The following is a 228,321-nucleotide window of genomic DNA, read 5'->3' as shown; positions in this document are numbered from 1 at the left end:
CATGCGAGATACCTTCCATCAGGTCGCCGTCGCCGCAGATCGCGTACGTATAGTGGTCAACCACTTTGTAGTTGTCTTTGTTGTAAGTTGCAGCCAGCTGTGCTTCAGCCATTGCCATACCAACGGCCATAGCCACGCCTTGTCCAAGAGGACCTGTCGTTGCGTCAACGCCAGCGGTGTGACCGAACTCTGGGTGACCTGGAGTCAGGCTTCCCCATTGACGGAATTGTTTCAGCTCTTCCATTGGAAGATCGTATCCGCTCAGGTGAAGCAGGCTGTACAGCAGCATAGAGCCGTGCCCAGCGGAGAGAACAAAACGGTCGCGGTTAATCCAAGTCGGATTCTCCGGATTGTGGTTCATCGTCTTTGCGAACAGCTGGTATCCCATTGGTGCAGAGCCCATCGGCATACCCGGATGTCCGGAGTTGGCTTTCTCGATCGCATCGATCGCGAGGGTACGGATCGTCGTAATCGACAGATTATCGATGGTCGCGTTCTCGGCCTTGTCAATCGCTTGATTCTTGTCAGTCATGGTTATCCTCCTCAGTATTTCTGGGAAATTAACATGAAGCGGGCACACTTGAAAGCACGGAAAAACCCGGCGGCTTAGAAGAACATCCGCTTGAATGTTTCATTTTGACTTATTATAACACTTGCCTTTCTTCTTTTCCATAACCTTTATCACCATTCCCCATGAAGAAGGTCATTATGCGGAGCAAATCAGATCGGATAAAGGGGCAGCGGATCCCGCCCGAAGCCAAGAGCCGGGCGGAATTGAGCGAAGTCTCGCCCTCCCTCCGTCTGGCAATAGTTTCAAACTTTTTTCATGTACCCCTGGGGGTTGACGCGCCCTTCCATCTATGACCCGCACGGTCCGGTCCTGAAACAGCAAAAACCATTGGAAACAGCCGTTTCTTCGAGTATGATAGTTCGTAACTCAACTGCATGTAACCGAGGTGAAAACGTCAAATGAACGGAAATACGCACATTCTGGTCGTGGAAGACGACAACGATATCAGCCGCCTGCTTTGCAGCATCGTCCGCCGCAGCGGATATACCGCACAGCCCGCTTTTTCCGGAACCGAGGCCCTCATTTATTTGAAACAGCAGCCCTGGGACATGGTCCTTCTGGATTTGATGCTTCCCGGCTTATCCGGCGAGGAAGTTCTGAACGAAGTTCGGGAACACGGCGCTCCGCCGGTGATGATCATTTCCGCCAAGGGCGACCAGTCCGGAAAGATCGCCGCCCTCCGCGGCGGTGCCGACGACTATATCACGAAGCCGTTCGACATCGAGGAAGTATCTGCACGCATCGACTCGCATCTTAGACGGGTCCATCGTGCCGCGAACTCCGCCAAGCCGGTCATCTATTCGCATAAAAATTTGCTGCTCGACCCGGAAGCCAAAACCGTACACGCCGACGGCGAGCCGATTTCCCTGACCGCCCGCGAATTCGATATCCTTCATCTGCTCATGGCATCGCCCAAAAAGGTATTTTCCAAATCCAATCTGTATGAAAGCATCTGGGGCGAGGAGTTTCTCGGGGATGACAATACCGTCAACGTACATATGAGCAATCTGCGCAGCAAACTGGCCAAGGCTTGCCCCGGCGAGGAATGGATCGAAACCGTCTGGGGCATCGGCTACCGGCTGAAGCCGTGAGAAGCTGGTGGAGCTTAGGTCCGCTGCCTTTTAGGGCTGTACAGCCGAATCCTTCAACAGCATAGCGTTATCCGCTGCAGTCTTGTACCGGCCGCAGTCGGCTCTTCAGACTTAAGCCTTTCTTAAGAATTGCCTTAAACTTCTCTTACGCTTTCCGGAATACACTGAGCCTATCACTGGAGGGAGGCTGATGAGAAAACCATGAGCGAATATGTTCTTCGCACCACCAATCTCACCAAAACGTTCAAAAACGGCATCGCTTTGGATAAGGTGAATCTCTCGATCAAACGTGGGTCCATTTACGGATTCATCGGGCAAAACGGAGCCGGCAAATCCACGCTCATCCGCATCGCCGCGGGGCTGGCCTTTCCGACGGAAGGCTCAGTGGAGCTGTTCGGATACAGCGGTCCTTCGGAAACAAACGAGGCGCGCAAACGCATCGGGTCCATCATTGAAAGTCCGGCGCTGTTCCCGCAAATGACGGCGGAGGAGAACGTCGAAGCCAACCGGCTTCTGCGGGGCATTCCCGGAAAAGATATCGTCAAGCGATCGCTCGAACTGGTGGGCCTGGAAGGAACCGGTCGGAAAAAGGCGAAAAACTTCTCGCTGGGCATGAAGCAGCGTCTGGGCCTGGCGATCGCCCTGCTGGGTGATCCGGAGTTTCTCATTCTGGACGAGCCTACCAATGGGCTTGACCCTATGGGCGTCGTCGAAATGCGCGAACTGCTCAAGCGGCTGAACCAGGAACGACGGATCACCATCCTGATTTCCAGCCATATTTTAAGCGAGCTGCATCTGCTGGCCACCCATTACGGCATCATTCACCGCGGCGTCCTGCTTGAGGAGCTGACGGCCAAGGAACTGCAGGAGAAATGCCGGCAGTTCATTCATATCAAAGTCAACGACCCCGCCGCGGCGGCATCGGTCCTGCAGAACCGTCTGGACACCACGGAATTCGAGGTCATGCCGGACGGGTCCATCCAGCTCTACGATCATTTGGAGCATCCCGGGCGCGTATCGACCGCATTAGCCGCATCCGGCCTGGAGATCGAGCAGTTTATGCCGAAAGGCGAAGACCTGGAGACGTTTTTCACGAAGCGGATCGGAGGTGTGCAGCCATGAGCAACGTCATCAAAGCGGAATGGTTCAAGCTGCGCAAGGACCTCTCGTTCCGGACCCTGCTCCTGTGCATTGCGGCGGCCGCCATCGTGTATCCCCTGCTCGTCATCATGGACCATACCGCCGGCGAGCCGGAAGTCACCAGCCTGGAGTTTATGCAAAATGTGCTGGCCGGCAACGCCTATGTGCTGAAGTTTTCTGCCGCCCTGCTGGCCGGTTTCTTTATTTCCAGCGAATATTCGACCGGCGTCATGAAATGCATCGCCTCTTCCGGCAACAGCCGGATCCGGCTGTTCACCGCAAAGCTGCTGGTCTTCACCGTTGGTACGGCCTTGCTTGCGCTCACCCTGCCTGTGGTAGCGACAGCCGTGATGGTGATCGCAAATGGGGATGCGGGATCGTTACCGCTGCCTTTTGTACTGCGAGCCCTGGGATTTACCGTACTCTATGCGGCCGGATTCGCCGGCATTGCCGCCTTGTTTTCAACCTTGCTGACCGACAGCGGCAAATCGATCGGCTTCCTGTTTATCCTGTTCCTGCTGGCTGATTCCCTGCTCGCCGGAGCCGGAGGATTCATTCCCTTCATCGGCACGCTGTACGACTACTCCATCTTCAAACTGGTCAACAACGTGCCGATCATGGAACGAAGCGGTGGACAGCTCAGCGCCATGGTCGTGGTTCCGGTCGTTTGGTTCCTGATGTTTGGAGCTTTGGGCATTCTGGCCTTCCGGAAGAAGGAGATTAAGTAAGAAGCAGCCCCATACCAACAATGAGCTGCAAGGTAGTGAATCTATTTTCGCGGGAAACCATCTAACCAAAGGAGGCGGACAAACGATGCTCTACATCACCATTGTCGCTGTCGCCGTAATTGCTCTGCTCGTCGCCCGCCTCCTGCGGATGCGCAGGGAACTTCGGCGGATAACCGCCCAGCTGAAGAGCTACAACGAAGGCAGATCGGGCAAAAAAACCGATTTGTCTTATTACGAAAAAGATCTTGAATCGCTTGCGGCTGAAATCAACCGTCTGATCGACCGGGTGACCGAGAGCGGCGCCCTACAGCGCCGAACGGAAAACGAGCTGAAGCAGGCGATCGCCAACATGTCCCACGATATCCGCACGCCGCTGACGTCGATCTTCGGCTATATTCAGCTGCTTGAGGCCGAGGACCTCAGTCCCGAAGAAAAGCATGCCTACTTAAGTGTGATCAAACACCGTTCGCAGCGTCTGCAGGCGCTGCTGAACGATTTTTTCGAGCTGTCCGTGATCGAGTCCACCGATTACGAGCTGAAGCCGGCGCGCATCCGTTTCGTCCCGGTGCTGCAGGACGTCATCATGAGCCTGTACGACCAGTTCACCGACTGCAGTATCACCCCATTACTGGAGTTTCCTGAAGAGGAGATCATCGGGTTCGCGGATGAGTCGGCCGTCAAACGGGTCATCGAAAACCTGCTGCTCAATACGATCAAGCACACGCGCGGCGAAGTCGGCATCGGGCTGAAGCGGCAAAATAACGAGGCGGTATTGGTCATCCGCAATGATGCCCCGCATCTCGCCGGCACCGATCCCTCCCTGCTGTTTGACCGGTTCTATACAGCCGACCAAACGCGCTCCGGTAAAGGGACCGGACTCGGCCTGTCCATCGCCCGCAGCCTGATGGAGAAGATGGGCGGCCGGCTGTCCGCCGAGCTAAGCGGGGACGTGCTGACGATGACGTGCCGCTGGGAGCTTACCACCGGCGGGATTTCGCAGGGAACGTCGGTTACCTGAGAGAAGATGTTGCCCGGTTGACGTTTAGACAAAAAAAGAACCCTTTGGAATGGCTCTGGCGGGCTTCAGCCCTCCTGCCTCCAAGGGGTTCTTTGGTTTGAGTGATTTGGCGCGGGTCCGCGCTCTAGCGCGAGTTCCGCTTACGGGCGGCCAGCAGGCGGTCCATCGCTGCGGACCGCTCTTCCTCCAGCTGCGGCGGGCTTTGCGCCGCAGCCTCCTTGCCCGGCCCGGCCTCCGGCTGCCGGGCTGTTGGCGCCCCGCGCGGCGGCGAAGGTGAAGCCGCCGGGCGGGACGCCCCCGAAGCCGGACGCTCCGCCCCGGCTTCCTGCGGGCTGCGCCCGCTGGCGTCGGCCGCGCCGCGCTCCGCGCGCGCCTGCGGCGCCGGTGCCGGCGGCCCGGCAGTGCGGCCGCCGTAGAAGGCGGCGGTGCGCTGCTTGCGCGCCGCCAGCCGGCCCAGGCCGGCGTCCGGGGCCTCCGCCCCGCCGGCCGGTGCTTGCCGCCGCCGCAGGATGGCGGCGGCCCGCGCAGCGATGGCGCCCCATGGGAGAGCCAGGCGGCGGACGGCAATGTCCGCCACCCACAGCACCAGGGCGGCCGCCAGCAGCGCATAGCTCCAATCATGGAGCTGGCGGCTCGGCTTGGCTTTGGCGGCAAATACCTGCTCCGGATGGTCCATCGACAGCATCCGGCCGCCGGTCAGCTCAGCCAATCGCTGAAGCCCCTGATCCGCATTCCCGTCCGCAATCCGGTATTCCGGGGAGTAAGGGACGACCAGCCCGGTGCCGGGCGCAGCCGGCTTGCCGCTGCCATCGAGCAGCGTCATCAGATACGAACCGGACTGGTCCACCGGCAGCTCTCCGGTATAGCTTCCCGGCGCCTCCTGAACGAGATCCACCTTATGCTCCTGCAGATCATCCCCGGTAATGACCGCCTGCAGTTGATCCGTGCCCGCCGTATCCGCTTTGACTTCAAAACGGACCCGGTTCCCCTCGATCTGCGTGCTTACCTCATACGGGGAAGCCGTAAACTGAGGGAAGGTCCACTTCACCATCTGGGTCACGACATTGGAGAAGGCGGGCCAAGCTACCCAGTCCTTCGACCATTTGCCCATCAGGTCGCTTGTCCAGGCGACGGTTCGGCCGGATCCGTACTGCCACCTCGCCAGCAGCGGGTCGGGCTCCGGACTGGTCAGCACCGTCTGCGCCCCCTGCTTCGGCGTCGTGGCGACATAGCCGTAAACTTGCGGCACGCCATTTTCGAACAAAGACGTCCAGTCCCCGCCGTTTTGCAGTGCCGGCACAAACGGCTTGTCCACGATGTAGGACTTGGACATCATCGCGGCTTCGCGGCTGAAAATCGACGGTATCGACGAAGCGTCATCCACAAAGTAGTATCGGCCCTTGGCCTCATCCGCCAGCGACTGCAGCAGATTGACGTCCGCGTCCATTCCGACCGCAACCGTGGACATCGTGATTTTGCCGCCCTTCATTTGCTCGATCAAATCGCTGTATCCGCCGTTTCCGGCCGACTGTCCGTCGGTCATCAGAATGATATGCTTCCGCTGGGCCTTGACCTTCAGCATTTCCTCCACGGCGGACGCCGCGGCCGGGTAAATATCGGTCCCTCCATCGCTTTGGATGGACTGAATCTGCGAAATAACGTCTTCCTTGCCGTTCGCCAGGGACTGAGGCGTCACGACCCACCACGGCTGGGAATCAAAAGCGAGCACCCCGACCGTATCCTTGGATCGCAGCATTTCCACCGTACGGATCGCCGCTTCCTTGGCGAGCTCCATTTTGTCCCCGCTCATGCTGCCCGAACGGTCAATGACCAGGATCAGACCGAGGGACGGGATCTCCCGCTTGCCCTCCAGCTCCATGGAGACGGGGAGCAGCTTTTCGATCGGTGTCTTGAAATAACCGCCCATGCCGTAACTGTCCTCGCCACCGGCCATCATAAAGCCGACCCCGTAGGTGCGGACCGCCTGTTCGATCATGGCCATCCGCCGCTCGCCCACCTGGTCGCCGGAAACGTTGTTAAAAATGATGGAGTCATACGCTGCATATTTCGCCGGCTCCAGCGGCAGAACACTCGGATCGATCCGCTCATACTGAACCAGGCCCGATGAGAGGGCCGACGCAAGATTGGCTGCGTTTCCCTTCTCGCCTTCCACGATCAGCACCTTGGGCGGACCTTCCACCCGGGTAAAGGCATATCCCGCATTGTTGGCCGACTGGCGGTCGCCGTCCATGAAAATTTCGGCACGGTAGCGGTGAAGCCCCGTTTTTTTCGCCAGCCCCTTCACGGCGTACCGGTTGTCTCCCGGGGTCACGTCCACCGACTCGCGGCCGATCTCGGCGTTGTCTTCATACAGCCGGAGCTCACCCTTGCCTTTATAGGTGCTCCGCACCAGCACTTCAATATAATAGGACTCTGCTTGGTAGAGCTTCTCCGGGACTTTGACTTCCTCCACGGAGACGTCCTGCTGTTCGGACGAAGGCATGTCCAGCACGTCAACCGGGATGCCCTGGTCCTTCAACAGCCGTCCGGCCGACAGCATGCTGCCGACATTCTCCTCCCCGTCGGTGATCAGGACGATCCGGGAATCCGAGCGGCTGTCCAGCATGCTCCCGGAGAGCATCATGCCGGCTTCCAGATTCGTGTATTCCCGCTTCAGGTCCGCATTCAGCCGAAGGGAGCCCGGGAGCTCACGGGTCTCTTTTTGCTCAACAGCAGCGTCCAGACCTGTGGATACCACCGCGATGGTGTCCTTCGCTTCCTTGCCTTTGACCGATTGTCCAATAAACGCTTCGGCGCTTTCCGTGTCCGTCATGCTCATCGAGCGGTCAACGACATATACGACCTTCTTTTGGTGCAATACAGTATAAGACTGCAATCCGGACAGCATCAGCACGAGCAGCAGCAGGATCACGGAACGGATGGCGATCGCCCAGGTCTTGCGGCGGCCGGCCAGGCGAAAGTCCGATTTGTACGCATACACCATCAGAAGCGCCAGCGGAAGGAGCAAGAGCAGCAGCCAAGGGTGATTAAATTGAACGCCCACGCTGGTACACCCCCCATTCGGTCACGATCATCAGCAGTACGACGGCGGCGGCCAGCCACATGAGCGAGTAGCGGCTTTGACCGATTTTCCCATCCGTTCCCGGATTCCCTGCCTGTTCTCCGGCACCTGACTCAGCCCTGCCTGTATCGTCTTGCCCCGATTTCAAAACAACCGGCTTAGAGGAGACAAAGGTCCCCTCAAAAGGATCGGCAGCCGTCTCCACCAGATAGCTGGTGGTGTCCCCCTGACTGTTTCGCTCTTCAAAAGCATACAATCCGGGTACTAGCGGCGCCGTCTGCAGGGAGGATATCGCCCGCTCCCGTTTTTGCACCTCCGGAACCGGCGCTCCCGCACCAGGCACCCCGGTATGCTGCACCTTCCATTCCGCTTGCTCCGCATCCGCTGCGATCGGCACCTCCATTCCCGATCCGGCTGTTACCCTGCCGAGACCCGTACCTTCGCCTTCGTTCAGCCAAGAAACCGCGTTATGGACGAGGATCGGAAATTCCGCCGACAGCGGCAGATCCGTGTCCTGCAGCCGGAACAGAAACGACAGCCGCGGATGTCCCGCTTCCTTGCCTGCATATATTGCCGGCGTACCGCCGATCGTCACCAGCGGCTCGGCCCAGGCCGGCAGCGGTTCCTTGTGCAGCTCGCCCACGTAGAGGCCTTTCAGCGTGATGTACCGGTTCACCGGATAATCGGATACTTTAGGCTCCTGACCGTTCACCTTGACTTCCGGACCGCTGCCGCCGATCGACCACAGCGGGGTCTCTTCAAGCAGCTGCTTCCAGGAACCTTCCTTCGTAAATGCAGGCGCCTGCCCGTCCACAACGATCAAATCCGGCGGATCCTTGGGAACCTGTGGAACAGACGCAGCGTTCCCTGAATCCGCCGTTTTCGCGGAATTGCTGGGCTCTTCCGTTGTCATCCGGGTCACCTGCGCTCCGGTCAGCTGCAGCGCCTTTTCCAGAAACAGATTGCCCGGCGTCAGCAGCAGAATGCTCGGCTCCCGGCTGCTTTTCCCAAAAGCGTAAGCTGCGTTGTCCGCGGGATATCCGTCATCGCCATCCAACTCAATCCGGTACACGTCAGCCGGCGGCAGAGACTGCAGAACCAGCGTGGCGCTGTGCCGGGTAAGATCGGCCGATTCGGTACGAAGCAGCTTGTTGTCCCCATAAATGCGTACATCGACCGGCGCATCCCATGTCCCGCTCGAGCCGAGCACAGCCACCGCATCATTACCTTCCTTGCCCTGCTGAATGCCAAACTGCTGGATGGCGGCATTTTTCACCGGACCGTTTCCAACCAGGACTGTATGTGCAGGAACTTCAAACGTCACCTGGTCGCTGGCGCCCTTCCATTCGCCGTCCGTAAAAAGAACAACCTCCGCGTTCTGCTCCTCCCGCGTAAGCGCAGAGGCCAGCGACAGCGTCTCATTATACGCCGCCTGACCATAGTAAGGCGTGAGACCGTCGATCGCATCCTGAACGCGCTTCGCATCCTTTTCCCGGGAAATGATCACGTCGGGCTCGGATTTCATGCTGAGCAGGGTGACCTCGCTGCCGCGGGCATGCTTCTTCACGTACTGCTTCATCTCGGATTTCATTCGTTCGATCCGCGTCTCCTGCGGCTCCTGGGAAGACTGTTCTGCATTGCCGGCTGGCGGCGGCGCTATTGCACCCATGCTCCCGGATGTATCAGCAACGAAGACGATGTGCCCCCCGCTATTTCCGGATACCCACAGATAAGGCTGCAGCAGGGCAAAAACGAGCAGCGCGGCGGCAAGCAGCTGCAGCCACAGCAGCAGACGGTTTTGCAGCTTCTGCCACGGGCGGTTGGCTTCGATATTTTTCAGCACCCGGTCCCACAGCAGGTGGCTGGGCACGGTGGTGTCTATAAACTTGCGTTTGAGCAAATACATCAGCAGAATCGCCGGTATGCTGAGCGCAAACCACAGCCCTGCCCATGAACCGATTCCCACAATGCTTCCCCCTTTCTCTGTAAGCCAAGCTCGTCAAGCGATGACGAGACCTGCTTCCGCCATTACGCCAAACACCGCCTTTTGCAGGCTCATATCTGTCGAAACCCGGATGAAGGTCATGCCGCGATCTGCAGCCAGCTTCATCAGGTATTCCTGATACCGTTCAAGCTCGTCCTGGTAGGCCCGTAACACTTTGCCGGTGAAGGCGATATCCTTCCCGGTGCCCAGCTCGCTGTCGATCAGTCTTAGGTCGCCGCTGTAGGCCGGGTCGATTTCCTCCGGGGCCAGCACCTGAACGAGTACGACCTCCTGCCCCGCCCCTCTTAGCCGGCTCAGCATCAGCCCGAGATCCTCCTCCCGTTCATCCAGCCAAAAGTCCGAGAAGATCCAGGTCATCCCCGGCAGTCTGGGCATCGCTCCCGGTGCGCCGAAGGCGGCCGCGAGGCTTCCTTCTTCTCCGGGGGCCGCGTCCTGAAAAAACCGAAACAGCCGGTGGGCCGCCCCGCGCCCGCGGAGCACGGGCAGGCGGGCGTCGATCTGGCTGCTGAAGCAGCAGGCCTGCAGCCGTTCGTAAGAGCACAGCGCAACATATCCGATGCTGGCGGCCAGCTGCTTCGCATACCGCAGCTTGGAGGGAATCGCTTCATTCCCATCCCCTTCCCGTCCCCGGGTTCCGCCTGCAAAATCCATCGATGCCGAACAGTCCACGTACAGGCTGACTATTAGCTCCTGCTCGTCCATAAACTGCCGGACGAACGGCTTGCCTGTCCGCGCATACACGCCCCAGTCGAACCGGCGGATGTCATCCCCGGGAGCGTAAGGCCGGTAATCGGCGAATTCGAGCGAAGAGCCGAGCCGGCTGGAGCGCCGCTTGCCCTGCAAGGTACCGGCCACACGCTTCGCAGAGCCAAGGCTCATCCGCTCCAGCCGGACCATCCAGTCCGGGGGCAGCAGGTATTCCGCGCTCATCCCTGCGCCTCCGCCCGCTCGAGCATTTCGCGGATCACCTGGTCCGTCGTAATGCCCATGGCCTGGCCTTCAAAGTTCAAAAATATCCGGTGCCGCAGTGCCGGCACCGCGACGGCATGGATATCGCCGGTGGACAGGTGCATCCTGCCTTGGCAGACCGCCCGGACCTTCCCCGCCGAAATGATCGACTGGATGCCGCGCGGCCCCGAACCGAAGCGCACGTACTTCTTGATGCCCTCCGGCGCCGACGCCTCTTCCGGATGGGTCATCATCAGCAGCCTGGCCGCATAATCCAGCACTTCATCGGAGACCAGCACTTCTCTTGCTCCCTGCTGGATTTCCAGCAGCTCAGCGGCACCGGCCTGCTTCCGCACCTCTGGCTGGCGGTTCGTCGTTGTCCGCCGGACGATTTCCTTCAACTCCTCGCTTCCCGGATACGGCACGAGAATTTTGAGCAGGAACCGGTCCAGCTGGGCTTCCGGCAGCGGATAGGTTCCTTCGTTTTCAAGCGGGTTTTGCGTCGCCAGGACGAAGAACGGTTTCGGCAGAACGTGCGTCTCGCTGCCAACCGTCACCGTTTTCTCCTGCATCGCCTCGAGCAAAGCGCTCTGCGTTTTCGGGGTCGCCCGGTTGATCTCGTCCGCCAGCACGATGCTGCTGAAGAGCGGCCCGCGCTGAAAAGACATCGAGGTTTCCCCCTGACGGCCGAAAGAAATGACCTGCGTCCCCGTAATGTCGCTTGGCATTAAATCCGGCGTAAACTGGATGCGCGAGAACGACAGGTCGAGCGTGTCGGCAATCGTACGGACCAGCATCGTCTTGCCTAGGCCGGGAATGCCTTCCAGAAGGGCGTGGCCTCCTGCGAAGATGCACCACAGCATCTGCTCGACGACCTCCTGCTGGCCAACGATCACCTCGGCGATCTGCTCCCGTACCCGGGATATCGTCTCTTTCCAAGCTTCCGGTTGAATTTGCGTATCCAGCATTAGCCTTCCTCCTCAATTGTAGATCAGGGATTCGGATTGATTCCCGTAAAATATTCCTCGACCAGGCCCTGCATCTGCTGCGGCAGGTCGCTGCGCCCCAGCGACTTTTTAGCCTCGGCCTCATATTCTTTGTATACTTCCTCGTAAGGACGGCTCGCTCCCTCGACTCCCGGAGCGACGCCGCCTTTCTGGACCGTTCCGCCGCCGCCTTGAATCGGACCTTTGTCCGCCTGCACATTCCCTTTGCCCGCAAACTCGCGCGGCGTCGTGACGAGCTCGCGTCCGCCTTGGCCGAGGCCTGCGCCGGAACCTCCCGGCCCCTGGCCCGAGCCGCCGCGTCCGGATCCGCCTTGACCTGCGCCGGAACCGGATCCGCTTCCGGATCCATTGCCGGATCCCTGGCCGGGACTATTACCTTGGCCCGCCCCGTCAATCGGCTCCGATGGATCGCCTCCGCCGCTGTCCGAAGGTTCGCCCATCCCGGCCGAATCCGCCAGGGCCAGCTGTTCCGCCGCACCGCCGGTGGCCCAGGCATCCGATACGGGCATGCCGGCCGCCGTCATTTGCGAAGCCAGGCCGAGCCCCTGAGATGCCAGGCTTGCGGCCAATGCCGAAGCGGCGTCGGATTGGCTGGAAGACGCCTGGCTCGCGGCAATCGCTTTGGCCAGCTCTTCCTCCAGCCCTTTCAGGGCTTCGTCCAGCTTGGAAGGATCCGTGCCGGCCAGTGCCTGCTCCGCTTTGTTGAGCGCTTCTTGAAGGGCCTTGGTGTCCTGTTTCTTCCCGGCCTCTTCGGCCATCTTCTTCAGAGCCTCCCGCAGCTGCTCCTTCTCTTCCGGCGACAGCTTCCGGATCTGCTGCTTCAGCTGGTCCAGCGCTTTTTTCATCGCAGCCTGATCCTTCTGCTCCAGGCTCTTCCCGATGGAAGACAGCTGGGGCGTCTGCTGCATCTTCCGGCCCAGCTCCGACAGATTCTGCGCCTTCTCTTCCTGCTGTTTGGCCGTCTGCTCCATCGCCTTCATCGTTTTCTCCAGCTGCTCCAAGGCCCGGTCCGGATCCTTGGTCCCGTCCAGTTCCTTTTGCAGCGTCTTGAGGTGGCCGTCCAGCGGTTTTTTCGCCGTCAGATCCAGCTTCTTCGTTTCGAGCTCTTTCACCAGATCTTCCGTTTTCTTCTGCTGCTCCTGAACCCACTGCTTCTGCTCCGCCGCCTGGGCAAGCTTGTCATCCATCGGGCTCGGCAGCAGCACCAGAGCAAGGCATACGGCAAGCCCCCCGCCGCAGCCAGCCCACCATTTCGTCAGCTTCGGCCTTCTCAGCCTTGTCTTCATCTGTGCCGCAAACAGGCGTCCGTATTCGGCCGCCTGGGTCCGCTGCCATCGGGCCGCCGCCGAATCGTTCCCGGCAAAAGACAATGCGGTCACCATCATGTCGCTTCGCTCCGCGCTGCCGCTGGCGAGATCCATCGCTTCAGCCGCTTCCTTCACACGGATGCGGTGCAGCAGCCCGGTGGCCAGACCGGCGGCCGCTCCTGCTACCGCAAGCCCGGCAGCCGCCAGCTGGTAGAAAGGAATCGGCCACAGCCTGGCGGCGAGCAGGAGAAGCAGCGCTGCGATCAGTCCGCAGGACAACCCATATGCCAAATACCTCAGCATTCTGAAGACCTGCAGACGGGCGCGGGCCCGGTGAATCGCCTGCATGATCGGGTCCATGGTTTCCACCTCCTTTTTAATGGATAAAATACTCGGCCAGTGTCCTTATCATCCCGTCCTGCTTTCTTTAAGTCCCGTCCAGTACTTACTTCACGGGCTCCATCGTTGCTCCGCCACCCGTGCCGTCTGTCTCTGCCTGCTTCCTCCTCCGGCGAACCGGGCGAATCCGGCGGATGCTGATCCAGAGCGACACGATGATGACCACGCTGTACACCACCACAAATTCCTGCCACAGCTGAATCGGCGCATCCGCGTTGAGCGTCGTTCCCCGGACGAGGAAAGCCTGTTTGGAAAAGCTCGGTTCGAATAAGCTGATCAGCGCCGCCGCCGGATTCAGGCCAAGGATATAACCAACCCAGGAGTAATCCGGCTGCAGCACTGATTGTGCATTTTGTCTCTGAACCAAGCTCAGGGCGAACAGATACAGCAGTCCCGTCAGCAAAAAGATGCACAATCCAACGCCATAAGTCACGATCACGGAGATCATCGTCCGCTTCAGCAGCGTGGAGAAAAGAACCCCCAGCGATCCCAGCATCAGCATAATGAACAGATAGAACAGGAATAGTGAGACCAGCTGATTCAGGGAGATGCCGCCATACATAAATACGATGCTGTATACCGGCAGCGTCGCTACCACGATCAAGGCCATAAAGCTGAGCGAGGATACCAGCTTGCTCAAAATGATCGTCGACGAGCTCTGTTGGGTGGTTAGCAGCATGCTGAGCGTCTGCTTTTCCCGTTCGCTGCTGATGACGCCAGCCGTCAGCGCCGGTGCCATGAATGCGATCAGCACCAGCTGGGCAAAGCTCAGCACATAGAACATGATCTGGCCCATGCCCGAGTTGAATCGGGTCTGCCCGCCGCCGTTCCCGAGGTACATGCTGACATAAATAAAACCCAGGGCGATCAGCCCGAGAACCAAAATATACACCATCAGGGAAATCGCCGACCGGGGGGTCCGCATCCGCAGCCGGAATTCCTTATCCAGCACGGGATTGATCCATTTTCGCGTCCAATTCATGTCGCGGGCCCTCCTTTCGTAATTTCGAGGAATACGTCTTCCAGATTGGTCTGCGCCTCGTGAAACGACAGTACGGGGTAACCCCAAGAGACGATTCTTTGAAGCAGGGCTCTTTGATCCTCATCCCCACCGCCGAAATGAACATGGATGCCGGTGTTGTCGGCAAGCACGCCGCTGACGAAAGGTTCGTCCCGCAGCCTCGCCGCAAGCTCCTCTTCCTTATCCAGCGAACGGATGTGCAGCACTTTTTTGACACGAAGACGATTCTGGATATCGGCCACCCGGCCTTGGGCGACCATTTGCCCGTGCTCAATGACGCCGATTTCATCGACCATTTCCGCCAGCTCGGGCAGGATGTGCGAGGAGATGATGATCGTTTTGCCCATCAGCTTCAGTTCCTTCAAAATTTCGCGCATTTCGATTCGCGCCCGCGGGTCAAGCCCGGATGCCGGTTCGTCGAGAATGAGCACCTTAGGGTCATGCACCAGGCATCTGGCCAGGCACAGCCGCTGCTTCATCCCCCGGGACAGGCTGTCGACGTAGGTGTCCGCTTTGTCGCTCAGGTTGACGAGCTCCAGCAGCTGGGGAATTAATTTGTCCCGCTCCCCGCGCGGGATGTTGTAGCTGGCCCCGTAAAAATGCAGGTACTCCGTCGTTTTCAGCTGGTCATAGACCCCGAAGAAATCCGGCATGTAGCCGATTCTTTTTCGGACCTCCTTGGGGTTTTCGGTCACTTCAAAACCGTCTACCCGCGCGGTGCCCGAAGTGGGCAGCATAAGCGTGGCCAGGATCGACATCGTCGTCGATTTTCCGGCCCCGTTCGGACCAACGAATCCAAAAACCGTTCCCTGCGGAATGTACATATTAATATCTTTTAACGCTTGAAAGCTCCCATAAGTTTTCGTTAAATGTTCGATTTCGATCATGGCTTCTCCGCCCCCTTCAGACTGATCTCCGGAAGTTTCAACTGGACATGCTCCTGGGCTGTCAGCATCAGGCGAATCCGGCCGCCCGCCAAGTATTGTTGGACGTTCTTCTCAGCCTTCCACTGCTTGGTGGCATCCCAGGTTACCGGGTCCCACGTCTGTTTGTCATTGTTGAAAATCCGGTATTCCGTTTTCTTCCCGGGGTTGTTCGCACGGAGAGTCAGCACGGCAGAGGCACCCTGCTTCAGCGCAGGCACCGTGTACTCGAAGGTGATGCTGCCTTGGTCCATTTCGGTGGTCCCGCTTGGATCTTCATACCATCCCGGTGACGATATCTGCGTAACCTTCGGCTGAATAAACCCGAAAGGAATGTTGAGCTTTCCGTTCTGCGCCCAGTCGATGGAAACGGGCTGTGCCCACAGGTTCAGCTGATTGCCTTCCAGCTTCTTGCCCTCCATGGTGTAGCTGACCAGCGGATCTTTGCTCCAGGCCATCACGTAGGAGCCTGACTGATACCATGCCGTGTTCGGAACCGTGGTCATCAGAATTTCGCGTTCCCGCGTAAACTCGTCCGCCTGGCCTCCGGTAAGGTTGCCAAAGATTTGGTTGGCCATATTGTACGGATTAACGGCGGTCGGTTTACTGGCACCCGACAGCGGCTTGGTTTCCCCTTTGCCGAAGTCGCCGAGCTCAAACAGGCTTCCGCCTAGCGCCAGCACCGCATGATTCAGATTATAGGAAGTGTTGTTCGTCACCTGCCCTCCGATGTTCCCCTTGGCATCCAGCTGGATCTTCACATCGAACTGGCCGACCTTCCGGTTCTCCCGGCGATTGGACCATACCTTCGCGAGGGACCACTGCGGCATATCACTCAAGGTTAATCGGGTCGACTGATCACCGACCTCCACAAAGCTGTTCGAACGGTTCGAGCTGCTGAAAGCCCCGTTGGTCCGATCAACCGTCAGATAGGTATGTGCCGGAAAATCAATCGTGAACTCCCCACTCCGGGGCGTAAAGAACGCCGAAGCGCTGACCTCCGAGGCATTGCCCTTGCCGTCCAGCTCCAGCATGTTGATGGTATGGGCGAGCTGTTTGGTTTTATCAGCCGCTCCGATCATGTAGACGGTGCCGCTGGCGATAACCGCGATGAGCGGAATGATCCACCAGGCCCATTCGCGCTTGTCGGCCTTTTTCAGAATCCAGTACAGCACCGGCGCCACAATCACGGCATAAACGATGAGCAGCCAGGCCATGACTGGAAAAGACGGCATTTTCAGCGAAGGAAAATAATCCAGTACGTTGATGAGATTGTACATCTGGTTCTGCATCATGTTGAATTTGTTGTTCGGCTGATTGGACAGCGCCAGGTGATCGCGCAGCAGATACGACCACACCGACGGATGACCGCTCCAGGAAGCCAGCGGTTCCATCGACAAATCGTAGGCTGCATACAGCACGGTGCCCTGCTCGACTTGGCGGGAGGCGATGAGCGGCTTGCCGCCGGCCTGATACATGACCTCTCCTCCTTCCACCGGGGAAGCGTCGGAGAGCGTGAGCTCACCGCCCAGCTCCAGCGGCTTGCCGCCCAGCTTGGCGAGCTCCGGAAGGGATGATGCCGTGTAAGTGCCCGTATACTGAACCGGGGCAATCTGCTCGAAAGCGGCCGCCGACTTCGGATATGCCGCACCGCCGGCAAGGACCAGCTCGCCGCCGGAACGCACCCACTGCTCTACGGCTGCGGCCTGCCCTTTGGACAAGGTGTCCGAGGCAAAACGGTTCAGCACGATGACGTCAAGGCTGTCCAGCAGCATCGGATCCTCAGGCAAATCCGTGCCTTTCAGCGGCAGAACGTTCAGGTCATACCCGCTGCTCCGCAGCACGTTTAAAAAATTCATCGTGTCGGGGTCCTCCGACAGAACAGCCACATTGGAGGCCGTCACAGGCATGCCTTTCAAATAAGGCGTACCGGAGCTGAAGCTGACCCGCTTGCCCTTTTGGAAAGAATTTTTATAAAAGCGGATTTCATTCGTATCCTTGGTGAAGTTGTCCCCCGGAACGCCCATGATGACGACCTTGGCCGTACCCTTCGGCAGTTCGACGTGCTGGACGTAAGTGGCGGGAGCCAGTCCGGTGTCGATCTGGATAACCAGATCTCCGGAAATATCCTGGCTGCTGGTGAGGGTGAATTTGACGGGATTCCAGCTGCCCATTTTCATTTTGCCGTTGTAGCCGATTTCGGTTTTCAGCGAAATGGAAGGGTCATCCTCCGCATGCGCGGTGGCGCCCCATCCAGGCAGGAGCAGCAGCACCCATATGGTAAGCAGCACTGGAAGTACGATCCGCCTTATGTAACGTCGAAATGATTGCATGATTGTCTCCTCTCTTCTCTCAGGCTTCTTTGGTCATTCTACTATAGGGATGCGGCGAAATTGGTAAAATATTTTCATAATTTTGGATAAATTGTCCGAACTGGGCTAAATCGACAAAAAAATCCCGCTCCATGAAGAGCGGGACGGACATACCTACAGCTTGATGCGCACGGTGATCCCCATAGCTCTATGTCATTCATCCTATTGACGAACGCGATGGGGTCAAACCCTGCATCCTCGTCACATCTCCTGAAAACTAGCGAGCCGCTTCTCGTACGCAAAAAGCCTTTATTCATTTTTTCAATGATTCATAGATACTGGCTGCCTGCGCTATAGTTCGCGCCAAGGGTGCCTGTCTATTGCGGGTTACCCGTTAAAAACGACCGTCTTGTTCTCGTGCACCAGAATGCGGTCCTCGATATGCCATTTCACCGCACGCGCCAGCACGACACGCTCGATCGTCCGGCCGATCCGCTTCAGCTCGCTGACATCATCACGGTGGCTGACCCGCTGAACGTCCTGCTCGATGATCGGTCCCCCATCCAGTTCCTCCGTCACGTAGTGCGCGGTCGCCCCGATGATCTTCACCCCGCGCTGATAGGCTTGGGCATACGGTTTACCGCCGACGAAGGCCGGCAGGAACGAATGGTGGATGTTGATGATCCGGTTGCGGTAATGCTCGATAAAGAACGGTGAAACGATCTGCATATACCGGGCGAGGATGATCACGTCGATGTCACCGCCCACGACTTCAAGCTGGCGCTGCTCCGCTTCCTTCTTCGTATCCGCCGTCACCGGAATGTGATGGTACGGAATGCCAAACGATTCCACATATTCCTTCATATCCGGATGGTTGCTGACCACCATGGCGATTTCGGCATCCAGGTCGCCGGCCTGCCACTGCCACAGCAGCTCGACCAGACAATGGTCTTCCTTGGATACGAAAATGGCCAGCTTCTTCTTACGGCTGACGTTCTGCATTTTCCAATCCATCCGGAAGGTCGATGCCACTTCGCTGAATTGGCTTTCCAGCTCCGGCAGCCTCTTCTCCAGCTCCGGCAGGTCGAATTCAACGCGCATAAAGAACATGCCGCCTTCAGGATCCATCGTATATTGGTCCGATTGGACGATATTCGCGCCATGTTGATGCAGAAAATGCGATACCGCCGCCACGATCCCCGGTCCATCCGGACATGAAATCAGCATTCTTGCGCGGTTGGCGTGCGCACTTCCCGTGTTGTTTTCTTTTTTGACGTGCAATTCCATGTGTAAATCCATTCCTCTCTCTCGTGTTCTCTCTCTTGAACCGTATGGCCCCTCTGTGATTCCATTCGGCTTACGCCAAAATCCCTTTACCCGCAAACCAGGCGGTCAGGCGCAGATTGATCTGCTCCTCGCTGAGCTCAGGGAACAGTCCCGCTTCGATAATCATGTCGTACAGGCGCTCCATCGGCTCGCGCGGATCGGCCTTCTTCGCCTTGGCGTCGGTTTTCAGCACATTCCACACGTCCAGCACATATTGGCGTGGATCGACTTCCTGTTTGCCAAAGAAAGAATGCAGCTGTTCAACCTGGCCAAGGAACTCAGAGCCGAAGCGTTCGCCGACATTGCCGCGAAGCAGCGCAATCTCCACCTCGTACATCGGCCGCTGCGTCTTCGCATCCTTGCCGATCCACGGCGTTTCCAGAATGAACGGGAGCCCTTGCAGCTTCTCGTGGTGGACAACGCGGTTGATGGCGTCAAAGCCGATCCAGCCGGATCCGATGGGCGTATGACGGTCTTTGGCGGCGCCGCGCGGATTTTTGCTGTCATTGATATGAACAACGCCGATCCGGTTCAGACCGATGATCCGGTCGAACTCTTCCAGCACGCCATCAAGGTCGTCCACGATATCATAACCGGCGTCATGAATGTGGCAGGTGTCCATGCAGATCGTCAGGCGTTCGTTGTGCTTCACCTTGTCGATCATGCGGGCGATTTCGTCGAACGTGCGTCCCATCTCCGTGCCTTTGCCGGCCATCGTCTCCAGCGCGATATGAACCTCCGTCTCGTTGGTTCCGTCGAGCACTTCATTCAAGCCGTCGGCGATGCGCTGAATGCCGTATTCGGCATCCATGTCGGTGTAGGCGCCGGGATGCAGCACGATGTTTTTGACCCCGATAGCATGGGTCCGGCGGATTTCCTCCTGCAAAAAGTTTACGGCGAGCTCAAACGTATTCGACTTATAAGAGCCGAGGTTAATAATGTAGGGCGCGTGAACGACGATTTCGTCGATGCCGCTCTCCTTCATTTGGGCTTTGCCTTCTTCGATGTACATCGATTCAATGGGCTTACGCCGCGTATTCTGCGGTGCGCCCGTATATATCATAAACGAACTCGATCCATAGGTGTCCGCTTCTTTGGTTGCAGTTAACAGGCCCTTGTCCGAAAAGGACACGTGAGAACCAATTTTGAGCATGGTTTATCCCCCTTAAACGAATTATCCCTTATTTTATCGTGGATAATGAAATAAATCTATAAATGCGTTATAATTCTAAAGAATGGAATATAACTGCGATAAACGATTTATAGAGGTGAAAATATGCATAGTTCACTGGGCACAAAGTTGCTGACTGCAACGGCGCCGTCCAACACGTTTATGAATTCCATATTTGTGTGGGCCATCATTTTGCTTGTGTGCATGGTGATCGGCGGATATTTTATGATCCGCAAATTTCTGAAGGTGCTGCCGAAGAATGACGGCAAGTCCAAGCTGGACTGGCAGAATTACTGGGTCGAAACCAGCCGGCATCTGTGGACGGACGAATCCAAGGCGTTTTTGGACAAACTGGTGAAGCCGGTACCGGGTCCCTTCCGGGATATCGCCAAGCATTCGATTGCAGCCGAAATCGGAAAAATTGCGGTGGAGAGCGGAGCCAAGGAAGTGACGCAGGATCACTGCATCCAAGGATATATCAAAGCAACGCCAAAACGGGATAATAAATTCCTGGTGGCCTTTTTGAACAAGAACCAAATTGACTATACGCCTTACAAGCATCTGATGGACAAATAATCCGCAGCTGGGACCGGGTTTTCAGGACCTTTTCCGAAGACCCGGGAACGGGAAATAGAATAGCGCTTTATAGAAGGAACACCCCCGTGCAGGAGTGCTCACATTGAAGAAATGGGTTCATTTCGACAGTCTGATCTCTGCCGGGGGTTATTTATATACATATCATAAAATGAAATCAACTTCGGAGGAGAGGATCGGATGAGAGTCGCCATTTGCGGAGGTACCGGCTTTATCGGCAGCGCGCTATCAGAGCATTTGCTCAAGAACGGACACGAGGTGACTGTGGTCACCCGCAAGCTTCTGCCCGATCATAAACGCGACCCTAGGCTGGTGTTGTATACGTGGGATGAGATTGCGAGCCATCCCGAATTGATGGAGGGCATCGATGCGCTGGTCAACTTGGCCGGTTCTTCATTAAGCCAGCGGTGGACCGCCAAGGCAAAGGAAAGCATCATCCGCTCCCGCCTCACTACCGTGGCTGCCGTCACCAAGCTCGTGGAGGAGCTGCACAGCAAGCCCGGGGTCGTCATTCAGGCCTCAGCTATTGCCGTCTACGGCACCTCATGGACCGACACCTTTGACGAGAACAGTCCGAAACGGGTCATGGATTTTCCTTCGGATGTCGTCAGCCGGTGGGAAGACGCTGCCGACAGCATCCGGGGCGTACGGCTCGTCAAGCTGCGCATCGGTGTCGTGCTTGGAAATCAGGGCGGAGCCTTCCCGATCATGCGCCTCCCCTACAGGCTGGCGGTCGGCGGCAAAATCGGCAGCGGCCGGCAGTGGCTGTCCTGGATTCATCTGGAAGACATCGTCCGGCTGATCGAGTTTTGCATGACGCATCCGGAGGCCGAGGGTCCGGTAAACGCCACGGCACCTGAGCCGGTTACTAATGATCAATTCGGGCAAGCCGTTGGCCGTGCGTATCATCGGCCTCATTGGTTTCCGGTACCCGCCGTGATGATGAAGGCCGTTCTTGGCGAACAATCCTTAATCATCTTGGAAGGCCAGCGCATTCTTCCGGCCAAGGCGCTCGAGCTGGGCTTTAAATTCCGGTATCCCCGCCTTCAGGAGGCTCTGAACGACCTTGCCAACGAGCAGGGATAAACGTTCTACGAGGGATCTCAGGATACCTTGAACGTATAGACTCCACTGATGATGGTGAAGGTGTCCCCATCTTTCAGCGGATACTCCTTGTAGGGCACCATAGGCTCTCCATGCAGCTTGGTTCCGTTGCGGGAGCCCAGATCCTTGATCAGGTATCCGCCGTCCTTGCCTCTGGCCAGCTCGACATGCGCACGTGAGGTGCCTGTTGAGACTTCTACATACTGGGCAACCTCTTCCGACCTTCCGATCACGAAGTGCGGCAGCGTCAGCTCGATCCGTTCGGAGGGGCGCCCCTCCCCTTCGCGAATCAAATAATAGCCGGGACTGCCGGAGCGTCGGCTTTTCCCTCCAGCAGCACCATCCACAGGCGCAGATAGAAGTACAGTCGCATTACTTCGTCCGGTACCGGACATAGCCTGTCCTTCCTTCAAACGGAAATCGTGTCCGGCGCTTCCATCCGATCCAGCATGCTCGTTGGCCGCACATTCAACCCCGGGTGCATGGATAGCCTCAGCCTCAAGGTGGCTCCACAGACGCTGCCGGATGTCCGAATAATGTTCCCGGTCGGCCGAAGTTTCCCGACCTCCCCGACCTTCCCGATTTTCCCGATTTTCCCGACCAACCCGACCTTCCTGTCCGATCCCAACCCCGCTCCCCAGCCCGAGCCCCTTTTTGTTAGAGCCCACCGCCGAGTAGCTGGGTCCGCTTGTCTCGCTCGTCCTCTGCCCTCCTCCCCTCAGCTCAATACCTGTTGATGCTGCAAGTAAATCCTGCGAAAACTTCCACTTCCAATCCGGTTCCGCATCCTCTGTTCCGTGATCGTCATCATCGCGATCCTTTCGTCTGCTGCCTTTGCCGAACCAGCCGGTCAGCTGCTCCACCTGAAAACGTGGGATTCTCTTCCGTGAAGCCGCACGGCGATCATCGTCGATTTCACCCGATCCGAAATCCGGGATTTCTCCCTCCATCGTTTGCTGCGCAGAACGGCCCAGTTTTAGCTTTCCAGACCAGCTAAGCCAAGCCGCCACACCAAGCAGAATCGTCAATAAGATACTGATCAGCAGCGAGCTTGTCGTGGGTTTCGGCATATAAATCATCCGCCAGATGACGGCGGCACATAATAGACAGCCCAAAGCAATATAGATCTTTCCACCAGACTTTCCGTTTGCTTCCCTCTCATCGTTTGAGTCTAAGACATCGTCACGGTCCGGATTCCGGTTCCAATGGTCAAACGCTTCCTGAAGCCCGCCCACTCCCGGAAAGGAGTCCCTTTCGGGACTCTGTCGGTCTGCCTGCCGCATCGGCATGGACCGCAGCCGATCCCCTTCGGCTGCCCGTGCATTTGTTCTTGCCGCCTGAAAAGGAACCCCGCTGCCCGCTGCAGAATCTTCTGCTTCTCTTATTCCTTTTCCCGAAACACGACTGCCACCTGGCAACCCTTGTCTGTCAGCCTGCTGAATATGATCCTGATACCCTTCTAACGGCTGGCCGCCTCCCGGATGGTCAGCATATCCATGTCCATCATCCTCCTCGGCGGTTAACAGTTCGAGCAGGAGCTTTTTAAAGCCGGAGACCGAAAAGTCCTCGCCTCCGGTGAATTGAAGCAGTCTTTGAACACCGTTTCCCTTTAGCTCCTGGACCGTGGCCATCAGCCGCGTGACTAATTCCTTCAATCGGATTCGCAGCGGCTTATCCTGAAACGGCTCCTCTAGTGGAACATATGTAAAATAAAGCGTTCCCGAGTGCAGGGATCCGTCAACGAAGATGTAATCCTCATCCAGCACATACTTATCCGGCTGCAGCATGTAAGACTTGCTCTCTTCCAGCGTCCCGGCCACCTGGCACAAAAGCCCGTAATAATCCGGCATGCTGAGCCTCTCTCCCCTCAGCACATGGGACAGCATCTTCTTGCCTGTAATGTCATACTGGAGTGTTACCCGGAGATCCATCTCCTTCAGGCGCAGCGGAAGAAATCTGGCAATCCGGGAGGCCGAAATCATAGATAACTCTATATTGTTTAATTCATCGGGACGGTACCCTTCAGCAGGGCCAATGACCATAAAGGTTCCGTCATGTTGAATAAAGTCACGCATCAGCGACTCCAAACCGGTGTTCACCTCCAAAAACCATCTCTAGAAACTTATCACTTCGTAAACTCGAGAATCACAAATACATGCACACGCATACAAAGCCAGGCAGCACGGCAAGCATAAACGGAAAATGAAGCTGCTCTTTCCGATTTCCCCTCAAGCTGGTCAGACTCCTTAATACAATAAATCCGGACAGGCTTCCGGCGGCTTGGCGCAGTCGCTTCATTGCGTCCCTCCTCCACAAGGAGATCAACAGCCCGATAATTCCCGCAAAGATGACCGAATAAACCACGCACTGAACCGCAAACAGAGCGCCCATCCAGGCACCGATCCCGGCAAACAGCTTCACATCTCCGGCTCCGACCGCGCCCATCCAGTACATGACGAGCAGCACCAGGAATCCGGCAGCCATCCCTTTCCCTGCAAACGCGAGCCCGGACCAGCCGGCCCAAATTCCGTGGAAGGTTATCCCCGCGATAATTGCGCTGAAATTTAGCTTATTCGGGATCTTCATCGTCCGGATATCGGTCACAAAAGCAGCGGCAATCAGCACTGCACATCCATATATGGCTGGATTCACGGTACAACCGCCTCCTTTCCCCTTCTTTATGTAGTTGAACTAAACGAACTGTTACCGTAATTACGGTAAGGTATCGGACACATGAGGTTAAGCAGGCCAAAAAGAGGTTTTTCACGACCCAAACGAGGCAAGTACAACAATTGAGGTAAAACCACACCATTTGAGGTATGAGCTATCCCTTTACGACGGTAAACATAACCTCCAGCCGCTGGCCGTCCGAAGTCGTAATGACGAAGGGCCAGGTTCCGGGTGTCGTGTTAGGTCCGACCCACCATTCCCACTCGATGGTTCCATCCGCGTCCGCCTGCTTTTCCCCCAAGTATTTGGCGGTGCTTTGACCGCTTTTATAAAACACGGATAAATTTGCCGATCCGTTTGGAGCGATCTTGGCGCGCACCTTGGCTTTTTTGCCGACATACGCAGGATCGGGTTTGGATAAAATGCTGATGGATGTGCGTCCATCAACATCCCCTTCACCCTCTCCTGAGCCTTCTTCATCGGTGGCGCCGATCCACAGGCGTTCCTGTGCTTTAGCCTGAATCACGACTTTTCTATTGATAAAAGGGACCTTTATCGGCAGCTCGTAGCTCACTTCAATCCCAAAATACGGATCCGTCCTGTTCTTGAGGTCAGGGATTTGAATATTGGAAACATGAATTCGCTCGTAACTTAGAAAATGGCTTTGCATTTGTGGCTTCAATATCGGTTTGACCACCGGATCGAGCACCGCCTCTGCCGTCTGATTTTTTAAATCCTGGAGCGGGGCTTCGGCACGCCCCACTGCCTCATTCGTCCATTCCTTCAGGGGAGACGGAAGAGCCCCCGTATATTGGGAAGCCCAATCGCTTAGCGACAGCTCGGGAACCGACCAGCTCCCGGAGTCACGCTCCTTGGATTCGTCTCCCGTCCCTGCGGATGCTTCCGGCTGGATGGCCAAAGCCACCGGATATATGTGGGAAGATACCAGCTTGACGGTATCCGAAACGGTGCTCTGCAGCGCCGTAGAAATGAGTGTCATCTGAACGATATAAATCAGAAAAATGACGAAGAACAAAAAGACGGGCAGCACCAATGAGGCTTCCAGGACGATGCTGCCCAGCTCCCGCTTCTCCCGCTTCGGAAACGCCTTGGCAAAAGCAGAAGCTCTCCCCCAATTCATGCGGTGAAGCCGATCAATAAGCAAAATCCGCTTTTTTCGTAACATAGTAACGGTTTCCTTCCACGTTATCCGGACTGCCTCCGGCATAACCCGCCATTTGGATCACGCCGGGCAGAAACCACAGCCTCATTCCGATCCGGACTTCTCCTGACGCATACGTGGCGCGTTCTGCGGGATTAATTCCCGTATTCAGACGAATCAGCGCCAGCATTCTGGACATTTTCTTCTCATTGTCGCTGTGGATCAGCAGGAACAATCTCAAGTAGTCGCGGTATGTCATTTGAATCTTGACGTAACTGGACAGCTCTACGGATCCTTCCCTGCAGAGCTTCACCATGTCGGCCATGGCCATCTCTACTCCGTACAGCAGCGCTGCAGCTAGAACGAGCAGCGGGTTTCCCAGTTTGCTGTTCTTCACGAGCCCCTCCATGGTCCGAACCGCCAGCCGTGCCGCAAAAATTTCGGCATAGGCCGCTGACACATTACCCACCGGGTTATGGAAGCCGTACACGATATACTCCAGCTCTTGATGGCTTACGCTCATCTCATCGGCAACCGCATCCCCAAGCCGGCTTCCCGGGCTTGCCGCCGCATCTTTCAGCAGTCCAAGATCAAAATGGGTAAAATACAGCGCTGCATATTCGTTCTGGAACAGTTCATCCTTGATGCCCGACATCATCCCCGCCATGGATCCATACACCGAATCCGTCTGCTTCATGGCCGATTTGCCCGCATCATAGGGGTCATGGTCAAGATCGGTCCCCTTGTACTCGCTGCCTGCGTCTTCCTTATTAAAGGTCAAGCTATCGTCGTAATACTGCTGAAGCTCCTGGTATTCCTCATTGTGCTGCTTCACTTTCTGGTCCAGCTTATTAATGCTTTCCAAAATGCCCGCCGCTTCGGACAGCTTGGCCTTGCTCTGCTTTTCTTTTTCTTTCCTTTCCTTATCGGATCCCCGATGCTCCTGCAGCTGACCCGCCACCCGGTCGAGCTTATTCCCGCTGCCTGACACGGCGTAATCATGGACATAACGGTCAGCGGCGCTTACTCCCCGGATCACCTCATTTTTCATGCGCCCACTGCTTCCCTGAACTCCGGAAGACTCGGCAAGGGAAGATAAAAGGGTGGATAACTGGTTGTTAAAGGCACTATAATCCTGTTTTTGGGTCTGAATTACATCATTCAGTTCCTGAAGCAGACTATCGGACAGCAGCAGTTGGTCTATGCCGTCCCGGATGCCATGAATCGCCGCTGGATCGCTTCCGGATGCTTCCGGTGCCGCCCCCGGGATTATGGCGCTCCCGACCTGATCGTAGCCTTCGGTCCCGCCGCGGTTTCCGGCTTCTGCAATCACTTCCTTCATCTTATCGTTGCTGCTCCGGGCCTCCTCCCAGTACTCCAGGGCATTCTGGAGTTCCTTCGCATGACTCTTGGCCGCCGAGGACTGGATGCCCTGCAGGCGGGAAATGACCTTTCCTGAGCTGCGGTTATACTCACGTATTTCCGAGCTGTACTGTTCCTTTTCGTCTTCGCCACGGTTTGCATCCTGATTGACCTTGTCTACGTAGTCCTCATATTGTGCGGCGATGTCGGCCGCGGTGACCACTTCCGAAGAACCGAGCGATTGGTCCGGAATCGCCCCTCCGGCAGGCTTCATGATCAAATCCGGTGCCTCCTTCAGGCTTTGACCGGCCTTTCTCTGGGCCGCCAGCATCTGATCTAGGGCCTCCTCGCGCTTGTCATACAGCTTCTGCAGCTTGCCCAGGACATCCACCGTATCCGAGGCTTCCTTCATGGATTCGGACAGCGGCTTGAACCTGCTGACGAGTTCCAGGGAAAAGTCGATGGGCGCTTTATACTTCATCTCCTCGCTGACTTCCCTATTAAAAATGTCATACTCCCCCAGCATCCGTTCCATCTTGAGCGACGAGGTGTCCAGCTGAAGCGGAAGCAGATCAAACCGATCGCTGCGGTCTCCCTTATCCATCGTGCTGTTAAGCACGCCTGCCATAATCTGATCGCCGCTCGTGCTGCCGTGTGCAAAAAGTCCATACCTTTCCTGCAGTTCAGGGTCGTACGACGACATGACCGACCGGACCGCCGCACGGACCAACCGCTCGCTCTGCGCCTTCATCGCCGCAATCCGGGCGTAGTCGATAAATAATGCGACAAACGCAAAAATCATGGCCAAAACCCCAATAAGAAAGATGGATACCGATCCACTTTCCGAGCGTCTCTTACCGAACAACCGCCAATCCTCCTCTCCGGGTCCTAAGGCTGGCTTCCGGAAGTTTGAAGCTGCTGCAGCACCCCAGCCGCGCTGCCTCGATCCATCCCTTCACCAGCATCATTCTTCTTGAACTTCGAGCCGTAGTATCTCATCAGATGGATGCTGCGGATGAATTCGACCGGATCCACGACCAATGAACTCCCGGAGGTTCGAAGCTCGCTCCCTCCGTCCAGCATGGCATCGAGCGGCCGAAGGGAGATCATTTGGTTCAAGCTGGAAGTTACTTTCCGCTGCAGCAGAGCATTTTTATAGGTCATATCCCCCTGCATGCCCGCCGGAATCGCCGAGCCGGTTTTGCTCAGCTTGATCGCCGTCAGCGCCCCTTGCGTGGAAGAGGTACTTGGAACAGGTACCGTCTGTGAGTTTTCGGCTCCTGCCCAGCCAAACAACGCACCAAGCCATTGATCGTCTGTCATTCGCCAATACAGCGAATCATACTGGTTGACCGGCACTGAGCCGTCAAGCGCTTCTTTATGGCTGTTATCCCAGCTGTAGGCCGTGCGCTCCGCGGCTGCGGACGCCGCTTGATGCAGCATGCTCTGCTGATACATATACAGGGACAGAAACAGCAGAATCATCGTCGTGAACAGAACGACCGGCATGACGAGGGAGGCTTCCAGCGTAAAGCTTCCCTCGCATTCTTTTAACCTAGCTCGTAAATTCTTCACTTTTTTTGTTGACGTTAGCCAGCAGTTTGTTGATAAGCTCCATAATTTGCTTCTTAAACAGAAGCGCGATAATGAGGATCACGACGATAATCAGCAGCATTTCGAGCGTTCCGATTCCCTCCTCGTCCTTCCATAATTTCTTGCCGCTTCGTCTTATCATTGTCAGCATTTATACCCCTCCTACATGTTCATCATCATAAAAGCCGGTGTGCCCACCAGCACAATCACGATCATAAAAATGACCATCATTGGAAAAACGAGCTTTGACGATGCTTGCTCTCCTCGTGTCCGGGTAATGGCCTTGCGCTTCTCCCATAATCCCCGGGACAAGTCGTTCAGCGCCATGGCAAAGTCGCTGCCCCCTCGCCGCAAATTGAGCAGCACGGCTGTCGTAAACGCGGATACCTCCTGCACGGCACAGCGTTTGCTAAAATTTTCAAACGACTGCTGAAAGGAATATCCGCCTTCCAGATCATCGATCATCCGGATTAGTTCCTTATAAAGCGGATGATCCCTTTGGGCTTCCTTCTGACGTGCGCATCGCGTGATGGCCTTCTGCACCGTCTCGCCGGCTCCGACAAGCAGTACGATCTTGTTCAGCAGCTCAGCCAGCTCGATCGTAATATCCTGGTCCCGCTTATCGACCTTCGTGTGCAGGTCCTTAATGATCGCGGCCGGCAGAAGGATGGCCAGCAGCCCTCCAATAATAAGCCCCGTATTCCCCCCGGCGGCAAGCGTCAGCAGGCAGCCCAGCATCAGCATCAGCCAGCTGTAACACAGCATCTCTCCGGCATACAGGAGCGTCATCTCCACGCTGTGCCGCTGCCCGTAAATCTTCTGGATCGAGCGCTGAAGCCTGAAGAAGAAGAGCGGAAAACGAGCAGTCAGCTTGTACCGATCGATGATGTACAGCATGGGCCGCATCACCGCTCTCAGCCGAATCCCTTCCATCGCCAATGTCATCAACCGCTTATATTTGTCGCCGCAGCGCTGGTTCTGCACCACCCAACCCCCCGCCAGCAGAGCCAGCATCACGGCAGCCAATAATTTCATGACTTCACCCCGTTCACACCTTGATATTCATCATTTTCATAATCCATAGCAGGCAGCCGCCCAGCCCCGCCAATGCACCTGTCGAAATCACGATGCCCATCCCGCTGTACAGCGGCTGCATATAGTCTCCGGCCGTAAAATTCATAAACATCAGCATCAGGATAGGCGCAGCCAACAAGGCTCTGGATTCAAACTTTTTCTGGGCGATCATGACCGAGATCTCCTGTTTGATATCCAGCTTCTCGCCGATCACCGTTGAGGTGTGCCGCACAACCTCGACAAGGTCTCCGCCCGTGCGCTTACACGTCGTGAACACATCCGCAAAATTCGTAATATCCTCCATTGCGGCACGGCGGCTGAAGTCATTCAGCGCATCCTCGACCGGTTCGCCGTATTCCATTCTTGCGCAGATAATGCCCAGCTCGGTAATCAGGTCATTCTCCGCATCGGGGTCGAGCATCCGAAGGTCCTGAATAGCCTCCCTAAATCCGTTCTCCACCGATTTGCCCGCAGACAGGGAGGAAGACAGCGAATACAGCGCCTGCTTAAAGTGAAGATTCATCGCGGTCCTCCGGCGCTCCAGAAGATGAGCCCTCCAAAACCGCGGAACGATCCATCCGCCGGATGCCATGATCATAGCTATGAGCCATTGGTGATAGAACAAATACCCGATTCCGAAGCATAACAAGCCCCCAATAGCAATGCATGCCGTACGCTGGAGCCCGTTCAGCTCATAAGTCTGGTAATCCGGAAGCTTCTTCCCTATACCCTCTGGAGGCCGAGATCCGTCCATGCCTTGCCTCCTGAGCGCCCTGCCTGGCTTCTTAGGAGGAGCGTCCTCCCGCCGGTTACCGTTGCTCCCTGTTCCCTGCTGTTCGTGTAACATCGCTTCACCTCCTTGGTGACAGTACCCAACTGATTTATTAAGGCCTTTTCATTTGATGCTGAATCAAGCAGCCCACGATTCCAATCTCTTCATATTTGGATTAAAAATGTCCGCTTCACTTCTTAGCGGCGACGATTCCCGCAGCCTGAAGCTTTGCGACATGAATCAATCCGTTTCCCGTCGGCTCCAGCTCCCCTTCAACCTTTCCATCCTTCTCCCCCGTCTCCCGAAAACGGAACAGCGGATTAAGGACCACCTCGCCGTTCTCCAGCCCGGCCACCTCGCTGATTTCAGTGACCTTCCGCGTGCGGTTGCGCATCCTGGACAGATGGACAAAAATATCGATCGCCGAGCTGATCTGCTGGCGGACGACAGGCACAGGCAGATCCGCTCCGCTCAGCACCATCGTCTCCAGCCGGCTGATCATATCGCGCGTGTTGTTCGCATGGCCGGTCGATAAGCTTCCATCATGGCCGGTGTTCATCGCCTGCAGCATATCGAGCGCCTCGCTCCCCCGGACCTCGCCGACCACGATCCGATTGGGACGCATCCGAAGGGAGGAGCGGATCAGATCCCGGATGGCGATTTCCCCTCTCCCCTCCGTGTTGGCGTTACGGGTCTCCAGAGCGACCAGATTGGGGACCGTGACAATCTGAAGCTCAGCCGAATCTTCAATCGTGATCACCCGTTCGTCCGGCGGGATGAATTGTGACAGTGCATTGAGGAACGTCGTTTTGCCTGAGCCCGTCCCGCCGCTGATAAAGATGTTGTATTTCCCCACCACCAGCTGCTGCAGAAACTCAGCCGCCTCCGGACTCAGCGCTCTCCGGACGATCAAGTCCTGCATCGTCATCGGCGATTCGGGGAACTTCCGGATCGTCATCGTCGGCCCCTTCAGCGCAACCGGCGGCAGGACGATGTTGACCCGCGAGCCGTCCTTCAGCCTGGCGTCCACGATCGGCGAAGACTCGTTGACGACGCGGTTCACGCCGGCAACGATCGACTGGATAATGTCTTCAAGCCTCGACCTCGATTCGAACTTCAGCGGCAGCCGGGATACCACGCCGTCCTGCTCGATAAAAATATCCTCGTGGCTGTTGATCATAATTTCGGTAATCGCAGGATTGTCCACTAAAGGCTGCAAAATGTCGAGCCCGCGGAACGAATCGAAGATCCGCCGGATCAGGCTGCGCTTCTCCTGCGCGGTCAGCTCGCGAAGCTCAGGTCTCCTGAACACCGTCCGCTCGATATACTGCATCAGCTCCCGGTTGCCAAGCGCAGAAGTCACGTCCAGTCCGGACCGGATTTCTTGACGAAGCTCGCGGAACAACTCTTCATCCATATCCCCTCACCCCTGAACCACTGACGAATGAGTCCCCCAAGAGGGACTTGCACAGCTTGAGGATATCCCGCTGGTAGATCGGCGAGCTGAGCAGCAGCTCTTCGTTGCTGTTCTGCTTCCAGGAAGGGATATACGGCAGAACGCCGTCCACCTCCGGAATGCACGCGGGCAGCGGATTGGCCAGCTGCCCGGTGAACCGGTTGACCACGTACCGACTCTTTCCCGCAAGCTCGGCGAACAGCTCCGGCTGGCTCCGCTCCATAAACGCAAACCACTGGCCGTTTTTGTACAGATTGGTGATATCGTCCAGCATCAGCCAGACCAGGTGGCGGCATCCTTCCAGGACGGCGGCCAGGCGTTCGTTCGTCCCGGAATCTGTGTCGGCGATCACCACGTCGTACCGGCCGCTTGCCGCGATGCTCTGCAGCAGCTTCCGTGTATCGGCTTTCCCCAATTGAACCAGCTCTTTCAAATTGGTGACGGGTTTGAACCAATCCGCACGAATTCCCGGATGATGGACGGTGTACGGCTCCGGAGATACCATCGTCTGCACACGCTTCTCCTCCTGGGCCGCTTTCAACTCGTACAGCATCCCGGGCAGCCCCTCGGCACTCTCCGCACCGCCCCCCTGTCTGGGAAAAATTCCGCTGCTGTTCACGGTTTCAAGGTTCAAATAAAATACCGACAGGCCGGCCGCCCCCAGCTGTTTGGCCATATTAACGGCGGCGGTCGTCTTCCCACTCCCGCCTACAATGGAGACGAAGCCGATCGTCACGGCCTCTCCGTCCGCCACCGGCAGCGTACGCCGCTGACCTTCCCTCCGGCATAAGCCGAGGATAGAAGCCATCAACTCTGGAAGGGGCTGATATTTGGGGAGCACCGGTCCTTGTATAGAGGCTGCCTCCCCATGTCCGAGCAAAACCCAGTTCGGTATATCGCCGTTCTTCCCGGCAAGCCAGGGGTCCAGGAAAGCGGCCTCCCCAACGACGGCGTCGGGCAGCTCCTCGCCGTCCATATACTTCATAAAAGCGTCCAATTTAGTGAATCCGGATATGTGCAGCTTGTCCCCAAACTCGCTGCTGTGAACATAGTGCAGGATACCCTCCAGATACTGCGCCTCCTTGACCGCAAGCGTAATTCGGTATGGTACCATCACGAATGATCCCTCCTCGTTTCAGACAGCAAAAAAGCACCGTCCAACAACCCGCCTGGCGGGTGTTAAACGGTGCTTCCGTTATTGGTAAGTATTTACTTAATTTAGAATTTATCACATCCGGACCGGAAACACAATACACTTTGACATGAAAAAATCGATCCGGTAACGGTTCATTTTTCACAGAAAACGGTTCCTAATCTCTGGCGTGGGCAGCAGGCAGGCTTCCTCCTTGCCAAACCAGCGGTACCGGTTGCGCGCGACCCAGCGATAGATCACGTTCCGGAGCGGCGCAGGCACAGCGATGAAAGCATACAGAAGCGGCCAAGGCTGCTTTAAACGCCGCACAATCCGCAAAGCCGCAGCAGATTCCGTATAATAGCGTCCGTTATCAATCAGAACGACGGTATTTAGGGTTCCGACTGGCAAGCCGCCCTCCCGGAGCAGCTTCTCTCCGATCTCGGACTGGAGAGAGGCAAAATGGAATATTCCTGCCGGATCCCGTTGGAGAATGAACTTGGTCACCCCCTGGCATAAATGACAGACGCCGTCAATCAGAACAATGGCATTTGGCTTACCTGCGCTTCCTTGCTGCATGGTCATCGGCGAGCCCTCCCTTACCTCCAGTATCTTCCTTATTGCCTCGTAAATCAAGCCACCTCATAACTCCCCGAAAATAGAAAAAAGCACGGGATTCATAATCCCGCACCTGTATCTCCTGGATGATATTAATGGGCAAGCGCCTTATCAATCCATTGGTTCTCAACGATTTGCTGTTCCAGCTCGCCTGTAAAGCTCTCCATGCACTTGCAAATAAAGTCTTTGCGGCATACAGGACAAGGAGTTTTCTGCAATCGGCTGATGTTAGTCATTTTCCATTCCGGAAAACGGTTATAGAACGCACGGCACTCTGTTCCGTCAGCCAGGTTGATAATGAATTCGTACAATCCGCTTTTTTCATTGCTGCTGGCTTCTCTGACGTTCGTAATGATCGGTCTGTAAGACATATGCATCACCCGTTTATTTAGTTTTCTTGCCTCGGACAAATAGTACGTAACAAGTACTTAGACATATTAAATGAATTTTATATATCATGTCAACAAAGAAGGGTATGTAATTCATGTATTTGGCCCCAATATGTCTCTACAGTACCGATCTCTTTTGCTTCCCTTCAATATAAAGGATGCCTAACTCCCAAAGAAAATATCCAGAATCGTGCCAAGCTGATCTTTCTTTTTCCCTTCCAAAATATCGGGATTAAGCACCTCGACATTCCCGCAATGCTTGCAAGAAGCAAATAAATAATGGATATGCTGGATATCAAACATCTTGCTGAGGCCGGCTCCCGTCATGGAAACCTCACGGATGTCGCAGATCCGCCCCTTGCACTTAACGCATACAAAACGATCCTCAATGATGTCCTTAATGCTCAAGCTGATCTCCCCTTTCCTTTGGTGCCTAACTATTTTACGCCAGGGCGGTGGAAATCGTTCCAGGGATATAGTTATGCCGTAAAAGGATACGACAAAAAGCCGGAAGCAGCCGCCACCGCGTGGTGAGCCCCCGGCTTTTGTTACGATGATAAAGTTCAGTGGAACTGAATCATTCCATCATCGCACGGAAAACCTCCGCGAAACGCGGCCAGTTTTCTATGAAGGTACGTCGATAGACGTTCGGATACATCCTGGCGTAATTTAAATAACGTTCAGCTCGACATCGATATTCCCCCGCGTGGCTTTGGAATACGGGCAGAATTCATGCGCCTTTTTCGCAAGCTCTTCCGCTTGTTCGCGTTCGATTCCGGGCAGCTTGATATCGAGACGGGCCGCAAGGCGGAAACCGCCGTCGCTCTCGTCTTTGCCGATCATGACGTTGGAAGTGACTTCCACATCATTCAGCTTCACGCCGGCCTGGCGGGCCACATTGGCCAGTGCGCTTTCGTAGCAGGCACCGTACCCGGCTGCAAACAGCTGCTCGGGGTTGGTTCCATTGCCGCCGGCTCCGCCTAATTCTTTGGGCATACTGAGTTCATGCTTCAGGACACCATCGGAGGATGCGACCGAACCCTCCCGGCCGCCATGGACCGTTGCCGTTGCCGTATATAGAGCTTTCATCTTCATCGACTCCTTTTCCTGAAATTTGACCCTACCCTCATTAATTAAAGCGATCCTTCCAAATTGAAACGGGATCCTTCGGGTAATGGCTATTCAGAAGAGGTGTGCATTCCATTCTTGTGTGTCCCAAAAATAATTGTACAACCACACAAAAGTTTCCCTAGACAAACAAATTTGTATGAGTACAATGAATAGTAGAACATTTATTACATTACAATAATTTTAATAAGGTGTGATGCATATGAAAGACACCGAAATTATACATCCTTCCAAGTCCAATACGTGGGAGAAACCGAAGGAACGAACTTCGCTGTCTGACGTAAACCAATCTATGAAGGTCCCGGTGAACGCCTCGACTTTTCGCAAATTTCTGGCCTTTGTCGGCCCCGGATATCTGGTTGCTGTAGGCTATATGGACCCCGGAAACTGGGCGACGGACATCGCCGGGGGATCCCGGTTCGGGTATTCCCTGCTGGCCGTGATCCTGCTGTCGAACCTGATGGCCGTCCTGCTCCAGTCGCTGTGCAGCAAGCTCGGCATCGTTACAGGCCACGACCTGGCGCAGGCGTGCCGCAGCCATTACAGCAAGCCGGTCAGCATCGGTCTGTGGGTGCTGTGTGAACTGGCCATCGCAGCCTGCGATCTGGCCGAGGTCATCGGTTCGGCGATCGCCCTGAAGCTGCTGTTCGGGATCCCGATCCTGTACGGCGTGCTGATCACCGCCCTCGACGTCCTGCTTGTGCTGCTGCTGCAGCACAAGGGCTTTCGGGCGATCGAGACGCTCGTCATCGTGCTGATCGTGACGATCGGACTGTGCTTCGGGATCGATCTGTGGCTCTCCAAACCGGATGCCGCCAGCATCTTCACCGGATTCATCCCGACAGCCGATCTGGTGACCGATCATCAGAAGCTCTATATCGCCATCGGCATCCTTGGCGCGACCGTTATGCCGCATAACCTGTACCTTCACTCATCGATCGTGCAGACCCGGCAGTACGAAAACACCGACAAGGGCAAACGGGAAGCCATCAAATTTTCCGTGTGGGATTCGACGATCGCGCTGACGCTTGCCCTGTTCATCAACGCGGCGATCCTGATCGTCTCGGCGGCGACATTCCACAAGGCGGGGATGACTACCGTCGCCGACATCAGCGATGCGTACCATCTGCTGACGCCGCTGCTCGGAACGACGCTCGGAAGCATTTTGTTCGCCGTCGCCCTGCTGGCATCGGGCCAGAACTCGACGCTGACCGGCACGCTCGCCGGACAGATCGTCATGGAGGGCTTCCTGAACCTGCGGCTGCCGTCCTGGCTGCGCCGGCTGATCACCCGGATGATCGCCATCATCCCGGCGGTCATCGTAACGGCCATCTACGGCGAGAGCGGCACCGAGGATCTGCTCATTCTGAGCCAGGTCATCCTGTCCCTCCAGCTGCCGTTTGCGGTGGTTCCGCTGGTCAAGTTTACTAGCGACAAGAAACTTATGGGCAAATTCGTCAATCCGGTTTGGGTCAAAATATTGGCCTGGGTCGTGGCGGCATTTATCATTGTCCTGAACGTGTACCTTCTGGTTCAGACCATTTTCGGTTAATAGCACCGGACACAAAATAAAAGCCCCGTATCTCATGGATTCCATGGATACGGGGCTTTTTAAAATATCAGGACTTGCCAAGCTCGCTCAGGGCCAGGTTCAGCTTCAGCACATTGACCCGCTTCTCGCCGAATACGCCGAGGTCCCGGCCCTCTGTGTTCCGCTCAACGAGACGGTCCAGCTCATCGGCCGAAACGCCGCGCAGTTTGCTGATCCGCGGTACCTGAGCTTTCGCTGATTCGGGTGTAATATGGGGATCCAGCCCGGAGCCCGAGTTGGTGATCAGGTCCACCGGAAGCTCGCTGACCGGCACATCAGGGTTGTTCTTTTGCCAATCCGCGATCGAGGCTTGAACCCGCTTCAGCAGCTCGGGATTGGACGGGGCATAGTTGTTCGATCCCGAACCCTCTGCCTTGTAATCAATGCTGGAAACCCGCCCCTGGAAGAAGGAAGGGTCCGTAAAGGATTGGCCAATCAGCTCGGAACCCACGACCTTTCCCGTGCTGTCCTTTAGCATGCTGCCGCTCGCCTGGCTTGGGAAAATCAGCTGGGCCAGTCCGGTGCTCACCAGCGGATACGCAATCCCGCATAGGACGATCAGCACCAGACTCGTGCGCAGTGCGACACCCCACAAGGAACCGTTCCACTTTTCTTCGCCGACCGCCGTCGTCACCGTCGTTTTCATATCGTATCATCCCTTTTTCATAATCTATCGCTTATCCATTTCTTTAGTTCGTTCTATTTAAATCCACAAATGAACCACCAGATCAATCAGCTTGATGCCGATAAAAGGCGCAATCACGCCGCCAAGACCAAAGATCAGCAGGTTGCGGCTGAGCAGGCGCGACGAGCTTATCGGCTTGTAGGCCACCCCTTTCATCGCCAGCGGGATGAGCAGCGGGATAATGACCGCATTGAAAATCAGGGCGCTTAAGATCGCCGAAAGCGGCGAGCCGAGCTTCATGACGTTCAGCACGTTCATTTCCGGGATGGCGGCCATGAACATGGCGGGAATGATGGCAAAATATTTGGCCACGTCATTCGCGATGCTGAACGTGGTAAGCGCGCCGCGGGTCATCAGCAGCTGCTTGCCGATGGCCACGACCTCGATGATTTTCGTCGGATCGGAATCGAGGTCGACCATGTTGGCCGCTTCCTTCGCGGCCGCCGTGCCGCTGTTCATCGCGAGCCCGACGTCGGCCTGGGCCAGCGCCGGCGCGTCGTTCGTACCGTCGCCGGTCATGGCGACCAGCTTCCCTTCGGCCTGCTCGCGGCGGATGACCGCGATTTTGTCCTCCGGCTTGCTCTCGGCGATAAAGTCATCGACGCCCGCCTCCCGGGCGATCGTAGCCGCGGTCAGCGGGTTGTCGCCGGTACACATGATCGTCTTGATCCCCATCTGCCGGAGCTGGTCAAAGCGTTCCTTCATGCCGGGTTTGACCGTATCCTTCAGGTGAATCAACCCGTAAATACGGCTGTCCACAGCGACAGCCAGCGGCGTACCGCCTTCCGACGCGATTTTATCGGATTCCATATCCAGATCCGCCGGAATACTTCCGCCTTGGGCCTGCACCCAGCGCTTCACCGCGTCCACCGCTCCTTTCCGGACATGCCGCCCATCCGTGAGGTCGATGCCGCTCATCCGCGTCTCCGCCTTGAACTCGATAAACTCTCCGGCAGCCGCCTCCGGATGAACCTCCATCGACTGCTTCTTCACCAGTTCCAGCACGGAGCGGCCTTCCGGCGTCTCGTCTTTAACCGAGCTGACGGCCGCCCAATAGGCGGTTTCTTCGTAATCCGCGTCCCCCACCGGAATGAACTGGCTCGCCATCCGGTTACCGAAGGTAATCGTACCCGTTTTATCCAAAATGATCGTGTTGATGTCGCCGGATGCCTCGACGGCTTTCCCCGACATGGCCAGCACGTTGAACTGCGTAACCCGGTCCATGCCCGCGATGCCGATGGCGGACAGCAGCCCGCCGATCGTCGTCGGAATGAGGCATACGAGCAGGGAGATCAGCACCGGGATATCCAGCGAAATGCCGAAATACTTGGCAATTGGCGCCAACGTGACGACCACAATCAGAAATATCAAAGTCAGTGTTGTAAGCAGCGTGTTAAGCGCAATTTCATTAGGTGTTTTCTGGCGCGCCGCCCCTTCGACCAGGGATATCATCCGGTCCAGGAACGATTCGCCCGGATCGCTTTTGATCATCACCTTGATCTCGTCGCTGACGACGCGGGTTCCCCCGGTGACCGAGCTGAAATCGCCGCCGGCTTCTTTGATCACCGGTGCCGATTCGCCGGTAATCGCCGATTCGTCCACCGATGCAAGGCCTTCGATGACTTCCCCGTCACCCGGGATCATCTCTCCCTGGGAGACGATGACGACATCGCCTTTGCGCAGCTCGGCCGAACTGACGACCTTGATCTCGCCGCCCACCATTTTGTTCGCCGTCGTGTCTTTTTTGCTCTTCTTGAGCGTATCGGCCTGGGCCTTGCCCCGGCCTTCCGCCAGCGCCTCCGCGAAATTCGCGAACAGGACGGTGAAGAGCAATATCAGAAACACGGTCAGATTAAACCCTATCCGTCCCTCGGTATGAAAATAAGAGGGAAAAAGAACCATCAGCAGCACCACGAAGGTGCCGACCTCCACAACGAACATGACCGGATTTTTCATCATTACGGCCGGGTTCAGTTTCATAAAGCTGTCTTTCAGCGCCTGTTTGGCAATGCCGCCAGACAGCATGCTTTTGCGTTGTCCGCTCATGACTTGCTCCACCTCTTTAGTTAAGTGTTAAAAATTCGGCGACCGGCCCCAAAACGAGGACCGGAAGGAACGTCAGCGCTCCGATCAGCAGCACGGTTCCAGTCAAAATGCCGGCGAACAGCTTGTTGTCCGTCCGGAAGGTGCCCTGGGTCTCGGCAACCTTCTGCTTCACCGCCAGCGAACCTGCAACGGCGAGCAGCGCGATAATCGAAATATATCGGCCGAGGAGCATCACCAGACCGGTGCTGACGTTCCAGAATACGGTATTGTCTGCCAATCCCTCGAACCCGGAGCCGTTATTCGCCGCCGAGGAGGTGAACTCATAGAGCGACTGGCTCAAGCTGTGATACGAAGGGTTGGAGAAGGCGTCGGTACCCAGGTGCGTCATAAACGAAATCGCCGTCGGCGCAAGAATAATGAAGGGATGCATCAGAATCGCCACCGCGATCAGCTTCATCTCCCGGGCTTCGATCTTCCGGCCCAGAAATTCCGGCGTCCGGCCAACCATCAGGCCGCAGATAAATACGCCGAGGATTGCATACATGATCATATTGACGAAACCGACCCCCTTGCCGCCGAACACGACGTTCAGCATCATTTCGGCCAAGGGCGCAAGTCCTCCCAGCGGCGTCAGCGTATCATGCATGTTGTTGACCGACCCCGTCGTTGCGGCGGTGGTGACGGTTGTGAACAACGCGGACTGCGCGATGCCAAAGCGCACCTCCTTGCCTTCCATGCTGCCGGCCGAGCTGTTGATTCCCAATTGGTTGATCAGCGGGTTGCCGGCTTTTTCCGAGAAATACGTCAGGCACAGGAACGCTACGAACAGCGTCATCATGACGCTGAAAATCATCCAGCCCTGCTTCTTGTTCCGGGCGAACCGTCCGAACGTGTAAGGCAGTGACGCCGAAATCGTCCACATGCTGAGAATTTCGATTACGTTGGTCAGCGGGCTTGGGTTCTCGAACGGATGGGCCGAGTTGACACCGAAGAAGCCTCCCCCGTTCGTTCCGAGGTGCTTGATCGATTCCAGCGAGGCTACAGGACCCAGCGGAATCTGCTGCACGCCGCCTCCCAGCGTTTGCACGGCCCGCATCGGCTCCAGCGTCTGCGGCACTTTGAGCCCGACCAGCACCAGGGTTACGATGAGGGCAAGCGGCACGAACAGGCGGACATGCGCCTTGATAAAATCCTCGAAGAAGTTCCCGAGTCCTTCACCCCTGCGGGTGATGCCGCGCATAAAAGCAATCGCGATAGCCAGGCCCGAGGCTGCCGAGGTAAACATCATCATCGTGATGACGATCATTTGGCCAAAATAAGACATGCCGCTCTCTCCGCTGTAATGCTGGAGGTTCGTGTTCGTCATAAAGCTGATGACCGTGTTGAAGGACAGGCTCGCCTCCATATTGCCGATGCCGTTCGGGTTGCCCGGAAGGGCGCCCATCGTTCGCAGCAATATATAGCTGATCGCTACCAGAAAGATATTGGTTGCGATCATGCTGAGCGCGTACTTTTTCCAATTCATGCTGCCCCGCTGCTTCAGCCCGATGATCCGGTATAAAACTCTTTCCACGCCGCCGAAAATCCGGTCCGTCCGGTTCGGTTCATTGGAGAATATATGATATACGTAAGTGCCTACCGGCTTCACGAGCAGCAGGAGCACGAAAATGACGATACAAATTTGCAAAATATCCAAGGCTGGCTTCCCCCTCTTACGAGCATGTTCTGCTTTGGCCCCTTGAGGCTTACAGATTTAAAATACCGGTCAAAATTTTTCCGGATGGATCAAGGCGTAAACCAAATAGATAAAGACAAGCACGGCGAATGCCCCAACGACAATCATTGGTCTTTGCCCCCTTCTTCCACCACTCGGCCGCACCAATGAAGAAATAACAAGAACACGCCAAAGGTGGCAGCGAGCGCAAGTATCATATATACATCCATCATCGTTTCCGGTCTCTCCTTTGCATGGTTAGAATCATCTTTATTTCAGTAAAAATCCGACTTCGCCGTTTAAGGTATAAATGATGTGATCTGCACCAAGCCCCCGGTAAATGCCGGGTGAGCTGCCCTTCTGCGTAATGACATATACCGGTTCCGACGTCCAGGGACGGCAGATTTGCAAATAGCGGCAGGTCAGGTTGAGGCTGCTTTCAAACAGGAAGATTTTGCCAACCTCTATTTCGGGCACCACCCAATCCTCCGCGTGATTCGTATTCAGCCGGATGATCTGCTGCACCCCCATTTTTCTCAAGAGGCGTTCCTCCCGGGCACTGTTGGTCAGAACGGCAAAGGGCCTCTTCCAATACATCAGCAGCTTGATAAAATTGCGTCCCGCCTCGTTCGGCGCGGTCACGATGACGACGTTGTCCATTTCAAAGGCTCCTCCTGTGCGGCAGCCGCGAATACGCAAAAGAAGCCGCAGGGAAAGAAGGACCTTTCCCGCGGCTTCTTGAATGTGGACGAATATGAAGGATCGTCCTATATTCAAAATGCGCACGACAAGTGCTGCCTCTCCCGTTACGCTGACGAGGTTAGCTGTCGGATTCGGGCGTGAGAGTCGCCCTACCTTCCGATACTTACCGTACCGGAAAGATTCACCCCGGCGGCTTCCATTCCAGGCGGCCGCTGTGGTTCCCCCGCTCCCGGCCGTTTCCGGCCGAAATTAAGCGTTATTGATAAGTGTATGTGATTGTGATGAATGCTCTCTTTTGTTCCAGTAAGCTAAAAAAGGGTAAAAAAAACACAGAGGCCAGCTGATCCCCCTGTGATCCGAAAGTTTATTCGGGTCGCAAGTTTCATCATTCCTCTCTCAAACGACGCTTACGAGGTTAGCTGACGGATTCGAGCGGTGAGAGTCGCTCTACCCGGCCGGATCCATGGCATCCGTAGCCGGGATTCACCCCTGCGGCTGGCAGCAGACCCCCGACTCTCACACCGGTTCGCTGCTCCATGGCACGCGTTTGGTTCCCCCGATTTCCGCGCTTTTTTTGCGGAAACTCAGCGATTAGTAATGGAAACTGTATTGAATACGCTCTGAATCATACACCCGCTCCTTCCAAGCTGTAAAGGCAGTCTAAAAATCATGAACCGCGAATTTTGGAACATTCAGGACCTTATTAGCGCTTACATTTTGGCTTTTTGACTTCTACCTCTTCCATGCTCCCGATTTGGCGCATTTATGGAATCCAGGTCATTCGGGGACACTGGCTCGCAGGAATATCCGCATTGACATTACAGTTCAATCGTTTAAAATTAAATTGTGTGCTTGGTAAATGCTTCGGCTGGATGATGATTCATAGCAGCACAAAAGGAGGAGGATGGCAGTGAGCGTCTATGATTTTCAAGTGAACACGCTGCACGGCAAAGAGGTATCGTTAAAGGAATATGAAGGTGACGTGCTGCTGATCGTGAACACGGCCAGCAAATGCGGATTTACGCCGCAGTTTCGCGGGCTGCAGGAGCTGTACGACGAGTTCCGCGACCATCATTTTCAAATTCTCGGTTTTCCGAGCAACCAGTTTGCCAATCAGGAGCCCGGTACCAGCGAGGAGATCGGCGAATTCTGCCAGATGAATTACGGGGTCACGTTCCCGATGTTTGAGAAGATCGACGTCAAGGGCAGCAACGCCCACCCACTGTTTCAATACCTTACCCGGGAAGCGCCGGGCGTGCTCGGATCGAAAGCGGTCAAGTGGAACTTTACCAAGTTCCTGGTCGATTCCAAGGGCAGGGTCATCAAGCGTTACGCGCCCAAAACGACACCGGACAAAATCGAAAACGACATCCGCAAGCTGCTTGCATCCGGAAAAAGCGAATAGGCAAATCAGCCCCACAAAATTACGCTGCTTGCTGCGATCCAAATTCACTTGCTTTGCGGGACCCCAAAATATACGAAAATGCAATAAGCAAAAAAAAGCTTCCCTGGATTTCTCCAAGGAAGCTTCTTTCTGTGTGCATAGATGCGGTAGAGAGGACTCGAACCTCCACGGGCGTACGCCCACTACCCCCTCAAGATAGCGTGTCTGCCATTCCACCACTACCGCATAACCAAAGTTCATTTAGCGAACTTTTTTATTGTACACAAAATCATCCGAATTGTAAAGGGAAATGCATCAGAACACTAATCATGTAATATTATATAACACATCAAACAACAAAAATAGTGATTAAGTCGCCCCAACATTGACAAACCACAATATTTATGTAATATTAACTTACAAATAATAGTGATCGATGATTTCACTTCGCAATTCATGTAATATTTATTACCACAACAAAATGGAGGTGACCGCGTTGAACGACAAAAGCACCAAACTGCTCGATTACGTGCAAACGCTGGATAATGACTTGTCGGTCGGAGGCTTCAGCCATGTGTTCGACCTCCAAACCCGAATTGCAGAAGGGCGCATCCAGAGCCAGGAAGAGCTGGAAGGGTTCATCCTTCATCCGATGATGAATCGTTTGGTCCGCCAAGACGGCGCGGCCATTCTGGCGATTTACGCAGCTGCCGACCAACGGGATATCCGTCAGATCGCCCGGATTGACCGGTACATCCTCGGAAGAATCGCTGCACATGAAAATGATGAAGGGGTGCGCCAACGTGGCAGAAGACTTTTGAAACTGGCCCAGGCCCTGTACCCCTGGCTCAATCTGAAGGCTCTTGACGAACTCGCGCAGAAAGAACTGTCTCCCGTCTGCCTGGCCACGGCGCATGCCTATGTCAACTATCAGCTCGGGTCCAGCCGCGACCACACCGTTTATGGCTATATGCAATCTGCGGTCTGCACATGCATCCAGCTCGCTGCCCGCTCGCTAAGCATTCCGCCTCACGACGCCAAAGCGTTGGCCGGCAAATGGACGGCTGAAATGGAGCACGCATGGACAGCGGAGAAAGACTCCCTGCCCACAGACCTTTTCAATATCCAGGAGAACGACTCCCATATCGCCTCGTGATCTCTTTAACAACACCACAAAGGCACTCCGCTCTGCCCTGCCGCAGCGAAGTGCCTTTTCTGTTCCCATGTATGTACTTGACCTTCATCTTACTGATCGCGGGACTGGTTCTTCCGGTATTCCACAAACTTGATGTACTCCTTGATAAACTCCTTCTCGTGATCGGAGAGCGGCATTTCGTTTAACTGCCTTCCGTTTTCCCACAAATAAGGATCCTGTTGCTCTTTCACCATATACGGCCCCGGTTCCTTGCCCAGAATCAGCCAATCAAGGCTGACGCCGAAAAAGCTCGAAATTTCGATCAATTTATTGGTGCTCGGGGTGGACTTCCCCCTTTTCCAATCTCCGAAATTCCCCGTGCTGATATTAAGCTGCTCGCAAAACGACTTTTTGGTCATCCCCTTCTGCTTAATCAATGCCTCAATACGTCCGTAAATGGATTGCATAAAAAACCGCCTTCCAGTCATGTCGCAAAAAACGACGCATTTAAGTAATTTTATGCTTGCAATATGACGCAAAAACGTGTATAGTATTCTTTATATTAGGAATTTCCATACCTATGGCTCTTATTGTATCATTAGTCCCTTTTCTAATCCAACCGCCCTGCAATCATTCACTTCATATCTGACATTACCTTTCCAACGCGATTCGGGCCCGCTTATGACCAATACCAAGACAGGGAGCGACCGCTTTTGCACACACTCGACATTTCTTATCATGAATTGATCCATGCCATGAGGCAATGTATTGCCGTCGTGGATGCCGGAGGAGTTATCATTTCAGTGAACCACGCCTGGATTCAAAGCGCATATGACGAAGGCGTCCCCCAATCCTTTAACTGGGTTGGTATTAATTTTATGCAAATCGCCGACGCCCTTTCGGGAGAAGACGAACAAGACCTGGACAGACTCCAGGCGGTTTTGCAGGGTATTTCTACATACTACAGGAACGAATTCCGGTCGAGCTGCATCCAGCCCTCCCGCTGGTTTCAAATCGAGGCTTTCCCGCTCCGGAACGGCGCCAGGGAGGAACCCCGGGGAATGATCGTCTGCCTGTCGGATATCAGCCGAAGCAAGCAGCTCGAGAACGACTTGATGACCGCCTTATCCCAGATCCGCACCCTACGCGGATTGCTGCCCATCTGCGCTGTCTGCAAACGAATTCGCGATGACGATGACTTGTGGAATTCCATCGAGAGTTTTTTGCAAAAGCATGCCCACACCGAATTCACGCACGATATTTGCCCGGACTGCATACGGCGGCTGTATCCCAAGTACTCGTCCATATTGGACACGCCTACTCACCAGTAGCTGCACCACCTCCATTCTCTTCCCCAATCAAACACTTCTTCAAAATCATCGTCAACGCGCCGCATTTTTTTTCGTTGACGTTCTTTGTTCATATCCATATAATTGTTATGACAATTATATTTTGAAGGAGTGTTTTCCCTGACCCGCTTCTCATCTTCGTCCCAAACGATCGGTTTCCGATACGGAAATATGTCCCGCAGAATGTCTTCTATTTTTGCAGGCCTGCTTAAACCTTACGGCATCACACCCGAGCAATGGTCCGTACTGTACCAGGTTCACCTCCAGGAAGGGATTAACCAGAAGGAACTCGCGCTTCGTTCCGGCAAAGACCAGCCCTCCATCACCCGCATTCTCGATGTGCTGGACAAGAAAGAACTGATTCAGCGCAAGCCGGATCCGGCCGACCGCCGGGCTTATTTAATCTACGCCACGCCAGCCGTGCAGGAGCTGATGAAAGAAACGATCCCGATGGAGCTGAAGCTTAATGACGAGCTGATCGCCGGCATTACGGACGAGCAATTGGAGTCACTGAACCGCATCATGGATCAAATCAATAAAAATATAGACCGAATTTTAATGGAGTAGGAGTCACCTATGAACGACACCCGAGAGAAACTGTGGACACGTGAGTTTATTATGCTTACGTTGTGCAACCTGCTGTTATTTTTAAATTTGCAAATGATCGTATCCCCTCTGTCCGGCTATGTAAAAGAACATTTTCACGCCAGCGCCTTCATGGTCAGCATGTTTACGACCCTGTTCTCGTTGGCTGCGATCGCGGCGCGCCTGTATTCCGCCAAGGCTTTGGAGAGAGGCATCCGTAATCAAATCTTATATATCGGCCTTGCCTTAGCGCTGCTCGCCACCTTCGGTTACCTGTGGAGCGGCACGATGGCGCTGCTGCTGCTGATGCGGATCGTGTTCGGGGTGGGCTTCGGCATGGGCAGCACGACGCTGCCTACGATGGCATCCGGTATCATACCGGTCCGCAGACTGGGCGAGGGAATGGGCTATTTCGGACTATCGACAAGCATCGCCCTTTCGCTTGGACCTGTCATCGGGACGGCGCTTCTGGAGAACAAAGGGTTCGATACGCTGGTATATGCTACACTAATCGTTATTGCCCTGATCTTCCCGCTGGTCATTCCGCTGACCAAAAAGGTAAAGCCGGCCGCCCCGGCCATTCCGAAAGAATTTACGGCGGTTCCCCAGAAGCAGGGCTTTCCAAAAGCGCTCCTTCTGCCCAGCCTGATGAACCTGCTGATGTCCATTACCTATGGCGGACTGCTCAGTTTTATTAATTTGTTCGGAAAAGAGGCCAGCCTCGCGAACGCATCGCTGTTCTTTCTGTTCAATGCGGTCGCCGTCGTGCTGATTCGGCCCATCTCGGGCAAAATCTACGACCGCAAGGGACATATCGCCCTGCTCATTCCGTCGGCGGTGCTGCTCATTGGAGGGCTATGGCTGCTGTCTTATGCCCATACCACCGGATTTTTAGCCCTGGCCGCCTTGTGCTACGGCCTCGGATTCGGCACGGTTCAGCCGACCCTTCAATCCTGGATGCTGCAGCAGGTTCCTCCGCAAAAGCAGGGACTCGCCAACAGTATGTATTTCAACTCGCTGGACCTTGGCATCGCCGTTGGAGCCATGATTTTGGGCCAGATCGCCCAATACTCGACTTACGGGGCAATGTACCGTTACGCATCCTTATTCCTTGTCCTGTTCATCATGGTATACGCGTTCTATCTTGCCAAACGGGCCAAGAACAACAACATGCCAAACCGCGATACCGAAACGTCCACAACCGTATAAAGCCCCTTGGGCTTGATCGATTCAGCACCTTTCTGCACCTGGCAGAAGGGTGCTTTTTATTTCTTTTACAATCACAGCCATATGCCCCCGGCCCCACACATCACCTACTCCCTGTAGTTGCCCTGGGTTCCTCTAGAGCCTCCCCCAATGCATCATTGAACATTACTACATAATTAAATGTCATATTTTATAACTTAAAGTGTTAAATATACTTTCAAATCTATCAATCAAGGAGTAAAATAGTCATATTATCTACCATAAGCCATAGTTCTATTCCAATTCCGGGGGAGAGATTACGATGAACATGCCGGCCGCATCCACTGCCTTCGAGACGTTTATGCCCGTTCAGCCGGGCTTTGCCAAGCATTTTACCGATTACACAGAGCATTGCGACTTATTACCAGACACTCCGCTGCCTGTTCTGTTCTACCAATTCTCGGTCCCATATGGCCACTCTGGACGCTGCCCCGTGCTGCCCGGGGGACATGTCGATATGTTGTTCCCGGTCGGAGGCTCCCCTGCCGATCCCTTGCTTCTCGGCAGCGTTCTTTGCCGCCGGGAGGTGCCGTTTCGTCCAGGCACGTTATACTTCGGTGTCCGGCTGCTTCCCGTCCCCCTCGCTCCTGCTTTTAAAATTCCGCTAAAAGAATTGGCGGACCGATCCACGCCGCTGGATCGCGCCTTATTCATTCCAGCCGCCGCCATACAGCAAATCCAGCAGGAAGACGCCTCTTTCCATCGCAGAATATCCAGCTTCCACAGCGGCTTCCGTAAGCCGCTTCATTCCGGGTCATGCACTGCCGCTTCTGTACCATCGCACTTTTATCAGGCCATCCGGCTTATTTTTCAGTCCTGCGGCAATATCAGCATAACCGAGCTCTCTACAGCTATGAACTGTTCAACACGGAGTTTTCGCTCCCTGTTCGAGGCGTATATAGGCCTCTCTCCCAAGCTGTTCTGCCAAATCATCCGGTATCAATCGGCCGTGGGCAGACTGCTGCATCCGTCGCGGGCGGCTTTTAACGACATTATTTCAGAGTACGGCTATTACGACCAGGCCCACTTTATTCACGAGTTCAAAAAATTCAGCAGCGAATGCCCAACCCGCTGGATGGTGCAGCTCCTGCGGAAATCATAATCTAGTTATTATTGCGTAAACTTTCCTGACACGACTTCCGTTTTATACAATTCATGTCAACTCTTCTTCAATATAATAGACTTCAATGACGGAGTGAAGGCATTCGTTTATCCCCAGTTTCTGCGGGTTCGTCCTCCATCCTGCGAAGTTTCTCCCGCGGAAATTTCAAACGATGCCTTCCTTCCGCCACAAAGTCAGAATACATAACGCTGTATTGGAGGAGAACGACTTGAAGAGTTTTAAGAGCAATCTATTCACGGTTTTAATCGTTTCAGCTTTATCACTGACCCCGACGCTGGCCTTTGCCTCACCAGCCGCTTCCACAGCAGCTCTAAACGGTGAGACGGCCGATGCAATGTCCCAGAGCTGGATGCCCAAATCTCTGACCTCCCTTACCGCCAGCAGCAAACCGATTACCGCCGCAGAGTTTGCCGAAGCAATGAAGCTCGCTGCCGAAGAAGCCGGGACGACGGTAAGCCCATCCGGTTCCAATATTAGCGGTGCATTGACACGCGAAAAGGCCGCCGCACTGCTGGATTCCGTCATCCATGTCCCTTACGCCGCTTTCGCAGGCTACCAAGACATTGCCGGAGGCAGCCCTTACAGCAAAGCCATCGCCAATGTCTATACCGCCGGCCTCATGCAGGGCAGCTCCTCCCAAACTTTCGGATACGGCAAGCCGCTGACGCACCGGGAAGCCGCCACGATCATCTACCGCCTGTATCAATATTTGCAGCCATTCAAGCTGACGGAAGCGACCATTGCAGAGATGCAAAAGGCGATGGAAACCGGCCGCCTGACCTCAGAGGAACTTGTCCAGCAGTATTTGGACCGGATCGCAAAGTACGATGACCAGGGCCCGAAGCTGAACAGCATCATTACCTTGAACGATAAGGCGCTGGAAACGGCGAAGCAGCTGGACGCCGAGCGCGCAGCCAAAGGGGAACGCAGCCCGCTGCACGGGATTCCGGTGATCGTCAAAGACAACTACAACACGTCCGACATGCCGACCTCTTCTGGGAATATCGGACTAAAGGATGTCATCCCTCCGGAGGATGCCACACAAGTCAAGGAGCTGCGCGATGCCGGGGCAATCATTATCGGCAAAGCTAACCTGCATGAGTTCGCTTTTGGCTATACAACCGTCAGCTCATTGGGCGGGCAGACGCTGAACCCTTATGACCCGACCCGCGTGCCCGGCGGATCCAGCGGCGGAACCGCAGCCGCGGTAGCCGCGAATCTGGCCGCCGTAGGCATGGGTACCGACACCGGCGGATCGATCCGGATTCCTTCCTCGTTCAACAGCCTGGTCGGCATTCGTCCGACGGTCGGCTTGTCGAGCCGCTACGGCATCGCTCCGCTTGCCCTGACGCAGGATACCGGCGGCCCGATCGCCCGTACCGTGGAAGACGCCGCATTCATATTGAACGCGACGACTGGCTATGACCCGAAGGACATCGTCACCGCGAAGAGCGTCGGCTTCGTGCCGAAGGATTATACGGATTATCTCGATAAGGACGGCCTCAAAGGAGCACGGATCGGCATCGTCCGCGAAGTATTCGGAGACGACGCCCAGGTCAACGCAGTCGTGTCCCAGGCTATCGAAGAGATGAAAGCGGCCGGGGCGACGTTGGTGGACAACGTCAAAATTCCGAACTTCGATCTTATCAACAAATATGGAAGCCTAAGCGCCTGGGAGTTCAAGTTCCAATTCAACGACTACTTGAAGTCCCTCGGCGACGCTACACCTTACAAGTCTTTGGACGAGCTGATCGCTTCAGGCAAATACGACCCGTCAATTGAAAAGGCCCTGATCGACCGCAACAACCGTGAATCGCTGGATGCCCAGGAGTACAAGGACATCGTCCTGTTCCGCACCAAATACGTACAGGAAGCGGTCCTCAAAATGATGGCGGACAACCATCTGGATGCCCTTATCTTCCCGACCTCCTCCAAAACAGCCGTGAAAATCGGCCAGGAGCAGGTGGCGGGCGACGCCTTCAAACTAAGCTCCTTCACCGGCTGGCCGACGGTCACCGTACCGGCTGGCTTCACCAGCGACCATCTGCCGGTCGGCATCGATTTCTTCGGCAGAGCCTTCAGCGAGCCGGAGCTGATCAAGCTGGCGTACAGCTTTGAGCAGCACACTCACCACCGCGTGGCACCGCAGACGACGCCTTAAGGACACCCAAGAAAATCATCTATCCGGCGTACCTTCTAAAAATCACTTTCAAAAAAGCGCACCCCCGGCTGCCTGTCCGGGCGGACACCCCAATCAGGTCCGACCCTTTCAGCGTGCCGCAAGGTGCGCTTTTTCCTTTTTCCATATCAGCTTCCTACCACGGCCACTCCCGGCCCAGCCAGTCCCTCATGACCAGCCGGTCCTCCTCCTGAATCCCTGGTCCTTCATAGCGGTCCCGCAGAAAATAGGCCACCGCCATGCGCGCCGCATCATCGGCATCCAGGTCACCTTCGGTATTCAGCTCACCCGACATATAGGATCTGACCCAGCCCGGATGGTACAAGCGAAAAGTAAAGCCTTCGGGACGGAGTTCGTCAAACAGGCATTGAACACCCCGGTTCAGCGCAGTTTTGGACATACAGTACCCGTACCAGTTATCGCGAAAGCTGCGGTTGATACTCCCCGCTTCCGAGGACACGAAGCACATGCGCTTTCCGGACCCCGCTCTCAGCAGCGGCACAAACGCCTGCGCCATCCGCATGGGTCCAACCGCGTTAACATTGTAAATTCGCAGCAGTTCCTCCTCGACCTGCTCTTCATGAATCGTTCTGGGGTAACACGTGGCGATCCCCGCATTATTGATCAGCACATCCACCCGATCAGTCTTGCTCCCAACCGCCCGGCTGGCCGCCTGAACGCTCTCATCGCTGGCTACGTCCAGCGGAATGACATACAGCCGCTCCGGCTCTTTCTGTCTAAGCTCCGTCAGTTCCGGCCAATCCGCCAGGTAACTCCCGGCAAAAACGTCCCAGCCCAGCTCCAGCAGCCTTTTTGTTATGCCAAGTCCCAACCCCCGGTCCGCGCCTGTAACAACGGCAACTCTGCTCCTGCTCATCCGTAAGCACCTCCTTTTTTAAAGCCCGTTATAAAGGAATCTCCTGTCCCCGCCAATCCAGCATAACGACCCGCTCTTCATCTTCCCTGGCCCCGGTAAAATAAGCAGCCGCCGCTTCAGCCGGAGCCCCCGTTTCAAGCTCAGATCCAGGCTCAAATAGCCGGAACGTGAAGCCCTTGCCGCTCAGATCCCCATGCAGCATGGTGTACGCCATATGCAGCGCAGCTTTGGACATCGCATATCCTGTCCCTGCCCCCGAAAGGCCAAGCCCCAAACTGCCCTGGACATCGGACAGCAGCGCGATTCTTCGCAGCCCGTTATCCATAAGAGGCAGGCACGCCTCGATGACACGAATCGGACCTAGCGTATTCGCCTGGTAATCTTCCAATACGAGATCCGCCGACATATTGGCAATTCCGGCCGCCTCCCTCCCCTGGCTGGATGCCGTTCCGCAAATGAGCAGATCCACCCGGCTGGTATGCTCCTGAATCCGCCGGACTGCCCGCCGCACCGATTCTCTGGACCTTGTATCCATCGTGAAGATATGTATTTTATCCGTATCCAAGGCGTCATGAAATTCCTCTTTGGGAACGGGACTGCACCCCATGACGCGCCATCCCTTTTTGGCAAATTCCTGAACTAGTGCGCATTCCCACGGACGGTGAACTTCCGTAATCAAAACAACCTGGTCCATGATTCATTCTCCTTTCGGTGCTGATGCGGTCCACGTCAATGCTTGCCGCAGCAGCTGCTGGTAGCCCGGATGCAGCCAAACCGCCAAATTGTGGCCGGGTGTCAGCACGCAAACCCTTCCCTCGCCTTCCGTTCGGGTCCATCCGCCCGTCTGCTCCCCATATTCCGACCGGGTCACCATAAATATAATCACGTCACTCTGGTCAGTCATATCCATGAAATAGTGCTCGTCTTGCATCGTGAAGGCTTGGACTCCCCGGGTAATCTCCGTTTCTTGTACAGGCTCGACCGTGACCGGACACTGCTCCGGATGGTGATGAAAGACTCCTCCGACCAGCCCGCGCACGTCCTGTATGTCCCGGTAACCTACCGTACCGGAGTGCAGAACGAGCAGACCGCCACCCCCGCTGACGTAACGCTGCAGCAGACCACCGGTTTGGGCTGTGAGCCACGGTTGCTCTTTTACCGCGGAGACCCGATTGGATTTCGCCAAGATCAGCAAGTCATATTCCGTAAGCAACCTTTCCAGCGAGTCCTGCCATTCGGCATCGGTTTCCAAAATGTAGTGAAAATTGAACCCGCCTGACCGAAGCGGCTCCAAGCCACCCTTCACTACATCGGCCGGATGCCATTGATCGTCGCATAATACGAGTATGTTCACGATGCTCCCCTCCCTTGACAGCGTTTGCAAAGTATATTAATCCTAGTATTCCAGAAACCCGTTTGCCACGCAACCCGGTTCCAGGTCCGATCATGCAAAATGCGGATATAACAAAAAAATCCTTGCTCATTCGCAAGGATTGTCATTAGTCAAATTATGGTGCGGTAGAGAGGACTCGAACCTCCACGGGCGTACGCCCACTACCCCCTCAAGATAGCGTGTCTGCCATTCCACCACTACCGCACGTTTAAAGGGAACTGCTATTTAAAAAAACTGGTGAGCCATGAAGGACTCGAACCTTCGACACCCTGATTAAAAGTCAGGTGCTCTACCAACTGAGCTAATGGCTCTCGATGATCCACAACCTGTGCGCCCATAAGCATAGATGGTACAGATATCGGAATTCTTATTAACCTGCAAGCAATGAAAGTGGTGACCCGTATGGGATACTCTCACTTCGTTCGAGACTGCGAAGCTGATCCTAACGATGCAGCGCTTCGACGAACCCGCCTTGGGTTCTCATCCCCTGTTGCAAGCAATGAAAGTGGTGACCCGTATGGGATTCGAACCCATGTTACCTCCGTGAAAGGGAGGTGTCTTAACCCCTTGACCAACGGGCCATATCGTAACATCACTTTCTTGACGACAAGAATGAGTATAGCATAGAACAAAAAAGGTTGGCAAGCCCTTTTTGTAATATTTTTAAAAAAAGTGTCGCTGCCACTTCTCTCCTATTCTTGGGCATAAAATCATCCCTTATTTGGCATCCTATACACGTCAATGACATCAACACACGACAAGGAGACAAAATCAATGGCTAAACCAGACGACCGTTCTGATAACGCGGAAAAGATCAAAACCGCCATTATCAACACGCAGGACAACATTAACGAAACCAACGATTATTTGGCCGAACACGCCGAGGAAATTTCCGGTCAGGAAGTACACAACCTTCAGCACAAAAACGCCAAGCGCGAAAGAGCGATTGAAGGCATGCGGGAAGAGTACGAAGACGAAAAATAAAGCTTTGAGGATTCGCCCAAACAGCCCCCTGTCCAATGATGGATGGGGGTTGTTTTGTTGCTCCGACGAACCCTCCCCTGAGGGTCCTCATCCCTTTAAACCAAAAAGCCCCCAGCCGCAAAGGCGGTGGGAGCTTTCTTACGATGTATTACAAAACGGAGAGAGAGGGATACTCTCACTTCGTTCGAGACTGCGATGCCGATCCTCCCGAAGCTTATGCTCCGACGAACCCTCCCCCGAGGGTCCTCATCCCTTTTACACCAAAAAGCCCCCAGCCGCAAAGGCGGTGGGAGCTTTCTTACGAAGTATTCCAAAACGGAGAGAGAGGGATTCGAACCCTCGCACCGCTTACGCAGTCTAACCCCTTAGCAGAGGGTCCCCTTATAGCCACTTGGGTATCTCTCCAAGAAACTGGCTCCCCGAACAGGACTCGAACCTGTGACAACTCGATTAACAGTCGAGTGCTCTACCAACTGAGCTATCAGGGAACGTTGTTATATGGTAACACCAAATAATTTATCATGATTTTGTAGCGGAGTCAAGCTTGTTCAAACGAAGATTTCCAGCGCATTTCCCGCACCGGTAACGGCGGGGATCGACCTTGCGTTTGCGCAGGTACACCATCCCGCACTGGCGGCACACCAGCTGGTACCGGTAAGGCTGAACCTTACGCTCGCGCGCCGAAGGCAGCGACTGGCAGTATCGGCTTCCCCCGACCTGCTGCAGCAGCATTTTAAAATCCGGATCCCGGTGTTTGTAGCCCCTTCCCGTCAGGTGCAAATGGTAATGGCACAGCTCATGCTTGATGATCTTTTCTACTTCCTCCCGCCCGTTCGCTTCGAGCTGATGGGGATTGATTTCGATATGATGGCTTTTCATAAAATAGCGCCCGCCCGTTGTGGATAATCTCCGGTTGAACGTGGCCCGGTGCCTGAAAGGCAGGCCGAAGCTTTCCTCCGAAATCCGCTCCACCCAAGCTTGCAGCTCTTCATTGCTCATGACGTCCATGAGGTCCTCCTCTGACTGAATTTGACGGTCTTCGGGGCGGTTGTCCCGAAAGAAACATTCTCTTGAATTATAACTTCCCCATACGCTACACTGACAAGTAGAATGTTATGGAGGGAGATTTTTGCGCCTTATGCCGAAGATGAGATATGTAATTTTACAGAAAAATGCCGACCTCTTTTTTGTGGAAATGCCCGCCGATTACGCTTACCAGCTCAGCGCGCTGAACCTGCGCCTCAATAAGGAAATAGACAAATTGACGGCCTCCGTCGTCCCGGAGCTGCCGCTCGCCGTGGCGGAATGCGATCAGTTGGATCTGCTGCAGGAACATCTGCAAATTCAGGACGGGCTTGCGTACATCAACGAACTGGAGCAGTCCTTTGCTTCGATTGATGAACAGAGCTATCCCCTCATCGCCCTGCTGACCGAAATCCGTGCCCTTCAAGCCCAACTGGAACAGTGGTATGAGGAGGAAGCGGAGGGCTAGACGGCCGCAGCGTTATTACGGAAATAGCCATAAACTGAACCGGGATCACAGCGAGGAGAAACGTGAAGGAATGCTTAATGGGATGCGTTTATAAAAATACAATCCCGTCCCCTTACAGAACCCGGGAAATTCAGATGAGACCTGCACGCTTTGGGCGTTCTCCCCATATGCTGACCGTAGAGACGGAATGCAAGAGGAGGAGATCACCCTTGCCGCAATGGCTCTGTAATCAGCTGAGGAAGGCGTTTCACAAAAAAGACAGACGCCAGATCAAACTGCTCAACGAATGCTGGTTCTTCTACCGAAACGCCCCGGAAGAAAACTCGGACGCCCGATAAATATTTAGAAATGAAGCCCGCTCCATGCAAACAGGCCGGTACCGTGTACCCGCCTGTTTTTTGCGTTTGGTTTAGACGATTTCAATAGTCAGTGTGCTCCTTGTTACCTACTCAAAGCTTCTCGAAGCCGGCCAGCTCCCTTTCAGCTTGCGAAGCAAAATGATCTGACCCGTATGATAGGCGTCATGCATCATCAGGCTGTGAATCAAGCCGGAAAGCGGCCTGTCCCGAAACGGCGCGTTCAGCTCGCTGTCACTCAAACCGGACAGGAAGCTACGGATCTCGAGATGGATCCTTTTGAGCCGATCAACCGTCTTCTGCCAGGCCTCATCTCCATCTTCGACGTTCCTGAACGTCTCATCGTTGCTGGACGCCTTGCCGTCCGGTTCCTCGCCGCGCATCCGCTGCAGGTAATATTCCTTGTAATAAAGCAGGTGGTTTACGTTCTCCCAGATCGTGTTGACGGCTTCCCCTTCCGGCTTCCATACCGCTTCCTCAGCGGTTACACCGTCCAATGCAGGTACAAGCGGCGGATACCAGCCTTCATGATCAAAACATTCATCCCATCTTAGCAGCTGCTCTTGAGTTTGGCCCATCTACAAATCCTCCCTGTCCGGTTTTTTGTAACGAACTAAAATCAATTTATTAGTTACATCCATAAATTAACACAGTCCATTTCTGCCGGTCAAGTAACTAGCAAAATAATTATTTAGTTGTTACAATGGACCTGAAAGGAAGGATAACGTATGCTTTGGGATGATTTTTTGAACAGCGACTGGCATGATTGGCGGGGAAGCGGCAAGTCCGAGGACCGGTTGGACCGGCCCGGATGGCTGCGGGCATGGCTGCAGGAGCAGCAGCTGCCGTTACTCGATGAACCGAACCCCCACGAGCTGCAGCAGCTTAAAGAGCTCCGCTCCTTGATTCATGGCATGGTCACCTCCATCGTCCAGGGTGTTTCCCTTGAAGCCGAGGCGATCGGCAGGCTAAATGCGGTCATGTCCGCCGGCCCCGTCATTCGGGAGCTGCGCTACCGCGAAGACAGCTTGTCTACTGGGAACAAACCGGTCCGCTGGGACTGGCAGCAGGTCATGTCGGAGATCGCCGCTTCTTTTGCCGAGATGATCGCCAATGGCGAACCGGCAAGAATCCGGATCTGTGACAATCCGGACTGCCTCTGGGTCTATTATGACGATACCCGTAACCGCTCCAAACGCTACTGCGATGACAAAATGTGCGGGAATTTGATGAAGGTTCGACGATTCCGGGCACGTAAGAAAGCGACCCAGCACGACCACGGCCACGACCATAACCAAACCTAAACCCGAACACGCCAAAATCCCGAAGACTGGAAACATTTTTTTCCATTCTTCGGGTGGGCTATGGGAAGGAGTCCGGCAGCGATCATGAACCAGCTAAAGAACGCCATGTTGGCCGGAACTCCATATATACCAATCTTATAAAATCCTTTAAATCCTGATCTGGTTATAATCCGATCTTGTTTACTTACAGTCTTGGGATAAGGTTATTCTCCCTGATGCGGGTTGCGCATCGTCAGGCCGACACGGCCTTTTTTCAAATCGACGTTGAGCACCCACACCGTGACGTTATCGCCGACGGACACCACATCCATCGGATGCTTGACATAGCCGCTGCTGAGCTGCGAAATGTGGACGAGACCGTCGCTTTTGATCCCGATGTCCACGAAAGCCCCGAAGTCGATGACGTTGCGTACGGTGCCCTGCAGCTCCATGCCTGGGGTCAAATCCTCGATCTTCAGCACGTCCGTCCGGAAAATAGGCAGCGGCAGCTCCTCCCGCGGGTCGCGCCCCGGGCGCTGAAGGCTCTCCAGAATGTCGCGCAGCGTAGGCAAGCCAACTTCCAGCACCTCCGCCAGCTTCTCCACGTCCTGACGCCCCAGCAGCTCGGACAGCTCAGGCGTTCCCAGCTTCTCCATGCCGACACCAAGCTCGCGGAACAGACGGTCCACCACTTTGTACGATTCCGGGTGGATCGGCGTGCGGTCGAGGGGGTTATCGCCCTCGGAAATGCGCATAAATCCGATGCACTGCTCGTAGGTTTTGGCTCCCAGCCGCGGCACGTTCTGCAGTTCTTTACGGCTCAAAAACTTACCGTTGGAATCGCGGTATTTCACGATGTTTTTGGCGGTCGTTGCGTTTACTCCGGACACATAGGACAGCAGCGACGGCGAAGCGGTATTCACGTCGACACCGACATGGTTGACGGCCGATTCGACGACGGTCTTCAGACTCTCGTCCAAATGCTTCTGGGAGACGTCATGCTGGTATTGGCCGACACCGATCGCCTTCGGCTCGATCTTTACGAGCTCAGCCAGCGGGTCCTGCACGCGGCGGGCGATGGACACGGCGCTGCGCTCCGCAACGTCAAGATCCGGGAATTCTTCCTGGGCCAGCTTGGACGCCGAATACACGCTTGCTCCAGCCTCGTTGACGATCAGGTAAGCCAGGTCCGGCACGCCGATGTCGCTGATCACTTCTGCCACAAACTGTTCCGTCTCGCGCGAAGCCGTACCGTTGCCGATCACGATCAGCTGGATGCTGTATTTCTTAATCAGCTCGTTGAACTTCGCGGCGGCTTCTTTCTTTTTGTTGTTCGGCGGCGTTGGGTACGTCACTGCCACCTCCAGCAGCTTGCCGGTATCATCCACGACGGCTAGCTTGCAGCCTGTCCGGTAGGCCGGATCCACCCCGAGAACACAGCGGCCCTTGACCGGCGGCTGCAGCAGCAGGCTGCGCAGGTTGCCGGAGAAGATCGAAATCGCCTGATTCTCCCCCTTCTCGGTCAGCTCAGCGCGGATTTCGCGTTCGATGGAAGGGGCGATCAGCCGTTTGTAAGCATCTTCAATAACGGCCGTGAGGATCGGCTGCACCGTCGAGCTGCCCTTGATGACCTGACGCGCCATAAAATTGTGGATCGACTCAGGCTGTACGTCGAGGCCGACTTTAAGAATATTTTCGCGTTCTCCGCGGTTAATGGCCAAAATGCGGTGAGGCGGCATCTTTTTCGCCAGCTCCCGGTAGTTGTAATAGTTCTCGTACACGGACTCCTGCTCGGGATCCTTCGCTTCCGAGGTCAGCATCCCATGGTCCATCGTATAACGCCGCACCCAGGCCCGGATGGTCGCATCGTCGGCCAGATTCTCCGCCAAAATGTCCATCGCGCCGGAAATCGCATCGTCCGCCGTTTCCACGCCCTTTTCCGCATCGACGTATTTGGCGGCTTCCTTGTGCACATCCCCCTGCTTCGGCTGAGCCATGATCCACTCGGAGAGCGGCTCAAGTCCCTTCTCTTTGGCGACGCTGGCACGGGTTTTGCGCTTCTGTCGGTACGGACGGTACAAATCTTCCACTTCCTGGAGCTTGGCCGCCTTCTCGATTGCCGTCTTGAGCTCCCCGGTCAATTTCCCCTGCTCGTCGATAATCCGGATGACCTCGCGCTTGCGCTCTTCCAGATTCCGCAGATAAGTCACGCGCTCTTCGATTCCGCGCAGCTGGTTCTCATCCAATTCCCCGGTCATTTCCTTACGGTAACGGGCGATAAACGGAATCGTGTTGCCCTCATCCAGCAGTCCCACCGTCGTCCGAATCTGCTTCAGGGACAGCTGCAGCTCCTTGGCAATCTGCTGCACGATCCGCTCCTTTTCCTGTGCCTTCAGTACTTCACCATTCTGTTCGATAACCATTTCCTTTTCCGTCAAAAGAAATCCCTCTTTCCCATTCGTACTTGCGTTTCCATGTATTCAAACGTTCTCTCATCATCGTCGTCATTAAAACATTCATTCGTCATCATGTGATTGGTCACAGACTTGTCCGAGTCGAAAAATCGGGTTGGTCTGGTTTATAAACGCCTGCTGCCGCAAACCGTCGTACCGAAAATTTTATATCAGCAGGGCGGCTTCCTGCGGCGTTATAGGTATCAGTGTCAGCTTGCTTGGCGGCCAGTCCGATTAACGGGCGGACAGCCTCTATGGAAAACTGTGAGATCAAACCAAAACTTTAGGCAAATCTACAAAGTTTTCATATCTTATTATCACAAACTTTTAACCATTTTTCCAGCGGTCATGTTTGGCAGGAGAAAGCTTCCATACCACGGTAGATTTCCCCTGAAAAAGCAAAAAGAACCTTACCCCATAAACAGGGCAAGGTTCATCATACTGCTGCGGCTTCCATCTGTATAGACCTTTACGCAGGCCGGAGGCCGGTTAATTCTGGAAGGGGCCGGGGCTTATACGCGCCGGAAGCGGAAAAACTCGCTGTGGTAATCCCCGCGCTCAGCGCCTACCGCGATGCCCGCATACATCAGGGCGTCGCCAGTGTACACCTCGCTTGTGCCCACCAGCGCATAATCTGCGGCCGGATCGAGCCCCTTCAGCTTGAGGCGGTTCAGCGGCGCGTTGGATTCGGCCAGCACCCGGAAATAGAAGACCGCGGCCTCGCTGCCGTCTTCCGCCACGAACATCCAGGCGGTCTCATTGCCTTCAAACGGGCTGAGGAGCCGGTACATCTCGCCGGTCTGGACGAGCCCGCGGATTTCCTTATACAGCGCCACCTGCCGCTTGACGACTTCCTTCTCTTCTTCGGTGAACTTCGTCAAGTCGAGCTCGTAGCCAAAGTTGCCTGACATGGCGACGTAGCCGCGCATGTCGAGCGGCGTAGACCGTCCCACCTGGTGGTTCGGAACGGCGGAAATATGCGAGCCCATGGCGCTTACCGGGTAAACGATGCTCGTGCCGTACTGGATGCGCAGGCGGGACACCGCATCGGTGTTATCGCTCGTCCACGTCTGCGGCATGTAATAGAGCAGGCCGGGATCGAAGCGACCGCCTCCGCCGGAGCAGCTCTCGAACAGGATGTGCGGGAACGCCGATGTGATCCGTTCCATCACTTCGTAGAGGCCGAGCATGTAGCGGTGGGCCGTCTCCCGCTGACGCTCCGGCGGCAGCAGCGCCGAACCGATTTCCGTCATGTTGCGGTTCATGTCCCACTTTACGTACGTAATCGGCGCGCTGCTCAGCACCTCCGTCAGCATCCGTACAATCTCCTCGCGCACATCCTGCCGCGAGAAGTCGAGGATCAGCTGCTGGCGGCCTTCCGTACGGCGCCGGTCCGGTACATGCAGGCACCAGTCCGGGTGCTTGCGGTACAGGTCGCTGTCCGGAGAAACCATCTCCGGCTCGAACCACAGGCCAAACTGCATTCCCATGCCCGTCACGCGGTTCACCAGGTCTTCCAGTCCTCCCGGCAGCTTGTTCTTATCTACCACCCAGTCGCCAAGCGAGGAATTGTCGCTGTCGCGATGGCCGAACCAGCCGTCGTCCAGGACGAACAGCTCGATCCCGAGCTCTTTGCCGGCCTTGGCGATGTCGACGATTTTATCCGCATTGAACTGGAAGTATGTCGCCTCCCAGTTGTTGACGAGGATCGGGCGCTCCTTGTCCCGGAACTGGCCGCGGGCCAGGCGTTCGCGGTACAGCCGGTGATAGGTCCGCGACATGCCTCCCAGACCTTCAGAGGAATAGACCATGACAGCCTCCGGCGTCTGGAACGCGGCTCCCGGCTCCAGCAGCCAGGTGAAATCGAACGGATTGATCCCGATCGACAGACGGGTCGTCCGGAACTGGTCCACCTCGGCTTGGGCGATAAAGCTTCCGCTGTATACCAAGCTGAAGCCGTAGACCTCGCCGTGGTCTTCATCCGCCCCCGGAGACAGCAGCGCCGCAAACGGGTTCTGCTGGTGGCTGCTGGCCCCGCGGCGGCTCTCCACTGCCTGCATGCCATAGGCGACCGGACGGCGAACAACGTCGCGTTCCCGGGTCCAGGCGCCGGACAGCTGCAGCCACTCGTAGTCGGCGCGCGGGAAGTCCACGCTTGCGCTGAGGGCTCTCAGCAGTTCCACCGGCTCGGTGCTGTCGTTCACGATTTTTAACGAGCGGGTCAGCGCATCATAAGCTTCCATCACCGTGTACTGCAGCTCCACATGCAGCCCCGACACGGGATCCTGCATATTCACAAACAACGTTTCGGCTTCGGACTCGCTCTCCACATATGTCGAAGGAAGTCCCTCCATCCGCGGCTTACCCTGCTCTACCCGATGCGACACGTACTTGAATTCGGTGACAGTTGAGCCGTCAGGCAGCCGGAACTGTACCAGCGGGTGACGGAAATCGCTCGTTCCGTACACCGGAAGCTCCTGCGGCAGCGTGTCCAGGGAGATCGTACGATCCTCCGGCACCGGATTCGGGCTGAAGGAAGCCCGCTCGGTCGTCACGAGCAGCCAGCTCAGGTCAGCGTCGCGCAGCCTTTTCCCGTAATAGAGATGGGCGGCATAGCCGGACGGAAGAATCTGAAATACGTAGCTTGAACTGCGGGTCTGAAGATGAAATAATTGCTGCTTAGTATCGATATGAATCGCCATAATTCCCTCCCTGATATCACAAGCGGATAGACGCAGATGCAGTACTCACCTGCCCGCTCATACGTTGGATACAATTCATTATAGCGGATGCGTAACCCCTTACAATGGACTTATGTGACTTAAAAACAAGTTCAAAAACAAGAAAAAGGCGCCCCTTTCGGGTACGCCTTAACCTTCACAACCATATCATCAACCTTATGGTTCAACGCTTAAAAATCGATCAGGCTGAGACTGATTTGCAGCGAATCATCCACCTTTTTCATCGTTTCTTCATCCAGGTGGGTAATTTTGTCCGTCAGTCTCTGCTTATCAATGGTCCGGATTTGCTCCAGCAAAATGACCGAATCCCTGTCAAAACCATGCGAAACCGCATCAATCTCCACATGGGTCGGCAGCTTTGCCTTTTGAATCTGGGCGGTAATGGCCGCCACGATGACCGTAGGACTAAAACGGTTGCCGATATCGTTCTGAATAATCAGAACGGGCCTGACTCCACCTTGCTCAGAACCGACTACGGGTGAAAGATCCGCAAAAAAAACGTCGCCGCGTTTTACGATCAATGTCTACACCCCGCTCACTAAGCGGCCTAGAGTGCTGTCTGCATCTTCTTCCGCATGAAAGGCCTCCGATGCCATCGTCAAATTGATCTTGGCCATTTCCATATAGCCGCGCTGCATTGACTCCCGTATATAACGTTTCTTCCGCTCCGTTAAATACAGTTTCATGGCTTGCCTGATGAGTTCACTGCGGTTCGAATTCTCCATCGCAACGATGCCATCCACTTCCTGCAAAAGATGATCCGGCAAGCTGATCATAATTCGTTTGGTATTCTGCATATTAGCCACCTTCTGTTCCACCCCCACAATACCTTCTCACCCTTGTGCCCAGTATAACTTGAATCAAGGAAATTTATACAAAGGAATATATATGCCGAAGATATACCAGGTATGCTGCATACATTATAAACTAGACTCGGCATTTACGTACAGTCATTCCGTCATTACCTTTATTCGGGATGCTTGTGCCGTATTCCTTCATTTCCAGCAAAAAGGCTGAAATTCCGCCTTTCTTCGCATTAGGTGAGCAGTGGGTTGACCCGGTTGTACAGCGCCCCGTGCTTCGTGTAAACACGAGGTACCCGGTGGGAAATCATACAGATGACCTCATAGTGGATGGTACCCAGCTGAGAAGCCAGCTCATCTGCCGTAATACACTGGCCAGACTGCTGACCGATGAGCACAACCTCCTCGCCCGCATGAATTTCTTCTGCCTCTTCGGCAAAAGATTGAAGTGTTACCATACACTGGTCCATACAGATCGTTCCGACAACGGGAACGCGGCGGCCGCGGATCAGGACTTCCGCTTTACCGCTCAGCATCCGCGAGTACCCGTCGGCATAGCCGATCGGCAGCGTTCCAATGACTTCATCTTGATCCGTCACATATTTGGCGCCGTAGCTGACGCCCCAATGCGGCGGAAGGGTTTTGACATATACAAGCTCTGTCTTCAGCGTCAATACCGGGGAAAGTGCGACAGTCTGATGATTCACCTCATCCGATGGATACAATCCGTACAGGCTGATGCCGACGCGGACCATATTGTAGGACAGCTGAGGGGTATCAATCGCTGTGGCGCTGTTGCCCGTATGTATAAGAGGAGGGCTGAATCCTTTCTCCCCGAGCGAGGCCACCACGCTCTCGAAACGCCGATACTGCTCCAGTGTATAGCTTTTATCTTCTTCGTCCGCTTTGGAAAAATGGGTAAACAAGCCTTCAACCTCAGCCTGCGAAAGGGCATAGAGCGACTCGATAAACGAAATGGCGTCCGGGCCGGGAAGAAGTCCCAGTCTGCCCATTCCGCTGTCGATCTTAATGTGCACCTTCAGCGGTCTGGACTCGGCGTCCGCCGGGAGCTGCCGGATCGCTTCCCGTACCTCCGGGCTGAACACCGTCACTGTTATGTTATTCTCCCACGCCGTTCTTATGCCTTCCGGAGGCGTGTAGCCAAGCACCAGGATGGGCAGCGTCAATCCGGCATGCCGCAGTTCGATCGCTTCATCCAGGAAAGCGACGCTTAAATAGTCCACCCCGATGCTCGCAAGCTCCCGCGCCACCTGTACGGCACCATGACCGTACGCATCCGCCTTGACGCAGGCCAGAAATTTCATGCCTTCGGGCAAAGCCCGGCGAAATGCCGTAACGTTCGCTTGAAGATGGTCCAGATTGATTTCCGCTCTAGTTGCTCTATATTGTTGCTGCATTCATTCGTCACCTTCTCTAAGAATTAACACACTCATTACATAAAGTCATTGAAAGGAGAGTTGTCATTTTCGTTAGATCATTCTATGGACATAGATAGATCGGATCGAAAATCAGTTGTTATTTACCTTTCGTTTATCCTATGTAATCGTAATGTTCAGGAAGGTGACTGTCAATGAACCACGCCCCGGCTGAATCCGGCTGGTTTACCGTACCACAGCGGTTTTCGAAGATGGATAGGCGAAAGCCCCTTCGTTGCGCCGGTGGAATCATGCCCCGCCGGCCCGAAGGGTCCGCCTGTCTGCGTATTATTTACCCGATTGTTCCTGTAAAGACGCTGCGATCTGTATCATTTCGTCCACCGGCAGGTTTGCGCTTGTAATCCGGAATTCCACGCCGTCCCCATTCATCCAGGTCAGCGTCTGCTGCTCATCGCCAGCCAGGAGGCCCGCCGTAAATCCAAGGTCCACCACTTCACCCGACATCAGGGACACGGCACGGTCCTGCGGACGGGATTCCATGATCGTGAACTGGTATGTACCGTCATACCGAAGCAGCAGCGCATGGTTGTCACTGTTGTCCAACTTGTTGCTGTCCTTGAGCGTAACGCCTTCAGGCAGGTAATCCGGGATAATCATGCCAAAGTCGCCCAGTTCCTTGGTGACTTCCTGCGCCGCTTCCCCGTTATCACCCTGCGGCTGGTCCTGGGATGCGACCGGATTGCCGTTCTCGTCGACTTCGGCCACCGTGCCGACCGACGGATCGCTTTGCACGGTCATGTTGCGCTTCATGTCAAAAGAGTCCTTGTCGAATTTCGCATCGAACTGGAACTGGTCGAACTTGACCTCAACGACGACATGGGCGTCAGAGTCGGAGACTTGTACTTGTTTTGGCGCGTAATTGTCCTTGCTGAGCCAAATTTTCTGGCGGACGAGAGACTGGCTGTGATAGTTGGCCGCAACATCGAACACGTAGCTGTCCTTGTCTGCGGCAAACTGCCGGGTGTTATCGCTTAAGATGCCCCGGACGAGCGTTTGGTATAAATAGACTTGCCCCTGGTTGTCCGGCCAGTCGCTTTTAAACCGGAAACTTTTGTTCAGGCTTGGTGTCAGCACGAATACCCCGTCGTCGTTGCGGAGAACGATTTGCGTGACGTCCTTCTGGGCGTTCGTCAGGCTGATGCGGTAGTAGTTTGGATTCTGGTACCATACCTCCACCTGGTATTCCTGCGGCTTTTCCCCGGTATACAGCGTCATTTTTCCCGTTCCTTTGTAAGAGCCATCCTTGCTTTGCAGTGTATCGACCACGTTGTTCAAGTCTTTGACAACGGAAGCGGCATCCTTTTTGCCACCACAGCCTGCCAACACAACCGTAACGCACAAGATCATGGCGAGCATCCATGAAATCCGGCGCATGACATCATCCCCCTTAGCACTTGGTTTGAACTGATTGATACATGTCTATGAGGGACTTGGTCACATTATGCAGACTAGCATGACAAGCCTGATACCGAATCCGTGTTGCTGAAATTAATGTTATTAGTTCGCTGTTATACGACGTTATATAAAGGTGACTCGCGGCGGTACCGCTCCATGAACGCTTGCCTTGTCATAAGCAGCATCTGCGGAACCAGCTTGGGAGCGCTGTGCTTCACGCGTTTTTGCCCGGCGGGATGAAGCATTCGCAGCAGAAACCTTAAATAGATCGTCGTCAGCAGCCGGAACCACCCGGCCTTCAGCTGGTGCTGCTCGAAGCCCAGCCCGTGGGTCAGCCCCCGGTGAAGCAGCGTAATTCCGGTCAGCGCTTTGACCTCGGCCAGTTCGGGAACCTGATCCATCGCTTCACGGATCTGTCTGAGCGATTGCTTCAGGAGCCTGGCGGTTTTCAGCGCCGCCCTGTCCGGCCCAAGGCTCCGCGACAGCTCCAGCACCTGCCCGTTATCCAAATGAAGCTCCCCGATCCAGTCGCCGGCATGAAGCCACTGCCCGCTGTCACTGCGGATGCTTTGCCCGTGAAAAGGCCGAACCACCAGCTTGCAAATTCCGTAACTCAGCACCCGCTTGCTCCGCAGCCGCGTGATCCGGTCGAACAAGCCCTCCCATTTCATCCATGCCGTCTGGACTCCCGTCTTCAAAGCCGTCGTTTTGATCAATATCATCACATCTCTTCTCTATTAAGTTCGTTCTATTCAGTTTGACGGTTCAAATGAAGGAATCCATGCAAATCATCCAAAAAAAGATATTTGCCTGATTGGCACTGACCACGAAACGTTCCTCGTGGAACAAGACGTGTCCGCGGTGCCGCCTGGCAACATGCCCGGATTCCGTTATCGGGGGAAGGCCGCTTATGTTCCAGTCATTCGGCAAAAAGAAACGGCAGGCCGGAGGCTGGGCCGGGATACCGCCCCTGCGGTACCATTTCCGACCCATCCCTCCTGACCTGCCTGTCTTAAAAAATGCTGCTGCTCTATTGATCCGCCAAAATACGGTCGATCGATACCAATTGCACGCATACGCACAAAATATCGATGGCCTGCGCAAGCTCTTCGAGCGATGGATAGGTTGGCGCAATACGGATATTGCGGTCCCGCGGATCGCGACCGTACGGATAAGTGGCCCCGGCAGGCGTTAGTGTCACCCCGGCCTCCGCTGCACGCCGCACGATTTCCTGTGCGCAGCCGTCCATCGTATCCAGGCTGATAAAATAACCGCCGCTGGGCTTACTCCATGAAGCGATATCTTTAGAGCCGAGCCCGGATTCCAGCTTGCTCAGTACCAAGTCGAATTTCGGCTTGATGATCGCGGCATGCTTTTCCATGTGGCGGCCCAGGTGCTCCATATCCTTCAGAAAGCGGATGTGCCGCAGCTGGTTCACTTTATCCGGGCCGATCGTCTGCACGGACAGCTGTTTTCTCAAATGGCTGAGGTTGTCCCTGCTCGCCGCCAAGGCCGCTACGCCGGAACCCGGAAATGTCACCTTGGAAGTGGATGCAAAGATGAATACACGGTCAGGATGGCCGGCGTTCGAGCAGGCTTCCAGCATATTTTTCAGCTCGTCATGCCTTGAAGTCAGATGATGAACCGTATAAGCGTCATCCCAGAAAATGCGGAAATCGCCCGCCTTCGTCTTCATCCGGGCCAGCCGTTCCACCGTTTCGTCGGAATAGGTGATACCGCCGGGGTTGCTGTACTTCGGCACACACCAAATCCCCTTGATGGAGTCATCTTCGGCGACAAGCCTCTCTACTGCGTCCATATCCGGCCCTTCCGGCGTCATATCTACGGTGATCATTTCGATATTCAGCTGCTCGCAGATCGCAAAATGGCGGTCATACCCAGGGCTTGGACACAGGAATTTGACGGACGGGAGCCTGCTCCACGGCTGCTCACTGCCAAGCACCCCGAACAGCATCGCCCGTGCCAGCGCATCATACATCAAGTTTAGGCTGGAGTTACCTTGAACAATCACTTCGGAAGACTGAACCCCAAGCATCTCGGCAAAAAAACGCTTCGCCTCCGGGAGCCCGTCAAGGCCGCCGTAATTGCGGCAGTCCGTCCCATCCTCCGCCCGAAGTTCTTCCCCGGACGGCAGAATGTCCAGCATTTCGTTCGAAAGCTGCAGCTGCTCCGGGCACGGCTTGCCCCGGGACATATCCAGCTTCAAATTCAGACTCCGGTATGCCTCGTATTCAGCTTGCAGCCGGGCTTGCTCCCGCCTTAACTCATCTTCCTGCCATCCGGCATAACCCGTAACCATCTTCATCTCTCCTCGCTCAGCTCTTCGTCTAACTTTTACTAAGTTACACCATATGACCGAAAGCAGGCAGATGTCAACTACAAAAATCACCACACCTGGCGTCATGTAAATCCAAAAAAACCGGACTGCTGTAACGCAGCCCGGTTCCGGTGCTTTTTATGTTTAGCTGTGTGGGGTTGGAGGCTCCTTCGGGACCAGCTTGAAGATCTCTCCGCTCTCAAACGTATCGATGAGCCGGTCCAGCCAGCCGTAATAGGCAACCGCCTCATGCAGCTTGGCGATATCCTTGCGCAGCAGCTCGGTGAACTCGGGATCATGCTCGTACGCCGCCAGCAGCCTGCCCATCTCGTCGATGGACTTGCTCAGAATCTGGATATTGCTCTCTACCGATTTTCTCCACTTGATATCGAAAAAGTCGGTAAATGTCTGATACCAGTCGTATTCCACTTCATATAAGTCCTTGCGGGAGCCCTTCTCCCATACTTTATTGACCATCTTCAAGTCCAGCAGGGTCCGGACGCCCGTGCTCATGCTGGTCTTGCTCATTTTCATTTCCCGTCCCATTTCATCCAGGGTCATCGGCTTGTCTGCAAAAAAAAGCAGCCCGTATAAATGTCCGGTGGACTGGGAGATTCCATATAAGTCCATGTTTCTTCCGATCGTTTCAATGACGCGCTTGCGTACCTTGTGGATTGCTGCGTCGCGTTCATCTTCGAATTGGTCCAAGCTCATGCTTGCAACCTCCTTATTTGTTCAACCATTCTCCGCAGAATCCCCGGCCCATAAGCCTGAACAAGGTCCGGAATCCGCTTGTGTTGCCCGTGTTTGTAAGTGAAAAAGTATGGAGAAGACCAAACCTTCATCGTCTATTGTATGTAAACGTATTTTAATTGTAAAGAAACCGATCCGTCAGGAAAACGGCGGATATGGGAGCATTCGGCAGTAAATTTCGTACAGTTTTTTCTGTACGTTCTTTACGTACGGTTAAAACGTTTGATACTATATATATTAATTGTTACACTGTTACCCGTTGGTTATTTACGCAGCATCGTGTTCGCACTTATCAACGATAGAGAAGCAATAAGGGGGTATCACAGTTGTCTATTTTGCAGCTTAAACAAGTCAGCAAATTGTTCGGAGCCCAGGCGGAGCAAAGCGTCGGGCTGCTCGAACAAGGCTGGAACAAGGAGAAGCTGGCGAAGGAAAAATCCGTGACCGTCGGGGTGAACCGGGTCAACCTCAGTATTGAAGCTGGCGAAATTTTCGTCATTATGGGGCTGTCCGGCAGCGGCAAATCCACCCTCGTCCGGATGCTGAACCGGCTGATTGAACCTACGGCGGGGGAAATCCTCGTTCACGGGCAGGATTTAAGAAAAATGAATAAGGAGCAGCTCCGTAAGGTACGGCGCCAGACGATCAGTATGGTCTTTCAGAAGTTCGCGCTATTTCCGCACCGGACCGTACTGGAAAACGTGGAATACGGGCTTGAGATTCAAAAGGTCAAAAAGCCGGAGCGCACGGAGAAAGCGATGAAGTCGCTCGAGCTGGTCGGCCTCAAGGGCTGGGAAAACAAATCTCCCGACGAGCTGAGCGGCGGCATGCAGCAGCGCGTCGGTCTGGCCCGGGCGCTCGCGAATGACCCGGAAATTCTGCTGATGGACGAAGCCTTCAGCGCGCTTGATCCGCTGATCCGCCGTGACATGCAGGATGAGCTGCTGGAACTGCAAGAGACGATGAAGAAAACAATTATCTTCATCACGCACGATCTGGACGAAGCGCTGCGGATCGGCGACCGGATTGCGCTCATGAAGGATGGCGCCGTCGTGCAGGTGGGCACGCCGGAAGAAATTCTGACGCAGCCGGCCAACGCCTATGTGGAGCGGTTCGTCGAGGACGTCGACCTGTCCAAGGTGCTGACCGCCGCCCATGTCATGCGCCGTCCGGAGACGATCATGCCGGACCGGGGGCCGCGTGTGGCGCTCGAGCTGATGCGCGAGCGCGGCATCTCCAACCTGTTCGTCATCGACCGCGGCAAGCGGCTGCTCGGCGTCATCACGGCGGAGGATGCCTCGGAAGCGATGCGCAGCGGCAAAACGCTTGCGGACATTCTGATCACGGATGGTCCAAGAGTGCATCCGGACGTCCTGATCAACGAGCTGTTTGAAATCACCAGCATGTCCAAGGTGCCGCTGGCCGTCGTCGACGACAACGACCGTCTTGCTGGCGTGATCGTCCGGGGTGCCCTGCTTGGTGCGCTCGCCGGGGAGAACAGTTCGAAGGAGGTGAGCCCAAATGCCGAAAATACCGCTGGATGAGTGGATTGAAGCGTTGGTCGGCTGGATGGGAGACCATCTGACGGTCCTGTTCGATTTTATTTCGAGTGTCATCGAAGGCATCGTTAACGGATTTACCTGGCTGTTCATGCTGCCGCATCCGTTCCTGTTTATCGTCATACTCGGTATTCTTGCCTTCCTGGTCGGGCGGATATCCCTGACGCTGTTCTCGGTGATCGGATTTCTGCTGATCTATAACCTGGGGTACTGGCCGCAGACGATGGATACTCTCAGTCTCGTCATTACCTCCGCCCTGATCTCGGTCGTCTTAGGCGTTCCGATCGGCATCTGGTGTGCTTACAGCAGAGGAGCTTCCCGTATCATTACGCCGATACTCGATTTCATGCAGACGATGCCGGCCTTCGTCTATCTGCTGCCGGCCGTTACCTTCTTCAGCCTGGGCGTCGTGCCGGGGGTCATCGCTTCGGTTATCTTCGCGATTCCGCCGACGATCCGCCTGACCCTGCTCGGCATTCAGCAGGTATCGGGCGAGCTCACGGAAGCAGCCGATGCCTTCGGGTCCACCGGACCGCAGAAGCTCTTCAAGGTGCAGCTGCCGTTGGCCATGCCGACGCTGATGGCCGGCATCAACCAGACCATCATGCTGTCGCTGTCCATGGTCGTCATCGCTTCGATGATCGGCGCCCAGGGCATCGGAGCCGAGGTATACCGCGCGGTAACCCAGCTCCAAATCGGGAAAGGCTTCGAAGCCGGTCTTGCGGTGGTTATTCTCGCCATCGTGCTCGACCGCTTTACGCAAAACCTATTTAAATCCAAAAAAAGGGGTGCATAACATGAAAAAACAGAAAAAATGGACGATCCTGGCCAGCCTCGGTCTGGCCGGCGCACTGATGCTGTCCGCCTGCGGCCAAAACGGCTCTGGCGGGTCGGCAAGCGGAGAAGGCAGCGCTGATTCCTTCGGTAAACAGGTCAACTACGAAATTATCGGTATCGACCCCGGTGCCGGAATCATGAAGGCGACCAACAAAGCCATCGAAGAATACGGCCTGTCCGACTGGAAACTGATTGAAGGCTCCGGCGCGGCGATGACGGCGACGCTGGCCAAAGACATTAAGGCCAAAAAGCCGATCGTCATTACCGGATGGACACCACACTGGATGTTCTCCAAATATGACCTGAAGTATCTGGATGATCCGAAGAAAGTATACGGCGAAGCCGAGGAAATCCATACGATTGCCCGCAAAGGTCTGGAGCAGGATGAGCCGACCGCTTACGCATTCCTGGACCGGTTTGAATGGTCCTCCGATGAAATGGGCGAGATCATGACGGCGATCCAGGATGGCAAGAAGCCGGAAGAGGCCGCCAAGGCATGGGCTGACAGCCACGCCGACCGGGTCAATGAATGGATCAAGGACCTGAAGCCTGTTAACGGCAACCCGCTGAAGCTGAGCTATGTTGCCTGGGATTCGGAAATCGCCAGCACCAACCTGCTGCAGTACATCCTTCAGGAGAAACTGGGCTACAAGGTAACCGCCCTGCAGGTTGAGGCAGGACCGATGTGGACCGGCGTCGCCAACGGGGACGTGGACGCATCGGCCGCAGCCTGGCTGCCGCTGACCCACGCCGATTACCTCGCCAAATTCAAGGATCAGATCGATGATCTGGGCGCTAATATGACCGGCGTCAAAACCGGCCTGGTCGTGCCGTCCTACGTTGACGTTAAGTCCATCGAAGACCTGAAGAAATAATTCAATTCATTCTCTATAGGTTCATATGAAAAGGAAAAAGGGCTGGGCCCCGGTAGATTGTTCTACCTGGGGACCCAGCCCTTTTTTTGCTGGAAGAGGAATCGGGTCCGTCATCCAGACACCGAACCGGTGCAGCCATTCTATAGAATGGCTCTGTTGCGCGCCTCTTCACTTTAACGTTTACTCTTCTTCAACAGCCCGCTTATTCTCCGAACGATCGTCGATCGTCACGGTCACCGGCGAATACTCGGCCGTCACAACCTGCCCATGAACGGACACGCTGCCTTCCGGCGAGATGTCCTTCTCAGTCATGATGCCGAGCGCGATCGTAAACTCGTTGAACTTGATCGGGATGTTCTTCTCCCGGCGGATTTCCGTGCCGTTCAAATAGAACACTGCTTCGTCATTTCCGCGGTCATACGTAATTTTGTAGGTGTTGAATTCACGTGGCTTAAAGTTGGTGTCTTCTTTAAAGATGCAGAAGTACCGGGTCTTGTCCGATGGCGGAACCTCTACCCCCGGGAAAGGAAGAACAGCGTACACGCTGGCATATTTGTCGTTGCCGGCAAAGAAATCCAGCGCCGCTCCGGTCGTGAAATCCAGCAGGTTAAGCGATACGTAACCGTCGTACAGATCGTTCGGCACGGTATTGACCGAGCGGGCGCGGATCTGCAGTTCGAAGTCGACCACTCCGTGCTCCGGTACTTTGACTGTTTCCACTGAATAATACATATGCTTCGCGTTGTCCAAAATTTGAATTTGGTCGTTTTGCCGGCTCAATGGAGCACGGACGTACAGAATGCCGTTGCGGACAATGACTACTGCATCAGGCTCCCGGTATTCCCAGAACGTACCGTCCGGCAGCGGAAAGCCGCCGATTTTCCAGACCTCGCCCTCCGACAGAATCGTATGAAAATCCCCAAAAACGCGTTGTTGTACCATGTAGCATCGAACTTCCTTTCTCGCTTAAGTCAATATGGCCGTAAGGTCAGATCAAGCCTTGTATCAGTAAACATATAATCATAATGATCCCGCTCCGCTGGGTCGATTTCACCGAAGCTCCCATCAGCGGAATATAGGCATGGCTGTTATTATGAGACTTCAGCTTGCCGTACACCTGGTACAGCGGAATCATGCCCGGCAGGGCCAGCAGTCCGTACACCGGAAGCGCCCCGGCAATGACGCTGACCACGAGCATCAGCGCGGACAGAAACAGCAGGAACCGGGAGAAGCCAAGCGCTCTTTGCTCGCCCCACACGACGACCAGCGTGCGTTTGCCGGCCTGGCGGTCCGCCTGCCAGTGTAAAAAGTGATGGTTGAACAGAATCAGCGTAGTTAACAGGCCGATCGGCAGGGACAAGAGCAGCGCCCGCAGATCCAAATGCGAGGTTTGCACATAATAGGCCCCCATGACCGGGAGAACGCCGAACGAGAGCAGGATTGCGACTTCCGAGTAGCCTTTGCCCCGGTATCCGAACTTCAGTGGCGGCGCCACATAGAAGTATGCGATCAAGCCGCCGAGTGCGCCGAAAATGAAAGCCCACGGCCCTGAGAATACGGCCAATATAATTCCGCAAGCCGCGGCAACGCCAAACAGCGCCCAAGTGACCGCCGCAAACTTGCGAATGCTCCATACGCCGCCCGTCAAAAAGCCCGAGTTCGTGGATACCGCATCCACGGCCTCTTTGGCAGCCGTATCGGTCCCGCTCTTGTAATCCCACAGGTCGTTCACCATGTTGGAGAACAGGTGGGCCGACGCCGCGCCGACGAGCGTAATCAGAAACAGCCAGACGTTAAAAACGCCGTTCCATACAAAAGCCCCCAACGCTCCCAGCGCGACCGGAATTAGCATGACCGGTACAACTCCGAAGCGTGAGGCTTTCATGAACTGTTTGAGCATGCACCATGCTCCCTTCCTTATAATGTGCCCATGAAAAATGGGTTCGTATAATTTTCGGGCGAAAACGCCGTATTGCCAAACAAATGATATTTTTCACAAACTTTCCCATGATGGATATCGTTAACGACATACAGGAAAGCAGGTTTGTATCATCCTTCACAAGGATATCACACTTTCGCGGATGTTGTCATCGGAATGTATAAATCAGGAAGATTCCATGCGATGTCAGGTTTCAGACCAAGCCAAAAAAGCCACGGCCCTCTTTCCCGCTGCCCTTCGAATGAAGAAGGGAACGTTCCGGTTGTGCCGTGGCTTGTTTCTGATTGACGAAAATCAACTGGCAGATTGTCTTAGAAGCGCCTGCCTGGATTCGCAGTCCGTACCGACCTGCCTGAACTAATTCCTATTGCTCTGTGCTGACCTGCCACGTGATGCCGAACTTGTCCCGGACCATGCCGAAGGCCGGGCTCCAGAACGTCTTCTGCAGTTCCATCAGCACCTGTCCCCCATCCGACAATCCGGCGAAGACCGATTGGAGACGCTCGCTGTCATTTGATGTAATGGCGATGCTCAACTGATCCCCAAGCTGATAAGGATTTCCCGGAAACGTATCGGAGAAGAGCAGCGTGTTGCCGTCAAATTCAAGTGCGGCGTGCAGTACGCGATCTTTGGCTTCATCCGGCAGCGGATGATCCGGATCCGGCATATCGCTGAAGCGGGACAGTCCCAGGTTTTTGGCCTGCAGCACTTTTTCATAAAACGCAACGGCCTCGGCACAATTGCCATTCATTACAATGTAAGGCGATATCTTTACACTCATTCGGGTAGTCCTCCTTTATCATATGGGACATGCACAATCCATTATATCCCACGCCTCTGCGATTGATAAGGACATGCTGAAAAAAGGACGCCGCCTACGAGCAGCCATCCTCTTCAATCACCCGGCGGCCCTTAATATACAGCCGGTTCCAATACGGATCCGAAAGCTCCGTGACCACGACGCCTCCCGCTTTGCAGGAATGAAGGAACCGGCCGCCGCCAAGATAAATGCCGACATGGCCGATTCGTTCCAGCCCTTTTTTATGCGTCCGGGAGTGGACGGAAAAGAACAGCAGATCGCCCCGCTGCAGGTTCTTTCTGGCCACGTCATATCCCAGGAGGCTTTGCTGTCTGGACGTACGCGGCAGCAGCAGACCGTTTCTGGCAAAAATAAATTGCATGAACGAGCTGCAATCGAACGCGTCGATGGACCAGGGCACCGCTCCGAACCGGTATGGAGTCCGGTAGAATGCCATGCCGTCCTGGATGATCTGTTCGATGAGCTCCGCTCTGGAGCATCCGGACGTATCCCGCGACCATGGAGGTGCCGCCGGAATAACCGCAGCTTGCGTATGAGCCAAATAAGCCGCGTATTGGAACGGCACCCGGATGCTTTTCAAATAAAGTTCGAGGTCGCGCTCCGTTCGCATGAACGGCTTGCCCGGCTTATGGTTCACTTCCAGAATATAGAGGGACCGATCTTCGCCTATGGCCAAGTCGACGCCCAATTCGGCAAAGCTCCGGTTGTAGTATAGCTCCAGCTGCTCCGCTACCCGCCGGGACAGGTCCCTTATCTGTTCGTACAGCCTCTTCGCTTCCTCCTCCCCAAATCTTTTGGCTAAAAAGGGATACCCCTCCAACGTTTGCCCGCCGTGCTCCGGATGCGTCGTCAGACGGCTTGTCTGTCCTACATGGACGACGAGCCCGGTAAAGCTCCAGCTGCCCAGCCCATCTTTCTGAATCAGCGCACGGCAGTCCCAGGGGTTTCGGCTGTTCACGCGCAAATCGAGCGCCGGCTGCATCATATAACCTTTGGCGGCCAGCTGATCTAAATATCTCCCTGCCGATTCCACCTTAATGCCGCGGCATACGCCCCCGTCTTCCTCAATAATCAGCATGTCCTTGCGAAGACTGATCCGTTTGATCCCGGTACCCGATTCTCCGCTGACCGGTTTCAGCATGAGCGCTTTGTGCTGCTCCAGCATGGAAATCCCGTCGGCCGCCCGAATCAGCAGCTCCGTCTCCACCAAATGCTCCGCGATTTCCGGAGACGCCTTCAGTCCCTGATAGACGACCCACTTATTTCCAAGCCAGTCCCCAAGAAAGGGCAGCCGGCTGAAGGATTTGATTTCTTCCGCTTGCTGGTAACCGCGGATCGTCCTGTAATGGCCTATATCATAAATGAGATCCGGAAATCCCTGTACCGTACGCACCCATTTATGCTTTTGATAAGTGTAACCGGTAATTTTTCGCCGGGCCAAGTTCACATCTTCAGGCGCAAAAAGAATCAACCGTTTGAAACCTGCCTCATTCGCTGCCTCAACGTAAGGAAGAAAATGGGACCTTCCGGCCGTCTTGGCAGACATTAGGCCGAGCGTGGTGTTCATACCCATCCCCTGCCCGAGTTTCCGATGCCAAAAGTACGGGTCATCACTTCTGTATCATCCTCCTGGGGGTTTTCAATTCAACTCGTTCGTAACCAGCGTATGCCTTGGAGGGGATGGAAGTGCTTATCCCCTCCTTAACGGCAAGAAGGGACGTCCGCTCCATAAGCGTCGTCCCTTTCTTTCGGGTGATAGCATTATTGTATGAAGTGCCGTTCTCTCAGCCAGGTCGCGCACAAGTCCGGCCATGCCTTGACGGCCTCTTCTTCCTCCGCGAGCCCAAGTCCGTGGCGTCCGGCCTCGAACACGTGCAGCGCATAAGGAATCTTCTCGCGGCTTAAAGCGAGGGCGAAGAGCAGGCTGTTCTCCGCAGGAACGGCCCCGTCATCAGCCGTATGCCAAATAAAGGCCGGCGGCGTATCCGGCGTGACCCGCGTCTCGTTGGACAAATATTGGACCAGTTCCGCGTCCGGCTCTTCCCCGAGGAGCGAATACTTGCTGCCTTCGTGGGTATATGGCCCGAAGCTGATAACCGGATAGCACAGCACCTGCAGGTCGGGACGGCTGCTCTCGCGCTCGACCGGATCTTCCGCATCCGCCTGGCCTGCATCAAAATGGGTACCAGCGGTGGACGCCAAGTGCCCACCGGCGGAAAAGCCCAAAATGCCTACCCGTGCCGGATCGATGTTCCAATCGGCCGCGAGGCTTCGCACCGTGCGGATCGCCCGCTGGGCGTCTCCCAGCGGAACCGGGTGACGGTTCGGCGACACGCGGTAGTTCAGGACAACCGCCGACACCCCGATGCTGTTCAGCCACAAGGCGATCGGTTCGCCTTCATGGTCTGCGCGCATGACGTAACCGCCTCCCGGGCATACCACCATCATCGGGAAAGGGCCTTCTCCTTCAAGCAGGTAAGGCGTAATGCTGGGGCAGCCCTCGTTCTCCGGCCCGCCTTGTCCCAGCGGAACATCCTCCCATAGTGGTATGCGCTGCTTGCTGTCAGGCAGTCTGCTTGCTGCTGTGCTCATTCGATCGTCCCCTTGTCATATGGTTTTGTCCACCATTTTACAATGGGAGCACACATAATTAAAGGGCTTACACTCAACTTGGCCGAAAAGTTAGCGCGACCCCCCCTGATCCTTCAGCTGCTTGATATACAATCTGCCAACGACGCTCCGTGCTGAAAACTCATCGGCCGGTCGGTTCGGTATCGTGCCAGTCGGTCATCGGAACGCGGTCCGGCGACTCGTGATATGCAATCCGGTTGCGGAGCTACAAGCTTCAGCTGCGTACATGAAACCGAAGGGAATTGCTCATAATGTAACGGTACTGCCCTACCTAAAACTAAGGAGAGAATGAAATCGATGGGTATTCTCGACGGAAATCCGAAACACCAGCCGATGCATTATGGCGAAGTCTTCAATTTATGGGAAGTTTCCATGATGGCCAAAGGACTCGTTTCCTGCTATCAGGTATACCTGAACCATGCCGGAGACAAAGACCTCAAACAAATTCTTGAGGACCTGATCGACCAAGCCAAGACCGAAATCAAGGAATGCGACAAGCTGCTGACCGACAACGGCGTCGTCCCGGCGCCGATTATGGCCGACAGACCGGCCGTCAATCTGGAAGACATACCGCCAGGGGCCCGCTTTATGGACCAGGAAATCGGCGCCAAGCTGGCAGCCGACACCGCTGCGGGACTGGCTGCCTGCAGCGCGATTATGGGCATGTCCATCCGCGAGGATATCGGCGCATTATTCGCCAAATACCATACGACTAAGACCGCCCTCGGCGTGCGGATTTTGCGCATGAACAAGGAAAAGGGCTGGCTCGTTCCTCCACCGCTTCACGTTGAGCGTCCGGTTGAGGAAAAAGCATAACCCAGCCCCTCTGCCGCTTACGGCGACTCCCGTTCACGTAGTTCGGAATGTACGGCAAAAAGGCTTTCCCTTCGTCCCCATGGACGGCAGGAAAGCCTTTTTTGTGATAGATCCCGTTTGACGTTCTAATGCAGTTCTGACTCCGACAAAAACGTCCGGAGACTAGGACAGCTTCACGAGATGGTATTTTTTCTTGCCTTTGCGGATGATAATGAACCGGCCTTCGATGGCATGGTCGGCGCTTACTTCAAGTTCTGTGTCGGTGACGCGCTCACCGTTCATGGAGATGGCTCCCGAATTCAGATCCTCGCGCGCTTGGCGCTTGGACGGCTCGATGCCGATCTCGACGAGCCAGTCGATGATGTTCTTGGACTCCTTCGAAGCTTCAAACGTCGGCATTTCCTTGAAGCCCTGCTCGATTTCGTCCGCGGTGAGCGACTTGATGTCGCCGCTGAAGAGCGCAGCGGTGATCTTTTTAGCTTGGGCCAGCATTTCTTCGCCATGGACGAACCGGGTCATTTCCTCGGCCAGCGTAATCTGTGCTTCGCGTTTGTGCGGCTCGGTCTGCACCTTTTCCGCCAAAGCGTCGATCGCTTCTTTGTCCAGGAAGGTGAAGTACTTCAGGTACTTGACGACGTCGCGGTCGTCCGTGTTCGCCCAGAACTGGTAGAACTCGTACGGCGTCGTTTTCTTCGGATCGAGCCAAATCGCGCCGCCGGCGGTTTTACCGAATTTCGTACCGTCCGCTTTCAGCATGAGCGGAATGGTCAGGCCAAATGCTTTCGCTTCCGGGCCTTCCTTTTTCCGGATCAGATCCAGGCCGCTCGTAATGTTGCCCCATTGGTCGGAGCCGCCGATCTGCAGCTGGACGTCCTCTTCCCGATACAGGTGCAGGAAGTCCATCGACTGCAGAATTTGGTAGGAAAATTCCGTGTACGAAATACCGGTTTCGAGCCGGTTGGCGACGATATCCTTGGCCAGCATCGTGTTAATGCTGAAATTTTTCCCGTAATCGCGGAGAAAATCAATGACGTTCAGCTGATGCGTCCAGTCGTAGTTATTCACCATGCGCAGCTGGTTGTCGCCTTCGGTCAGGAACAGCTTCTTCATTTGGGCGGTCAGGGCGTCCACGTTCGCCTGCACCTGTTCCATCGTCTGCAGCGTGCGTTCGGACTGGCGTCCGCTCGGATCACCGATCGTTCCGGTGGCGCCGCCGATCAAAATGACCGGCCGGTGTCCGGCCAGCTGGAACCGTTTCAGCATCATGAACGGGATCAGGTGCCCGATGTGCATGCTGTCCCCGGTCGGGTCGACGCCGCAGTACAGGGAGATCGATTTCTCCTCCGTCAATTGGCGGAGTCCCTCCGCGTCCGTCTGTTGGTTAATGGCCTCGCGCCATTCCAGTTCGTCAATAATGTTCATTTCCTTGTCCAGCTCCTTTGCTTGTTCATGATATATGGGGCTAAAAATCGGTTATACATGGATCGAGGCGGGCTTGTTTCTCCCGGATGCAAGGATTCCTCATGAAGCCGGAAAACGCAAAAAATCGCCCCCCGGCCTGAAACAGACCTAAGGGACGATTGTAATAACCGTGTTACCACCCACATTGCGCAGGGCCGCCTCATTCAAGGCATGCTGCACCACTCGACGGCGCATGTAACGTTGGCCATTCCGCTTGGCATTACCCAAGATACTCCAGAGTGTAATTCGTCAGGACCGTGTGCTGCCGGGTCGCATCGACCCCCGGCTTTCTGAGAACAGGGACTTCCCGCTACTTCGCTCTTTCCGCGTATATTCCGAATATTCAAATGGATAAGCAAAGTATATTGATTTCCACCGGGGTTGTCAAATGCCAGGGTTTACCGGCTTTTCACCAGCAGCTCCACGGCTTCCTTCACCATTTTTCCGGTGTCCATATTCCCGGCCGCCTGCTCCGCCAAAATGCACTGCTGCAGATTCTCTGCAACGATCTGGGCGATCGCTTTATCCGAGGCGTTGCGCACAGCGGACAATTGGGAGACGACCTCCTTGCATGATTTTCCTTCATCCATGAGGCGCAGAACGCCCCGGATCTGCCCTTCGATGCGGCGCAGACGTGTTTTCATTTCATCCGTGTAATTGTAATCCATGTCAGGATCCCACCTTTTCTAACGATATACCGGTATGGGTATATTATAGAGCAAAAAAAAACAAAACTACACGGGTACGGATCCCGCTGCCGCACTGAAATTTATTCCACCCGATCTTTCTCACAGCAGGGACGCCCATATTTTCACAGCTGTGAAGGCGATTAACACTACCAGCGCATACCGTAAAAATGTCACGTTCATCCTGGAGCTGATTCTCGATCCGAGCGGAGCCCCGATCAGGCTGCCAAGGACGGTAAAGACGGTCGGTCCGAGCGGAATGCCCCCGCCAGCGATTTTGCCGATGACCCCGCCGACCGCCGAAATCAGCACGATGGCCAGCGAGGAGGCGATCGTCGTCCGGGTTGGAATGCGCAGCACCGTCAGCATGATCGGAATCAGAATAAACGATCCGCCCGCACCCACGATGCCGGAAACAGCACCGACCAGAAAAGCCGCAATGACGGCTACGGTTTTGTTAAACGTCAGCGGTTCAGACCGGTTCTCCGTTCCCCGGTTCGGAATGAGCATGAGGACGACGGCAAGTACCGCCAAAATGCCGTAAATCACGTTGATAACCGTCCCGTCCATCGTTCCGGAGGCCAGTCCGCCGAGCAGGCTGCCGGCCAGAATGCCTCCCCCCATATACATGACGAGGCCTTTGTGCACCGCCGCTCCTTTCGGATCCGGTTTCGAACGGTACGCCAGCACGCCGGCCAGTGAAGAGAAGAAAACCTGGAACATGCTGATCGCGGAAACCTCGTGCGCGGAGAACGACGGCAATCCCAGCATAGGCGGAACATACAGCAGCAGGGGAAAATTGATGATCGCCCCGCCGATGCCGAGCAGTCCGGAGAAGAACGATCCGACGAGCCCCAGCAGCAGCATGACAGCGTAGAGCATCATATCCGCCATGGCGTCCTCCCTCCTTTCTCCTCCCTAAGCATCCTTAGTGAAAACAGGCTGTAGCGCATTTCGTACGCTGGTTACTTGTCATGAACCGCACAGCGGTTCGGCCCGATCTCCATCTCACGCTGCTCTTCTTCGGTCGGATGGATTTTGCCCATGTTTGCCTGCCGGATCTCCTGGTATGCATGAGGCTGCGGCGGGAGATTTTCCGTAACGGTGCGCCGGAACGATTCCTCGTCCTGAATGTTCAGCCCCGGATTGTGACGGAACAGGTCCGCCAGCCGGGCCATAACCTTCCCATCCTCTCCAAGCTCGGAGATTTTGCCGAAATGCGCCGGCAGGACGATCAAGTCCTCGGACAGCCCTTTGTACCGGTTATACAGCGTGCTCCGCAAGTCGTCCACCCAATCCTCCGCCTGGCCCGCCAGGTCTGGACGGCCGATGGATTCGACGAATAAAATATCGCCGGTCAGCAGATACTTCCCATCGATAATCAATGACGTGCTTCCAATCGTATGCCCCGGGGAATACACCGGCTCGATTGCGATAGTGGTGCTTCCCACGTTAATTTCCCGGCCTTCCTCCAGACGCTCATAGGAGAAGGTAACCTCCTCCGCATCTTTCGGCGGCAGCCAGTAGGCCGCTCCGGTGCGTTCGGCTAACGCTTTTCCGCCGGAAATGTGGTCGGCATGCAGATGCGTGTCCAGCGTATGCTTGATCACCGCCCCCAGTTCGCCTGCAAAGCTTTCCAGGATGCCGGTCATGCGCGGCGTATCGATAACGGCAGCTTCGCCGCCGGAAACCACCATATAAGACAGGCAGCCTTTGCCGATCCGCACGAACTGATACAGCGCACCCCCGCCGTTCAGTTCGGCGATCTGGACCGGTTCCAAATGCTCGCTCCAGGATTTCATGCCGCCTTCCAGGTAGGACACGCCGGTTCTGCCCGCTTCAGCCAGCTGTTCAGCGACGAATTGGGAGGATCCCTCCTTGGCGCACACGACGAGAACCTCTTTGCCTTCAGGCAGCCGGGCAAGGGCTTCATCAACACCGTCCAGCAGTTCGAAGTACGGGATGTTGACGATTTCTATCCGCTCCCCTTCGATCTTCCAGTCGTTAAAGTCACTCTCATTGCGCACGTCTAAAATCAACAGTTCTTCCTTGGCCAGAATCCGCCGTGTCAGCTCCTTGGCTGTCATGACGCCTGGATTCGTATTCACTGAAGCTGTCATATCAAAGTTTCCTCCTTGTCAGAAAGATAAGGTGACGTTAGCATCCTTGGCAAAGTCGAGAAAGGTCACCGCTCCGCCGACTTCAATCCCGTCGATAAAGTCTTCCTTCGTCAAATTCATGACGTCCATCGTCATTTGGCAGCCGATCATCCGGACGCCAAGCTCCTGCGCCATCGCGACCAGTTCCGGAATGCCCGGAACGTTAGCCTTCTGGAACCCTTCGGCGAAATGCTCGCGTCCGGCCGGCAGTGGCAGCTGTTGGTGGGCCTGCTTGTGAATCAGATTCAAGCCTTCGAAAGTAAAGAAGATGGCTACCTCCGCCTCGGTGGCTGCAGCCGCCGTGGCAATGTTAAACACTTTATAGGCATCGAACAGTCCGCCGTTGCTGGCAATAATCGCTACTTTTGTACTCATGGATCATACCTCCGTAAAATATTGAATTTGGTTTTTGGTTTTGGTTCTATTGATTTTCAATCGGTCCCGTCCATGCGGACATGCCGGGCACGACGTTGCTTACATGCTGAAATCCATGTTCGGTGAGAAGATGACATGCCAGATCGCTGCGCGATCCTGTGCGGCATACCACATGAATGCTGTCTTCAGGATCCAACTCCGAAAGGCGCGCCTCCAGGTCTCCCAGCGGAATGGATACCGCCCCGGGTATGTGGCCGAACGCATATTCAGCCGGCTCCCGCACGTCGAGAATGACTAAGTCCTCACTCGCTGCAAGCTTGCTTTGAAGCTCTTCATTGGTAGCGGTGTGCGGGTAATTCGCCGCTTCCTTCAACTCTTCCGGCCGGGATTTGCGCAGGTAATGCTTCAGCACATCCCCGTCTTCGAGCGTCCCTAGGTACTGGTGGCCCGTATTTTTGGCCCAGCCCTGCATGTCCGCCAAAGACCCCCGGTCCGTGGCCAACACCTCGATGACCTGCCCCGCTTCAAGCTGGTCCATTGCTTTTTTGGTTCGGACGATAGGCATCGGGCAGGACAAACCTTTGCAGTCCAAGGTGACATTTACCAATATATCCGCCATGCTTGTAAACCTCCCTTATAAAGTAAGATCCGGATGTGTGTTGCTCATTGATCGGGGTACTATACGTATACCCCTATGGGTATAATTCTAGGATGGAAGCAGCGAATTGTCAAACCGCCAAATCATGGAATATTAAAACAAGCCTCCTGCAGGACGCGCCTGCTGGAAGCTTGTTTATCTTTTCATTGTTGTCCTTAGACAGCAGCTTATGAATCGCCAAAGGAACTTGAGATCCGGGTATCCGTGTTAAACAGGGAACTTCGGTTCTTCTGGTTATTCCGGTTTTGGTTCTTTTGGTTCTTTCGGTTCTTTCGGTTCTTTCGGTTCTTTCGGTTCTTCTGGTTCTTCTGGTTCTTCTCGTTTTTCCGCCGCTCGCCCGGCTGAGCCCTCCTCCCGGTACCGTTTTGGCGTCACGCCGGTCATTTTTTTAAACACCCTGTTGAAGTAACTCTGATCGTTAAAGTTCAACCATGAGCAGATGTCCGAAACCTTGTATTTCGTCAGCATCAGCAGCTTTTTCGCCTCGTCAATTCTTTCGCGCTGGATATATTCGCTGATGGAGATGCCTACTTTTTTCTTAAACAGGCTGGATAAGTAGTTGGGGCTCAAATAGGTCAGCTTCGCCAGCTGCTCAAGTGTAATGTCGTCGTAGAGGTGGTCGGAAATATAGTGCTGGCAGGCCGTAATCGTCGACGAATACTGCTGCTCCTTAACCTTGGACACCCGTTCCGTAAACGCGAAAACCGCCTCGGTCATCACCTTGGATATCGCCTGCAGGCTTTCCTGCTCCTCCAGCTGCTGAATATAGTAATCGCTCAGCGTAAAGGCCGTCTCCTCGTTCAGCCCGCCTTCAATCGCCGCCCGGCAGATCAAGGCCACGCCGGTGATCATCAGGTTTTTCTCGCTGCGGATCCGGCTGCGTCTGGACAGCTTGCCCAGCTCGTCTTCGCCGATCAGCGAATAACGGACAACGTCCTGGACCTTATCGATGCGTCCCTTGCGGACATAATCCAGCAGCACCCGCTCATGCGAAAGGTTGGTATGGGAAATCAGGTTCATCCGTTCCCGCGAAATCTCCAGATCCGGCGTATGCGGCTGCTGATTCTTCGGTAGCTGCTCACCGCTGATCTCAACGATCTGTGCCGGGTCCAACCATTCCTGGTAGAGCAGGCTGTAAACCAACAGGCTCATGGAACGAAAACGCTCCGGGCCAATAACGGGCAGGGATTGGTAAAACTCAATCAGCACCCGGACATTGGAAAATTCGTGCATCAGCTCCGTAATGTAATCGATTTGCGTTTCGTCCAGGCCGGCGTCGAGACAGGGCCCAATCACCATTTGCCCCAAGGCTGCTTCTTCATGCTGCAGGCCGATTCGAAAAAAATGCAGCCTGTTGATGGAAAAAAAGGTCGGCATCTTCTTCTGCCCGCCGTTTACTGCATGTTCCCTGATCTGCTCCTGAAGCGGAACATAATACGGGCTCTGGCGGATGCTCGCAGCGGGACTTTCATATGCAAATTGCCCGCGGGTGTTGACGTAAAATACAGACACGCCATGGGCCTCATGCAGATGGTGGCACACGTATTTGATTTCTTCCAATGCGAACCGCATGACGCCCCCCCTTTTGCCGGCATAAATGATAACGGTTTCTTTACATTAAAATAATACAATTAAGCGTAGAAAAGTACAATAATTGCCGATCAAACCCTCGTACAATGGTCAATGAACAGATCAAGATCAACGATTAGGGGGAATGTACGATGGAATTGGAAAATAAAATCGTGCTGGTCACCGGCGCCGGAAGCGGCATCGGCAGAGCCAGCAGTTTAAAAATGGCCGCTAACGGGGCCAAAGTTGTGCTGGTCGATTTTAACCGCGAAACCGGCGAAGAAACGCTGCGGATGGTCCAGGACCAGGGCGGCGAAGGCATTTTCGTTCAGGCGGACGTATCCAAGAGCGAGGACGTGCAGCGTTACGTCAATGCCGCCGTGGACACCTATGGCCGGATCGATGCCTTTTTCAACAATGCCGGCATCATCCAGAAATTTTCATTGCTGGCCGACGTGGAAGAAGCGGAGTTCGACCGCCTCGTTGCCGTTAACATGAAGGGTGCCTTCCTGGGGCTGAAATATGTGCTTAAAGTGATGGAGAAGCAAGGCAGCGGTTCGATTATCAATACGGCGTCGACAGCCGGCATCCGCAGCGAGCACAGCGTGTCCGTGTACTCGGCAACCAAGCATGCCGTGATCGGATTGACGAAGTCGGCAGCCATGGAATACGTGAAAAAGGGCATCCGGGTCAACGCCATCTGCCCTGGCGGCGTACAGACCTCGCTGACCCAAAGCGTGGAAGAACAGTTCAAAGCGGGCGGCTATATGCCCGAAGAAGTCAGCAACATGCGGATCGGACGCTACGCGCAGCCGGAGGAATTGGCCGAAACGGTCTCCTTCCTTGCCTCCGACCGGTCAAGCTATATGGTTGGCTCCATAGTCCTTGTGGATGGCGGCCTGACACTGTAAGCTGCTTAGCTTACGAGGAAAACCCTCTCTGGAATCAGAGAGGGTTTTTGTCATTCTCAAATACTGAACACACCTGCCAAACACAGCAGTCCACCGAAGATCATAAGAATCATGCCGGCAAAGCTCAGGTACCACCGCCGATCCTCGCTAAGCTCCGCATCCCAATCCTCGCTGAATCTTCAAAAGCCACCACAACTCCGGCTTTTTTCTGGCAAACCAGTCCATCGCAGCGAGCACGATTCCCATGATCAGCACCGGCATATATATCGACTCCTTTATGGATAGAACGGGATCACGCAGCCGTCGTTCCGGGATAAACAAGTCAGCTGAGCAATTTGATAAGTAACCGAGGGAGATACAGCAGCACATCCAAAAACCAGGCGGATCTATCCGCATAACGTTCGATTTGATTGTACCTCAAATTTTTCATAGGGCCACTCCTTTTAAATCAATGGCTGCCTGCTTACGGAGCAAACGACACATGCCGGATGATGTAACGCACCACAAAGAAACTGATGATAAACAGTGCCGCCAACCCGAGCAGGAAAAAAATCAGGATCTTATCCCCTAAGGAAAAACGCTTCATGGGTTCCACCTCGCAATTTTTCCTTAATTATACAGGAAAGTGGGCTGTATGTTAATTTTTGTTGCCATAAAAAACAGCTGGGTGAAAATAACATAATTGAATCCTATATAAAGGGAAAAGGCCCCCACCTTTGGGAACCTTTAATTGATATCAGACGCCAGTTCTATATTATATGAATGACCCTCGTTTTACCGATGCTGCTCCCGAATCGCCCGTACGATCCGATCCGCCCTTTGATCTTCTTTGTATGAATGAACCACAAGCATCGCATGAATGACGCCCGGAATGTAGCCGATACATGTAAGGATGATGCTTAAGATGAACTGTCCCAATTTACCGCAGCTCAGAACGGCCAGCGGCGGAAGGAAGCATAATAAATAACGCATTGGCGTTAACCTCATTTCTGTTTGAATGATCTATAATACGCCGCCGCGGTATCTTCGTTTCATTTTGTGCCGCACTCATTTTTTGGGTAATAAAAGAAAACGGAGATGAAGTAAGGAGGACATGACATGTGCGGACGGTATACATTGGCGGTTGAAGAAGAGGATCTCATCCAGCCATTTGGCATCGATGATGTCCAGTATGAAATAACTCCACGGTATAATATAGCCCCGACCCAAACGGTTGCTGGCGTTCGAAGCGATCACGGAAAGCGGATATTGCAGGGGTTTCACTGGGGGCTGCTTCCGTTCTGGGCCAAGACGAAAAGGATGGCTTACCATACGTTTAATGCCCGTGCGGAGTCGATTGACAGCAAGCCGGCATTTCGGTCAGCTTTTCCTGAGAAACGAATGGCCGTGTTGGCAGACGGATTTTACGAGTGGACTCATGAAGGCGAGCATAAGCAGCCCTACCGGTTCCGGGTGAAATCGAGAGACGTGTTTGCTTTTGCCGGCCTGTACGATGATTGGAAAAGCCCTGAGGGCGAACTGTTCACGAGCTGCACCATCATAACGACAAAGCCGAATTCCCTTACGAAGAAGGTCCACGACCGTATGCCCGTTATTCTTGGTGAGGAAGAGCTGAACATCTGGCTGGATCCCGGCGTGTCCGATAAGGACTTGCTGCAGGGGCTGCTGCGGCCTTACGAGGCAGAGGACATGTGCTCCTATCCCGTGTCGAGATCGGTCGGAAACGTGCGGAACGAAGGTGAAGAATTGATCGAGAAAATCGCCCTGAATTCCAAATAAAAATGCAAAGAGGACCTCCGGGTCATCCGTTAGTCCTCGTCTGATCAAGAAACAACAAACTGAACGACAACCGGGGTGCCGGGGTCCAACACATCGCCTCCAGGAATGGTAAGCGTCGTTGTTGTCACTGACGAAACGTCGGCCGTCTGCATCAAACCATTCAAATAAAGGTTGTAGTAGTTGAACGTCCCCGGAAATGCCGTAGCAGCCACTCCAGCGTCATTGGTGAAGGCCGTTGCGGCTATAGCGAAGGTCGCTCCGGTTCCTGTACCTGCACCAATGGTCGAAGTGAATCTCACGCTGTTCTGATATGGGGTTACGATGGGCATATTCTCCCCTCCCTTCTTGGTTGAGGATCATATAGGTTTTCACACCAAAATCTTTGAAAACCATCGGATCCTCTACCCTATTAAATGCAAGAAGGATAGGATTGGCTTGGGAGAAAATACGAAAAAGTGCTAGACTGTAATATTCGCCGTTAACTGCACCGTTTCCAAAACAATGGGAGTCCCCGCATATATCGTCGTGCTTTGCGGTGGAAAATATAGTTCCGACCGATTGATACTGTACGAATTCCCCGGCTGGATGATCCCATTGATATAGAGGTTGCTGAAACTGCTGGGACCAAGCGTCGAAAAATCGGCAACCGCATCGCCTTCATCATTCGTGAATTGGCTCGCCGCAACCGCGGCTGACGCGGTTAAATCCAGATCGGTCTCCGGCTCATAAAAGTAACGGGCGGCCGTCGGCAGCACAGTTACTCCTGGTATAACGACGGGTCCAGGCGGGCCCTGCGGACCTTCGGGTCCTTCCGGACCAGCCGGCCCTTGAATGCCCGGTGCGCCTGGTGCCCCTTGCATCCCTGATGCTCCTTGGGGGCCAGGGTCACCCGGTTGTCCGGGGAGACCCTGTACACCTTGCGGCCCCTCCGGCCCGCGCAGACCTGACGTCCCGGGAGGGCCCTGCACCCCCTGTAGGCCTTGCGGTCCGGGAATCCCGGGCAGTCCTGCCGTACCATCCGTCCCACGTCCCCCCCGAGGACCATGATCGCCCTGCATCCCGGTTAATAGCGCCAGCTCTGCTTTGATTTGTGCCTTGGCTTCCTCGATTGCCGCTTGTAAGGCATGCTGATCCATCAAACGGATCTTCCGTTTTCTTTTAGGGTTCACCTTTTTGCAAACGACGGCCCTTTTGATTCTTTTCGCGCCGATGCATTTTATTTTCTTCTTTACATATGTGCGCTTCGTTTTTCCTCCTTTTCTCATTTGCGGCACCCTTCCCTTAAAAAATTAGGAATATGTGTATATGACATATGTATATGTCCAATGCACATCATGGGAGTGGACTATTCGCTATCTTCGGTGTTACCTCTCTCTCATTCCCTGCCACCTTTTCCCCTGCGGTAAAGATATGCCGAGCTGGTCCACCGTACGGACCACGATATGCATGATCAGGTCCTCAATGGCCGCCGGATGGTTATAAAAGGCTGGCACAGGAGGCATAATCGTCGTGCCCATGCGGGACAGCGCCAGCATATGCTCCAGATGGATATCGTTCAGCGGCGTTTCGCGCGTAAGCAGGATCAATTTTTTTCGTTCCTTCAAAATGACGTCGGCTGCCCGGGTGAGCAAGTTGTCGCTTAATCCCATGCGGATGGAGGCGAGCGTCTTCATGCTGCAGGGCGCTACGATCATGCCGTCCATCTGGAACGATCCGCTTGAAATAGCCGCTCCCAAATCTTTGTAACCGTACACTTGATCCGCAAGTTTCTCTACCTCTTTTACCGTGTAGGGGGTTTCATGCCGGATATTTGCAGCCGCCCAAGGAGAGACTACGGCATGCGTTTCGACGCCCGCCTCCTTTAACGCTTGAAGCAGCCTGATGCCGAATATCGCGCCCGTCGCTCCGGACATGCCCACGATGATTTTCATAAGCCCTCTCTCCTTCGCATCCGTAAATGCAAGTTTCACTCATTTCTTTTGATGAATCATGGTGCTGAAGTTCCTTCGGCGGCAGCAAACAAACGAATGGCGCGCTTGCGTATTTCCTCCGGATAACCGGCGAAGGAGGCTTGAAGCGGTGCATAGCCATCCGGCCATTCATTCGGAGAAAGGCAATTGTATACGATCTTTGTCGTCGCAGCCTTTCGTTTTTCCTCCTGATCCAGGTAAGCGACAAGCGGCAGGACCGGCTGATCGGCAAAATGCAGGATTCTGTCCGGATGGCAGCGGGTGGCCGCCGCCCAGACGACCTGGTCAATCCGGCTGGGATCGATATCATCGTTCACGACGATGATTTTCGGAATGTAGGAGCCGCCGCGGCAGGCGAACACTACCTCTCCGATTCGGCGGGCGAGTTCCTTCGAATCGGCATATGCCCCCGAGGAATCTACCGTCACGACAAGCCAATGGACCGCGGATTCGAACGGGATGAAGCAGCTGCGGACAGGCAAGCGATGGCGCCGCAGTTCATGCTGAATGCTTGCGGCGATCGCGACGCCCCAGTTCGTATGATTCTCCTCGGGCGGCATCCCTGCAGCCACCGCCGGCATGATCGGGTCAAGACGGTGAGTCATCGCCGTAACGCGGAAACACGGCACTTCTTTCTCGTGCCCTACCCACGTATATCCCGCATACTCCCCCATCGGACCTTCAGGTACGGTCTCATTCAAGGATACAAAGCCTTCAATGACGATTTCGCTGCTTGCCGGTACCTTAAGATCATGGCTTTCGCAGCCGACGACTTGAAGCGGTTTGCCGTACCATCCGCCCAGCAAATCGGCTTCGTTCGCGCCGTCAGGCAGAGGATATCCGGCGATCATGGCGATGCCCGGATCCACGCCGAGACAAAGCGCATACGGCATGTCCTGGCCGATCTCCTTCCACTGCTCGTATATTTTGCCGATATGCTGGGATGGCACGATAACGCCGGCCATCGTCCTTTTGCCATGCAGCATGACCCGCGTAATCGACCAGTTCACCCAGGATCCGTCAGGCGAGCGTACGATCAAAATGCCGTATGTGTTGATGTAGCGGCCGCCGTCGCCGACATGCAGGTACGGAACCGGAAGGCTCGTCAAATCGATGTCCTCCCCGAACAGTTTCTTCTCCTTGCACGGCCCCTCCGGCACTTCCTGCGGCGGCAGCGGTTTGGCTTCGGGGAGATGGGACCAAGCCTCAACCAGCTCCGCAATAGCCGTCTCGGCGGGGAGCCCCAGTGAAAGCGCGATCCGCAAAAAAGGATGACGTTCATTCGGACTGAGACCGACTGGCGCACCCAGCACGCGAAATCCAGGGGCGCTGTCCTTGATCTTGCAAAACAGCGGCGCCGGGGCCGGCCGTTCATAGGCGTAACGGATCATCGCTCCCATTTCCAGATTCCAATCCACCTCCTGTTCGATCTTGATCATATCGCCGTATTGCTCCAAGGCCTCGATATATCCCCGAAAATCGATGCCGGTTGCTTGAATTGTTTTCATTGCCTGACCTCCCGAGTACTTTAAAATGTCTGCATACAAAGCTTACATCCGAGCTCTTTTATATGTAAAATATATATTAAGGTGGTTTACAATATAAAAAACATATGTGGTGAAGAGGTACGAGAATATGGATTTAAAAAAATTGGCCTATTTCGTGACGATCGTCGAAGAAGGACAAATTACCCGCGCTGCGCAGCGGCTGCACATCGCCCAGCCTCCATTGAGCATTCAGCTCAAATCCCTGGAGGAAGAACTGGGTGTGACCCTGATCGAACGCGAAAACAAAAAATTCGAGATTACGCCGGCCGGGTGGACGCTGTATAAACGAGCCAAGGAGGTGCTCCACTCGATTGACGGGATGGTGGCGGAAATTCATGATCAGGAACAAGGTATGCGCGGTACGCTATCCATCGGTACGGTCATGTCCTGCGTTCCCTACCTGCCTTCCGTCGTCAAACAGTTCCAGCAAACTTATCCCCGGGTGACCTTCCGATTATGGGAGGATGATTCCTATCGGGTGGAAGAGCTGCTTCAGCAAAAAAGAATTGAACTGGGGCTCGTCAGGCTTCCCCTGCAGTCCGATTTAGGCGCCTATACGCCGGAGGTATCGATTGACCGGCTGCATACCGAACCGTTGGTAGCGATTCCGCCGGTCTCCATAGCGCTGGATGGACCGATCCTTGCGGTCGAGGAGTTATGCTGCCATCCACTGCTGATTTTGCGCGGACAGGGGGACTACGGAGTTTACCACCGGTTTATGGACATTTGCAAAATCAGGGGGCTGGAACCAAACATAGTATGCGAGAGCCCCGACGTATCGACGCTCATGCTCCTCGCCGAATCCGGCATCGGGATCGCCGTCGTTCCCCGCTCGGCTCTGCTGCTCCGTCTGGAGCGGGTGAGACATGCTGAAATTGCTCCGCCCATTGAATCGGACACAGCTATCATCACGTTGAAGGATCAATATCTCCCGGCAGCAGCCCGGAATTTCAAACAGCTGCTGCTCGAATCCATGGGAAACGGCCGAAGCTAAAAAACCTTCCGCATCCATCATTTGCGAAAGGTCTTATATTTTATGGCACAACGATGGCTGCATCATAGAAAAATGCAAATCGCTTTCCATTCGGGTACAATAAAACCAAACGACCTATGGAGGCTGCAACGATGAATATGGAAGAAGAACCAAAGCAACAGGCGATTCCCGCCGAAGACGACCAAGGCAATTTCAAGCTGCTCGACACCCAGCGTATACTATCGATCACGTCCGAAATCGAAGGCGACGAGGACAGCGCAGCGATTTTCCATTACGACGACGGCAAAAAGTACAAATACGTGCACAGTGAGAAAGCCATGAAACAGTTCGGGGAGTGGATTCAAAAAGGGGAAGGTTAAACGCTATGTTGAGGATCGAAGGGCTGCCGCTAGGCAGCTCTTTTAATAGGCTTACTGCTATAAAAGAGAACGAGTCCACTCTTCATAGTTAAATAAAAATGCCTCCTTGCAGTACCATTAGTGGTACAACAAGGAAGCAAACAACACCTAGCTATTATTATTGGGCCTAGAAATTTCTTTACGTATCTCTAAAAACATCAGATATAATCTAAGGAAGAAACCAATGAACAGTCCCACCCCTATGATAAATCCTACTTGCCCCAACAATACTAAAATGTAAGAAATTACACAACCTAATAATATCAACCCTATGAGTTTCATTTTCCGGTCTCCTATGATGGTAATTTACTGGTTTAAATACGAGCAGAACGATTCCAGCCTTTACATATAATCCAATAAATGCTATTACAGACCATTTTATAAGATGAGCAGGTGTATCGCTAGGTCAAAAAATATTAGAATTGTTCGTAAGTCAATGTAAAAATAAGCCTACAGGTGTTTGTGACTCTGTGGTTTTACTTTTATGATATAGTATGTAAAAAATCCGCTCTTTTACTTTTGTTGCTACACATAAGGAGTGTTTTGATTTGATGAGAAGATTTGCTACGTTCTTACTTAGCGTAATAATTAGCGTAATTGTTTGCTATACCCTGGCAGCAGTAAGCGGTGCAGGTGATACTGGCCTTATTGTTTCATTATTAATTACGATCTCGCTTCAAATCTCATTCTTAACGGTGGTCTGCATTTTTAAAAAATCATAGCAACAAACGCATGAAAAAGGATTCGTTATTCGGATGCTTTTTTCAATTTCAAAATTATTAATAATTAACACAGATAGTTGAACGGCTAAATAACGGAGAATGCAATGAACGCAACTTCTAGAAACAAAAAAGGGTAAATTCAACCTCATTGCGGACGTATTTATTACCACCACGAATCCAGTGAGATTCAAATATCAAATGGGCTGTGGATACTGTTTTTAAGAGCAAACTGATCCGCTCATCCATGCCCTTCTCCCTTGGGTTCTTGATTCGAAAAATAAAGCCCCAAACACTCACGAGGGCATTAAAATAGCGTTCCTTACCATTTCGGTAACGTATACACACGTACAGAGAAGATGAAAAAGGATGCCAACGAGAAGATAAGGGTCCATTTCGGTGACATCCTAAATTTCCAGTTTGATCACGACAAAAACCCAACGCCGTGATTTTTTGATTTTTTCGTGATTTTATGAAAAAAGGCTCCCTCAGCGGGAGCCTTTCTCTTATTGCTATTGCAGGCTTTGGGAGCCTTATATTACATCATGCCGCCCATTCCGCCCATGCCGCCCATGTCTGGAGCAGCAGCCTTTTCAGGTTCAGGCTTGTCGGCGATTACGGCTTCTGTTGTCAGGAACATAGCCGCAACGGAAGCTGCATTTTGCAGCGCGGAACGCGTTACTTTGGCAGGGTCAACGATACCTGCTTCGAACATGTTCACCCACTCGTCTGTAGCCGCATTGTAGCCGATGCCCACTTTTTCTTTCTTCAAGCGGTCCACGATCACGGAACCTTCTTGACCAGCGTTGGCAGCAATCGTGCGGATTGGCTCTTCGAGAGCGCGCAGAACGATGTTCACGCCTGTTTTTTCGTCGCCAGTCACGTCAACAGCAGCTACCGCATGGTATACATTCACGAGAGCTGTACCGCCACCGGATACGATACCTTCTTCAACCGCAGCGCGGGTTGCGTTCAGGGCGTCTTCGATGCGCAGTTTGCGCTCTTTCAGTTCGGTTTCGGTTGCAGCACCGACTTTGATAACTGCTACGCCGCCAGCCAGTTTAGCCAGACGCTCTTGCAGTTTCTCTTTGTCGAACTCGGAAGTCGTTTCTTCCAGCTGCGAACGGATTTGGGAGATACGAGCGTTGATGTCGCTCTTCTCGCCGCTTCCGTCAACGATGGTTGTGTTTTCTTTCGTTACGCGCACTTGACGGGCGTTACCCAGTTGCTCGATGGATGTGCTCTTCAGATCCAGGCCGAGCTTCTCGGTGATCACTTGGCCGCCAGTCAGGGCAGCGATATCCTGCAGCATCGCTTCGCGACGGTCGCCGAAGCCAGGAGCTTTAACGGCTACCGCGTTGAACGTGCCGCGCAGTTTGTTCACGATCAGCATCGCTTGAGCTTCGCCTTCGATGTCTTCGGCGATAATCACAAGCGGTCTGGCTTGTTGAACGATTTTTTCAAGCAGCGGCAGGATTTCCTGCGTGTTGCTGATTTTCTTGTCAGTGATCAGGATATATGGATTTTCAAGCACAGCTTCCATTTTATCCGTATCGGTGATCATGTATGGGGAAATGTAGCCGCGGTCGAACTGCATACCTTCCACGACTTCAAGCTCTGTAGCGAATCCGCGGGATTCTTCAACGGTGATTACGCCGTCTTTGCCCACTTTTTCCATCGCTTCGGCGATCAGTTGGCCCACTTCTTCGTCAGCTGCGGAAATGGAAGCGACTTGAGCGATTTCTTGTTTCCCTTTAACTTCGTTTGCGATGTTCTTCAGCTCGGCAACTGCCGCTTTAACCGCTTTGTCGATCCCTTTGCGGACAACCATCGGGTTAGCGCCTGCAGTTACGTTCTTCAGACCTTCGCGGATCATGGCTTGAGCCAGAACCGTAGCGGTCGTCGTACCGTCACCGGCTACATCGTTGGTTTTGGTTGCTACTTCTTTAACGAGCTGAGCACCCATATTTTCAAAAGCGTCTTCCAGTTCGATTTCTTTAGCGATCGTCACACCGTCATTAGTAATGAGCGGGCTGCCGAATTTTTTCTCCAGAACGACGTTGCGGCCTTTAGGTCCGAGCGTCACTTTTACAGCGTTAGCCAAAGCGTCTACACCACGCAGCATGGAGCGGCGTGCGTCTTCACTGAAACGGATATCTTTTGCCATGTTGATAAAAACCTCCCATAAATGATATAGATGTTGCTCATATGTTCAGGCTCTTCGCCGAAAATTCAATCCTCGCCGGATCAAAAAGTCGCTTAGCCTACGATTGCATGTATGTCGCTTTCTTTCATAATCAAATATTCTTTACCTTCATATTTGATTTCTGTTCCGGCATATTTGGAGAACAACACACGGTCGCCTTCTTTGACTTCCAAAGGAACGCGTGCCCCGTCTTTAACGGCTCCGCTGCCAACAGCGATAATTTTGCCTTCTTGCGGCTTTTCCTTGGCGGAGTCCGGAAGGACAATCCCGAACGAAGTTGTTTCCTCTTGTTGGATTGGTTCTACCAAAACGCGGTCACCCAAAGGTTTGATCATGAAAAATAGCCTCCTTATTTAGTATGTTGTGCTGCGGTTAAAGTCTGGTTGACGATTCTTGTTAGCACTCGACAACGTTCAGTGCTAACAACCACTTTTATGATACTCAACTTGGGAACAGATTTCAAGTCCTCTTTGAAGCATTTTTCTAAGAACTTCACACTTTTCATAGCACGTCCGCCGAACCCGTCCCATCCTGCACCGGACAAGCCTGTCACAGGCCTCCGCAGCGAATAAGACACCCTCCATCATTGTATCCACCGGAATCCGAAATATGCCGTTTTCCGTGATTCCTGAAAAAGAAATGCCCGTTTTCGAAGAAAAGAAAAAAGCATCCTTTTTCCGTCCAGAAAAAGAATGCCTGTGTCCTGTTATTGCGGTTCGGCCGGGAACCGGTATCTCGCCTCCACCGCCGCATCCGCGGCCAGCTGCTTGCGGTACACGACGGAGGATAAAAACACGCTGAACTCATACAGCACGAGCAGCGGAATCGTCACGAGAAAATCCGAAATGAAATCCGGCGGCGTAATGACGATCGCGATAAATACGAGGGCGAAATAGGCGACCTTCCGCATTTTCCGCAGCCGCAGCGGGTTCAGGATCCGCAGCTTGGTCAGAAACATGACGATGATCGGCAGCTCGAACAGCAGCGCCACCGGTACGACCAGCGTAAACAAAAAGCTGAAGTATTGGGAGATGCCGTACGTCTCCTTCAGTCCCATCGACTCGGTCACCTGGGTCGTAAAGCCCAGCGCCATCGGGAATACAACGTAATAGCCGAAGGCAAGTCCGGCCAGAAACAGCAGAAATACGTAAGGCACATAGCGCAGCGCGGCCTTGCGTTCCACTTCGCGGAGCCCCGGGCTGACGAAGGCCCACAGCTGGTACGCCGTAAACGGAATCGTCGCCACAAGCGATACGATCATGGCGATCTTCATGTACATGCCGATCCCGTCCCAGAAGGAAAATGCGTGCAGCTCGAAATCCTTGGCCGAGTCGACGCTGATCAGGTACTGGTAGATGGGATTGGCGCAGACCAGGCCGACCACAAGCCCGAGCACGAGCACAACGAGGACGTAAATGATCCGTTTGCGCAGCTCGCCCAAATGCTCGACGATCGACATTTCTTCCTGTTTTTCCACGATGAGGTCACCTTCCTTCGCTTTAAGCCTTCCGGACAAAACAAAATCCCTCCCCGCAAGGAAGGGATGGATATGGACTGCCTGGACTTCTCCCTGAAGTCACTCCGGCAGGCGCTTATCTTGGGCAGCGCTGCTCTGCACAGGTGCAGGCTGCGTTTCGCTTGCGGCCAGCGGCTTAGGCTCGCTCTTGCGCGGCGCCTGATCGTCTTCGCCGATGATATCGCGGGCACCGTCCTTGAACTCGCGGAATGTGCGGCCGACGGCCCGTCCGAGTTCAGGGAGCTTGTTGGGTCCAAACAGCAGCAATGCCAAAATGACCAGCAAAATAATGCCTGGCACACCGATTCCACTCAGCATATGGTATTCTCCTCTCTGTACTTTACTCTTAACCAAAATCCGGATATGTAACACACCGTGTCCGAGTAAAGCAGATCATTGATGGATGTTTGCATGTCGATTGGGCTTGTTCACAGCTATGACATAAAATTGCCACATCGCCATCATACCATATCACGGATCATTACAATATCAAATAAGTGTGACAATTTTGAAAAAAGTCAGGTAAATGCTGGATTATTGGCGGTATTGCCCGGTCACCATCAGCAGCGCTTCCGGCAGCTGGTCCATAATGGCCGCCAAGTGCTCGTGCACGCCCTTGGGCGAGCCCGGCAGGTTGACGATCAGCGTCCGTCCGCGGATGCCGACAATGCCGCGGAACAGCATCGCCGCGCGGTTCTTCTGCATGACGGTTGCCCGCATCGCCTCCGCGATGCCCGGCACCTCCCGCTCGATGACCCGGCGGGTGGCCTCCGGCGTTACGTCCCGGATCGCCAGCTCCGTACCTCCGGTCGTGAGCACCAGGTCCGCCTGGAAATAATCGGTTAACTCAATGAGCGACGCGATAATATCATCCTGCTCGTCGGGAACGATGCGGTATTCCACGATCTCCCCGCCCAATTCCTCCTCCACCAGCTCCCGGATGACCTGTGCGCTCGTATCTTCACGTTCACCTCGGGCTCCCTTATCGCTTGCCGTCAGGATCGCTGTTCTCCACACCATAAGATCACCCCTCCTCCTTTAACCCTAAGTTCTTATCCTTGTGAACCGTCTGATCCGAGCAGGTCCTTCTTCGACTATACTCAAGCTTCGCGGCTGTAGTCGCCGCTCTTGCCCCCGGTCTTGGATTCCAGCCGGGTCGGACCGATGACCATATCCTTCTGCAGCGCCTTGCACATGTCGTAGACCGTCAGAGCGGCAGCCGATACGGCGGTCAGCGCCTCCATTTCGACACCGGTCTTGCCCGTAGTCTTCACAGTTCCTTCTATATAAAGTTCATCATTTCCGTTATCGCTGAAATGAATATCAATGCCTGTCAGCGGCAGTGGGTGGCACATCGGAATGATATCCGACGTTTTCTTCGCCGCCATGACGCCGGCAACGGAAGCGACGGCGAGTACGTCTCCTTTGCCGATCCGCCCTTCCTTGATGCGCGCCAGCGTTTCCGGCGCCATCGTGACCGTCGTGCGGGCCACCGCCGTACGCGAGGTGACGTCCTTCTCCGAGACGTCTACCATTTTGGCCCGGCCTTGTTCGTTAAAATGCGTCAGATCCATCGTCAGCCCCCTTGTTCATCGTGTATATCCCTTGGTCGGTTATGAGGACCTGAAGACGGGCGTCGTTCTCGTCCATGGGGACGCGGTCCACGACCTGCGGCGCAAAACCGATCCCGGCCCACAGAGGCATGGCACCGTCCCCGGCCGCAGCGCTCCATCGTTCGTAAAGCCTGTCGTAGTAACCCGCACCGTACCCGAGTCTTCCACCTTCGAGATCGAAAGCGAGACCGGGCACCAGCACCGCATCCGGCAGCATCCCGTCCTGCTCGGCCTGCACCCGCTCGGGGTCCGGCTCCAGGATGCCGTATGCGCCGGCCTGAAGCTCGTCCCACCGCCGCAGCCGGTGAATCGTCATGGAACGATCCCCTGGATGGCAGCGCGGGACATACACATCCACGCCCCGAAGCCAGGCCCGCTCGATCAGCGGCCGCGTGTCCAGCTCGCTGCGGAACGGAACGTACACCATCACGCTCCGGCATCCAGCCGCTTCCATCCACGCCGATGCATGACGGCAGGCCTGATCGGAAGCGCGTCTCCGCTCCTCTTCCGGCAGACCATCCCGCACCTGCCGCATGGCAAAGCGAAGACGCGCCTTCTCTTCTTTCATCCAAGCCGCCCCCTGTGGCATCCAACGACGCTTTCGATTTTCAGTCCTGCATCCGTAGATTTGCTCTTATCTTACCACTGTTGCTTCTCTTTCGCCAAGATTGTCCCGAAGTCCTGCACTGCAAGTCGCGCATTCTCAGTATTTCATGTAAACTGATTTTATTAAGATGATAGATGGAGGTTGCAACGTCACATGCTTCTTCAAGCGAGCGGAATCAAAAAATTATTCGGTATCACTCCCGTGCTGGAAGGCATCAACCTGCAGGTTCAGGAGAGGGAACGTATCGGCCTCGTCGGCGTCAACGGCGCGGGCAAGTCGACCCTTCTGCAAATTTTGGCAGGGGAAATGTCCTATGACGGCGGGCAAATTTATAAATCGAAGGAAACGACAATCGGGTATCTCGCCCAGAACAGCGGGCTGCAATCCGACCGTACCATTTGGGAAGAAATGCTGGATGTGTTCACCCCTTTAATTGAGACGGAAAAAGAGCTCCGGGTGATGGAGCAGCAGATTGCCGATCCGGCGGTCATGGATAATCCGAAGAAATACCAGGATCTGCTGGACCGTTATGCTTCCCGTTCGGACTGGTTCAAGGACCACGGAGGCTACGAAATGGAAACGCGGATCCGCAGCGTGCTGCACGGCATGGGCTTTGGCAGCTTTGCGCCGGAGACTCCGATCGCCACGCTCAGCGGCGGGCAGAAGACGCGGCTTGCGCTGGCGCGCATCCTGCTGCAGGCCCCGGACCTGCTCATGCTCGACGAGCCGACCAACCACCTGGACATTGCGACGCTGACCTGGCTCGAGGATTATTTGCGCGCGTATTCCGGATCGCTGCTGGTCGTATCCCATGACCGGTATTTTCTGGACCGCCTCGTGACGACCATCGTCGAGATCGAGCGGCATCAATCCAAGCGGTATACGGGCAATTACAGCCGGTATATGGAGCTCAAGGCGGCCGAGTACGAATCCCAGATGAAGATGTATGAGAAGCAGCAGGACGAGATCGCCAAGATGGAAGCTTTTATCCAGCGCAACATCGTCCGCGCATCGACCACCAAACGGGCCCAGAGCCGGCGCAAAGCCCTCGAGAAAATGGACCGGATGGACAAGCCGCTGGGCGATTTGAAGAAAGCCCACTTCTCCTTCGAGGTCGAGTACATGTCCGGCAAGGAAGTGCTGCAGGTGCGGGACTTGTCCGTGTCGTTCCAGCCGCCGAAGGCGCTGTTTAAGGACGTATCCTTCGACCTGCGGCGCGGGGAAACGGTCGCGCTCATCGGGCCAAACGGGATCGGCAAATCGACCCTGCTCAAGTGCCTGATCGGAACCAGCCAGCCGCAGACCGGAGCGATCCACTGGGGGACCAAGGTCAAAATCGGGTATTACGACCAGGAGCAGACCAACCTTAATCCTTCCAATACCGTGCTTGAGGAGCTTTGGAGCGCCTACCCGCACATGGAGGAAGCCCGGATTCGCACCGTACTCGGCAACTTCCTGTTCAGCGGCGAGGACGTGCTCAAGAAAATCGCTGCGCTCAGCGGCGGCGAGAAGGCTAGGGTATCGCTGGCCAAGCTGATGCTGCTGGAAGCCAATATGCTTATACTGGACGAGCCGACCAACCATTTGGATCTCTTCAGCAAGGAAGTGCTGGAATCGGCTCTGATCGATTACGAAGGCACCCTGCTGTTTATTTCGCACGACCGGTACTTCTTGAACAAAATGGCCGAACGCATTATTGAGCTTCATCCCGAAGGGACCGAGCATTACCTCGGCAACTATGACGACTATGTAGCGAAAAAGGAGGAGCTGGAGGAACTCAGCCAAGAAGCGCTTGAACAGGCAGGTGGAGCCGGAACGAAGAACAGCCCCTCCAAACCGGAGGCAGCAACCGATAACAGCGATAAATCCGGCGTATCTTCGTTTGAGGCCGACAAGCAGGCCAAGCGCGAAGAGCGGAACCGGCAGCGCAGGCTTGCCGCACTGGAGGAGCAGATCCAGAGCCTGGAGGAAGAAATTTCGGAACTTGACGCGGAAATGGCCAAGCCGGAGGTTTACCAGGACTACGTCGCCCTGCAGGAGCATCAGCAGCAGCAGGAGGAAAAGAAAAACCAGCTGGAAACGATTTATGCCGAATGGGAAACATTGGCCGCGGAGTAAGCCGATTTTCCGCAAATGGAGCCGGCGGAAGCTCCAATGTTCGAACTTTTGTCAAATTTACAAAAAAAGTTTTGACGTTAAGATTCCACTTATTCACAGCCTTATCCCCAAAAAAAGTGCATAACTTCCAACAAAGGATGGCCTTAAGGGCCATTTTTTGTTGAGCAAATGCGCCTCTTTGTAAAATATCCATCTTTATCCACCAAATTATCCACATTATCCACAGTTCCCACAGGGAACCTGTGAAAAACCTATCCCCTATTTTCACCCCCCTATAAACCAGCGATTTCATTAAGAAACAGGTGGTTGTGCACAATTTCGGTGGAATATGTGGATAACCTTGTCCACATCTTGACAAGGACCAGGTCCTAAGATATAGCTCCAAAGTAGGTCCTATCCAAGCCGATTTTCCGTTTCTTCCGACAGAATGACAAGAAACTTCGACGGCATAACGGCTTTTTCGTCCCCTATCGTTGGACAACAACCGTCATAACCGTCAAAGATGCAAAACAGCCTGCCGTCTCATCAACGAGACAACAGGCTGTTCATAATTCACAAGGTTTATGTTACTGATTTCCCTCCGGCTCAGGCCGGAACTCATGATCGGGAAAACGTACGGCCGGCTCGGCTTTCAAGCGCGGACGGACCATTCCTCCAGCGAAAATTGCGGCATCGCCCGCAGGTCCAAACCGGCGAACTGCTGCTCCTTCCATTTCAAATAAGCAGCGGCACCGATCATGGCCGCATTATCAGTGCAGTATTTGAACGGCGGGATAATCAGCTCGATGCCTTCCTGCTCGCACTGGCGGGACAGCTCCGCCCGCAGGCCCTTGTTTGCCGCCACGCCCCCGCACAGCAGCAGCTGCTTCGCATGATAAGACTTCACCGCGCGGATCGACTTGGTGACGAGCACTTCCACGACGGATTCCTGGAAGCCGCGCGCAATCGCACCCTCCGCGGCCGGCTCCCCGCGCATTTTGCGCTGGTTCACCACGTTCAGCACCGCCGATTTTAAGCCGCTGAAGCTGAAATCGTAGCTGTCCGGCTCAAGCCAGACCCGCGGAAGCGGAATGGCTTCTTCGGACTCCAGCGCCAGACGGTCCACGTGTGGGCCGCCCGGATACGGGAAGCCGAGCGCCCGCGCCACTTTGTCGTACGCCTCGCCGACCGCGTCATCCCTCGTGCGCCCGATGACTTCGAAGTGGCCCTCTTTTTCCAGGTAGACCAGCTCCGTATGCCCGCCGGAAGTTACCAGCGCCATACACGGATACTTCAGGTCGGCCACCAGGTTGTTGGCGTAAATATGGCCGGCAATATGATGCGTGCCGATGAGCGGCTTCGAGAGCGCAAACGCCAGACTGGTCGCCGCGACGACACCCACAAGCAAAGCCCCGACGAGGCCGGGGCCCTGGGTGACGGCAATGGCCGACAAGTCCTGCGGGGTGATGCCCGCGGCCTGCACTGCTTCCTGAAGCATCAGCGTAATATTCTCGACATGCTTGCGGGAAGCGACCTCCGGCACGACGCCGCCGAACGCCTTGTGGGTTTCGATCTGGCTGGCGATCAGGTTGCTGAGCACCTCTTTGCCGTCTTTGACCACCGCGGCGGACGTTTCGTCACAGCTCGTTTCCACCGCCAGAATATAGCATGGTTGTGATTGTATGTTGGCTTGATTCATTTGTGTACTTTCCTTCCTAGCCGCGGGCGTTCTGACTGCGGTCCGGAAACAGCTCGGCCCACATGATCATCGCGTCCTCCTGGTTGTCCGAATAATACCCTTTTCGGAGTCCGGCCGGCTCGAATCCCATTTTCATATATAAATTTTGCGCCACCCGGTTAGAGACCCGGACTTCGAGTGTCATCCGTTTCATGCCAAGCTGCGAAGCTGTCTTCATCAGTTCAAGCAGCAGGCGCTCTCCCCATTTGCGGCCGCGGTATGGGGACAAAACGGCAATATTCGTCACATGCGCTTCGTCAATGACCGTCCACATCCCCGCATATCCGACAGGTTCCCCGTTCCATTCCATCATCATATAACGCGCAAAATGATTATGCGTCAGCTCGTTCCGGAACGCTTCCTCCGTCCAGGGCAGAGTGAATGCGTCATGCTCGATCACCATCACGGCGGGTATATCCTCTAATGTCATCGGACGGAAAGTTAATCCTTCCGCGTCCTGTTTGATCTCCTGCTCCATGATTGTCAAAAGACTCCCTTCACGGCTTGCGCAGGAGCTTTTCAGCTTCGGCAAGCTGCGTATAGTTTGGCACCAGGGCGTGCAGCTCATCCCGCTCTCCCCGGAGGAGGCGGTCCGCACCAAGCTTTCCTACCGGCTCCCCTTTCATATCGCAGGAAGTCAGATGAAGCCGGTCTCCCAGCATGGAATGCAGCCGCAGCGCCGACTCCTGGTGATTGCCGATCTCGCCGACAAAATGGACGGCAGCCGGCCATTCTTCCTCCGGCATGGACAAGAGGAGCTGCTCCAGCTCCTCCACCCACGGCTGCATCAGCCGGATGGCATCGTCCTTCTTCCGCTGCGGGATGCCCGCCTGCCCGGCCGCAAACAAGGCCGTATACGCCTGGCCTCTTCTGGCGTCCACGAGCGGAATGACCCAGCTCGTTCCGCCTGGGGCTTGTGAGTCCGGGCCGGCCATCAGTCCGCTCCAGGCCAGCGCATGCAGGCTGGAAATGCCGGCGACCGGCACGTTCCAGGCCCAGGCCAGCGTCTTGGCGGCCGTGACGGCAATCCGGGTTCCGGTATAAGAACCCGGGCCAACGCCCACAGCGACGCCGTCGACTTGGGATGCTTCCACGCCGGCTTCCCGGAGGCCTTTCTGGATCAAAGGCAGCAGATGGACCGAATGATTCCGCTCGCCTGAAGCCTCGATCGTATGGAGCACGCAGTCGTCCTCCATGACCGCCAGCGCCAGGCAGGCCGTCGAGGTGTCCAGCGCCAAAAACCGCCGCAGCGGCTGTGAATTCTCGTTATTCATGTTGATACGACTCCATTTCTGTTCAAACTGCCGACCCATTCTTCATAAGGCTGCCCATACCCTCGGACCGTAATGCTTCGCTCCGTGAGGCCGACAGTCTCGATGTAGATATGCAAATGCCGGTCCGGCAGCAGTTCTTCGATGATTTGCGACCATTCGACCAGGCTGACGCCGTTTCCGAAGAAGTACTCGTCCAGTCCCAGATCCTCGGCCTCCTCCAGAGACACCCGGTAGACATCCATATGGTAAAAGGGCAGCCGCCCTTCGTATTCCTTAATAATGGTGAATGTGGGGCTGTTTACAACGTCCTGCACCCCAAAATGCCTGGCAAACGCCTGCGAAAAGGCGGTCTTTCCCGCCCCAAGATCGCCGTCCAGGCCGATCACGGTCCCCGGCTCCGCTACGCCTGCCAGCCACGCGGCCAGCGCCTCCGTATCCTCGGGGCTGCGGGAGGAATAGATGAACGGTTTCCCGTTATGATTGCTTTCCACGATGGGATTCCACCTTCTCCTTCCAAATCCTTGAATGCAACTTGCCCTTAATTATATCGGTCAACCCTGACACCCGCAAGGACTGGGGGCCGTGTGTTCCGGTCAGCCTTATCCCTAATCCTCGAGGATGGTCAGCTGCGGCCACTGCCGCTTCCAGTTTTTCGACCGTACCCGGCTGATATAGTAGGCTTTATCTTCAAACCGGGGACTTCTGCGTACGACGAGGCCGAACAGATCGTCCAGCCCGTAAGGGGCCAAGATCTCCAGCCTGTTCCCGGTATTCAGGCTTGCGCCTACTGCGGTCGCCGTCTCCGGCCACCAGCTGACCGCGTCCTCCGAGGAAACGTAAGGCGGATTGCCGTTGCGGATATGCATGCGCGCCTGATTTTTAACAGACCATTTATCATTCCCGGTTTGTTCGATCAGCCTCTGCTCCAGCAGCCATTCGCGTTCCTCCGACAGATCTCCCGGATCATAGAAAATAACGTCAATATCGGTATGGGCTGCCTGGTTCGTAAATCCGTGCAGCCGGTCCCACACCGTCCCCCTGACGTACCCGGCCGCGATGTAGCACTGCGGAAGCCCCAACTCCCGTACCCGTTCCAGATCTTTCATTAAAAGATCATTTTCCAGGATATACTGCCGAAAACGTTCTTCGTAGGACATACGCATCCTCCAATCCCTTTGGCGGCTCATCCGCCGTGTTCCTTCATTATATCACGGAATCACAGAAGTACCGTTGGGGGAGGAAAGCGACCAGCGGACTCCCGCGGCTTCCTGCCAATGAGCAAAGCCCCTGTGCCGGAAGGGACAGGGGTTATATTTCGTGCGTAAGGCGTGAATGATCGTATCGAACACTATTTTCGTTTCTTTTTCCACGGCTTGATGACCGAAATGACGAATATGACCAGCGTCAGAACGATCTGAATGAAGACGAACGCATTTCTGAGACCATGGTTACGGAGAAATCCAGGGTCTTCAAGCGCCTCCGGCCCCATCGTCTCCAGCAAATAGAGATTGGCAAGCATCAGCTTATCCACGACGAAAATGCCGATGAACGTCTGCAGCAGAAACAAAATCCATTTCACGGCCAGCCAGCGGTGCCTGAAGAAGCCCCATGGCGTAAAAAAGCCGTACACGAAGGCGACCGCCAGTGTCCCCACGGCCCCCGTCCGGATCACACCGTCGCTGATGAGCACGATGACTTTATAAGATTTCAGCGTATCTTCATAGCTGTTTAACCCCAGCGCAAAGTTGACGGCCACCGAGCTCAGAATGCCACCGAAAAACAAGGACACCAATACGATATGCACGATCTTCAGCCATTTCATGGCGGGTGCGCTCATTTTCTTCACATTTGTCCTCCTCCCTTTCCCCAAGCCCGCAACTTTCGGGGTCAGGCCATAAGTCCTATCCTACCGGCCGGAGATTGCAAACCTGTGACAACGATGTACGCAATCCGTGAAATTTGGCGGCAAGCCCCAGCAGCCGCGGAACATGGCGAATCAGGGAAGCCGCAGAATCGACAATCATTTTAGGAAAACGGCCATTCGACAAATCTCCACTGACCGGAGTTGTCAGTGAAGTGGGGGTATGATGGGGTTGAAGGGCAAACAGCCCGCAAATTTGCCAATGCGCTGACAGCATCGTCTGCCGGCTTTACATTAAAAAATGAACATGGAGGAGATTCAAATGGAAAAAGCTCTCAAGGATCGCAAACCAATCGGATATGTATTCATTCCCGGGGCGGGACTGGACGCCCAAATATGGGACAGGGTGGCAGGGGAGCTGCCGGCGCCTTGCCTGACGGTGGACTATCCGGGCAGAGGAACGAATAACGGAGGAACAAGCAAACTGTCCTTAAAGGATTATTGTGCACATGTAAAGGAGCAGATCCGCAGCTGGGATGTGGAAAAATTCATTCTGGTCACTCATTCTCTCGGCGGTGTACTCGGTCTGAGCATCGCCGACGAAATGGCGGACCGGGTCGCCGGTTTTGCCGCCATCGGAGCGGTGATCCCGGCAAGCGGGGGATCGTTCACGTCCGCCTTCCCTTCAGGGCAGCGGCTCCTGCTGCCCCTGATGATGCGTTTGTTCGGGACCAAGCCTCCGGAACAAGCCATCCGCCGCGGGCTCTGCAGCGGTCTCACTGAGGAGCAGGCCGACGAAATCGTCCGCCGGTTTACCCCCGAATCGATCCGGGTCTACACGGACCGGGTAGAGGCTGCTTCCCGGCTTCAGGTCCCTTCGCTGTACATCAAGCTTGGTCAGGATCAGGAGCTAAAGCCAGGTCTGCAGGACAAGATGGCCGGAAATTTGGGCGCCCGCGTCGAACGACTTGAGTCCGGCCATATGCCCATGCTGAGCCACCCGGATGAGCTGCGTCAGCTACTCCAAAAGTTTGGTACCTCGGTGTCCGCGGCAGGGTAACGGGCAGCCTGCCGGGTACCCCTGTAAGAATTATTGAAAGAGGAGTGCCCTCTTTCTTTTTTTTACTTGTTACCCGGAGACCTCCAGCCATTTGCGGATGACGGCCTGCAGCATATCCCGCTTGGACTCGACATCATTCATACCGGTAAATCGGATCGTTGCCCGGTCAGGCGCAGACCATTCCAGCAGCTCCTGCGCATGTTCGAAAAACGGCCTAAGGTCGACAGGATCTTTTGACTTCGCCCCGCGATGCAGCACCAGCCTAAAAAATCCTTTTCCATGCAGATTAAAGGTCACCCTGTCGTCATTTTGGTAGAGAAAGCTCGGGGCGTTCCACTTGATATGCTCGGAGAGCCCTTCATCCGTGTTCAATATGATTTTCCGAACTTCCTCCATTTCAGGCTTAAGCGGATGATCCAGCTGTTTCAGAAAATTCTCCACATGCTCGCTGGACGGCTTTGGCACGGTTATCACTCCTGACTTCCGATGATTTTTGGTGCACTACATTCGCTGCGACATACCGTATGTCCTGCCTCCGTCCGATCTTTGTGATGACCAACTGAATATCAAAATAAAAAAAGTGCGTAACTACCTCACGCACTTTTTCTATCTCTTTTCCCGGGTCTATGGACTGCCGATCAACCCGCTTAAGATTCGGATAAAACCGCTGTCTCTTCCCCGGCCAGTACCGGTCCGCTCTCCCATACCCGACTCGGAATTTCGCGCCTGAGTACCGGCAGCACTTCCTCCGCGAACCGCTGCAGCTGCTCTTGCTGCTCCGACTCGGTCAGCCCATCCACGCCGATGCTCAGCACCGTATGGCCAAACGCTTCATGGTAATTCAATATTTTCTCGATGACCTTTTCAGGGCTGCCGATCAGTGCCGGGCCGTTCTCGATCTGATCCTCCAGGCTGTGAAAAGGCGATTGGTTATGCTTTGCCGATTCCGTTGCGCTGAAGGCCGTATAATACGGCCGGTACCGCCGGATCGCTTCCTCGGTCGTATTTCCCAAGTACAGGCTCCCGGAGCCCGCGCCGACGACCGCTTTGGCGGGATCATGGCCGTAATAGGCAAGACGTTCGCGGTAATGATCGATCAGCGCTTTATACTTGGCCTGCGGATGGAAGGCGTTGGAGGAAAAAATCGGCTCCCCGAACTTGGCCGCCAGCTCGGTCGAGCGTGTACTTGAGGCGCTGCCATGCCAAATCGGAATGGAGGCCTGATATGGACGGGGGAACGTCGTCACTTCCCGCAGCGGCGGCCGGTACTTTCCTTCCCAGGTGACGTTTTCTTCCGTCCACAATTGTTTCAGCAGCCTGTACCGCTCTTCCATCGAATCCCACTGCTCTTCCTCCATAATGCCGAACAGCGGATAATGCCGGGGGTCGTTTCCTTTGCCGATGATCATCTCCAGCCGGCCGCCGGCCAAATGGTCCAGTGTGGCATAATCCTCAGCCACCCGCACCGGATCCAGCACGCTCAGCACGGTCACCGTCGTCAGCAGGCGGATGCGGGACGTGCGGGACGCGATGGCGGTCAGCACTACAGGCGGCGCCGAGGACAGGAAGGGAGCTCCGTGCCGTTCTCCCACACCGTAAGCGTCGAAGCCGAGCTTCTCGGCGAGGACCGCCTGCGAGATGACGTTGTGGAACTTTTGCTGCGCGGTCAAGGACTCCCCTGTTACTGCATTGGGAAGATTCATCATAAGGCTAAATACAGCCACTTTCATATGGAATCTGGCCTCCTATCCATTCAAAATCAGTTGAGTTCGGTCGGCTGCTCCAGACGTGGTCCGGCACCTGCCGCTTCCTTCCGTTTGCGCAGAAGGAGCGCCAGCGGAATGGCCAGCGCCACCAGCGCGCTCGCGAACAAAAACGCATCGTCGATGCTCTGCGTATACGCCTCGCGGCGTATCCACTCCGTGCCCTGCGCCGCATAGTTAGCGTGCAGACGGGACTCGTGCACGCTCATCCGCGCATAAAACACCGACGTAAACATGCCGAGCGCTCCCGCGCTGAATAGCTGCCGCAGCCAGTTGATCAGGGCCGAGGCATGGCCTGATTCGGACTGCGGAACCGCCGCCATCGCCGCGCTGGTCGCCGGCGTCAGTGACAGCCCCGTACCGACGTTGCGGATTGCCAGCCAGATCATGACGGAGACGAGCGTCGTTTCCGTGCCGAGCCGGCTGAAACGAAAAGTCGTCACCAGCAGGATCAGGCTGCCCAGGGCAATCAGCGCTGCCGGTCCAAAGGTGCGGTATCCTTTCCCTGACAGGAACGTGGCCAAGGTCAGACACGCGGCCGCGGGAAGAAAGAGCAGCCCGACTTGAAAAGACGACAGCCCTTGAACTTCTTCCAGGAACAGCGGGACAAAGTATACGCCGGAGTAGAGGGCAAAGGACAAGATCAGCGATACACCGAGGCTCGCGGCGAACGTGAAATTGCCGAACAGCCTGAGGTTCAGCAGCGGCTCCTTCGCGCGCAGCTCGAGCCGGATGAAAAGAGCGGAGCATGCGCCGCCGATCAGGAGGCAGCCCCACGTCCAGGCCGACGTCATGCCCCAGGCGTGCAGATTGCCGAACAGCAGCAGAATGGCAAGGCTGCCCACAGTGGCCAGCAGGAGTCCGGCGGAATCCAGACGCTTTTGCGGACCCCGAACGTCCTTCGGGAGCAGGATACGGCCCGCCAACCAGGCCAGAATGCCGGCCGGCAGCGTCACGAGAAAAATCAGGTGCCAGTCGTGCTGCTGAAGCCACCCGCTAACCGAGGGGCCCACCGCCGTGCCAAGCACCGTCGAAAACGACCAGACGCTGACCGCTAGTGGCTGTCTTCCTCGCGGCAGCGTCTGATAAATCATGGCCAGGGACACGGGCTGAATCAGTCCGCACCATAAGCCCTGCAAGATGCGGAAGAAAATCAGCGCATGAATATTCCAAGACAGGGAACACATCACGGAACTGACGGTGATTCCGGCCAACGACAGCAGAAACATCCGTCTGCCGCCGAAACGGCTGGAGAGATAGCCGCTGACGGGAGCAATCATGCCGAAGGCCAGCGTAAAGCCCGTAATGATCCACTGCACGGTCCCGAGGCCGGTGTGAAAGATGCCGATAAAGCCGGGCAGCGAAACGTTTAAGGAAACCATGGGGTACATGCCCACAAAGGAACCGCAGAACAGGGTGAGCAGAACCGGCCAAAACGGCAGACTGCCCTGCCCCTCTTCGGCCTTTGCCGCGGCAGCATTCATCGTGACTGACAATTCATAACCTCCCGTTCAGGTGGCGGCCATCCCGTCACAGCGCATAATGGCAGGCCGCGTGGTGACCGCTGTCCAGTTGGCGCAGCGCCGGCTCCTCCTGCCGGCAGCGGTCTGTCGCAAACGGACACCGGGTATGAAACCGGCAGCCCGAGGGCGGATTGGCCGGTGAGGGAATTTCCCCTTCCAGGCTTCCGGCCGGCTGGCCTTGGCGGGGCGTGGTCTGCGGTATGGCCTCGATCAGAGCCTGGGTATACGGGTGGGCCGGGGCGAGAAACAGCGACTCGCTCGGTGCGATCTCCACGAGCTTCCCGAGGTACATCACGCCGATCCGGTCCGACAGATGCCGGACGACCTGCAGGCCATGGGCGATGAACAGGTAGGTCAGCCCCAGCTTTTGCTGCAGGTCCTGCAGCAAATTGATGATCTGGGCCTGAACCGATACGTCCAGCGCAGATACGGCTTCGTCGGCGAGAATGAATCGCGGGTTCAGGGCGATCGCGCGGGCGATGCCGATCCGCTGCCGCTGCCCGCCGGAGAACTCGTGCGGATACCGCTGCGCCCACGATGGGTCGAGCCCCACCAGCTCCAGCAGCTCGCTGACGCGGCGGCTGATGTCAGCGGGGGAGCGCTGCCCCTGACCGTGCACCTTAAGCGGCTCGGCGATGCTGTCGCCGATCTTCCAGCGCGGATCCAGCGATCCGTACGGGTCCTGGAAGATCGTCTGCATATGCTGGCGGGCGGCGCGCAGTTCACGCCCTCCGAGATTTGTCAGGTCCTTGCCAGCAAAGAGTACCGTCCCCGCCGTGGCACGCTCCATCTGGAGCAGCACCCTGCCCAGCGTCGACTTACCGCTGCCGGACTCGCCGACCAGGCCGAAGGTTTCGCGCTTGCGGATCGTAAAGCTGACGTCGTCCACGGCGCGGATCAGCTTCTTCGCTTTGCCGATGCCTCCGCCATGCACCGGGTAATACTTTTTCAGGTGATCCACGGTAAACAAAGCGTCCGCCGCTTCTTCCGCTGCCCCGGCTGAGCCGGCTTCGCCGCGTCCTTCAATGTTCTCTTCTAGGCCGCCTTCCCGTGTAACGCGTAAAGCAGCCGTCACGCTGGAAGCCGCCGGGTCGCCAGAACCTGCAGCTGCATCCGAAACAGCCATCGCATTGGATGCTGCCACCGCACCGAAACCTTCAGCTGTACCGGAAACCTCAGCTGCACCGGAGCCCGCCGGCTCGGCGGGGGCCATCCAGCCCTCCGACTGAACCAGCTCCTCCGCATGCCAGCAGGCGCTCCGGCGCTCGCCGGATCCGGTTAGGACCGGCGCTTCCTGCATGCAGCGCTCCGTGGCAAAGGGGCAGCGCGGATGAAAGCGGCAGCCCTGCGGAAGTGCGGCCAGGCTCGGGATCGAACCTTCGATGGAGTGCAGCTTCGTGCCGCGGACCGTGTCCAGCGTCGCGACGGAACGGAGCAGGCCCCGCGTATACGGGTGGCGCGGAAGGCGGAACAGCTCGGAAGCCGGCGCCTCCTCGACGATTTCGCCGGCATACATGACGACCACCCGGTCGGCAATTTCGGCGGCGATCCCGAGATCATGGGTGATCAGCAGGATCGACATGCCGAGCTCGGCCTGCAGCTCTTTCAGCAGGCGCAAAATTTGCGCCTGGATCGTGACGTCCAGCGCGGTGGTCGGCTCATCCGCGATGAGCAGGTCCGGCCCGCAGGACAGCGCCATGGCGATCATGGCCCGCTGCAGCATTCCGCCGGACAGCTCGCCCGGATACTGCTTCAGCCGCAGCTCCGGCTCCGGAATGCCGACCCGCTTCAGCAGCCGGACGGCGCGCTCCCTGGCCTCCCGCTTGGAAACTTTCTCATGCTGCAAGATGGTCTCCTGAATTTGCTGCCCGATCGTAAAGACCGGGTCGAAGGCCGCCATCGGCTCCTGGAACACCATCGCCATCCGTTTGCCGCGGATCCGGCGCAGTTCGGCCTCCGGCAGGCCTGCCAGGTCCGTCCCGTCCAGAAGAAGGCTTCCTCCGCTGATACGCCCGTTCTCATGGTCGATCAGACGCATGATCGCTTTGGAGGCCACCGTCTTGCCGCTGCCCGACTCCCCGACGAGGCAGACGGTTTCCCCGGCTTCGATCGACAGCGTCACGTCCCGGATCGCCTGCAGCGTTCCTTTTCGGGTCGTAAAATCGACGGACAGCTCCCGGATATCAAGCAATGTGCTCATTGATGCTTCCCTCCTTTAGCGCTGGGTGACTTTCTTCGGATCGAAATGGTCCCGGAGCCGGTCGCCGATAATGTTGACGGACAACACGAATGCGGTGATGGCCAATCCCGGGAAGGTGCAGATCCACCAGGCCGCGGTCAAATAGCCTCTGCCTTGGGAGAGCAGCGTCCCCCAGTCCGGAACCTCGCGCAGAACCCCGAGGCCCAGAAAGCTCAGGCCCGATCCCGTCAGAATGGACGTTCCGATACCGATAGCCGCCATGACCAGCAGCGGAGACAGGCTGTTCGGCAGCACATGCTTCCAGAACACGCGCAGCGGCGAAGCGCCGATGGATACCGACGCTTTGACGAACGTCCGGCTCTTGATGCTCAGCACCTGCGCCCGCATCACCCGGGCATAACCCGGCACGGAGGAAACGGCTACCGCCAGCACGATGTTAAACAGGCTCGGGCCGAGCGCGCCGGCGATGGCCAGCGCCAGCAGGATGCCCGGGATCGTCATCAGCACGTCGTTGAGACGCATGATCGCCGTGTCGATCCAGCCGCCCGCATAACCGGACAGCGCCCCGATCGTTCCCCCAAGCAGGCCGCCGACGAGGACGGAAGCAAAGCCGATAAAGAGCGAGTCCCGGCTCCCGTACACGACCACGCTGAAAATATCCCGGCCGAAATAGTCGGTGCCAAACAGATGCGCCCCGCTTGGCGCCTGCATGATGCTGTCCGTCCGCATCTCCGTCGGGGCGTAGGGCGCAATCCACTGCGGCACAATGGCACAGGCCGCCACAAACAGAATGATTAATCCGGCCGCCACCAGGAACAGGTCGCTTGCCGTAAACTTACGGATTTTCGGTGCGGCCGCGGCCGCGAGCTTCCGCTCGCGCCAGACCGTCTTGGCGGATACCGCCTCCCTCATAACTGCTCCCTCCCAAGGTTTAAGTTGAACGTCTCACGCGCGGATCGATCAGCGTATAGGACAGATCCACCAGCAGGTTAACCAGCGTATAGATGATGGCTGAGAACAAAATGACGCCCTGGACCACCGGGAGATCCTTGGCCATGATCGCATCCGAAATGATCCGGCCGATGCCCTGGCGGGAAAACACCGTCTCGACGACAACCGTGCCGGCCAGCATGTCACCGATCAGCATACCCGTCATCGTGACGGCCGGTATCAGCGCATTGCGCAGCGCGTGACGGTACATGACCGCCCGCTCCGCCAAGCCCTTGGAACGAAGCGTCACGATGAACTGTTCGCTGATGACCTCCAGCATGCTGTTGCGGACCATCCGGATAATAAAGCCGCTCCCGACCGTGCCGAGCGCCAGTGCGGGCAGAACCAGCGTCCGCCACCCGTCCGATCCCATCGCCGGAAACCAGCCCAGCGTAATGGAGAAAATCAGGATGAGCAGGATGCCCGACCAGAAGGTTGGCATGGAGATGCCGAACAGCCCGATGACGCGGGCGATGATGTCAATCGCCCCGTTCCGGTGAATGGCAGACAATACGCCCAGAAGCAGACCCACGGTTACGGACACCAGCACGCTGGCTCCGGTCAGGGCCAGGGTGGCGGGGAAGCTCTCGGCGATTTTGGGCAGCACCGGATCGGAATTCAGCAGGGATTTGCCGAAATCCCCCTGCAGGATGCTCCCGAAATAATGGAGCAGCTGGATGTGAAACGGCTGGTCCACACCCAGCTGATGCCTTAAGTTCGCAATGACCTCCGGCGTCGCCATCGAGGGGTCAACCATGTTGTCGGTCGGATCCCCGGGAAGAACGTAGAGGATCGTGAACACCAAAACGAGCGAGCCGATAATGACGAGGAGCGACGTTAAAAGGCGCCGGGTTACCATCCACAGCATGCCGCCTCAAGCCTCCTTTCTATTTTTGCAAAGATACGTCGTTGAACAGCGGATACCCGAGGGAATCAAAGGTAAGTCCCTGTACCGATTTGGAAGCGGCCACCGTATACGGGAAGACGTAAATCGGCAGAATGACCGCATTGTCGATGATATAATGCTGAATTTTTTGGTACAGCTCCTCGCGCTTGGCATCGTCCTTCTCGACCCGTCCCTCTTCCAGCCACTTGTCGACTTCCGGACTGGCGAGTCTCGGCAGTGTCGGCCGGCTCTTTGGATCATAGGAATGGTAGAAGGAGTACAGCGCGTTCGGATCGGAGTTGACCTGGCTGTTGCCGTACAAATCATAGTTTCCGTTGGTGTAGACCACAGTGCGGACATCCTTCGTGATCTCGACCTCGACGTCCACGCCGATCTGCTTCAGCTGCTGCTGCACCATGACCGCGATGTCGTTGCGTTTCTCCCGGTTTGGCGTGCCGTCGACGTAGTGCAGAGTCAGTTTCTTCCCGTCCTTGGTCCGGACGCCGTCCGCTCCCTTGACCCATCCCAGCTCGTCAAGCAGCTGATTGGCTTTGGTGATATCCGGTTTGACCGAGTTTTCCAGCGACGGGTCATAACCGAAGGTGCCCGGGGTCAGCGGAGACCAAGCCCGCTCGTACGTGCCCAGGTACAGCGTTTTGACGATGGCGTCCACGTCCACGGCCAGCTGCACCGCCTGCCTTGCCTTCAGCTCGTTCCACGGCGCGCGCTCCTGGTTGAAGAACAACGTGTACGGCAGGCCGAGCGTATTTGCCTGCAGCAGCTGGAAATTCGGATCCTTTTTCAAGGTCAGGATGTTCTGAGGCGGCACCGTCTCGGCGGCCAGCACCTGCTTGCTCTGCACGCTGCCGATCCGGGTGGCCTCTTCGGGTACGATTTTAAAATCGATACCGTCCAGGTAAGGCGCCCCCGTATTGGTCACGATCTCCGGCGCCCAAGCGTAGTCGGGATTGCGCTCGACCTTGATGTCGGCATTCTCATCCCACTTGACGAATTTGAACGGCCCCGTGCCGACCGGATGCTGCCCCAGCTGATCCCCGTATTGCTTGGCTGCAGTCGGCGACACAATGCCAAGCAGCGCCTGGCTCAGGTTGCCCAGAAAAGCCCGTGAGGGCGTCGACAAATTCAGCTTGATCGTGTACTCGTCGATGACCTCGGAGGACTTGTAGGGCTGAAGCAGGGCGGCCGCATTCGCCGCCTTGGTGGCGGGGTCCAGAATTCGGTCGAAGTTGAACTTGACCGCCTCGGCGTTAAACGGCGTTCCGTCCTGGAACTTGACGTCCTTCCGCAGCTTAAACGTGTAGCTAAGCCCATCGTCTGAAATGGTCCATTCCGTCGCCAGCCACGGCTTGATCGTATTGTCCGGCAGCTGAACGACCAGACTGTCGTAGATGGTGCGGATGACGCGGACCGCGACGGCCAGGCCGCTGCGGTGCGGGTCCAGCGTATCCGGCGACGTCGCCAGAGCGTAGGTGAGCTCCCCGCCCTTGGCGGATGCTCCCTGTACGGCCGGTGCCGCCCCGCTATCCGTCTGCCCTTGGGAGGCCGTCTGCTTGCCTCCGCAAGCGGACAGCAGCATAACCAGGACCAGCAGAGCGGCTGCTGCCGATTTACGCCTGTTTTTCGAATAAAATTTCATCTCTCTCAGACTCCCTTCAGATCCAAATATCGTTTGCATGCAGGGTGCAGGAACTCCGCAGATTGGCAGAGACCCTGTCCCGTTTAGGACAGCGCTTTTTGCTTCGTGTAGCGGTTCTCCGGCACCGGCAGACCCAGATTTCCCCGCAGCGTATCGCCCTCGTATTCCGTGCGGAACAACCCCCGCTCGCGCAGAATCGGCACCACCAGCTCGACAAAATCGTCCAATCCGCCCGGCACGCCCGATCCGATAATGAAGCCGTCGGCAGCCTCTTCCTCAAACCACTGCTGCACCACATCCGCCACCTTCTCCGGCGTTCCGATAAACACCGTCCGCGGTGTCGCTTCCTGCAGCGCTATTTCACGCAGCGTCAAGTTCTCCTCTTTGGCGCGTCTCTTGATACGGTCGGTCGTGCTGCGGAAGCTGTTCGAGCCAAAGTCACCCAGGTCGGGAAACGGCTCATCCAGCGGGTATTGGGAAAAGTCGTGGTGCTCGAAGTAGCGTCCAAGGTATTCCAAAGCCTTCTCAATCGTCACCAGCCCGGCGATTTCCTGGTATTTGCGCTCGGCTTCTTCCTCTGTGCGGCCCACGATCGGCCCGATGCCCGGAAAGATCAGAATTTCCTCCGGAGCGCGGCCGAGTGCGGCTGCCCGCTGCTTCACGTCCCGGTAAAAGGCCTTGGCTTCCTCGATCGTCTCCGGGCCGGTGAACACGGCGTCCGCCGTTTTCGCCGCCAGGCTGCGGCCGCTGTCCGAGGAGCCCGCCTGGAACACGACCGGCTGCCCCTGCCGGGAGCGCGCAATGTTCAGCGGCCCCTGCACAGAGAAGAACTCCCCTTCATGGTTCAGCCGGTGCAATTTGTCCGGATCGAAGAACACCCCGCTCTCCTTATCCCGCACAAAGGCATCATCTTCCCAAGAGTCCCACAGCCCTTTGACCACCTCAAGATACTCTTCCGCGATCCGGTACCGCTCGGAATGGGCCGGATGCGGCCGGCCGCCGAAATTCAGCGCGGTCCCCTCCAGTGGTGAAGTCACCACGTTCCATCCTGCGCGCCCGCCGCTGATGTGGTCGATGGAGGCGAACTGCCTGGCGACCGTAAACGGTTCACTGTAAGAGGTCGACAGTGTGCCGACAAGCCCGATCCGGGAAGTGGCTGCGCCGAGTGCGGATAAGATCGTAATCGGCTCAAACCGGTTCAAAAAGTGCGGGATCGACTTTTCGTTGATATACAGGCCGTCGGCAATGAAAACAAAATCGAACTTGCCCTCTTCCGCCTTCTGTGCCTGCTGTGTATAGAACGAAATGTTTACGCTCGCATCCGAAGGAATTTGCGGATGTCTCCAGGCGGTGTGGCTGCTGCCCACGCCGTGTATGGTGGCCCCCAGTCGAAGCTGTCTGTTTTTGCCCATAGTTCACTCACTCCATCTTTTTTTAATTTGGGTTGATGCTTGAAATGACTCCAAAGATGACCCTCGACGGTTTCAATATTATTTTTCCAATGAGTATAGTCGGGATTATTGCTGATACTGTACCATCTATGCCTTTCGGGCGACAATACCGTATTAAAATCTTCTATTCAGGCTTTTCCATTCTCTATAAGGCTTTAACTGCGGGCTTTTCCGGGTATGTGAAAAACCCCGATCCGTGCTTGGCGGACCGCGGTTCTCAGGGTTGTTTCGGGCAGCTCTGTATTATATGTGGAGTACAGGGGGTATGAAATAGAGGTCAGACTGCCTGCTCTTCAGCCGGCGTTAATACGGCGTAACGGGTAAGCTCGCTGCGAAGCTCGGTTAAAGCGGATTCCAGGCGATCTCTCAGTTCTTCCTTGATCTCGAAACCGCCGTTCTCCAGACGCGTGATCCATCCGTCTACGGCGAATACACCGCCAAGAATATGCGTGCCTCCCAGTGCGGCTACCACCGGCTTCAGGGCATAATCCACGGCCAGAAGATGGGCGATCGTGCCCCCGATAAACAGCGGCAGCACCAGTTTGCCCTGCAGGCCTTTCTGCGGAATGACGTCCAGAATCGTCTTCAGCGCCCCCGAGTAGGAAGCTTTATATACCGGGCTCGCGATAATGACTGCGTCCGCTTCTTCCACGGCCGCAATCACCTGCCGGATCACCGGACTGTTGAAATCTGCGCGGAGCAAATCCTCTGCCGGCAAATCCGCCGCCGAGATGAAATCGATCCCGTATCCGGCCAGCGCCAGCCGGTCCTCGAAAAACTGGGTCAAAGCGAACAGGCGGGACCCATGCGTCGGGCTCCCCACAATAAATGCTATTTTCGTCATCATCATTCCTCCTCATGGGATGGGGTTGAGACTGCCAACTTCACAAATATCCGGACCCCGTGCACCAGGACATCCTCGTCGAGGTCAAACCGGGGCTGGTGGATCGCATGCACGATTCCCGCTTCCTTGTTCCCGCAGCCGATAAAGGCAAAAGCGCCGGGAACGCGGTCCAGGTACCAGCCGAAATCTTCGCCGGCCAGGCTGGGCGGATCGAGGTAGCTCACCTGCTCCTCGCCGAGCACCTGCCGCGCCGCAGCCATGATCCGCCGGACGGCAGCCTCGTCATTCACGACGGCGATGCCCTCGCGCAGCTCCATGGCGTAACTTCCGCCGGACGCTTCCGCGATGGTGGCGGCCAGACGCCGAAGCCCTTCCGTGATCGCCGCAACGGTTTCCTTCCGGAAGGCCCGGAAGGTCCCTCGCAGCTCGCTGTCGGCTGCAATGACGTTCACGGCCGACCCGGCATGCAGCGTGCCGAAGGCGAGAACGGCCGCTTCCGCGGGATTGATCCGGTTCGCCATCAGGCCGTTCACCTCGGTAACGAACCGCGCCGCCATCTGCAGCGCGTCCACCGCCTGGTGCGGAGCGCTGTGATGGCCGGACGCGCCCTGAAACCGGACGGTAAAATGGCTGGATGCCGCCATCGCTTCGCGCGGATGCACGCCCAGTGTGCCGACGGGCAGCTCCGGCATGACATGCAGCGCGAAGCATTGGTCGACGCCGTCCAGCACACCGTCCTCGATCATGTCGCGGCCGCCCGACAGCAGCCGCCCGTCCAGCGGGCTTCGCAGCGCGCCTTCCTCCGCCGGCTGAAACACGAACCGGATCGTGCCCCGGATCCGGTGCCGGTGCGCCGCCAGCGTCCATGCCGCGCCGAGCAGCATCGCCGTGTGGGCGTCATGGCCGCAGGCATGCATGACGCCTTCATGGATCGAGCGGTACTCGGCGTCATTCTCCTCTTGGATCGGAAGGGCGTCCATGTCGGCGCGAAGCAGCAGGGTCGGGCCGCTGCCGCCGGTACCGTGCAGCGTTCCGACGACCCCCATGCCAAAGTGCTTGCCGACGCCGCGCCTGACCTCGATCCCCCAGGATTCCAGCAGGCCGGCCACGATGCCCGAGGTGCGGGCCACATCGTACAGCAGCTCAGGATGGCGGTGCAGGTCCCGGCGAATCCGGACGAGCTCCTCGCGGAGCCCTCCGGCAAATTCCATCAGTTCATCCGCCTGTGTCAGCCCGATCATCGTCCGCTCCTTTAAGAACGTCCGGCCGCGGCCTTGGCTCGGGCATACCGGTTCTCCGGAACCGCCAGCCCGAGATTGCCGCGCAGCGTGTCGCTCTCGTATTCGGTCCGGTAAATACCGCGTTCCTGCAGAATCGGTACCACCTGGTCCACGAATTCCTCCAGCCCTTTCGGCACGGCGGCCGTAATCATGAAGCCGTCGGCCCCGCCTTCCTCGTACCACTCCTGAATTCGGTCCGCAACCTGCTCCGCGGTTCCGATAAAATTGCCGCGTGGTGTAGCCGACTGGAGTGCCACCTGCCGGAGCGTCAGGCCTTTTTCCTTGGCATCCTTTTTGATTTTGTCCGTACCGCTCTGGAAGCTGTTCTTGCCAAGGTCACCGAGATCCGGGAACGGCTCGTCAAGCGGATACTGGGAAAAGTCGTGATGCTCGAAAAAACGACCGAGGTAATTCAGCGCATTTTCGATCGTTACCAGGCTGGCAACTTCCTGATATTTCCGCTCGGCTTCCTCCGGTGTGCTGCCGATAATCGGGCTGATGCCCGGGAAGATCAGCACGTCGTCCGGATTGCGTCCAAAAGAGGCGGCTCGGGTTTTGACATCCTGGTAAAAGGCTTTCGCATCCGCCAGCGTTTCGTGCCCCGTAAAGACGGCGTCCGCTTCCTTCGATGCGTAGTTTTTGCCGACCTCGGACGACCCTGCCTGAAAGATAACCGGCTGCCCCTGCTTGGAGCGGGCGATGTTCAGCGGTCCTTTGACCGAGAAAAACTCGCCTTCATGGTTCAAGGTGTGCATTTTCTCCGGATCGAAAAATACCCCGGTTTCCTTGTTCCGCACAAACGCGTCGTCCTCCCACGAATCCCACAGCCCCCGGGCCACTTCCAGAAATTCGGTCGCGATCCGGTAACGCTTATCGTGTTCGGGATGCTCCTTCTTGCTGTAGTTCAGTGCCGACCCTTCCAGCGGGGACGTCACGATGTTCCAGCCGGCGCGCCCGCCGCTGATCATATCGAGCGAAGCGAACTGGCGGGATACGGTAAAGGGCTCGCTGTAGGAGGTGGATAACGTGCCGACAAGCCCGATGTTCTTGCTGACGGACGCGAGCGCGCTCAGAATCGTGATCGGCTCAAAACGGTTCAGAAAATGCGGGATCGATTTTTCGTTAATATACAAGCCGTCCGCGATAAAGATGAGGTCCATCTTCCCTTCCTCGGCTTTTTGGATCCACCGTTTGTAAATCTCAAAATTGACGCTGGCGTCGGGCTGGGCATCCGGATGGCGCCACATGGAGGTTCCTCCTCCGACACCGTGCAGCAGCGCGCCGAGTTTCAACTGTCTTTTCTTGGCCATCTCTTCCATCCTCCTTATTTAAAAAGCGATTCTATTATGGATAAAAATTCAGTCCTCCCGCCTGAAAAGGGCTTAGACCAATGCTGCCGCCTGCTTAATGCGCTCGATTTGCCCCAGGTGGTTCTCCACGTGCCGGATAAATCCGTTGACCAGATCGGCGACGCTGACGGTTTGACCTCTAGGGTTCACGCCGGTTTTCGCCAGGTCTTCGGGCGTAAGCCGCTGGAGCAGCAGCGTATTGTACGTGAGCAGCGCGTGGAAAGCATCGAGGATGTCCGGCGTGCCGCCTTGATTGGCATGCTGGCCGCTGACCCAGGCGTCCTGTTCGAACGCTGGCAGCTGTGCCGTCGTGCCCGCAAGAATGTCGCGGATGCGAAACGAGGTCACGATGCTGTGATCGGTCAAGTGCGAGAGGACCTCCTGCACGCTCCATACTTCCGGCGCCCGCTTCCAGGTCAGCTGCTCCTCGCTCAGACCTTCAATGGCTGCGAGCAGTTGACGGTGTGTGCCGCTGAATTTGTCAATTTGAACCTCGCTCATATGAACGCTCCTTCCAACTGATTAGGATACGGGTGATGTTGGCGTGTCGGCGGGCGATGGATAAAACCGGGACAGGGAGAACGGCGCAATATTGTGCGGACTGCGGCCATCCAAGATCAGGTCCGCCAGCAGGCTGCCGACCGCGCTCGAAAATTTAAAGCCATGCCCCGAAAATCCGCCCGCTGCCCACACTTGCGGGTGCTCTGGATGCCGGTCAATGATAAAGCCCTCGTCGGGCGACATTTCGTATTTACATACCACTCCCCGCTTCAACCGGCCCGAAGCTCCCGGCATGTAGGCATCCAAAGCGCGCCTCAAGTCGCCTTCGTCCTCGGGGAGCGAGCCAAAGGGTGCCAGCTCCTCGCCCGGCTGCCAGGCATGCCCGGTGTCGTGCCGGCCGATTTTGAGTCCGGCCCCGCTGATGCTCGGAAAGCTGTAATAAGAGCCCTCCGGCGCATTCAGCGTAAACCCGGGGAACCGTCCGTTATCGAAAGCAGGGGTGTTCGTCTCGAACCAGCCTACCGTTTTGCGGACGGCTCGTACCGGAAGGTTCACGAACGGGAACAGCGTGCCGAACCAGGCGCCGGCGCTCAGAACCACGAACGAAGCATGGTAAGTGCCTTCCTTTGTCGACACCGTGACCCCGTCCTGATGCGCTTCGATGCCCCGGACCTTCGCGTAAGTCAGCAGCTCCGCCCCTTTGGAGAGAGCCAGCTTGCGGTAAGCTCCGACGCAGCGCTCGCTGTGCAGATATCCGGCAGCCGGCTCATACATCGCCTCGAACGAATCCGGCACGCGCAGCTCGGGCCAGCGTCTGCGGATCTCCGCCGAGTCCAGCCACTCGGGATGAATTCCGTGCCGCTTGGCCAGCTCGATCCGCTCCCTGTAAGAATACAGGCCGCTGTCGGCGAGGTTCAGCACGCCGGACTGGACGAGCAGCTTCGTCTCGGTCAGGTCCTCGACTTCGTTCCAGAGTCGGTGCGCGCGGATCGCCATTTCCGTATAAACCGGATCGCCGCTGTAAGCGTGCCGGATCAGGCGCGGTTCCCCGTGGTGGCTCCCCTCCTGATGCGGCGGGTCAAACGCATCGATCAGCAGCGTCTTCACTCCGCGGCGGGCCAGGTAATACCCAGCGCTCATGCCGACCGAGCCCGCCCCTACGACAATGACGTCATACCATTTTCCCATGGCTATTTCGACGCACCCCCGTGGCCGAAATGCGCCAGGGCGTCTTCGGCTAACTGCGTAAAAAAGGCGACGCTGACCGGGAGCGCATTCTCATCCAGGTCAAAGGCGGGGTGATGCCATTCCTGCTTGCCGTTCGTCCCCATGAAGACGAACAACCCGGGAACGGCTTGCTGGTAGACGGCAAAATCTTCCCCGGCGGGCGAAGGAACCGGCACGATCGCCCGATATCCCGCCGCCTCGGCCGCGGCTGTGCCAAGCTCGGCCAGAGCAGGGTCGTTGTCCACCGGCGGCGGCCCTTCGATCCAGCGGACCGCGGCCGTGGTGCCGAAGGCTTCCGCCACGCCCCGGACGACCTGCTCGAACCGCGCCAGCACCTGCTCGCGCACCTGCTGGTCAAACGTGCGGATCGTGCCTTCCAGGAGCGCCTGCTCCGGAATAACGTTCCACGCCGTTCCGCTGTGCAGCTTCGTGACGCTGATCACCGCGCTGCTCAGGGAGCTGATGTTTCGGCTCACCACCGACTGCAGAGCCGTAATGATATGCGAAGCCGTCACGATCGGGTCCAGCCCGGCCTCCGGAACAGCCGCATGCGAGCCCTTCCCCGCGACTTCGACGACGAAGCCGTCAGCCGCCGCCATCAGCGGCCCTTCCTTGATGCCGATCGTCCCAACGGGAAGATCGGGCTTGTTGTGCATGCCGAAGATGGCCTGCACTCCTTCCAGCGCGCCGCTGCCGATGACCTGCTTCGCGCCCTTCGCCTTCTCTTCGGCCGGCTGGAAGATCAGCCGGATCGTGCCGCGAAGCCTGTCTTCACGGGCTTTCAGCGCGTACGCCGTCCCGATCAGGGCGGCGGTATGAAAATCATGCCCGCAGGCATGCATTCTGCCTTCAATCTCGGACGCGAACGGCAGTCCCGTCTCTTCCTGAATCGGAAGCGCGTCGATGTCCGCGCGAATCGCGATGATCGGCCCGGGCTGCAGGCCGCCGACCTCGGCCACCACGCCGGTGGCCAGCGGAAGGTCCAGGATCCGGATGCCTGCTTCGCTCAGCCAGCCCCGGATCCGGCGCGTCGTTTCATGCTCCTCGCCGGACAGCTCCGGGAAGCGGTGCAGCTCCCGGCGGATTTCGATCAAGCGGTCCACCCCCGCGGCGGAGGGGATCCGTACAGCATCGCTTGGCATGTCGCCATCCTCCTTTTACTTGTGTCTATGGATACTTAGGCGGATTCAACCAGCAGCCTTCCCCGCTCATGGCCTCAAGCCTCCGCCGGCACCTCGGCCAGCGCTTCCGCCAACAGTTCAAACGAACGGAGACGCTTGTCGAAAGGCTGGATGTTGGTCGTGACGACGAACTCATCGATCCCCGACGCCTGATGAAGCTCAAGCAGCTTCTCGCGGACGGTTTCCTTCGTGCCCTTCAGCACCGAAGGCTCCTGCTCCTCGACCGTATACGGCTCATTGGCCTGGCGGCCGAATTCCTCGGCTTGCTCCAGCGTACCGACCGTCAGCGTACGGCCGCTGGCGAGGTGAATCTTCACCAGCTTGTGGGATCCGGCCAGCTCGGCAGCTTCCTCCACGCTGTCCGCCACGACGACGGACAACGCTACGATGACCTGCGGCCGGGTTCCGTGCGAATCGTCAAATGCGTCCCGGTAGGCACGGATGGCCGCCAGTGCAGTCGCTTCATCCCCGTTGATGAACAGGGAAAATACATAAGGCAGCCCAAGGCTGGCTGCAATCTCTGCGCTGCCTACGCTGGCGCCCAGCACGTACAGCTCGGGAGCCGTCTCCGGCAGCGGCGTAGCGCGCAGCCCGTGCAGCGGATGGTCCGCTTCCAGCCGGTTGTGGATGTACTTGCCCAGCTCCACGATTTTATCCGTCAAGGAAGCGGAATCCCCGGCTCCGCGCTGAAGTGCCTGTGTGCTCCGCGGCAGCCCGCCAGGCGCGCGGCCGATGCCGAGATCGACCCGGCCCGGCGCCAGGGACGCCAGCACGTTGAAGTTCTCCGCCACCTTATAGGGGCTGTAATGCTGCAGCATCACGCCGCCCGATCCGATGCGGATCGTTTGGGTTTTGGCCAGCAGGTAAGAAATCAGCACCTCCGGCGAAGAGCCGGCCACATGATCGGAGTCGTGATGCTCCGACACCCAGAACCGCCGGAACCCGAGCGCCTCGGATTTCTGGGCCAGCCGTATCGTATGCTCGAACGCCTCCGCTGAAGTCTCTCCGGGATAAACCGGGCTTTGATCCAGAACGCTAATCGTAATGCTCATATGGCTCTCCTCCTAAATGCTGTAGTTCAGTTCCGGCGTAATCCGCTTCAGAAACTGCTTGGTCCGTTCCTCGCGGGGATGGTTGAACAGCTCGGCCGGCGGCCCTTCCTCCACGATGACTCCCCCGTCCATGAACACGACATGGTTCGCCACATCGCGGGCGAAGCCCATTTCATGCGTCACGACGATCATGGTGATGCCTTCCTTGGCAATTTTGCGGATGACCTCCAGCACTTCGCCGACGAGCTCGGGATCCAGCGCCGATGTCGGCTCGTCGAACAGGATGACCTCCGGTTCCAACGCCAGCGCCCGGGCGATGCCGACGCGCTGCTGCTGCCCGCCCGACAGCTGGCTCGGATAGGCGTCCAGCTTGCCCGCCAGCCCGACCTTCTCCAGGAGTGCCGCACTGCGTTTGCGCGCTTCGTCCTTCGGTATTTTTTTGACGATGACGAGTCCCTCCATCACGTTCTCGATCGCCGTCTTATGCTTGAACAGATTGTACTGCTGGAATACCATCGCCGTTTTTTGCCGGAGCGCGTGAATGTCCTTCTTTGCCGCATGCTCCGCGTTCATCCGGAAGTCGCCGATGGCAATCTCTCCGCCGCTCGGCTTCTCCAGGTAGTTCACGCACCGCAGCAGCGTCGTTTTGCCGGAGCCGCTCGGCCCCAGAATGACGACGACTTCCCCTTTGTTCACGGTCAAATCAATCGATTTCAGCACCGGGTTCCGGCCGAAAGACTTGGATATATTCGTGAGCTTGATCATGCCACTCCCCCCCGATTGTACAGATTGATGCGTTTCTCCAGCAGCGCCGTCAGCCTTTCGATCAGAAGCGTCAGCCCCCAGAAAATAGCCGCAGCCGCCAGGTACGCCTCAAAGAACTTCCAGTTGGTCGACGCCACAATTTGCGCTTTGGCGTTAATGTCCACGACGGATACGGTAAAAGCGAGCGTCGAGCCATGCAGCATTCCGATCACCGAGTTCGACAGGTTCGGAAGACTGACGGCCAGCGCTTGAGGCAGGACGATGCGGCGCAGCGCCTGCGGCGTCGTCATGCCGATGGAATAGGCGGCCTCCAGCTGGCCGCGGTTCACGGCGAGCAGGCCGGAGCGAATCACCTCGGACATATAGGCCCCCGCCGTGATGGAGAAAGAGATGAAGGCAAAGCCGATCATCGGAATGGATGAGGATTTGAAGCCCAGGCCGAGAGCGGCGGATACCGCATCAACGATGACCGGCAGCCCGAAATAGATGAGCAGCAGGTGCGTGAGCATCGGCGTACCGCGGATGAAGGTCACATAAGCCGTGGCGATCTGGCTGAGCACCGGGACTTTGTAGATGCGCACCACGGCTCCGATCAGCCCGATGATAAAACCGGCCGTCACAGAGACGGCGGTAATGAGAAGGGTGGTTGGTATGGCGGACAGCAGGTGGACAAAGGCGGTCCAAATAAACGTAACGTCGATTTTCACAGCTCAGCGCCTCCTTTTTCCGTTCCGATCCCTGCGACTACGCGCCGGTAGGAACCTTTCTTGTGGATCCGGAAGCCGGTGCGTGCCGACGTATCCGGAAGCTCATGCCGCAAGAGACGGACCTCCGCGGCTTTGAGCACCTTCTCCAGCGTAAAGCTCACAACCAGGTAGATGAGCGCCAAAGCGATGTAGGACTCGATAAAATGCTGGGTGACCGAACCGAGCGTCTGCGCTTTTCCCGTCATCTCCATCACACCGAGCGTGAAGGCCAGCGACGTATCTTTCAGCAGAGCAATCACCAGGTTCGAGAATACCGGGACGGCAATAGCCAGCGCCTGGGGCAGGACGATCCGGGTAAACGCTTGACGGCCTGTCATCCCCACGGCATAAGCCGCCTCGAGCTGCCCCCGGTCCACCGCCATGACCGACGCGCGGATCATCTCCGACATGAAAGCCCCGGTGTGAAGACCGTACGTCAGGATGACAAACACGAGCACCGGTGCTTTTGACATGTCGATTCCGATGAGCTTCAGGATCTCCGGCAGTCCGTAGTAGAACAGAAACAGCTGGATCAGAATCGGCGTACCCCGAAAGAACGAGACGTACACCTGGGAGAATGTGCGCAGCGCCGGTATCCGGTACAGCCGGGGAAGGGCGATCAGAAAACCGACAATCATTCCCACCACCAGCGAGCCTGCGACGATCAGCAAAGTGATGCCCAGCGTCGATGCCAGCTTCGGAAAAAAGCTGAACACAAATGAGAAATCGAACGGTGCACCCATATTACAACCTGCCCCCTTCCTGGTTTAATCCGGACTATTTATCCGCCGTAAAGTCGCTTCCGAGCCATTCCTTGCTCAGCTTGCCAAGCGTTCCGTCCTGCTTCAGCTCCTTGATCGCTCCGTCGACCGCATCGGCGAGCTTCTGCTCTTCCGGATCGTCCTTGCGGAAGACGAACAGAATGTCATGCTCGGACAGATCGTCACCAGTGACTTTGAGCTTGCCCTGCGGGTCGATCAGCGGCAGCGAGAAGTCCGCTCCGATTGTCGCGTCCACCCGTCCGGTCGTAATTTGATTCACGGTATCGTTGGCGGCGCCGTTTTGATAGACGATTTGGATTGCATTATCATGTTCCTTGTTGTAGTTCTCGAGAATTTGGGCTTCCGCGCTTGTCGCGCCGGTTAATACTTTTTTGCCCTTCAAGTCGTCCAGCGAGTGGATCGAATCGTTGTCCTTGGCGACGATGATCTTGTTTCTCCAGTGGGCGTACGGCTCTTTGTTAAAAAGATATTTTTCCGTCCGCTCCGGGTTTTTCTCCATTTCATGCGCTACAAAATCGATCTTCTTCGTCTCCAGGCTGAGCAGCAGATTGGAAAATTCCTGCGTCTGGATATCGAACTCGTAGTCCGGCAGGCGCTTGTCGATCTCGCGCACCAGCTCTACGTCGAAGCCGGTCAGCTTTCCGTTCTCATCGATAAAGCAAATTTTCGGAAAGGCCGTGCCTGTGCCTACGACGATTTTTTTGACGGCTCCTCCTGCGGCGTTCGCCGCCGTATCCGCGGACGTTTCCCCGCCCTTCGATCCGGATCCGCACCCGGCAATCACCCCTGCCAGCATGATCCCTGCAACGACTGCTAATGTTTTTCTCACGACCTCATCCCCTTTCATATGGCTCCCATTTTTCCTTGATTGATAATTCCTATAGATTTAGTAAGGATTATGTTGACACTAACTTTACCGCGATTTGCACAACGCGTCTAATAGAGTTTTTCTATCCGATCATGTAATTCATTAATGGGACGGACGACTGCTTCAAATCCAGCAAAAATTCAAGGATATCCGTGTTCTCGCCGGTGAGCGAAATCAGGTTGGTCTGCAGGGAGACGCCTGCCGTTTCGGTGATGTCCACGGGAACGAGGCTGCCCATCTCCTCCTCCTGCCTTGCGCAGAGGCCGGGAAGAAAGCAAATGCCCGCCCGCTCCAGAACGAGCTTCTTCGCCGTCTCGGAGTTGTCGACCTGATAGACGATGTTCGGCGGCTGATCCAGGCTTTCGAACACCCGGTGAATCCGCAGCCAGTCCAGGGAACCGCACTCGAAAAACACCAGCGTTTCGTGACGGATTTCCCGGATCGACGCCCTGCCGGCCGAGGCGAGACGGTGATCGGGGTAGACATACAGGCGAATGGGGTCTTCGTAAAAAGGATAGGACTGGAATGCCGGATTCATCATTTTGCGAACGAAGGCCAGGTCGAGCTCCCCCGCAGACAGCTTGGCGGCCAGCTCGTCGGTCGGCGCCGTGGTCAGCTTGAATTTGATTTCGGGAAAACGACGGGTCAGTCCCATCAGCAGATGGGGCATCAAATAATTGGATACCGAGACGGTGCTGCCGATCCGCAGTTCGTTGGGCATGGCCCGTTTGGATTGGAGGTGATGCTTGCCCTTCTGGTAGGTCTGGAGAATTTGCTGGGCATAGGGGAGAAACTGCTTGCCTTTTTCCGTCAGATGGATCTGTTTGCCCAGACGGTCGAACAGTCGGCAGTCGAGCTCGCGTTCGAGCGATTGAATGCGCGCGGTGACTGTGGGCTGCGACAGGAACAGGACATCCGCCGCCTTGTTGAAGCTGCCGTAATGGTTGATGTACACAAAAGCCTCAATGTTTTCGATGTTCAAGGTAACACCCCCGAAGTTTTATCACTCACTATTCCAATGAATTTAGGTGGTTTTGAACCTGAAAAAGGGTATAAATTATCCTTATCTTAGGCAGTTGGCAAATTATTGTCAATCGTTTATTTTCGTAACAGGCTGTTCCTCCAGGGTGGGAAAAGGCCGAAGTGACGCCTATTTTCGGGCACAAAGGGATGTACTCGGGTCTGCCTCAGCGGCCAAGGTGAAGCCTGAAAGCTTATAGATTTTTTTAATATCTGAATTAATTATTTTATTTTCCGATGCGAATAGTAGGTATTACCTGCTATACTTAGCTCACACCAAATTACCTGAATCCCTTCCAAAAGGAGTGAAAGCGATGAATCCAGAAGAATTGATCCTCCGGGACGCCAAGGATTCCGAACGCGAATTGATTGCCGAAGTGATGCTGGAATCCTATCAGCAGTATGCCTTTGATATGCCCCAGGAACGGTGGGAGCAGTACCGGGACTCCATCCGGAATTCCGTGTATGGAAATGCCCCCTATGCCCGAATCGTTGCCGAAATCGACGGCCGGATCGTCGGAAGCGTCCAGATGTTCCTCTCCTCTGAAGCCGCTTACGGCAATCCGGAGATGGGGATTCACTCGCCGATCATCCGCCTCCTGGCCGTTCATCCTTCCGCGAGAGGACGCGGGGTGGCCACCGCGCTCATCCGGGAAGCGGCACGCCGTGCGCTGGAGCTTGGAGCCACGACGCTGAACCTCCACACTTCCGACATGATGGCCTCGGCCGTGAAGCTGTATGAGAAGCTCGGGTTCCAGCGGCATTACGAGACCGATACGACTAATGGAGAGACGCTGGTTAAAGGATACCGGATCGACGTTCCCGGTTCCCTGCTGCTTCAGAACGCGGTATAGCCCTCATCGCTTCCGTACTTCCATAAAAAATACGAAAAGGCGGTCCGGCTGAAGCCGGAACCGCCCTTGCTGCTGTATGCCACTTTTGTCCAACTGAATTTATGTCACAGATCCGTCCAATGCCTCGCGCACCAAAGCGAGCAGATTGGCCTTCTCGGGTTCGGGAATCCATTCCGTCAGCCGGGCCGCCGCTACCGGCAGCCGCCAGGCATCCACATCCGTTTGGCTGAGGCTCCCGCCTCCGAAGTACTGCCGGGTATACTCCTTCACGAGCTCCTCCCTCATCCGGGCAAACTTCTTCACAGCCTCATCCGGCGTGCCGTCGGGCATGGTGCCCATTTGGAGCAGCACCAAAGTTCGGGCGACGTCTCCGGCCGGATTGCCGCGCATGCCCGTCATCCAGTCAATGACCCATTCCTTCTCTCCGAGAATGATGTTGTCCGGATGAAAATCCCCATGACACAGCTTCGATCCTTCCGGAAGCTGCATCAGATAGTCAACAATCCGCTCCTTCTCCTCTTCCGCCAAGGAAGGCGCATGCTGAATACGGTTTTTCAGAACCGTCTTCTGCTCCGGCAGACCGTGAATGTCCCGAGCATGCAGCTCCAGATGAAGCCTGGCCATCCGGGCAGCCTCTTCGTGCAGAATGTCCGGATTAACGGAAATGGACTGGAGCATGGTGATGCCGGATGCCAGCTCGTAGACCACCCCGAAGCGGGAGCCGTGCTCCGCAATCCGAACCGGCCGGGGTGTCGTCACTCCCGTGTTATACACTTTCAGGCTGATTTGATATTCCTCTTCCGCCATGCCGCGCGGCATGCCTTCCCGGTACAGCTTCAGTACCTGGCCTGGCTGATAGGACAGAATCTCCGCCGTTCTGCCGGCAGCGACCACCGGACTTCCCCCCATATGTACACAGCTCCTCTCTGCCGCCCTGCTCCCTTTCCCAAAAACTGATGAACATGGGCCGCTTGCAGGTCCATTGTACCTTATCCCCTGCAGAGATGGATACGGGGATTTAGCACTTCGCCGTATTCGTGCTCCCATCAGCAGCAGACGTAATAAAAACGTCTATCGACGTACTTTCAAAGAAGACAGACCGCGTATAGAGGAAGTTTCTCTTGCGAGATCAGGAAGCAGAAGCTCCGAAACTTATACTTTCTGATCTTTTCAAAAAAGCCGCCAGGGCGGCAGTATACTCTCCGCAGCCCGAGCGGCTTGCTTACATCCATCTTCTCCTTCATCCCGTGAGGATGAAGGAAATCAGGTCAGGTTTATCCTTCCTGTAGACGTTCCACATTCACCGTCTGGGTGTCGGTAGGCCGGGTGCCGACCTGAACCGTGGCCACCCCGTTGTCCACGTCCACCTTTTCGATCCATACCGGTACCCCTTCCAGGTTTACGGGAATGGTGTCCTTTGCCTGATAAATATCCAGCGCGCGCTGAGCATCCATGTTGGTTTCAGCCTCCTGTGTAATAGAATCATAAGCTATCATTGTGCGCAGAACCTAGCATTCTTCGCTAGAGGCCTGCCGCTCTTCTGCGTCTTTTACTTTGAAAATTTTAATTGCTTGTGCATTTCAGCATGCCCGGGCTATCAGCCTTCCTCGGGATCTCCCTCTTGCGCGGGACCGATCATGCCCGGCTCAACGACGATCGTGTCGGTCGTGCTCGCCCCGATGTAGCCGTTGTCTGCCGTAATGTTGCCGCCGCCTAGTCCCTCATTGACCATCCGGTCGATATCGAGCATATGGGTATCCAACGATATATCCTCATCCGGCGAGGTTACGTTATGCCAGTTGACGTTGTCCGCATCGATATAATCCGAAGATTCGATCGCGTCTCTGGCCGCCTCGTAATTTTCGAGCGCTTCCAGCGTCAGCTCCTTGTCGTCGTCCGGGTCCTGTCTTCTGTCCTTCAACCTTGCTCCCTCCTCGCTACAGCATGCATGTGGTCATGGGTTCAATATGCCCTGCAGGCGGCCAAACCATTCATTTTTTCCCTGGCCAAATCGGCGGCGGGCCTTATAGAAACGGGATATTTTCCCCATACTAGTAGGAAAAAGCGTTAAAGGAGCGATAACTATGCATACCGTCTGGAAGGGAGCGATCAGCTTCGGCCTGGTCCACGTCCCGGTGAAAATGTTCTCCGCTACGGAGGACAAAGATATTTCCATGAGGTACGTCCATAAAGAGTGCGGCAGCCCCCTCTCCTACGTCCGCAAATGCCCGGTCTGTGACGAGGAAGTGGGCTGGGAAGAAATCGCAAAGGGCTATGAATACGAGAAAGGAAAGTTCGTTTTGTTTGAAAAAGAGGAGCTCGAGCAAATTACCGAGCAGGCCAACAAGGCGATTGCCATCCTCGACTTTGTCGATCTGTCCGAAATCGATCCGATCTACTTCCAGAAGACGTATTACCTCGCTCCGGATCAGGCCGGGGGCAACGCTTACCAGCTGCTGAAAGAGGCGATGCAGCAGAGCGGCAAGATCGGGATTGCCAAAATCTCCATCCGCTCCAAGAGCAGCCTCGCGGCGATCCGCGTGCTGGATGAGTGCCTTGCGATCGAAACGATGTTCTACCCGGACGAAATCCGCCCGGTCTCCCAAGTGCCGAACCTTCCGGAAAATATCCAGGTCAACGATAAGGAGCTTGGCATGGCGCAAATGCTGATTGAGCAGCTCTCCACACCGTTTGAGCCGAAAAAATACGGGGACGACTACCGCGAACGCCTGCTCGATCTGATCGAGCACAAGGTGGCCGGCGAAGAGATCAAGATCGCTCCGGCGAAGCAGGAGACGAATGTTATCGACTTGATGGCCGCCCTGCAGGCCAGCATCGAAGCGGCCAAGCCGGTGGCGACCGACCCGGGTCCGGCCAAGAAGACCGCCAGGGGCAAAGCCAAAGCCAAGCCGGCGGAACCTGCCGCCGCTGCCGGCGAAGGGCCCAAGCCGAAACGCCGCAAGACGGCCAAGAAAAACGAAACCGTCTCGTAACGGTTAGATCGGAGGATCATCGATGCCGCTTACCCCGATCGTCCCTTTCGAACCCATCATGACAGACGTCCTCCCTTCCGGAGAGCAGTGGATCGCCCAGATCAAATGGGACGGTGTCCGCATGATCACCTATTACGACGGCGGGGAGGTCCAGCTTGTGAACCGCAAGGGGAACAACCGGACGCGTCAGTATCCAGAGCTGCTGGATATCGCTTCTTACTGCCGTGCCGATTCGGTCATTCTGGACGGCGAAATCATCGCTCTGGTAGACGGGGTGCCTTCCTTTCATCAGGTCATGAAACGGGACAGCCTCCGCGTAGAGCAGCAAATCAAAGCCCGCGTCCAGCAGGTTCCAATCGTCTATATGATCTTCGACATCCTGTATTATAACGGCGAATGGGTAACGGGACGGCCGCTGCGCGAGCGGCAGCAGCTCCTGACGGAAACTGTGATCCCCAGCGGGCACGTCCAGCTTGTGCCGAGCTATACGGACATCCCGCTGCTGCATGACGTGTCGGTCCAGCACCGGCTTGAAGGCATCGTTGTCAAAGACGTTAACAGCGTCTATGCCCTGGGCGGCAAGGACAAGCGGTGGCAGAAGCGGAAGAACATCCAGGACGTGAACGCTGTAGTCGGCGGGGTGACGTTCCGGGACGGCATCGTGAATGCGCTGCTGCTCGGCCTGTACGCCGAGGACGGGAGGCTGGTCTATATCGGCCATGCCGGAACGGGCAAGCTGAAGGTGGCCGACTGGCGCAGCATCACCGAGCGGGTCGCGGACATGGCGGTGAAGGACCGTCCCTTCGTCAACCAGCCGGAGCGGAACAAAGGGGCGGTATGGATCCGTCCCGAGTGGGTGGTCAAGGTGAATTTCCTGGAATGGACGCCCGGCGGCACCCTGCGCCAGCCCAGTATTCAGGCGTTTGTCGATGTTTCTCCCGCGGACTGCCGGCTGGATCCGTAGCTTCCAAAGGATCACGGCGAGGATCTATGGCCGTGACTTTCCATCATGCAGCTCAGAAATGGCATCCCGCCTAAAATGATTGGAGGTATCCGTATGCCGCGAACCGTGAAAGGCACGATTTCGATCGAGGGACAAGACATTCCCATTACCAATCCCGATAAGCCGCTGTGGCCGGAAATGGGCATTACCAAGGCCATTTATTTGCAAAAGCTCGCGGCGCTCGCTCCTTATTTGCTGAAGTACTGCCGGAACCGGCTGCTCACGACGATCCGCTATCCGCATGGGGTGCCTGGCGAATTTTTTTATCAAAAAAATGCTCCGGAGCCGCTCCCTCCCTACGTCCAGACGGCCGAGAAGGACGGGATCAATTACATCCTGCTGAACGGCCTGCCCGAGCTGCTGTGGCTGGGCAACCTGGCCGCGCTGGAGTTTCACCCGTCCCTCCATTACGCAGGGAGCACGCTGCCCTGTGAATGGATGATTGACCTCGACCCGTCGCGGGAGGTCGAACCGCGGATCATGGAGGCCGCGTCCATCGTCGGCAAGGTGCTGCGCTCGCTCGGACTGCAGTCGGTGCCGAAGACGTCCGGGGCGACGGGTATTCAGATCATCGTGCCGATCAATGAAGGGATCACGTTCGACGAGCTGCGCACCGTGGGGCATTTCGTCGGCATGTTTGTGACGGAGAAGCACCCGGAACTGTTCACCCTGGAGCGGCTCAAGAAAAACCGCGGCGATAAAATCTACTTCGATTACCTCCAGCACTATCAAGGGAAAACACTCGCCGCTCCTTACACCCCCCGGGCACGTCCAGGCGCGACGGTGTCAACCCCGCTGCACTGGGAGGAAGTGGACAGCAACGTTGCCCCGACCGATTTTCACCTGCTTAACATCGAGGAGCGGCTTGCCCGCCACGGCGACCTGATCGCCGCGCTCGCCCCGCAGCCAATCGAGCAGGTGATCCGCCATTTAAGCGCAGCAAAGCCCGGAAGGTAATCTTCCGGGCTCTGCTGCATTTCACGGGTCAGTCCAGCTTCGCTGCCCCGCTAATGGATATCTTTTTTCTTGAACCGGCCGCCCTTAACGTCATGGATATTACCAACCGCAAGGAAGGCATCCGGATCCCAATCACCGACGATGGCCTTCAGCTTGGCCTCTTCCAAACGGGTGATGACCACGAAGATCACTTTCTTGCTGTCTCCGGAGTAGGCTCCTTCCCCTTCCAAATACGTGACGCCGCGTCCCAGGCGCTGGGTGAGGGCATCGCCGATGTCCTTGTATTTCTCACTGATGATCCATACCGATTTGGACTGGTCGATCCCTTCGTTGGTGATATCAATCACTTTAAAGGCGATAAAGTAGGCGATCAGCGAATACATCGCGTTATTCCAACCGAATACGAAGCCCGCACTCGTCAGGATAAAGAAGTTGATGAACATGATGATCTCCCCGACGGAGAACGGCGTCTTTTTGTTGATGAGAATCGCGACGATTTCGCTGCCGTCCGTGGAACCCCCTGCCCGGATGACCAGGCCGACGCCCGCACCGAGAATCACGCCACCGAAGATGGCTGCCAGCAGCGGATCGAACGTAATGGGTTTAACGGGTTCCAGCAGCGCGGTGCCAATCGACATCACCAGGACGGCTGCCAGCGTGGAGAAGGCAAACGTCTTGCCGATTTGCTTGTAACCCAGAAACAAGAAAGGAATATTGAGAACCGTAAGAAAAATGCCGAGCGGCAGATGAAAAAGGTGGGACAGCATAATGGAAATGCCGGTAATCCCGCCGTCAATGATGTTATTGTTTACGAGGAATACTTCCAGTGCAACAGAGACCAATCCGGCTCCGATCAGCATGACCAGGATGCGCATGAACACTCTGGCTTTCGAGGTCGGCGCCTTGAGCGGCTGCAAATCCTGCGGCAGGTTTGGCCTATCCGTGGATTGCGGGTTTGAAGGTACAGCCATCGAATCCCCCCGATTCTATAGATTGTTGTAGCATAAAGGGACATGAAACGCCCGGGTAGCATCGTGTACAGCCTAAGAAATCTGGACTTCCGTGATTATTCCCTTACTTTATTATATCATAGTTTTTAGCTGTATATTATCAGGATGGGAGTTTTTCTGTCATGAAATCCTTATTATTATTTATAGCGGCCGGGCTGGCCGAGATCGGCGGCGGTTACCTGGTATGGCTGTGGATCAAGGACGCGAAGCCCTGGTGGTTCGGCGCGGCGGGCAGCCTGCTCCTGATCCTGTACGGGATCATTCCCACCCTGCAGAATTATCCTTCCTTCGGCCGGGTTTATGCCGCATACGGGGGCATTTTTATCGTCCTTGCCCTGCTGTGGGGCTGGTGGATCGACAAAAACACGCCCGACGTCTACGACTGGATCGGAGCGGCTCTGTGCATGGCCGGCGTATCCGTCATTCTTTGGGCTCCACGGCACTAGGCTCGGCAGCAGCAGATTCAGGACCGCGCGGTCATAGCAGCGGGGACAGCATCCGGCACAGCACTTCCGCCAGCTTATGCAGAAACGGCCGGGCCTGAAACTCCTCGGTTACGATTTGATGGCTCTGGCTCATATCTTCCTTGAAATCTTTCACCAGCCGGTCGATCGAGGACTGCTCGAACAGCGCTGCCGTTAGCTCGAAATTGCAGAAAAAGCTCCGCATGTCCATATTAGCGGTACCTACCGAGGCCATCAGGTCATCGACGATCATGACCTTGGCATGAATGAAGCCTTTCTGATATTCATAGAACTTCACCCCGGCCAGCAGCAGGTCTTCAATATAGGAGAGCGAAGCGAGATGCACCAGCCTGGAATCGGCTTTCAACGGAATGATGATCCGCACGTCCACTCCGCTGACCGCAGCGGTTTTGAGTCCTTCATAGATGCCCTGATCGGGAATAAAGTAGGGCGAGGTGATCCAGATCCTTTTTTTCGCGACCGTAATCGCGCCAAAGCACATCTCCTGGATGGCATTCCAATCCTGATCGGGTCCGCTGCTGACGATTTGAACCTGTTCATCGGCTTCGCATTGATGCTTGGGAAACAGCGCAGGGTCCGACAACCGCTCGCCTGAAGCGAGCTTCCAGTCGCTCAAAAACACATTTTGCAAAAAATAAACGGCATCTCCCTCGATCTCCAGGTGCGTGTCGCGCCAATATCCCATTTTCTGATATTTCCCCAAATAGTCATCGCCGACATTCAGCCCGCCGACAAAGCCTTTGGTTCCATCGACGACAATAATTTTGCGGTGGTTGCGGTAGTTGATCCTGCGGTCGATCATGGCCAGCAGCGGCGGCAGGAAGAAGTGGAACTCTACGCCCGCTTCCTTCAGCTCCTGGATGAACCCGCGCCTGCGGCCAAGCCTGTAGCTTCCAAATCCGTCGCAGAGCAGCCTCACCTTGACCCCGGCTTTCGCCTTCCGGACCATGATGTCCTTGAACCGGTTCCCGATATCGTCGTCCCGGAAAATATAAAATTGAATATGTAAGTGATCTTCTGCTTTGTCCATGGCGGCGAGCATCGCGCCAAAGGTTTCCTCCCCGTCGGTCAGCACCCTGCTCTTGTTGCAGCCGGTAATCGGGCTCTCGGACAGATGGGACAGCAAATTGAACAAGCGCTCCTGATGCTGAAAATCCTTGCTGTGCATATCCCCGGCACGCTTTACCAAGGACGCCTGACTCCATATCAAGGGACGGATCTCTTGAAACAGGCGCGAACCCTGCGTACGGACCTTCTTCCTCGCTTTATAGTCCTGGGCCACAAAATAATAGACCACAAAGCCGATCAACGGGCAGCAAAACAATATAAACAGCCAGGCGACCGTCTTGTAAGGATTGCGGAATTCCAGAAGCAGAATCGTTGCCGTTTGAAAAATAAAAACGAGTAGTGCGGTAAGCAGCCACAGCATACGTCAGCCTCCTTGCGGGTCAAAAGCAATCTGTATGTTCAGGATTGACCACTTTCAACCTGCTTTATTCAGTATTTACCCGGATCGGCCTTATGCAGACGCAGCGGCGGCAAAGATCACATTTTTGACATGTTTTAAGAGATCAGAGAATACATAGAAGATAAGACAAGTACAATCAAGCCGAGGAAAGGAGCCGCCATGAAAAATGCCAAAGGCAACGGGCGGGTGACGCTCCTGGTCATGCGGGACGCCCAGCATTCCGTCAAACAGCTGCATCTCTCCAAGCCCTTGATGATGGCCGTCCCCGCCGTGGCCGTTCTGTCGCTGTCCGGACTAGTTCTTGCGCTGCAGGCCCACTCGTCCCAGGTGATCTCCCAACTGGAGCAAAAGGTCACCGCCGAAAGCCTGAAGAACGTCCAGATGCAGCGGACGGTGAACAGCCGGGAGCAGTCCATCGAGCGCCTGCAGAACGAAATCGTCAACCTGTCGAGCCAAGCCAAAGATATGAAGCAGAGGATGGACCGCGTGGATGAACTGGAGAACCAGCTGCAGCAGTTCATTGACAAGCACGGGACCACCAGTATGGCCGAGCCTGCTTCCGGGGCCAAAGCGTCTTCCCTGTCCTGGGATGCCTCGCAGCATGTCGGTGGCGAATATATCGCTGTGCATGAGAACGATATGCTGGACCTGGCCCAGGAGACGAAAGATGACTTTCAGGAGATGCAGACGCTGCTGCGGTCCATGGAGAACCAAATCCCTTCGACCTTGAAAAAAGCGGAGGAAACGCGGGATCGGATCTCCGGGCAGCCCGACCTGTGGCCGACCGAGTCCCGGGTGACGACCTCAAGCTTCGGTTACCGGACGGACCCTTTTACCGGAAGGGCGTCCTTCCATGCGGGGATCGATATTGCCGGGGATAACGGAAGCCCCGTATATGCGGCGGGAGCGGGTACGATCGTGACGGCTGAGAACAGCGGCGGTGCACGGGGACGGTATATCGTCATTGAGCATCCGAACGGCCTGCAAACCTGGTATATGCACCTCAGCAAAATCCAGGCCCATGTCGGCCAAACCGTCGACAAAGGCGAACAGATCGCCGAGCTCGGCTCGACCGGGCGAAGCACCGGCCCCCATCTTCATTTTCAGGTCGTGAAGAAGGATAAGCCTGTTAACCCGCTGCCTTATATTCAGTAGTAGGGTTTGATCGTAAGAAAAACGTCTATCGACGTACCTTCAAAGAAGACAGACCGCGTTTAGCTGAAGTTTTTCTTGCGATTATAGAATGGTTCAGCTTCGCTGAATTTTATAAATTCTATAATCTTAAAAAGGAGGGATTTCAAACATGAGCAGATCCAAAGCGAGCCGGCACCAGAGCGCAACGGACACTTTGATCGGCAAAGGGACAGAAATCGAAGGGACGCTGGCCTGTGAGGCCAACCTGCGCATCGAAGGCAAATTTAACGGCGTTATTGAGAGCAAAGGCAGCGTCATTGTCGGGGAGCATGCGGTGGCCAGATCGCACATTCATGCCAAAGAGGTCATCATTGCCGGAAAAGTGTACGGCGATGTGACGACGCTCGGCCGGCTGACCATCACGGCGACCGGGCAGATGTTCGGGGACGTGCTGGGAGCAACGTCGCTGGTCATTACCGAGGGCGGCATCCTTCACGGATCGAGCAAAATGGAGCTGAAGGACGCCCCGGAGGAAATGGCGCAGGAGACCGCCTCCACCCCGCGGTATTTGGAATCGGAAGCCGGCTGATGCGGCCCGAAGCTTCTGCTTTCTTATCTCCGCAAAAAACGCAGTCGCAAGTGAACGGATCACGTCCACATGCACTGCGTTTTTTGGCTTTTAATATCGTGACAGGTCAGGCCGCGACGTCCCGTTTGCCGAACACGGTCCAGGCGATAACCAGAAACAAGACGTAGTAGATGGCCAGGATCAGAATCGAGAACCCAAGCGTCACGCCTCCAGGCCCCACCGAAGAGGCCAGATACTGCGACAGGTCCATGTGCATAAACGGCAAAAACTTCGCCCAGCTGTAGCGCTCAGGGTTGAACAGCATATTAAAGATGCCCTTCGCAAACATGATGAACAAGGACAGCCCGATGGCGAGCCCGCTTGCCCGGAACACGGCCGAGAGCATGAAGGCCAGCGCCACGGTCATGAACAGGTCTACATAATCGCATAGCATAATCAGAAAGTAATGACGCGGCCCAATGCGCTCGCCCATAAGAGAACCGCCTGCTCCTCCCGAGAAGAAAATCGCGGAGACTCCGTATGACACGACCATCAGCAGCACCGTGCACAGCAGGCTGAACAGCACTACGGCAATATATTTGGAGAGCAGAATCTTCGATCGGCTCCATGGGCGGATCAGCAGCAGCTTGATCGTACCCCAGGAGAATTCACCTGCAACGGAGTCCGACGCGACCACAACCGAAAATATGGTGCACAGAAAAAACGTAAACGCCCCGGTCTGAAGCACGCTTTCCCACAAGCTGATATTGCCCCCGCCATCCGCCAAATGAAACAGGAGCGGCATCAGAATGTTGACGATGGCCAGGATCGACAGCATGACCCACGTCCGGGCTCTCCGGTATATCTTCATGTTCTCGTTCTGCACGAGATGGATAAAGCTACCCAATCTGATCACTTCCCGTCATTTCCAAGAATTGGTCCTCCAGCGACCGGGTTACCTTCTGAATCCCGTACACCTTGAATCCGCTCTGGACGAGCCGGGCATTCGTGTCGGCAATGCCATTTCGGTCGAGCCGGACGATCAGCAGTCCATCGCGTACCGTACCGCCCCCAAGCAGCTCCTGCGCCTGCTCCGGACGGTCCAGCGCAAATGCCGTTTCCACGGTCGTCTCCTGCGCTCCCTCAACACCGGCCAGTGTGCGTACGTCAATCAACCGTCCGTTCTGGATGATCGCCACGGCGTCGCACATCAGCTCCATCTCGGACAGCAGATGGCTGGAGACGAATACCGTCGTCCCCTCTTCCCTGCACAGCCGGCGCAGGTAGTCCCTCAGTTCGCGGATTCCCTGCGGGTCCAGCCCGTTGGTGGGCTCGTCCAGGATCAGCAGCTTCGGACGGTGCAAAATCGCCTGAGCTACGCCCAGGCGCTGCCGCATGCCCAGTGAATACGTCCGCACCGGGTCCTGAATCCGGTTGCTCAGCCCTACGAGCTGAACCACTTCCCGAATGCGCTCCTCGGTAATCCCTGACATCATCCGGGCAAAGTGCCGGAGGTTTTCATACCCCGTCAAAAACTTATACATTTCCGGGTTTTCCACGATCGCCCCCACGTGGACGATGGCCTGCTCAAAATGATCCTTGATGCTGTAACCGCAAATTTTAATATCTCCCTTGGTGATCTTGGTCAGCCCGACCATCATACGGATAGTCGTCGTTTTTCCGGCCCCGTTCGGACCGAGAAAACCAAAGACCTGCCCGGGAGGGATGTCCAGCGTAACATCCTCAACCAATGTTTTGGATGAGACTTTCTTCGTGACACCTTCCAGCCGAACCACCGGTTCCTGCTGCATTTCTATCACCCCTTCTGCCCAAGTCTGGCCCCATTGTAGCATATTCGCCTTGCAGATGCCCATCATATGGGAAATCTGCCTCTGATTGTGTCTGCGAATAGCATAGGGTACAGCAGCCCAGGGGAATCACTGTGCGGTAAAATCCCGTCCGGAACACAAGTGCCGTGTCCGACATAGGGATGACCTGCTCACATCGCAAGCAGAATACGGATAGCTGACTGTTCAAGAGAATCGACTTCCCTTCCATGAAGTGTGTCTTTGCGCTTAAAATTATGACCAACGACTTATTATAGATACATTCTGTAACATGCACACCAAGAAATCTACATGAATCTGCATCCTTTGTCAAGGAAACTGACGGTTTTCGTCGAAAAATAACCCCACAACGTGGGGCTTATGAATCAATCCGGGTTCAGAGATGCTGCAAAGGACGCCGGAAATGAAAAAGCAAGCGTGACATCAAGCCACGCCTGCCTCTTATTGTAAATGCTCTTTAATGACATTATGGATGCGCTGCCGCTCCTCATCGCTGACCATGTAATACCAAATTCCGTTGATCTTCTTGCCCTGGCCTTTGATCTCCACCTGCTCGATGGTCTTCAGGTCGGACCGGTAATCGGTCACGAAGGTCTTCATATTGTCGAAAGTGATGTCCGTCCTGACACTGTCGCCTACCTGGTTCAGTAGCGATTCGATTTTTACGACATTCGATATTTTGAGCGCATTATTGATCACCTGCTCCAATATTTCCCGCTGCCGTGCATTACGCCCCAAATCTCCACGCGGATCGTCGTACCGCATCCTTGAGAAGGCCAGCGCCTCGGAGCCGTCCAGCTTCAAGTCGCCCTGTTTGAAATCGTAACCTTCATATTGGAAGGCAAACGGATTATTCACTTCCACCCCGCCGAGCAAATCAATGATTTTGGCGAAGCCCTCCATATTGACCTTGATGTAATAGTTGACCGGATAACCGAGGAAGTGCTCTACCGTCGCGACCGACATGTTTACGCCGCCAAAGGCGTAAGCATGGTTGATCTTGTCCGTCGTCCCGTGGCCGACGATTTCGGTTCTCGTGTCACGCGGGATGTTGAACATCAGGATACTCTGCTTGGCCGGATTTACCGTCAGCAGGATCATCGAGTCCGAGCGGCCCGGGTCGTCCTCTCGCTGATCCACACCCATGACCAGAACGGTAAACGGCTCCCTTTCATTCAGATGAACCGCCGGCGGGTTTTCGGCACTCTTGGATGTATCCGCCTGGCCGCCTGTCTTGCCATCCGAGCTGACGGTTACCGGTACAACGGACGGTTCCCGCTTTTCATATATTTCGTTAGCCGTCGCTTTGACCGAATTGTAAATATACAATCCGTATCCCGCGACACCGACCACCAGCACCGATACGACGGCGATGGTCGAAACGACCCATTTTTTCATGATGCCTCTGCCACCTTCCTAATGGACACAGCTGCGTCCTGCGCACTTGGACACGCAGCGATTAGTACGCATTATCCGCGCCGAACAGCACCTTGACCGTTTTACAAATAATGATCATATCCATCCATATCGACTGTTCGTTTATGTATTTGAGGTCCAGCTCGACCATTTCCTGAAATCCCACATGGTTCCTTCCGCTGACCTGCCACAAACCTGTACACCCCGGGACAACGAGCAGCCTCTGCATATCGTAGGAAGTATAGTCGCCTACCTCCCGCGGCAAAGGCGGTCTTGGCCCGACCAGGCTCATATTCCCTTTCAGCACATTCACAAGCTGGGGCAGCTCATCCATGCTCGTTTTACGGATGAACCGGCCGACCCGGGTGACCCGCGGATCGTTTTTCATTTTGAACATCGCTCCGGTCACATCGCTTTGCTGGATCAAATTGCCGAGCATCAGCTCGGCTCCGCTGACCATCGACCGGAATTTGTACATCTTAAATGGTGCCCCTCCACGTCCGACGCGGACCTGGGAGAAAAACACCGAGCCTTTTGGATCCTCCAGCTTGATAAGCAAGGCAACAGCTAGGAATACCGGACATAAAAAAATCAGCCCTATCAGCGATAAGCTAATATCCAGGGTTCGCTTGGCCCAAAGGTACAACATCCTGTCTTTCCGGGGAGTGATCGGAAGGGGCTTGCCGACGTCCACCGTTTTGTTCAGCGGATTCATGCTGCTCATAATTGAACATCCTCGTCCCTTTGAAGCATCTGCATCAGGAAATCCAAGGTCAACGTACGTCCCATGACTGATCCATCCCCCGCTCTCAATATAAGTCCAACCGGACGATCTCATGACAGGCTTATACTTCAGCCTTTTTAAAGCAAAGCACTATGCAGCCCTTTGATAAATAGTGTAAAATGTCTGTATCCCATTACGAAAAAACGTAAGATTTTTATGCTTTGATATCAAAATGGTGTCCTGGGCCGGGGAAAGAATCGTGGTCACAGGGACTTTCATACGGTGTGGAGGCCGCTCGGCCGCCTCGTTGCGGGCGGTTGTGGTGTTTTGTCATGCGCTCCGGCTCCTGCTGCGGGGATTCAATACGAATGCCGTATTGGTGGGCCTTAAAGGAGATGCTGCTTTCTTTCCAAGCCACGGTGCCGTACACCTGACGGGCAGGGGCATTTGGAACGTGGATAATGAACCCCAGCCTGAGCTCGGGCACGACGGGGAGATCCAAGTCGCTGATGATTACCATTCGGCTTGGCTCGTATTCCCATAAGATGACAGGACGGGTCCGATGCAGAAAAACCGTCTGGTTCCCGACCTGATGGATATACAGATACGTTTGAAGATGTATGCCATGTGCTGTTAACATATTCATCGGATTATTCCTGCCTCATGGTATGAAAATCGGGATAACGCCTTATACTGGCTAATGGATACGATCCGTCTCAACAATTGATACAAATGGTATCATTTCCAATTTTCACTTTACGATACATTTTGTAACTAGTCAATACTTATTTCCTATATGAATCTATTTTTGCGACAATTTGTTTCTAATTTTATGTATTTTTTCAGGTATTCGGAGGAGGTTAATTCATGAATCATGGTAATCGCATCGCAGAATTGCGGGACCAACGCGGCTGGACCCAGGAGGAATTGGCCCAATCCATAGGCATTACGCGAGCCGCACTATCCCACTATGAAAAGAACCGCCGTAAACCTGATTTTGAGATTCTGACCAAACTGGCTGACAAATTTGACGTTTCCATCGATTATCTGATCGGCCGTACGAACCAGCCGAAGATTGTCATGGATCCGGAGGTCCGGGATTTTGTCGATCAACTGGAGCTTTCGGACGAGGACTTGCTGGAAAAGTTCAATTTGACGATTGACGGCCGCCGCTTGTCTGAGGAAGAAGCCAAACGTTTTATCGCTTTTGTGCGGATGGAACGGTCCATGAAGTAATGAAAAACCTCAGCTTTCCTTGAACTTAGGAGGGCTGAGGTTTTTATAGGTTCGGTTACCGTAATTCGACGGGGTCCCCTTTTGGAGTATATGGAAGCCAACTGCTGCAGGGTGGCCTCCCTGTCTAAAATCGGAATGATAAAACGTTTTCTGTCCCTCCTTGTCGTTTTATGTGAACCCCCCGGACACGATCTGCGAAATTTCCGCTAATCCGTCCCCTTCTCCATCTTTTGAACAAAGCGCTTCCAGTTGTCAGGATGAATCCCGCATTGCTCCAACACTTTCATGATGTCTAATTGGGTTTGCTCCGGAAGTTCTTGGTTGGACCGGGCCTCGGCACCGAACTTTCTCTCATCTCTCATCGAAGATACCCTCGCTCCACTCAACATATTATCCAAAATGATTTCCACGGCTACTCTTTTGTTGACAAATACAACGTCTGTTCCCAGTATGAATGTCAAGAATCAGCCAAGTGACTAGGTCTTTTTTATTATATCCCAAGCCTCTTCTGGATGTTGTCGTCTAATGGGACAATTGCTTTTTGAAGTAGGTTCTATTTTTGTCGAAAAAAATGGGCATACGATTTATGTCTCCAATTGAAAACATTTCGTATGCCCTTTCCAGCAATTATTGCGCAAATATGAAAATTTCAACCTTGTTGATAGGAATTCTTTCTTTATAACATCCGGTTTGGAAGAATTAGTTGTTTCCCGCTCTCGCGAGCTCGCGCATGTTGGCTTCGAAGGCGGCCAGCAGGGCAGCTTCGCCGCTCAGTCCATTCTCCTGAACCTTGCGGATTTGCTGTGTCATCCGTTTGTAATCCTTCGGAATGACGCGGACAAACTGGCCGAGGCTGTTCTCCCAGTCTTCCAGCACACGCTCGCCGACAGCACTCTCCGTGTAGTTGACATGTTTCTCGATCATGCTCTTCAGTTCCTGGGCTTCCTCTGCATCTTCAACGCGCTCCAGAAGAATCATCTCCAGGTTGCAGCGGTCGATAAACGTACCCTGCGGATCATAGACGTAGGCGATGCCGCCCGACATGCCAGCGCCAAAGTTACGTCCCGTCTCCCCAAGGATGACGACGCGGCCGCCTGTCATATATTCGCATCCGTGATCGCCAACGCCTTCAACGACGACATTCACGCCGGAGTTGCGGACCGCAAAGCGTTCGCCGGCGATGCCGCGGATGTACGCCTCGCCGCTTGTCGCGCCATAGAAAGCCGTGTTGCCGATAATGATGTTCTCTTCGGCCTTGAACGTCGATTTCGGCGACGGCTTCACGATCAGCTTCCCGCCGGACAACCCTTTGCCGGTGTAGTCATTCGCGTCGCCAACCACGGTCAGTGTGATGCCCTTCGGAACGAAGGCGCCCAAGCTCTGGCCGGCCGTTCCTGTAAAGGTCAGCGAAATCGTATCTTCCGGCAGGCCGGCTGCCCCGTACTTCCGCGTGACTTCGCTGCCGAGAATCGTGCCGACGGCGCGGTCTACGTTCGTGATCGAAAGCTCGCCGGTAACCGGCGTTCCGTCTTCCAGCGCCGGTGCTGCCAGCTTCAACAGCTCGCGCATATCCAGCGTCTCTTCGAGACCGTGGTTCTGGGTCTTCGTGCGATAGCGCGTGCTTCCTTCCGGAAGCTCCGGTGTGTGCAGCAGAACGGACAGATCGATGCCTTGCTTCTTCCAATGTCCGTTCGCCTCTTCGGCATCCAGGCAGTCCGTGCGTCCGATCATCTCTTGGATCGTACGGAAGCCGAGCTCCGCCATAATTTCACGCATATCTTCAGCCACGAATCTCATGAAGTTAACGACATGCGCCGGATCGCCCATGAAGTTCTTGCGCAGTTCCGGATTCTGGGTAGCTACCCCCACCGGACAGGTGTCCATCTGGCAGACGCGCATCATGATACAGCCAAGTGCCACGAGCGGAGCCGTAGAGAAGCCATACTCTTCGGCACCCAGCAGCGCTGCGACGGCCAGATCGCGTCCGTTCAGCATTTTGCCGTCCGTTTCCAGGACGACGCGGTCGCGCAGGTTATTCAGGATGAGCGTCTGGTGCGTTTCCGCAACCCCAAGCTCCCAAGGAAGACCCGCATGGCGGATGGAGCCCTGCGGCGATGCGCCGGTACCACCGTCATATCCGCTGACGAGGATAATGTCGGCACGGCCTTTGGCCACCCCGGCCGCGATCGTTCCGACGCCAACCTCGGACACGAGCTTCACGTTGATGTTCGCGCGCGGATTGGAGTTCTTCAGATCATAAATCAGCTCCGCCAAATCCTCGATCGAGTAAATGTCATGATGCGGCGGCGGAGAAATCAAGCCCACGCCCGGCGTAGAACCGCGCACTTCGGCAACCCAAGGATATACTTTACGGCCCGGAAGCTGTCCGCCTTCACCCGGCTTCGCTCCCTGCGCCATCTTGATTTGAATTTCGTCCGCGTTCACCAGGTAGTTCGACGTCACGCCGAACCGGCCGGACGCCACCTGCTTGATGGCGCTGCGGCGGGAATCGCCGTTTGCATCCGGAATATAGCGCGCCGGATCTTCGCCGCCCTCACCGGTGTTGCTCTTGCCGCCGATGCGGTTCATTGCAATTGCGAGGCTTTCATGCGCTTCCTTACTGATGGAGCCGAAGGACATGGCACCGGTCTTGAAGCGTCTCATAATGGACTCGATCGGCTCGACTTCCTCAATCGGAACCGGAGCTCCTGCCGGTTTCAGCTTCAGCAGCGAGCGGATCGTCAGATGCTTCTCGTTTTCACCCTGAACCAGCTTCGCGTACTTTTTGTACACCTGATAATCGCCGGTACGTACGGCCTGCTGAAGCAGGTGGATCGTCTGCGGGTTGAACAGATGCTCCTCCCCGTCCTTGCGCCATTGATAGTCACCGCCGGAATCGAGCACCTTGTCGCTTCCGTCCTTGTCGGTAAAGGCGCGGTTGTGGTGGGCCAGCGCTTCGGCCGCCACTTCTTCCAGGCCGATGCCGCCGATGCGGGACGGCGTACGGGTAAAGTACTTCTCGACAAAATCCTCTTTCAGGCCGACGGCTTCAAAGATTTGCGCGCCGCGGTAGGATTGGATTGTCGAGATGCCCATTTTGGACAAAATTTTCACCACGCTCTTCGTCGCGGCTTTGATATAGTTTTTAACGGCTTTCTCGTGCGTCACGCCGCGCAGCAGCCCCTGCTGGATCATGTCATCCAGCGTTTCGAACGCCAGGTAAGGGTTGACGGCACTCACGCCGTAACCGAGCAGCAGCGCGTAATGATGCACTTCACGAGGTTCGCCGGATTCGAGCAGAATGCTGACTTTCGTCCGCGTTCCTTGGCGGATCAAATGATGATGCAGGCAGGATACGGCAAGAAGCGCCGGAATCGCCGCATTTTCTTTGTCCACGCCGCGGTCGGACAGGATCAGGATGTTGTGGCCTTTCTTGATTACGCGGTCGGCCGCTTCGCACAATCCGTCAAGCGCCTTACGCAGGCCTTCCGCCCCCTCCTCAGCCGGGAAGAAGATCGGAATCGTCATCGACTTGAAGCCGGGACGGTGCACGTGGCGGATCTTCGCGAAGTCCTCATTCGAGAGAACCGGCGTGTCCAGACGGATCTGGCGGCAGCTCTCAGGCTCCGGATGCAGCAGGTTGCGCTCCGGTCCGATCGTCGTTCCGGTCGCGGTGATAATCTCTTCGCGGATCGCGTCGATCGGCGGGTTGGTCACCTGCGCGAACATTTGTTTAAAGTAGTTGTACAGGCGCTGCGGCTTGTCGGACAGCACCGCCAGCGGCGCGTCGTAGCCCATCGAGGCTACCGCTTCCTGGCCGGTCGAAGCCATCGGCTCCAGCACTTTGCGCAGATCTTCGAACGTATAGCCGAAGGAGAGCTGCAGCTGCTGCACGTTGTCATGCTTCGGATTCGGCAGCTCCGGCGCGTCCGGAAGCTCATCCAGATTGACCAGATGCTCGTCGAGCCACTCGCGGTACGGCTGCTCGGCAGCGATCTGGGCTTTCACTTCCTCGTCGGAGATGATCCGTCCTTCCTTCGTATCTACGAGCAGCATTCTGCCCGGACGGAGACGGTCCTTGTACAGGACATCCTCAGCTGGAATGTCGAGCACGCCAGCTTCCGAAGAAAGAATAATCAGGTCGTCCTTCGTCACGTAATAACGGGACGGACGGAGTCCGTTCCGGTCAAGGATGGCGCCAATCTGCACGCCGTCGGTGAACGCCATAGCCGCTGGTCCGTCCCACGGTTCCATCAGCGTGCTGTGGTATTCGTAGAACGCTTTTTTCGTTTCGTCCATGCTTTCATGGTTGTTCCAAGGCTCCGGCACCATCATCATGGCGACGTGTGGCAGGGAACGTCCACTCAGGTACAGGAACTCAAACGTATTATCGAACATGGCGGTATCCGAACCGTCCGGATTGATGACCGGCTTGACCTTCTCCAGGTCATCGCCAAAAATATCGCTCTTAAACAGCGACTGGCGCGCATGCATCCAGTTCACGTTGCCGCGGAGCGTGTTGATCTCCCCGTTGTGAATCATGAAGCGGTACGGGTGCGCCCGTTCCCAGCTCGGGAAGGTGTTCGTGCTGAAACGCGAGTGAACGAGGGCGATCGCCGTCTCCACCAGCTCGTTTCTCAGGTCCAGATAGAACTGCCCCACCTGATTGGTGGTCAGCATCCCTTTGTATACAATTTTCCGGCACGAAAGGCTGGAAATATAGAAGGAGTCCGCCTGCGGAGCGTCGCCATAACGGATGGCCAGCTCGGCGCGTCTGCGGATAATGTACAGCTTGCGCTCGAAGTCCATTTCGTCCTTCACATCGATGCTGCGTCCGATGAAAATCTGCCGTACGTACGGCTTGGCTTCCTTCGCGGATTTGCCCAGCATCTCGTCATAGGTCGGAACGTCGCGGAAGCCCAGGAACTGCTGCCCTTCTTCCCGGATGATTTCGACGAGCCGGCTCTCATGAGCCTCCCGAACGGCTTCGTCGTGGGAAAGGAACAGCATGCCTACGCCGTATTGCCCCGGTTCAGGCAGCTCAAAGCCGATCCGGGCCGCTTCTTCCGCAAAGAAGCGGTGAGGAATTTGCAGCATGATCCCGGCACCGTCACCGGAATTGGGCTCGCTGCCCTGTCCGCCGCGGTGCTCCATATTCTCGAGCATCGTCAGAGCCTGGCCTACGATCTCATGGGAGGCCCGGCCTTTGATATGAGCGACGAAGCCCATGCCGCAGGCGTCTTTTTCAAACTGCGGATCATAAAGTCCCTGCTTAGGGGGAAGTACCGTATGTCTCATGGAAAGCAACCTTTCTATCTTCAGAATAAATAAATGCAAGTAAATCCAGATACATCAAAATAAACCAGTACGAAGACGACATTGGCTACAAGAATAATACTTCATGCTCACTAGGGGAATGGGGTATGCGACAACGGCGGAAATCCTCGTTGCATGGGGGAATGGTTTTCTTTTTGTTATAAAACGTCGATAATTATTCAAAATGAATTGGTTATATTATTTTAACACCCACTAAACCTCTGCGCAATTTAAACTTTTTATGAATGTGATAAGAAATGTTTTGCAGTGAAGCATTAAAGCGGCATGTTGTAATTAACCTGAAAAGCGTATGATTATTCATTTCAACCAGGTTTTTTCCAATATACAGAAAAACAGCCTCCCCCAACTTAAGAGGGAAGCTGTTTGTCGGCGATGCCAATGGTGCCCTTGTGCTTCATGTCGCCGTTTTCGTGGAAATAATTGCTGTACAAAAACTGCAGCCGGCTGACCCAGCGCATTTCGCTGTTCATCGCGCGCAGCATCAGCTTCTGGACCTTCGGGTCCGTCGCCGTCAGCATCAGGTCCGAATAATTCCACGCGGCTTCGAGTGCGTCATCGACGGTCGTTTTCAGTCCGGTTACATACGCCCTCGGCGTTTCAACCTTGCTGAAGACCGGGTAGCAGCCGGTATGCTCATAATAGATACGGGTCAGCTCGGCGAGACGGCCCTGCCGCTCCTCTTCGACCACGCGGCTGAAATAGATCCGGTGGTCCGGGGGAGCCAGCTCCTGAAGCCTTCGTCCCTTACGGATCGCTTCGTACTCGCCCTGTATGGCTTTCTGCAGCTCACCGGCCGGCAAATACCCGTTATGTTCACTAGTTCGGTAAAACAATCAACCCCCGCCTTTCCGATAGGCTAATGTTACGATACTGTATGCCCGGATACGGCGGGGGGTGCCATTTGTCAAAGCCACCGCTTCATCAGCGGTCAGATCTCAATGCTCTCTCCCGGCTTGAGCGCGTGTCCTTCAATGCCTTCCTGATGAAGACGGTCGCAGAAGAGCGTACTGTTCTGGTTAATGGCAGGGAAAGTGTTGTAATGCACCGGAATGACGCGGTCCGCCCGCAGCCATTTGGCCGCCAGCAGCGCATCGTCCGGTCCCATCGTCAGCACGTCGCCAATCGGCAGCGCGGCAGCATCGATCTGATTCATTTCACCGATAAGCCGCATGTCGCCGAACAGCGCCGTATCTCCCGCATGGAAGAACGTTTTGCCGCCCATGGTCAGCAGGATGCCCGCCGGTTCTCCGGCATAGATCAGCGCGTCGCCGTCCTGAACCGCAGAGCTGTGGAAAGCCAGCGTATATTTGACCTTGAATCCGTCAAACTGCTGCTGCCCCCCGATGTTCATGGCAAAGGTTTTCGCGCCCTTCTTGCGGCAGAACTCCGCCAGCTCGAACACGGCGACAATCGGACAATCATTCGCTTTGGCAATCTCCAGCGCATCGCCAAAGTGGTCGGAGTGCCCATGGGTGAGCAGCACCGCATCCACACGGATATCCGCAGGCGCAATACCCGATGCCGGATTGCCCGAGAGAAACGGATCGATGATCACGCTCCGGCCGCCTTCCTCCACCACCACACAGGAATGACCATAATACGTAATTTTCATATGAACGCCACCTCCTCATTATCCTTTACCCATAAACATTTTAAACTTACGGGATTTATTTGTAAAAGGAGTGGTTGCCGATCGTCTTGGCCAAGGTCCGCGTATGGTGAACCGTCAGGTCGTCGGCCAGCTTCAGCGACAGAAAATAATACGTATCATCCGAGACTTCCTTGCGTCCGTTAAGCGCCTCATTGACGGCATGAATCGAATCCTCGTTCGGCTTCACACGGTCAAAACGGCCGTTCGCCACAGGACTGAACTGATATCTCTGGTAAATGACTTTTCTAATCGTATCGGGAAAATTGGCTGACCGCAGCCGGTTCAAGACAACATTGGCCACAGCCACTTTGCCTTTGTACGGTTCGCCTTCGGCTTCTGCCATCACGATTCTACGGAGCAGAAGCACGTCCTCAGCGGTTACCTTGTACTGTTTGGTCGCTTCCGACTTCTGGGAAGGACTGAGCAGTTTGGTCCGGCTGAAGAATAACGTGGTGGGGGGATTCAGTTTTGGATCCAGCTTCGGCTTTGCTGCAACAGCTACAGCTTTCTTCGCCTTAGGCTTCGCTTGCACAGCTTGGGCCTTTTTGGCGGGCGCCGGTGTTTGTGCTGAAATCCCTTCGACAAAAAGGGGATGATGCTTAACATTCCATTTTTTCAATAAATTTACATTCAAAAGCTGCACGGAGTTTTCCGCGGTTAACGGGTGTTTTGCCCCCTGTATAGATAAATGCTGCGGGCTTGCGCCTGCTTTATCGTTCTTGCTGTATGTTACGGCCCCCAGTTGATTCGTGCTGTCGTTATACTGCATTTTATGCATCTGCTCGTTTTGCAGCAGCATGCAAATTGCAGAGAAACACACCAGAAGCACACCGATCAGCAGTGCCATCCAGCGGTTTTGACGTAATGTGTACATGTTTCTCCTCCTATATTTCCGGCACATTCCCTCTTTAAGTAACCAAAAATACAGGTTTTGAATAACCTTTGGAAACATTTTCAGTCAATTGCTGTATCCGAGATCGTACAATAACTGACAAACAGGACAATCTTTACAACACATGTTGCTTAGGAACGGCACAAATTTACTTCACAGGATACGGCAACAAAGGGAACTCGATATTCGATCATGTGCGGAAAAATATATTCGATTTCTATTGCTATTTATTTCCAATCTACGAATCTTTCATTTGAACGGCCTCTAGTATCTCATACATTGGCTTTTCGTGCAAATGCGTGGAAAAAAGTACAAATTCATCGACCTCCCAAATCAGAGGCTGATTTTTTCCTTCAGGACCGGATTTTTCCACTGCCAAAGACGGTAAATTGGAGCCTGCAAAAGGCGATTTTCCCGCGTATTTACGGGCAATCGTGACATGGGGACGGTAAGGTCTCGCCTCTTTTACGAACCCCAGTTCCCCCATCTCGGAAGTGACCGCTTCATAGAGCTTGTCCAGGCCGCCGGATTGGTCAATTACTCCAGCCCATAACACCCGGGGAGACTCCGCTGACCCGAAGGTGCCGAACGCTCCAAATTCCAGTTGAAATGGGTTGATTTTCAAGGAAGCCCTTTTTAAGGCAGCCGTGATTTCCGGCACTCTTCCAGCCTCAGCGTCTCCCAGAAATTGGACGGTAATATGGTAATCCTCCCGGTGCGTCCATTTTTTAAAAGCGAGCTCCTTCTCGTTCCGGTGCCTCCATTCTTCCAGTAATGATCGGATCGATTCCGGTATCCGGACCGCAACGAATAGCCTTAAAGGCTTATCTTGAACTTGTTTCTCTTTCATTTCCATGCAAGTACTTCTCCTTTCTTCCCCTTTGCGCCGCATAAAATGATCCTGTAAAAATTGGTACCGAAGGTATAATTCGCATGAATTCCTTCATTAATATAGTTTCACCTTTCGGGCCCATTGTCATGCAGCAGAGTTACGCAAAAGCATACTCTTAGGAGGGCGTTTACTTGACCGCTGCTCCCTTTCATTCACTTGGCCTCGGGGGACCCTGTTGTATATCGTTTCAAATCTGTTATCCTGAATATATTCATAATATATAGACTGAACTAATGATTTGCATTAAGCTTCCTGTTATAGCAGCCCCATACGGCCTGTAACATTTCATTAGTTCATTCTATTTAGAGTAGCAGAAACGCCACATCAAGGGTACATACATGAAGGAGGCTGAAACGGTATGAAGCAAATTGTTTGTCTGCATTCCCTGACTCCGGAGCAGACCCGATTGATTGAACAAGCCGCCCCCGGCTATAAGCTGACCGTCGTCAAAAGCACCGATGCGGATCCCGCACTCGTGAACGAAGCGGAAATATTGGTCGGCTGGTCCAGACAGATTGCCGATCAGGTGCTGAATCAAGACAGCCGGCTGAAATGGCTGCAGACCTGGTCGGCCGGCGTGGACACGCTTCCGCTGGACAAGCTCGAACAGAAAGGCGTGCTGCTGACGAATTCCAGCGGCGTCCATGCGATTCCGATCTCGGAGACGATCCTTGGTATGATGCTCTCCTTCTCACGTCAGCTGCACGTCTCGGTCCGCAATCAGCTCAAGCACAGCTGGGAGACGAAACTGGCCGCGCCGGGACGGGACACCTTGTCCGAGCTGCATGGCCGAACGGCCGTCATCGTCGGCGTCGGCGAGATCGGCAGCGAGACAGCTCGCCTGGCCAAGGCGTTCGGGATGCGCACCGTCGGCGTCCGCCGTTCCGGCAAAGCGGATCCTCACGTGGACGAGATGTTCACCATGGACGGGCTCCACAAGGCGATGAGCCAAGGCGATTACATCATCAGCGTGCTGCCGCTTACCGATGAGACGCATCACCTGCTGAACGCCGATGCCTGGGCGGCGGCCAAGCCGGGCGCCTGCTTCATCAATGCGGGCCGCGGGCCGACGGTGGATACGGCATCCCTGCTCGAAGCGCTCCGCAGCGGGCAGATCAGCTGCGCCGGGCTCGACGTGTTTGAGAAGGAGCCGCTCCCTGAGGACCACCCGTTGTGGGACATGGAGCAGGTTATCATTACACCGCATGTTTCCGGAAGCACCGACCGGTATACCGAGCGGGTCATCGATATTTTTGTCGAAAACCTGAAGGCCTACGTGCAGGGAAAAGAGCTTCCGCGTAATCTCGTCAATTATGAGCGTGCTTATTAATACGGACATCTCTCAGCAGCTGTCCCCCGCAAGGTGGAGTTTTGCCTCCGAAATTATCCGGATGCTATGCGAGCGTCCTGATATATTCGGAGCATGAAAAAAGGCTGTCCCGCGTTACCGGTCGATTCAGACCGGATCGTGAGACAGCCTTTTTGGGCTTGATACTCTTGATGAGCACTGAGATGATTGACTTGACTTCAACTCATGATGGTACTCTTCTTCTATTATAATGAGAATCTTCTACTTAAAGTGATGAGAGACTTCTACTAAATAGGATGAGAAACTTTCTTCTATTATATAGAAGAAAGTAATCGCATGCCGGATTGCTTATCCGCCTCCGTCACCCGCAAAGCCAGACGTTCCGGACAAAGCCGCCCTTCCATACCCGGGCGCTGTCCAGAATGGCAAAGCCCGCCTGCTGAATCGATTCCGCCGCTTCCTCTGTCGATACAATAACAGCCCGCTTCGCCATACGGCGCAGGCTCTGCAGCATAACGAGCCGCTGATCCGTGCTGAGCACCGAGCACAGGTTGTACGGCATGTCCAGGACGGCCGCATCGAAGCGATCCGTCACCTGCGTCATATCGCCGAGCGTCACCACCTCCGGATAGCCGAAGTGCTTCAGGTTGGCCCGGGCCCCCCGGATGGCCAGCGGATTGATGTCCCAGCCCCGGATGTCGATGCCCATCGACAGGGCTTCGATCAGCACGTTCCCCATGCCGCAGCAGGGATCGGCGGCCCGGACACCCGCAGGCTCCGGTACAAGGATGTTCACGAGCGAACGGGCGGTCGTGACGCTGAGGCCGGTGGAATAATTGTGCGGCTTGTCCTTGTGCAGCCGCCAAGCGCGTTCGGGATGCCGGCACCATCCGAGCGTCCACTGTCCCTCGGCGGACAGGAGGCCGAACTGCACGTCCGGATGCTTCATCTCCGCCTTCCCCCGGATGCTGCTGCCGACACGGCGCTCAAGCATCCGCTGGTCCTCGTAGGAGCAGGGATCGCCGGATTTGACGTACGTTACTTTGAATGTGGCGTCCCCAAGCTCTAACTCCGAAGCCTGCCGGGCAATTTCTTCGATCGAGTCGCCCTGCATCAGCACGTCCAGACGCATCGACACATACGGACTGCGGTCCGGGTCAAGCAACCGGGAGCTGCGCAGCATGAGGCCCCTCCCTTTCAAGGGTTTCGCCTGCCCGAGCAGAGCATTCAGCTCCATCCGGCACAGCTCCGTTTCCGACTCGTGGCTGGCGTACATATAAATAAACTCCGATGGTTCGGATGTCAATTCCATAGTTCCTCCGTTCGTTCTTCCTATCTTCAGGCTCCATTGCGATCTAACCGTTCAGCACCGTCACTATTCTACATTCCCAAATTCCCATTCCCAATCAAGAACCGCGTGTGCAGAATGGCAGGCGAACTTGCCTGGCTCCCTTTTATAAGCACACCGACGCCAGCAGCCGGTAAGATTCCAGCCGCTCGGCATAACTCATTACCGGCGTGGTGACCAGGAACTCATCGCACCCGAAGGAATCCGCCAGCTCCAGCAGCTTCGACTTCACCTGCTTCGGCGACCCGGTGATCAGCCGGGTCGCCTGCGGCTGCGGCTCGCTGGCCTCAGCTCCCGGCCGCTCGACTTCCGGCAGGGCTGACCGGCGGGACAGCGCCAGTGCCTCCTGCTCGGTCGCGGCGCAAATGACGCCGATGGCCGCGATGCTTCTCGGCCGCTCCAGCAGAGCCGACGGCTTGAAGCCCTCCCTGTAAGCCGCCAGCACCTCGGCGCCGTCGCGGTCGCTCATGAACTGGCCGAACACGTAGCCCGTGCCGTTCTCCGCCGCGAAGCCGGCGCTCTTGTTGTTCGTCCCGAGCATCCACAGCTCCGGCTGGATCCGCGGGACGGGCTTGGCCGCGACCGGCACGTCCTCGTACGCATAGCGGTCCTCCAGCAGCTCGATCAGCGAGCGGACTCGGGCCGGCATCTCGGCCACATGCTGCAAATAATTGCCGCTCAGCGCCATCGAGGCATGCGCCGAGCCGCCGGGCGCCCGGCCGATGCCAAGATCGACGCGGCCGGGATAAAGCGCAGCCAGCATGCGGAAGTTCTCCGCGACCTTCAGCGGGCTGTAATGCGGCAGCAGGACCGCCCCCGACCCGATGCGGATCCGCTCGGTCCGGGCTCCGATATGCGCCAGCAGCACTTCCGGTGCGGCGCAGGACAGGTTCACCAGGTCGTGGTGCTCCGCCGCCCAATACCGGGTGTAACCCCATTGTTCTGCATGGCGGGCAAGGCTGGCCGCTTCCTGCAGTGCTTCCTCAAAGGACGCCTCTCCTATTTTTGGTACAAGATCCAGCACGCTAAGTTTAAGAGCGCCCATCCGGTCTTTCCTTCCCTTCTATGGCTGCCTAATCCAGGTCGTAAATGGAACCTACCTTCAATCCGTACAGCTCATTGTAAATTTTTTCAGCAAACGCATCCGTCATGCCCGCAATATAGTCGATCACCATGTGCTCCCACGTCCAGATCGGATTCGGTCCGGCCTGATCCTTCTCGAACCGCTGCAGCCAGTCGGAGGGGATAATCGATTTGGAGGCGACCGGATCGAGAAAAGCGTCCCACAGCTGCTGGATCATCCACTCGCTGCGCTTCTGCAGCCGCTGCACCCGCAGGTCGCGGATCATCGTCACCCAGGCGAAGCTTTTCAGCACGCTGACGGTGCGGAGCATATCCTGATCTTCCTGGCCTTCCTTGACGAAGGTCACCTTCTTCCAGTCCCCGTCGTCAATGACGCCGAGGCTGCTGACAAACAGGCTTACCCAGTAAGCCTTGACCTCGCGGCGGGTACGGGAGTAGTCGAACTCACAGTACGGAAGCTTCTCATTCCACACTTTTAAAAAGGACGTCAGCACTTCCTCCACCTTGTAGCGGATATGCTCTTCCGGGCAGTTATCCCAGAACGCGTCCTCCAGCGTCATGACTTTCTCGACGATCAGGCGCAAAATATGCGGATCTTTCAGAAAATGCTCGTGCACTTCGATTTTCCCGGCCTTGATGCCGTCTTCGAGGTCATGGGCCGAATAGGCGATATCGTCGCATAAATCCATCAGCTGGGCTTCGAGCGTCTTTTTGCCTGCAGGAATGCCCCAGTCCTGGCGGATCTGCGAAATATAGCCCCATTCGTGCTGGTACAGCCCCTTTTTGAGCAGGGTGCCGGGATACGGATATTTATTGATGCCAAGCAGAATCGCGTCGGACAGGTTCAGACCGTCCACATTTTCCCGTTTCTCCAAAAACATAATCAGCCGGAAGTTGTGCGCGTTGCCTTCGAAATGCTCGTATTTTTTCCGCAGCCTAGCGCGGACGTCGTTCACTTCATCCGGGGACAGATGCAGCCCCTTCACGGCTTCTTTCGTCCGGTCCCGGATCAGCTGATCCAGAATGCCGTCCAGCACCTCTTCCCCTTTATGTCCAAAAGGAGGATGGCCGAAGTCATGCGCGATCGCCGCGCATTCCACCACCTCCGGATCGATCACGAGCCCCGGATTGTCCGCCTGCTCGTCGCTGACCTCGGGATGCGCCCGCAGCAGGCTGCGCGCTGCTTCCCGGGCGATTTGCGCCACCTCAAGCGAGTGGGTCAGCCGCGTCCGGTAATAGTCCCCCGTACCCGCGCCGAACACTTGGGATTTGCCCTGCAGCCTCCGGAACGTCGGCGAATGGATCAGCCGCGAATAATCCCGCTCATATGGCGCGCGGGACGCGTCGGATTTCACTTGTTCGGGGTACTGCCGATGCTCTCTTTTTTCTTTAATGTTCATGTACAGCACTCCTCTCTCGGGCAGTATGGTTTTTTTATTATAAGCGATTTTGCCGGAGGTGTACTAACATGGGACGCGGGTGAGTGTCTATTTTCCATAAAAACGCAAAGTTTATCGCAAATATCCGAACAGTTGGTGTCAACATCACTGACAGTGGATTGACAGGTAGGCATCGTTTGCTCATAGATTCACCATTGTCGAGACTGGGAGCCTGCGGGTTTTGGTGGGTACCACCCCAAGCCAAAAAGGAACCCTTCATCCTGGGGATGAAAGGTTCCTGATAGAAATGCTTCATTCGATTGCCTTATAATGCTCAATCGGATTCCGCCGGCTCCACGGCCTCCAGCAGCGCGCGGTCGAGATCGGCCGCGTACGCTTCCTTCGCCGCCGGGCTCCAGTTCAGCACGCTGCCCATATATTCGATGACCGGCGCCTTCCAGGTGCGCACGAGCTGAATATCGAACAGCGTTGCGCCGAGCCGGCGGGTAAAAAAGTCCACCGGCGTCGCCGCCATCTCCGCTTCCAACGCATAGGCCAGCTGGCCGAACAGCATCAGCGGCAGCCCGTGCGCTTCCGCCTCCGCCCGGTGGCTCTGGATCAGCCGGAAGACGCCGGATGCATTCGTGCCGTATTTGCCGGCGATCGCGAGGGCTTCATCCGGGGCCAGCCCCGCCTCGATTCCGGTCTGGGCGGTCTTCCGCACGAAAGGCTCATACTGCGCCGAGCCGCCGAAGTCCCCGCCCGAAATCGGCAGATGCTTCGTCTGGCATGCTTTAAACGGGCGCCCTGTTTGCTCAGTCAGCTCCCGGGACAGCACGTCCACAATCGTCTCGGCCATTTTCCGGTAGCCCGTCAGCTTGCCCCCGGCGATCGTCAGCAGTCCCGAGCCGGACTCCCAGATCTCGTCCTTACGGGAAATTTCCGACGGATCCTTGCCCTGTTCAAGAATGAGCGGCCGGACCCCGGCCCAGCTGGACTCCACATCCTCCGCCGTAATTTGCAGCTCGGGAAACATATAATTGATCGCGTTAATAATATAGTCCCGGTCTTGGTACGTCATCCGGGGATGCGCCGTATCCCGGTCGAAGAAAGTATCCGTCGTTCCCACATACGCCTTGCCATCGCGGGGAATGGCAAACACCATTCTTTTATCCGGCGTGTCGAAGTACACCGCCTGCTCCAGCGGAAACCGGGATTGGTCGATGACCAGGTGGACGCCTTTGGTGAGGCGCAGCGTTTTGCCCTCCTTCGACGCATCCTTCTCGCGGATGCGGTCGACCCACGGCCCTGCGGCGTTAATGACCTTGGCTGCGTGGATTTCATAGGTGTCCCCGGTCAGCTGGTCGTGGACCACCGCGCCGCGCACGTTATTCCGGGCGTCATACAGCAGCTCCTCGACCTTGCTGTAATTGAGCGCGGAAGCCCCGTGCGCCACGGCCGCTTTCATCACTTCGATCGTCAGGCGGGCGTCATCGGTGCGGTATTCCACGTAGTACCCTCCGCCCTTCAGCCCCTCCTTCTTGATGAGCGGCTCCTTCGCCAGCGTCTGCTGCGGGGAGAGCATCATGCGGCGCTCCGCTTTTTTGACGCCGGCCAAATAGTCGTACACCCGCAGTCCGAAGGACGTGCTGAATTTGCCGAACGTGCCGCCCTTGTGGATCGGCAGCAGCATCCACTCCGGCGTGGTGACATGCGGACCGTTCTCGTACACAACCGCCCGCTCCTTGCCGACCTCGGCGACCATTTTGACCTCAAACTGCTTCAAGTAGCGGAGCCCGCCGTGCACCAGCTTCGTCGAGCGGCTGGATGTGCCTGCGGCAAAATCCTGCATTTCCACCAGCGCCGTCTTCATCCCGCGGGTCGTCGCGTCCAGCGCGATGCCTGCCCCGGTAATGCCGCCGCCGATGATCAGGACGTCAAACTTTTCCTGCTTCAAGCTCTCCTTGATTTGTTCGCGATTCGTATTGGACCATATCATCTGTGCTTATCTCCCTCCAGATCGAAAAAGAGACCCCCCAAGATATGTTTCTGTGTTTTATTTAAAAGCCATGGCTGCATGTACGGCCTTCTTCCAGCCTTCGTACAGCCCGGTTCGCTCCTTCTCTTCCATCACCGGCTGGAACTCGCGCTCGATCGCCCACTGGCCGGAGATGTCCTCCTGGCTTTTCCAGTACCCGACGGCGAGTCCTGCCAAATACGCAGCGCCCAGCGCCGTCGTCTCGTTAATGACCGGCCGTTCGACCGAGACGCCGAGCACGTCGCTCTGGAACTGCATCAAAAAATCGTTGTGCACCGCACCGCCGTCGACTCGCAGCGTGGTCAGCTCGATACCTGAGTCTGCCTCCATCGCGGACAGCACATCCTTTGTCTGGTAGGCCAGCGATTCCAGCGTCGCCCGGATAAAATGCTCCTTGGACGTGCCGCGTGTCAGGCCGAACACCGCTCCGCGCACATCGCTGTCCCAGTACGGGGTGCCGAGCCCAACGAAGGCGGGAACGACGTACACGCCGTCCGTTGAAGCCACGCGCGAGGCGTACGTTTCGCTCTCCTTCGACTCCTTCAGCATCCGCAGCCCGTCGCGTAACCACTGGATGGCCGAGCCCGCCACGAAAATGCTGCCTTCCAGCGCATATTCCACTTTGCCGTTGATGCCCCATGCGAGCGTCGTCAGCAGGCCGTGCTCCGAGCGGACCGCCGTTTCACCGGTATTCATCAGCATAAAACAGCCGGTGCCGTAGGTGTTTTTGGCCATGCCTTTACTGTAGCACGCCTGCCCGAACAGAGCCGCCTGCTGGTCGCCCGCAACGCCGGCGATCGGTACCTCTGTGCCGAAGAAGTGATACGGCACCGTTAGGCCGTATACCTCTGAGGACGGGCGCACCTGCGGCAGCATAGAGGCCGGAACCCCCAAAATCTCCAGCAGCTCGTCGTCCCATTTTAAATCGTAAATGTTATACATCAGCGTGCGCGATGCGTTTGAGTAGTCGGTCACATGCGCGCGACCGCCGGTAAATTTCCAAATGAGCCACGTATCGATCGTGCCGAACAGCAGCTTGCCCTGCTCCGCCTTCTCCCGGGCACCTTCGACTTCGTCCAGAATCCACTTGACCTTCGTACCGGAAAAGTACGGATCGATCAGAAGGCCTGTTTTGGCGCGGATGGTGTCGTCGAGCCCTTGGGCCTTGAGCTCCTCGCAAATGCCGCTTGTCTGCCGCGACTGCCACACAATCGCATGGTACACAGGATCGCCTGTTTCCTTATCCCACACCACCGCGGTCTCCCGCTGGTTCGTGATGCCGATCGCCGCAATCTGCTCAGGCTTCACACCTGATTCCGACAGCACGGACGCGATCACCGACAGGACCGAACCCCAAATCTCGTTGGCGTTATGTTCCACCCAGCCCGGATGAGGAAAATGCTGCGTTATCTCCCGCTGGGCCGTATGTACGGCTTCTCCTTTTTCATTAAATAAGATAGCCCGGGAACTCGTCGTCCCCTGGTCCAGTGATAAAATGTATTTTTCCATAAAACCCTCCCTGCTCCGTCAGCGAACGATGCGCTCGTTGTGGTTGTGCACATTCGGGATGTTGCTGGATGTATATCCGCTAAGAAAAACGTCTATCGACGTCCCTTCAAAGGAGACAGACCGCGTTTAGCGGAAGTTTTTCTTGCGAGATCAGGAAGCGGAGGCTCCGAAACTTATACTTTCTGATCTCTTAAGGAAGACAAACCATGTCGCTTGGTGACGTTTACATGGTTTTCCTTAGTGACATCATACTATATTTGGAGCGGGTTCGGGTTAACAAAATCGAAGATTGGCGAAGGAAATGGAGCAAAGCAGAGGATGGCACTGATGAGGTTCTTGGGGAGAAATTGAAGGGCGCGAAAGGGAGCGGTAAAAGAGGAATTTAGACAGGGTGAGGGCGTGGTAGCGACCTAGTGAGGACATTGAGAAGACATTGTGAGAACTTTGCGATGACGAAGCGGGGAACATTGTGGGGACCTGGCGAGGACTTGACGATGACGAAGTGGAGACACTTGTGGGATATGACGATGACGTAGTAAGGACATTGTGAGGACCCATTACAGAGGAGTGGAAGATATATCAAACGGATAAAATTATTATATTGTAATGCGTATCGATACACTATATAATAAACAACAAATATCCAAGGAGGGTCTTTTGCATGAACTATTCGATTAATCTGTTCGGCTATCACGTGGACTGCAAGCTGAACGTCGAAGAGGACCGGCTGAAGCTGGACATCGCCGAGGAAGACCAGAAGTCGCTGAAGCAATATCTGATCCGGGTGCTGCCAAAATACGGCCGCGAAGCGTCCCAGACTTCGACGTTGGACGAGCTGGTGAAGCTCGCAATTGATGCGGAAAAAACGATGGAAGGCCACATGTCCGAACCGAAGCTCAAGCTGCCTTACGAATTCCAGCCGGAAATCAAAGAGAAGCTGATCGAAGCGGCGGCGCTGCAGGACATGTCCGCAACCCAGCTGCTGATCCGGATTATCGAACGCAAATACCAGGAAGTTATGGGGTAAAGGGGGTTTTTGTTATGCCTTACGGCAACAAAGTTAAATTTCATTACGACGTGCCTGCCTACATCAAAAAGCAGCTTGCCGAAGCGGCCAAGAAGCTGAACATGACCGCCACGGAGCTGCTGTCCAAAACGATCGAGGAAGAATACGAGCGGGTCAAACGCGAGCAAGCTTCCGCTAACTCCGGGAAATAACGGGGATCTGGGCTGCGAACCTTTCCACGGAACGGGCCTGTTCTACGGAAAGACTCAGGTATTCATAGTCCTGACCGATCCGGTCGCATGACAGCAGATGGCACTCTGTATAGTCGTCAACCGGATCGTGTTCCAGGAGATACACGCGGATGCTCGGGTTCAGGTCCTCGATTTTGCAAAAAAACATCGCTTCCGGGGCGGCGTCCATAATCGCCTTGATGCGTTCCCGCACGCAGCCCGGCAGCAGCGGCTCCAGCAGCGAAAACGTCTGTATGGTCGGTTGGTATTCATAAATCAGCATAAGCGGATGCCTCCCTTTTAGTATGAAAAAAATTATGATTTCCCTCCTGCCTGACTTGTCTCTATATGGTTGGTACTAGCTTTCTCGTTAGAGCACCTTCAGCCGCTGCAAAATCGTCAGCACCCTGTACAGATCGTAGCTTCCATTCACCGGTGTGCTGATGATCTTCGCCTCAACCGCCGCATTCACCGCGGATTCCGCCCAGGCCGGTACCTTCATCTGCTGCCGCGCCTCCAGCGAGGTAATTCGCTGCTCCACCTTTTGCAGAAGGACCTCAAGTTGGGTCAGGCGTTCCGCTTTTTTCTTCAAATCTTCCAGCTGCTGTGCCAGCTCAGTAATGTTAACACTCATTTCGGTGTGATCTCCTTTCCATGTGTCATATTGAGGCAGTCCATACTGCTCCATGATCGCGATCAGCTTGGACGGGTACTTCGGATCGGTCGCGTAGCCGCCTTTCCAAACTGCTTCGGCCGCCTGCCGGTATTCCGCGTGCAGCACGCCGTGGTACCGCGTCGGCTTGTCCTTTGTGCCGTTTAGTAAAAGCTTGGAATGGTCGGCAATGGACTCCGTCCAGGAGTGGTATTTGCGAAAAGATGCCGCCACCTTCACCGCCTTGCCGTTGACATACTCCGTGGTGGGCATTTCTACGCTTCCTGCAGTGCCCTTACCTTTGATGCCGAACAAATTGTTCGCCTGCCGGGCAAGACCGCTTGTCCCCCAGTTGGATTCCAGAATCGCCTGGGCGATGGTTAAGGAAGCTGGTACGCCTGTGGCCTGCATGTCAGCGATGGCGCAGGGGGCGAAGGTGGCGATGAATTCGGTTGGATTCAATCCGAGTCCCCTACTTTCTTCGTCTGCTTCACAATCTGGTGGCCGAATACGGCAAAGGCTCCTGCCAAAATCCCCTGGATGAACGTCTCAGCGTTCCAGCCATGCATCCAAACCGTAAGTAACACAGCGGCGATGACCACCATGTACACAATGCTCCAATCCGGCACCGACGGCGTCTGTTTCATGACATATCCCAAAACCCAGCACACAGCTACCACAATCAACAGCTTCGGGTCGATCAACTGCCAAATCATATCCCAATCCATGTTTCATCCATCCTCCTAGTAATTGTTTAATGTCCTGCAAGCTGAACGGCGGCTGCGATGGCACCCATCACGATTGTGATGGCCGCGCCGCTGACCGTCCGCCACAGCCATTTTTGGCCGTCCTCGATCCGGTCCAGCCGTTGATGTGCTGACTTAACCGACTGCATGGCTTCCCGGGCGAGTTCCTTGGTTGTCTCAATCGTGGCGGCCAGCGTCGGCACTTGCTCCAAGGTTTTTTCAATACGTGCGAGTTGAATTTGAATCTCCACCAAAGCTTTGGTCGCATCCTCCACGTCACTCACCCTTTCGTGTGGCACGGCGTTCCCCTCCTTTTAAAATGTGGATGTGAAAAAGCCCTCGGAATGGATTCCTGAGGGCGGGAAAATGAAGCTCTTTTAAAGGATTCATCACAATTTATAAACCTTTGCAGCCTTCAAGTAAGGAGTAAAACCAAGTCCTTGCTCCTGATCGTGCTGAATGAGCTCATTAAACAAGTCATCTCTATCTGCAAAATTAGTAACATTGAATACTTCTTGAAACAAACTAATAAATACTTTGACCCTAGTAAATACGAGTCCCGACCAAGATATTGTTTCTTGTCCATCGTCTTGAATAATTTCTAGATTATTAGAAATCCACTCTTCCGCAGTCATGTTTACCTAACCTCCTATTAATTAATGGCTTGGTATGTCCAGTTTACGTTTGATACAACATAATTGGTAAGTTTGTATTGTCTAGCTCCTACTCGGGAAATGCTATCTGTTACGTCTCCTCCACTGCTCAGAGATGAGGTAGATCTTGCATATGATCCAACCTCTGTTGTCATCCATAGCATGTCGCCCACACCGTATCCTTTAGCAGCAAATCCCCGTATATCAAAGGATGTCGTCACATTAGCGAAACTGTTAGCGGGTATATTTAAGATACCATGCTGTTCTGCAGTATCAACTAGGTTACCAGCAATACCGAATATAGAAATCCCACTTTTGATATTACTCGCATTCAAATTGGGATCACCTGCAACATATCCTTCACCATTATGATATCCTATGGATATGGCCTGATTGACAGTTCCAGGGATAATAACTTTTGAACCTAGGTTTGGCATTGCCCCAGCCTGCCCGGCGATCGTTGTACCATACAGGACCTTGTCCGTCGGCACCGTAACGCCTTTCACGACCCCGGCGCCGTTATGCAGCCCCCAGGGGATCGTCTGGTCATAAGCTGCTGGGGTGATTGTCATAGCCCCTCTGTCAGTCAGAGACCCCATAACCTTCGCGCCCTTGACATAAGCCGTCTTCCCTGCCAGAATCTCAGCAGCCAGGGCTGTAGCGTCCACCGTGTTATTAAAGTTGTTATCCTTCACGATCTGGATTAGGTCGACCATGGTCTCGTTGCCCGTAAGCGTGATCCCCCTAGACTGCAGCGCCTCTTTTAGGTCGGGGATTTGTGTAATCCCCGTCAACTCCTGCAGCTTGGCGATTACGTCCAGGAGCTTGGCTGTGCTTGGTAATGGCATGTGTTAACCTCCTTTCTTAGGCCTGCACTACAAAAGCTTGCAGGGTGTAAGCAGTGTATAGCCCCCCGTTAATGCCTGCGTTACTGTTAACTGAGAGTGAATGCTTAATTTTTAAGGATACAGGGTTGTTTGTGGCGGCTGTGAATACCGTCCATGTACCGTAGATAGTCGCACCGTTTAGGCGCACTTTGATACGTTCATTCACACGGTCAATTACGATGGAATCGACACGCCACTCTGCACTTCCCGGTGAATCATAGCTGTACCATTGGGTGTACAGCGTGCTAACCTCTGTACCTGTTACGTCGTCTATCAGTACTAGCGATATTCTTGCCTGGTCATATGCGAGCATACCATAGCCTGTCTGCGCACTGACATACAGCATGATATAGCCTTGATTTTCCGTTATGATTGCGCCGCCGCCTTTTCTGATGCCCGTTATAACGTCTGTGTAGAATGTTCCGGTGGTTTTATAGCTTTGGTATGAGATGCCATGCTCGTAGTACTGTCCCGCCCCCGGAGCTGTACCCGCGACCCCAAAAATAGATTTGCCGGATAGGATGTTCGCGGGGATGTAGTTCGCGTCATATGTTGAGATAGATCCGAAGTTCGTGGCGTTCAAGCCCGTAGTGTAATAACCTGTTTGAGGTTCTACGACTAAAATACCGCCGTTATCACCCCGTGCGGATACCGCAGCGACATATGTTGTACCTGTTCCCAGCTTTGCTCTGCTGTAATCTTTCAGCGTTCCAGCTTGTCCTGCTACCGTGTTACCCTCGACCAGCTTAGACGTAGGAACGACAACCCCTTTAACGACTCCAGCGCCGTTATGGTAGCCTGCAGGAATCGACTGATCTGCTGGCCCCGGCGTTATAGTCACCTCCCCCCGATTGGTCATGGTCCCGGTCTGTCCCGCTATTGTAGTACCTGCCAATACGTTGGCCACAGGCACAGAAACCCCGGATACCTTTCCGCCGCCGCTGTGGTAGCCAGCGGGAATAGAAATGTCCCCAGGACCTGGGGTGATCGTCTGCGCCCCTCTGTACTGTATGCCGCCGATTGCTGCGCGGATCGTCGACCAGGACGCTGCCGTTGTCAGATTGAGCGCCGGGTTCAGAGTGTTCAACTTGTTGACAACGTCGGTCTTGATTGCGTCGTTGTTCGCCTCCGCAGCGTTTGTTACATCGATCAGCGCTGTTAGGTCCGTTTGGCTAATCCCTTGACTGGAGCCGATTCCCCGCGCCCGCAACGCATCTGTAATGCTTGGCATGTTTTCTCCTCCTTCCTTAGCTGTCGACGTAGGTCTTATTCACGACGTTACCAGCCGCGTCATAGGTGAGCGTCCAGGTCCGAATCTTAGTGCCCCCAGGCATACCTAGAGTCCAGGTATCCATTGTGTACTTGCCGCTGCTGTTCTTGTTCGACAACTGACAGCTGATTGCTATGCTGCCGTCTTCTGGCCGAAGGTATTGAACCTTTGTGTAGACCTGCGCGTCCGCGTCCCAAGACGATGTATCCACCTTCTCCTGGTATGGCCGGCTCAGAAAATCAATAATATCCAAGTTTGCATTGTATGCGGCCAGATTGTTATTATCAGAGCCCTCTGGCCGCTGGATACCGCTCGGTAAAGTATTAGCCATCCCTTAACCCCTCCTTTACGGTCTATATTTCTCCCATTCATCCCAGGTAAGATTAAGCGCATCTGTTTGATCCCAGGACTTCTTCGCTTTGTCCAGCTCGTCCCACGTTAAATAAGTGAATTTATACTCCAATGACATATGAGCCGGTTTTATTTCCTCCATGACTGCCTTCAAATCTTCCAAATTCGCTGGAATACCCCGCGTACCAATAAAGGTAACGGTGATTTTATACTCACCCGGTGAAATCAGTACACTAACTTCCCCGCCGTCGTAGGCCTGTGCCACGTTTTTGATCATCGAACCCGAAACCTTGCCGCTGCCTCTCAGCTTCGATTCAACATAAGAGCGTCTTTGATCAATCGGCTTATTTTTATCCGTAGGTATCCCCAGCTCCGCCTCCCACCGTTCCAACCCCCACGTCGCCGTCTTCACAAAAAACTGCTCCAGCGTCTCATTAAGCGCCGCATAAAGTGCATCCATCTCCGCGCCTTTGGCATCCCCATCAGCTCGAATGACCCGGCTGAATTCGTAGTAAGCTGGCAGATAGGAGAACAGTTCGGCACCACGAGGACTTGTAAAAGTAGTATCACTCATGAACGTCCACCGTCCCCAATACGGCCACTTCCCCAGGACTGATTTGGATATTCGTATCCGCGGCACCGTTAACCGTCAGATTGGAATAATCGATGATCGGCGGGATATCCAGCAGAATGGCGGCAATTCGGGTAAAACGGACAAGCGGATCCGCAAAAGCCAGCTGTTTCAGATAAGCGGTAATACCCCCGATCATCTGCTCCTTGACCACGTCTAAGGTTGCACCGTCTGCCAAAGTGAGCTGGACCGAGATATCGATCGGCACCTCTTTTGCGGGCATCACCGTTACAACCGGTCCAGCTGGAGCTTTTCCTTCTCCTTGACCATCCATCGTCGGATCAATATACTGCTGAACTGCTTCAACGATTGCCGGACTGGCTGCCCGCTTATCCATATCGACCAAATAGATGCCTACCGTCCCCGGACCTTGCCATAACGGAGCGACCTGCACTCCTCCCACGCCGGGAACCTCATTGGCCCACTGGATATATTGCGCTTTGTTGCCGCTGGTCCCCTGGTTTCGGATTTCCGCATAGTACCGTTCCAACAACGACTCATCCGACTCTTCATCGGCTCCGCCGGTTACTGCTGCCGGATTGCTCACCGAAATGATGCCGCTGGTTGGAACCAACAACACCTCAATGACGCCTGCCGGGACGTTTCCCTGGCTGCCTGCAGTCAAGGCCGTGATGGGTGCCACTCCCTCACCGTCGCTATCCAGCGTCACATCGGAGGTCGTCTGGTACTCAATGCTTGACTCACCCGTAATCTCGTCAGCCGGCGTGGCTATCAAAGTTCCCTTCGCCAGTTTTTTCCCAGGCTGCCCCACAAACTTCACGGTCCCGGTCGCAGGCACCGCTGCTCTCCGGTTCACCCCGCGCTCCGCCGTTCTTAAGGTCAGGTACTCACCGAAAGCCGTACTCGCAAACCCCCGCCTCAACACCTCCTGCGCCCACAGCGCCGCCTCGGAGAGCATGAACGCCACCGGCGCTTGCGCATCCCAAATAAAAGAGCCCTCGGACTTGTCAATATCCGAAGGCACCCTGGCCAGCATGCGGCTCATAATGTTTTCTTCCGTCTGCTCCTGCAAAAAAAGCGGCAAGTCCGCCATCAGATCACCACGCTTTCTATGATTTCAACCTCGTCCCGGACGCTCTGGATGCGGCAGCTGAAGCGGCAGGCCTCGCCTTCCCACGCAAAAACGAACTGATCCACGCTCTCCGTCCGCGCATCCGCCAGGAGCGCCTCGGAAACCATACGCCGGATTTCGCTCTCGAGCAGAGCGTGATCGTAGCCGCTGCCGACCAGATCCTCCAGCTCGCTGCCGTAGTCCCTGGAATAGATGAGATGGCGGTAGCGTGGAGTACGGATCGCTTTTTCGCACCAGGTTACCCAGGCTTCCCTTTCGTCCGCAACTGCGATTTTACGGGTCGGGGACATGACAAATTCCCCGGCGTCAAAATCGAATCGCCAGCTCCTTCCAAACACCGCCCCGCTCCCTTCCAATAGTTCCGTCTCCGCATCCTCGGTCCAGACCATGTCCTCCGTCTCCGGAAACAAATTAGCCACGGCCGCTCACCACCCTGCAGACGACGACCACGTCATCCCCACCGTTTACGCGGACGGCCAGCACCCGGTCCCCCGGCTTGAGCCCGGCACCCAGCTTCAGCGCAGCATTCGGGACTTCGGTCTCGTCAAAATAAAATGACGTATCCATCGCCACGCTCCCCCAATTTGGGGTATCTGTTCGCGTCCCAGATGCTCCAACCGCCATATAACGCGGCAGCGCAAGCAGCCCGGGCAGCTCGGCCACCATGTAGTCCTGCATTTCATGCTTGAAATCGTCCAGCTTCAGCCCCGTCGACGTGATCGTCCCCAGCACCGCCCCGACGCCGCCGAGCGCCTGGCGCGTGTGCTTGCCGACCGAAGCGTACAAAGAGGATGCAAGCTGTCCATACGGGTCTTTATTCAAGGTAAAACCTCCTTTTGACGTCGTCATAGGTACCGAGCTCCAGCGACATGCTGCCCGGGTTGCCCAGCTCGCGGCTAACCGAGATGACGAGCAGCTGCACTTGGCCCAACTTAACCGCATCCCCCGCCCGAATCGTATTGATATCCGGAGCGTTCACAGTGATCGTCTCCTGGATACCGCGCAGCTTGCTGCGGGCGAGCTCGCGGGCGGCTGCTCCATTTTTCACCTCGTCGTCCTGGATAATCGCCTGGAGCTGCCCGTACCTGGCTACGTCCTTTTCTTCAATGGTGAGGACTTTGGAGGGAACCTCTTTGCCTGTCTCGCTCGCCGCGGTCGCCAGCACCTTCACCTTCGTCGCCGCCCCTTCCAGCGTGCGCGTCTGCATCGTATCGGTTACCGCCTCAAGAACGTAGACGTCCGGGTTCGTACCCAGCTCATACAGTTCCAGGCCGGAGGCGATCATCCGCGGATGATACAGCTTGCCGCCGGCTTTGGCGGTCGCCCGCAAATCAGCAAACATGCTCGCATACAGCGACTGTGTCCGGTACACGGCCCGGCCCAGCTCCTTGCCGGTATCCGGCAGCTTGGCGATTTTCAAATTCCAGTCGGAGGCATATTTTTTAAAACGCTGCGTCGCCGTCTGCTTCGCCGGGAACAAATACTCGTCCTCCGATTTGTCCAAGTAGACTGTGCGGTCGTACAGTGTTATAGTCATCCGCTTCATGCCGTTGTTCGTCGTCTCGACCTCCCACACGACCGCAGGATGCAGCAGGGTGACGTAATCCTTTTTCCCGTAAGGAATGCCGCTGATGCGGATAGCCATGCCCGGTGTGATCGGGGGCAAATCCGGCGTCACCACCAAGTTGACCGTGCCCTGGTAAGCGATCTGCTCCAGCGAGTCGCGCAGGTTGATCGCCTCCACCAATGGGGTCAAATCGTATTTGTCCTGCAAAATCACCTTGTAACTCATAACAGCACCAGCTTCTGCCCCGGCTTAATGGCATTCGGATCCTTGCCGATTACCTTCTGGTTCAGCTTGTAGATCTGGTTCCATTTCGAGCTGTCGCCGAGCTCCAATTTGGCGATTTTGGAAAGGGAGTCCCCCACCTTGACCGTGTAGGTTTTATTTTTCTCCTTCATGTCGGTGCGCTGCTTTTTGTTGACTGCTGTCCCACCGCCGGTGCCGCTGCCAGCCGTTTTCGCCACCTTAAGCTCTCTCCACGTGCGGAGGGTGATGTCGAAATACACGTCCCCCGGCTCTCCGCCCCGGAACGTCGTTTGATGGGAGGCCACGAACACGGGCACATTGATCCCGGCTTCGCTGATGACAAACCGGAGCGGGGTTTTCATGACCAAAAAATCGTTCAGTTTGTTCATCGCCACCTGCGGATCAGGCAGCTCGCCTTTTCCCCCTTTGCAGAAGGACTCATCGTACACTTTCGGAAAAAAGGAGGAAAACGAGATTTCCTTAATCCGGTCCCCCTGCGGAAAATCGAACTCCCCGGACGAGAGAATGTTGGCGGTATCGTAGCCCTTTTGCCTGGAAATGATCACTTCCTCCGGATTGACCGGAAACGTGAATCGTTCACCCTTCCCGGTCATTAACACCAAATCCACAGCAGTTCCTCCTCTCTGGAAACGTCGTTACACATATGCTTTCGCCCCCGGCTTGCGGTTCTGCGCAGCTTTGGCAAACTCCGAACGCAGGCGCTGCCCGATCTGGAGGATCAGGCCCTCCACATCTATGGGTGTCTCTTCATGCACAGTCACTTGCACCGCACCCGCCGGGAGATTGTAGTTGGTTTCCGTTTTAAAATCCTTCAGAAACCCCGACAGCGCCGACATCTGCTCCGGACTGATCTGCACGAGCTGTGGCGTCGTTTTGCCGCTCCCGTTGCCCCCGATTCCCGGCTTAACGCCTCCGGTTGCAGCCTGCAGCCGTGGGCCTGTTCCCATCGGAGCGGCCGGACCTTGGGCTCCGGGCAGGTAGGGGCTGTAAGCTTTGCTGGTTAATGGGAGGGGAGATGTTGGGGGCACATACCTATTCGGGTAGATCATTCCCGGTAACCCTTTTTGGGCTGTCCATGCAGGTGAAGCATATTGTCCGTACGGCAATCCTGTAGAAACAGCTGGTGCAGATCCTATGCTGGATTCAGGTTTTACGGGAGCCGGCTTGTCCTTTTTCTTCTTTTTCGAGAACAGACCCGAGACCCAGCCGCCGACCTTGTCTCCTATATAACCTCCGGCTGCACCACCCAGCATTGCTCCGACCGCCGTTCCTCCAACAGGAATAACCGATCCTAAAAAGCCTCCCAAAACCGTTCCGACGCCGCTCCCGACGGAGGACCCGATGGCTTGAGCCCGCTCTTTCCCGGTCTTTGCGGTCATAATGGATATGGCATCGGCTGCGAATCCAAGGACCCCTGGCAGATTTTTGCCTATGCCCTTGGCGGCTGAAGTCATCATTCCACTGCTTCCGATGGATTTTACGGTAGGAGCAGCGTTCCCGCTGCTCTGGGCGGCTTTTGTGGCTGAATTGGCGATCGCGCTGCTTTTACTGCCACCGAAGAAATCCTTTCCACTTTTCCACAACCCCTGTATTCCGCCGATAACGCCTTCACCAGCAGAACCAATGGTACCGATGAAATCACCCGCTGCGCCCATCGTTTTCCACGCTCGGCCCAAGGTCTTTTTCCGCTTATAAGTTTCAGTCCTTAGAGGAGTTTCCCTTTTGGCAGCGTCAGGGTCGGCCGCGAGGTCCTTTTTCTCCTTATCCTTGTCCTCGCCTTTCCATGCCTTTTTGATGGCTTTGCCTTTATCCGGGATCTCCCCTGCGCTTTTTAACCCTCCGCCAAAGTTTTTTAGTGCAGAAAATACATCCTTGATTTTGTCAGCAGTGGACTTTGGGGCGTCCTTCTTCTCCCCGCCGCCGATCTTTAGCCCCCCTATTGTTTCCGTGAGCTTTTTGACGGCGGCCGAGTTTTCCTGAAGCGCTGTAACGAGAGTGGAAAAGTCAATCTTTCCGCCTAACGCTCCCCCACCTACTGCAACATCTACAGTCGCCGTCGCCCGGATAACCTGCGATTTCACGCGGTTGATTTTTTCCAGCAGGCTGTCCAGCCCTTTCGAAGCACTGTCCTTCAGCGCAATTTCGGGAACCATACGGGTTCTCCCGATCTTCAGCACCCGCCCCTGAATCCGTTCAAAATACCGCTCCATCGCCCGCAGCTCCCGGTTCGCCTTGATTACGTTTTTCGGATCAATGACGAGATTCAGCCGGTAATTTAACGTTTCTGCCATAAATTCTTCACCTCCTTAACCTTGATTCGTGGCTGCCATCTGTTCGATTTCTTCCTGGGAAAAAGCGAGCAGCAGCAGCCGCTCCCCGCGCGGGAGCCGCCAAAACTCTCCGGGACGAAGGTGATGCCGGGCCCACAGGTGGTACAGCATCGTCGTCATTCCCCCGGAGCCGATCAGTTTTTTAGGTCAGCGATCTCGACCCCGAAACCGGACAGCTCCAGCACCTTGTCGCCGACGGCGTCCAGTTCCCCGGCCAGCAGCATGCGGCGTACCGCCTGCTCCCCGCCCGACAGCTTCAATCGGCTTGTGATCCGCGGATCGCCCCAGCCGTTCAACGTGAGCCCTTTCACTTCCAGTTTGCCGGTAGCTTCGGAGATAAGCAGCGCGTTGAACGTTTCGGTATCGACCTTTTCATCCACCGCCCCCTTCACCGTGCGGCGGACCGTACACCGCTCACGGATGCTATCCACCTTGCTTGAGGTCAGGCCGTGCAGTACGATCTGCATATCCAGCCGCTTGATGCGCACAGTCTCCTCCGGCAGCTTCTCCGCCGCCTCAAACAGGCTGTCCAAAATTTGTTCCTCGCTCCAGTTATCCTGCAAGCTCATGCGTCTTCCTCTCCTTCATTTCATGAATGGTTTATGTCCCTAAAAGGATGATGCTGAGAGTTTTACTCCTTGAAAAGAGTACTTACTCAGCCATTTTGCGTTTCCAGTCAAGCTGTACAATAGGTGCGCCGGTTCCAGTTCACGAAAAGAACACCCATAAGCGCAAAAGTGCGGCTATTTTCCGGGAAATCACACCTAAGGCACTATTTAAAGCAAAAGTGCAGTTTCATTTCCGGCCAACCCGCCATTTCGCAAATTCCACCAGAAGTCAGTGCACTTTTGCTTCTATCTTCTTCTAAAATGGTGACTTCGGCTGGATGAAGTACACTTTTGCAGTTTAGCAGCTAATTCTCCGAACTCCTTAGTCCGCCGTGATCGGGTCCAGCAGCTCGTACCCTTCAAAGGTAAACGTCGTTTCCTCCTGCACTTCCTCGCCGGCGGTCCAGTTGGCCAGCTGGATTTTGTCCGGCATGCAGCGGATCAGGCGGACGCGCTCGTGTCCGTAGGACTCGGGATCGTCCAGCTTGGAGATGATTTCAAACTTCGTGAAGCCGCGGTTGATCATATCCGAGGTCACTTTGTAGCCGCTCATCGTGCCGGTTCCTTTTTTGCTGCCGCTTTTGTGGACCGTCCAGTCGCTGCCCACCAGCTTGAGCTCGCGTTTCTCGATTTCGACGCTGGCTTCCAGCTTGTTAATGTGCGTCTGCCATACACCGTCGATATAGGCCTGGCCGTACGTGCCGAGAATGACTTTTGAAGCATCCAACATAGGGGTTCCTCCTCAGAGTTATTCATAGTTTTTTTCATAGCTTGCATGAGTTAAAAAAAGACCGCGGCTCTTCCATCACTGCACGTAAAAGGTGCCGAACAGCTGCTCCATCACGTCCGTCAGCTTCACGTTCCACTGCAGGAACACCTGATCCGGCTCCGGCTGCTTCACCGCAGAATCGCCGTAGTAGGCCGGATCGAGGATGACGTCATAGCCGTCCGGCTCAATGACGCTGCTCAGCGACAGCTGGCCGAGGTATTCCTTGACCGCGCCGATCAGGGCGAGGCGGCCTTCTTCCGTGTTGTTCACGCGGCCGATGTACGTCTGCTCCGCCGCCCGCTGCAGATCCGCATTGATCGCGTCCATGACGCGGATGGAGCGGATCTTCTTCCAGGCGCTGCTCTGGCCTTCGGCCGGTGTCGCCAGCGTGTTAATGCCGCGCAGCACCTTCACCTGGCGGCCGTCAAAGAAGAGCAGGAACACGCCGCTCTTCACGGCCTGCTCCTGCTCGGAGCGCGTCCAGCGCCGGGTAACGTCCTCGAACGGCGTGACCGCGTACGTCGCGGACTGGTTCAGGCGCTGACCCGCGATCAGGCCGGCCACATAGGCGGCCGTCTGCGCGGAGCTGTAGTCCGTCCCGGACAGACGGACGCCGGTGCCCACGTTGACGATGCCCTCGTGGTTCATGGCCAGGGAGCGGGCCGCCGCCAGATCGGCCGCATCCTTCGACACGTCATCGGCGGCGCTGCCTCCGAAGACGGCCATGACGCCGCGGCCTTCGCCGCGCAGCCGCTTGATCCAGGAGGCAAAGCTCTGCAGCAGCGCCATGTCGGCGGCATAGTCAAGCGCCAGCAGGTCGAAGTCCTGGCCTTCGGCGGCCTCCTGCATGGCGACGTAATCGGCGTTCGTCAGGCCGCCGATGCCGCTCGCGCCGCCGGTCAGCGCCAGTCCGCTGACGTCGGCCGGTACACCGCCGCCATCCACGGCCTCGGCAGTGACCCAGTCATTGCCGCCGTTGATGCTCGCGGCCAAGGAAGCGGCCGTGCCGTCCGCGCCGGTGAAGGTGCCGAGCAGCATGGCGCCTTCATACAGGCGCAGCTCCTTTGCGGCCGGATTGCCGAGCGCAGGCTGTACCGTCACGGTGAAGCCGTTGCCGCGGCTGCCCGGGTGCTTCGCCGTCAGCTTCAAGACGGCGGCCGGCGCAGCATCGCCGCTCTGCATCGTCACGGCCGCCGCCTGGGCCGTATCGTCCGCCAGGCGGTAGGCCAGCAGCTTCTTCGGACGGCCGAGCAGCGCTAGATAGAGGGCCGGGTAGGCGGTCGCCCCATTTTCGCTATCTGCGGCAAACATCGCAGCAATCGCCTGCTCGCTGCCAATCTCCACGAACTCGCGGACCGGACCCCAATTGGCTTTGACCGGCACGATCACCGTTCCGCGGCTGCCGCCTTGAATGGCCGACGTTGCCGCTGCTTTAAAGTTCATATACAATCCCGGCAGCACCGGTTGATTTGTGCTTTCCCAAGTTCCACCTGCCATAAGTTAGACCACCTTCGCTTTCATGAATTGTTGGATTTTTCCTTGTACCTCGGCGATCGAAAAATGTTGACCGTCCATGTCATGCATAGCACCTGCCAGGACCTCTGCCCGTACCCCGAACAGCTCCTTGGCCTGCGCCTTCAATTCCTTCAGCTCATACCTCGGCATACCGCCTCCGGCATCCGGGGTTTTCGAAATTTTCTTTCCGCCCATATCGGGCCACCTCATTTCATGATAGGTTGAACGGCAACGCGGCGGATTAGCGCCGCTTCCTCCGCAGGACGCATCCGCCGCTGCACCAGGGTCAGCTTAAGCTGTCCATCCAGTATGGCGTCGGCCTGCATATTCGCGGAAACCTCTGCTACTGACAGGTAGCGGCGTTCCCCGTCACCAAGCGGCAGCTGGGTTTGCACCCCCAGCTCCTCCACTAACGCGACCGAGGCATGATGCTCGGTCTCCGGAAACGGTGCCGTCAAATGCCCCACAAATGTTTTGCGGATCTCGTACATCGAAGCCCCTGCCATTTTCGTCTCACAGCCGGCAAGGCGCCACAATACGGCATGCTCCTCCCGGTCCGCGGGCCAGGACGTTTCGTAGACCTGCCACAGGTCAGCCAGCTTGCCCCGTGTCCATCCCGCCAGGGCGCTGAGCCATGCATCCGCAGGGGCAGGCGCTTCGGCTCCCGAAGCCTCCGGCAGGTACGCACCGAACCTGAGGCACCGGATGATGCCGCCCGAGGCCGGATCAAGCGCGTCCGCTTCCGGGACGCCTAAATAGTGCAGCAGGATCGCTCCCGGATCCGGACCTGCTATTTTTTGGCGCTGCAGCCCCCGAACCAGCTGCTGTGCCCAGGCATCCAACCGGGATATCCCGGCACTGCCGCTGTACAGCTTTATTCGCACTACCTGCCGGTAACCCGCCCAGGCCGACTTCCAAATCTCCTCGCCAAGGGTGAGAACAGCGTATGGTCCGTCGTCCCCTTCTGCTCGCGGCTGCACATCGTAGATCCGGCCATCCAGCTCGGGAATCAAGGCAGCGACTGTCTGTTTAACGGCTTCCCTCATACTACTACCCGCCGAACCGTTTCTTTTGCGTCACAGCCCCTTCCATTCTCTTGTGTCCGCTGAATCTGTATCAACTCGGCCCCCTCCTTTCTCTCTGATCATGGCTTACCGGGCAATGAGCATGTACACGTCCGCAAAAAAACCGGCCCTTCCGGCCGGCTTAACATCCACTGATTGTGTTCGGTACGTCCCTTTGCTTCATTCCCGATGATATAATCTTACACCCCGGATTCGAAAACGCTGACGGCAGTTCGGACGGTTATCGGCGGAAAATAGTACGAATATATGTTCGTATTTTTATATCCTTTTTATTCCAAATAGAAATGGTTAGGATCAGCACTTCTGCGGCCGATTCATCCCCCGAAACTCCCGCTTCCCATTGGATAAAAAAAAAAGCCGAAGACCTCTCAGGTCCCCGGCTTGTCCCGCTTATGAGCAGGCTTTATTTGGAATTGCATGCTTTGGCTTTTTGAAGCTCGGATAACGTCAGCAGCCCGCGGTCCGCAAACGCCAGCGCCATTTTATAGAAGGCTCGCGTTCGTATTTTCGTGTACGTGTCCTTACTGACCGGCGGGTCGAGCACGTAATTGTAGACTTTATAGTCGAAAACGTCATCTTCCTTCATATACCGTTCTCGGATCAGCGTCTGTTCCCGTTCGCCCAGCCGTTCCACGATCGATTCGATCATCCGGCAGTATGCCTGGCGGGCCGCAGGCGCGTCCACATTGTAGACGGCGACCTGCGCCGTCTGGTCCGAGGTCACGTTGGTCGGTCCGTGAAACCGTTCGGTATAAGAGGCAGTAACGCTCGCTTCTCTGACTTCAAACGTAATCGTTTTATAGATCCGGTATTTCTCCAAAATCGCTTCAACGGCGGCCTGGGTCTTGCGGCGGTCCAGCTGCGGCAGCATTTGATCCATATTCAAACACGCTCCTTCATGGATGTTCACCTAAAAAAACTGTGGCTTGTTCGCATTTTTGTTCGTATAATGATGTTAACATACCACTTTTTGGGTATCCCGTAAAACCCGGAAATCCCGGCTTAACCACCATTTCGCTCCGGATTCCTTTTTCTTTCATGCCATTTGGTAACTATAACATCATTTTCTTTACCTTTTGGCAATATTGAATTATAGTAACGGATAGAAATAGATCAACGTCATAAAGGGAGTGGCTAAACCGTGGAAAAAGAATTCGGAGCCGTGCTTAAGCGGCTGCGCGAGCAGAAGGGCATGACGATCAACCAGCTTGCCGAAGCATCGGGCATCAGCAATTCGCAAATTTCCCGCATGGAGAACGGGATTCGGGGCGTGCCTAAACCGCCGACCATCCGAAAGCTCGCGGACGCGCTGGAAGTTCCTTACGGCGAACTGATGAGCGCCGCAGGATTTTGGGATGCAGACGGGGCTGCCAAAGGATTGCGGGAGGAAGCGCCGGCATGGGCGACCTATAAGGACAAGCGGGATTTCAAGAAAATGCTCGAGGAAGACGGAGAGCTGATGTTCGACGGAATTCCGCTGGACGCCGAGGACAAGCAGCGTATCAAGGACGTCCTCACCGGGCTGTTCTGGGAAGCGAAGCAGATGAATAAGCGGAAGAAGAAGGAGCCAGGTTCTCCGGACAGCCCCTCTTCTTCGTGATGGGTGGGACGAACAATCCACAACTTGCAGGTGAATCCTATGGATGAAATGATTCGAAAGCTAATCCGAAAATATAAGACCAGCTGCCCTTTCGAACTTTCCCGGTCCCTTGGCATTCATATCCGTTACCTGGATCTCGGCAAATCCACCAAGGGACTCTATTACCGGAAACTGAGACGGCGGTTCATTGTGATTCACAGCGAGCTGTCCCCCGAGTGGCAGCGGTTTGTCTGCGCGCACGAGCTCGGCCATGACCGGCTCCATAAGGGGATCAACCGTTTTTTTCTGGAGGAGCATTCCTACTTTGCCCCCGGCAAGCTGGAGCGGCAGGCCAACCGGTTTGCCGTCGGCCTTCTGTCCGCGGGAACGGCGATACTGCAGGGCGAAACGACTGAAAACTACTGCAAGCGTGTCGGCATTCCGCCGGAAATGCACACTTATATTCAACCTTAGGCCAATAAATGATTCATAAGTCTTATTTCACCGTTCCGATAGTCTATTAGAATAAAAGGGAAGGAAAATTTATCTAATACGATTTAGGAGGTTATGAGATTCATGATCACAAGGAAATGGTTCACCTCCCTTCTGTTCAGCGCGGTGCTGTTGGCTGGTTCGGCCCAGATGGCAGCGGCGGCAGAGGGTACGACCGGGAGCACCCCGGAGCCATCCGCCCCGTCCGGCAAGCATATTACGATTCTGCACACAAATGATATGCACGGCCGTGCGGTAGAAGCATCCCCTGAAATGGGATTTGCCAAGGTCACAGGAATCTTTAACCAATACCGCAGCAAAAATCCGGATACGCTCGTTCTTGATGCAGGCGATGCCGTACATGGTACGCCATTTGCCACACTCGTTCAAGGCGAGAGCATCGTGAAGGTCATGAATGAAATGGGTTATGACGCCATGGTTCCGGGCAATCACGAATTCAACTACGGCTGTAAGCATCTCGTCGAACTCTCCAAGGAGTTAAAGTTCCCGATGCTGAGCGCGAACGTCATCCAGTCTGACGGCACTACCCTCTTCAAGCCTTACATAATCAAGGAAGTCGACGGCGTCAAGTTCGGCATTATCGGCCTGAGCACGCCGGAGACCGCATATAAGACGAACCCGACTAACGTCACCGGGCTGAAGTTCGCCGATCCATCGGCCGAAGCCAAGAAATGGGTGAACGAAATCCGCGGGCAGGTCGACGTCGTTGTCGTAGTTGGCCATCTCGGTCAGGACAAGTCGAGTGTCGACACCAGCCTTAAGGTCGTTAAGGAAGTGCCCGGCATCGACATTTTCATCGACGGACACAGCCATACGGTTCTGGAAAACGGCCTGATGGCCGACAACAACACGTTGATCGCCAGCGCCGGCGAATACACGAAATATGTCGGCGTCGTCGATCTGTGGGTCGACAACCATAAAGTGGTGAAGAAAGAAGCCACGCTGATCGATGAGAAGGAAGCTGCCGATATCAAGGCCGACCCGAAGGTCGCCGATCTGGTCGCTTCCATCCAGAAGGAGCAGGAACCGATTCTGAAGGAAAAAGTCGGCGAAACGCCTGTGAAGCTGGAGGGTTCCCGTGAGAAAGCGCGCACCGGCGAAACTAACCTCGGTGACCTGCTGGCCGACGCGATGCGCGATGTGAGCCAATCGGATGTGGCCATCACGAACGGCGGAGGCATCCGCGCGTCGATCGAAGCCGGCACCATCACCAAAGGCGACATCGTTACGGTTCTGCCATTCGGCAACCAAATCGTGCAGCTGAAGGTTAAAGGCTCTGATATTAAGGCGGCCCTCGAGAACGGCGTATCCGACTATCCGCAGTCCAAGGGAGGCTTCTCCCAGGTTTCCGGGGTGACGTTTAAGATTGATACGTCCAAGCCGAAAGGAAGCCGTGTTCACTCCGTGAAGATCGGCGATAAAGCGCTCGATCCGGACGCCACGTATTCGCTCGCGACCAATGACTTTATGGCTGTCGGCGGCGACGAATACACGATGTTCACGAAGTATCCGCAAGCCGGCATGTACGGCGCCCTGGACGAAGCCCTGATCAACTATATCCAGCAGGGCAAGCCGATTCCGGAAGGACCGGCCGGTCGGATTACCGAAGGACCTGCCCCTGCGCAAACGACAGCGCCGACACCGTCCGAACCAGCGCCAACGCCGGCCAAACCGGAAACGTCGGCGCCTTCGAAGCCGGCAGCGCCAGCCAAGCCGCAGCCTGAGGTCAAACCGGCCCCTGCTCCAGCCGCGAAGGTCTATATCGTCAAGAAAGGCGATACGCTGTACAGCATCTCGCTGAAATACCATACGACCTGGCAGACGCTGCGCGACCTGAATCATATCAAGAACGCCAACCGGATTTATCCCGGTCAGCAAATCAAGCTGCCTGCTTAAACCTTGACGGCAACCTTAAGGAAGCTGTGAAACTCGGGAATGAAGCCCAGCATCCAGCTTCAAAGCCCCATCTAACAATACACAAAATCCCCTTGCCCATAACAGGCAAGGGGATTTTTCAATGATCTTATACCATTAAGCTTGAATTACAGCATCTGCTCCTTAATATGCGTTTCCGCAAATTTCGGAGGATTAAACCAGTCGCCGCTCTGTGCCCATGTCGGATCCAGCGGCACCCACTTGTTCTTTTCAGGCAAATACACTTCATTCCAGGCATGCGGTCCATATCCGCCCTGGCCGTCATAGCCTTGGCCGGTGACCACCTTCACCTGCAGACCCTGGGACCGGGCCATTACTGCATACAGTCTGGCATAATCGATGCAGACGCCCTTTTTCGTGTTGAACGTATCCTGCGGCGTCTGTTCATGCCATATGCCCCGCTGCTCGTAATCATCGACCTTGCCGTAATCGTACTGCACCCGGGTGCCGACCCAGTCATACAATTTACGCGCCTTTTCCTCGTCGGTCTCCGCGCCCTTGACGATCTCGGCGGCGGCCGCCTCGATATCCGAAGGAATCGCGTGGTCGATCACCTCGTATTTGCGCTGCATGATGCCGTTCAGCTCTTTTTCGACAGCTTTCGTGAATACCGGAAGCTTGTCTTTTACCAAGTGACCCGACAACGGCTCGATGACCCGCTGCGCCCCTTCTTTATAGATCGGCGACGCCTCCACGTATTGGGTAAACGAGGTGTGCGGATACAGCGATACGTACACGAACAGCAGCGCGACGACGACGATACACCGTCCTGCCCCGATCAAGAGGCCGATGCACGCACCGGCCAATCGGCTCAGCAGCGAAGCGGAGGACTTCCCGCTCGGGTTAAAGAGCGCGCTGCTCCCGCCGAAGATCAGCACCGTCAACCAACGGATCAGGAAACGGATGATGCTGTAGCTCACGATAAAGATGACGGCAAACCGCATCAGCGGAAAATCGGCCATCGCCGTAATGAACGTATAGTAAATCTGCTCCCACATTTTCAAATCCCGGTTCGGGAGCTGGCTGGCATAATCGGCGAGCCATTCCTGAACTCTGGGTGACACCCACAAGGTAAAAGGAACCGCAAGCACCAGCCCCAGCAGAATAAAGACGCTTTCCCTAAGCAGGGACAGCAGCCTTCCCGCAGAGCGGGATGCGCCCCGGCTCCAGCCCTGAAGCAGGGACACCAGCAGGATCAGCAGCAGCAGGATGCTGATGATGTTAAATTCCTTAAGACTTTCTATCCATGATTGCAGCATAAGATGACCCCCTCCACGTTGGTGCATGGATTAAGTCCTTTATTTTCCATTTGAACCGCCCGCCTGGCTCTGGGATTCAGAGATAAACGATTTGACCGTGTCGTTGATCTTCCATTGCCCGAGGGGTACGCCGCGGAACGTGACATCCACTTTGTCGCTTCCCTTGGTTCCCTTCATTTCCAGGTTCGGCGTCGTGATCGTAAACGTTCCGTCCCCGTTGTCTGCATACTTGGCATCCTTGGCTTCCTTCATCATGACATCCATAGCTTCGTTCTTCAGCGTATCTACGGTATCGTCCTTCACCGTCGTTACGACCTGATTGATCTGCTCCAGGGAAATGCCGCTGTATACGACAAGCGCCAGCACGATGATGATGACGAGTGCCCATTTGACCATCGTCTTGACCAGATTCAGGACGATAAACAGCACGACAAGGGCAATCACGATCACCAGCCAGTTTTGCTGCAGAAAATCGGACCATACCTGCATATCCATTTCAAAAACACACTCCCATCGACCTGAAGGGCTTAAGCCACCCTATCAAGTGATTTAGAAACTTCCATTCGATTATACATGATCCGGACATCGGCTGTCAGCCAGCCCTTAGACGGGGCTTTCCGTCGTTCCCGGGGCGTAGGCGCCTCCAATATCAAGAAATCCACAATCTGCCCGGCATACAGCAGTCCAGTCTTACGTAACCTGTAAAGCTAGCGATTTGCCCGTCCCAAAAAAGAGGGTCTAAGCCGCCAAGTAGAAACGTACACGTAGATTGATGAACGAATGGTTGTCTCATCCGCGGGTCAACCCGTTCCACACCGAACGTACAGATGATGAATCTGCGAAAAAGGAGCTGCTCACGTGAAAACTGCTATTTGGCTGTACATGTTTTTGTTTCTCGCCTTCTTCGACCTTCACGCCCAGTACCCCATACTCACGCCATTCGCGGTCTCCTTGGGAGCAGCGCCGGTATTTATCGGGTGGATGATGGGCATTTACGCACTCACCCATTTGCCCGGCAATTTGATTGCAGGTACGGTCATCGACAAGCACGGCAGCCGGCGCTATATCATTTTCAGCCTCGTATCGGCCGGTATCGTCCTCCTGCTGCAGGCGCATGTGCAGTACCCTTGGCAGCTGCTGGTCCTGCGGTCGATCAGCGGCTTTGTGCTGGCCTTCTTGTCGCCAGCCTGCCTTGCCCTGCTCGCTTCCCTGTCCAAAAACGAGGTGACCCAGGGCAAATATATGTCCGGTCATGGCGTAGTGCATACCCTGGCCTCGGTCGTGTCGCCGGCTGCGGGAGCCTTTATCGTGGCACATACCGGTTATTCGACAACGTTCCAGGGCCTCGGGTGGCTGCTGATTGCGACCGGGGTCATGGCGGTCTTCAGCGTTCCGAAACCGGTCAAGGCGATGACGGATGCCCATGGCGGTAATGAAGAAGCTCCAATGTCGTCCCCTGCCCCCAGCGTATCCTGGCGCTATTTTATCCTCCCCTTTGTCGTTTCCTGTTCCCAAGGGATCCTGTTCTTCGAGCTGCCATTGCGCGATACCGGGGTGGAAGGCATTAAATCGACCGGCATCCTGTTTTCCGTCCTGAGCATCGGCGCCCTGGTTACGCTGAGCATGCTGTTTATCAACCGCTATTCACCTTATAAAAGGGTCATTGCAGGCGTTCTATTGATGGCTCTTTGCTTCTTTGGCATGGCTGCGTTTCCTCATGTGCCGCTGGTCGTTATCCTGTTTATTCTCGGTTCGGCAAAAGGCATCATCTTCCCTGGACTTGCCTCCATGTTTATTCAGCTCAGCGGCGGCAGCAAGCTGGGGAGGATCTTTTCGCTCCAGTCCATCGCCATGTCCATCGGCTCCTTTATCGGTCCGATCGCCGCAGGCCAGCTGAGAGGATCCGTGTCACCGTACTACATCGCTTTTGTCCTCCTCATGGCGGGACTTATGATGATCCCCATCAACCGCAAGGGATCTGCGCTTCATCCCCATATGAACGAGAATCCGGTGTAGACATAAGCCTAAAAATCGAGAGATAGGCCCCTGCACAATAATTCCTGCACTCACCCACATAAGATGGATTGTGTTAACCGACCAGGAAGAAAGAGAGGTGATCTCGATGGGTCTGTATTCTCACTGCGGCTGTGGTCCTGTAGTAGCACCGGTGGCCGCACCTGCAACCAAGGTAGCTCCCGTGGCGGCAGCTCCGTGTGTGCCTTACAGTAACGTAGGCGTCGTACTGGTACTGTTTATCCTGCTTGTCATCATTTTGCGTGCATTCTGGTGCTAGAACGGCGATCTTCCCATATTAAACGGTCTGTCTACCCTGCTGGACAGATCGTTTTACTTTTTTTTGCATGGCTTGCCGAAAACAAGCTACACTAGAATTACCCGGACCTAAGCTTCAACATTTCCCGGGGAATTTCGAGACAAACATCCTTCTCTTAGTCCGAGGTGAGCCATCATGCCGATTTATATTATTGTCGAGGGAAAAAACGACCGCAGTAAGGTCCGCCGCCTGCTGGATCCCGAAATTCAAATTGTGTGCACATACGGAACGTTAAACACGACAAGGCTCGAGTCTTTGCGCAAAGAAATTAAGGACAGCGAGGTTTATCTGTTTATGGACAACGACAGTTCCGGCAAAAGGATTCGCGGCGTTCTACGGGATGCCTTCCCGGATGCAGGCCACATCTACACAAGACGGGGATACCGGGGAGTTGAGGGCACACCGGATGAATATATCATTTCCCAGCTGGAAAAAGCGGGGCTTGAGGAATTTATCGTTTATCCCGATTCCTACACCGTATGGTCTAAAGATTAACGCAAAATAGCCCCACGAAGTGGAGCTTATGCTTCGATGCCGATTCCAGATCCTTTGCGGGGAGCCCGATACAAGGAAACTACTCCGCAAACGCTAAGTTGGTACTTTCTGATCTCTCACAAAAAAAGGCGCCTACCCATCCGGAGCATGCCGGGGATCTGGCGCCTTCCTGTTTGATTATTCCTTGGCCAACGCCTCAACGTCCTTCGCAAGGGATTCTGCCGTAACTTCATCCGTATTGTTGGCGTTATACAGCTTGCGGACCTGATTGTCCCGGTCGACAAGAGCAATAATGTTCGCATGGGAGAAGTTGTCCTTGTTGTCTCCCATAATGGCGATTTTGAACGACTTTTCGGCCAGATCGCGGATCTGCTGATCTTCGCCTCTCAGGAAGTACCATCCGTTGTAATCGACATTAAACTTGTCCCCGAACTCTTTGATCTTCTCCCGGGTATCTACCTTCGGATCGAAGGAGATCGAGACGAACTCGGCGTCTTTGCCGAAGGTTCCGTCCTTGACGAGCTGCTTCTGCGTCTGCGACAGCATGAAGGTCGTTACCGGGCATACGTCCGGGCAGCTGGTGTAGAAGAAGTAGAACAATCTGACCTTGCCTTTGGTATCGTTCAGGCTTACCGTTTTGCCATCCACATTTTCAAACGAAAAATCTCCGACCTGGCTGATGACCGGCAGCTTCTCTTTGCCGAATCCCATGGCGTTATATACCAGGTACCCTGCTCCAATCACGATCACCACCAGCAAAATCCATGTCCATTTGTAGCGCTTCAACATCGAATTCGTTCCCCTCTCCCTAATCACGATTCCTGCTGTCCCTTACGCCGGCGGACATCTTGATGCCGCCATGCCTCCCCAGGACTACAGGCAGTAGTTTGTTATGTAACACTGACGCGGCCCATCTGCCCTGAAGGCCGGGTGACCCGCTTGAGCCCGGGTGAACAGGCTTTCATTTCTTCCTTTTAAAAGAATCCCATGATTCCATGGGATTCTGGGTAAAAACTTAGTGAGTTGTATTCAAAATCATTGCGATCAAGCTCAAGGTCAAGTAGTTTATCGAGAAGAAGAACGTTTTCTTAGCCCACGCTTCATCGTCTTTGGCGGTAAATCCCTTCATGCCATAATACAGCCAGATCAGGGACAGCAAGAGCGAAATGATCATGAAGTAAATGCCCACATAGCCGTATGCATACATTAATACCGGTACCGGAACCAGCAATACCAGGTAAGGAATACATTGAATCTTGGTACGCTTAACGCCTTTGACGACCGGCAGCAGCGGGAATCCCGCCGCTCTGTATTCTTCGACACGCCGGATGGCGAGAGCCCAGAAGTGAGGCGGCTGCCACAAGAACAGCATCGCAAACAGCAGAACAGCGCCCATATCGACCGTACCCGTTACGGCGACATAACCGATTACCGGCGGCATAGCCCCCGAAATCGCGCCGACGGAAGTGCTCCAGGTGGACGTCCGTTTCAGCCACATCGTATAAACGACTCCATAGACGAACATACCGATAACCCCGAAGATGCCGGCCATAACCCCTGAAAAAATAAAAAGGTCAGCGAGTCCCAGCACACCTAGAATAAAGGCATACCAGAGTACAACTGCTGGCTTTATGCGGCCGGCCGGAAGCGTACGTTTACGCGTCCGTTCCATCTTCATATCCAGTTCACGATCATAATAATTGTTATAGACACAGGCGGAAGCCATAACCAGCATAGTTCCCAGTAGAGTCAGAATCATCTTGCCTATATGAATATCCCATTGGGATGCGACCCAGAAACCTGCAAATGCAGCAATTAAGTTAGACCGGAGAATACCGGGTTTAGTTAATGTGATAAAATCTTTCCAAGTTGCCGATGGATTGGGTGGCGTTTGATTGATGGAAAGCGCTGCGGAATCCGAAGGAGCTTGGTAAGTCAAGTGATTATCCACGCCTTAAGATCCTCCTTAGTTCTGTCATTATGGAGGAACTTGCCCTCCGCTATAAAGTTTATCATATCAAAAGGTAAAAGTGTTTGACAATCCTCTCCAAAATCATTCACCATTTTGACAATTTAGTGACACGTATTAGCGACACGTAATAGTATGGTCAAACACTAATAAATTCATCCAATATTGGGTAGTAACTATAGTGAGGCATTCTGCCGGAAAGGAAATCAGCTTCCGGGTTTGTTACAATAGAATAAAGAACAACAAGAAGGAGACATGGTAAATGGATACTGCCACACATTTTGTGATTGGACTCAGCCTGGCCGGTCTCGCCTACGTCGATCCGGCGGTTGCCGCGAGTCCCACGCTTGCCGCCGCGGTGCTGCTGGGCACTGTCATCGGTTCGCAGGCTCCGGATTTCGACGGCCTGCTGCGGTTCAAGAGCAATGCCCTCTACGTTAAAAATCACCGGGGAATTACTCATTCCCTGCCGTTTCTCGTCATCTGGACCGCTCTGATCAGCGGAATCCTGTCCCTTCTGTTCAGCGGTGTCCCATCCGGGCATATCGTGCTCTGGACCGGCATCGCCGTCTGTCTGCACGTGTTCAGCGATCTGTTCAACACGTACGGAACCCAGGCCTTCAGGCCCGTGACGGAAAAGTGGATTTCGTGGAACATCATTCATATTTTTGACCCGTTTATTTTCACGCTGCACGCCCTGGCCGTTCTGCTCTGGAGTACAGGAGCGGTACATCCTGCACCTCTGTTCACTGTCGTATATATCCTGACGGTGTTTTATTATATTTGGCGGACCGGCGCCCATTCGATGCGCACCCGGGAAGTGATGCGGCTGGATGAGAGCCGTAAGCCGGGAGAACGTTACTTCGTCATTCCGACCATTTCCTATAATAAGTGGCATGTCGTCAAGTCCCATCCGGACGGCAGCTATCAGATCGGCGTACTGAACGGGCATACCCTCGAATGGAGAAAGCATGCCGTCACCGAGTCCCATCCGGCGGTCGAGCATTCGCGGAAGCATCCCGATGTGGAAGCCTTCCTGTACTTCTCTTCCTTCGCGGTGGCCGAAGTCGAGCCGCTGCCCTGGGGCTATGTGGTCCGCTGGGCAGATGTGCGCTACCGGCACCGGAGACAGTATCCGTTCGTCGCTGTGCTCGTCATGGATAAAAATTATCAGCCAATCAATACTTACGTTGGCTGGCTGAGCTCCAAGAAGATGAACAAGCGGCTCTCCATCAATTCAGGCTGAGTGCCGCGGGGATTGCATAATAAAAAGGGGTCTGCGGAAAAATTCCGCAGACCCCTTTTTTTCCGTAACGCCTTTTATCCTTCCGTCGTAATGTTTTTCAGCCGCCCCGCGTTCGGGAAACAGCCTGCCTCTTGACGGATGCTGCCGGATAAGAGAGAATCACGGTAGTTGCAAGACAAAGACCGAAGCACCTGTCGGCGCTCCGGACCCGAAATACTTTCCTGTATGGAACTATCTGCCTTGGCCGGAAAGTTGTTGCTCAGCCAATTGAACCAGACGTTTCGTAATGTATCCCCCGAGAGAACCGGTTTCACGGGAAGTGTAGTTGCCCATGTATCCGTCTTGCGGCATTTGAACGCCGAGCTCCTGAGCCGCTTCCATTTTCAATTGCTGCAGTGCAGCGTTTGCTTGAGGTACCACCAGATTGTTGGAACGAGATCTAGCCATTATAAGAGTCTCCCTTCAATTCTGCGTCTTATTGAAATGCAAGCTTGCAAGCTTAGTATGGCTCGCAGCGACACAGTTATACAAGAAAGTTTCTATATATGAAATGGAGGTTTTTGCCAATGAGTAAAGGCTTGTCTTTATGGTTTGCTGCCTCGTCCATCCTGCTTCTGATGGCATGCGCCGTCTCCATCAGCTATAACGGCTGGGTAGCCGTGCTGCTCGGCATTCTCGCAATTCTCAATATTGGGTGGGGCTTTGTGGTCAAAGCCCGCAAGAACCGGCTGGAGCAGCCCGATCACCGGTAAAGCGGCTAGTCATCGCTGCCGCCGGGGAAATTATTTCTTGGCCGGGAGAAATCCCATTCTTTCTTTGACTTCGGCCACGGTGCGGGAAGCCTTCTCCATGGCTTTGTCTGCGCCCTGCGCCAAAATATCATGAATTTGACCGGACTTGCGGATTTCGTCATATTTTTGCTGAAGCGGCTCGAGCGTCGCTACGATGACTTCTCCCAGGTCCTTTTTAAATCCGCCGTACATTTGACCTTCGTATTTATCTTGAATTTCCTGCAGCGACATGCCGGAGCATTGCGAGTAAATACTCATCAAATTGCTGATTTCCGGTTTTTCATCCGGTGCATAGCGGATTTCTTTTCCCGAATCGGTGGTGGCCCGGCTGATCTTTTTGCGGATGACATCCGGCGGATCCAAGAGGGCGATATAGCTTCCCGGGTTCGGATTGCTTTTGCTCATTTTTTTCGAAGCGTCGTCCAGCGACATAATCCGCGCGCCCACTTCGGGGATGTACGGTTCCGGAATGGTAAAATAGTCGCCGAAGCGGTGATTAAAGCGTCCCGCCAGGTCGCGGGCAAGCTCCAAGTGCTGCTTCTGGTCTTCGCCTACGGGAACCAGATCCGCATTGTACACCAGAATGTCTGCCGCCATCAGCGCGGGATAGACAAACAATCCGGCTCCTACGGAATCCTTGCCGGCCGATTTGTCTTTAAACTGGGTCATACGTTCAAGCTCGCCCATCGAGGTGAGCGTCGTCAGCAGCCATCCCAGCTCGGCATGCGGCGGAACATGCGATTGCATATACACGTTCGCCTTATTTGGATCAATACCCGCTGCGATGAACAAGGCGGCTACCGCCTCGGACTGCTCCCGGAGCGCCTCGGGTTCCTGGGGTACCGTAATCGCGTGGAGATCGACGACCATAAAATTGCACTGATAGTCGTTCTGGAGTTTCACAAAATTTTTCATGGCTCCGATATAGTTGCCGAGCGTCAGTTTGCCGCTGGGTTGAATGCCGGAAAGTACGGTTTTCATCAACAATCCCTCCAACTTTAAAAATGGTAAAAACAAAAAAGGCCCCACGCCCGCAAGGGACGTGAGACCGTGGTGCCACCCTTATTTGCTGCAAGCCGCCCATGTGGAAGCGACAACTGTCAGCCTTTCTGCTTCCGTAACGTGGAATCGCCGGCCGGTCTACGCAGGAAGTCATGGTTGCTTCCGTTCAACGCGGCACTCAAGGGTCCATTCGGCAAAATCGGCTCCACCGGTTCGCATCAACCACCGGCTTTCTGAAGGTTACGCCGTCTTTGCTTACTTGTCCCTGTCATCGTGTTTACATAATCATTGAAAGCCTTTTGCAATGCCTATGATAAAGCTCAGATCGTCGAATTGTCAAACCCCTTTTTTTACGAAACGCCATCAAATCTGTTATGATATGGGTTAGATATTTGAAGGCTAAATGAATTTAGAGGAAAAAGGAGCAACGATATGAAACAAGTGACCAAAGGGCAATGGAACGGATACGATACCTATATCCTGCATAGCCGTGAGCTTGAAGTCACACTGCTGCCATCGCTTGGAAACAATGTCATTTCCATTTTGGACCATACCCTAAATCGGCAGGTCGTTCGGAGACCTGATGACAACGATCTGGAATTCTACCTGCAAAAACCTTACCATTTTGGCATGCCGATGCTGATTCCCCCGGGACGGATCCGCGGCGGCCATTTTGAATACGAAGGCAGATCGTATCAGTTCGACCGGAACACTGCCGGAGACAACCATATTCACGGTCTCCACCGGACACAGTCCTGGAGAGTCAGCGATATCGAAGAAGACGAAGAAGGCTGTGCAGTGACCTCGGAGTTCCTGACCTCAGACGATCCACACTGGATGGAGCAGTTTCCCGCACCGCTGAAGCTGGAAATGACGCTTCGCCTTCAAGGGTCCAAACTGACCCAACACTTAAAGGTTACCCACCTGGGGGACCATCCGATACCTTTCGGCATCGGTTTTCATACATGGTTTTTGCTTGACGGGCAGCCGGGAGAGTGGACGCTTACCCTGCCTGTAAGCGCGGAATATGCGCTGGATAAGGATTTAATTACGACCGGCGAGCTCCTCCCGCTCGGACCGCTCGATCAGCTCAATCAAGGACTCAATCTGGCCGGGACCAACTTCGACACGCCGCTCCGGATCGGGGAAGGACAGCCTGCGGAAGCCCTGCTGATGCGCAGTGACGGGTACGGACTGAAGTATTCGGCGGATCCGAAGTACTATAAGCATTGGGTTCTCTATACGAAAGGCGAAGCGGACGAGTTTTTGTGCATCGAGCCATATACCTGGCTGCCGGATGCGCCCAATCTTGCCGCGGGACCGGACCTGACGGGTCTGATCCGGATCGAGCCGAAAGCATCGGTCGAGATGGATCTGACGCTGGACATGATCTATCCTTCTGAAGACCATTAAGCCGATTCCTTAGAATCAGGCATAGGAAAACGCGGATTTTCAAATTTACAAAATAACAGGGCTGCATGCTGCTTGAAGCATGCGGCCCTTTTCGCGTTATCCTCTATTTACCAATTTATATCTCCCTTCTTGCTGCATGTTTTCAAATCTTTCGCACCATAATAACACCATAAAGTTCAAAGGAGGTGACAAACATGGGTATGGGTCAAGGTCAAAACCAAGGACGCGGAAGCCGCTCGAACAACCTGGTGGTTCCACAAGCTAACGCTGCTCTTCAACAACTGAAACTTGAAGCTGCACAAGAGCTTGGCGTTCAAATGCCACAAGACGGATACATGGGCAACTACACTTCCCGTGAGACTGGTTCTTTGGGAGGTTACATCACAAAACGTCTGGTACAACTGGCAGAGCAGCAATTATCGGGTCGTTCCGGCCAATAATCTGCATTTGTATACGTTGATATCATGATGCCGGGCCCGGCGCGAGCCGTCCCCGCCTACAAAAGGCAGCCTCTGGATTATTCCAAGGGCTGCCTTTTTCTAATTATAGATTTATAAAATTTTCAGCGGCGTTAACCATTCAATAATCGCAATAAAAACTTCCGCTAAGCCTGGTCTGTCTTCTGTGCTAATCAAACTATTCGGATATTCATGGATAAAGTCATACTACAAAAGCAAGAAGGGATGATAAAAATAAGTCCACGCCGAACTACGACAATTCTGTTACTGTTTCAGGATATGTATGTCTCGGATAGCGGATCATCAGGTTAGCCATGTTATAGTTGGATTCCAAGATGGCATCCACCGCAATGAGCCCCTGCCGGATCGTAAATTCGTAGCTGATTTCACCGTGAGTCCAGTGGCGCTTGTATTTTAAACTTTCTAAAGCCATGAGACGAAAAGACGAGTACTGTACTGGAGTCAGTCCGGAATCCTGGGAATGAATTTCCCCGTTCCGTCCTTCCAGCGGATGATGCCGGATACCAAATTTACCAATGACATTATTTCGTATTTGCACAAACACCGTGCCGGATGATAGTCCTGACAGCTCTTCTTCCAGTTCCTTAAACACTAAATCCAATTGCCTTGCCAAAGATAACTGCTCGGTTTTGATCATCTTTTTCCCCCTCTCCAAAATTCGCCAAAACTCATAGGGCTTATGACTCATTATAAGACAGCATATAGTATCATACAACAACATCAAACATAATTGGGTAATAATTCCTATTATTTTCGTTAAAGTAATTTTATTTTCGGCAACAAATCGCTATATTTCTGGTTATTTTGACAAAATGTGATTTCCCCAAGGATATTTCAAGAAGTGCGCGAAAAACCACGAATCAACTCCAATGAACGCTATCCCCAATCATTTCAATGATCCCATCACCCTAAAAACAGTCGGCTTAAAGAGACTATCCCGGGCTAACGCGAAACCTGAAAAGAAAAAAAGCCCGGGGGCATTTGAGCTTCCCCGGGCTGGCGCTACTCCCTGTTATCATCGACAGACACCCTTAGTGCTTCGGGTCCGGTCGGAACCCGGCTCCCGCCCTTAGGTTCCAGACTGATCACAATTTGGTCCGGGTCCATGGTCCCGTATCCGTAATAATAACCTTTACCCTCGGCCATACCCGTCATCAGCATTCCCATACTGACCGACCGCTGCTCATGCTGCAGCCATACCTGGTAGGCCTTTTCCTCCGGTGGCTGAAGACCTTCGATCACGATCAGCATCTCACCCGAATCCCGGTCGATCCACACGCCGCCCGATCCGTGAAGCGGTGGAACGGGCGGAATCCGGTACTGATCGTAATTGGCCGACTGCATCACAGCGATTTTGGATGCAAAAGCTTGATCGATAGAATCGGCGGACGGCATCTCCCGATGCTTGAAGGAGAACAGCCCGGCAACGACGCAGCCCGCAACAACCGCTGCCGCTGCGGCAGGTACAAGGTAACGCCGCCGGCGGACAAATCCTTTTTCCAGGGAACGGAGCCGGGCCAGAAGCCGCATTTTGCGGCCCAGACGGGCGGACGGGCCAGGAGCTGCGGAAGAGGCCGCGAGCGGGCCAGCTACCTCACTGGGGGCCTGCCAATCCGCCTCTGATGCGGTTTTCTCTTCGGCACCCACGGCCCGTATCGGCGACTCGGGCAGCGGCGTGCTCAACGCTGCAGCGGTTGGCTGGCCTTCCAAAGCCGAGGCTGGCTCGCTCATTACCGAGCCGGCCAGCTCAACGGATTGCATCACCATCTCCCACTCGGCAAGGCGCTCCCTGCAGTGGGAACAAGCGGCGGCATGCTCCTCGACGCGGAGACGCTCCGGCTCTTCCAGCTGTTTCATCGCGTAATCGACCAGCTTTTCCTCGGGCAGCTCCGCACAGCCTTCAGGATTATTGCTCCCATTTTCCCGAATGGACAACCGCATGCGGTTCACCTCCCTCGCCGGTCTGGGTAACCTGGCCCTGCTCCAGTCTGCTGCGCAAATTCCGGATGCCGTAGCGGATCAGCGACTTCACGGTTCCGACCGGCTTCTGCATCTTCTCAGCCAGCTCGCGGTGCGTCAGCTCCATCATATAGCTCCCGTAGAGCGCCATTCGCTGCATGGGCGGGATGCTGCGCAGCGCCACCCTCACCTGCTCCTGATCCAGATGCCGGAACGCTTCGAGCTCCGCCGATTCCAGCGTCCGCTGCCAGCGCATAACGGCCGACTCTTCCTGCGTCCGCTGCAGGGCGGCCATCCGCTGCTTTTGCCGGAGGCGGTCCATGGCCCTGCTTCGGACACGAACCGCCAGCCACGCTTCCACACTGCCCCTTTCGGGATCGTAGTGCGCGGCTTTTTCCATCACTTCGATAAAAATTTCCTGACAGACATCTTCCGCTTCCACCCGGTCCTTCATCCAGTATTCCGCAAGCCGGTAAACCATCGGAGCAAACGCATCATAGAACCGGTCGAAAGCCGGAGCCGAGCCCTCTGCAATTTCCTTCAACCACGCTTCAGGACGGTCCTGCATGATGGAGTATCCCCCCTTATTCTCTTCATTCCCTTGATCCGGCCTTGCCCCCTGCACCCAAGGTCCCGAAGAGAGCGCTGGCCGCCATTTTTACAGCAACATTCTAGCAAAAGAATTTCGCGTTCGGACTCCCCTCTTCCGTGATTTTATCCCTTTTTAAGCAAATTTTTATCTTCTTTTAATCTTCCGGTAAATCCGGTGGTGCCTCTTCATTCGTATTCCAGATGATCACCAACACACTTGAGGAGGGTTCTGTTTCATGACACGTTTCTTGAGGATCATCACACATGCCGGCCTGGCGCTGATGCTCTGCATCGGCTTTCTGATCGCAAGCACGGGAAGTCCGGTCCATGCAGCCGGAGGTCTGACGCTGTACACTACCTACACTTCCATTTCCGTGCCTCCCGGAGAATCGCTGAATTACAGCGTGGAGCTGAAAAACAACTCCGGCAGCGTCATTACAGCCCCGATATCCGTTACCGATCTGCCCGAAGGCTGGACGGCTAAAATTTCAGGCGGCGGCTGGGACCTGAACGAAATTTCGGTCATGCCGGATTCATCGCAAACGATCTCCCTGGACGTGACGGTTCCGATGCAAATCGACAAGGGAACCTATCGCTTTACGCTGTCGGCGGGCAGCCTCGCGTCTCTGCCCCTTTCGGTCAACATCACGGAAAAGGGCACGTATCAAACCGAACTGACGACCGATCAGGCCAACCTGGAGGGACACTCCGACGCGACCTTTACCTATTCGGTGAACCTGTCCAACCGCACCGCCGAAAAGCAGACGTATGCGTTAACCGCCCAGGCTGAGAAGGGATGGGACGTAACATTTACGGCCGACAGCAAACAGGTCTCTTCCGTCGAAGTGGACCCGGGGGCTGACAAATCCATTACCGTTGATGTAAAGCCGGCTGAAAACGTGACGCAGGGTACCTTTAAAATACCGATCCGCGCTTCCAACCAGACAACGAATTCCGAGCTGGAGCTCGAAGCCGTCATCACCGGTAAATACAGCATGGAACTGACGACGCCAAGCGGATTGTTAAGCACCGACATTAAGGCAGGCGGAGATAAAACCGTGGAGCTGCTGATCAAAAATACCGGTACCGCCGACCTGACCAACATTAACTTCACCTCCACGGCGCCAACCAACTGGGAAGTCAGCTTTAATCCCAAAACGGTCGATAAGCTCGCCGCCGGCAAGTCCACCACGGTGGAAGCCAAATTGACCGCAAGCGACAAAGCCATCGCCGGGGATTATGTAACCGATATTACCGCCCAAGCTGCGGAATCTTCATCCAACGCCTCTTTCCGGGTCGCTGTCAAAGGCTCCGTCCTGTGGGGCTGGATCGGCGTGCTGATCATCCTGGTCATTTTGGGCGGCATCTATGTACTCATTCGTAAATACGGGAGGAGATAACGTTGGCGGAGACAGTCATCGACATTCAGCAGTTGACCAAAAGCTACGGCACCCATAAAGCCGTGGACCATCTGTCCCTTCAAATCCGCCGCGGGGAAATCTTCGGCCTGCTCGGCCCAAACGGCGCAGGCAAATCGACCACCATTCTGATGCTTCTCGGCCTTAGCGAACCGGACGGCGGAAGCATCAACGTGCTGGGGCTGGATCCGACGCGGCGGCCGATTGAAGTCAAACGCCGCGTCGGTTACCTGCCGGACGACGTCGGTTTTTACGAAGACTGGACCGGCCTCGAGAACTTAAAGCTGACCGCCCGCCTTAACGGCATTTCCGACAAAGAGGCGGAGGATCGTTCGCTTGATCTGCTGAAGGAGGTAGGGCTGCAGGATGCCGCCCACAAGAAGGCCGGGAATTACTCCCGCGGTATGCGGCAGCGGCTCGGACTTGCGGACGTTCTGATCAAGCGGCCGGAAATCATCATCCTCGACGAGCCGACGCTCGGCATCGACCCCAAAGGGATCGATGAGCTCCTCGGCCTGATCCACGGCCTCAGCCGGGACCAGGGCTTGACGGTACTGCTCTCCTCGCACCAGCTTCACCAGGTTCAGCAAATCTGCGACCGCGTCGGTCTGTTCGTCAGCGGCAGGCTGCTGGCGGAAGGAAACCTGGAGACGCTGTCCCGCGTCCTGCTGACCGACACGCCGCTTTTGATCACCGCCGAGGTGGACCGGGCGGATGATGCGCTGCTGACTGACCTTCAGAGCGTGGAAGGGGTCAGCTCCGTCCGGATCGCGAGCGGGGATCAGGACTCGATGAGACCGGTGGAAGACCGGACGCGCCTGGAGATCGGCGTCAACGCCGACTGCAGTCCGGAGATCGCCCGGACGGTCGTCGCGTCGGGAGCGGCCCTTTACGGGCTGCAGCGCAAGGAATACGGCCTGGATGAAATCTACCGGCGATATTTTGCGGGAGGTGAGGAACTTGGAAGCAAGCGTTCTAAAAGAGCGGCTAAATAAAGCCTGGGACACGGTCAGCACCCCGTTTAAGGACGGCATCGGCCGGCTGCGGGGCACTGCTCCCTCCGACCGGGAGCGGTTCAGCCGGGCAAATGCGAACCCGGCGGCATTCCGCGTCCTGGTGCGCAAGGAGATTTCTGATCATGTCCGGAGCTGGCGCTTCCTGCTGCTCCTGGCGATCATCTTCCTGACCTGCGTCGCCTCGCTGTATACGGCACTGAACAGCCTGCAGGACGCTATCAAATCCACAGACGGCTACAGCGATTTCGTCATCCTGAAGCTGTTCACCACCTCCGACGGCACCCTGCCGTCGTTTATCGGATTCATCGGCTTCCTGGGCCCGCTGCTTGGCATCGGCCTCGGCTTCGACGCCGTCAACAGCGAGCGGAACAAAGGCACCCTGAGCCGCATCATGGCGCAGCCGATTCACCGTGACGATTTGCTGAACGCCAAATTTATCGCATCGCTCACCATCATCGGCTTCATGTTTCTCTCCCTCGGGCTGCTCGTGCTGGCCCTCGGTTTTCTGATCGTCGGACTGCCGCCGTCATTCGAGGAGCTGCTGAGAATCCTCAGCTTCCTGGTCGTGACGATCGTTTATATTGGGTTCTGGCTGAACTTATCAATCCTGTTCTCGGTTAAGTTCCGCCAGCCCGCCACATCGGCGCTGTCGGGTATCGCCGTCTGGCTGTTCTTCAGCTTCTTTTACGATATGATCCTGAATTTGATCTCCTCGGGCCTTGCGCCTAACAGCGACACGGCTTCGGTGGACGACATGGTCCACCATGTCAGCTTTATGCTCGGGCTGAGCCGGATTTCACCGTATACGCTGTTCAATGAGGCGACCTCGACGCTGCTGATGCCGACGGTGCGTACACTGGGTCCGCTCACGACGGAGCAGGCCTACGGCGCGATTGACAGCCCGCTCCCCTTCGGGCAGAGCCTGCTGCTGATCTGGCCGCAGGTCACCGGGCTGATCGCCCTGACGCTGGCCTGCTTTGCGATCTCGTACGTCATGTTCCTGCGTCAGGAAATCCGCGGGCGTTCCTAACCTATGCCCCGCTTGATGTACTTCACTGAGGGCGGACATCTGACAAAGCGATTCCATGTTGCTTTTCCAGCCGCATAAGAGTGCATTTAGCAGTCGTCTTCTTGCAATGCGATATAACAAGTCCGCGTCTCCCAATCTCCCAAACTAATGTATCATCAAAAAAGCAGTCCCTTTGAGGCGTAACGAACCCCAAGGGACTGCTTTTTGTGTGGCGTGATCTATTCCACTTATCCGAACCGTCCGGCTGGATTACACCAGATGGTCGGTCATGGCCAGGAACTGCTTGACATCCTCTGCCGTCAGATCTGCCGCGCTCTGCCAGAAATCGCGACCCGTCAGATCGGCGTTCAGGTGCTTCTTCGCCAGCTCCTCCACCGTCATGACACCGGTATCCCGCAGCAGGGCGTCGTATTTATCGGCAAAGCCCGCGCCTTCCTGCAGCGCGAGTGCATAGATGCCCGTGCTGAACATGTAGCCGAAAGTATACGGGAAGTTATAGAACGGCACACCCGTAATATAAAAATGCAGCTTCGACGCCCAGAAATGCGGATGGTAAGACGACAGGGCGTCGCAGTACGCTTCCTTCTGCGCTTCTTCCATCAGCGTGTTCAGCTCCTGAACGCTGAGCAGACCGCTCTTCCGTTTCTCATAGAAACGGGTCTCGAACAGGAAGCGGGCATGGATGTTCATGTAGAATGCGACGCTCCGCTGGATTTTGTCTTCAAGCAGAGCCAGCTGCTCCTGCTCATCGGCAGCCGATTTTACCATCGCGTCCGATACGATCATCTCCGCGAAGGTAGATGCCGTCTCGGCAACGTTCATTGCATACCGCTGGTTCAAAATCGGCAGCTCGTTCATCAGGTGTTGGTGATAGCCGTGTCCTAGCTCATGGGCCAGCGTCGAGACGTTCGAAGCGGTTCCGCTGAACGTCATAAAGATCCGCGTCTCCTTGCTGAGTTTCAGCGAGGTGCAGAACCCGCCAGGACGCTTGCCAGGACGGTCTTCCGCCTCGATCCAGGACTTGTCGAAGGCCATCTCGGCAAAATCAGCCATGCGCGGGCTGAACTTGCGGAACTGCTCCACGATCGTTTCCGCCGCTTCCTGGTAAGAAATGGTGCCCGAAGACTTGCTGATCGGCGCTTCCACGTCCACCCAGCTCAGACGGTCCTGGCCGAGCAGCTTGGCCTTGCGCTCCATATACTGCAGCAGCATCTGTTTGTTGTCCTGTATGACATTCCACATGGCGTCCAGCGTCTCACGCGACATGCGGTTGATTTCAAGCGGCTCCTTCAGCACTTCGTCCCAGCCGCGGCGTCCGTACAGCTTCAGGCGGAATCCGCCGAGGTGATTCAGCGTATCCCCGCAGAAGTCGGCTTTGTCCGACCATGCCTGTTCCCACTTCACGAACATCGACTCGCGGGTCTCCTTGTCCGGACTGTCCAGCTTATTGGCCGCCTGCCCGGCCGACAACGACACGGTCTCGCCGTTTTCTTCAAACGGAATTTGGATATGGCTGACGATCGTATCATACATGCTGCTCCAACCATGATATCCATCAATGGCCAGATCGAGCGCGAGGCTCTCCATGTCCGGACTCATCATTTCGCGGGCTTGATCGCGGCTTTCGCTAAGGACGAAGGCCAGCTGCCGCACCTGATCCCGGCCGATCCACTGCGCGAACGTCTCGTCATCGGTCGAGCGGAGAATGTGGTCAAAGTCGGTCATGATTCCACTAATGAGCGCCCGAAGGGTCGCCAGGCGGCCGCCCAGCTGAACGGCCTTCTTATCCTGCTGATTCTGTGCCTGCAGGCAGCTGACGAACGCGCTGGCTTCGGAGAAGCGGGCAATCGTGCCCTGCAGCGCTTCAATAAAGCCGTCAAACGACTCGGTCTCTTTTGGGCTCGCCGGCGCCTTGGCTGCCTTGATTTCGCCCTGAAGGCTCTTCAGGTCCTGCTCCAGGGAGTGAAGGAAGGTATCGAACTCGGCGGAAGCGGAGCCGCCCGGAAATACGGATTCAAGATTCCAAGTTAATTTCAGGTCTTTGTTCATGTTCGAATCACCTTTCTCATCATAAATTTTATTTTATTTGATTGGCCTCATGGTAAGGTGTATAACTATAAAGACGAAACCCTTATGTTTCTGCCCGGCAAAACGGGCTTATTCATACAGAGGAGGGATACTCACCATGAGACCATTGCAAATTTCACCGGAGACCGCCGTGAAACTATCCGAGAAGCTGGGGGTTCCCCTGGAACACCTGATGCATATGCCGCAGCATATCCTGCTGCAGAAGCTGGCGGAGCTCGCCAAGGAAGAGGCCGGCAAGCAGGACGGCGATGAAGGAACCAAATCATGATTCCGTTCTCGAGAACCTGGCCTTACGACAAAGTGATGGGCGATATCTATGTACATGAATGTCCGTTCTGTGGAACGAACAATGTGAGGCTGCCCCTTAAGCCGGCTGAGCTTCGCAGCATTCATGAAGGAAAGAAAAAGCTGCTCGTCTTTCCCTGCTGCAACAACAGACTCCATATCATTGATACGGACAACGATTATTTGCTGTTCGACCAGGATATTCGCTGATCGAACCGGCTGATCTGCTCCGGAAAGAAAACACGCAAAGGCATGCCGTGATGAACACGGTCTCCTTGGCGTGTTTTTACGTTCAGGCGGGATTCATCTCGCCCGGCAGCTCCATTCGCTTGTCCAGCATTTCTTGCCGCAGCACGCCCCACTGCTCGCGTGAAGCGTGGATCATCGCTGAATCCACGATATGTTTATCATTGATGACTCTGGAGAACCACTTGACCGCCTGATGGTAATCGCCTGTCCGGCGGTGCAGTTCCCCAATCAAATATAGCAAGCGCGCGTTGTTCGCTCCTACGCCTTCCAGCTCATACACCCGGATATAAGAATCCAGGCAGTATTTCAGAAAGCGCTGCTCCTGCTCCTCGTCACCCTTATACCGGTAGAGCCAGGCAATATGGTGCAGAAGGCTTGCGATAATCCGATCCTTCTCTCCAATCGTCTGCGCGCACAGCAAGGCGAGCTTGTAGGTCTCAAGCGCAATTTCCCAATCCCGGTGTCCGCTGTAGTCCCGCTCGATCCAGCGCTTTCCGATTTTCTCGGCAAACTGCTTCTTCTGCACATCGCTCAGCCGTTCCGTTGAATGCTCCGTAGACGCAAAACCGCACTTCGGGCATACCCTGACCACATAATAGTCGGGATTCTCGTTGTTATAATAAGCACAAAAATCCGCATCCGTACGCACGGCCTTCTTAAAGCTCGGACGCACCCGTGACGTGGAAAATTGATGCTCGCAATTACAGCATACTACATTAATGGAGTAAAGAGGTTCCAATGCCACATCCATACATTCCTTTCATGCCCAGTGTCCTTCATCGCTGCTTGTCTCTTTCCGGGCCTTCCGCCACTGCTTACTCGAATGAATCATCAACATGCAAAGTACATATTATTTCCATTATATCAAAAACCAAAAACAAAATAACCCCACAAAGTGGGATCTGAGCTTTAAATTAGGGTCTCAAATCCTCTGCATGAGCCTCGCGGAAGGACAAGTCCCTATGCACAAAAAAAGGCGCTAAACGTAAGTTTAGCACCTTAGGACATGTTCAGTAACTGCTCCAATCCTCTTCGCCGGGATGGACCAGTGATTCGCGAATGACATACACGAAGGCGCAGACAAGGAGACCGGCGACAATACTCATGTTCTCATCACTCCATCCATATATTTTAAACTTGAAATGAAGTTAGTTGTTGTACTGTATATTTTACCATATCTCCACCAAAAATACAGCACTTATTGTAAACGCTTTCCCAACTTTTTTGTACTGTTTGTCCGATGACATTCATAATATCTAGGAACATAGGTGTGATTCTCATGTCCCATATTCAGAAGGGAGGCTGCGAATTTGTCCGTAAAAAGGCTGGGTTTACCGCTCATGATTGCGTCTATGGCCGGATTGTTAGTGCTGATGCTGTGTTACCCCGGCCCTTATTTGGAATCCGCCCTGCGGGGCTTGGCCATTTGGTGGGACGTCCTGTTTCCGTCGTTATTTCCCTTCTTCATCATTTCCGAAATGATGCTGGGCTTCGGCATCGTTCACTTGTTCGGCACGCTGCTCGATCCGCTGATGAAGCCGCTGTTCCGCATTCCCGGAAGCGGAGGATTCGTAGCCGCGATGGGGTATGTGTCAGGCTATCCCATCGGGGCCAAGCTGACGGCCAAGCTGTGGGAACAGAAAATGCTCAACCGGGAGGAAGGCGAGCGGCTGGTGGCCTTTACAACCTCGTCGGACCCGATTTTTCTGATCGGCGCCGTATCGGTCGGTTTTTTTCATTATCCCAAAATCGCAACCATTCTGGCGCTTTCCCATTACGGCGGCGGTTTTCTGATCGGCCTCCTCATGCGTTTCCATGGCAAACGGGGCTCGGTGACCGAAATTCCGGCTTCCGGAGCCCCGGTTCGCGGCAGCCGGCTGCGGCGGGCGTTCAACGCTATGCATGAAGCCAGAATGAACGACGGCCGAAGCGTGGGCGAGCTGCTCCAGCAGGCGGTCGAATCTTCGCTGAAGCTTATTATTGTCGTGGGCGGACTGGTTGTATTCTTCTCTGTATTTTTAGAGATACTTACCGAAGCGGGGGTTATGGCGTTCTTCTATCGTCTGCTGGAAAATGGCCTGACGGCCCTCCAATTCCCTCCATCCCTCTCGGAAGCGCTCGTTGGAGGCTTATTTGAGGTTACCCTGGGCGCCCGTTCGGCGGGTGAAGCCGCCTCCTCCGTTCCGCTGCCCTTTAAAGCAGCTGCAGCAGCCTTTATCCTGTCCTGGGGAGGGCTCTCCGTGCACGCCCAGATCGCGAGCATTCTGCACGCCACCAATCTGCGCTATTTGCCGTTCATGATGGCGCGCTTGATCCATGGTTTTGTGGCTGCTTTCCTCGTTCTGTTTTTATGGGAACCGGTGATGGGACGTTATACCGATGCGCCTGCTTTCGCAAGCCAAAACTTCGGCTTTCTGGCCTCGGCCCAAGGCATCCGGGACTGCCTCGTCCTGTTGTGCATCCTGCTGGCCGGGATGACGGTGCTCTCCCTTCTGATCAGCTGGATTCAATCCTTGTGGCGCGGCGTTCGCCGGACGTCCTGATCACGGAACATGAAATGGACGTTGTGTTATCCTCCGATATTGTTTATGATTCTTATAAACCCATTACAAAGGAGCTTACACCCTTGAGATACTATGTTCTGGATCGCGGGGATCAGTTATCCGTGGATTTAAGCGAGCAGTTCCATAAGCTTGCGGCGCAACGGGGATTTCAGCTGGATGCCGAATCACCGGAGATTGTCATTTCCATCGGCGGGGACGGCACCATGCTTCATGCCTTTCATACGTTTATTGACCATATTCCTGACATTGCCTTCGTAGGGGTTCACACCGGACATCTGGGATTCTATGCGGACTGGAAAGCGGACGAGCTGCCGCAGCTGATCGAACTGATGAGCTCTGCGGCCAATTCGGGCTCCATTCGTCCGCGAATCGTCAAATATCCGCTGCTTGAACTTGAAATTCATAGAAAATCGGGCAACGCTTCCTATATCGCCTTGAACGAGTTCACTCTGAAAGGTGTCGACGGAACGGTAGTGGCCCAAGTGGACATCAACGACCAAACCTTTGAGATGTTCCGCGGCGACGGGATCTGTGTCTCCACGCCATCCGGAAGCACGGCATATAATAAAAGTCTTGGAGGCGCCATGGTGCACCCGACTATCGAGGCACTGCAGATCGCGGAGATCGCCTCGATCAACAACCGCGTCTTCCGGACGATGGGCTCGCCCCTTCTGCTGCCAAAGCACCATCACTGCGACATTTTCTCCCGCAAAGAGCAGCGGCTCTTACTCTACATCGATCATGTCAACCTGCAGGTGGACGACCTCATCTCGGTTCGCTGCCAGGTCGCCAAGGAGAAGGTCAGCTTTGCGAGATACCGCCCGTTCCCGTTCTGGAACCGGGTACGGGAAGCTTTTCTGGGATAAATCAGCATCAAGAACTTTATATGCATGACAACTTGCATAAGAAAAACGTCTATCGACGTACCTTCAAAGAAGACAGACCGCTTCTAGAGGAGGTTTTTCTTGCGAGATCAGGAAGCAGAAGCTCCGAAACTTATACTTTCTGATCTCATAACAAAAAGCGGCTCCTATACGGAACCGCTTTTTGTTTTCTCTTTGGGCTGCGACTCCCGGCTCTTCTGCAGTACAAAGTACGCGCAGCCGAAGTTGCAGTATTCGTTAATGTAATCCATCATGCCGGAAATGGCTGTGTCTTTGGTTGCTTTGGGATGCTTATCCCGGTAAAACCCCTTAAGCCGGAGCTGACTGTAGCCCCAATCGCCGACAATATAGTCGTAGCGGTCCAGCACTTCACTGTATCGTTCACGAAAGGCTTCAAGGTTCCAACCGTCTTTATGATCTTTAAGCACCTCATAATTTTTTCCGCCGATCAGAATCAATGAACTACCCCTGCCTTTCTGCCTGAGGTTATCGTATAATGGCGCCTATTTATGCTGTGCAGCGGATTGTACCTGCTCATGGGCATGGTAGGAGCTGCGAACAAGCGGTCCGGATTCCACGTGGCTGAATCCCCGCTTCATGCCTTCTTCCTTCAGAGCGGCAAACTCATCCGGATGATAATATTTAACCACATTTAAATGCTGCGGAGAAGGCTGCAAATATTGTCCGATCGTCATAATGTTGCAATCCACGGCGCGAAGGTCGTCCATCGCCTGCAAAATTTCATCCCATTCTTCGCCGACTCCCAGCATGATGCTGGACTTCGTCGGAATGTTCGGCTGCATTTCCTTCGCTCTGCGCAGCAGCTCAAGGGAGCGGTCATACTTCGCTTTGGCGCGCACACGATTCGACATGCGTTCCACCGTTTCAATGTTATGGTTCAAAATATCCGGCTTCGCGTCCATTACGGTCTTCAGGGCGTCCCAATTCCCCATAAAGTCCGGAATCAGCACCTCCACGCTGCACAGCGGCAGACGCTTGCGGACAGCCTTGATCGACTCTGCGAAAATAGACGCACCTCCGTCGGACAGATCGTCCCGGGCCACACTGGTGATGACGCAGTGGCGCAGACCCATGTTCTCCGCCGCTTCAGCGACACGTTCCGGTTCCTGGAGATCCAGCTCCGTCGGTTTTCCTGTATTGACTGCACAAAAACGGCAGGCCCGCGTACAAATATCGCCGAGAATCATAAACGTGGCGGTACGATTGGCCCAGCATTCATATATGTTAGGGCAACGTGCTTCTTCACATACCGTGTGAAGGGTCTTAGAGCGCATCATGCTCTTGATTTCCTGGTAATTGTCACCGGTTGTCAGTTTGATGCGAATCCAATCCGGCTTTGGCTCCTTGATGGTATTCGTAGGCAATGTTCTGACCTTCTTTCGCTATCATGGTTAGCTGCTGCATGTTCCATATTATATCATGAAATCAGCCAAAATACTTCCATTTCCACGCACGGATAAATTCGAGGTTCTTGATTCACTCTAAGGCTATGTCGGTCCAGTCCGAATATTGAGCGAGGACTGCATCAAACTGGCAGGAGGTAGAGAACCGATGAAATACATTGTTCCGCACACACGGTGGCTCAAACGTTCGCTGACAGGTGTACTCGCATCGGCGCTGCTGCTGGGCTGCTTTCACCTTACCGGCAAGGTGGACGCGGAGCCGGCGGCTCCGGATCCTAACCAAGCCGCCAAGTCGCTGGACCAGCTGAGCCGGACAGAAATCCTGAAGTCCAGAAAGGCACTCTATGCGAAGATCAGCAAGGCCACCAACATCCCTTGGTACAGGATTGCCGCGATCGACCAGTACGAACGGACCTTGACCAAAGCCCATCCAAAGGATCGCAAGCACCCGGAGCGCCTCACCGGCATCCTCATTACGGAACCGGCCTGGTCAGGAGTGTTCAATCCGGAATTGAACGATCATAACCCGCGGTCCATTTCCATCTTCAACGGGTACGGCCGCGACGGCTCCGGCGACGGGCGGGCAGATCCCGACAACGACCTTGATGTGCTGTACAGCATGGCGACTTATTTGCAGGGGTACGGCAAATCACAGGAAGATTTCAACATCGCGATGTGGGAATATTACCATAACAGCCGCTCGGTTCAACGGATCGAACAATTCTCCAAGCTGTATGAAAAATTCGGCACGCTGGATTTATCCGGGCATGCCTTCCCTCTCCCCATCGGCAGCAGCTATTCGTACCGGAGCACCTGGGGAAGCGGGCGGAGCTGGGGAGGTTACCGAATCCATGAAGGCACGGACATCTTTGCGAACTACGGCGTTCCCGTACGAAGCACCTGCTATGGCGTAGTTGAGCTCAAGGGGTGGAACCCGTTCGGCGGTTGGCGCATCGGCATCCGGGATTTGGACAACCATTACCATTACTACGCTCATCTGCAGGGGTTTGAAAAGTCCATCAAACAGGGGGATATCGTCACACCAGGACAAACGATCGGCTGGGTCGGCAGCTCCGGCTACGGGAAACCCGGCACGCAAGGTAAATTCCCTCCGCATCTGCACTACGGCATCTACCGTGACAGCGGCCTGGTCGAATGGTCGTTCGACCCTTATCCATCCCTCCGCCACTGGGAAATGGAAGAGCGCAAAGCGCTGAAACAGAAAAAGGGATCCTCCTGAACCGCGTGTTCGGGAGGTCCCTTTTTTCATATTGCTATACCAAGCCGTTTAGTGCTTCCCTGCCTCCCCCGTGACCCCGCTCGTCGAATCCGTTATTCCGGGGTTTTCCCCTCCCGGATGGATGCTGGGCGGGTTTCCGGCCGCCGGGCTTCCGCCTTGCTGGCTTTGCGCTCCGGCTCCGGGCAGCGCGATGCTTGGCGCCGCGGCCCCGTTCTCCCCGACCGGCGTGCCCTTGCTGTCGTAATAATACATCGGCACGTTGCCGACGACCATCAGGTAAGAGACCGGGATTTCCGTATCGACGATTTCCGGCTCCATGTCGAACGGCACGACGACTCCCACTTCGACCGTTACATGAATGTAAATCTCCACGAGCACCATATTGATCCCCGCATCTTTTTCTCTCGTTTTCAGATCTACCTTGACCGCACCTTGAGGCTCGACCCGAATCGGAATATTGGGGCCGAAGGATGCAATGATCGGGCTGCCGAGCGCCTGGCCCAGCGGAATGCTCTCGGCCAGCTTATGTTTGTCCTCCAACGTGGACTGGACCACCTTAAAGGTGCTTGAGGTAATTTTCATATGCTCTGCGTAATTCAGCATAAAGCCGGACACTTTGCCGGACGTATCCATTTTCCAATCGATCAGGTCATCCGCGTTCTCGCCCTCCGCCACCTGCGCAGCCACCGCTTCGTTAATGGCGTCGGTCGCAATCTGCTTCATGCGGATTTTGGCCAGGTACATGATGGGCGGCTTCAGATGATTTTCGACATAGGCGAAGCCCTGGAGCATAAGAATGAGAAAAACCAATGCACCGATCAGCCATACCCTCCGCCGGCTCCGGGGCCTGCTCGCCCCTCTGCTGCGCCATCTGGCCCTTCTTTTCATGCCGGAACCCCTCCTTCGAAGCCGTAGGTTACCTTATCAGCATATGCCCGGGCTTGGCAAAAAAGAAGAGCAAGCCCCACTCCTGCCAGGGAGCAGCCACTTACGTATTTTGTTATACTGGTATCAACATTAGAAGAAGATCGTTATCCCCTTTTAGCATAATATTTTTTGAAAAATGAGCATCCCGTATCCTTTTCCCCCTGTTCAAACGTTATTTCTATAGAGGCCTCTACAGGAGTGTGATTAACATGTTAATCCGTCAATTCCATGACACCGGATATCATCGCGAGGATATTTCGGAGCTGTACCCAAGTTTGAAAAAATTCTGCCTGAGCGTCACCCGCAACCGCTGGGATGCCGAAGATCTAGCACATGACACCATCGATAAAACGCTGCGCTTCTGCCTGAAAGACCCGTCTTCTCCGCGGCAGCCCAGTCTGCCGCTTATGATGACCATTGCACGCAACCATTGGATCGATCTCGTCCGTAAAAGGTCGCGTGAGTCGGCCGAACCGATGGTTGAGCTGCAATCAACCGATCACCCGATCGATACGCTTCTGTCCGGGCTCGACACCTTAATGGAGAAGCTGACGCCAAAGCAGCTGCTGGTGTTCGTGCTGAAGGACGTGTTTGAGAGCCGGGTGTCGGATATCGCCAGCATGCTGGAACTGAATGAAACGACAGTCAAATCACTGCTGCACAGGGCGCGCCGCAACCTCAGCGGAGACACCGGCGAAACCATTTCACCGGACCCGCACTGGAAGGACGTCGAGCAGGAGGAGTTTCGCCATATCCTGCTGACCGCCATCCGGCAGGAGAAGCCTGAGCTGCTCCAGCCGCTGATGGAAGCTCTGCAGCCGGCAACGGACCGGGCCCCCGTGGTCGGTTTCGGCCGGACACGGATGTCCTCCGGAACGGGTATGTCCCTGCGCTGTGCGGCGTAGATCCTTGTGCCTTCCCATATAAAGGAGGCCATGAACATGAACACAATTCCTTACGTTGTGGAACAAAGCCGACTTGGCGAGCGTTCCTATGATATTTATTCGCGCCTTTTGAAGGACCGGATTATTTTTCTCGGTTCCGAAGTGAACGACGTGGTGGCCAACAGCATCATCGCACAGCTGCTGTTCCTGGCCGCCGACGATCCGGAGAAGGATATATCCCTGTATATCAACAGCCCAGGGGGCTCTACCTCGGCAGGCTATGCCATTTTGGACACGATGGACTACATCAAGCCGAAGGTCACCACGATCTGCATGGGCCTTGCCGCATCCATGGGTGCGGTGCTCTTCCTTGCCGGGGAAAAGGGCATGCGTTATGCCCTCCCCAACAGCGAGTTCATGCTGCATCAGCCGCTCGGCGGAGCCCAAGGCCCCGCTGCCGATATCGATATCACGGCGCGCCGGATATTGAAGCTGCGAAGCAAGATCAACGATTTTATCGCGGAGAGAACCGGACAGCCGCTCGAACGCATTGAGAAGGATACCAATCGCGACTTCTTCCTCACCGCCCAGGAAGCGCTGGAATACGGCATCGTGGACCGGATCATTACGCAGCCGGTAAAATAACCGAACGCTGTAACTCCGGAAAACTGCGGCTAGCCGAACTACCACCATGTACACAGAAGATTCATGCCCGCACGATCGTTGCAGCGCTCTGCCAGATTAAAAAGCCGACGGACTTGTCCGCCGGCTTTTTTCTGTCCTATACCCGCCTCTCAAACCTGTACCATGACGGGTTTTCAGAGCTTGTAGAACCTGCCGAATCCTATGGGCCTGCATTATATTGTTACATTCAAATATCCAGGCCGGTCAGCTGCAAATTTTCATTTCGTCTGCCATACTTGTATGGTAGTATGGAAGTGTCAGGAGGTATCCATGAAATGGATGAAATTATGCTCCAATCCGGTTCAGCCGGAAATCTCGTGTACCAACAGCTCAAGCAGCAAATTGTCAGCCTGGAGCTTCCCCCGGGTACGGCCCTGTCCGAGAAAGAAACGTCCCTGACCTTCCACGTCAGCCGGACGCCGGTTCGGGAGAGCTTCGTACGCCTGGCCCAGGAAGGCCTGCTGCTGGTGCTGCCTCAAAGGGGAACCCGTGTCTCGCTGATCGATCCGGACATGGTGGAGGAAGCCCGGTTCATGCGCGAGCAGCTGGAGAAGGCCGTCATCCGTCTCGCCTGCGAGTCCTTTCCCGCAGACAAGCTGCAGGAGATGGAGAACAATCTCGTGATGCAGCAGGAGAGCATGAAGCAGCTTGACGGCAAGCGAATGTTTGAGCTCGACGAGGCTTTTCACCGAATCCTGTTTGAGGGCGTCCGGAAAATGGGCACATGGAACGTCATTCAGCAGATGAACGCGCATCTGAACCGCACCCGCGTGTTATGGCTGTCGTTGGATCCGCACTGGGGGAACCTGTTTGAGCAGCACCGGGAAATGATCCAAGCCATCCGCAGCCGGAATGCGGACCTCGCCGAACGGATCATGAAGGAGCATCTAACCCTCAGCATTTCGAACCTCCCGGTCCTGAAACAGCGCTACCCGGAATATTTCAAGTAAGTCATGCTGGCCTGTGTAGCAAGGCCGCCGGAGCATGCCAATGCCATATCGGTACCGGCAATGGTGCCGATGAAATGGCAGCAGCTTCTTTCTGCAAAACAACATAATGAACAAGGCGGTGTATGGGATTGCGTATGGTATTCCGTTGGTTCGGCGAAGGCAATGATACGGTTTCGCTGGATCATATCAAACAAATTCCCGGTGTCGAAGGGATCGTGTGGGCGCTTCATGACGTCCCGGCCGGAGACGAATGGCCGATGGAGAAGATCATCGCTGTTCGGGATCAAGCTGCAGCACATCACCTTCATATTGACGTGGTGGAAAGCGTTAACGTCCATGAGGATATTAAGCTGGGCCTGCCGACCCGGGACAAGTATATCGACAATTACGTCAAAACGATCGAAAAGCTGGCGCAGGCCGGCGTGAAAGTGATTTGTTACAACTTTATGCCGGTGTTCGACTGGGCCCGGACGGAACTCTACAAGCGGCTGGAGGACGGCTCCACGGCACTCTTTTTTGAAAAATCCAAAATCCACGGCATTGACCCGTTCGACCTTGTGCAGACGATCAACCAGAACAGCTCCCTGACGATGCCCGGCTGGGAACCCGAACGTCTTGCGCATCTGACCTCCCTGTTTGAGGCCTATCGGAGTGTGACGTCAGAGGATCTATGGGACCATCTCGCCTATTTCCTGGAGGCGGTCATTCCAACCGCGGAGCGCTGCGGCATTACGATGGCCATCCACCCGGACGATCCGCCATGGCCGATTTTCGGGCTGCCGCGTATTATTACCGGCCAGGACAGCCTGCGGCGTCTGCTCTCCCTTGTGGACAGCCCGTCCAATGGCATTACGCTGTGCAGCGGCTCCCTGGGGGCCAATCCGGACAACGACATCATCGCTATGATCCATGAGTTTGCGGACCGGATTCCTTTTGCCCATATCCGCAATGTGCGCGTGTATGAGAACGGCGACTTTATCGAGACTTCGCACCGGACGCAGGACGGCACCGTCGATATCGCGGGCATCGTCAAGGCATATCATGACACCGGATTTACTGGTTACGCCCGCCCGGACCACGGCAGACATTTATGGGGCGAGCAGTGTCGGCCGGGATACGGCCTGTATGACCGCGCCATGGGTATTATGTATCTCTGGGGGCTGTGGGACGCCTACCAGAAGCTTCAACCTACCGCAGAAAAGAGGGATACGCATGAAAGCATTGCCTAACCACCCTGCCCTGCACGGAAAAACAGCTGTTGTTACCGGCGGATCCGGGGTTCTCTGCAGCGCGATGGCGCTGGAGCTCGGACGCCAAGGGGTGAAGGTCGCGATTTTGAACCGGACGGCGGAAAAGGGCGAAGCCGTTGCCCGGCAAATCCGCGAGGCGGGCGGTCAGGCGCTTGCCGTAGCCTGCGACGTGATGGAGCCCGGCAGCGTGCAGGCGGCGGAGCGCCAGGTCCGTGAGGCCTTCGGCCCGTGCGACATCCTGATTAACGGAGCGGGTGGAAATCATCCCAGTGCTAACACGACGGAAGAGATCTATAAGCCGGAGCACCTTGGACAGCCAGGGATCACGACGTTTTTTGATCTCAGCATCCAGGGATTCCAGAACGTGCTTGGCCTCAATATGATCGGCACCCTCATTCCGACCCAAGTCTTTGCGGGGCAGATGATCGGCCGTCCCGGCGCGGTTGTGCTGAACATATCCTCCATGAGCGCACCCAGTCCTATGACCAAAGTGCCGGCGTACAGCGCAGCCAAAGCCGCGATTAACAACTTTACTCAATGGCTGGCGGTTCACCTTGCCGAATCGGGCATCCGGGTCAACGCTATTGCCCCCGGCTTTTTCCTGACGGAACAGAACCGGAAACTGCTGACGAACGAGGACGGGTCCCTGACCGAACGTTCCCATAAAATCATCAGCCACACGCCGATGCGCCGGTTCGGCGTTCCGGAAGACCTGCTGGGCACCCTGCTCTGGCTGGTGGACGACACCACCTCGGGCTTTGTCACCGGCACGGTGGTGCCCGTTGACGGCGGATTTATGGCCTATTCGGGCGTGTAACGAAACGCAAAAAAGGCAGCTCCGCATCGCATACCGATCGGAATTGCCTTTTATTTTTATTTTCACGAGCAGGCAGGTTCAAGCAAAATGCCGCTGCCGCATCGCCTCGAACAGCATCAGCGTCGAAGCCATCGCCACGTTCAGCGACTCGGCCTGCCCCCGCATCGGAATGATGAGCGCGTCATCCACCAGCTGCTGCGCCTGCTCCGACACCCCTTTGGCTTCGTTGCCGACGAGCAGCCAGCAGGAGCCCTGCCGGAAATCGTAGCTGTAGCACGTGTCCTGCGCCTGCAGGCTGGTGCTGATCACCCGCGCGCCGCTCCGCTTCGCCTCCGGCAGGATCTCCATCAAGTCACCCTCCACCACGGGTAAATGGAACAGCGACCCCATGGTCGAGCGGATCGTCTTCGGGTTGTACAGGTCGGCCGACCCGCGCCCCAGAATGACCCCGTCCGCCCCAGCCGCATCGGCACTGCGGATGATTGTCCCGACATTGCCGGGGTCCTGCACGCCGTCCAGGACGATGACCAGGCTGCCCTCCCGGCTCATCAGGGCGTCAAGCCCTGCTGCGGTCTTGGCCTTCCGTGCAACGGCAAAAACCGGCTGCGGCGTCTTGGTATCCGTACACTTCGCGATTACCGCAGGCGATACGCCGATCCACTCCGCAGATTCCCCGCCGGCCAGGTGGGCAAGCTCGGACGGAATCCCTTGCTCCAGGTCAAACGCGACGCATTCCAGGTCTGCCCCGGCCGTCAGCGCCTCCTGCACGAGATGAATGCCCTCGATGATATATTTATGCTGCTTGTCCCGGTGCTTCTTCTCGAGCAGCTGTGCCCATTCCTTGACCCGGGGATTTTGCGGTGAAATGATGTCCATCCTTAACCGTCCTTCTCATGATTCATCTGTCAAACTGCTCCTCTGCCCCAGCACGAGGTCCTCCCGCGCTGAGGATCGGATCATTTCGGATAAGCCAGCTCCAGCTTGGTCAAATCGCTTTTCTCGCCGACGATAACGAGAACGTCGTCTTCGCTCAGCGGGGCATCGGCATACGGAGAAATATCCATCTTTGTACCGTGCTTGATCGCCATGACGTTGCAGCCGAAGCGGGCGCGAATGTCGAGCTCCCTCAAGTTTTTGCCGACCATGTCCTGCGAAGCCTTTAATTCCAAAATGCTGTAGTCTTCGGAAATCTCGATGTAATCCAAAATATTCGGCGAAGTGAGATGGTGGGCGACGCGCATGCCCATATCCCGCTCCGGAAAAATCACTTTATCGGCGCCGATCTTTTGCAAAACCTTGCCGTGCAGTTCATTTTGCGCCTTGACGATAATCGTTCCGACCCCAAGATCCTTCAGGATGAGCGTAGTCAAAATACTGGATTGGATGTCTTCGCCGATGGCGACAACCACCACGTCAAAATTGCGGATGCCCAGGGCACGAAGCGCCTCTTCATCCGTTGAATCCGCTGATACGGCATGCGTAACCATATTGGATACCGCCTGGGTGCGCTGTTCATCCGAATCGATGGCAAGCACGTCAAACCCCATCTCGCTCAGAGTGTTCGCAACACTGGAGCCAAAGCGCCCCATACCGATGACGGCGTACTGCTTTTTCGCCATATGTTAACCTCCACGACTATAAGAAGTCTATCCTGATTATTATATCACAGCGGGTGAAAAACTTGAATTTTGCCACTCGCCTCGGGGCACATTACTAAAGAATATCATTACAATTCAGACTGAGCCCTGGGAAGCGGCATGTCGTCCGCACGAAATATGGAAGCGGGCGGCTCTGATGTGAAGGGTTCAAACTTTTAGCCTGGAGGGAAAACGATCATGTCAATTCTTCTCGACCTGCGCCAAGCTATTGTCCATAAGGTCCATGATTCCAATGAAGCCGAGCTTCGTGAAATGATTGAAGGATCTGTCGACGGTCCGGAGCAGGCGCTACCCGGCTTGGGAGCGATCTTTGAGATGATGTGGAAAAATATCGACACGAAGCAGCAGAACGAGCTCGTCCATGTGGCTCATGAGCACCTCAAGACGATTAAGCCCGGTCCATTGACTTAACAAAGACGCCGGTGCTTTTACCGCAACGACAAATACCCCTCCGCTGGTAAACAGCTGAGGGGTATTTCCTTTTACAGAAGCTTCAGCAGACTTAAGGAGCCGTCTCCAAAAACTTCGCGGTCGGATTTTTTTCCATCGCCGTCCGCATCGCATATTCGTTTTCGAACAGCACGACATAGTTGCCCTTCTTGTCCTTCACCAGCGTCGAGTTGATGCGGAATTTGCTCGGATCGATCTGGTCGTCCACGATCCAGCGGGCGAACTGGTACGGCATCCGCTGCAGCTGCACATCCACGCCGTACTCGCCTTTCATCCGGTATTCGAATACTTCGAACTGCAGCTGGCCGACAACGCCGAGAATCGTATCGTCGAAGCTGACCGTATGGAACACCTGAATGGTCCCTTCCTCCGTCAGCTGGTCGATGCCCTTCTGGTACTGCTTGTGCTTCAGGGCGTTCTTGACCGTTACCTTGGAGAAAATCTCCGGCGAGAACGTCGGCAGCTCGTCAAAGACGATTTCGCTGCCTTGGCTCAGCGAGTCCCCGATCCGGAAAATGCCCGGATCAAACAGCCCGACGATATCGCCAGGATACGCCTCATCGACGATGTCGCGGTCCTGTGCCAGGAACTGCTGCGGCTGCGACAGCTTGATGTCCTTGCCGACCCGCACATGCTTGACGGTCATGCCGCGCTGGAACTTGCCGGACACGATCCGCATGAAAGCGATGCGGTCCCGGTGCGCCGGGTTCATGTTCGCCTGGATTTTGAAAATGTATCCCGAGAACTTCTCGTTCGTCGGCTCGATCAAACCAGCCGTGCTGCGGCGCGGCTCCGGCGGCGGGGCCAGCTGCAGGAAGTTCTCCAGGAACGTCTGCACCCCGAAGTTGTTGATCGCACTGCCGAAGAACAGCGGCGTCAGTTCGCCCTTTTGTACCTTTTCCAGGTCAAATTGGTCCCCCGCTACATCCAGCAGCTCCAGATCCTGGCACAGCTGATCATGCAGGTAATCCCCCGCCATCTCACGGATAACCGGGTCGTTATAGTCCTCCACCTTCTGTACCTGAATGGTCGAGTGGTCGTTCCCCTGGAACAGCTCGACCTGATTCTTCATGCGGTCGTAGACACCGCACAGCTCGCGTCCGGTCCCGATCGGCCAGTTCATCGGCACGGAGCGGATGCCAAGCACCTGCTCCAGCTCCTCCATCAGGTCGAACGGACTCCGGCCTTCACGGTCGAGCTTGTTAATAAACGTAAAAATCGGAATGCCCCGCTTCGCGCAAACCTGGAACAGCTTGATCGTCTGGGCCTCGACCCCTTTGGCCACGTCGATCAGCATGACGGCGCTGTCGGCAGCGGTCAGCGTACGGTACGTATCTTCACTGAAGTCCTGGTGACCCGGGGTGTCCAGAATGTTGACCCGATGTCCGTTATAGTCGAACTGCATCACCGACGAAGTAACCGAAATCCCCCGCTGCTTCTCGATTTCCATCCAGTCACTGGTCGCGTGCTTGCTCGCTTTGCGCGCTTTGACCGTACCAGCCAGCCGGATCGCGCCGCCGAACAGGAGCAGCTTCTCCGTTAATGTTGTTTTACCTGCGTCCGGGTGGGAGATAATCGCGAACGTCCGGCGCTTCTCCACTTCCTGCTGCAGCGTATCATCTATCGCTTTGCTCATTTCACTATTCCCTTCATCACTAAAGTCATGTCTATTATTGTATCACATTCTCTACGCAAATCACCCCCATGCAGAGGCTGCATGAGGATGATTTCATTTCAGGCTATGTCCTTTAGTGAAACATAAGGCAAGCACCGGCACAACGGTTTTATTTGCCAATCTGCCACACGACGTTGTCCTCTTCCTGGCCGTTCACCGGCCACCAGTGGAAGCCGTCCGCTTTCAGCAGTTCGTCCGTTTCCTTTGGTCCCCAGGACCCGGCAGGATAATAAGAGATATCACCCTGATTTTGCGCCCAGGCTTCGGCGATTTTATCGACGAAGGACCAGGCCGACGCCACTTCATCCCAGCGGGTGAAATACGTCGATTCGCCGCGGGCTGCATCATGCAGCAGACGCTCATACGCTTCAGGCGAGTTGATGCCGACCATGCAGCTCTGGCAGAAGTCCATCGCGAGCGGCTCGATTTCGTTTTCGGAGCCCGGCTTCTTCGCATTGATCTTTACGTAGATGCCTTCCATCGGGTTCACCCGGATAACCAGCAGGTTCGGTTCGAGCTTGTATTTTTTACCCAAATACACGTTGTTCGGCATGCTCTTGAATTCCACGACGATTTCCGTCGTTTTGACCGGGAGGCGTTTGCCTGTCCGGATATAGAACGGTACGCCCGCCCAGCGGAAATTATCCACGAACAGCCGTGCCGCAAAATACGTTTCCGTATTGGAATTCGGGTCGACCTTGTCCTCCTCACGATAGGCTGGCAGGTCCTTACCACGGGCAGAGCCTTTGATGTACTGGCCGCGGATGACGTTCTTCTTCACTTCTTCCGCTGTCTCGTAAGGCCGGAGCGAACGGAGCACCTTCACCTTCTCGTCACGGATGTCCTCCGGCAGCAGGCGGCTCGGCGGCTCCATCGCGATCATCGTCAGCATCTGCAGCATATGGTTTTGTCCCATATCCCGGAGTGCGCCGGCATGGTCGTAGTACCCTCCGCGCTCTTCAACACCGACGGTTTCGCTCAGCGTAATCTGCACGTTGGCAATATGCTTGTTGTTCCACAGCGGCTCGAAAAACGCGTTGGCGAACCGGATGACTTCGATATTCTGCACCATTTCCTTGCCCAGGTAGTGGTCGATCCGGTAAATCTCTTCTTCCTTAAAGACCTGGCGAATCTGTTCGTTCAGCTCTTCAGCCGATTTCAGATCGTAGCCGAACGGCTTCTCGATGACGAGACGGTTCCAGCCTTCGGCATCCAGCATGCCGCCCTTTTGCAGGTTAAACGATACGCTGCCGAACAGCTCCGGCGCCAGGGCCAGGTAAAACAGGCGGTTGCCCGGTATGCCGAACTGCTTCTCCAGCTTCACCGTCTGTTCGTTTAATTCACGGAATCCGTCGACATTGTTAATATCGAGGGACTTATATTCAAAATGCTGCGCAAACGTCTTCCAATTGTCGTTGTCCTCCGCCTTGTAACGGCAAAATTCCTGAATCGACTGGAAGATGTCCTCACGGAACTCCTCCTGGGTACGCGGACGCCGCGCGACGCCGATGACCGCAAAATCCTCGGCTAATTTACCTTCACGGTACAAACTATAAATGGCAGGAAACAGTTTGCGTTTGGCCAAATCCCCGGTTGCCCCGAAAATAAAAAATACAGCACCAGGTGTTTTGAGTGCTTCAAGATTTTGATTTTCAGTCATGGCTCCTCATTCTTTCTATGTCGTATTTTGGTCTCTTCAAAATCCCGATTTTACACCATAATTTGGTGGCATAAAATGATTGATGTCATTTTAGCACATTCATCAGCATGATGCTATCCGTTTAACTTCGTGGTAAATCAAAAATTTCTTTCTGCGTGCCAGGCAGGTCTAATACTCAATCGTAATGACCGGAAGCCCGATCGTCACCCGGCTGCTGCCGGTCGATTGATCCTCATGAACCGCCACCTGCATGTTCAGAACCTTCCCTCCGCTTTGGATGCCGGACCGCAATGAAGGCACCTCGTAAGCGTTGCTGACCGTAGTCGCATCCTCGTAGGATTCTGCTTTTGTCGCCGCCATATTTCTGAAAATGCCATCCTCTACCGCTTTCATGGTCGAACCGGCAGTATGCTCCCCTTTAACCGTTCCCTGCAAAGAAGCATTCCATTCAGCATCGATGCCGTTTTCGTGCAATGCCTGTCCGTATTCCGTTTGGAGTTCGGTCAAGGCGCTCAGCTGCTCATTACCAGCCGCCTCCAGTTGAATAATAATATAACTGCGATCCTCAGAAATCTCCTGCCAGTTAAACCGCACGTTAACGCCATTTTTCGTATCCACGACCCGGTACGTCAAGTGACCGCCTTCCGTCAGCTGCTGTACTCCCGGCAGATTCAGCGATTGGGACAGCCCCTCAGCCGCCTCGTACGCATCCTGATCTCCGTTGGCTTCCCAGTCTCCCTGCCACTTCACAACCAGACGCTGCGGCACGTCTACCACTTCATTTCCCAGCTTCAAGAGGGTGCGCAATTCTTCCGGATCCTGATGGGACGGCGCCGACGTCTGATTCGCGCTGTACCACAAATACCCCATCCATACCAAAGCCGCTATGCATACCGCCAAACCTAAACCTGCCCATCTCCGGACTGCCATCATCCCTCATACATCCCTTCACCAGGAAATCTATCAATCTACTAAAAGGATGTCCGTTTCCGGGGCGTTTATACCTAAAGCCGAACGATAGGCGAAATTGGGTGAATGACCATAGCCGCGTCCATAGGCCATGAATACACTGGTTAATAAAAATGATAAGGGAGGTTCGCACACTTCCATGATCCCTATTTACCCATTAACAGAAGAAAATATTCGGCAGCACTGCGGCAAAATGGTCGCTGCCTGTATGTATGACGGCAGAGTATATACCGGAAAGCTGACCGAGTGCAAAGACGGCCATATTATTCTGAACGGGCCGGAAGGCACCCAACTGCACGGCGCCAAAGTAAAGGGCGGCCATAAAAAACGCGCTAAGGGGCCTGTAGCCAAAGCTCCGGAAAAAGCCACCGTCCGCGCCTTCTATCCTTATTATCCGTATGGCTATGGATTCGGCTTTGGAGCTGGCCTGGCGCTGAGTCTGGCCACCCTCGGGCTGCTGTTTTTGATTTAGCGGTCTTCAAAACTTACACATTATGATCCAAAAAAGCCCCTGGAAGCTATCCGCTCCTCAGGGGCTTTTCATCTGCTATGGACTAATTTGCTTTGGATTCAACCCAACTATTCCGCCAGACCGTTCTTGTAAGCGTAGATCGCCGCCTGCGTGCGGTCGTCTACGCCCAGTTTCGCCAGGATGTTCGTCACATGGAACTTGACCGTTTTGATTCCAATGATGAGGTCATCGGCGATTTCCTGGTTGGACTTGCCCTGCGCCAATAGGCGGAGCACATCCATTTCGCGGTCGGTCAGCTCCTTGTGCGCCGGGGCCTCCACCTCCGGATGGCGGAACCGGTTCATCATCTTGGAGGCGACCTGCGATTCCAAGACCGATTGGCCGCGAGCCGCGGCGCGGATGGCGTCGGCGATTTCGCTTGCGCGCGACGTCTTCAGCAGGTAGCTGAATGCGCCAGCTTCGATAACCGGGTACATTTTCTCGTCGTCCAAATAGCTTGTCAGCACGATCACCTTGCAGTCCGGGTACAGCTTCAGCAGCTGCCGCGTCGCCTCGATTCCGTCCATGCCCTCCATCACCAGGTCCATCAGGACGACGTCGGGTTTGTATTCACGGGCAAGGCGGATGCCTTCCTCCCCGCTGCCTGCCTCGCCGACGACTTCGATGCCGTCCTCGGTCCCCAACACGGCTGCCAGACCGATCCGCACCATCTCGTGGTCATCGACGAGCAGCACTTTAATCAAGGGTGTTTCCATTTCCAAGATCCTCACTCCCTGCTTTGTCTTCAGATACAATCGGCACGGTAATTTCGATTCGCGTACCCTTGCCGGGCGCCGTAATAATTTGGATCGATCCGCCGATTTCGTTGACGCGTTCCTGCATATTGGAAAGGCCGTAAGAGGCCTGTTTTGTCTCGTTTAGTTCAAAGCCCTGGCCGTCGTCACGGAGCATGACCCAGACCATGTCTTTCTTTTGGTGAATCCGGATCTCCATCTTATCCGCTTTGGCATGCCGGAGCGTGTTAGACATCGCCTCCTGGATGATGCGGAACAGGTGATTTTCGATTCCTTTTACCAGGTGGATGCCTTTGTCCATTTCAAACACGATTTCCATCGGAACCTTCACTTTGAGCTCTTTGATCAGCTCACCGAGGCCTTGCTCCAGCGGCTTGCCCTCCAGATAGACCGGCCGGAGATGCAGCAGCAGCGCTCTCATTTCCGATTGGGCCACGGCGGCCATTTCTTCGATGAGCGCCACCTGGCGCTGGGCCTTGTCAAAATCCTTCTCAAGCGTCCTCCCCACTGCCGTCGCCGTCATCGATATCGCAAACAGCTGCTGGGATACCGCATCATGCAGCTCCCGCGCCAGCCGCTGGCGCTCCTCTACGATCGCCGATATCCGCGCCTGCTCGGCCAGCTGGGCATTGTTCGTGGATAAGCGCTGAAGGGAGTTGACCTGCTCCTCCCACTTTTTGCTGATGCGCCCAAGCTGCTCGCCAAGGCGCCCGACCTCGTCGCTGCCAAGCTCCGGTACGGAGCGGGCGACGTTCCCTTTTTCCCAGGAGAGCAGCGTTTCCCGCAGCCGTTCCAGCTTCAATTTTACCCGATAGCTCTGATAGAACCCGAAGATAGCTCCCAGACCGATCGGAACCAGGATCAGCGTAGCACCGGCCTGCAGCGTTTTTTGCCAAGAATCAAACGGGGCCAAATAACCATATGTATAAAGTACGTAAAAAATGATCAGGAGCATAACAAAAGAAAGAAGGGCCCCCTCGCCCATGCTCCGGGAGACCATATTAGCCGGTTTTCTGGTTTTCATCAGGGAACCCTCCTCCTATGACAGATCAATATCAACATCTCCTACCAGGTAGGAAATATGGAATTTAACTTTGTATTCGCTGGTCTCATAATTAGGTGATTTCCAGTTCAAACGGTTCATCAAGCCGTTATCCCGGTGCCCTCTGAAATCGATCGCGCCGAACAGGACGAACACTTCAAGCTCCACCCCGTAATACTCCGGAATTTTAATGTCCGTATCCCCCATGATGCCTTGAAACATCATCACCGTACGGTGTTCCTCGGGGATCGCAAGCGACAAATCTAGATCGGCTTCGTTGATGACATGCCAGACGCTCTGGCTTCTCATAGCCCAAGGGACCTGATCCCAATTGTAATGACCCGAAAATCCCTGCTTCTGCAGGTACCCATCCCGGTTCTGTACCTTCCTTGCCTTTACAAAAAACCATCCCAGGGAGATCAGCGCAATCCCCAGCACGATCAGCAAATGATCAATCAGCAGCAGGATGGCTCCGACCGCAACGAGACGGTAGCCTCTCTTCACTTTTCCGCCGCGAATCGTATAAATTCCCATAAGAATGAATAAGAGGGCGACGATGGTAAAAAAGCCGACCCACCTGCCGAAGAGCATGAGGAGGCCGATCCCGATGAGAATCAGCGCAATGAAGCGATTTCTTTTTTCCATGCCGCACCTCCTTATGATGTCTTGGTTTATCGGAAAAGTAAGACCGGAAAAGCCATAGGGTTGTGACGGGCACACTCCTTATGGCTTCACCGGGATCCAGGAAGATGTGAATGAGGTCTCGCGCCCTTATTCCATTCTTCCTAGCATATCATATTGTCCGCAGAATTGAATACTTATTCTTTATTCGATTTGGAAGGAGCGGCAGCCGGCGGGTTCAGCTTGCTTTTCAGCGCGCTGAGCTGTTCTTCCACCTTCAGCTGCTTCTCCGCATCGACCGGGCTGGTGAAAGCGGATGTTGTTTCCGGACGGTAAGGGGCACGCATCACATCGGCTTCAGCTTCCATTTGCATGATCTTTTCTTCCATGCGGTGGAATCCAAGGGACGCGCTGCCGCTTTCGATCGTATGCAGGCTGCTGATTTGAGACATTTGCTTTTTGGCTTTCGCCATTTGCGCACGGGCTACGAGCTCATTGCGCTTGTTGCGCATTTTGTAGAACTCGTCTTTCATGTCATGGAGCTGCTGTACCAGTTCTTTAGCTTGTGCCTCGGATTGAGCGTGCAGTTCTTGGTACTCGGACAGTTTTTGGTCAAAATAAATCTTTTCCTCGAGCAGCTTGCGCGCTACTTCTTCCTGGCCGTTACGAAGTGCCAGTTCAGCTTGTGCCTCACGTTGGCCGGCCATCTTCACGGCTTCTTCCACGCGCTGCTTCATGCGGCGTTCATTGGCCATTTGCTTCGCTACTGTAACTTCCGCGTCATGGATTTCTGCCTCCATATCGCGCAGATACTGGTTCAGCATAATTACCGGATCTTCAACTTTATCCAATACCTCGTTCACCGATGCTTTCGTCATATCCTTAATTCTTTTAAATACTCCCATGTTTTACACTTCTCCCTTCTCGTACTTAGATAATTTTTTTTTCAATTCCTCAAGCTCTTTCTTCATGGCTTTCTTCTCGATATCTTCCATCATGGCGTCCAGGTCGGATGCGGACGAGCTGTATCCGCCCGGTCTGCCTCCGCCGTAAGGCGAACCGTTGTATTTGGCTCTAGGGTCAAAAGATTGGGCACCATAAGCGCCGTTGCCTTGCTGACCGTTGCCGTAGTAGCTGCCGGACCCCATACTATTGCCGTAGTATCCGCCCCCAGCTGCCCCCGGTCCCGGTCCATATGGATTAAAAGGTGTCGTAGGTTCTTTAGGGATGACCAAAGCCGCGATAAAGTAGATGAACAGCGTGGTCCCGCCGGTAAATGGGATACTGATCAAAAACAGGATCCGCAGCAGCGTGGAATCGATGCCAAAGGTATCGGACAGACCGCCGCACAAACCGGTGACCATTTTATCGCGGGTCGATCGGTATAGCTTGCTCATGACGTTACTCCTTTCCGCTGTTGTTCAGCTTTTCCTTCAGGCGGGCCAGCTCCCTTTCCAGCACGCTGGATACCGTTCCGCTGGCTTGCTCGAACAGTTCCTGACCGCCGCGGCGCAGGTCGCGCAGACTGCGTGCTTCAAATTCCCAATCGGAAATGCGGTCTTCCAGACGGTTGAACATCTTGGGAACATCCTGTCCGCCAAAACCTTCCATGCGCTGATTCATCCGCTGCTGAAGTCTGAGGGTTTCCATCCGTGCCGCGTAGTATTGACGTTTGCTGTACACGGTTTGGTACTCCAATTTCAGGTCGTTCAGTTGATTTTCCAGCTCGGTGAGCGACTGGCGGGTTGTATCCAGCAGTCCTCCGTATTGCTCGAGCTTTTCTTCATAGATTATTTTTTCCTGCAGTGCGAGCTTGGCTAGATGATCCTCGCCGGCCTTCAGAGCCAGCAGCGCCTGCTCCTCACGCTTTTCCTTCATGTTGGATGCCTGATCCACTTGCTGCTTCAGCTGTCTCACGTGAGCGGAGTACTGCTGAACGAGCTTCTCGGCTTCCATAATATCGTCACGCGTTGATGCCAAAAACTGATCGATCAACCGTACCGGGTCCTGACTTTGTTCCAAACGTTCATTTAATGTCGCTACGGTGATATCCCGTACCCTGCGAAATACGCTCATCTGTTTTTGCTCCCTCCTTATAAGCTGTGATCGCCTATTCGTTTGATTGTATTTATTAAAGGTAATTCTTTGTTACCGTTACATCCACTTCGACGACTTCTTACCTTTCAGCAGCATAATCCCGAACACTACCAGGGCAATTCCCAGCAGCGGTCCGATGATCCAGGACAGCTTCGCCAGAAGTCCCATGACACCGAATGCGAGGATAATCGTACCGATGACCACCTTACCTCTGCGAATTCCATAATAGCCGAGCACGATCATCAGGATCGGGAAGATCAATCCGATCAGCCTGCCGAATAATGGAGCGAATACTCCCAGGAGCATCAGTGCCCCGATTGCGATCAATACGATCGCCCAACCAGAAGTTTTATTTGTTCTCATGCATTGTCACCGCCTTTCGTTTGTATCAACCTTATGACTCTATTTTAGGTTCAATCCGGGTTTTCCAAAACGGACCCAAGACGGTTTTTAATCCTAGACCTAAGTCGGGGGAAGGCTCGGACCTTAGACGAAGCAAGCTTTTCTGCATGTAACGCGGCAGCCACATCCTCCACTGGCAGCTCCAATTGCCCGTTTATAGGGCATGATCAACACGCTATGGAACTTCAATGAGCAGTTTACTTATACAATGCTTGGGATAGGGAGTCGTTGGAGGCTCTGAGCAAGGGATTTAGCACTTAGCTAAAGAAACATTGAGCCTGTTTAGCCCAGGTAAAGCCGGCTGGAATGGTTTATCAACTTTAAACAAGGATGGGGAAAACGTTCAAAGGGAGTAATGGTATAACGAACGGATTGATCAGAGGATCTTTTTCAAGGCTGCTGTACACCCTCTTACTCCCATCTTACGAGGACACGTCATATAAAGAGAACATCTATGCGGATATGACCTACATAAAACAAACATGATACGAATTAAATACCATACAGTCATAAATTAACGCAATACGAATTATAATGGCCGTCTTTCAGCGGGATATCATCAGGTGGCTGATTGGAAGGAGAAGTGCAAGTGTACAGCAGGATGAGGGATTAACGAACGACGAACGATGGCTCGGTGTACAATGTTAGTCTATACAAGAAAAAGCCTTGGATATTTTCCAAGGCTTTTCTCTATGATGCCGGTGAAGGGACTCGAACCCCCACGGTTTCCCTCACGATTTTGAGTCGCGCGCGTCTGCCAATTCCGCCACACCGGCATATTCAGTTAAAAAAATGGCGCGCCCTAAGAGATTCGAACTCCTGACCTTTTGATTCGTAGTCAAACGCTCTATCCAGCTGAGCTAAGGGCGCATATGAAGTTAATGGAGGCGCCACCCAGATTCGAACTGGGGATAAAGCTTTTGCAGAGCTGTGCCTTACCACTTGGCTATGGCGCCGAAATCAAATGGAGCGGACGACGGGAATCGAACCCGCGACCCTCGCCTTGGCAAGGCGATGCTCTACCGCTGAGCCACGTCCGCTTAAACTGGCTGGGGATATAGGATTCGAACCTATGCATGACGGAGTCAAAGTCCGTTGCCTTACCGCTTGGCTAATCCCCAACAAGATTGTCATTATAAGTTATGGGGCGATCGATGGGACTTGAACCCACGAATGCCGGAGCCACAATCCGGTGCGTTAACCCCTTCGCCACGACCGCCATAATAAAAGATATGAAGCTGTATTTCGAATGGCAGGGGCAGCAGGAATTGAACCCACACTAACGGTTTTGGAGACCGCTGTTCTACCTTTAAACTATGCCCCTATAATAAAACTGGTGGAGGCTGATGGATTCGAACCACCGAACTCGTACGAGAACAGATTTACAGTCTGCTGCGTTTGGCCACTTCGCTAAGCCTCCATATGGTGCCGGCGAGAGGACTTGAACCCCCAACCTACTGATTACAAGTCAGTTGCTCTACCAATTGAGCTACACCGGCTTTTATGCTTATTATTAAATTCATGGTGGCTCGGGACGGAATCGAACCGCCGACACGAGGATTTTCAGTCCTCTGCTCTACCGACTGAGCTACCGAGCCTAATTTTGTTTCTATCAAGAGTATTATTGCAACAAACTAAACTCTCAAGAAAATAAATGGCGGAACCGACGGGATTCGAACCCGCGATCTCCTGCGTGACAGGCAGGCATGTTAGGCCTCTACACCACGGTTCCACGGCCAATTATGTATCTCCATAAATAAGGAGATAAATTGCGGGGGCAGGATTTGAACCTGCGACCTTCGGGTTATGAGCCCGACGAGCTACCGGACTGCTCCACCCCGCGTCATTAAAAAATATTTATTTTCTTTAAAGTATACATGGTGGAGGCTGAGGGGATCGAACCCCCGACCCTCTGCTTGTAAGGCAGATGCTCTCCCAGCTGAGCTAAGCCTCCATAAGAAACACTTTTAATATCTTAGCAGATAAACCACTAAAAAGGCAAGCATTTTTTCTTTTGGATTCTCATTCCTGAAGCTAATAATTAAAGTGGTGACCCGTATGGGATTCGAACCCATGTTACCTCCGTGAAAGGGAGGTGTCTTAACCCCTTGACCAACGGGCCAAACTATAATGGCGGAGAGAGAGGGATTCGAACCCTCGAGACGCTTTTGGCGCCTACACGATTTCCAATCGTGCTCCTTCGGCCAACTCGGACACCTCTCCATAATGGCTCCCCGAACAGGACTCGAACCTGTGACAACTCGATTAACAGTCGAGTGCTCTACCAACTGAGCTATCAGGGAACAATATTTAATTCAAGTGTTTGATCACTTGAAAACTAGATACGAAACGAATCTACATTTTATATTTTTTGGATAAGCCCTCGACCGATTAGTATTGGTCAGCTCCATGCATTGCTGCACTTCCACCTCCAACCTATCTACCTCGTCGTCTACAAGGGGTCTTACATACTGGGAAATCTCATCTTGAGG

Annotated in this window: 228 protein-coding genes, 22 tRNA genes, 1 rRNA gene, 1 pseudogene and 2 riboswitches (1 of these 254 only partly in view); of the genes and pseudogenes, 64 read left to right on the top strand and 188 right to left on the bottom strand. The window is 55.1% G+C overall.

All coding sequences use genetic code 11. The features are described from left to right. Window positions 1-532, bottom strand: the 5' portion of a protein-coding gene (tkt, locus tag KI379_RS01255) for a transketolase (RefSeq protein WP_145136815.1). It extends 1,511 nt beyond the left edge of the window; the window shows 532 of its 2,043 coding nt (coding positions 1-532); its start codon is at window positions 530-532; its stop codon lies off the left edge, out of view. A 437-nt stretch (window positions 533-969) separates the two neighbouring features. Between tkt and KI379_RS01250 the strand changes: the two genes are divergently transcribed. The 4 genes from KI379_RS01250 (at window position 970) to KI379_RS01235 (ending at window position 4,548) form a co-directional block, all read left to right on the top strand. Beyond that, window positions 970-1,662: a response regulator transcription factor gene (locus KI379_RS01250; protein WP_076173448.1), complete on the top strand. Its 693-nt coding sequence runs from the start codon at window positions 970-972 to the stop codon at window positions 1,660-1,662. A 201-nt stretch (window positions 1,663-1,863) separates the two neighbouring features. Next, a complete protein-coding gene (locus KI379_RS01245) occupies window positions 1,864-2,784 on the top strand; it encodes an ABC transporter ATP-binding protein (protein ID WP_145136821.1) in 921 nt (306 codons plus the stop codon). Next, on the top strand, window positions 2,781-3,530 hold the full coding sequence (locus tag KI379_RS01240) for an ABC transporter permease (RefSeq protein WP_212982508.1): 750 nt from the start codon (window positions 2,781-2,783) through the stop codon (window positions 3,528-3,530). The genes KI379_RS01245 and KI379_RS01240 overlap by 4 nt, the downstream gene beginning before the upstream one ends. A gap of 85 nt (window positions 3,531-3,615) precedes the next feature. Beyond that, window positions 3,616-4,548, top strand: a complete 933-nt coding sequence (locus KI379_RS01235; RefSeq protein ID WP_212982506.1) for a sensor histidine kinase — start codon at window positions 3,616-3,618, stop codon at window positions 4,546-4,548. 124 nt (window positions 4,549-4,672) lie between these two features. Here the strand turns inward: KI379_RS01235 and KI379_RS01230 are convergent, their stop codons facing one another. The 10 genes from KI379_RS01230 to KI379_RS01185 form a co-directional block, all read right to left on the bottom strand. Continuing rightward, window positions 4,673-7,612, bottom strand: a complete 2,940-nt coding sequence (locus tag KI379_RS01230) for a VWA domain-containing protein (RefSeq protein WP_212982504.1) — start codon at window positions 7,610-7,612, stop codon at window positions 4,673-4,675. Then, a complete protein-coding gene (locus KI379_RS01225; RefSeq protein WP_212982502.1) occupies window positions 7,596-9,596 on the bottom strand; it encodes a vWA domain-containing protein in 2,001 nt (666 codons plus the stop codon). The genes KI379_RS01230 and KI379_RS01225 overlap by 17 nt, the downstream gene beginning before the upstream one ends. Before the next feature lie 33 nt (window positions 9,597-9,629). Next, window positions 9,630-10,565, bottom strand: coding sequence for a DUF58 domain-containing protein (locus KI379_RS01220; RefSeq protein ID WP_212982500.1), 936 nt, complete (start codon window positions 10,563-10,565; stop codon window positions 9,630-9,632). Further along, window positions 10,562-11,551, bottom strand: coding sequence for an AAA family ATPase (locus KI379_RS01215; RefSeq protein ID WP_212982498.1), 990 nt, complete (start codon window positions 11,549-11,551; stop codon window positions 10,562-10,564). The genes KI379_RS01220 and KI379_RS01215 overlap by 4 nt, the downstream gene beginning before the upstream one ends. A 23-nt stretch (window positions 11,552-11,574) precedes the next feature. Beyond that, window positions 11,575-13,257, bottom strand: a complete 1,683-nt coding sequence (locus tag KI379_RS01210; protein WP_212982496.1) for a phage tail tape measure protein — start codon at window positions 13,255-13,257, stop codon at window positions 11,575-11,577. Window positions 13,258-13,342: 85 nt separating this feature from the next. Further along, complete coding sequence (locus KI379_RS01205; RefSeq protein ID WP_212982494.1) at window positions 13,343-14,278, bottom strand: ABC transporter permease; 936 nt, start codon at window positions 14,276-14,278, stop codon at window positions 13,343-13,345. After that, window positions 14,275-15,204, bottom strand: a complete 930-nt coding sequence (locus tag KI379_RS01200) for an ABC transporter ATP-binding protein (RefSeq protein WP_212982492.1) — start codon at window positions 15,202-15,204, stop codon at window positions 14,275-14,277. The genes KI379_RS01205 and KI379_RS01200 overlap by 4 nt, the downstream gene beginning before the upstream one ends. Continuing rightward, window positions 15,201-17,573, bottom strand: a complete 2,373-nt coding sequence (locus KI379_RS01195; protein WP_212982490.1) for a DUF7408 domain-containing protein — start codon at window positions 17,571-17,573, stop codon at window positions 15,201-15,203. Before KI379_RS01195 ends, KI379_RS01200 begins: the two co-directional genes overlap by 4 nt. A gap of 366 nt (window positions 17,574-17,939) precedes the next feature. Further along, window positions 17,940-18,839, bottom strand: a complete 900-nt coding sequence (purU, locus tag KI379_RS01190; RefSeq protein ID WP_076173460.1) for a formyltetrahydrofolate deformylase — start codon at window positions 18,837-18,839, stop codon at window positions 17,940-17,942. A gap of 70 nt (window positions 18,840-18,909) precedes the next feature. Continuing rightward, window positions 18,910-20,031: a deoxyribonuclease IV gene (locus KI379_RS01185; RefSeq protein ID WP_089545523.1), complete on the bottom strand. Its 1,122-nt coding sequence runs from the start codon at window positions 20,029-20,031 to the stop codon at window positions 18,910-18,912. Window positions 20,032-20,154: 123 nt separating this feature from the next. Between KI379_RS01185 and KI379_RS01180 the strand changes: the two genes are divergently transcribed. After that, window positions 20,155-20,625 carry a DUF2621 family protein gene (locus KI379_RS01180; RefSeq protein ID WP_076173462.1) on the top strand — a complete coding sequence of 157 codons (471 nt, stop codon included), beginning with the start codon at window positions 20,155-20,157 and terminating at the stop codon, window positions 20,623-20,625. Between the two features lie 198 nt (window positions 20,626-20,823). Further along, on the top strand, window positions 20,824-21,729 hold the full coding sequence (locus KI379_RS01175) for a TIGR01777 family oxidoreductase (RefSeq protein WP_212982488.1): 906 nt from the start codon (window positions 20,824-20,826) through the stop codon (window positions 21,727-21,729). A 17-nt stretch (window positions 21,730-21,746) separates the two neighbouring features. Here the strand turns inward: KI379_RS01175 and KI379_RS01170 are convergent, their stop codons facing one another. The 14 genes from KI379_RS01170 to KI379_RS01105 form a co-directional block, all read right to left on the bottom strand. After that, window positions 21,747-23,846: a DUF6382 domain-containing protein gene (locus tag KI379_RS01170; protein WP_212982486.1), complete on the bottom strand. Its 2,100-nt coding sequence runs from the start codon at window positions 23,844-23,846 to the stop codon at window positions 21,747-21,749. Between the two features lie 46 nt (window positions 23,847-23,892). Further along, window positions 23,893-24,399: an A24 family peptidase gene (locus tag KI379_RS01165; protein WP_280518741.1), complete on the bottom strand. Its 507-nt coding sequence runs from the start codon at window positions 24,397-24,399 to the stop codon at window positions 23,893-23,895. A 172-nt stretch (window positions 24,400-24,571) separates the two neighbouring features. Further along, entirely contained in the window at window positions 24,572-25,603 is a 1,032-nt protein-coding gene (locus KI379_RS01160) for a TadE/TadG family type IV pilus assembly protein (RefSeq protein ID WP_244879160.1), read from the bottom strand. After that, window positions 25,572-27,806 (bottom strand): TadE/TadG family type IV pilus assembly protein, encoded by a 2,235-nt coding sequence (locus KI379_RS01155; protein WP_212982484.1) that lies wholly within the window; start codon window positions 27,804-27,806, stop codon window positions 25,572-25,574. Before KI379_RS01155 ends, KI379_RS01160 begins: the two co-directional genes overlap by 32 nt. Window positions 27,807-27,829: 23 nt before the next feature. Next, a complete protein-coding gene (locus KI379_RS01150) occupies window positions 27,830-28,516 on the bottom strand; it encodes a TadE family protein (protein ID WP_280518740.1) in 687 nt (228 codons plus the stop codon). Beyond that, a complete protein-coding gene (locus KI379_RS01145; RefSeq protein WP_163882343.1) occupies window positions 28,497-28,685 on the bottom strand; it encodes a Flp1 family type IVb pilin in 189 nt (62 codons plus the stop codon). Before KI379_RS01145 ends, KI379_RS01150 begins: the two co-directional genes overlap by 20 nt. A gap of 11 nt (window positions 28,686-28,696) precedes the next feature. Then, window positions 28,697-29,569 (bottom strand): type II secretion system F family protein, encoded by an 873-nt coding sequence (locus KI379_RS01140; protein WP_212982480.1) that lies wholly within the window; start codon window positions 29,567-29,569, stop codon window positions 28,697-28,699. A gap of 13 nt (window positions 29,570-29,582) precedes the next feature. Further along, window positions 29,583-30,362, bottom strand: a complete 780-nt coding sequence (locus KI379_RS01135) for a type II secretion system F family protein (RefSeq protein ID WP_212984577.1) — start codon at window positions 30,360-30,362, stop codon at window positions 29,583-29,585. Between the two features lie 208 nt (window positions 30,363-30,570). Further along, window positions 30,571-31,797 (bottom strand): CpaF family protein, encoded by a 1,227-nt coding sequence (locus KI379_RS01130; protein WP_212982478.1) that lies wholly within the window; start codon window positions 31,795-31,797, stop codon window positions 30,571-30,573. Next, window positions 31,790-32,953 (bottom strand): hypothetical protein, encoded by a 1,164-nt coding sequence (locus tag KI379_RS01125; protein ID WP_212982476.1) that lies wholly within the window; start codon window positions 32,951-32,953, stop codon window positions 31,790-31,792. Before KI379_RS01125 ends, KI379_RS01130 begins: the two co-directional genes overlap by 8 nt. Before the next feature lie 177 nt (window positions 32,954-33,130). Beyond that, entirely contained in the window at window positions 33,131-33,553 is a 423-nt protein-coding gene (locus tag KI379_RS01120) for a thiol-disulfide oxidoreductase DCC family protein (protein WP_244879159.1), read from the bottom strand. A gap of 125 nt (window positions 33,554-33,678) precedes the next feature. After that, the gene (locus tag KI379_RS01115) at window positions 33,679-33,957 is read right to left on the bottom strand and encodes a hypothetical protein (protein ID WP_089549992.1); all 279 of its coding nucleotides are present in this window, start codon (window positions 33,955-33,957) and stop codon (window positions 33,679-33,681) included. Between the two features lie 180 nt (window positions 33,958-34,137). Continuing rightward, window positions 34,138-34,383, bottom strand: coding sequence for a zinc ribbon domain-containing protein (locus KI379_RS01110; protein ID WP_212982474.1), 246 nt, complete (start codon window positions 34,381-34,383; stop codon window positions 34,138-34,140). Window positions 34,384-34,644: 261 nt separating this feature from the next. Next, window positions 34,645-35,064 carry an organic hydroperoxide resistance protein gene (locus KI379_RS01105; protein WP_089549991.1) on the bottom strand — a complete coding sequence of 140 codons (420 nt, stop codon included), beginning with the start codon at window positions 35,062-35,064 and terminating at the stop codon, window positions 34,645-34,647. A 241-nt stretch (window positions 35,065-35,305) separates the two neighbouring features. On the opposite strand from KI379_RS01105, the gene KI379_RS01100 reads away from it, so the two are divergent. Beyond that, complete coding sequence (locus KI379_RS01100) at window positions 35,306-36,655, top strand: Nramp family divalent metal transporter (RefSeq protein WP_089549990.1); 1,350 nt, start codon at window positions 35,306-35,308, stop codon at window positions 36,653-36,655. 67 nt (window positions 36,656-36,722) lie between these two features. On the opposite strand, the gene kdpC is transcribed toward KI379_RS01100, so the two are convergent. From kdpC to KI379_RS01075, 5 genes are all read right to left on the bottom strand, one after another. Further along, on the bottom strand, window positions 36,723-37,340 hold the full coding sequence (kdpC, locus tag KI379_RS01095) for a potassium-transporting ATPase subunit KdpC (protein WP_163882348.1): 618 nt from the start codon (window positions 37,338-37,340) through the stop codon (window positions 36,723-36,725). Between the two features lie 57 nt (window positions 37,341-37,397). Next, on the bottom strand, window positions 37,398-39,425 hold the full coding sequence (gene kdpB, locus KI379_RS01090; RefSeq protein ID WP_145136873.1) for a potassium-transporting ATPase subunit KdpB: 2,028 nt from the start codon (window positions 39,423-39,425) through the stop codon (window positions 37,398-37,400). Window positions 39,426-39,441: 16 nt separating this feature from the next. After that, window positions 39,442-41,121 carry a potassium-transporting ATPase subunit KdpA gene (gene kdpA, locus KI379_RS01085; RefSeq protein ID WP_076173481.1) on the bottom strand — a complete coding sequence of 560 codons (1,680 nt, stop codon included), beginning with the start codon at window positions 41,119-41,121 and terminating at the stop codon, window positions 39,442-39,444. 69 nt (window positions 41,122-41,190) lie between these two features. Continuing rightward, window positions 41,191-41,268, bottom strand: a complete 78-nt coding sequence (gene kdpF / locus KI379_RS34320; RefSeq protein ID WP_354502751.1) for a K(+)-transporting ATPase subunit F — start codon at window positions 41,266-41,268, stop codon at window positions 41,191-41,193. Between the two features lie 141 nt (window positions 41,269-41,409). Then, window positions 41,410-41,799 carry a hypothetical protein gene (locus KI379_RS01075; protein ID WP_212982472.1) on the bottom strand — a complete coding sequence of 130 codons (390 nt, stop codon included), beginning with the start codon at window positions 41,797-41,799 and terminating at the stop codon, window positions 41,410-41,412. A gap of 135 nt (window positions 41,800-41,934) precedes the next feature. Further along, a riboswitch (cyclic di-AMP (ydaO/yuaA leader) is annotated at window positions 41,935-42,107 on the bottom strand. Between the two features lie 122 nt (window positions 42,108-42,229). Continuing rightward, a riboswitch (cyclic di-AMP (ydaO/yuaA leader) is annotated at window positions 42,230-42,441 on the bottom strand. 310 nt (window positions 42,442-42,751) lie between these two features. Here KI379_RS01075 and KI379_RS01070 point away from each other — a divergent pair. Further along, window positions 42,752-43,246, top strand: a complete 495-nt coding sequence (locus KI379_RS01070) for a glutathione peroxidase (RefSeq protein WP_212982470.1) — start codon at window positions 42,752-42,754, stop codon at window positions 43,244-43,246. 142 nt (window positions 43,247-43,388) lie between these two features. Here KI379_RS01070 and KI379_RS01065 read toward each other — a convergent pair. Next, window positions 43,389-43,471, bottom strand: a tRNA-Leu gene (locus tag KI379_RS01065). A 250-nt stretch (window positions 43,472-43,721) separates the two neighbouring features. Between KI379_RS01065 and KI379_RS01060 the strand changes: the two genes are divergently transcribed. Next, on the top strand, window positions 43,722-44,381 hold the full coding sequence (locus tag KI379_RS01060; RefSeq protein ID WP_212982468.1) for an urease accessory UreF family protein: 660 nt from the start codon (window positions 43,722-43,724) through the stop codon (window positions 44,379-44,381). An 89-nt stretch (window positions 44,382-44,470) separates the two neighbouring features. Here KI379_RS01060 and KI379_RS01055 read toward each other — a convergent pair whose 3' ends face one another. Beyond that, on the bottom strand, window positions 44,471-44,827 hold the full coding sequence (locus KI379_RS01055; protein ID WP_076173486.1) for a helix-turn-helix domain-containing protein: 357 nt from the start codon (window positions 44,825-44,827) through the stop codon (window positions 44,471-44,473). A 246-nt stretch (window positions 44,828-45,073) separates the two neighbouring features. On the opposite strand from KI379_RS01055, the gene KI379_RS01050 reads away from it, so the two are divergent. The 5 genes from KI379_RS01050 to KI379_RS01030 all read left to right on the top strand — a co-directional run bounded on the left by KI379_RS01050 (window position 45,074) and on the right by KI379_RS01030 (window position 50,823). Then, complete coding sequence (locus KI379_RS01050; protein WP_105446048.1) at window positions 45,074-45,691, top strand: PAS domain-containing protein; 618 nt, start codon at window positions 45,074-45,076, stop codon at window positions 45,689-45,691. Between the two features lie 201 nt (window positions 45,692-45,892). Further along, window positions 45,893-46,276 (top strand): MarR family winged helix-turn-helix transcriptional regulator, encoded by a 384-nt coding sequence (locus KI379_RS01045; protein WP_167372902.1) that lies wholly within the window; start codon window positions 45,893-45,895, stop codon window positions 46,274-46,276. A 9-nt stretch (window positions 46,277-46,285) separates the two neighbouring features. After that, the gene (locus KI379_RS01040) at window positions 46,286-47,503 is read left to right on the top strand and encodes an MFS transporter (protein WP_145136888.1); all 1,218 of its coding nucleotides are present in this window, start codon (window positions 46,286-46,288) and stop codon (window positions 47,501-47,503) included. 298 nt (window positions 47,504-47,801) lie between these two features. Then, window positions 47,802-48,641, top strand: a complete 840-nt coding sequence (locus KI379_RS01035) for an AraC family transcriptional regulator (protein ID WP_212982466.1) — start codon at window positions 47,802-47,804, stop codon at window positions 48,639-48,641. 229 nt (window positions 48,642-48,870) lie between these two features. Then, entirely contained in the window at window positions 48,871-50,823 is a 1,953-nt protein-coding gene (locus tag KI379_RS01030) for an amidase family protein (RefSeq protein ID WP_244879158.1), read from the top strand. 154 nt (window positions 50,824-50,977) lie between these two features. Here the strand turns inward: KI379_RS01030 and KI379_RS01025 are convergent, their stop codons facing one another. From KI379_RS01025 to KI379_RS01000, 6 genes are all read right to left on the bottom strand, one after another. Further along, window positions 50,978-51,718 carry an SDR family oxidoreductase gene (locus KI379_RS01025; protein WP_212982464.1) on the bottom strand — a complete coding sequence of 247 codons (741 nt, stop codon included), beginning with the start codon at window positions 51,716-51,718 and terminating at the stop codon, window positions 50,978-50,980. A 28-nt stretch (window positions 51,719-51,746) separates the two neighbouring features. After that, entirely contained in the window at window positions 51,747-52,412 is a 666-nt protein-coding gene (locus KI379_RS01020) for an SDR family NAD(P)-dependent oxidoreductase (protein WP_212982462.1), read from the bottom strand. A 3-nt stretch (window positions 52,413-52,415) separates the two neighbouring features. Further along, complete coding sequence (locus tag KI379_RS01015; protein ID WP_212982460.1) at window positions 52,416-53,072, bottom strand: ThuA domain-containing protein; 657 nt, start codon at window positions 53,070-53,072, stop codon at window positions 52,416-52,418. A 157-nt stretch (window positions 53,073-53,229) separates the two neighbouring features. Then, a tRNA-Leu gene (locus KI379_RS01010) sits at window positions 53,230-53,315 on the bottom strand. A gap of 31 nt (window positions 53,316-53,346) precedes the next feature. Next, a tRNA-Lys gene (locus tag KI379_RS01005) sits at window positions 53,347-53,422 on the bottom strand. Window positions 53,423-53,617: 195 nt separating this feature from the next. Continuing rightward, window positions 53,618-53,692 (bottom strand) — tRNA-Glu (locus tag KI379_RS01000). 193 nt (window positions 53,693-53,885) lie between these two features. On the opposite strand from KI379_RS01000, the gene tlp reads away from it, so the two are divergent. Next, complete coding sequence (gene tlp, locus KI379_RS00995) at window positions 53,886-54,095, top strand: small acid-soluble spore protein Tlp (protein WP_076174820.1); 210 nt, start codon at window positions 53,886-53,888, stop codon at window positions 54,093-54,095. Window positions 54,096-54,411: 316 nt separating this feature from the next. Here tlp and KI379_RS00990 read toward each other — a convergent pair. The 3 genes from KI379_RS00990 to KI379_RS00980 form a co-directional block, all read right to left on the bottom strand. Next, window positions 54,412-54,500 (bottom strand) — tRNA-Ser (locus KI379_RS00990). Window positions 54,501-54,507: 7 nt separating this feature from the next. Further along, a tRNA-Asn gene (locus KI379_RS00985) sits at window positions 54,508-54,583 on the bottom strand. 31 nt (window positions 54,584-54,614) lie between these two features. Then, window positions 54,615-55,094: a SprT family protein gene (locus KI379_RS00980; protein ID WP_084204161.1), complete on the bottom strand. Its 480-nt coding sequence runs from the start codon at window positions 55,092-55,094 to the stop codon at window positions 54,615-54,617. 139 nt (window positions 55,095-55,233) lie between these two features. On the opposite strand from KI379_RS00980, the gene KI379_RS00975 reads away from it, so the two are divergent. After that, the gene (locus KI379_RS00975) at window positions 55,234-55,587 is read left to right on the top strand and encodes a hydrolase/acyltransferase (RefSeq protein WP_116231918.1); all 354 of its coding nucleotides are present in this window, start codon (window positions 55,234-55,236) and stop codon (window positions 55,585-55,587) included. Window positions 55,588-55,796: 209 nt separating this feature from the next. Then, entirely contained in the window at window positions 55,797-55,925 is a 129-nt protein-coding gene (gene cmpA / locus KI379_RS00970; protein ID WP_089549977.1) for a cortex morphogenetic protein CmpA, read from the top strand. Window positions 55,926-56,032: 107 nt separating this feature from the next. Here the strand turns inward: cmpA and KI379_RS00965 are convergent, their stop codons facing one another. Next, window positions 56,033-56,521 (bottom strand): DinB family protein, encoded by a 489-nt coding sequence (locus KI379_RS00965; protein WP_212982458.1) that lies wholly within the window; start codon window positions 56,519-56,521, stop codon window positions 56,033-56,035. Window positions 56,522-56,671: 150 nt separating this feature from the next. On the opposite strand from KI379_RS00965, the gene KI379_RS00960 reads away from it, so the two are divergent. Then, a complete protein-coding gene (locus KI379_RS00960; protein ID WP_212982456.1) occupies window positions 56,672-57,247 on the top strand; it encodes a CGNR zinc finger domain-containing protein in 576 nt (191 codons plus the stop codon). Window positions 57,248-57,450: 203 nt separating this feature from the next. Here KI379_RS00960 and KI379_RS00955 read toward each other — a convergent pair whose 3' ends face one another. The 9 genes from KI379_RS00955 to KI379_RS00915 all read right to left on the bottom strand — a co-directional run bounded on the left by KI379_RS00955 (window position 57,451) and on the right by KI379_RS00915 (window position 69,127). Then, window positions 57,451-59,649 (bottom strand): Tex family protein, encoded by a 2,199-nt coding sequence (locus KI379_RS00955; RefSeq protein WP_212984574.1) that lies wholly within the window; start codon window positions 59,647-59,649, stop codon window positions 57,451-57,453. A gap of 542 nt (window positions 59,650-60,191) precedes the next feature. After that, window positions 60,192-62,381 (bottom strand): alpha-galactosidase, encoded by a 2,190-nt coding sequence (locus KI379_RS00950; protein WP_212982454.1) that lies wholly within the window; start codon window positions 62,379-62,381, stop codon window positions 60,192-60,194. Window positions 62,382-62,590: 209 nt separating this feature from the next. Then, complete coding sequence (locus tag KI379_RS00945; protein WP_076174838.1) at window positions 62,591-62,941, bottom strand: type II toxin-antitoxin system PemK/MazF family toxin; 351 nt, start codon at window positions 62,939-62,941, stop codon at window positions 62,591-62,593. A gap of 3 nt (window positions 62,942-62,944) precedes the next feature. After that, entirely contained in the window at window positions 62,945-63,226 is a 282-nt protein-coding gene (locus tag KI379_RS00940) for a CopG family ribbon-helix-helix protein (RefSeq protein WP_036648438.1), read from the bottom strand. A gap of 230 nt (window positions 63,227-63,456) precedes the next feature. Beyond that, window positions 63,457-64,641 carry an alanine racemase gene (gene alr / locus KI379_RS00935; RefSeq protein ID WP_076174841.1) on the bottom strand — a complete coding sequence of 395 codons (1,185 nt, stop codon included), beginning with the start codon at window positions 64,639-64,641 and terminating at the stop codon, window positions 63,457-63,459. A gap of 306 nt (window positions 64,642-64,947) precedes the next feature. Continuing rightward, complete coding sequence (locus tag KI379_RS00930; RefSeq protein ID WP_076174843.1) at window positions 64,948-66,054, bottom strand: outer membrane lipoprotein-sorting protein; 1,107 nt, start codon at window positions 66,052-66,054, stop codon at window positions 64,948-64,950. A gap of 134 nt (window positions 66,055-66,188) precedes the next feature. Continuing rightward, entirely contained in the window at window positions 66,189-66,797 is a 609-nt protein-coding gene (locus KI379_RS00925; protein ID WP_076174846.1) for a YkoP family protein, read from the bottom strand. A gap of 308 nt (window positions 66,798-67,105) precedes the next feature. Continuing rightward, window positions 67,106-68,401, bottom strand: coding sequence for an aminotransferase class I/II-fold pyridoxal phosphate-dependent enzyme (locus KI379_RS00920; protein ID WP_373309517.1), 1,296 nt, complete (start codon window positions 68,399-68,401; stop codon window positions 67,106-67,108). A gap of 156 nt (window positions 68,402-68,557) precedes the next feature. Then, window positions 68,558-69,127, bottom strand: coding sequence for a GbsR/MarR family transcriptional regulator (locus KI379_RS00915; protein ID WP_089549970.1), 570 nt, complete (start codon window positions 69,125-69,127; stop codon window positions 68,558-68,560). Window positions 69,128-69,492: 365 nt separating this feature from the next. Between KI379_RS00915 and KI379_RS00910 the strand changes: the two genes are divergently transcribed. Genes KI379_RS00910 through KI379_RS00900 form a run of 3 tightly spaced genes read left to right on the top strand, consistent with a single transcriptional unit; the run spans window position 69,493 to window position 72,437 of the window. Then, window positions 69,493-70,710 carry a quaternary amine ABC transporter ATP-binding protein gene (locus KI379_RS00910; protein ID WP_076174856.1) on the top strand — a complete coding sequence of 406 codons (1,218 nt, stop codon included), beginning with the start codon at window positions 69,493-69,495 and terminating at the stop codon, window positions 70,708-70,710. Next, window positions 70,688-71,521: an ABC transporter permease gene (locus tag KI379_RS00905; RefSeq protein WP_076174858.1), complete on the top strand. Its 834-nt coding sequence runs from the start codon at window positions 70,688-70,690 to the stop codon at window positions 71,519-71,521. The genes KI379_RS00910 and KI379_RS00905 overlap by 23 nt, the downstream gene beginning before the upstream one ends. Before the next feature lies 1 nt (window position 71,522). Further along, window positions 71,523-72,437: a glycine betaine ABC transporter substrate-binding protein gene (locus KI379_RS00900; RefSeq protein ID WP_089549968.1), complete on the top strand. Its 915-nt coding sequence runs from the start codon at window positions 71,523-71,525 to the stop codon at window positions 72,435-72,437. Between the two features lie 180 nt (window positions 72,438-72,617). On the opposite strand, the gene KI379_RS00895 is transcribed toward KI379_RS00900, so the two are convergent. The 5 genes from KI379_RS00895 to KI379_RS00875 all read right to left on the bottom strand — a co-directional run bounded on the left by KI379_RS00895 (window position 72,618) and on the right by KI379_RS00875 (window position 77,788). After that, window positions 72,618-73,379 carry a DUF6081 family protein gene (locus KI379_RS00895; protein ID WP_212982450.1) on the bottom strand — a complete coding sequence of 254 codons (762 nt, stop codon included), beginning with the start codon at window positions 73,377-73,379 and terminating at the stop codon, window positions 72,618-72,620. Window positions 73,380-73,425: 46 nt separating this feature from the next. Beyond that, window positions 73,426-74,337, bottom strand: a complete 912-nt coding sequence (locus KI379_RS00890) for a prenyltransferase (RefSeq protein WP_076174866.1) — start codon at window positions 74,335-74,337, stop codon at window positions 73,426-73,428. Window positions 74,338-74,740: 403 nt separating this feature from the next. Continuing rightward, a complete protein-coding gene (locus KI379_RS00885) occupies window positions 74,741-75,157 on the bottom strand; it encodes a VOC family protein (protein ID WP_089549965.1) in 417 nt (138 codons plus the stop codon). Window positions 75,158-75,251: 94 nt separating this feature from the next. After that, on the bottom strand, window positions 75,252-76,763 hold the full coding sequence (locus tag KI379_RS00880; protein ID WP_212982448.1) for a YheC/YheD family protein: 1,512 nt from the start codon (window positions 76,761-76,763) through the stop codon (window positions 75,252-75,254). Window positions 76,764-76,957: 194 nt separating this feature from the next. Then, a complete protein-coding gene (locus tag KI379_RS00875; RefSeq protein WP_212982446.1) occupies window positions 76,958-77,788 on the bottom strand; it encodes an alpha/beta hydrolase in 831 nt (276 codons plus the stop codon). Window positions 77,789-78,124: 336 nt separating this feature from the next. Between KI379_RS00875 and KI379_RS00870 the strand changes: the two genes are divergently transcribed. After that, window positions 78,125-78,643: a DUF3231 family protein gene (locus tag KI379_RS00870; protein WP_076174875.1), complete on the top strand. Its 519-nt coding sequence runs from the start codon at window positions 78,125-78,127 to the stop codon at window positions 78,641-78,643. A gap of 162 nt (window positions 78,644-78,805) precedes the next feature. On the opposite strand, the gene tyrS is transcribed toward KI379_RS00870, so the two are convergent. The 7 genes from tyrS to KI379_RS00835 all read right to left on the bottom strand — a co-directional run bounded on the left by tyrS (window position 78,806) and on the right by KI379_RS00835 (window position 85,554). Next, window positions 78,806-80,065: a tyrosine--tRNA ligase gene (gene tyrS, locus KI379_RS00865; RefSeq protein ID WP_076174878.1), complete on the bottom strand. Its 1,260-nt coding sequence runs from the start codon at window positions 80,063-80,065 to the stop codon at window positions 78,806-78,808. 437 nt (window positions 80,066-80,502) lie between these two features. Further along, window positions 80,503-80,772, bottom strand: coding sequence for a metal-sensitive transcriptional regulator (locus KI379_RS00860; protein ID WP_076174880.1), 270 nt, complete (start codon window positions 80,770-80,772; stop codon window positions 80,503-80,505). A 120-nt stretch (window positions 80,773-80,892) separates the two neighbouring features. Next, window positions 80,893-81,684, bottom strand: a complete 792-nt coding sequence (locus tag KI379_RS00855; protein ID WP_076174883.1) for a sulfite exporter TauE/SafE family protein — start codon at window positions 81,682-81,684, stop codon at window positions 80,893-80,895. Window positions 81,685-81,755: 71 nt separating this feature from the next. Further along, a complete protein-coding gene (locus KI379_RS00850) occupies window positions 81,756-82,910 on the bottom strand; it encodes an MBL fold metallo-hydrolase (protein ID WP_212982444.1) in 1,155 nt (384 codons plus the stop codon). Between the two features lie 18 nt (window positions 82,911-82,928). Next, complete coding sequence (locus KI379_RS00845; RefSeq protein ID WP_145946671.1) at window positions 82,929-83,324, bottom strand: DsrE/DsrF/DrsH-like family protein; 396 nt, start codon at window positions 83,322-83,324, stop codon at window positions 82,929-82,931. A 46-nt stretch (window positions 83,325-83,370) separates the two neighbouring features. Beyond that, a complete protein-coding gene (locus KI379_RS00840) occupies window positions 83,371-83,943 on the bottom strand; it encodes a sulfurtransferase TusA family protein (RefSeq protein WP_212982441.1) in 573 nt (190 codons plus the stop codon). 273 nt (window positions 83,944-84,216) lie between these two features. Continuing rightward, a complete protein-coding gene (locus tag KI379_RS00835) occupies window positions 84,217-85,554 on the bottom strand; it encodes a helix-turn-helix domain-containing protein (RefSeq protein WP_212982439.1) in 1,338 nt (445 codons plus the stop codon). Between the two features lie 149 nt (window positions 85,555-85,703). Between KI379_RS00835 and KI379_RS00830 the strand changes: the two genes are divergently transcribed. Beyond that, window positions 85,704-86,462: an SDR family NAD(P)-dependent oxidoreductase gene (locus KI379_RS00830; protein ID WP_212982437.1), complete on the top strand. Its 759-nt coding sequence runs from the start codon at window positions 85,704-85,706 to the stop codon at window positions 86,460-86,462. Window positions 86,463-86,925: 463 nt separating this feature from the next. Here the strand turns inward: KI379_RS00830 and KI379_RS34210 are convergent, their stop codons facing one another. Both KI379_RS34210 and KI379_RS00825 read right to left on the bottom strand, forming a co-directional pair. Next, window positions 86,926-87,048 (bottom strand): hypothetical protein, encoded by a 123-nt coding sequence (locus KI379_RS34210; RefSeq protein WP_260869427.1) that lies wholly within the window; start codon window positions 87,046-87,048, stop codon window positions 86,926-86,928. A 188-nt stretch (window positions 87,049-87,236) separates the two neighbouring features. Continuing rightward, a complete protein-coding gene (locus KI379_RS00825; protein WP_076174899.1) occupies window positions 87,237-87,434 on the bottom strand; it encodes a YqaE/Pmp3 family membrane protein in 198 nt (65 codons plus the stop codon). A gap of 126 nt (window positions 87,435-87,560) precedes the next feature. Here KI379_RS00825 and KI379_RS00820 point away from each other — a divergent pair, with 126 nt between their 5' ends. After that, window positions 87,561-88,241 carry an SOS response-associated peptidase gene (locus tag KI379_RS00820; RefSeq protein ID WP_212982435.1) on the top strand — a complete coding sequence of 227 codons (681 nt, stop codon included), beginning with the start codon at window positions 87,561-87,563 and terminating at the stop codon, window positions 88,239-88,241. A gap of 44 nt (window positions 88,242-88,285) precedes the next feature. Here the strand turns inward: KI379_RS00820 and KI379_RS00815 are convergent, their stop codons facing one another. The 4 genes from KI379_RS00815 to KI379_RS00800 all read right to left on the bottom strand — a co-directional run bounded on the left by KI379_RS00815 (window position 88,286) and on the right by KI379_RS00800 (window position 91,719). After that, a complete protein-coding gene (locus tag KI379_RS00815) occupies window positions 88,286-88,570 on the bottom strand; it encodes a DUF4183 domain-containing protein (protein WP_076174904.1) in 285 nt (94 codons plus the stop codon). A gap of 129 nt (window positions 88,571-88,699) precedes the next feature. Next, window positions 88,700-89,377 (bottom strand): DUF4183 domain-containing protein, encoded by a 678-nt coding sequence (locus KI379_RS00810; protein WP_212982433.1) that lies wholly within the window; start codon window positions 89,375-89,377, stop codon window positions 88,700-88,702. Window positions 89,378-89,605: 228 nt separating this feature from the next. Continuing rightward, window positions 89,606-90,172 carry a UbiX family flavin prenyltransferase gene (locus tag KI379_RS00805; protein ID WP_212982431.1) on the bottom strand — a complete coding sequence of 189 codons (567 nt, stop codon included), beginning with the start codon at window positions 90,170-90,172 and terminating at the stop codon, window positions 89,606-89,608. Between the two features lie 56 nt (window positions 90,173-90,228). Further along, complete coding sequence (locus KI379_RS00800) at window positions 90,229-91,719, bottom strand: UbiD family decarboxylase (RefSeq protein WP_212982429.1); 1,491 nt, start codon at window positions 91,717-91,719, stop codon at window positions 90,229-90,231. 127 nt (window positions 91,720-91,846) lie between these two features. Between KI379_RS00800 and KI379_RS00795 the strand changes: the two genes are divergently transcribed. Both KI379_RS00795 and KI379_RS00790 read left to right on the top strand, forming a co-directional pair. Continuing rightward, window positions 91,847-92,752 (top strand): LysR family transcriptional regulator, encoded by a 906-nt coding sequence (locus tag KI379_RS00795; RefSeq protein ID WP_212982427.1) that lies wholly within the window; start codon window positions 91,847-91,849, stop codon window positions 92,750-92,752. A 131-nt stretch (window positions 92,753-92,883) separates the two neighbouring features. Then, window positions 92,884-93,111, top strand: coding sequence for a hypothetical protein (locus KI379_RS00790; protein ID WP_089549950.1), 228 nt, complete (start codon window positions 92,884-92,886; stop codon window positions 93,109-93,111). 1,296 nt (window positions 93,112-94,407) lie between these two features. Here the strand turns inward: KI379_RS00790 and groL are convergent. From groL to KI379_RS00755, 7 genes are all read right to left on the bottom strand, one after another. Continuing rightward, window positions 94,408-96,036 (bottom strand): chaperonin GroEL, encoded by a 1,629-nt coding sequence (groL, locus tag KI379_RS00785; protein ID WP_076174923.1) that lies wholly within the window; start codon window positions 96,034-96,036, stop codon window positions 94,408-94,410. Between the two features lie 92 nt (window positions 96,037-96,128). Then, the gene (gene groES, locus KI379_RS00780; RefSeq protein WP_076174926.1) at window positions 96,129-96,410 is read right to left on the bottom strand and encodes a co-chaperone GroES; all 282 of its coding nucleotides are present in this window, start codon (window positions 96,408-96,410) and stop codon (window positions 96,129-96,131) included. Between the two features lie 371 nt (window positions 96,411-96,781). Next, complete coding sequence (gene tatC / locus KI379_RS00775; protein ID WP_089550500.1) at window positions 96,782-97,555, bottom strand: twin-arginine translocase subunit TatC; 774 nt, start codon at window positions 97,553-97,555, stop codon at window positions 96,782-96,784. Window positions 97,556-97,651: 96 nt separating this feature from the next. Beyond that, window positions 97,652-97,906, bottom strand: a complete 255-nt coding sequence (gene tatA / locus KI379_RS00770; RefSeq protein WP_089550499.1) for a twin-arginine translocase TatA/TatE family subunit — start codon at window positions 97,904-97,906, stop codon at window positions 97,652-97,654. 219 nt (window positions 97,907-98,125) lie between these two features. Continuing rightward, entirely contained in the window at window positions 98,126-98,611 is a 486-nt protein-coding gene (locus tag KI379_RS00765; protein WP_076174928.1) for a MogA/MoaB family molybdenum cofactor biosynthesis protein, read from the bottom strand. A gap of 80 nt (window positions 98,612-98,691) precedes the next feature. Next, window positions 98,692-99,165 (bottom strand): cyclic pyranopterin monophosphate synthase MoaC, encoded by a 474-nt coding sequence (gene moaC / locus KI379_RS00760; RefSeq protein ID WP_076174931.1) that lies wholly within the window; start codon window positions 99,163-99,165, stop codon window positions 98,692-98,694. Beyond that, window positions 99,146-99,772, bottom strand: coding sequence for a 5-formyltetrahydrofolate cyclo-ligase (locus KI379_RS00755; protein ID WP_244879157.1), 627 nt, complete (start codon window positions 99,770-99,772; stop codon window positions 99,146-99,148). Before KI379_RS00755 ends, moaC begins: the two co-directional genes overlap by 20 nt. 192 nt (window positions 99,773-99,964) lie before the next feature. Here KI379_RS00755 and KI379_RS00750 point away from each other — a divergent pair, with 192 nt between their 5' ends. Then, a complete protein-coding gene (locus tag KI379_RS00750; protein WP_212982423.1) occupies window positions 99,965-101,929 on the top strand; it encodes an ABC-F family ATP-binding cassette domain-containing protein in 1,965 nt (654 codons plus the stop codon). 631 nt (window positions 101,930-102,560) lie between these two features. On the opposite strand, the gene tsaD is transcribed toward KI379_RS00750, so the two are convergent. The 6 genes from tsaD to KI379_RS00720 all read right to left on the bottom strand — a co-directional run bounded on the left by tsaD (window position 102,561) and on the right by KI379_RS00720 (window position 106,757). Next, the gene (tsaD, locus tag KI379_RS00745) at window positions 102,561-103,607 is read right to left on the bottom strand and encodes a tRNA (adenosine(37)-N6)-threonylcarbamoyltransferase complex transferase subunit TsaD (protein WP_089549945.1); all 1,047 of its coding nucleotides are present in this window, start codon (window positions 103,605-103,607) and stop codon (window positions 102,561-102,563) included. Between the two features lie 16 nt (window positions 103,608-103,623). Next, window positions 103,624-104,124: a ribosomal protein S18-alanine N-acetyltransferase gene (gene rimI / locus KI379_RS00740; RefSeq protein ID WP_089549944.1), complete on the bottom strand. Its 501-nt coding sequence runs from the start codon at window positions 104,122-104,124 to the stop codon at window positions 103,624-103,626. 19 nt (window positions 104,125-104,143) lie between these two features. After that, window positions 104,144-104,920 carry a tRNA (adenosine(37)-N6)-threonylcarbamoyltransferase complex dimerization subunit type 1 TsaB gene (gene tsaB, locus KI379_RS00735; protein ID WP_212982421.1) on the bottom strand — a complete coding sequence of 259 codons (777 nt, stop codon included), beginning with the start codon at window positions 104,918-104,920 and terminating at the stop codon, window positions 104,144-104,146. Next, window positions 104,917-105,411, bottom strand: coding sequence for a tRNA (adenosine(37)-N6)-threonylcarbamoyltransferase complex ATPase subunit type 1 TsaE (tsaE, locus tag KI379_RS00730; RefSeq protein WP_076174948.1), 495 nt, complete (start codon window positions 105,409-105,411; stop codon window positions 104,917-104,919). The genes tsaB and tsaE overlap by 4 nt, the downstream gene beginning before the upstream one ends. Window positions 105,412-105,525: 114 nt before the next feature. After that, window positions 105,526-106,077: a nucleotidyltransferase family protein gene (locus tag KI379_RS00725; RefSeq protein WP_212982419.1), complete on the bottom strand. Its 552-nt coding sequence runs from the start codon at window positions 106,075-106,077 to the stop codon at window positions 105,526-105,528. A 191-nt stretch (window positions 106,078-106,268) separates the two neighbouring features. After that, window positions 106,269-106,757: a DUF2269 family protein gene (locus KI379_RS00720; protein ID WP_244879338.1), complete on the bottom strand. Its 489-nt coding sequence runs from the start codon at window positions 106,755-106,757 to the stop codon at window positions 106,269-106,271. Window positions 106,758-107,103: 346 nt separating this feature from the next. On the opposite strand from KI379_RS00720, the gene KI379_RS00715 reads away from it, so the two are divergent. After that, on the top strand, window positions 107,104-107,841 hold the full coding sequence (locus tag KI379_RS00715; RefSeq protein ID WP_212982415.1) for an alpha/beta fold hydrolase: 738 nt from the start codon (window positions 107,104-107,106) through the stop codon (window positions 107,839-107,841). Window positions 107,842-107,910: 69 nt separating this feature from the next. Here the strand turns inward: KI379_RS00715 and KI379_RS00710 are convergent, their stop codons facing one another. From KI379_RS00710 to KI379_RS00615, 20 genes are all read right to left on the bottom strand, one after another. Continuing rightward, complete coding sequence (locus KI379_RS00710; protein ID WP_244867652.1) at window positions 107,911-108,306, bottom strand: DUF1801 domain-containing protein; 396 nt, start codon at window positions 108,304-108,306, stop codon at window positions 107,911-107,913. A gap of 182 nt (window positions 108,307-108,488) precedes the next feature. Beyond that, window positions 108,489-109,571 (bottom strand): LLM class flavin-dependent oxidoreductase, encoded by a 1,083-nt coding sequence (locus KI379_RS00705; protein ID WP_212982413.1) that lies wholly within the window; start codon window positions 109,569-109,571, stop codon window positions 108,489-108,491. 29 nt (window positions 109,572-109,600) lie between these two features. Continuing rightward, window positions 109,601-111,100: a DHA2 family efflux MFS transporter permease subunit gene (locus KI379_RS00700; RefSeq protein ID WP_244879156.1), complete on the bottom strand. Its 1,500-nt coding sequence runs from the start codon at window positions 111,098-111,100 to the stop codon at window positions 109,601-109,603. A 34-nt stretch (window positions 111,101-111,134) separates the two neighbouring features. After that, window positions 111,135-113,327 carry an ABC transporter ATP-binding protein gene (locus KI379_RS00695; protein ID WP_212982411.1) on the bottom strand — a complete coding sequence of 731 codons (2,193 nt, stop codon included), beginning with the start codon at window positions 113,325-113,327 and terminating at the stop codon, window positions 111,135-111,137. Between the two features lie 15 nt (window positions 113,328-113,342). Beyond that, window positions 113,343-114,239, bottom strand: coding sequence for an ABC transporter permease (locus KI379_RS00690; RefSeq protein WP_089549939.1), 897 nt, complete (start codon window positions 114,237-114,239; stop codon window positions 113,343-113,345). Window positions 114,240-114,258: 19 nt separating this feature from the next. Beyond that, window positions 114,259-115,185, bottom strand: a complete 927-nt coding sequence (locus KI379_RS00685; protein ID WP_076174964.1) for an ABC transporter permease — start codon at window positions 115,183-115,185, stop codon at window positions 114,259-114,261. A 19-nt stretch (window positions 115,186-115,204) separates the two neighbouring features. Next, a complete protein-coding gene (locus tag KI379_RS00680) occupies window positions 115,205-116,860 on the bottom strand; it encodes an ABC transporter substrate-binding protein (RefSeq protein WP_212982409.1) in 1,656 nt (551 codons plus the stop codon). 83 nt (window positions 116,861-116,943) lie between these two features. Continuing rightward, entirely contained in the window at window positions 116,944-118,272 is a 1,329-nt protein-coding gene (locus tag KI379_RS00675) for an LLM class flavin-dependent oxidoreductase (RefSeq protein ID WP_212982407.1), read from the bottom strand. Window positions 118,273-118,588: 316 nt separating this feature from the next. Beyond that, entirely contained in the window at window positions 118,589-119,155 is a 567-nt protein-coding gene (gene ssuE, locus KI379_RS00670) for an NADPH-dependent FMN reductase (protein WP_076174972.1), read from the bottom strand. A 2-nt stretch (window positions 119,156-119,157) separates the two neighbouring features. Then, on the bottom strand, window positions 119,158-120,396 hold the full coding sequence (locus KI379_RS00665; protein ID WP_212982405.1) for a M20 metallopeptidase family protein: 1,239 nt from the start codon (window positions 120,394-120,396) through the stop codon (window positions 119,158-119,160). 11 nt (window positions 120,397-120,407) lie between these two features. Beyond that, window positions 120,408-121,745: an LLM class flavin-dependent oxidoreductase gene (locus KI379_RS00660; RefSeq protein WP_076174974.1), complete on the bottom strand. Its 1,338-nt coding sequence runs from the start codon at window positions 121,743-121,745 to the stop codon at window positions 120,408-120,410. A gap of 72 nt (window positions 121,746-121,817) precedes the next feature. Further along, complete coding sequence (locus tag KI379_RS00655) at window positions 121,818-122,285, bottom strand: DinB family protein (protein WP_089549933.1); 468 nt, start codon at window positions 122,283-122,285, stop codon at window positions 121,818-121,820. A gap of 21 nt (window positions 122,286-122,306) precedes the next feature. Beyond that, a complete protein-coding gene (gene solA, locus KI379_RS00650; RefSeq protein ID WP_212982403.1) occupies window positions 122,307-123,473 on the bottom strand; it encodes an N-methyl-L-tryptophan oxidase in 1,167 nt (388 codons plus the stop codon). Between the two features lie 2 nt (window positions 123,474-123,475). Further along, on the bottom strand, window positions 123,476-124,654 hold the full coding sequence (locus KI379_RS00645) for a M20 peptidase aminoacylase family protein (RefSeq protein WP_212982401.1): 1,179 nt from the start codon (window positions 124,652-124,654) through the stop codon (window positions 123,476-123,478). A gap of 74 nt (window positions 124,655-124,728) precedes the next feature. Continuing rightward, window positions 124,729-125,745, bottom strand: a complete 1,017-nt coding sequence (locus KI379_RS00640) for an LLM class flavin-dependent oxidoreductase (RefSeq protein WP_212982399.1) — start codon at window positions 125,743-125,745, stop codon at window positions 124,729-124,731. A 12-nt stretch (window positions 125,746-125,757) separates the two neighbouring features. Then, window positions 125,758-126,510, bottom strand: a complete 753-nt coding sequence (locus KI379_RS00635) for an amino acid ABC transporter ATP-binding protein (protein ID WP_076174987.1) — start codon at window positions 126,508-126,510, stop codon at window positions 125,758-125,760. Continuing rightward, window positions 126,507-127,217, bottom strand: a complete 711-nt coding sequence (locus KI379_RS00630) for an amino acid ABC transporter permease (protein ID WP_076174989.1) — start codon at window positions 127,215-127,217, stop codon at window positions 126,507-126,509. Before KI379_RS00630 ends, KI379_RS00635 begins: the two co-directional genes overlap by 4 nt. Continuing rightward, window positions 127,214-127,999 (bottom strand): amino acid ABC transporter permease, encoded by a 786-nt coding sequence (locus KI379_RS00625; RefSeq protein WP_212982397.1) that lies wholly within the window; start codon window positions 127,997-127,999, stop codon window positions 127,214-127,216. Before KI379_RS00625 ends, KI379_RS00630 begins: the two co-directional genes overlap by 4 nt. Before the next feature lie 34 nt (window positions 128,000-128,033). Continuing rightward, window positions 128,034-128,885: a transporter substrate-binding domain-containing protein gene (locus KI379_RS00620; protein ID WP_076174995.1), complete on the bottom strand. Its 852-nt coding sequence runs from the start codon at window positions 128,883-128,885 to the stop codon at window positions 128,034-128,036. Window positions 128,886-128,988: 103 nt separating this feature from the next. Then, a complete protein-coding gene (locus tag KI379_RS00615; protein ID WP_076174998.1) occupies window positions 128,989-129,888 on the bottom strand; it encodes a LysR family transcriptional regulator in 900 nt (299 codons plus the stop codon). A gap of 352 nt (window positions 129,889-130,240) precedes the next feature. On the opposite strand from KI379_RS00615, the gene KI379_RS00610 reads away from it, so the two are divergent. Beyond that, window positions 130,241-130,780 (top strand): GNAT family N-acetyltransferase, encoded by a 540-nt coding sequence (locus KI379_RS00610; RefSeq protein WP_105442066.1) that lies wholly within the window; start codon window positions 130,241-130,243, stop codon window positions 130,778-130,780. Between the two features lie 99 nt (window positions 130,781-130,879). On the opposite strand, the gene KI379_RS00605 is transcribed toward KI379_RS00610, so the two are convergent. From KI379_RS00605 to KI379_RS00595, 3 genes are all read right to left on the bottom strand, one after another. Next, window positions 130,880-131,689 carry a phosphotransferase family protein gene (locus tag KI379_RS00605; protein ID WP_212982395.1) on the bottom strand — a complete coding sequence of 270 codons (810 nt, stop codon included), beginning with the start codon at window positions 131,687-131,689 and terminating at the stop codon, window positions 130,880-130,882. A gap of 365 nt (window positions 131,690-132,054) precedes the next feature. Beyond that, the gene (locus tag KI379_RS00600; protein ID WP_076175007.1) at window positions 132,055-132,234 is read right to left on the bottom strand and encodes an H-type small acid-soluble spore protein; all 180 of its coding nucleotides are present in this window, start codon (window positions 132,232-132,234) and stop codon (window positions 132,055-132,057) included. A gap of 143 nt (window positions 132,235-132,377) precedes the next feature. Continuing rightward, window positions 132,378-132,701 carry a hypothetical protein gene (locus KI379_RS00595; protein ID WP_105442064.1) on the bottom strand — a complete coding sequence of 108 codons (324 nt, stop codon included), beginning with the start codon at window positions 132,699-132,701 and terminating at the stop codon, window positions 132,378-132,380. 163 nt (window positions 132,702-132,864) lie between these two features. Here KI379_RS00595 and ku point away from each other — a divergent pair, with 163 nt between their 5' ends. From ku to ligD, 3 genes are all read left to right on the top strand, one after another. After that, the gene (gene ku / locus KI379_RS00590; protein WP_105442063.1) at window positions 132,865-133,773 is read left to right on the top strand and encodes a non-homologous end joining protein Ku; all 909 of its coding nucleotides are present in this window, start codon (window positions 132,865-132,867) and stop codon (window positions 133,771-133,773) included. A gap of 22 nt (window positions 133,774-133,795) precedes the next feature. Beyond that, entirely contained in the window at window positions 133,796-134,737 is a 942-nt protein-coding gene (locus KI379_RS00585) for an ATP-dependent DNA ligase (RefSeq protein ID WP_212982393.1), read from the top strand. Window positions 134,738-134,830: 93 nt separating this feature from the next. Then, on the top strand, window positions 134,831-135,733 hold the full coding sequence (gene ligD / locus KI379_RS00580; protein ID WP_089549926.1) for a non-homologous end-joining DNA ligase: 903 nt from the start codon (window positions 134,831-134,833) through the stop codon (window positions 135,731-135,733). Window positions 135,734-135,783: 50 nt separating this feature from the next. Here the strand turns inward: ligD and KI379_RS00575 are convergent, their stop codons facing one another. Beyond that, window positions 135,784-136,608 carry a YitT family protein gene (locus tag KI379_RS00575; protein ID WP_240913448.1) on the bottom strand — a complete coding sequence of 275 codons (825 nt, stop codon included), beginning with the start codon at window positions 136,606-136,608 and terminating at the stop codon, window positions 135,784-135,786. A 257-nt stretch (window positions 136,609-136,865) separates the two neighbouring features. On the opposite strand from KI379_RS00575, the gene KI379_RS00570 reads away from it, so the two are divergent. Then, window positions 136,866-137,189 carry a YnfA family protein gene (locus KI379_RS00570; protein WP_076175017.1) on the top strand — a complete coding sequence of 108 codons (324 nt, stop codon included), beginning with the start codon at window positions 136,866-136,868 and terminating at the stop codon, window positions 137,187-137,189. Between the two features lie 31 nt (window positions 137,190-137,220). Here the strand turns inward: KI379_RS00570 and cls are convergent, their stop codons facing one another. Beyond that, entirely contained in the window at window positions 137,221-138,657 is a 1,437-nt protein-coding gene (gene cls / locus KI379_RS00565) for a cardiolipin synthase (protein ID WP_212982391.1), read from the bottom strand. A 198-nt stretch (window positions 138,658-138,855) separates the two neighbouring features. On the opposite strand from cls, the gene KI379_RS00560 reads away from it, so the two are divergent. Beyond that, on the top strand, window positions 138,856-139,851 hold the full coding sequence (locus tag KI379_RS00560) for a M23 family metallopeptidase (RefSeq protein ID WP_212982389.1): 996 nt from the start codon (window positions 138,856-138,858) through the stop codon (window positions 139,849-139,851). A 148-nt stretch (window positions 139,852-139,999) separates the two neighbouring features. Then, the gene (locus tag KI379_RS00555) at window positions 140,000-140,419 is read left to right on the top strand and encodes a bactofilin family protein (RefSeq protein ID WP_089549924.1); all 420 of its coding nucleotides are present in this window, start codon (window positions 140,000-140,002) and stop codon (window positions 140,417-140,419) included. Window positions 140,420-140,525: 106 nt separating this feature from the next. Here the strand turns inward: KI379_RS00555 and KI379_RS00550 are convergent, their stop codons facing one another. From KI379_RS00550 to KI379_RS00530, 5 genes are all read right to left on the bottom strand, one after another. Continuing rightward, window positions 140,526-141,305: an ABC transporter permease gene (locus KI379_RS00550; protein ID WP_212984572.1), complete on the bottom strand. Its 780-nt coding sequence runs from the start codon at window positions 141,303-141,305 to the stop codon at window positions 140,526-140,528. Further along, a complete protein-coding gene (locus KI379_RS00545) occupies window positions 141,298-142,209 on the bottom strand; it encodes an ABC transporter ATP-binding protein (RefSeq protein WP_076175027.1) in 912 nt (303 codons plus the stop codon). Before KI379_RS00545 ends, KI379_RS00550 begins: the two co-directional genes overlap by 8 nt. A 477-nt stretch (window positions 142,210-142,686) precedes the next feature. Then, on the bottom strand, window positions 142,687-143,643 hold the full coding sequence (locus tag KI379_RS00540; protein WP_076175029.1) for an LCP family glycopolymer transferase: 957 nt from the start codon (window positions 143,641-143,643) through the stop codon (window positions 142,687-142,689). A gap of 61 nt (window positions 143,644-143,704) precedes the next feature. After that, on the bottom strand, window positions 143,705-144,376 hold the full coding sequence (locus tag KI379_RS00535; protein WP_212984571.1) for a sugar transferase: 672 nt from the start codon (window positions 144,374-144,376) through the stop codon (window positions 143,705-143,707). Between the two features lie 223 nt (window positions 144,377-144,599). After that, window positions 144,600-145,031 carry a hypothetical protein gene (locus KI379_RS00530; RefSeq protein ID WP_212982387.1) on the bottom strand — a complete coding sequence of 144 codons (432 nt, stop codon included), beginning with the start codon at window positions 145,029-145,031 and terminating at the stop codon, window positions 144,600-144,602. Window positions 145,032-145,252: 221 nt separating this feature from the next. On the opposite strand from KI379_RS00530, the gene KI379_RS00525 reads away from it, so the two are divergent. Beyond that, window positions 145,253-145,621, top strand: coding sequence for a helix-turn-helix domain-containing protein (locus KI379_RS00525; RefSeq protein WP_076175034.1), 369 nt, complete (start codon window positions 145,253-145,255; stop codon window positions 145,619-145,621). A gap of 206 nt (window positions 145,622-145,827) precedes the next feature. Here the strand turns inward: KI379_RS00525 and KI379_RS00520 are convergent, their stop codons facing one another. The 6 genes from KI379_RS00520 to thpR form a co-directional block, all read right to left on the bottom strand. Beyond that, a complete protein-coding gene (locus KI379_RS00520) occupies window positions 145,828-145,983 on the bottom strand; it encodes a hypothetical protein (protein ID WP_163882458.1) in 156 nt (51 codons plus the stop codon). Between the two features lie 337 nt (window positions 145,984-146,320). Next, window positions 146,321-150,919, bottom strand: a complete 4,599-nt coding sequence (gene gltB, locus KI379_RS00515) for a glutamate synthase large subunit (RefSeq protein WP_212982385.1) — start codon at window positions 150,917-150,919, stop codon at window positions 146,321-146,323. Between the two features lie 386 nt (window positions 150,920-151,305). Next, window positions 151,306-151,791, bottom strand: coding sequence for a ferritin-like domain-containing protein (locus KI379_RS00510; RefSeq protein WP_076175038.1), 486 nt, complete (start codon window positions 151,789-151,791; stop codon window positions 151,306-151,308). A 95-nt stretch (window positions 151,792-151,886) separates the two neighbouring features. Next, window positions 151,887-152,570, bottom strand: a complete 684-nt coding sequence (locus KI379_RS00505; protein WP_076175040.1) for a metal-dependent hydrolase — start codon at window positions 152,568-152,570, stop codon at window positions 151,887-151,889. Window positions 152,571-152,625: 55 nt separating this feature from the next. After that, window positions 152,626-153,483, bottom strand: coding sequence for a cell wall hydrolase (locus KI379_RS00500; RefSeq protein ID WP_212982383.1), 858 nt, complete (start codon window positions 153,481-153,483; stop codon window positions 152,626-152,628). 256 nt (window positions 153,484-153,739) lie between these two features. Continuing rightward, window positions 153,740-154,357: an RNA 2',3'-cyclic phosphodiesterase gene (gene thpR, locus KI379_RS00495; RefSeq protein WP_212982381.1), complete on the bottom strand. Its 618-nt coding sequence runs from the start codon at window positions 154,355-154,357 to the stop codon at window positions 153,740-153,742. A 394-nt stretch (window positions 154,358-154,751) separates the two neighbouring features. Between thpR and KI379_RS00490 the strand changes: the two genes are divergently transcribed. Beyond that, window positions 154,752-155,723 (top strand): D-2-hydroxyacid dehydrogenase, encoded by a 972-nt coding sequence (locus tag KI379_RS00490; protein WP_212982379.1) that lies wholly within the window; start codon window positions 154,752-154,754, stop codon window positions 155,721-155,723. A gap of 340 nt (window positions 155,724-156,063) precedes the next feature. Here KI379_RS00490 and KI379_RS00485 read toward each other — a convergent pair whose 3' ends face one another. From KI379_RS00485 to glpK, 5 genes are all read right to left on the bottom strand, one after another. Then, complete coding sequence (locus tag KI379_RS00485) at window positions 156,064-157,014, bottom strand: TRM11 family SAM-dependent methyltransferase (RefSeq protein ID WP_212982377.1); 951 nt, start codon at window positions 157,012-157,014, stop codon at window positions 156,064-156,066. A 142-nt stretch (window positions 157,015-157,156) separates the two neighbouring features. Continuing rightward, window positions 157,157-158,095: an LLM class flavin-dependent oxidoreductase gene (locus KI379_RS00480; protein ID WP_089549917.1), complete on the bottom strand. Its 939-nt coding sequence runs from the start codon at window positions 158,093-158,095 to the stop codon at window positions 157,157-157,159. A 28-nt stretch (window positions 158,096-158,123) separates the two neighbouring features. Further along, window positions 158,124-159,533, bottom strand: a complete 1,410-nt coding sequence (locus KI379_RS00475) for a deoxyguanosinetriphosphate triphosphohydrolase family protein (RefSeq protein WP_212982375.1) — start codon at window positions 159,531-159,533, stop codon at window positions 158,124-158,126. 313 nt (window positions 159,534-159,846) lie between these two features. After that, window positions 159,847-161,511 (bottom strand): glycerol-3-phosphate dehydrogenase/oxidase, encoded by a 1,665-nt coding sequence (locus KI379_RS00470; RefSeq protein ID WP_212982373.1) that lies wholly within the window; start codon window positions 161,509-161,511, stop codon window positions 159,847-159,849. A 57-nt stretch (window positions 161,512-161,568) separates the two neighbouring features. Next, entirely contained in the window at window positions 161,569-163,059 is a 1,491-nt protein-coding gene (gene glpK / locus KI379_RS00465) for a glycerol kinase GlpK (protein ID WP_212982371.1), read from the bottom strand. A 661-nt stretch (window positions 163,060-163,720) separates the two neighbouring features. On the opposite strand from glpK, the gene KI379_RS00460 reads away from it, so the two are divergent. Further along, complete coding sequence (locus KI379_RS00460) at window positions 163,721-164,086, top strand: hypothetical protein (RefSeq protein WP_212982369.1); 366 nt, start codon at window positions 163,721-163,723, stop codon at window positions 164,084-164,086. A gap of 14 nt (window positions 164,087-164,100) precedes the next feature. Next, complete coding sequence (locus KI379_RS00455) at window positions 164,101-164,277, top strand: hypothetical protein (protein WP_163882478.1); 177 nt, start codon at window positions 164,101-164,103, stop codon at window positions 164,275-164,277. On the opposite strand, the gene KI379_RS00450 is transcribed toward KI379_RS00455, so the two are convergent. The 22 genes from KI379_RS00450 to KI379_RS00345 all read right to left on the bottom strand — a co-directional run bounded on the left by KI379_RS00450 (window position 164,261) and on the right by KI379_RS00345 (window position 179,596). Further along, a complete protein-coding gene (locus tag KI379_RS00450) occupies window positions 164,261-164,578 on the bottom strand; it encodes a hypothetical protein (RefSeq protein WP_094595183.1) in 318 nt (105 codons plus the stop codon). The genes KI379_RS00455 and KI379_RS00450 overlap by 17 nt on opposite strands. An 87-nt stretch (window positions 164,579-164,665) precedes the next feature. Further along, window positions 164,666-165,409 carry a glycoside hydrolase family 73 protein gene (locus KI379_RS00445; protein WP_212982367.1) on the bottom strand — a complete coding sequence of 248 codons (744 nt, stop codon included), beginning with the start codon at window positions 165,407-165,409 and terminating at the stop codon, window positions 164,666-164,668. Then, a complete protein-coding gene (locus KI379_RS00440; protein ID WP_212982366.1) occupies window positions 165,406-165,675 on the bottom strand; it encodes a phage holin family protein in 270 nt (89 codons plus the stop codon). Before KI379_RS00440 ends, KI379_RS00445 begins: the two co-directional genes overlap by 4 nt. Window positions 165,676-165,701: 26 nt before the next feature. Then, window positions 165,702-165,992, bottom strand: a complete 291-nt coding sequence (locus KI379_RS00435; RefSeq protein WP_240913446.1) for a hemolysin XhlA family protein — start codon at window positions 165,990-165,992, stop codon at window positions 165,702-165,704. 90 nt (window positions 165,993-166,082) lie between these two features. Further along, window positions 166,083-166,328, bottom strand: a complete 246-nt coding sequence (locus tag KI379_RS00430) for a hypothetical protein (RefSeq protein WP_212982365.1) — start codon at window positions 166,326-166,328, stop codon at window positions 166,083-166,085. Window positions 166,329-166,345: 17 nt separating this feature from the next. Beyond that, on the bottom strand, window positions 166,346-167,194 hold the full coding sequence (locus KI379_RS00425) for a hypothetical protein (RefSeq protein WP_212982364.1): 849 nt from the start codon (window positions 167,192-167,194) through the stop codon (window positions 166,346-166,348). 16 nt (window positions 167,195-167,210) lie between these two features. After that, window positions 167,211-168,464, bottom strand: a complete 1,254-nt coding sequence (locus KI379_RS00420) for a hypothetical protein (RefSeq protein ID WP_212982363.1) — start codon at window positions 168,462-168,464, stop codon at window positions 167,211-167,213. A 16-nt stretch (window positions 168,465-168,480) separates the two neighbouring features. Further along, window positions 168,481-168,834, bottom strand: coding sequence for a hypothetical protein (locus KI379_RS00415; RefSeq protein WP_212982361.1), 354 nt, complete (start codon window positions 168,832-168,834; stop codon window positions 168,481-168,483). Between the two features lie 15 nt (window positions 168,835-168,849). Then, entirely contained in the window at window positions 168,850-169,428 is a 579-nt protein-coding gene (locus KI379_RS00410) for a YmfQ family protein (protein WP_212982359.1), read from the bottom strand. Further along, window positions 169,421-170,539, bottom strand: a complete 1,119-nt coding sequence (locus KI379_RS00405) for a baseplate J/gp47 family protein (RefSeq protein WP_212982357.1) — start codon at window positions 170,537-170,539, stop codon at window positions 169,421-169,423. Before KI379_RS00405 ends, KI379_RS00410 begins: the two co-directional genes overlap by 8 nt. Then, the gene (locus tag KI379_RS00400; protein WP_076175074.1) at window positions 170,539-170,997 is read right to left on the bottom strand and encodes a DUF2634 domain-containing protein; all 459 of its coding nucleotides are present in this window, start codon (window positions 170,995-170,997) and stop codon (window positions 170,539-170,541) included. The genes KI379_RS00405 and KI379_RS00400 overlap by 1 nt, the downstream gene beginning before the upstream one ends. Continuing rightward, on the bottom strand, window positions 170,990-171,400 hold the full coding sequence (locus KI379_RS00395) for a hypothetical protein (protein ID WP_212982355.1): 411 nt from the start codon (window positions 171,398-171,400) through the stop codon (window positions 170,990-170,992). The genes KI379_RS00400 and KI379_RS00395 overlap by 8 nt, the downstream gene beginning before the upstream one ends. Next, the gene (locus tag KI379_RS00390; RefSeq protein ID WP_212982353.1) at window positions 171,393-172,370 is read right to left on the bottom strand and encodes an XkdQ/YqbQ family protein; all 978 of its coding nucleotides are present in this window, start codon (window positions 172,368-172,370) and stop codon (window positions 171,393-171,395) included. Before KI379_RS00390 ends, KI379_RS00395 begins: the two co-directional genes overlap by 8 nt. After that, window positions 172,367-173,002, bottom strand: coding sequence for a LysM peptidoglycan-binding domain-containing protein (locus KI379_RS00385; RefSeq protein WP_212984570.1), 636 nt, complete (start codon window positions 173,000-173,002; stop codon window positions 172,367-172,369). Before KI379_RS00385 ends, KI379_RS00390 begins: the two co-directional genes overlap by 4 nt. Before the next feature lie 42 nt (window positions 173,003-173,044). Next, the gene (locus KI379_RS00380; RefSeq protein WP_212982351.1) at window positions 173,045-174,700 is read right to left on the bottom strand and encodes a hypothetical protein; all 1,656 of its coding nucleotides are present in this window, start codon (window positions 174,698-174,700) and stop codon (window positions 173,045-173,047) included. Window positions 174,701-174,715: 15 nt separating this feature from the next. Further along, window positions 174,716-174,859: a hypothetical protein gene (locus KI379_RS00375; protein ID WP_163882323.1), complete on the bottom strand. Its 144-nt coding sequence runs from the start codon at window positions 174,857-174,859 to the stop codon at window positions 174,716-174,718. Window positions 174,860-174,873: 14 nt separating this feature from the next. Further along, a complete protein-coding gene (locus KI379_RS00370) occupies window positions 174,874-175,308 on the bottom strand; it encodes a phage tail assembly chaperone (protein ID WP_076175084.1) in 435 nt (144 codons plus the stop codon). Window positions 175,309-175,669: 361 nt separating this feature from the next. Next, window positions 175,670-176,077, bottom strand: coding sequence for a phage tail tube protein (locus KI379_RS00365; RefSeq protein ID WP_076175086.1), 408 nt, complete (start codon window positions 176,075-176,077; stop codon window positions 175,670-175,672). Between the two features lie 75 nt (window positions 176,078-176,152). Further along, complete coding sequence (locus KI379_RS00360; protein ID WP_212982349.1) at window positions 176,153-177,613, bottom strand: phage tail sheath family protein; 1,461 nt, start codon at window positions 177,611-177,613, stop codon at window positions 176,153-176,155. A 3-nt stretch (window positions 177,614-177,616) separates the two neighbouring features. Continuing rightward, window positions 177,617-177,826: a hypothetical protein gene (locus tag KI379_RS00355; protein WP_212982347.1), complete on the bottom strand. Its 210-nt coding sequence runs from the start codon at window positions 177,824-177,826 to the stop codon at window positions 177,617-177,619. Window positions 177,827-177,837: 11 nt separating this feature from the next. Next, on the bottom strand, window positions 177,838-178,677 hold the full coding sequence (locus tag KI379_RS00350) for a hypothetical protein (protein WP_212982345.1): 840 nt from the start codon (window positions 178,675-178,677) through the stop codon (window positions 177,838-177,840). Between the two features lie 442 nt (window positions 178,678-179,119). Next, window positions 179,120-179,596, bottom strand: a complete 477-nt coding sequence (locus KI379_RS00345; protein WP_116231834.1) for an ArpU family phage packaging/lysis transcriptional regulator — start codon at window positions 179,594-179,596, stop codon at window positions 179,120-179,122. Window positions 179,597-179,857: 261 nt separating this feature from the next. Here KI379_RS00345 and KI379_RS00340 point away from each other — a divergent pair, with 261 nt between their 5' ends. The 3 genes from KI379_RS00340 (at window position 179,858) to KI379_RS00330 (ending at window position 182,704) form a co-directional block, all read left to right on the top strand. Continuing rightward, a complete protein-coding gene (locus KI379_RS00340; protein WP_076175099.1) occupies window positions 179,858-180,316 on the top strand; it encodes a helix-turn-helix domain-containing protein in 459 nt (152 codons plus the stop codon). A 39-nt stretch (window positions 180,317-180,355) separates the two neighbouring features. Continuing rightward, the gene (locus KI379_RS00335; RefSeq protein WP_212982343.1) at window positions 180,356-180,769 is read left to right on the top strand and encodes an ImmA/IrrE family metallo-endopeptidase; all 414 of its coding nucleotides are present in this window, start codon (window positions 180,356-180,358) and stop codon (window positions 180,767-180,769) included. A gap of 102 nt (window positions 180,770-180,871) precedes the next feature. After that, complete coding sequence (locus KI379_RS00330) at window positions 180,872-182,704, top strand: 5'-nucleotidase C-terminal domain-containing protein (RefSeq protein WP_212982341.1); 1,833 nt, start codon at window positions 180,872-180,874, stop codon at window positions 182,702-182,704. 146 nt (window positions 182,705-182,850) lie between these two features. On the opposite strand, the gene KI379_RS00325 is transcribed toward KI379_RS00330, so the two are convergent. Beyond that, window positions 182,851-184,002: a transglutaminase domain-containing protein gene (locus KI379_RS00325; protein WP_212982339.1), complete on the bottom strand. Its 1,152-nt coding sequence runs from the start codon at window positions 184,000-184,002 to the stop codon at window positions 182,851-182,853. A gap of 39 nt (window positions 184,003-184,041) precedes the next feature. After that, window positions 184,042-184,497, bottom strand: coding sequence for a hypothetical protein (locus tag KI379_RS00320; RefSeq protein ID WP_212982337.1), 456 nt, complete (start codon window positions 184,495-184,497; stop codon window positions 184,042-184,044). Between the two features lie 363 nt (window positions 184,498-184,860). Here KI379_RS00320 and KI379_RS00315 point away from each other — a divergent pair, with 363 nt between their 5' ends. The 3 genes from KI379_RS00315 (at window position 184,861) to KI379_RS00305 (ending at window position 186,829) form a co-directional block, all read left to right on the top strand. Then, the gene (locus KI379_RS00315) at window positions 184,861-186,018 is read left to right on the top strand and encodes an MFS transporter (RefSeq protein ID WP_212970527.1); all 1,158 of its coding nucleotides are present in this window, start codon (window positions 184,861-184,863) and stop codon (window positions 186,016-186,018) included. A gap of 106 nt (window positions 186,019-186,124) precedes the next feature. Continuing rightward, on the top strand, window positions 186,125-186,295 hold the full coding sequence (locus tag KI379_RS33970; protein WP_163882325.1) for a hypothetical protein: 171 nt from the start codon (window positions 186,125-186,127) through the stop codon (window positions 186,293-186,295). A 174-nt stretch (window positions 186,296-186,469) separates the two neighbouring features. Further along, window positions 186,470-186,829, top strand: coding sequence for a toprim domain-containing protein (locus KI379_RS00305; RefSeq protein ID WP_076175114.1), 360 nt, complete (start codon window positions 186,470-186,472; stop codon window positions 186,827-186,829). Window positions 186,830-187,006: 177 nt separating this feature from the next. Here the strand turns inward: KI379_RS00305 and KI379_RS00300 are convergent, their stop codons facing one another. After that, window positions 187,007-187,618, bottom strand: a complete 612-nt coding sequence (locus KI379_RS00300) for an SCO family protein (RefSeq protein WP_145137139.1) — start codon at window positions 187,616-187,618, stop codon at window positions 187,007-187,009. A gap of 226 nt (window positions 187,619-187,844) precedes the next feature. Further along, window positions 187,845-188,780, bottom strand: a complete 936-nt coding sequence (gene cyoE / locus KI379_RS00295) for a heme o synthase (protein WP_145137142.1) — start codon at window positions 188,778-188,780, stop codon at window positions 187,845-187,847. A gap of 280 nt (window positions 188,781-189,060) precedes the next feature. On the opposite strand from cyoE, the gene KI379_RS00290 reads away from it, so the two are divergent. Then, a complete protein-coding gene (locus KI379_RS00290) occupies window positions 189,061-190,044 on the top strand; it encodes a metal-dependent hydrolase (protein WP_116231829.1) in 984 nt (327 codons plus the stop codon). A gap of 231 nt (window positions 190,045-190,275) precedes the next feature. On the opposite strand, the gene KI379_RS00285 is transcribed toward KI379_RS00290, so the two are convergent. After that, window positions 190,276-190,491, bottom strand: a complete 216-nt coding sequence (locus KI379_RS00285) for an alpha/beta-type small acid-soluble spore protein (protein ID WP_076175122.1) — start codon at window positions 190,489-190,491, stop codon at window positions 190,276-190,278. 119 nt (window positions 190,492-190,610) lie between these two features. Here KI379_RS00285 and KI379_RS00280 point away from each other — a divergent pair, with 119 nt between their 5' ends. Next, window positions 190,611-190,796, top strand: coding sequence for a hypothetical protein (locus KI379_RS00280; protein ID WP_212970526.1), 186 nt, complete (start codon window positions 190,611-190,613; stop codon window positions 190,794-190,796). A 30-nt stretch (window positions 190,797-190,826) separates the two neighbouring features. On the opposite strand, the gene trpS is transcribed toward KI379_RS00280, so the two are convergent. Further along, window positions 190,827-191,816: a tryptophan--tRNA ligase gene (trpS, locus tag KI379_RS00275; RefSeq protein ID WP_076175126.1), complete on the bottom strand. Its 990-nt coding sequence runs from the start codon at window positions 191,814-191,816 to the stop codon at window positions 190,827-190,829. Window positions 191,817-192,269: 453 nt separating this feature from the next. On the opposite strand from trpS, the gene KI379_RS00270 reads away from it, so the two are divergent. Then, entirely contained in the window at window positions 192,270-193,250 is a 981-nt protein-coding gene (locus KI379_RS00270) for an aldose 1-epimerase (RefSeq protein ID WP_116231826.1), read from the top strand. Window positions 193,251-193,450: 200 nt separating this feature from the next. Beyond that, window positions 193,451-193,690 (top strand): alpha/beta-type small acid-soluble spore protein, encoded by a 240-nt coding sequence (locus KI379_RS00265; RefSeq protein ID WP_076175232.1) that lies wholly within the window; start codon window positions 193,451-193,453, stop codon window positions 193,688-193,690. Between the two features lie 268 nt (window positions 193,691-193,958). On the opposite strand, the gene KI379_RS00260 is transcribed toward KI379_RS00265, so the two are convergent. The 3 genes from KI379_RS00260 to KI379_RS00250 all read right to left on the bottom strand — a co-directional run bounded on the left by KI379_RS00260 (window position 193,959) and on the right by KI379_RS00250 (window position 196,256). Beyond that, a complete protein-coding gene (locus tag KI379_RS00260) occupies window positions 193,959-194,366 on the bottom strand; it encodes an O-methyltransferase (protein WP_076175130.1) in 408 nt (135 codons plus the stop codon). A 365-nt stretch (window positions 194,367-194,731) separates the two neighbouring features. Continuing rightward, window positions 194,732-195,670 (bottom strand): anti-sigma factor, encoded by a 939-nt coding sequence (locus KI379_RS00255; RefSeq protein WP_212982335.1) that lies wholly within the window; start codon window positions 195,668-195,670, stop codon window positions 194,732-194,734. After that, the gene (locus KI379_RS00250; RefSeq protein WP_212982333.1) at window positions 195,636-196,256 is read right to left on the bottom strand and encodes an RNA polymerase sigma factor; all 621 of its coding nucleotides are present in this window, start codon (window positions 196,254-196,256) and stop codon (window positions 195,636-195,638) included. The genes KI379_RS00255 and KI379_RS00250 overlap by 35 nt, the downstream gene beginning before the upstream one ends. Window positions 196,257-196,515: 259 nt before the next feature. On the opposite strand from KI379_RS00250, the gene KI379_RS00245 reads away from it, so the two are divergent. From KI379_RS00245 to KI379_RS00235, 3 genes and pseudogenes are all read left to right on the top strand, one after another. Beyond that, window positions 196,516-197,679, top strand: coding sequence for a COG1470 family protein (locus KI379_RS00245; protein WP_089549887.1), 1,164 nt, complete (start codon window positions 196,516-196,518; stop codon window positions 197,677-197,679). A 59-nt stretch (window positions 197,680-197,738) separates the two neighbouring features. Then, a pseudogene (locus KI379_RS00240) lies at window positions 197,739-198,692 on the top strand (ABC transporter ATP-binding protein); the annotation flags it as partial. Continuing rightward, on the top strand, window positions 198,658-199,743 hold the full coding sequence (locus KI379_RS00235; protein ID WP_373309515.1) for an ABC transporter permease: 1,086 nt from the start codon (window positions 198,658-198,660) through the stop codon (window positions 199,741-199,743). The pseudogene KI379_RS00240 and the gene KI379_RS00235, both read left to right, overlap by 35 nt. A 249-nt stretch (window positions 199,744-199,992) precedes the next feature. Here KI379_RS00235 and KI379_RS00230 read toward each other — a convergent pair whose 3' ends face one another. Further along, window positions 199,993-201,792, bottom strand: coding sequence for a M3 family oligoendopeptidase (locus KI379_RS00230; RefSeq protein WP_212982329.1), 1,800 nt, complete (start codon window positions 201,790-201,792; stop codon window positions 199,993-199,995). Window positions 201,793-201,928: 136 nt separating this feature from the next. On the opposite strand from KI379_RS00230, the gene KI379_RS00225 reads away from it, so the two are divergent. Together KI379_RS00225 and KI379_RS00220 are read left to right on the top strand one after the other, a co-directional pair. Next, complete coding sequence (locus KI379_RS00225) at window positions 201,929-202,099, top strand: YycC family protein (protein ID WP_076175142.1); 171 nt, start codon at window positions 201,929-201,931, stop codon at window positions 202,097-202,099. Continuing rightward, the gene (locus KI379_RS00220; RefSeq protein ID WP_076175144.1) at window positions 202,096-202,326 is read left to right on the top strand and encodes a hypothetical protein; all 231 of its coding nucleotides are present in this window, start codon (window positions 202,096-202,098) and stop codon (window positions 202,324-202,326) included. The genes KI379_RS00225 and KI379_RS00220 overlap by 4 nt, the downstream gene beginning before the upstream one ends. An 82-nt stretch (window positions 202,327-202,408) precedes the next feature. On the opposite strand, the gene KI379_RS00215 is transcribed toward KI379_RS00220, so the two are convergent. Beyond that, window positions 202,409-203,110: a DUF2225 domain-containing protein gene (locus KI379_RS00215; RefSeq protein WP_212970519.1), complete on the bottom strand. Its 702-nt coding sequence runs from the start codon at window positions 203,108-203,110 to the stop codon at window positions 202,409-202,411. A 565-nt stretch (window positions 203,111-203,675) separates the two neighbouring features. Between KI379_RS00215 and ylbJ the strand changes: the two genes are divergently transcribed. Both ylbJ and KI379_RS00205 read left to right on the top strand, forming a co-directional pair. Next, window positions 203,676-204,908, top strand: coding sequence for a sporulation integral membrane protein YlbJ (gene ylbJ / locus KI379_RS00210; RefSeq protein WP_076175148.1), 1,233 nt, complete (start codon window positions 203,676-203,678; stop codon window positions 204,906-204,908). An 83-nt stretch (window positions 204,909-204,991) separates the two neighbouring features. Further along, on the top strand, window positions 204,992-205,795 hold the full coding sequence (locus KI379_RS00205) for an NAD kinase (protein ID WP_076175238.1): 804 nt from the start codon (window positions 204,992-204,994) through the stop codon (window positions 205,793-205,795). Between the two features lie 164 nt (window positions 205,796-205,959). On the opposite strand, the gene KI379_RS00200 is transcribed toward KI379_RS00205, so the two are convergent. Both KI379_RS00200 and lipA read right to left on the bottom strand, forming a co-directional pair. Next, a complete protein-coding gene (locus KI379_RS00200) occupies window positions 205,960-206,271 on the bottom strand; it encodes a YutD family protein (protein ID WP_076175150.1) in 312 nt (103 codons plus the stop codon). 45 nt (window positions 206,272-206,316) lie between these two features. Then, entirely contained in the window at window positions 206,317-207,198 is an 882-nt protein-coding gene (gene lipA, locus KI379_RS00195) for a lipoyl synthase (RefSeq protein ID WP_234489770.1), read from the bottom strand. A gap of 187 nt (window positions 207,199-207,385) precedes the next feature. On the opposite strand from lipA, the gene KI379_RS00190 reads away from it, so the two are divergent. Further along, a complete protein-coding gene (locus tag KI379_RS00190) occupies window positions 207,386-208,477 on the top strand; it encodes a M23 family metallopeptidase (RefSeq protein ID WP_212982327.1) in 1,092 nt (363 codons plus the stop codon). 48 nt (window positions 208,478-208,525) lie between these two features. On the opposite strand, the gene yunB is transcribed toward KI379_RS00190, so the two are convergent. Further along, the gene (gene yunB / locus KI379_RS00185) at window positions 208,526-209,365 is read right to left on the bottom strand and encodes a sporulation protein YunB (RefSeq protein WP_212982325.1); all 840 of its coding nucleotides are present in this window, start codon (window positions 209,363-209,365) and stop codon (window positions 208,526-208,528) included. 248 nt (window positions 209,366-209,613) lie between these two features. Here yunB and KI379_RS00180 point away from each other — a divergent pair, with 248 nt between their 5' ends. From KI379_RS00180 to KI379_RS00160, 5 genes are all read left to right on the top strand, one after another. Further along, window positions 209,614-210,309 (top strand): sigma-70 family RNA polymerase sigma factor, encoded by a 696-nt coding sequence (locus KI379_RS00180; RefSeq protein WP_212982323.1) that lies wholly within the window; start codon window positions 209,614-209,616, stop codon window positions 210,307-210,309. Between the two features lie 30 nt (window positions 210,310-210,339). Next, complete coding sequence (gene clpP, locus KI379_RS00175; protein ID WP_256993080.1) at window positions 210,340-210,933, top strand: ATP-dependent Clp endopeptidase proteolytic subunit ClpP; 594 nt, start codon at window positions 210,340-210,342, stop codon at window positions 210,931-210,933. 314 nt (window positions 210,934-211,247) lie between these two features. Beyond that, a complete protein-coding gene (locus KI379_RS00170; RefSeq protein WP_089549878.1) occupies window positions 211,248-211,922 on the top strand; it encodes a GntR family transcriptional regulator in 675 nt (224 codons plus the stop codon). 128 nt (window positions 211,923-212,050) lie between these two features. Beyond that, window positions 212,051-213,151, top strand: coding sequence for a mannonate dehydratase (uxuA, locus tag KI379_RS00165; protein WP_212982321.1), 1,101 nt, complete (start codon window positions 212,051-212,053; stop codon window positions 213,149-213,151). After that, on the top strand, window positions 213,135-213,989 hold the full coding sequence (locus KI379_RS00160; protein WP_089549876.1) for an SDR family oxidoreductase: 855 nt from the start codon (window positions 213,135-213,137) through the stop codon (window positions 213,987-213,989). The genes uxuA and KI379_RS00160 overlap by 17 nt, the downstream gene beginning before the upstream one ends. Before the next feature lie 78 nt (window positions 213,990-214,067). On the opposite strand, the gene KI379_RS00155 is transcribed toward KI379_RS00160, so the two are convergent. Next, complete coding sequence (locus KI379_RS00155) at window positions 214,068-214,865, bottom strand: TrmH family RNA methyltransferase (RefSeq protein ID WP_212982319.1); 798 nt, start codon at window positions 214,863-214,865, stop codon at window positions 214,068-214,070. Window positions 214,866-214,945: 80 nt separating this feature from the next. After that, a complete protein-coding gene (locus KI379_RS00150) occupies window positions 214,946-215,608 on the bottom strand; it encodes a potassium channel family protein (protein ID WP_076175169.1) in 663 nt (220 codons plus the stop codon). Window positions 215,609-215,824: 216 nt separating this feature from the next. On the opposite strand from KI379_RS00150, the gene KI379_RS00145 reads away from it, so the two are divergent. Beyond that, a complete protein-coding gene (locus tag KI379_RS00145; protein WP_076175171.1) occupies window positions 215,825-216,058 on the top strand; it encodes a small acid-soluble spore protein SspI in 234 nt (77 codons plus the stop codon). A gap of 91 nt (window positions 216,059-216,149) precedes the next feature. Here KI379_RS00145 and KI379_RS00140 read toward each other — a convergent pair whose 3' ends face one another. The 3 genes from KI379_RS00140 to KI379_RS00130 all read right to left on the bottom strand — a co-directional run bounded on the left by KI379_RS00140 (window position 216,150) and on the right by KI379_RS00130 (window position 220,365). Continuing rightward, window positions 216,150-217,733: a peptide chain release factor 3 gene (locus tag KI379_RS00140; protein ID WP_076175173.1), complete on the bottom strand. Its 1,584-nt coding sequence runs from the start codon at window positions 217,731-217,733 to the stop codon at window positions 216,150-216,152. A gap of 148 nt (window positions 217,734-217,881) precedes the next feature. Then, complete coding sequence (gene zwf / locus KI379_RS00135; protein ID WP_076175175.1) at window positions 217,882-219,432, bottom strand: glucose-6-phosphate dehydrogenase; 1,551 nt, start codon at window positions 219,430-219,432, stop codon at window positions 217,882-217,884. A gap of 168 nt (window positions 219,433-219,600) precedes the next feature. Continuing rightward, on the bottom strand, window positions 219,601-220,365 hold the full coding sequence (locus KI379_RS00130) for a YwmB family TATA-box binding protein (RefSeq protein WP_212982317.1): 765 nt from the start codon (window positions 220,363-220,365) through the stop codon (window positions 219,601-219,603). 175 nt (window positions 220,366-220,540) lie between these two features. On the opposite strand from KI379_RS00130, the gene KI379_RS00125 reads away from it, so the two are divergent. Then, complete coding sequence (locus tag KI379_RS00125) at window positions 220,541-220,873, top strand: hypothetical protein (protein WP_105442008.1); 333 nt, start codon at window positions 220,541-220,543, stop codon at window positions 220,871-220,873. A gap of 107 nt (window positions 220,874-220,980) precedes the next feature. Here the strand turns inward: KI379_RS00125 and KI379_RS00120 are convergent, their stop codons facing one another. From KI379_RS00120 to KI379_RS00005, 24 genes are all read right to left on the bottom strand, one after another. Next, a complete protein-coding gene (locus KI379_RS00120; RefSeq protein ID WP_212984569.1) occupies window positions 220,981-221,628 on the bottom strand; it encodes a response regulator transcription factor in 648 nt (215 codons plus the stop codon). Beyond that, window positions 221,609-222,691, bottom strand: a complete 1,083-nt coding sequence (locus tag KI379_RS00115; protein ID WP_212982315.1) for a sensor histidine kinase — start codon at window positions 222,689-222,691, stop codon at window positions 221,609-221,611. The genes KI379_RS00120 and KI379_RS00115 overlap by 20 nt, the downstream gene beginning before the upstream one ends. Window positions 222,692-222,706: 15 nt before the next feature. Continuing rightward, on the bottom strand, window positions 222,707-223,354 hold the full coding sequence (liaF, locus tag KI379_RS00110) for a cell wall-active antibiotics response protein LiaF (RefSeq protein ID WP_076175183.1): 648 nt from the start codon (window positions 223,352-223,354) through the stop codon (window positions 222,707-222,709). Window positions 223,355-223,527: 173 nt separating this feature from the next. Further along, the gene (locus KI379_RS00105) at window positions 223,528-224,235 is read right to left on the bottom strand and encodes a PspA/IM30 family protein (RefSeq protein WP_076175185.1); all 708 of its coding nucleotides are present in this window, start codon (window positions 224,233-224,235) and stop codon (window positions 223,528-223,530) included. A 3-nt stretch (window positions 224,236-224,238) separates the two neighbouring features. Further along, window positions 224,239-224,727: a PspC domain-containing protein gene (locus tag KI379_RS00100; RefSeq protein WP_089549872.1), complete on the bottom strand. Its 489-nt coding sequence runs from the start codon at window positions 224,725-224,727 to the stop codon at window positions 224,239-224,241. Between the two features lie 4 nt (window positions 224,728-224,731). Next, the gene (locus KI379_RS00095; RefSeq protein ID WP_076175189.1) at window positions 224,732-225,406 is read right to left on the bottom strand and encodes a PspA/IM30 family protein; all 675 of its coding nucleotides are present in this window, start codon (window positions 225,404-225,406) and stop codon (window positions 224,732-224,734) included. Between the two features lie 78 nt (window positions 225,407-225,484). Next, window positions 225,485-225,790: a LiaF transmembrane domain-containing protein gene (locus tag KI379_RS00090; protein WP_076175192.1), complete on the bottom strand. Its 306-nt coding sequence runs from the start codon at window positions 225,788-225,790 to the stop codon at window positions 225,485-225,487. Window positions 225,791-226,525: 735 nt separating this feature from the next. Next, window positions 226,526-226,605: transfer RNA gene (locus KI379_RS00085), tRNA-Leu, on the bottom strand. Window positions 226,606-226,622: 17 nt separating this feature from the next. Then, window positions 226,623-226,699: transfer RNA gene (locus KI379_RS00080), tRNA-Arg, on the bottom strand. Between the two features lie 12 nt (window positions 226,700-226,711). After that, window positions 226,712-226,785 (bottom strand) — tRNA-Cys (locus tag KI379_RS00075). A 9-nt stretch (window positions 226,786-226,794) separates the two neighbouring features. Beyond that, a tRNA-Gly gene (locus KI379_RS00070) sits at window positions 226,795-226,869 on the bottom strand. Between the two features lie 6 nt (window positions 226,870-226,875). After that, window positions 226,876-226,950, bottom strand: a tRNA-Gln gene (locus KI379_RS00065). A 22-nt stretch (window positions 226,951-226,972) separates the two neighbouring features. Beyond that, window positions 226,973-227,048, bottom strand: a tRNA-His gene (locus KI379_RS00060). Between the two features lie 31 nt (window positions 227,049-227,079). Continuing rightward, a tRNA-Trp gene (locus KI379_RS00055) sits at window positions 227,080-227,153 on the bottom strand. Between the two features lie 10 nt (window positions 227,154-227,163). Then, a tRNA-Tyr gene (locus KI379_RS00050) sits at window positions 227,164-227,249 on the bottom strand. 3 nt (window positions 227,250-227,252) lie between these two features. After that, window positions 227,253-227,328: transfer RNA gene (locus tag KI379_RS00045), tRNA-Thr, on the bottom strand. 23 nt (window positions 227,329-227,351) lie between these two features. Continuing rightward, window positions 227,352-227,427, bottom strand: a tRNA-Phe gene (locus tag KI379_RS00040). Window positions 227,428-227,484: 57 nt separating this feature from the next. Then, window positions 227,485-227,561 (bottom strand) — tRNA-Asp (locus tag KI379_RS00035). Between the two features lie 37 nt (window positions 227,562-227,598). Then, window positions 227,599-227,672, bottom strand: a tRNA-Met gene (locus KI379_RS00030). Window positions 227,673-227,707: 35 nt separating this feature from the next. Next, window positions 227,708-227,783: transfer RNA gene (locus KI379_RS00025), tRNA-Val, on the bottom strand. A gap of 93 nt (window positions 227,784-227,876) precedes the next feature. Continuing rightward, window positions 227,877-227,951 (bottom strand) — tRNA-Glu (locus tag KI379_RS00020). A 9-nt stretch (window positions 227,952-227,960) separates the two neighbouring features. Beyond that, window positions 227,961-228,052 (bottom strand) — tRNA-Ser (locus tag KI379_RS00015). Between the two features lie 4 nt (window positions 228,053-228,056). Next, window positions 228,057-228,132, bottom strand: a tRNA-Asn gene (locus KI379_RS00010). 68 nt (window positions 228,133-228,200) lie between these two features. Continuing rightward, window positions 228,201-228,321 (bottom strand): 23S ribosomal RNA (locus tag KI379_RS00005); the annotation flags it as partial.

It is taken from the genome of Paenibacillus cineris (assembly GCF_018333335.1).
In the GTDB taxonomy this organism is placed as follows: Bacteria; Bacillota; Bacilli; order Paenibacillales; family Paenibacillaceae; genus Paenibacillus_AQ; species Paenibacillus_AQ favisporus.
Note: the sequence above shows the minus strand (reverse complement) of the source record. Positions and strands in the feature narration are given on the sequence as shown.

Excerpts from the sequence above, each read along its gene's own strand:
- KI379_RS01115 (WP_089549992.1), bottom strand. The coding sequence starts at position 33,957 with ATGTCTTACAGACCGATCATTACGAACGTCAGAGAAGCCAGCAGCAAT.
- KI379_RS00475 (WP_212982375.1), bottom strand. The coding sequence starts at position 159,533 with ATGAACATTAAAGAAAAAAGAGAGCATCGGCAGTACCCCGAACAAGTG.
- KI379_RS01240 (WP_212982508.1), top strand. The coding sequence starts at position 2,781 with ATGAGCAACGTCATCAAAGCGGAATGGTTCAAGCTGCGCAAGGACCTC.
- KI379_RS33970 (WP_163882325.1), top strand. The coding sequence starts at position 186,125 with ATGGGTCTGTATTCTCACTGCGGCTGTGGTCCTGTAGTAGCACCGGTG.
- KI379_RS00140 (WP_076175173.1), bottom strand. The coding sequence starts at position 217,733 with ATGAGCAAAGCGATAGATGATACGCTGCAGCAGGAAGTGGAGAAGCGC.
- KI379_RS01215 (WP_212982498.1), bottom strand. The coding sequence starts at position 11,551 with ATGCTGGATACGCAAATTCAACCGGAAGCTTGGAAAGAGACGATATCC.
- KI379_RS00320 (WP_212982337.1), bottom strand. The coding sequence starts at position 184,497 with ATGGATATGCAGGTATGGTCCGATTTTCTGCAGCAAAACTGGCTGGTG.
- KI379_RS00390 (WP_212982353.1), bottom strand. The coding sequence starts at position 172,370 with ATGAGTTACAAGGTGATTTTGCAGGACAAATACGATTTGACCCCATTG.
- KI379_RS00850 (WP_212982444.1), bottom strand. The coding sequence starts at position 82,910 with ATGACAGCTTCAGTGAATACGAATCCAGGCGTCATGACAGCCAAGGAG.
- KI379_RS00980 (WP_084204161.1), bottom strand. The coding sequence starts at position 55,094 with ATGAGCAATGAAGAGCTGCAAGCTTGGGTGGAGCGGATTTCGGAGGAA.
- KI379_RS00120 (WP_212984569.1), bottom strand. The coding sequence starts at position 221,628 with ATGGAAACACCCTTGATTAAAGTGCTGCTCGTCGATGACCACGAGATG.
- KI379_RS00125 (WP_105442008.1), top strand. The coding sequence starts at position 220,541 with ATGATCCCTATTTACCCATTAACAGAAGAAAATATTCGGCAGCACTGC.
- solA (WP_212982403.1), bottom strand. The coding sequence starts at position 123,473 with ATGGGAAAATGGTATGACGTCATTGTCGTAGGGGCGGGCTCGGTCGGC.
- KI379_RS00130 (WP_212982317.1), bottom strand. The coding sequence starts at position 220,365 with ATGATGGCAGTCCGGAGATGGGCAGGTTTAGGTTTGGCGGTATGCATA.
- KI379_RS00250 (WP_212982333.1), bottom strand. The coding sequence starts at position 196,256 with ATGCAGGACCGTCCTGAAGCGTGGTTGAAGGAAATTGCAGAGGGCTCG.
- KI379_RS00965 (WP_212982458.1), bottom strand. The coding sequence starts at position 56,521 with ATGGGCCAAACTCAAGAGCAGCTGCTAAGATGGGATGAATGTTTTGAT.
- KI379_RS00655 (WP_089549933.1), bottom strand. The coding sequence starts at position 122,285 with ATGAGCGAGGTTCAAATTGACAAATTCAGCGGCACACACCGTCAACTG.
- KI379_RS00815 (WP_076174904.1), bottom strand. The coding sequence starts at position 88,570 with ATGCCCATCGTAACCCCATATCAGAACAGCGTGAGATTCACTTCGACC.
- KI379_RS00485 (WP_212982377.1), bottom strand. The coding sequence starts at position 157,014 with ATGGAATTGACATCCGAACCATCGGAGTTTATTTATATGTACGCCAGC.
- clpP (WP_256993080.1), top strand. The coding sequence starts at position 210,340 with ATGAACATGAACACAATTCCTTACGTTGTGGAACAAAGCCGACTTGGC.
- KI379_RS00810 (WP_212982433.1), bottom strand. The coding sequence starts at position 89,377 with ATGGATCAGCATGCCTTACAAGCGGCAATCGAGGAAGCCAAGGCACAA.
- KI379_RS00900 (WP_089549968.1), top strand. The coding sequence starts at position 71,523 with ATGAAAAAACAGAAAAAATGGACGATCCTGGCCAGCCTCGGTCTGGCC.
- KI379_RS00620 (WP_076174995.1), bottom strand. The coding sequence starts at position 128,885 with ATGAAAGGGGATGAGGTCGTGAGAAAAACATTAGCAGTCGTTGCAGGG.
- KI379_RS00230 (WP_212982329.1), bottom strand. The coding sequence starts at position 201,792 with ATGAACAAAGACCTGAAATTAACTTGGAATCTTGAATCCGTATTTCCG.
- KI379_RS00365 (WP_076175086.1), bottom strand. The coding sequence starts at position 176,077 with ATGTTGGATGCTTCAAAAGTCATTCTCGGCACGTACGGCCAGGCCTAT.
- KI379_RS00915 (WP_089549970.1), bottom strand. The coding sequence starts at position 69,127 with ATGAGCTTGGACCAATTCGAAGATGAACGCGACGCAGCAATCCACAAG.
- KI379_RS00410 (WP_212982359.1), bottom strand. The coding sequence starts at position 169,428 with ATGAGTGATACTACTTTTACAAGTCCTCGTGGTGCCGAACTGTTCTCC.
- KI379_RS00285 (WP_076175122.1), bottom strand. The coding sequence starts at position 190,491 with ATGGCTAGATCTCGTTCCAACAATCTGGTGGTACCTCAAGCAAACGCT.
- ku (WP_105442063.1), top strand. The coding sequence starts at position 132,865 with ATGCATACCGTCTGGAAGGGAGCGATCAGCTTCGGCCTGGTCCACGTC.
- KI379_RS00870 (WP_076174875.1), top strand. The coding sequence starts at position 78,125 with ATGGGTATTCTCGACGGAAATCCGAAACACCAGCCGATGCATTATGGC.
- KI379_RS00680 (WP_212982409.1), bottom strand. The coding sequence starts at position 116,860 with ATGAAATTTTATTCGAAAAACAGGCGTAAATCGGCAGCAGCCGCTCTG.
- KI379_RS00260 (WP_076175130.1), bottom strand. The coding sequence starts at position 194,366 with ATGATCAAAACCGAGCAGTTATCTTTGGCAAGGCAATTGGATTTAGTG.
- KI379_RS00355 (WP_212982347.1), bottom strand. The coding sequence starts at position 177,826 with ATGGGCGGAAAGAAAATTTCGAAAACCCCGGATGCCGGAGGCGGTATG.
- KI379_RS00440 (WP_212982366.1), bottom strand. The coding sequence starts at position 165,675 with ATGGATTGGGATATGATTTGGCAGTTGATCGACCCGAAGCTGTTGATT.
- trpS (WP_076175126.1), bottom strand. The coding sequence starts at position 191,816 with ATGAAAACCGTACTTTCCGGCATTCAACCCAGCGGCAAACTGACGCTC.
- KI379_RS00505 (WP_076175040.1), bottom strand. The coding sequence starts at position 152,570 with ATGAAAATTACGTATTATGGTCATTCCTGTGTGGTGGTGGAGGAAGGC.
- KI379_RS01120 (WP_244879159.1), bottom strand. The coding sequence starts at position 33,553 with ATGACCATGCAGCAAGGAAGCGCAGGTAAGCCAAATGCCATTGTTCTG.
- KI379_RS00150 (WP_076175169.1), bottom strand. The coding sequence starts at position 215,608 with ATGGCGAAAAAGCAGTACGCCGTCATCGGTATGGGGCGCTTTGGCTCC.
- KI379_RS00385 (WP_212984570.1), bottom strand. The coding sequence starts at position 173,002 with ATGACCGGGAAGGGTGAACGATTCACGTTTCCGGTCAATCCGGAGGAA.
- kdpF (WP_354502751.1), bottom strand. The coding sequence starts at position 41,268 with ATGATTGTCGTTGGGGCATTCGCCGTGCTTGTCTTTATCTATTTGGTT.
- KI379_RS01205 (WP_212982494.1), bottom strand. The coding sequence starts at position 14,278 with ATGAATTGGACGCGAAAATGGATCAATCCCGTGCTGGATAAGGAATTC.
- KI379_RS01135 (WP_212984577.1), bottom strand. The coding sequence starts at position 30,362 with ATGGACGGATCTCGGCCTCCAGAGGGTATAGGGAAGAAGCTTCCGGAT.
- KI379_RS00725 (WP_212982419.1), bottom strand. The coding sequence starts at position 106,077 with ATGTCCTACGAAGAACGTTTTCGGCAGTATATCCTGGAAAATGATCTT.
- KI379_RS00300 (WP_145137139.1), bottom strand. The coding sequence starts at position 187,618 with ATGTTGAAGCGCTACAAATGGACATGGATTTTGCTGGTGGTGATCGTG.
- KI379_RS00625 (WP_212982397.1), bottom strand. The coding sequence starts at position 127,999 with ATGGGTGCACCGTTCGATTTCTCATTTGTGTTCAGCTTTTTTCCGAAG.
- KI379_RS00270 (WP_116231826.1), top strand. The coding sequence starts at position 192,270 with ATGAAACAAGTGACCAAAGGGCAATGGAACGGATACGATACCTATATC.
- KI379_RS01235 (WP_212982506.1), top strand. The coding sequence starts at position 3,616 with ATGCTCTACATCACCATTGTCGCTGTCGCCGTAATTGCTCTGCTCGTC.
- KI379_RS00875 (WP_212982446.1), bottom strand. The coding sequence starts at position 77,788 with ATGAGCACAGCAGCAAGCAGACTGCCTGACAGCAAGCAGCGCATACCA.
- KI379_RS00420 (WP_212982363.1), bottom strand. The coding sequence starts at position 168,464 with ATGCCAAGCATTACAGATGCGTTGCGGGCGCGGGGAATCGGCTCCAGT.
- KI379_RS00750 (WP_212982423.1), top strand. The coding sequence starts at position 99,965 with ATGCTTCTTCAAGCGAGCGGAATCAAAAAATTATTCGGTATCACTCCC.
- KI379_RS00145 (WP_076175171.1), top strand. The coding sequence starts at position 215,825 with ATGTCAATTCTTCTCGACCTGCGCCAAGCTATTGTCCATAAGGTCCAT.
- KI379_RS00330 (WP_212982341.1), top strand. The coding sequence starts at position 180,872 with ATGATCACAAGGAAATGGTTCACCTCCCTTCTGTTCAGCGCGGTGCTG.
- KI379_RS00840 (WP_212982441.1), bottom strand. The coding sequence starts at position 83,943 with ATGGCGGATATATTGGTAAATGTCACCTTGGACTGCAAAGGTTTGTCC.
- KI379_RS00675 (WP_212982407.1), bottom strand. The coding sequence starts at position 118,272 with ATGGGCAAAAACAGACAGCTTCGACTGGGGGCCACCATACACGGCGTG.
- liaF (WP_076175183.1), bottom strand. The coding sequence starts at position 223,354 with ATGGAAAAAAGAAATCGCTTCATTGCGCTGATTCTCATCGGGATCGGC.
- KI379_RS00895 (WP_212982450.1), bottom strand. The coding sequence starts at position 73,379 with ATGGTACAACAACGCGTTTTTGGGGATTTTCATACGATTCTGTCGGAG.
- KI379_RS00255 (WP_212982335.1), bottom strand. The coding sequence starts at position 195,670 with ATGCGGTTGTCCATTCGGGAAAATGGGAGCAATAATCCTGAAGGCTGT.
- tsaB (WP_212982421.1), bottom strand. The coding sequence starts at position 104,920 with ATGAATAACGAGAATTCACAGCCGCTGCGGCGGTTTTTGGCGCTGGAC.
- KI379_RS00825 (WP_076174899.1), bottom strand. The coding sequence starts at position 87,434 with ATGCGTTATTTATTATGCTTCCTTCCGCCGCTGGCCGTTCTGAGCTGC.
- KI379_RS00325 (WP_212982339.1), bottom strand. The coding sequence starts at position 184,002 with ATGCTGCAATCATGGATAGAAAGTCTTAAGGAATTTAACATCATCAGC.
- KI379_RS00430 (WP_212982365.1), bottom strand. The coding sequence starts at position 166,328 with ATGACTGCGGAAGAGTGGATTTCTAATAATCTAGAAATTATTCAAGAC.
- KI379_RS00380 (WP_212982351.1), bottom strand. The coding sequence starts at position 174,700 with ATGGCAGAAACGTTAAATTACCGGCTGAATCTCGTCATTGATCCGAAA.
- purU (WP_076173460.1), bottom strand. The coding sequence starts at position 18,839 with ATGGAATTGCACGTCAAAAAAGAAAACAACACGGGAAGTGCGCACGCC.
- KI379_RS00600 (WP_076175007.1), bottom strand. The coding sequence starts at position 132,234 with ATGGATGCTCAGCGCGCGCTGGATATTTATCAGGCAAAGGACACCATT.
- KI379_RS00535 (WP_212984571.1), bottom strand. The coding sequence starts at position 144,376 with ATGAATCCGCTGAACAAAACGGTGGACGTCGGCAAGCCCCTTCCGATC.
- KI379_RS01160 (WP_244879160.1), bottom strand. The coding sequence starts at position 25,603 with ATGTTACGAAAAAAGCGGATTTTGCTTATTGATCGGCTTCACCGCATG.
- KI379_RS00705 (WP_212982413.1), bottom strand. The coding sequence starts at position 109,571 with ATGAAAGTGGCTGTATTTAGCCTTATGATGAATCTTCCCAATGCAGTA.
- kdpB (WP_145136873.1), bottom strand. The coding sequence starts at position 39,425 with ATGAGCGGACAACGCAAAAGCATGCTGTCTGGCGGCATTGCCAAACAG.
- moaC (WP_076174931.1), bottom strand. The coding sequence starts at position 99,165 with ATGGATCTGACGCATTTTAACGAACAAGGCCGGGCCAAAATGGTAGAC.
- KI379_RS00640 (WP_212982399.1), bottom strand. The coding sequence starts at position 125,745 with ATGAGCATTACGATTAGCGTTCTGGATCAAAGCCCGGTTTATCCCGGA.
- KI379_RS00720 (WP_244879338.1), bottom strand. The coding sequence starts at position 106,757 with ATGAGCGCACCCGCCATGAAATGGCTGAAGATCGTGCATATCGTATTG.
- KI379_RS00905 (WP_076174858.1), top strand. The coding sequence starts at position 70,688 with ATGCCGAAAATACCGCTGGATGAGTGGATTGAAGCGTTGGTCGGCTGG.
- tlp (WP_076174820.1), top strand. The coding sequence starts at position 53,886 with ATGGCTAAACCAGACGACCGTTCTGATAACGCGGAAAAGATCAAAACC.
- KI379_RS00220 (WP_076175144.1), top strand. The coding sequence starts at position 202,096 with ATGATTCCGTTCTCGAGAACCTGGCCTTACGACAAAGTGATGGGCGAT.
- cls (WP_212982391.1), bottom strand. The coding sequence starts at position 138,657 with ATGCTGTGGCTGCTTACCGCACTACTCGTTTTTATTTTTCAAACGGCA.
- KI379_RS00845 (WP_145946671.1), bottom strand. The coding sequence starts at position 83,324 with ATGAGTACAAAAGTAGCGATTATTGCCAGCAACGGCGGACTGTTCGAT.
- KI379_RS00470 (WP_212982373.1), bottom strand. The coding sequence starts at position 161,511 with ATGATATGGTCCAATACGAATCGCGAACAAATCAAGGAGAGCTTGAAG.
- tyrS (WP_076174878.1), bottom strand. The coding sequence starts at position 80,065 with ATGAACATTATTGACGAACTGGAATGGCGCGAGGCCATTAACCAACAG.
- tsaD (WP_089549945.1), bottom strand. The coding sequence starts at position 103,607 with ATGAATCAAGCCAACATACAATCACAACCATGCTATATTCTGGCGGTG.
- KI379_RS01220 (WP_212982500.1), bottom strand. The coding sequence starts at position 10,565 with ATGAGCGCGGAATACCTGCTGCCCCCGGACTGGATGGTCCGGCTGGAG.
- KI379_RS00575 (WP_240913448.1), bottom strand. The coding sequence starts at position 136,608 with ATGCGCATCCTGGTCATGCTGATCGGAGCCGGATTGGTCTCTGTTGCA.
- KI379_RS00805 (WP_212982431.1), bottom strand. The coding sequence starts at position 90,172 with ATGAAAATCATCGTGGGCATGTCCGGAGCGACGGGCGCGATATTCGGC.
- KI379_RS00170 (WP_089549878.1), top strand. The coding sequence starts at position 211,248 with ATGGATGAAATTATGCTCCAATCCGGTTCAGCCGGAAATCTCGTGTAC.
- KI379_RS00665 (WP_212982405.1), bottom strand. The coding sequence starts at position 120,396 with ATGATCGGGCTGACACAGGCGGATGAACTGATGGAATTTGCCGGAGGG.
- KI379_RS00180 (WP_212982323.1), top strand. The coding sequence starts at position 209,614 with ATGTTAATCCGTCAATTCCATGACACCGGATATCATCGCGAGGATATT.
- KI379_RS01100 (WP_089549990.1), top strand. The coding sequence starts at position 35,306 with ATGAAAGACACCGAAATTATACATCCTTCCAAGTCCAATACGTGGGAG.
- KI379_RS00955 (WP_212984574.1), bottom strand. The coding sequence starts at position 59,649 with ATGGTTATCGAACAGAATGGTGAAGTACTGAAGGCACAGGAAAAGGAG.
- KI379_RS01250 (WP_076173448.1), top strand. The coding sequence starts at position 970 with ATGAACGGAAATACGCACATTCTGGTCGTGGAAGACGACAACGATATC.
- KI379_RS01200 (WP_212982492.1), bottom strand. The coding sequence starts at position 15,204 with ATGATCGAAATCGAACATTTAACGAAAACTTATGGGAGCTTTCAAGCG.
- KI379_RS00925 (WP_076174846.1), bottom strand. The coding sequence starts at position 66,797 with ATGATATTGATCAAAACGACGGCTTTGAAGACGGGAGTCCAGACGGCA.
- KI379_RS00690 (WP_089549939.1), bottom strand. The coding sequence starts at position 114,239 with ATGAGGGAGGCGGTATCCGCCAAGACGGTCTGGCGCGAGCGGAAGCTC.
- KI379_RS00685 (WP_076174964.1), bottom strand. The coding sequence starts at position 115,185 with ATGCTGTGGATGGTAACCCGGCGCCTTTTAACGTCGCTCCTCGTCATT.
- KI379_RS00450 (WP_094595183.1), bottom strand. The coding sequence starts at position 164,578 with ATGCTGATTTATGAATACCAACCGACCATACAGACGTTTTCGCTGCTG.
- KI379_RS00555 (WP_089549924.1), top strand. The coding sequence starts at position 140,000 with ATGAGCAGATCCAAAGCGAGCCGGCACCAGAGCGCAACGGACACTTTG.
- KI379_RS00545 (WP_076175027.1), bottom strand. The coding sequence starts at position 142,209 with ATGCAGCAGGAACCGGTGGTTCGGCTGGAAGGTGTCACGAAGAAAGTC.
- KI379_RS00305 (WP_076175114.1), top strand. The coding sequence starts at position 186,470 with ATGCCGATTTATATTATTGTCGAGGGAAAAAACGACCGCAGTAAGGTC.
- thpR (WP_212982381.1), bottom strand. The coding sequence starts at position 154,357 with ATGGAAATGAAAGAGAAACAAGTTCAAGATAAGCCTTTAAGGCTATTC.
- KI379_RS01140 (WP_212982480.1), bottom strand. The coding sequence starts at position 29,569 with ATGAAATTATTGGCTGCCGTGATGCTGGCTCTGCTGGCGGGGGGTTGG.
- KI379_RS00155 (WP_212982319.1), bottom strand. The coding sequence starts at position 214,865 with ATGGACATCATTTCACCGCAAAATCCCCGGGTCAAGGAATGGGCACAG.
- yunB (WP_212982325.1), bottom strand. The coding sequence starts at position 209,365 with ATGAAAAGAAGGGCCAGATGGCGCAGCAGAGGGGCGAGCAGGCCCCGG.
- kdpC (WP_163882348.1), bottom strand. The coding sequence starts at position 37,340 with ATGAAAACGACGGTGACGACGGCGGTCGGCGAAGAAAAGTGGAACGGT.
- KI379_RS00280 (WP_212970526.1), top strand. The coding sequence starts at position 190,611 with ATGAGTAAAGGCTTGTCTTTATGGTTTGCTGCCTCGTCCATCCTGCTT.
- KI379_RS00605 (WP_212982395.1), bottom strand. The coding sequence starts at position 131,689 with ATGGGGGGAAGTCCGGTGGTCGCTGCCGGCAGAACGGCGGAGATTCTG.
- KI379_RS00460 (WP_212982369.1), top strand. The coding sequence starts at position 163,721 with ATGAACTATTCGATTAATCTGTTCGGCTATCACGTGGACTGCAAGCTG.
- KI379_RS00560 (WP_212982389.1), top strand. The coding sequence starts at position 138,856 with ATGAAAAATGCCAAAGGCAACGGGCGGGTGACGCTCCTGGTCATGCGG.
- KI379_RS00890 (WP_076174866.1), bottom strand. The coding sequence starts at position 74,337 with ATGCTCAAACAGTTCATGAAAGCCTCACGCTTCGGAGTTGTACCGGTC.
- KI379_RS00880 (WP_212982448.1), bottom strand. The coding sequence starts at position 76,763 with ATGAACACCACGCTCGGCCTAATGTCTGCCAAGACGGCCGGAAGGTCC.
- KI379_RS00265 (WP_076175232.1), top strand. The coding sequence starts at position 193,451 with ATGGGTCAAGGTCAAAACCAAGGACGCGGAAGCCGCTCGAACAACCTG.
- KI379_RS00830 (WP_212982437.1), top strand. The coding sequence starts at position 85,704 with ATGGAATTGGAAAATAAAATCGTGCTGGTCACCGGCGCCGGAAGCGGC.
- KI379_RS01185 (WP_089545523.1), bottom strand. The coding sequence starts at position 20,031 with ATGCTCAAAATTGGTTCTCACGTGTCCTTTTCGGACAAGGGCCTGTTA.
- KI379_RS00795 (WP_212982427.1), top strand. The coding sequence starts at position 91,847 with ATGGATTTAAAAAAATTGGCCTATTTCGTGACGATCGTCGAAGAAGGA.
- KI379_RS00345 (WP_116231834.1), bottom strand. The coding sequence starts at position 179,596 with ATGGATCAAATGCTGCCGCAGCTGGACCGCCGCAAGACCCAGGCCGCC.
- KI379_RS00960 (WP_212982456.1), top strand. The coding sequence starts at position 56,672 with ATGCTTTGGGATGATTTTTTGAACAGCGACTGGCATGATTGGCGGGGA.
- KI379_RS00525 (WP_076175034.1), top strand. The coding sequence starts at position 145,253 with ATGAATCATGGTAATCGCATCGCAGAATTGCGGGACCAACGCGGCTGG.
- KI379_RS01195 (WP_212982490.1), bottom strand. The coding sequence starts at position 17,573 with ATGCAATCATTTCGACGTTACATAAGGCGGATCGTACTTCCAGTGCTG.
- KI379_RS00860 (WP_076174880.1), bottom strand. The coding sequence starts at position 80,772 with ATGGATTACAATTACACGGATGAAATGAAAACACGTCTGCGCCGCATC.
- KI379_RS01245 (WP_145136821.1), top strand. The coding sequence starts at position 1,864 with ATGAGCGAATATGTTCTTCGCACCACCAATCTCACCAAAACGTTCAAA.
- KI379_RS00370 (WP_076175084.1), bottom strand. The coding sequence starts at position 175,308 with ATGAGCTTGCAGGATAACTGGAGCGAGGAACAAATTTTGGACAGCCTG.
- KI379_RS00975 (WP_116231918.1), top strand. The coding sequence starts at position 55,234 with ATGCCGAAGATGAGATATGTAATTTTACAGAAAAATGCCGACCTCTTT.
- KI379_RS01105 (WP_089549991.1), bottom strand. The coding sequence starts at position 35,064 with ATGAAAGCTCTATATACGGCAACGGCAACGGTCCATGGCGGCCGGGAG.
- KI379_RS00425 (WP_212982364.1), bottom strand. The coding sequence starts at position 167,194 with ATGCCATTACCAAGCACAGCCAAGCTCCTGGACGTAATCGCCAAGCTG.
- KI379_RS01180 (WP_076173462.1), top strand. The coding sequence starts at position 20,155 with ATGCATAGTTCACTGGGCACAAAGTTGCTGACTGCAACGGCGCCGTCC.
- KI379_RS00920 (WP_373309517.1), bottom strand. The coding sequence starts at position 68,401 with ATGAAGATGGTTACGGGTTATGCCGGATGGCAGGAAGATGAGTTAAGG.
- KI379_RS00765 (WP_076174928.1), bottom strand. The coding sequence starts at position 98,611 with ATGGTGTGGAGAACAGCGATCCTGACGGCAAGCGATAAGGGAGCCCGA.
- KI379_RS00115 (WP_212982315.1), bottom strand. The coding sequence starts at position 222,691 with ATGAAAACCAGAAAACCGGCTAATATGGTCTCCCGGAGCATGGGCGAG.
- KI379_RS00855 (WP_076174883.1), bottom strand. The coding sequence starts at position 81,684 with ATGGCGGATATGATGCTCTACGCTGTCATGCTGCTGCTGGGGCTCGTC.
- KI379_RS01055 (WP_076173486.1), bottom strand. The coding sequence starts at position 44,827 with ATGCAATCCATTTACGGACGTATTGAGGCATTGATTAAGCAGAAGGGG.
- KI379_RS00245 (WP_089549887.1), top strand. The coding sequence starts at position 196,516 with ATGACACGTTTCTTGAGGATCATCACACATGCCGGCCTGGCGCTGATG.
- KI379_RS00645 (WP_212982401.1), bottom strand. The coding sequence starts at position 124,654 with ATGCCAAGCGATGCTGTACGGATCCCCTCCGCCGCGGGGGTGGACCGC.
- KI379_RS00800 (WP_212982429.1), bottom strand. The coding sequence starts at position 91,719 with ATGAAAACAATTCAAGCAACCGGCATCGATTTTCGGGGATATATCGAG.
- KI379_RS00090 (WP_076175192.1), bottom strand. The coding sequence starts at position 225,790 with ATGAGAACAAATAAAACTTCTGGTTGGGCGATCGTATTGATCGCAATC.
- KI379_RS01075 (WP_212982472.1), bottom strand. The coding sequence starts at position 41,799 with ATGGACAACGTCGTCATCGTGACCGCGCCGAACGAGGCGGGACGCAAT.
- KI379_RS00415 (WP_212982361.1), bottom strand. The coding sequence starts at position 168,834 with ATGGCTAATACTTTACCGAGCGGTATCCAGCGGCCAGAGGGCTCTGAT.
- KI379_RS01035 (WP_212982466.1), top strand. The coding sequence starts at position 47,802 with ATGAACATGCCGGCCGCATCCACTGCCTTCGAGACGTTTATGCCCGTT.
- alr (WP_076174841.1), bottom strand. The coding sequence starts at position 64,641 with ATGCAGCAACAATATAGAGCAACTAGAGCGGAAATCAATCTGGACCAT.
- KI379_RS00635 (WP_076174987.1), bottom strand. The coding sequence starts at position 126,510 with ATGATCAAGCTCACGAATATATCCAAGTCTTTCGGCCGGAACCCGGTG.
- KI379_RS00490 (WP_212982379.1), top strand. The coding sequence starts at position 154,752 with ATGAAGCAAATTGTTTGTCTGCATTCCCTGACTCCGGAGCAGACCCGA.
- groES (WP_076174926.1), bottom strand. The coding sequence starts at position 96,410 with ATGATCAAACCTTTGGGTGACCGCGTTTTGGTAGAACCAATCCAACAA.
- KI379_RS00095 (WP_076175189.1), bottom strand. The coding sequence starts at position 225,406 with ATGAGCGTATTTCGCAGGGTACGGGATATCACCGTAGCGACATTAAAT.
- KI379_RS00790 (WP_089549950.1), top strand. The coding sequence starts at position 92,884 with ATGAATATGGAAGAAGAACCAAAGCAACAGGCGATTCCCGCCGAAGAC.
- KI379_RS01175 (WP_212982488.1), top strand. The coding sequence starts at position 20,824 with ATGAGAGTCGCCATTTGCGGAGGTACCGGCTTTATCGGCAGCGCGCTA.
- KI379_RS00695 (WP_212982411.1), bottom strand. The coding sequence starts at position 113,327 with ATGAGCACATTGCTTGATATCCGGGAGCTGTCCGTCGATTTTACGACC.
- KI379_RS00835 (WP_212982439.1), bottom strand. The coding sequence starts at position 85,554 with ATGCGGTTCGCATTGGAAGAAATCAAATACGTGTGCCACCATCTGCAT.
- KI379_RS00480 (WP_089549917.1), bottom strand. The coding sequence starts at position 158,095 with ATGGGCGCTCTTAAACTTAGCGTGCTGGATCTTGTACCAAAAATAGGA.
- KI379_RS01145 (WP_163882343.1), bottom strand. The coding sequence starts at position 28,685 with ATGCTGACAATGATAAGACGAAGCGGCAAGAAATTATGGAAGGACGAG.
- KI379_RS01040 (WP_145136888.1), top strand. The coding sequence starts at position 46,286 with ATGAACGACACCCGAGAGAAACTGTGGACACGTGAGTTTATTATGCTT.
- KI379_RS00585 (WP_212982393.1), top strand. The coding sequence starts at position 133,796 with ATGCCGCTTACCCCGATCGTCCCTTTCGAACCCATCATGACAGACGTC.
- KI379_RS00290 (WP_116231829.1), top strand. The coding sequence starts at position 189,061 with ATGGATACTGCCACACATTTTGTGATTGGACTCAGCCTGGCCGGTCTC.
- KI379_RS00755 (WP_244879157.1), bottom strand. The coding sequence starts at position 99,772 with ATGAAAGAAGAGAAGGCGCGTCTTCGCTTTGCCATGCGGCAGGTGCGG.
- rimI (WP_089549944.1), bottom strand. The coding sequence starts at position 104,124 with ATGGAGCAGGAGATCAAACAGGACGCGGAAGGATTAACTTTCCGTCCG.
- KI379_RS01020 (WP_212982462.1), bottom strand. The coding sequence starts at position 52,412 with ATGGACCAGGTTGTTTTGATTACGGAAGTTCACCGTCCGTGGGAATGC.
- KI379_RS00100 (WP_089549872.1), bottom strand. The coding sequence starts at position 224,727 with ATGAGCAAGCTATACCGATCGACCCGCGATAAAATGGTCACCGGTTTG.
- KI379_RS00885 (WP_089549965.1), bottom strand. The coding sequence starts at position 75,157 with ATGAGTGTAAAGATATCGCCTTACATTGTAATGAATGGCAATTGTGCC.
- glpK (WP_212982371.1), bottom strand. The coding sequence starts at position 163,059 with ATGGAAAAATACATTTTATCACTGGACCAGGGGACGACGAGTTCCCGG.
- KI379_RS00540 (WP_076175029.1), bottom strand. The coding sequence starts at position 143,643 with ATGAAAAAATGGGTCGTTTCGACCATCGCCGTCGTATCGGTGCTGGTG.
- KI379_RS00405 (WP_212982357.1), bottom strand. The coding sequence starts at position 170,539 with ATGGCGGACTTGCCGCTTTTTTTGCAGGAGCAGACGGAAGAAAACATT.
- KI379_RS00820 (WP_212982435.1), top strand. The coding sequence starts at position 87,561 with ATGTGCGGACGGTATACATTGGCGGTTGAAGAAGAGGATCTCATCCAG.
- KI379_RS00950 (WP_212982454.1), bottom strand. The coding sequence starts at position 62,381 with ATGGCGATTCATATCGATACTAAGCAGCAATTATTTCATCTTCAGACC.
- ssuE (WP_076174972.1), bottom strand. The coding sequence starts at position 119,155 with ATGACGAAAATAGCATTTATTGTGGGGAGCCCGACGCATGGGTCCCGC.
- ligD (WP_089549926.1), top strand. The coding sequence starts at position 134,831 with ATGCCGCGAACCGTGAAAGGCACGATTTCGATCGAGGGACAAGACATT.
- KI379_RS00455 (WP_163882478.1), top strand. The coding sequence starts at position 164,101 with ATGCCTTACGGCAACAAAGTTAAATTTCATTACGACGTGCCTGCCTAC.
- KI379_RS00160 (WP_089549876.1), top strand. The coding sequence starts at position 213,135 with ATGAAAGCATTGCCTAACCACCCTGCCCTGCACGGAAAAACAGCTGTT.
- KI379_RS00225 (WP_076175142.1), top strand. The coding sequence starts at position 201,929 with ATGAGACCATTGCAAATTTCACCGGAGACCGCCGTGAAACTATCCGAG.
- gltB (WP_212982385.1), bottom strand. The coding sequence starts at position 150,919 with ATGAGACATACGGTACTTCCCCCTAAGCAGGGACTTTATGATCCGCAG.
- KI379_RS00570 (WP_076175017.1), top strand. The coding sequence starts at position 136,866 with ATGAAATCCTTATTATTATTTATAGCGGCCGGGCTGGCCGAGATCGGC.
- KI379_RS00530 (WP_212982387.1), bottom strand. The coding sequence starts at position 145,031 with ATGAATATGTTAACAGCACATGGCATACATCTTCAAACGTATCTGTAT.
- KI379_RS00105 (WP_076175185.1), bottom strand. The coding sequence starts at position 224,235 with ATGGGAGTATTTAAAAGAATTAAGGATATGACGAAAGCATCGGTGAAC.
- KI379_RS00350 (WP_212982345.1), bottom strand. The coding sequence starts at position 178,677 with ATGAGGGAAGCCGTTAAACAGACAGTCGCTGCCTTGATTCCCGAGCTG.
- KI379_RS00930 (WP_076174843.1), bottom strand. The coding sequence starts at position 66,054 with ATGCGCCGGATTTCATGGATGCTCGCCATGATCTTGTGCGTTACGGTT.
- groL (WP_076174923.1), bottom strand. The coding sequence starts at position 96,036 with ATGGCAAAAGATATCCGTTTCAGTGAAGACGCACGCCGCTCCATGCTG.
- KI379_RS00520 (WP_163882458.1), bottom strand. The coding sequence starts at position 145,983 with ATGAGAGATGAGAGAAAGTTCGGTGCCGAGGCCCGGTCCAACCAAGAA.
- KI379_RS01025 (WP_212982464.1), bottom strand. The coding sequence starts at position 51,718 with ATGAGCAGGAGCAGAGTTGCCGTTGTTACAGGCGCGGACCGGGGGTTG.
- KI379_RS00360 (WP_212982349.1), bottom strand. The coding sequence starts at position 177,613 with ATGGCAGGTGGAACTTGGGAAAGCACAAATCAACCGGTGCTGCCGGGA.
- KI379_RS00190 (WP_212982327.1), top strand. The coding sequence starts at position 207,386 with ATGAAATACATTGTTCCGCACACACGGTGGCTCAAACGTTCGCTGACA.
- KI379_RS01130 (WP_212982478.1), bottom strand. The coding sequence starts at position 31,797 with ATGGATGAAGAGTTGTTCCGCGAGCTTCGTCAAGAAATCCGGTCCGGA.
- zwf (WP_076175175.1), bottom strand. The coding sequence starts at position 219,432 with ATGACTGAAAATCAAAATCTTGAAGCACTCAAAACACCTGGTGCTGTA.
- KI379_RS00610 (WP_105442066.1), top strand. The coding sequence starts at position 130,241 with ATGAATCCAGAAGAATTGATCCTCCGGGACGCCAAGGATTCCGAACGC.
- KI379_RS01210 (WP_212982496.1), bottom strand. The coding sequence starts at position 13,257 with ATGGACCCGATCATGCAGGCGATTCACCGGGCCCGCGCCCGTCTGCAG.
- KI379_RS00715 (WP_212982415.1), top strand. The coding sequence starts at position 107,104 with ATGGAAAAAGCTCTCAAGGATCGCAAACCAATCGGATATGTATTCATT.
- KI379_RS01045 (WP_167372902.1), top strand. The coding sequence starts at position 45,893 with ATGTCTTCTATTTTTGCAGGCCTGCTTAAACCTTACGGCATCACACCC.
- KI379_RS00335 (WP_212982343.1), top strand. The coding sequence starts at position 180,356 with ATGGATGAAATGATTCGAAAGCTAATCCGAAAATATAAGACCAGCTGC.
- KI379_RS00375 (WP_163882323.1), bottom strand. The coding sequence starts at position 174,859 with ATGACGACGATGCTGTACCACCTGTGGGCCCGGCATCACCTTCGTCCC.
- KI379_RS00660 (WP_076174974.1), bottom strand. The coding sequence starts at position 121,745 with ATGGCCAAGAAAAGACAGTTGAAACTCGGCGCGCTGCTGCACGGTGTC.
- KI379_RS00500 (WP_212982383.1), bottom strand. The coding sequence starts at position 153,483 with ATGTACACATTACGTCAAAACCGCTGGATGGCACTGCTGATCGGTGTG.
- KI379_RS34210 (WP_260869427.1), bottom strand. The coding sequence starts at position 87,048 with ATGAAGCGTTTTTCCTTAGGGGATAAGATCCTGATTTTTTTCCTGCTC.